Annotated in this window: 206 protein-coding genes and 3 riboswitches (2 of these 209 running past the window's edge); of the genes, 123 read left to right on the top strand and 83 right to left on the bottom strand. The window is 67.8% G+C overall.

The window, feature by feature from the left end; all coding sequences use genetic code 11:
- Together K343_RS24770 and ypfJ are read left to right on the top strand one after the other, a co-directional pair.
- A protein-coding gene (locus K343_RS24770; RefSeq protein ID WP_161628879.1) for a TetR/AcrR family transcriptional regulator crosses the window boundary here: on the top strand, positions 1-189 show its final stretch. The gene continues 471 nt to the left of window position 1, outside the view; the window shows 189 of its 660 coding nt (coding positions 472-660); its start codon lies beyond the left edge, outside the window; the stop codon is at positions 187-189.
- A gap of 72 nt (positions 190-261) precedes the next feature.
- Positions 262-1107: a KPN_02809 family neutral zinc metallopeptidase gene (gene ypfJ, locus K343_RS0110315; protein WP_028008009.1), complete on the top strand. Its 846-nt coding sequence runs from the start codon at positions 262-264 to the stop codon at positions 1105-1107.
- Positions 1108-1177: 70 nt separating this feature from the next.
- Here the strand turns inward: ypfJ and K343_RS0110310 are convergent, their stop codons facing one another.
- The 3 genes from K343_RS0110310 to K343_RS21655 form a co-directional block, all read right to left on the bottom strand.
- Positions 1178-1657 carry a glutathione peroxidase gene (locus tag K343_RS0110310; RefSeq protein ID WP_028008008.1) on the bottom strand — a complete coding sequence of 160 codons (480 nt, stop codon included), beginning with the start codon at positions 1655-1657 and terminating at the stop codon, positions 1178-1180.
- 70 nt (positions 1658-1727) lie between these two features.
- Entirely contained in the window at positions 1728-2039 is a 312-nt protein-coding gene (locus K343_RS0110305; RefSeq protein WP_028008007.1) for an H-NS histone family protein, read from the bottom strand.
- Between the two features lie 195 nt (positions 2040-2234).
- Positions 2235-3977 (bottom strand): acyl-CoA dehydrogenase family protein, encoded by a 1743-nt coding sequence (locus tag K343_RS21655; protein WP_043112470.1) that lies wholly within the window; start codon positions 3975-3977, stop codon positions 2235-2237.
- Positions 3978-4199: 222 nt separating this feature from the next.
- On the opposite strand from K343_RS21655, the gene K343_RS0110295 reads away from it, so the two are divergent.
- The 21 genes from K343_RS0110295 to K343_RS23975 all read left to right on the top strand — a co-directional run bounded on the left by K343_RS0110295 (position 4200) and on the right by K343_RS23975 (position 28712).
- The gene (locus K343_RS0110295; RefSeq protein WP_028008006.1) at positions 4200-5207 is read left to right on the top strand and encodes an NAD-dependent epimerase; all 1008 of its coding nucleotides are present in this window, start codon (positions 4200-4202) and stop codon (positions 5205-5207) included.
- A 53-nt stretch (positions 5208-5260) separates the two neighbouring features.
- Positions 5261-6595, top strand: coding sequence for a UDP-glucose dehydrogenase family protein (locus K343_RS0110290; RefSeq protein ID WP_028008005.1), 1335 nt, complete (start codon positions 5261-5263; stop codon positions 6593-6595).
- A 79-nt stretch (positions 6596-6674) separates the two neighbouring features.
- On the top strand, positions 6675-7007 hold the full coding sequence (gene yajC, locus K343_RS0110285) for a preprotein translocase subunit YajC (protein ID WP_028008004.1): 333 nt from the start codon (positions 6675-6677) through the stop codon (positions 7005-7007).
- A 65-nt stretch (positions 7008-7072) separates the two neighbouring features.
- The gene (secD, locus tag K343_RS0110280; RefSeq protein WP_028008003.1) at positions 7073-8926 is read left to right on the top strand and encodes a protein translocase subunit SecD; all 1854 of its coding nucleotides are present in this window, start codon (positions 7073-7075) and stop codon (positions 8924-8926) included.
- A gap of 124 nt (positions 8927-9050) precedes the next feature.
- Positions 9051-9980, top strand: coding sequence for a protein translocase subunit SecF (gene secF, locus K343_RS0110275; protein WP_028008002.1), 930 nt, complete (start codon positions 9051-9053; stop codon positions 9978-9980).
- A gap of 325 nt (positions 9981-10305) precedes the next feature.
- Positions 10306-11070, top strand: a complete 765-nt coding sequence (locus K343_RS24010) for a sugar transferase (protein WP_161628878.1) — start codon at positions 10306-10308, stop codon at positions 11068-11070.
- A gap of 114 nt (positions 11071-11184) precedes the next feature.
- Positions 11185-12360: a polysaccharide biosynthesis/export family protein gene (locus tag K343_RS24005; protein WP_084615818.1), complete on the top strand. Its 1176-nt coding sequence runs from the start codon at positions 11185-11187 to the stop codon at positions 12358-12360.
- Positions 12361-12425: 65 nt separating this feature from the next.
- Entirely contained in the window at positions 12426-13742 is a 1317-nt protein-coding gene (locus K343_RS24000) for a WcaI family glycosyltransferase (protein ID WP_084615817.1), read from the top strand.
- Positions 13743-13757: 15 nt separating this feature from the next.
- Positions 13758-16043 carry a polysaccharide biosynthesis tyrosine autokinase gene (locus K343_RS0110260; RefSeq protein WP_161628877.1) on the top strand — a complete coding sequence of 762 codons (2286 nt, stop codon included), beginning with the start codon at positions 13758-13760 and terminating at the stop codon, positions 16041-16043.
- A gap of 36 nt (positions 16044-16079) precedes the next feature.
- Positions 16080-17096, top strand: a complete 1017-nt coding sequence (locus K343_RS23995; RefSeq protein WP_084615816.1) for an FAD-binding oxidoreductase — start codon at positions 16080-16082, stop codon at positions 17094-17096.
- Between the two features lie 29 nt (positions 17097-17125).
- Positions 17126-17896 (top strand): glucose-1-phosphate cytidylyltransferase, encoded by a 771-nt coding sequence (gene rfbF, locus K343_RS0110245; protein WP_028008000.1) that lies wholly within the window; start codon positions 17126-17128, stop codon positions 17894-17896.
- Positions 17881-18960: a CDP-glucose 4,6-dehydratase gene (gene rfbG, locus K343_RS0110240; RefSeq protein ID WP_028007999.1), complete on the top strand. Its 1080-nt coding sequence runs from the start codon at positions 17881-17883 to the stop codon at positions 18958-18960. Before rfbF ends, rfbG begins: the two co-directional genes overlap by 16 nt.
- A gap of 128 nt (positions 18961-19088) precedes the next feature.
- A complete protein-coding gene (gene rfbH / locus K343_RS0110235; RefSeq protein ID WP_028007998.1) occupies positions 19089-20405 on the top strand; it encodes a lipopolysaccharide biosynthesis protein RfbH in 1317 nt (438 codons plus the stop codon).
- A gap of 2 nt (positions 20406-20407) precedes the next feature.
- Complete coding sequence (locus K343_RS0110230; protein ID WP_028007997.1) at positions 20408-21220, top strand: transketolase; 813 nt, start codon at positions 20408-20410, stop codon at positions 21218-21220.
- 5 nt (positions 21221-21225) lie between these two features.
- Positions 21226-22128, top strand: a complete 903-nt coding sequence (locus tag K343_RS0110225; protein WP_051278149.1) for a transketolase family protein — start codon at positions 21226-21228, stop codon at positions 22126-22128.
- Positions 22129-22161: 33 nt separating this feature from the next.
- A complete protein-coding gene (locus K343_RS0110220) occupies positions 22162-23160 on the top strand; it encodes an NAD-dependent epimerase/dehydratase family protein (RefSeq protein ID WP_028007995.1) in 999 nt (332 codons plus the stop codon).
- Entirely contained in the window at positions 23157-24488 is a 1332-nt protein-coding gene (locus tag K343_RS24445) for an oligosaccharide flippase family protein (protein WP_154662510.1), read from the top strand. The genes K343_RS0110220 and K343_RS24445 overlap by 4 nt, the downstream gene beginning before the upstream one ends.
- Positions 24469-25374 (top strand): glycosyltransferase family 2 protein, encoded by a 906-nt coding sequence (locus K343_RS23990; RefSeq protein WP_084615815.1) that lies wholly within the window; start codon positions 24469-24471, stop codon positions 25372-25374. Before K343_RS24445 ends, K343_RS23990 begins: the two co-directional genes overlap by 20 nt.
- 35 nt (positions 25375-25409) lie before the next feature.
- Positions 25410-26162 (top strand): glycosyltransferase family 25 protein, encoded by a 753-nt coding sequence (locus tag K343_RS23985; RefSeq protein WP_084615814.1) that lies wholly within the window; start codon positions 25410-25412, stop codon positions 26160-26162.
- The gene (locus K343_RS23980; RefSeq protein WP_084615813.1) at positions 26119-27396 is read left to right on the top strand and encodes an acyltransferase family protein; all 1278 of its coding nucleotides are present in this window, start codon (positions 26119-26121) and stop codon (positions 27394-27396) included. Before K343_RS23985 ends, K343_RS23980 begins: the two co-directional genes overlap by 44 nt.
- On the top strand, positions 27393-28712 hold the full coding sequence (locus K343_RS23975; protein WP_084615812.1) for an oligosaccharide repeat unit polymerase: 1320 nt from the start codon (positions 27393-27395) through the stop codon (positions 28710-28712). The genes K343_RS23980 and K343_RS23975 overlap by 4 nt, the downstream gene beginning before the upstream one ends.
- Positions 28713-28727: 15 nt before the next feature.
- On the opposite strand, the gene rfaD is transcribed toward K343_RS23975, so the two are convergent.
- Positions 28728-29687 carry an ADP-glyceromanno-heptose 6-epimerase gene (gene rfaD, locus K343_RS0110200; protein ID WP_028007994.1) on the bottom strand — a complete coding sequence of 320 codons (960 nt, stop codon included), beginning with the start codon at positions 29685-29687 and terminating at the stop codon, positions 28728-28730.
- A gap of 26 nt (positions 29688-29713) precedes the next feature.
- A complete protein-coding gene (gene hldE / locus K343_RS21650; protein WP_154662509.1) occupies positions 29714-31228 on the bottom strand; it encodes a bifunctional D-glycero-beta-D-manno-heptose-7-phosphate kinase/D-glycero-beta-D-manno-heptose 1-phosphate adenylyltransferase HldE in 1515 nt (504 codons plus the stop codon).
- A 417-nt stretch (positions 31229-31645) separates the two neighbouring features.
- Between hldE and K343_RS0110190 the strand changes: the two genes are divergently transcribed.
- The 8 genes from K343_RS0110190 (at position 31646) to fcl (ending at position 40739) form a co-directional block, all read left to right on the top strand.
- Positions 31646-32650, top strand: a complete 1005-nt coding sequence (locus tag K343_RS0110190; RefSeq protein WP_028007993.1) for a glycosyltransferase family 9 protein — start codon at positions 31646-31648, stop codon at positions 32648-32650.
- On the top strand, positions 32643-33812 hold the full coding sequence (locus K343_RS0110185; protein ID WP_051278147.1) for an AGE family epimerase/isomerase: 1170 nt from the start codon (positions 32643-32645) through the stop codon (positions 33810-33812). Before K343_RS0110190 ends, K343_RS0110185 begins: the two co-directional genes overlap by 8 nt.
- A gap of 14 nt (positions 33813-33826) precedes the next feature.
- Positions 33827-34948, top strand: a complete 1122-nt coding sequence (locus tag K343_RS0110180; RefSeq protein ID WP_028007991.1) for a glycosyltransferase — start codon at positions 33827-33829, stop codon at positions 34946-34948.
- 9 nt (positions 34949-34957) lie between these two features.
- On the top strand, positions 34958-36637 hold the full coding sequence (locus tag K343_RS0110175; RefSeq protein WP_043112466.1) for a GMC oxidoreductase: 1680 nt from the start codon (positions 34958-34960) through the stop codon (positions 36635-36637).
- Positions 36638-36660: 23 nt separating this feature from the next.
- Positions 36661-37596, top strand: coding sequence for an aldo/keto reductase (locus K343_RS23385; protein WP_154662508.1), 936 nt, complete (start codon positions 36661-36663; stop codon positions 37594-37596).
- A 57-nt stretch (positions 37597-37653) separates the two neighbouring features.
- Positions 37654-38487: a glycosyltransferase family 2 protein gene (locus K343_RS0110165; protein WP_028007989.1), complete on the top strand. Its 834-nt coding sequence runs from the start codon at positions 37654-37656 to the stop codon at positions 38485-38487.
- Positions 38488-38528: 41 nt separating this feature from the next.
- Entirely contained in the window at positions 38529-39647 is a 1119-nt protein-coding gene (gene gmd, locus K343_RS0110160) for a GDP-mannose 4,6-dehydratase (RefSeq protein ID WP_154662515.1), read from the top strand.
- 150 nt (positions 39648-39797) lie between these two features.
- Positions 39798-40739 carry a GDP-L-fucose synthase gene (gene fcl / locus K343_RS0110155; protein ID WP_028007987.1) on the top strand — a complete coding sequence of 314 codons (942 nt, stop codon included), beginning with the start codon at positions 39798-39800 and terminating at the stop codon, positions 40737-40739.
- Between the two features lie 10 nt (positions 40740-40749).
- On the opposite strand, the gene K343_RS0110150 is transcribed toward fcl, so the two are convergent.
- The 6 genes from K343_RS0110150 to K343_RS0110125 all read right to left on the bottom strand — a co-directional run bounded on the left by K343_RS0110150 (position 40750) and on the right by K343_RS0110125 (position 46974).
- The gene (locus tag K343_RS0110150; protein ID WP_043112463.1) at positions 40750-41229 is read right to left on the bottom strand and encodes a GDP-mannose mannosyl hydrolase; all 480 of its coding nucleotides are present in this window, start codon (positions 41227-41229) and stop codon (positions 40750-40752) included.
- Positions 41226-42650: a mannose-1-phosphate guanylyltransferase/mannose-6-phosphate isomerase gene (locus K343_RS0110145; RefSeq protein WP_043112520.1), complete on the bottom strand. Its 1425-nt coding sequence runs from the start codon at positions 42648-42650 to the stop codon at positions 41226-41228. The genes K343_RS0110150 and K343_RS0110145 overlap by 4 nt, the downstream gene beginning before the upstream one ends.
- Before the next feature lie 117 nt (positions 42651-42767).
- The gene (locus tag K343_RS0110140; RefSeq protein WP_028007984.1) at positions 42768-44135 is read right to left on the bottom strand and encodes a phosphohexomutase domain-containing protein; all 1368 of its coding nucleotides are present in this window, start codon (positions 44133-44135) and stop codon (positions 42768-42770) included.
- Positions 44136-44427: 292 nt separating this feature from the next.
- A complete protein-coding gene (locus K343_RS0110135; RefSeq protein WP_028007983.1) occupies positions 44428-45450 on the bottom strand; it encodes an inorganic phosphate transporter in 1023 nt (340 codons plus the stop codon).
- 19 nt (positions 45451-45469) lie between these two features.
- Positions 45470-46108, bottom strand: coding sequence for a DUF47 domain-containing protein (locus K343_RS0110130; protein WP_028007982.1), 639 nt, complete (start codon positions 46106-46108; stop codon positions 45470-45472).
- 98 nt (positions 46109-46206) lie between these two features.
- Entirely contained in the window at positions 46207-46974 is a 768-nt protein-coding gene (locus K343_RS0110125; protein WP_028007981.1) for an inositol monophosphatase family protein, read from the bottom strand.
- Between the two features lie 50 nt (positions 46975-47024).
- On the opposite strand from K343_RS0110125, the gene K343_RS0110120 reads away from it, so the two are divergent.
- The 17 genes from K343_RS0110120 (at position 47025) to K343_RS21640 (ending at position 64156) form a co-directional block, all read left to right on the top strand.
- Positions 47025-47858: an RNA methyltransferase gene (locus K343_RS0110120; RefSeq protein WP_028007980.1), complete on the top strand. Its 834-nt coding sequence runs from the start codon at positions 47025-47027 to the stop codon at positions 47856-47858.
- A gap of 35 nt (positions 47859-47893) precedes the next feature.
- Positions 47894-48691 carry a serine O-acetyltransferase gene (gene cysE, locus K343_RS0110115; protein ID WP_028007979.1) on the top strand — a complete coding sequence of 266 codons (798 nt, stop codon included), beginning with the start codon at positions 47894-47896 and terminating at the stop codon, positions 48689-48691.
- 7 nt (positions 48692-48698) lie between these two features.
- Positions 48699-49673 (top strand): UDP-glucose 4-epimerase GalE, encoded by a 975-nt coding sequence (gene galE / locus K343_RS0110110; RefSeq protein ID WP_161628876.1) that lies wholly within the window; start codon positions 48699-48701, stop codon positions 49671-49673.
- Between the two features lie 17 nt (positions 49674-49690).
- Positions 49691-50836, top strand: coding sequence for a cysteine desulfurase family protein (locus K343_RS0110105; RefSeq protein WP_028007977.1), 1146 nt, complete (start codon positions 49691-49693; stop codon positions 50834-50836).
- 14 nt (positions 50837-50850) lie between these two features.
- The gene (locus K343_RS0110100) at positions 50851-52011 is read left to right on the top strand and encodes an aminotransferase class V-fold PLP-dependent enzyme (RefSeq protein ID WP_028007976.1); all 1161 of its coding nucleotides are present in this window, start codon (positions 50851-50853) and stop codon (positions 52009-52011) included.
- Positions 52008-52400, top strand: a complete 393-nt coding sequence (locus K343_RS0110095) for an iron-sulfur cluster scaffold-like protein (protein ID WP_028007975.1) — start codon at positions 52008-52010, stop codon at positions 52398-52400. Before K343_RS0110100 ends, K343_RS0110095 begins: the two co-directional genes overlap by 4 nt.
- A complete protein-coding gene (locus tag K343_RS0110090) occupies positions 52397-52720 on the top strand; it encodes a HesB/IscA family protein (protein ID WP_028007974.1) in 324 nt (107 codons plus the stop codon). Before K343_RS0110095 ends, K343_RS0110090 begins: the two co-directional genes overlap by 4 nt.
- 139 nt (positions 52721-52859) lie before the next feature.
- Complete coding sequence (gene ndk / locus K343_RS0110085) at positions 52860-53291, top strand: nucleoside-diphosphate kinase (RefSeq protein ID WP_020648570.1); 432 nt, start codon at positions 52860-52862, stop codon at positions 53289-53291.
- A gap of 15 nt (positions 53292-53306) precedes the next feature.
- Entirely contained in the window at positions 53307-54431 is a 1125-nt protein-coding gene (gene rlmN / locus K343_RS0110080) for a dual-specificity RNA methyltransferase RlmN (protein WP_051278141.1), read from the top strand.
- A gap of 189 nt (positions 54432-54620) precedes the next feature.
- Entirely contained in the window at positions 54621-55361 is a 741-nt protein-coding gene (pilW, locus tag K343_RS0110075; protein ID WP_051278139.1) for a type IV pilus biogenesis/stability protein PilW, read from the top strand.
- Entirely contained in the window at positions 55358-56335 is a 978-nt protein-coding gene (locus tag K343_RS0110070; RefSeq protein ID WP_084615811.1) for a RodZ domain-containing protein, read from the top strand. The genes pilW and K343_RS0110070 overlap by 4 nt, the downstream gene beginning before the upstream one ends.
- Positions 56336-56360: 25 nt before the next feature.
- On the top strand, positions 56361-57497 hold the full coding sequence (ispG, locus tag K343_RS0110065) for a flavodoxin-dependent (E)-4-hydroxy-3-methylbut-2-enyl-diphosphate synthase (RefSeq protein WP_028007970.1): 1137 nt from the start codon (positions 56361-56363) through the stop codon (positions 57495-57497).
- Positions 57498-57501: 4 nt separating this feature from the next.
- Positions 57502-58797, top strand: coding sequence for a histidine--tRNA ligase (gene hisS / locus K343_RS0110060; RefSeq protein WP_028007969.1), 1296 nt, complete (start codon positions 57502-57504; stop codon positions 58795-58797).
- 6 nt (positions 58798-58803) lie between these two features.
- Positions 58804-59442, top strand: coding sequence for a YfgM family protein (locus K343_RS0110055; protein WP_028007968.1), 639 nt, complete (start codon positions 58804-58806; stop codon positions 59440-59442).
- Positions 59439-60596 (top strand): outer membrane protein assembly factor BamB, encoded by a 1158-nt coding sequence (gene bamB / locus K343_RS0110050; protein ID WP_051278137.1) that lies wholly within the window; start codon positions 59439-59441, stop codon positions 60594-60596. Before K343_RS0110055 ends, bamB begins: the two co-directional genes overlap by 4 nt.
- A gap of 85 nt (positions 60597-60681) precedes the next feature.
- Positions 60682-62082, top strand: coding sequence for a ribosome biogenesis GTPase Der (gene der, locus K343_RS0110045; RefSeq protein ID WP_028007966.1), 1401 nt, complete (start codon positions 60682-60684; stop codon positions 62080-62082).
- A 67-nt stretch (positions 62083-62149) separates the two neighbouring features.
- Positions 62150-64156 (top strand): DUF389 domain-containing protein, encoded by a 2007-nt coding sequence (locus tag K343_RS21640; protein ID WP_051278136.1) that lies wholly within the window; start codon positions 62150-62152, stop codon positions 64154-64156.
- A 50-nt stretch (positions 64157-64206) separates the two neighbouring features.
- Here K343_RS21640 and K343_RS21635 read toward each other — a convergent pair whose 3' ends face one another.
- The 6 genes from K343_RS21635 to K343_RS0110010 all read right to left on the bottom strand — a co-directional run bounded on the left by K343_RS21635 (position 64207) and on the right by K343_RS0110010 (position 69118).
- On the bottom strand, positions 64207-65448 hold the full coding sequence (locus K343_RS21635; protein ID WP_043112461.1) for an MFS transporter: 1242 nt from the start codon (positions 65446-65448) through the stop codon (positions 64207-64209).
- 22 nt (positions 65449-65470) lie between these two features.
- On the bottom strand, positions 65471-66145 hold the full coding sequence (locus K343_RS21630) for a DUF502 domain-containing protein (RefSeq protein ID WP_211226207.1): 675 nt from the start codon (positions 66143-66145) through the stop codon (positions 65471-65473).
- A complete protein-coding gene (locus K343_RS0110025; protein WP_043112459.1) occupies positions 66145-66774 on the bottom strand; it encodes a fumarylacetoacetate hydrolase family protein in 630 nt (209 codons plus the stop codon). Before K343_RS0110025 ends, K343_RS21630 begins: the two co-directional genes overlap by 1 nt.
- A gap of 67 nt (positions 66775-66841) precedes the next feature.
- Positions 66842-67216, bottom strand: a complete 375-nt coding sequence (locus tag K343_RS0110020; RefSeq protein WP_043112458.1) for a c-type cytochrome — start codon at positions 67214-67216, stop codon at positions 66842-66844.
- Entirely contained in the window at positions 67216-68550 is a 1335-nt protein-coding gene (locus tag K343_RS0110015) for a hypothetical protein (protein WP_028007963.1), read from the bottom strand. The genes K343_RS0110020 and K343_RS0110015 overlap by 1 nt, the downstream gene beginning before the upstream one ends.
- A gap of 22 nt (positions 68551-68572) precedes the next feature.
- Complete coding sequence (locus K343_RS0110010; RefSeq protein WP_084615810.1) at positions 68573-69118, bottom strand: cytochrome b; 546 nt, start codon at positions 69116-69118, stop codon at positions 68573-68575.
- Positions 69119-69191: 73 nt separating this feature from the next.
- Between K343_RS0110010 and K343_RS0110005 the strand changes: the two genes are divergently transcribed.
- Positions 69192-69854, top strand: a complete 663-nt coding sequence (locus K343_RS0110005; protein ID WP_028007961.1) for a response regulator — start codon at positions 69192-69194, stop codon at positions 69852-69854.
- A complete protein-coding gene (locus K343_RS0110000) occupies positions 69847-71223 on the top strand; it encodes a sensor histidine kinase (RefSeq protein WP_028007960.1) in 1377 nt (458 codons plus the stop codon). Before K343_RS0110005 ends, K343_RS0110000 begins: the two co-directional genes overlap by 8 nt.
- A 54-nt stretch (positions 71224-71277) precedes the next feature.
- Here K343_RS0110000 and K343_RS0109995 read toward each other — a convergent pair whose 3' ends face one another.
- The 10 genes from K343_RS0109995 to gshA form a co-directional block, all read right to left on the bottom strand.
- Complete coding sequence (locus K343_RS0109995) at positions 71278-72930, bottom strand: phosphoenolpyruvate carboxykinase (ATP) (protein WP_028007959.1); 1653 nt, start codon at positions 72928-72930, stop codon at positions 71278-71280.
- 221 nt (positions 72931-73151) lie between these two features.
- On the bottom strand, positions 73152-75170 hold the full coding sequence (locus tag K343_RS0109990) for a methyl-accepting chemotaxis protein (protein WP_028007958.1): 2019 nt from the start codon (positions 75168-75170) through the stop codon (positions 73152-73154).
- Between the two features lie 29 nt (positions 75171-75199).
- Positions 75200-75565, bottom strand: a complete 366-nt coding sequence (locus K343_RS0109985) for a response regulator (RefSeq protein WP_028007957.1) — start codon at positions 75563-75565, stop codon at positions 75200-75202.
- A gap of 72 nt (positions 75566-75637) precedes the next feature.
- Positions 75638-76975, bottom strand: a complete 1338-nt coding sequence (locus K343_RS0109980; RefSeq protein ID WP_154662505.1) for a dihydroorotase — start codon at positions 76973-76975, stop codon at positions 75638-75640.
- Entirely contained in the window at positions 76972-78003 is a 1032-nt protein-coding gene (locus tag K343_RS0109975; RefSeq protein WP_028007955.1) for an aspartate carbamoyltransferase catalytic subunit, read from the bottom strand. The genes K343_RS0109980 and K343_RS0109975 overlap by 4 nt, the downstream gene beginning before the upstream one ends.
- Positions 78004-78070: 67 nt before the next feature.
- Positions 78071-78484: a Holliday junction resolvase RuvX gene (gene ruvX, locus K343_RS0109970; RefSeq protein WP_020648548.1), complete on the bottom strand. Its 414-nt coding sequence runs from the start codon at positions 78482-78484 to the stop codon at positions 78071-78073.
- A gap of 196 nt (positions 78485-78680) precedes the next feature.
- A complete protein-coding gene (locus K343_RS0109965; RefSeq protein ID WP_028007954.1) occupies positions 78681-79241 on the bottom strand; it encodes a YqgE/AlgH family protein in 561 nt (186 codons plus the stop codon).
- Between the two features lie 114 nt (positions 79242-79355).
- Entirely contained in the window at positions 79356-80315 is a 960-nt protein-coding gene (gene gshB / locus K343_RS0109960) for a glutathione synthase (protein WP_043112457.1), read from the bottom strand.
- A gap of 53 nt (positions 80316-80368) precedes the next feature.
- The gene (locus tag K343_RS0109955; protein ID WP_154662504.1) at positions 80369-81136 is read right to left on the bottom strand and encodes a hypothetical protein; all 768 of its coding nucleotides are present in this window, start codon (positions 81134-81136) and stop codon (positions 80369-80371) included.
- Between the two features lie 78 nt (positions 81137-81214).
- Complete coding sequence (gene gshA / locus K343_RS0109950; RefSeq protein WP_028007951.1) at positions 81215-82549, bottom strand: glutamate--cysteine ligase; 1335 nt, start codon at positions 82547-82549, stop codon at positions 81215-81217.
- 164 nt (positions 82550-82713) lie between these two features.
- Here gshA and K343_RS0109945 point away from each other — a divergent pair, with 164 nt between their 5' ends.
- The 7 genes from K343_RS0109945 to K343_RS0109915 are packed head-to-tail and all read left to right on the top strand — an operon-like array spanning position 82714 to position 93282.
- On the top strand, positions 82714-83067 hold the full coding sequence (locus K343_RS0109945) for a response regulator (protein ID WP_028007950.1): 354 nt from the start codon (positions 82714-82716) through the stop codon (positions 83065-83067).
- 17 nt (positions 83068-83084) lie between these two features.
- Complete coding sequence (locus K343_RS0109940; RefSeq protein WP_051278132.1) at positions 83085-83633, top strand: chemotaxis protein CheW; 549 nt, start codon at positions 83085-83087, stop codon at positions 83631-83633.
- Positions 83630-89899, top strand: coding sequence for a hybrid sensor histidine kinase/response regulator (locus K343_RS21625; protein WP_043112456.1), 6270 nt, complete (start codon positions 83630-83632; stop codon positions 89897-89899). The genes K343_RS0109940 and K343_RS21625 overlap by 4 nt, the downstream gene beginning before the upstream one ends.
- Complete coding sequence (locus K343_RS0109930; RefSeq protein ID WP_028007948.1) at positions 89896-90390, top strand: chemotaxis protein CheW; 495 nt, start codon at positions 89896-89898, stop codon at positions 90388-90390. The genes K343_RS21625 and K343_RS0109930 overlap by 4 nt, the downstream gene beginning before the upstream one ends.
- Positions 90390-91313: a cation diffusion facilitator family transporter gene (locus K343_RS0109925; protein WP_028007947.1), complete on the top strand. Its 924-nt coding sequence runs from the start codon at positions 90390-90392 to the stop codon at positions 91311-91313. The genes K343_RS0109930 and K343_RS0109925 overlap by 1 nt, the downstream gene beginning before the upstream one ends.
- 53 nt (positions 91314-91366) lie before the next feature.
- Positions 91367-92278, top strand: coding sequence for a helix-turn-helix transcriptional regulator (locus tag K343_RS23380; RefSeq protein ID WP_028007946.1), 912 nt, complete (start codon positions 91367-91369; stop codon positions 92276-92278).
- Between the two features lie 32 nt (positions 92279-92310).
- Positions 92311-93282 (top strand): MBL fold metallo-hydrolase, encoded by a 972-nt coding sequence (locus K343_RS0109915; protein WP_043112454.1) that lies wholly within the window; start codon positions 92311-92313, stop codon positions 93280-93282.
- A gap of 4 nt (positions 93283-93286) precedes the next feature.
- Here the strand turns inward: K343_RS0109915 and K343_RS0109910 are convergent, their stop codons facing one another.
- On the bottom strand, positions 93287-94306 hold the full coding sequence (locus K343_RS0109910) for an AI-2E family transporter (protein ID WP_028007944.1): 1020 nt from the start codon (positions 94304-94306) through the stop codon (positions 93287-93289).
- Positions 94307-94385: 79 nt separating this feature from the next.
- Positions 94386-96224 (bottom strand): CocE/NonD family hydrolase, encoded by a 1839-nt coding sequence (locus K343_RS0109905; RefSeq protein ID WP_028007943.1) that lies wholly within the window; start codon positions 96222-96224, stop codon positions 94386-94388.
- Positions 96225-96299: 75 nt separating this feature from the next.
- On the opposite strand from K343_RS0109905, the gene K343_RS0109900 reads away from it, so the two are divergent.
- From K343_RS0109900 to K343_RS0109885, 4 genes are all read left to right on the top strand, one after another.
- A complete protein-coding gene (locus K343_RS0109900) occupies positions 96300-97397 on the top strand; it encodes an aminopeptidase (protein ID WP_028007942.1) in 1098 nt (365 codons plus the stop codon).
- Between the two features lie 137 nt (positions 97398-97534).
- On the top strand, positions 97535-97660 hold the full coding sequence (locus tag K343_RS25165; protein ID WP_281169390.1) for a hypothetical protein: 126 nt from the start codon (positions 97535-97537) through the stop codon (positions 97658-97660).
- 63 nt (positions 97661-97723) lie between these two features.
- Positions 97724-99100, top strand: coding sequence for a cysteine--tRNA ligase (gene cysS / locus K343_RS0109890; protein ID WP_154662503.1), 1377 nt, complete (start codon positions 97724-97726; stop codon positions 99098-99100).
- Positions 99101-99134: 34 nt separating this feature from the next.
- Positions 99135-99695, top strand: a complete 561-nt coding sequence (locus K343_RS0109885; protein WP_154662502.1) for a hypothetical protein — start codon at positions 99135-99137, stop codon at positions 99693-99695.
- Positions 99696-99705: 10 nt separating this feature from the next.
- On the opposite strand, the gene K343_RS0109880 is transcribed toward K343_RS0109885, so the two are convergent.
- From K343_RS0109880 to K343_RS0109835, 10 genes are all read right to left on the bottom strand, one after another.
- Positions 99706-100539 (bottom strand): MerR family transcriptional regulator, encoded by an 834-nt coding sequence (locus K343_RS0109880; protein ID WP_245585168.1) that lies wholly within the window; start codon positions 100537-100539, stop codon positions 99706-99708.
- A gap of 69 nt (positions 100540-100608) precedes the next feature.
- The gene (locus K343_RS21615) at positions 100609-101472 is read right to left on the bottom strand and encodes a metal-dependent hydrolase (RefSeq protein ID WP_043112452.1); all 864 of its coding nucleotides are present in this window, start codon (positions 101470-101472) and stop codon (positions 100609-100611) included.
- Positions 101473-101600: 128 nt separating this feature from the next.
- On the bottom strand, positions 101601-104300 hold the full coding sequence (locus K343_RS0109870) for a heavy metal translocating P-type ATPase (RefSeq protein WP_084615808.1): 2700 nt from the start codon (positions 104298-104300) through the stop codon (positions 101601-101603).
- Positions 104297-104731, bottom strand: a complete 435-nt coding sequence (locus K343_RS0109865; RefSeq protein ID WP_043112450.1) for a MerR family transcriptional regulator — start codon at positions 104729-104731, stop codon at positions 104297-104299. Before K343_RS0109865 ends, K343_RS0109870 begins: the two co-directional genes overlap by 4 nt.
- 93 nt (positions 104732-104824) lie before the next feature.
- A complete protein-coding gene (locus tag K343_RS23375; protein WP_051278130.1) occupies positions 104825-105211 on the bottom strand; it encodes a hypothetical protein in 387 nt (128 codons plus the stop codon).
- Positions 105212-105288: 77 nt separating this feature from the next.
- Positions 105289-106650 carry a multicopper oxidase family protein gene (locus tag K343_RS21610; RefSeq protein WP_084615825.1) on the bottom strand — a complete coding sequence of 454 codons (1362 nt, stop codon included), beginning with the start codon at positions 106648-106650 and terminating at the stop codon, positions 105289-105291.
- A gap of 7 nt (positions 106651-106657) precedes the next feature.
- Entirely contained in the window at positions 106658-108331 is a 1674-nt protein-coding gene (locus K343_RS0109850) for a TolC family protein (RefSeq protein ID WP_028007936.1), read from the bottom strand.
- 158 nt (positions 108332-108489) lie between these two features.
- Positions 108490-108930, bottom strand: coding sequence for a hypothetical protein (locus K343_RS0109845; RefSeq protein WP_028007935.1), 441 nt, complete (start codon positions 108928-108930; stop codon positions 108490-108492).
- Positions 108931-108996: 66 nt separating this feature from the next.
- Entirely contained in the window at positions 108997-109560 is a 564-nt protein-coding gene (locus tag K343_RS0109840; protein ID WP_028007934.1) for a DNA-3-methyladenine glycosylase I, read from the bottom strand.
- Positions 109561-109850: 290 nt separating this feature from the next.
- A complete protein-coding gene (locus K343_RS0109835; RefSeq protein ID WP_028007933.1) occupies positions 109851-111173 on the bottom strand; it encodes a dihydroorotase in 1323 nt (440 codons plus the stop codon).
- Positions 111174-111299: 126 nt separating this feature from the next.
- Here K343_RS0109835 and K343_RS21605 point away from each other — a divergent pair, with 126 nt between their 5' ends.
- From K343_RS21605 to K343_RS0109805, 6 genes are all read left to right on the top strand, one after another.
- The gene (locus K343_RS21605) at positions 111300-113540 is read left to right on the top strand and encodes a molybdopterin-dependent oxidoreductase (RefSeq protein ID WP_245585167.1); all 2241 of its coding nucleotides are present in this window, start codon (positions 111300-111302) and stop codon (positions 113538-113540) included.
- Complete coding sequence (locus tag K343_RS0109825; RefSeq protein ID WP_028007932.1) at positions 113537-114019, top strand: DUF2780 domain-containing protein; 483 nt, start codon at positions 113537-113539, stop codon at positions 114017-114019. The genes K343_RS21605 and K343_RS0109825 overlap by 4 nt, the downstream gene beginning before the upstream one ends.
- Complete coding sequence (locus tag K343_RS0109820; RefSeq protein WP_028007931.1) at positions 114012-114368, top strand: hypothetical protein; 357 nt, start codon at positions 114012-114014, stop codon at positions 114366-114368. Before K343_RS0109825 ends, K343_RS0109820 begins: the two co-directional genes overlap by 8 nt.
- A 132-nt stretch (positions 114369-114500) precedes the next feature.
- Positions 114501-114956, top strand: coding sequence for a DUF3574 domain-containing protein (locus K343_RS0109815; protein ID WP_028007930.1), 456 nt, complete (start codon positions 114501-114503; stop codon positions 114954-114956).
- Positions 114957-115073: 117 nt separating this feature from the next.
- Entirely contained in the window at positions 115074-115796 is a 723-nt protein-coding gene (gene aqpZ / locus K343_RS0109810) for an aquaporin Z (protein WP_028007929.1), read from the top strand.
- Between the two features lie 69 nt (positions 115797-115865).
- Positions 115866-117428: a SulP family inorganic anion transporter gene (locus K343_RS0109805; protein WP_028007928.1), complete on the top strand. Its 1563-nt coding sequence runs from the start codon at positions 115866-115868 to the stop codon at positions 117426-117428.
- Here the strand turns inward: K343_RS0109805 and K343_RS21600 are convergent.
- Together K343_RS21600 and K343_RS0109795 are read right to left on the bottom strand one after the other, a co-directional pair.
- Positions 117418-118356, bottom strand: a complete 939-nt coding sequence (locus K343_RS21600; RefSeq protein WP_051278128.1) for an AraC family transcriptional regulator — start codon at positions 118354-118356, stop codon at positions 117418-117420. The genes K343_RS0109805 and K343_RS21600 overlap by 11 nt on opposite strands.
- A gap of 91 nt (positions 118357-118447) precedes the next feature.
- Positions 118448-119185: a 16S rRNA (uracil(1498)-N(3))-methyltransferase gene (locus K343_RS0109795; RefSeq protein WP_028007927.1), complete on the bottom strand. Its 738-nt coding sequence runs from the start codon at positions 119183-119185 to the stop codon at positions 118448-118450.
- A gap of 150 nt (positions 119186-119335) precedes the next feature.
- On the opposite strand from K343_RS0109795, the gene K343_RS21595 reads away from it, so the two are divergent.
- The gene (locus K343_RS21595; protein ID WP_161628875.1) at positions 119336-120898 is read left to right on the top strand and encodes a S41 family peptidase; all 1563 of its coding nucleotides are present in this window, start codon (positions 119336-119338) and stop codon (positions 120896-120898) included.
- Between the two features lie 359 nt (positions 120899-121257).
- On the opposite strand, the gene K343_RS0109785 is transcribed toward K343_RS21595, so the two are convergent.
- Complete coding sequence (locus tag K343_RS0109785; RefSeq protein WP_051278127.1) at positions 121258-122196, bottom strand: AraC family transcriptional regulator; 939 nt, start codon at positions 122194-122196, stop codon at positions 121258-121260.
- Between the two features lie 183 nt (positions 122197-122379).
- Here K343_RS0109785 and K343_RS0109780 point away from each other — a divergent pair, with 183 nt between their 5' ends.
- Both K343_RS0109780 and K343_RS0109775 read left to right on the top strand, forming a co-directional pair.
- Positions 122380-123384 carry an aldo/keto reductase gene (locus K343_RS0109780; RefSeq protein ID WP_028007925.1) on the top strand — a complete coding sequence of 335 codons (1005 nt, stop codon included), beginning with the start codon at positions 122380-122382 and terminating at the stop codon, positions 123382-123384.
- Between the two features lie 85 nt (positions 123385-123469).
- Positions 123470-123558, top strand: a riboswitch (glycine riboswitch).
- 144 nt (positions 123559-123702) lie between these two features.
- Entirely contained in the window at positions 123703-125112 is a 1410-nt protein-coding gene (locus K343_RS0109775; protein ID WP_051278125.1) for an L-serine ammonia-lyase, read from the top strand.
- Between the two features lie 73 nt (positions 125113-125185).
- Here the strand turns inward: K343_RS0109775 and K343_RS0109770 are convergent, their stop codons facing one another.
- Together K343_RS0109770 and K343_RS0109765 are read right to left on the bottom strand one after the other, a co-directional pair.
- Complete coding sequence (locus K343_RS0109770) at positions 125186-126691, bottom strand: InlB B-repeat-containing protein (RefSeq protein ID WP_245585164.1); 1506 nt, start codon at positions 126689-126691, stop codon at positions 125186-125188.
- Positions 126692-126846: 155 nt separating this feature from the next.
- Complete coding sequence (locus K343_RS0109765; RefSeq protein ID WP_028007922.1) at positions 126847-128241, bottom strand: adenosylmethionine--8-amino-7-oxononanoate transaminase; 1395 nt, start codon at positions 128239-128241, stop codon at positions 126847-126849.
- Positions 128242-128383: 142 nt separating this feature from the next.
- Here K343_RS0109765 and K343_RS0109760 point away from each other — a divergent pair, with 142 nt between their 5' ends.
- Complete coding sequence (locus tag K343_RS0109760) at positions 128384-129202, top strand: intradiol ring-cleavage dioxygenase (RefSeq protein ID WP_028007921.1); 819 nt, start codon at positions 128384-128386, stop codon at positions 129200-129202.
- Positions 129203-129280: 78 nt separating this feature from the next.
- Here K343_RS0109760 and K343_RS0109755 read toward each other — a convergent pair whose 3' ends face one another.
- Entirely contained in the window at positions 129281-130210 is a 930-nt protein-coding gene (locus K343_RS0109755) for a restriction endonuclease (protein WP_028007920.1), read from the bottom strand.
- Positions 130211-130366: 156 nt separating this feature from the next.
- Positions 130367-131686: an amino-acid N-acetyltransferase gene (argA, locus tag K343_RS0109750; protein ID WP_028007919.1), complete on the bottom strand. Its 1320-nt coding sequence runs from the start codon at positions 131684-131686 to the stop codon at positions 130367-130369.
- A gap of 415 nt (positions 131687-132101) precedes the next feature.
- On the opposite strand from argA, the gene scpC reads away from it, so the two are divergent.
- A complete protein-coding gene (gene scpC, locus K343_RS0109745) occupies positions 132102-133616 on the top strand; it encodes a succinyl-CoA:acetate CoA-transferase ScpC (RefSeq protein ID WP_028007918.1) in 1515 nt (504 codons plus the stop codon).
- 186 nt (positions 133617-133802) lie between these two features.
- Here scpC and K343_RS21590 read toward each other — a convergent pair whose 3' ends face one another.
- The 5 genes from K343_RS21590 to ilvD all read right to left on the bottom strand — a co-directional run bounded on the left by K343_RS21590 (position 133803) and on the right by ilvD (position 140952).
- Positions 133803-135509 carry a putative bifunctional diguanylate cyclase/phosphodiesterase gene (locus K343_RS21590; RefSeq protein WP_043112449.1) on the bottom strand — a complete coding sequence of 569 codons (1707 nt, stop codon included), beginning with the start codon at positions 135507-135509 and terminating at the stop codon, positions 133803-133805.
- 126 nt (positions 135510-135635) lie between these two features.
- The gene (gene fghA, locus K343_RS0109735; RefSeq protein WP_043112506.1) at positions 135636-136472 is read right to left on the bottom strand and encodes an S-formylglutathione hydrolase; all 837 of its coding nucleotides are present in this window, start codon (positions 136470-136472) and stop codon (positions 135636-135638) included.
- 53 nt (positions 136473-136525) lie between these two features.
- Positions 136526-137635, bottom strand: a complete 1110-nt coding sequence (locus K343_RS0109730) for an S-(hydroxymethyl)glutathione dehydrogenase/class III alcohol dehydrogenase (RefSeq protein WP_028007916.1) — start codon at positions 137633-137635, stop codon at positions 136526-136528.
- A gap of 152 nt (positions 137636-137787) precedes the next feature.
- Positions 137788-138882 carry a sigma-54-dependent Fis family transcriptional regulator gene (locus K343_RS21585; protein ID WP_051278123.1) on the bottom strand — a complete coding sequence of 365 codons (1095 nt, stop codon included), beginning with the start codon at positions 138880-138882 and terminating at the stop codon, positions 137788-137790.
- A gap of 231 nt (positions 138883-139113) precedes the next feature.
- Positions 139114-140952, bottom strand: coding sequence for a dihydroxy-acid dehydratase (gene ilvD / locus K343_RS0109720; protein ID WP_026352843.1), 1839 nt, complete (start codon positions 140950-140952; stop codon positions 139114-139116).
- Between the two features lie 106 nt (positions 140953-141058).
- Here ilvD and K343_RS0109715 point away from each other — a divergent pair, with 106 nt between their 5' ends.
- Genes K343_RS0109715 through K343_RS0109695 form a run of 5 tightly spaced genes read left to right on the top strand, consistent with a single transcriptional unit; the run spans position 141059 to position 146303 of the window.
- On the top strand, positions 141059-141964 hold the full coding sequence (locus K343_RS0109715) for a LysR family transcriptional regulator (protein WP_028007915.1): 906 nt from the start codon (positions 141059-141061) through the stop codon (positions 141962-141964).
- Between the two features lie 38 nt (positions 141965-142002).
- Entirely contained in the window at positions 142003-142569 is a 567-nt protein-coding gene (locus tag K343_RS21580; RefSeq protein ID WP_161628874.1) for a UPF0149 family protein, read from the top strand.
- Between the two features lie 7 nt (positions 142570-142576).
- The gene (gene pepP, locus K343_RS0109705; RefSeq protein ID WP_028007914.1) at positions 142577-143908 is read left to right on the top strand and encodes a Xaa-Pro aminopeptidase; all 1332 of its coding nucleotides are present in this window, start codon (positions 142577-142579) and stop codon (positions 143906-143908) included.
- A complete protein-coding gene (gene ubiH / locus K343_RS0109700; RefSeq protein WP_051278119.1) occupies positions 143905-145134 on the top strand; it encodes a 2-octaprenyl-6-methoxyphenyl hydroxylase in 1230 nt (409 codons plus the stop codon). Before pepP ends, ubiH begins: the two co-directional genes overlap by 4 nt.
- Positions 145134-146303, top strand: coding sequence for a UbiH/UbiF/VisC/COQ6 family ubiquinone biosynthesis hydroxylase (locus K343_RS0109695; RefSeq protein WP_028007912.1), 1170 nt, complete (start codon positions 145134-145136; stop codon positions 146301-146303). The genes ubiH and K343_RS0109695 overlap by 1 nt, the downstream gene beginning before the upstream one ends.
- A 112-nt stretch (positions 146304-146415) precedes the next feature.
- Here the strand turns inward: K343_RS0109695 and K343_RS23370 are convergent, their stop codons facing one another.
- From K343_RS23370 to K343_RS0109680, 3 genes are read right to left on the bottom strand one after another with little or no spacing between them, the layout of a single operon-like run.
- A complete protein-coding gene (locus K343_RS23370) occupies positions 146416-147255 on the bottom strand; it encodes a FecR family protein (RefSeq protein ID WP_028007911.1) in 840 nt (279 codons plus the stop codon).
- A gap of 17 nt (positions 147256-147272) precedes the next feature.
- On the bottom strand, positions 147273-148958 hold the full coding sequence (locus K343_RS0109685; protein WP_028007910.1) for a two-partner secretion domain-containing protein: 1686 nt from the start codon (positions 148956-148958) through the stop codon (positions 147273-147275).
- 17 nt (positions 148959-148975) lie between these two features.
- A complete protein-coding gene (locus tag K343_RS0109680; protein ID WP_028007909.1) occupies positions 148976-150604 on the bottom strand; it encodes a ShlB/FhaC/HecB family hemolysin secretion/activation protein in 1629 nt (542 codons plus the stop codon).
- Between the two features lie 281 nt (positions 150605-150885).
- Positions 150886-150976: riboswitch (glycine riboswitch) on the top strand.
- A gap of 112 nt (positions 150977-151088) precedes the next feature.
- Positions 151089-151179: riboswitch (glycine riboswitch) on the top strand.
- A 133-nt stretch (positions 151180-151312) separates the two neighbouring features.
- Here K343_RS0109680 and gcvT point away from each other — a divergent pair.
- The 5 genes from gcvT to gcvPB all read left to right on the top strand — a co-directional run bounded on the left by gcvT (position 151313) and on the right by gcvPB (position 156266).
- Entirely contained in the window at positions 151313-152395 is a 1083-nt protein-coding gene (gene gcvT, locus K343_RS0109675) for a glycine cleavage system aminomethyltransferase GcvT (protein WP_028007908.1), read from the top strand.
- A gap of 80 nt (positions 152396-152475) precedes the next feature.
- Positions 152476-152865 carry a glycine cleavage system protein GcvH gene (gene gcvH, locus K343_RS0109670; RefSeq protein WP_028007907.1) on the top strand — a complete coding sequence of 130 codons (390 nt, stop codon included), beginning with the start codon at positions 152476-152478 and terminating at the stop codon, positions 152863-152865.
- 34 nt (positions 152866-152899) lie between these two features.
- Positions 152900-154258, top strand: a complete 1359-nt coding sequence (gene gcvPA, locus K343_RS0109665) for an aminomethyl-transferring glycine dehydrogenase subunit GcvPA (protein ID WP_028007906.1) — start codon at positions 152900-152902, stop codon at positions 154256-154258.
- A gap of 24 nt (positions 154259-154282) precedes the next feature.
- Positions 154283-154783: a thiol peroxidase gene (tpx, locus tag K343_RS0109660; RefSeq protein ID WP_028007905.1), complete on the top strand. Its 501-nt coding sequence runs from the start codon at positions 154283-154285 to the stop codon at positions 154781-154783.
- Positions 154784-154808: 25 nt separating this feature from the next.
- Complete coding sequence (gcvPB, locus tag K343_RS0109655; RefSeq protein WP_028007904.1) at positions 154809-156266, top strand: aminomethyl-transferring glycine dehydrogenase subunit GcvPB; 1458 nt, start codon at positions 154809-154811, stop codon at positions 156264-156266.
- Positions 156267-156377: 111 nt separating this feature from the next.
- Here gcvPB and K343_RS0109650 read toward each other — a convergent pair whose 3' ends face one another.
- A complete protein-coding gene (locus tag K343_RS0109650; RefSeq protein ID WP_028007903.1) occupies positions 156378-156584 on the bottom strand; it encodes a hypothetical protein in 207 nt (68 codons plus the stop codon).
- Positions 156585-156799: 215 nt separating this feature from the next.
- On the opposite strand from K343_RS0109650, the gene K343_RS0109645 reads away from it, so the two are divergent.
- The 9 genes from K343_RS0109645 to K343_RS0109605 all read left to right on the top strand — a co-directional run bounded on the left by K343_RS0109645 (position 156800) and on the right by K343_RS0109605 (position 164055).
- Positions 156800-157159, top strand: coding sequence for a diacylglycerol kinase (locus K343_RS0109645; protein WP_028007902.1), 360 nt, complete (start codon positions 156800-156802; stop codon positions 157157-157159).
- Between the two features lie 80 nt (positions 157160-157239).
- Entirely contained in the window at positions 157240-158187 is a 948-nt protein-coding gene (locus K343_RS0109640) for a carbohydrate kinase family protein (protein WP_028007901.1), read from the top strand.
- Positions 158187-159368 carry a class I SAM-dependent rRNA methyltransferase gene (locus tag K343_RS0109635; RefSeq protein WP_028007900.1) on the top strand — a complete coding sequence of 394 codons (1182 nt, stop codon included), beginning with the start codon at positions 158187-158189 and terminating at the stop codon, positions 159366-159368. The genes K343_RS0109640 and K343_RS0109635 overlap by 1 nt, the downstream gene beginning before the upstream one ends.
- A gap of 48 nt (positions 159369-159416) precedes the next feature.
- The gene (gene lgt / locus K343_RS0109630) at positions 159417-160247 is read left to right on the top strand and encodes a prolipoprotein diacylglyceryl transferase (RefSeq protein ID WP_028007899.1); all 831 of its coding nucleotides are present in this window, start codon (positions 159417-159419) and stop codon (positions 160245-160247) included.
- The gene (locus K343_RS0109625) at positions 160244-161038 is read left to right on the top strand and encodes a thymidylate synthase (protein WP_028007898.1); all 795 of its coding nucleotides are present in this window, start codon (positions 160244-160246) and stop codon (positions 161036-161038) included. Before lgt ends, K343_RS0109625 begins: the two co-directional genes overlap by 4 nt.
- Positions 161039-161094: 56 nt before the next feature.
- The gene (locus tag K343_RS0109620) at positions 161095-161595 is read left to right on the top strand and encodes a dihydrofolate reductase (protein ID WP_028007897.1); all 501 of its coding nucleotides are present in this window, start codon (positions 161095-161097) and stop codon (positions 161593-161595) included.
- Between the two features lie 224 nt (positions 161596-161819).
- The gene (locus tag K343_RS0109615; RefSeq protein ID WP_161628873.1) at positions 161820-163046 is read left to right on the top strand and encodes a POTRA domain-containing protein; all 1227 of its coding nucleotides are present in this window, start codon (positions 161820-161822) and stop codon (positions 163044-163046) included.
- 113 nt (positions 163047-163159) lie between these two features.
- Complete coding sequence (locus tag K343_RS0109610; RefSeq protein ID WP_028007895.1) at positions 163160-163426, top strand: acyl-CoA-binding protein; 267 nt, start codon at positions 163160-163162, stop codon at positions 163424-163426.
- A 206-nt stretch (positions 163427-163632) separates the two neighbouring features.
- Positions 163633-164055 carry a hypothetical protein gene (locus K343_RS0109605; RefSeq protein ID WP_028007894.1) on the top strand — a complete coding sequence of 141 codons (423 nt, stop codon included), beginning with the start codon at positions 163633-163635 and terminating at the stop codon, positions 164053-164055.
- On the opposite strand, the gene K343_RS0109600 is transcribed toward K343_RS0109605, so the two are convergent.
- The 4 genes from K343_RS0109600 to ettA all read right to left on the bottom strand — a co-directional run bounded on the left by K343_RS0109600 (position 163965) and on the right by ettA (position 170095).
- Positions 163965-166271, bottom strand: coding sequence for a TonB-dependent receptor (locus K343_RS0109600; RefSeq protein WP_084615804.1), 2307 nt, complete (start codon positions 166269-166271; stop codon positions 163965-163967). The two genes, K343_RS0109605 and K343_RS0109600, sit on opposite strands and share 91 nt — an antisense overlap.
- A gap of 203 nt (positions 166272-166474) precedes the next feature.
- Positions 166475-167434: a peptidylprolyl isomerase gene (locus K343_RS0109595; RefSeq protein ID WP_051278117.1), complete on the bottom strand. Its 960-nt coding sequence runs from the start codon at positions 167432-167434 to the stop codon at positions 166475-166477.
- A gap of 27 nt (positions 167435-167461) precedes the next feature.
- Complete coding sequence (locus tag K343_RS0109590) at positions 167462-168295, bottom strand: ATP-binding protein (RefSeq protein WP_436278815.1); 834 nt, start codon at positions 168293-168295, stop codon at positions 167462-167464.
- A 135-nt stretch (positions 168296-168430) separates the two neighbouring features.
- Positions 168431-170095, bottom strand: coding sequence for an energy-dependent translational throttle protein EttA (gene ettA / locus K343_RS0109585; RefSeq protein ID WP_028007890.1), 1665 nt, complete (start codon positions 170093-170095; stop codon positions 168431-168433).
- A gap of 89 nt (positions 170096-170184) precedes the next feature.
- Here ettA and K343_RS23365 point away from each other — a divergent pair, with 89 nt between their 5' ends.
- Positions 170185-170724: a DUF4124 domain-containing protein gene (locus K343_RS23365; RefSeq protein ID WP_161628872.1), complete on the top strand. Its 540-nt coding sequence runs from the start codon at positions 170185-170187 to the stop codon at positions 170722-170724.
- Between the two features lie 19 nt (positions 170725-170743).
- Positions 170744-171985 carry a threonine ammonia-lyase gene (locus K343_RS0109575; RefSeq protein WP_028007888.1) on the top strand — a complete coding sequence of 414 codons (1242 nt, stop codon included), beginning with the start codon at positions 170744-170746 and terminating at the stop codon, positions 171983-171985.
- 9 nt (positions 171986-171994) lie between these two features.
- Here K343_RS0109575 and K343_RS0109570 read toward each other — a convergent pair whose 3' ends face one another.
- Positions 171995-172942 (bottom strand): LysR family transcriptional regulator, encoded by a 948-nt coding sequence (locus tag K343_RS0109570; protein ID WP_028007887.1) that lies wholly within the window; start codon positions 172940-172942, stop codon positions 171995-171997.
- Positions 172943-173017: 75 nt separating this feature from the next.
- Here K343_RS0109570 and K343_RS0109565 point away from each other — a divergent pair, with 75 nt between their 5' ends.
- Both K343_RS0109565 and K343_RS0109560 read left to right on the top strand, forming a co-directional pair.
- The gene (locus K343_RS0109565) at positions 173018-173737 is read left to right on the top strand and encodes an SDR family oxidoreductase (protein ID WP_028007886.1); all 720 of its coding nucleotides are present in this window, start codon (positions 173018-173020) and stop codon (positions 173735-173737) included.
- 77 nt (positions 173738-173814) lie between these two features.
- Positions 173815-174306, top strand: coding sequence for a hypothetical protein (locus K343_RS0109560; RefSeq protein WP_028007885.1), 492 nt, complete (start codon positions 173815-173817; stop codon positions 174304-174306).
- On the opposite strand, the gene K343_RS0109555 is transcribed toward K343_RS0109560, so the two are convergent.
- A complete protein-coding gene (locus K343_RS0109555; RefSeq protein ID WP_051278115.1) occupies positions 174257-175411 on the bottom strand; it encodes an MFS transporter in 1155 nt (384 codons plus the stop codon). The two genes, K343_RS0109560 and K343_RS0109555, sit on opposite strands and share 50 nt — an antisense overlap.
- Positions 175412-175576: 165 nt before the next feature.
- Between K343_RS0109555 and K343_RS0109550 the strand changes: the two genes are divergently transcribed.
- Together K343_RS0109550 and K343_RS24855 are read left to right on the top strand one after the other, a co-directional pair.
- Positions 175577-176587 (top strand): 2-hydroxyacid dehydrogenase, encoded by a 1011-nt coding sequence (locus K343_RS0109550; RefSeq protein ID WP_028007883.1) that lies wholly within the window; start codon positions 175577-175579, stop codon positions 176585-176587.
- 65 nt (positions 176588-176652) lie between these two features.
- Complete coding sequence (locus K343_RS24855) at positions 176653-176799, top strand: hypothetical protein (RefSeq protein ID WP_154662499.1); 147 nt, start codon at positions 176653-176655, stop codon at positions 176797-176799.
- Here the strand turns inward: K343_RS24855 and K343_RS25290 are convergent.
- On the bottom strand, positions 176742-176885 hold the full coding sequence (locus K343_RS25290; RefSeq protein ID WP_084615802.1) for an acyl-CoA dehydrogenase family protein: 144 nt from the start codon (positions 176883-176885) through the stop codon (positions 176742-176744). The two genes, K343_RS24855 and K343_RS25290, sit on opposite strands and share 58 nt — an antisense overlap.
- Positions 176886-177048: 163 nt before the next feature.
- On the opposite strand from K343_RS25290, the gene K343_RS0109540 reads away from it, so the two are divergent.
- Positions 177049-177963: a sterol desaturase family protein gene (locus tag K343_RS0109540; RefSeq protein WP_028007882.1), complete on the top strand. Its 915-nt coding sequence runs from the start codon at positions 177049-177051 to the stop codon at positions 177961-177963.
- On the opposite strand, the gene K343_RS0109535 is transcribed toward K343_RS0109540, so the two are convergent.
- The 11 genes from K343_RS0109535 to K343_RS21560 all read right to left on the bottom strand — a co-directional run bounded on the left by K343_RS0109535 (position 177956) and on the right by K343_RS21560 (position 189360).
- Positions 177956-178630, bottom strand: a complete 675-nt coding sequence (locus K343_RS0109535) for a helix-turn-helix domain-containing protein (protein WP_028007881.1) — start codon at positions 178628-178630, stop codon at positions 177956-177958. The two genes, K343_RS0109540 and K343_RS0109535, sit on opposite strands and share 8 nt — an antisense overlap.
- Before the next feature lie 18 nt (positions 178631-178648).
- Complete coding sequence (locus K343_RS0109530; protein WP_028007880.1) at positions 178649-179800, bottom strand: acyl-CoA dehydrogenase family protein; 1152 nt, start codon at positions 179798-179800, stop codon at positions 178649-178651.
- A 131-nt stretch (positions 179801-179931) separates the two neighbouring features.
- Positions 179932-180747 (bottom strand): biofilm regulation diguanylate cyclase SiaD, encoded by an 816-nt coding sequence (gene siaD / locus K343_RS0109525; protein WP_028007879.1) that lies wholly within the window; start codon positions 180745-180747, stop codon positions 179932-179934.
- A complete protein-coding gene (gene siaC, locus K343_RS0109520) occupies positions 180744-181127 on the bottom strand; it encodes a biofilm regulation phosphoprotein SiaC (protein ID WP_028007878.1) in 384 nt (127 codons plus the stop codon). The genes siaD and siaC overlap by 4 nt, the downstream gene beginning before the upstream one ends.
- An 18-nt stretch (positions 181128-181145) precedes the next feature.
- Complete coding sequence (gene siaB / locus K343_RS0109515) at positions 181146-181685, bottom strand: biofilm regulation protein kinase SiaB (RefSeq protein WP_028007877.1); 540 nt, start codon at positions 181683-181685, stop codon at positions 181146-181148.
- A complete protein-coding gene (gene siaA / locus K343_RS21565; RefSeq protein ID WP_084615801.1) occupies positions 181675-183819 on the bottom strand; it encodes a biofilm regulation protein phosphatase SiaA in 2145 nt (714 codons plus the stop codon). Before siaA ends, siaB begins: the two co-directional genes overlap by 11 nt.
- 183 nt (positions 183820-184002) lie before the next feature.
- Positions 184003-185166 (bottom strand): acyl-CoA dehydrogenase family protein, encoded by a 1164-nt coding sequence (locus K343_RS0109505; protein WP_051278114.1) that lies wholly within the window; start codon positions 185164-185166, stop codon positions 184003-184005.
- Positions 185167-185216: 50 nt separating this feature from the next.
- Positions 185217-186854 carry a Na+/H+ antiporter gene (locus K343_RS0109500; protein ID WP_028007875.1) on the bottom strand — a complete coding sequence of 546 codons (1638 nt, stop codon included), beginning with the start codon at positions 186852-186854 and terminating at the stop codon, positions 185217-185219.
- A 92-nt stretch (positions 186855-186946) separates the two neighbouring features.
- Positions 186947-187837, bottom strand: coding sequence for a carbon-nitrogen hydrolase (locus K343_RS0109495; RefSeq protein ID WP_154662498.1), 891 nt, complete (start codon positions 187835-187837; stop codon positions 186947-186949).
- Positions 187838-187841: 4 nt separating this feature from the next.
- Positions 187842-188894 (bottom strand): agmatine deiminase family protein, encoded by a 1053-nt coding sequence (locus K343_RS0109490; protein ID WP_028007873.1) that lies wholly within the window; start codon positions 188892-188894, stop codon positions 187842-187844.
- A gap of 109 nt (positions 188895-189003) precedes the next feature.
- Positions 189004-189360 carry a hypothetical protein gene (locus tag K343_RS21560; RefSeq protein WP_051278113.1) on the bottom strand — a complete coding sequence of 119 codons (357 nt, stop codon included), beginning with the start codon at positions 189358-189360 and terminating at the stop codon, positions 189004-189006.
- Between the two features lie 117 nt (positions 189361-189477).
- Here K343_RS21560 and K343_RS0109480 point away from each other — a divergent pair, with 117 nt between their 5' ends.
- Positions 189478-190095, top strand: coding sequence for a hypothetical protein (locus K343_RS0109480; RefSeq protein ID WP_154662497.1), 618 nt, complete (start codon positions 189478-189480; stop codon positions 190093-190095).
- A gap of 25 nt (positions 190096-190120) precedes the next feature.
- On the opposite strand, the gene K343_RS21555 is transcribed toward K343_RS0109480, so the two are convergent.
- The 4 genes from K343_RS21555 to K343_RS0109460 all read right to left on the bottom strand — a co-directional run bounded on the left by K343_RS21555 (position 190121) and on the right by K343_RS0109460 (position 195075).
- A complete protein-coding gene (locus tag K343_RS21555; RefSeq protein ID WP_051278112.1) occupies positions 190121-191062 on the bottom strand; it encodes a thiamine pyrophosphate-dependent enzyme in 942 nt (313 codons plus the stop codon).
- A 353-nt stretch (positions 191063-191415) separates the two neighbouring features.
- Positions 191416-192108 (bottom strand): hypothetical protein, encoded by a 693-nt coding sequence (locus K343_RS21550; protein ID WP_051278111.1) that lies wholly within the window; start codon positions 192106-192108, stop codon positions 191416-191418.
- 59 nt (positions 192109-192167) lie between these two features.
- Positions 192168-193583, bottom strand: coding sequence for an alkaline phosphatase (locus K343_RS0109465; protein ID WP_028007871.1), 1416 nt, complete (start codon positions 193581-193583; stop codon positions 192168-192170).
- Between the two features lie 28 nt (positions 193584-193611).
- Entirely contained in the window at positions 193612-195075 is a 1464-nt protein-coding gene (locus tag K343_RS0109460; RefSeq protein ID WP_051278110.1) for an alkaline phosphatase, read from the bottom strand.
- A gap of 189 nt (positions 195076-195264) precedes the next feature.
- On the opposite strand from K343_RS0109460, the gene K343_RS0109455 reads away from it, so the two are divergent.
- The 3 genes from K343_RS0109455 to K343_RS21545 all read left to right on the top strand — a co-directional run bounded on the left by K343_RS0109455 (position 195265) and on the right by K343_RS21545 (position 199590).
- Positions 195265-196512, top strand: coding sequence for a lipoprotein-releasing ABC transporter permease subunit (locus K343_RS0109455; RefSeq protein WP_028007869.1), 1248 nt, complete (start codon positions 195265-195267; stop codon positions 196510-196512).
- 73 nt (positions 196513-196585) lie between these two features.
- The gene (gene lolD / locus K343_RS0109450; RefSeq protein WP_028007868.1) at positions 196586-197275 is read left to right on the top strand and encodes a lipoprotein-releasing ABC transporter ATP-binding protein LolD; all 690 of its coding nucleotides are present in this window, start codon (positions 196586-196588) and stop codon (positions 197273-197275) included.
- 29 nt (positions 197276-197304) lie between these two features.
- A complete protein-coding gene (locus K343_RS21545; protein WP_161628871.1) occupies positions 197305-199590 on the top strand; it encodes a DNA internalization-related competence protein ComEC/Rec2 in 2286 nt (761 codons plus the stop codon).
- Positions 199591-199716: 126 nt separating this feature from the next.
- On the opposite strand, the gene hisI is transcribed toward K343_RS21545, so the two are convergent.
- From hisI to K343_RS0109430, 3 genes are all read right to left on the bottom strand, one after another.
- On the bottom strand, positions 199717-200193 hold the full coding sequence (gene hisI, locus K343_RS0109440) for a phosphoribosyl-AMP cyclohydrolase (RefSeq protein ID WP_020648455.1): 477 nt from the start codon (positions 200191-200193) through the stop codon (positions 199717-199719).
- A gap of 112 nt (positions 200194-200305) precedes the next feature.
- Positions 200306-201022 carry a hypothetical protein gene (locus K343_RS0109435; RefSeq protein WP_028007867.1) on the bottom strand — a complete coding sequence of 239 codons (717 nt, stop codon included), beginning with the start codon at positions 201020-201022 and terminating at the stop codon, positions 200306-200308.
- A gap of 35 nt (positions 201023-201057) precedes the next feature.
- Entirely contained in the window at positions 201058-201918 is an 861-nt protein-coding gene (locus tag K343_RS0109430; protein WP_028007866.1) for a 6-carboxytetrahydropterin synthase, read from the bottom strand.
- A gap of 167 nt (positions 201919-202085) precedes the next feature.
- Here K343_RS0109430 and gltX point away from each other — a divergent pair, with 167 nt between their 5' ends.
- The 13 genes from gltX to K343_RS0109365 all read left to right on the top strand — a co-directional run bounded on the left by gltX (position 202086) and on the right by K343_RS0109365 (position 216333).
- Positions 202086-203504: a glutamate--tRNA ligase gene (gltX, locus tag K343_RS0109425; RefSeq protein ID WP_028007865.1), complete on the top strand. Its 1419-nt coding sequence runs from the start codon at positions 202086-202088 to the stop codon at positions 203502-203504.
- 21 nt (positions 203505-203525) lie between these two features.
- Positions 203526-205433 (top strand): threonine--tRNA ligase, encoded by a 1908-nt coding sequence (gene thrS, locus K343_RS0109420; RefSeq protein WP_028007864.1) that lies wholly within the window; start codon positions 203526-203528, stop codon positions 205431-205433.
- Positions 205434-205468: 35 nt separating this feature from the next.
- On the top strand, positions 205469-206332 hold the full coding sequence (locus tag K343_RS0109415; protein ID WP_028007863.1) for a M23 family metallopeptidase: 864 nt from the start codon (positions 205469-205471) through the stop codon (positions 206330-206332).
- A gap of 401 nt (positions 206333-206733) precedes the next feature.
- Entirely contained in the window at positions 206734-208983 is a 2250-nt protein-coding gene (locus K343_RS0109410; protein WP_028007862.1) for a TonB-dependent receptor, read from the top strand.
- Positions 208984-209046: 63 nt separating this feature from the next.
- Complete coding sequence (locus tag K343_RS0109405) at positions 209047-209727, top strand: Fe2+-dependent dioxygenase (protein ID WP_028007861.1); 681 nt, start codon at positions 209047-209049, stop codon at positions 209725-209727.
- Between the two features lie 2 nt (positions 209728-209729).
- Positions 209730-210428, top strand: coding sequence for an energy transducer TonB (locus tag K343_RS0109400; protein ID WP_051278108.1), 699 nt, complete (start codon positions 209730-209732; stop codon positions 210426-210428).
- 1 nt (position 210429) lies between these two features.
- A complete protein-coding gene (locus tag K343_RS0109395) occupies positions 210430-211167 on the top strand; it encodes a MotA/TolQ/ExbB proton channel family protein (protein WP_028007859.1) in 738 nt (245 codons plus the stop codon).
- Positions 211168-211170: 3 nt separating this feature from the next.
- Positions 211171-211602: an ExbD/TolR family protein gene (locus K343_RS0109390; protein WP_028007858.1), complete on the top strand. Its 432-nt coding sequence runs from the start codon at positions 211171-211173 to the stop codon at positions 211600-211602.
- 13 nt (positions 211603-211615) lie between these two features.
- Complete coding sequence (locus K343_RS0109385; RefSeq protein WP_084615799.1) at positions 211616-212248, top strand: PepSY-associated TM helix domain-containing protein; 633 nt, start codon at positions 211616-211618, stop codon at positions 212246-212248.
- An 11-nt stretch (positions 212249-212259) separates the two neighbouring features.
- A complete protein-coding gene (locus tag K343_RS0109380; RefSeq protein ID WP_043112445.1) occupies positions 212260-212772 on the top strand; it encodes a DUF2271 domain-containing protein in 513 nt (170 codons plus the stop codon).
- A gap of 50 nt (positions 212773-212822) precedes the next feature.
- Positions 212823-213701 carry a DUF4198 domain-containing protein gene (locus K343_RS0109375; protein ID WP_028007855.1) on the top strand — a complete coding sequence of 293 codons (879 nt, stop codon included), beginning with the start codon at positions 212823-212825 and terminating at the stop codon, positions 213699-213701.
- A gap of 8 nt (positions 213702-213709) precedes the next feature.
- The gene (locus tag K343_RS0109370) at positions 213710-214735 is read left to right on the top strand and encodes an FAD:protein FMN transferase (protein ID WP_028007854.1); all 1026 of its coding nucleotides are present in this window, start codon (positions 213710-213712) and stop codon (positions 214733-214735) included.
- Positions 214732-216333 carry a diflavin oxidoreductase gene (locus K343_RS0109365; protein ID WP_028007853.1) on the top strand — a complete coding sequence of 534 codons (1602 nt, stop codon included), beginning with the start codon at positions 214732-214734 and terminating at the stop codon, positions 216331-216333. Before K343_RS0109370 ends, K343_RS0109365 begins: the two co-directional genes overlap by 4 nt.
- Positions 216334-216542: 209 nt before the next feature.
- Here the strand turns inward: K343_RS0109365 and K343_RS0109360 are convergent, their stop codons facing one another.
- Positions 216543-216884 (bottom strand): histidine triad nucleotide-binding protein, encoded by a 342-nt coding sequence (locus tag K343_RS0109360; RefSeq protein ID WP_028007852.1) that lies wholly within the window; start codon positions 216882-216884, stop codon positions 216543-216545.
- 73 nt (positions 216885-216957) lie between these two features.
- Here K343_RS0109360 and msbA point away from each other — a divergent pair, with 73 nt between their 5' ends.
- From msbA to kdsB, 4 genes are read left to right on the top strand one after another with little or no spacing between them, the layout of a single operon-like run.
- Positions 216958-218724 carry a lipid A export permease/ATP-binding protein MsbA gene (gene msbA, locus K343_RS0109355; RefSeq protein WP_028007851.1) on the top strand — a complete coding sequence of 589 codons (1767 nt, stop codon included), beginning with the start codon at positions 216958-216960 and terminating at the stop codon, positions 218722-218724.
- A complete protein-coding gene (lpxK, locus tag K343_RS0109350; RefSeq protein WP_028007850.1) occupies positions 218721-219722 on the top strand; it encodes a tetraacyldisaccharide 4'-kinase in 1002 nt (333 codons plus the stop codon). The genes msbA and lpxK overlap by 4 nt, the downstream gene beginning before the upstream one ends.
- Positions 219715-219897 carry a Trm112 family protein gene (locus K343_RS0109345; protein ID WP_026352829.1) on the top strand — a complete coding sequence of 61 codons (183 nt, stop codon included), beginning with the start codon at positions 219715-219717 and terminating at the stop codon, positions 219895-219897. The genes lpxK and K343_RS0109345 overlap by 8 nt, the downstream gene beginning before the upstream one ends.
- Positions 219894-220679: a 3-deoxy-manno-octulosonate cytidylyltransferase gene (gene kdsB / locus K343_RS0109340; RefSeq protein WP_028007849.1), complete on the top strand. Its 786-nt coding sequence runs from the start codon at positions 219894-219896 to the stop codon at positions 220677-220679. Before K343_RS0109345 ends, kdsB begins: the two co-directional genes overlap by 4 nt.
- Positions 220680-220771: 92 nt before the next feature.
- On the opposite strand, the gene K343_RS0109335 is transcribed toward kdsB, so the two are convergent.
- On the bottom strand, positions 220772-223813 hold the full coding sequence (locus K343_RS0109335) for an Rne/Rng family ribonuclease (protein WP_028007848.1): 3042 nt from the start codon (positions 223811-223813) through the stop codon (positions 220772-220774).
- A gap of 299 nt (positions 223814-224112) precedes the next feature.
- Between K343_RS0109335 and K343_RS0109325 the strand changes: the two genes are divergently transcribed.
- Both K343_RS0109325 and K343_RS0109320 read left to right on the top strand, forming a co-directional pair.
- The gene (locus K343_RS0109325; RefSeq protein WP_028007847.1) at positions 224113-225033 is read left to right on the top strand and encodes an RluA family pseudouridine synthase; all 921 of its coding nucleotides are present in this window, start codon (positions 224113-224115) and stop codon (positions 225031-225033) included.
- A 15-nt stretch (positions 225034-225048) separates the two neighbouring features.
- On the top strand, positions 225049-225720 hold the full coding sequence (locus tag K343_RS0109320) for an HAD family hydrolase (protein WP_028007846.1): 672 nt from the start codon (positions 225049-225051) through the stop codon (positions 225718-225720).
- Here the strand turns inward: K343_RS0109320 and K343_RS0109315 are convergent.
- Positions 225717-226325, bottom strand: coding sequence for a Maf family protein (locus K343_RS0109315; RefSeq protein ID WP_051278107.1), 609 nt, complete (start codon positions 226323-226325; stop codon positions 225717-225719). The two genes, K343_RS0109320 and K343_RS0109315, sit on opposite strands and share 4 nt — an antisense overlap.
- Positions 226326-226392: 67 nt before the next feature.
- On the opposite strand from K343_RS0109315, the gene K343_RS0109310 reads away from it, so the two are divergent.
- Together K343_RS0109310 and rpmF are read left to right on the top strand one after the other, a co-directional pair.
- Positions 226393-226908 (top strand): YceD family protein, encoded by a 516-nt coding sequence (locus K343_RS0109310; protein ID WP_028007844.1) that lies wholly within the window; start codon positions 226393-226395, stop codon positions 226906-226908.
- 26 nt (positions 226909-226934) lie between these two features.
- On the top strand, positions 226935-227025 hold the start of the coding sequence (gene rpmF, locus K343_RS0109305) for a 50S ribosomal protein L32 (protein WP_020648428.1). Its footprint extends 110 nt past the window's final position; only the first 91 of its 201 coding nucleotides appear in the window; the start codon lies at positions 226935-226937; the stop codon falls past the right edge of the window.

Raw genomic sequence — 227025 nt, 5'->3', positions numbered from 1 at the left:
TTCAGCGAGCTGATCGCCGCGATGCAGGCGCAGGGCAGCGCCCGCGCCGGCGCGCCGCAGGCGCTCGGCGAAGCGCTGATCTGCGCGCTGCTCGGCATCACGCATGCGCTGCTGACGATTCCGGAGTATCCGTGGCAGTCGCGCGAGCGCTTGCTCGATGCCTGCCTGGGTATCGTCGATGCGCGCTGAGTCCGGATCCGGCGTTGCGCAGGTGCCCGCGCTCGGCGACGATCGTGGCCATCAGCAAGACCGGAGGCGGCGATGAAATGGCGTGATGCGCGGCGCAGCGACAATGTCGTCGGTGCAGGTGGCCGCGGCGGCCTGCGGCTCGGGATCGGCGGCATCGCCGTTGTCGTCGTGCTGGGTCTGCTGCTCGGCCGCAGCCCGCTCGAAATGCTCGGTCTCGTGACGCAGATCGAGCAGCAGGCGCCGGCCGGCGGCGGCGAGCAGGCGCTGCCGGACAACGAGACTACCGACTTCGTGCGAGCGATCCTCGGCGAGACCGAGGATGTCTGGAGTGCGATCTTCGAGAAGGCCGGCGGTCACTACGAGGCGCCGAAGCTGGTGCTGTTCGCCGGCAGCGTGCAGACGGCCTGCGGCGGCGCCAGCGCGGCGTCCGGTCCGTTCTATTGTCCGGGCGATCGGCGCGTCTATCTCGACACCAGTTTCTTCGATGACATGAAAGCGCGGCTCGGCGGCGGCGGCGATTTCGCGTACGCCTATGTGATTGCCCACGAGGTCGGCCATCACGTGCAGAACCTGACCGGCGTGTTTGCGCGCGCCGAGCGGGCTCGGCAGCAGGGTGCGGCGATGCAGGGCGCCGACGGTCTGTCGGTGCGACAGGAACTGCAGGCCGATTGCTACGCTGGGGTCTGGGCCAACCGCGCCCAGGCGCGGCACCAGTGGCTGGAAGCCGGCGACATCGAGGAAGCGCTGAATACCGCGTCGGCGATCGGCGACGACCGCCTGCAGCACGAAGCGCAGGGGACGATCGTGCCCGACGCGTTCACGCACGGGACCTCGGCGGAGCGCGTGCGCTGGTTCAAGACCGGCTTCGAGTCGGGCGAGGTCGCACGCTGCGATACGTTCTCGGCCGCGAGGCTTTAGCCAGAAGATTCATCGTCACGAAAAAAGCCGGCATCGCGCCGGCTTTTTCGTACCTGAACCGATCGGCGATTCAGAGCAACGCAGCGATATCGCCGTCGATCTTCTCCGGCGTGTCCATCGAGCCGTAGCGCTTCACGACCTTGCCGCTCTTGTCGACCAGGAACTTGGTGAAGTTCCATTTGATCGCCTCGGTGCCGAGCACGCCCGGCGCCGAACTCTTCAGGTGCTGGTACAGCGGATGGGCGTTGGCGCCGTTGACGTCGATCTTCGCGAACATCGGGAAGTCGACTTCATAGGTGAGCGAGCAGAAGTTCTTGATCTCGTTCTCGTCGCCGGGCTCCTGGTGGCCGAACTGGTCGCACGGGAAGCCGAGCACCGCGAAATCCTTGTCCTTGTACTTGCGCCACAGCGCTTCGAGCCCCTTGTACTGCGGGGTGAAACCGCACTTGCTCGCGACATTGACGATCAGCAGCACCTTGCCCTGATAGGCGTCGAGCTTTTGCGTCGCGCCGTCGATGGTCTTCGCTTCGAAATCGTAAACCGTCGTCATGATCGTCGCCCTCGGTATTTTGGCCTGGGTGATAAGGCGCCTTCATTCAGAAAGGCGCCTTATCAATACATTAAACCGCGAACTGGTCCCGCGATTTTCCGGCGGCCTCCGCCTCGGCCAGCCATTTCGGCGTGCGGCCGCGCCCCGTCCAGGACTCGCCCGTCGCCGGATTGCGATATTTTTCAGCAACTTTGCCGGTGCGACGCGCGCGCTTGGCGGGCTTGGTGTCCAGCTCGAGATCGGCGGCGCTGATTCCGTACTGGGCCATTTTGTCCTTGATCTCGGCAATGACCGTCGTGATTTCCTGGTGGCGCAGCTCTTCGGCCTGGCGGGTGAGCGATTCGATCTGCTTCAGGAGGTCGCTATAAGTGGGCGTCGACATTTTCGTATAGGGGTGGGTTGCGAATGGGCCATTATATTGGCGACGGTTGCTTTTTCCATATCCGCCAAAAGGGAAATCCTTTTATCGGATTTTATTCTTCATGGCCGGTGGTTAAAAGATAACCTGGCCTAGCGAGAAAATACCCAATAAAAAACCTCCCGGCTCCTGTCGGCGCCGGGAGGTTCTGGCGGACGCTTACAGGCTGGCGACGTCGAGCGCCATCGCCTCGGCCGCGCTCTCGCGCACATTGGCGAGCAGCGTCGGCACCTGCGACAGCAGGCGCGCGGCGAAGAACTGCGCGGTGACCCGCTTGGCGGCCGCGAAGGCGACGTCGCTGCCGGCCTCGGCGGCGCGCACCATGCGCAGCCAGTTCCAGCCGAGATAGGTCAGCGCGAACGCGCGCAGGAAGTCGACGCAGCCGAAGGCGGCATCGTCCGGCGTCAGCTTGTACGACTCCTGTACCCAGCGCGTCGTCGATTCCAGCTCGGCGACGGCCTTGGCGAGCGGCTGGGCGATGAAGTCCGGCGCCATCTCGAGGTCGGCGCGCACCGCCGCGAAGAAGCGCTTCGGCAGGCGGCCGCCGTGCAGCATCAGCTTGCGGCGTACCAGGTCCATCGCCTGGATGCCGTTGGTGCCTTCGTACAGGCAGAGGATCTTCGAGTCACGGACGATCTGCTCGATGCCGTGCTCGCGAATGAAACCGTGGCCGCCGTAGACCTGCACCGCCATCGACGCCAGCTCGACGGCCGAATCGGTGCAGAAAGCCTTGACCAGCGGCGTGTTCAGCTCGACCCAGTCCTGCGCTTCCTCGCGCGCGGCTGCGTCGGCAGCGTGGTGCGAGGCATCGACGTGCATCGCGGTTTCGTAGCAGAGCACGCGCGCGCCCTCGGTGATCGCCTTCATCTGCAGCAGCATGCGGCGCACGTCGGGGTGATGGGCGATGACGTCGCCGCCGTTGAAGGCCTTGCCCTGCTTGCGGTCGAGCGCGTAGCGGATCGCGTTCTGCGTCGCCAGCTCGCACTGGCCGAGGCCCTGGTAGCCGACCATGATGCGGGCCAGGTTCATCATCACGAACATGTTCTGGATGCCCGTGTTCGGCGCGCCGATCATCCAGCCTTTGGCGTTCTCGAACGACATCGTGCAGGTGCACGAGCCGTGGATGCCCATCTTGTGCTCGATCGACACGCACTTGACCGGGTTGCGCGCGCCGAGCGAGCCGTCGGCGTTGACGAGAAACTTCGGCACGACGAAGGTCGACAGGCCTTTAATGCCGGCCGGCGAATCGGGCAGGCGGGCGAGGACGAAGTGGACGATGTTGTCCACCATGCCGTGCTCGCCGGAGGTGATGAAGATCTTGCTGCCTTCGAGCAGGAACGAGCCGTCGGCCTGCGGATAGGCCTTGGTCTTGACGGCGGCGAGGTCCGAGCCGGCCTGCGGCTCGGTCATGCACATCGTGCCCGACCATTCGCCGGTCGCCAGCTTCGGCAGGTAGGTATTCTTCTGCTCGTCGGTGCCATTGGCGGCGATCGCTTCGAAGCAGCCCTGCGTCAGGCCCGGGTACAGGGCGAAGGCCACGTTCGCCGAGCACAGCAGCTCCTCGATGACCTTACCGAGCGTGTACGGCAGGCCGGCGCCACCGTATTCCTGCTTCTGCATGATGCCGATCCAGCCGGCCTCGGCGTAGGCCTTCCAGAATTCCGGGAAACCGTCCGGAATCTTCACGGTGTGGTCGCCGTTGTAGACGCAACCCTGCGCATCGGACTTCGGATTGAGCGGTGCGAGCTCGTTCTCGATCAGCTTGGCGGCTTCTTCGACGAGGCCGGTGAGGGTTTCCGGCGTGGCGTCCTCGTAGCCCGGCAGTTCGGCCAGACGGCTGACGCCGAGGACCTGATTCAGAACGAAGTTGATTTCCTTGAGGGGCGCCTTGTAGCTCGCCATGCGCGAATTCCTGCGGTTGCGTGGGATTTGGGGGCGCCAAGGCTAGCACAGGGGACGCGCGCTTAGGCCTACCCGAGCGGATGGTTGACGGTGGCGCAACGGTCATGCCGCGGCCTGCGGCCGCGTGCACCGGGCCGCCGGGAAGCGTCACGTTCGCGCCGGGGGCTTCGGGTAAACTTCCGGGCTTCCGCCGAACGCCAAGCCCGATCCGCCCGCCGTACCATGAAAGTCCTTCTGACCGGTGCCGCCGGCTTCGTCGGCATGTACTGCGCCAAGGCGCTGCTCGAGCGCGGCGACGAGGTTGTCGGCTTCGACAACGTCAACGACTATTACGACCCGGCGCTCAAGCAGGCGCGTCTGGCGCAGCTGCACGGGTTTCCCCGGTTCCGCTTCGTGCTGGCCGATCTGGCCGACAAGGCGGCGCTGCTCAAGGTCTTCGAGACCGAGCGGCCGGACATGGTCCTGCATCTGGCCGCCCAGGCCGGCGTGCGTTACTCGCTGAAAAACCCGCAGGCCTACGTCGACAGCAACCTGACCGGCTTCGTCAACCTGCTCGAGGCTTGTCGCGCGCATCCGGTACGGCATCTGCTGTTCGCCTCGTCGAGTTCGGTGTACGGCGCCAACACTAAGGTACCGTTCGCGGTCACCGACCACACGGATCATCCGGTCAGCCTGTACGCGGCGACCAAGAAGGCCAACGAAGCGCTGGCGCATTCGTACAGCCATCTGTTCGGCATTCCGGCCACGGGCCTGCGCTTTTTCACGGTCTACGGGCCGTGGGGGCGCCCGGACATGGCGTACTTCTCGTTCACGAAGGCGCTGTTCGAGGGGCGTCCGATCGAGGTGTTCAACCATGGCGACATGGAACGCGACTTCACCTACATCGACGATATCGTCACCGGCGTGGTGCGGCTGCTGGATCGGGTGCCGCAGGGCGATCCGGCATGGACCGGTGATCCGCCGATCGCCGGCCGCAGCCGCGCGCCATACCGCCTCTACAACATCGGCAATCACTCGCCGGTGCGCCTGATGCATTTCATCGAAGTGCTCGAACGGCTGACCGGCCGCGTTGCCGAGAAGCAGTTCAAGCCGATGGCGCCGGGCGACGTGTACCGTACTTATGCGGATGTGACTGATCTCAGTCACGACGTCGGCTTCGAGCCTTCGACCTCGATCGAAAAGGGCCTGGCCGAATTCGTGGCATGGTATCGGACGTATTACCGGGTTTGACCGCGCCGCGTCCCCAAGCACTCTTCCTCACCTCTTTCGGATCAAAAAAAGCAATGAATGTCACTGTTTTCGGGTCGGGATACGTTGGGCTTGTCACGGCGGCTTGCCTGGCGGACGTGGGTAACCACGTCGTCTGCGTGGACGTGGATCCGGAGAAGATCGCGACGCTGAAGGCGGGACATTGCCCGTTCTACGAGCCGGGCATCGACGCTCTGTTGGTCCGCAACGCCAAGGCCGGGCGCCTCGGTTTCACGACCGATGCGGCCGAGGGCGTTGCCCACGGCGAGATCATCTTCATTGCCGTCGGCACACCGCCGCAGGAAGACGGTTCGGCCGACCTGCAGTACGTACTGGCGGTGGCGCGGACCATCGGCGAGTACATGGATGGCTACCGCGTGGTCTGCACCAAGTCGACGGTGCCGGTCGGCACCTCCGCCAAGGTGCGCGAGGCGCTCAAGGCCAGGCTCGCCGAGCGCGGTGCGGAGCTGCCGTTCGACGTGGTCTCGAACCCGGAGTTCCTCAAAGAGGGCGCTGCGGTCGAGGACTTCATGCGACCGGACCGCATCATTGTCGGTACCGACAGCGCCCGCGCGCTGGAGCGCATGCGGGCGCTGTACGCGCCGTTCAACCGCAACCACGACCGCGTGATGGCGATGGACGTGCCTTCGGCCGAGCTGACCAAGTACGCGGCCAACGCGATGCTGGCGACGCGCATCAGCTTCATGAACGAGCTCGCCTTGCTGGCCGAGAAGGTCGGCGCCGATATCGAAAGCGTGCGTCGCGGCATCGGCTCCGATCCGCGCATCGGCTTCCACTTCCTCTACGCCGGTGCCGGCTATGGCGGCTCCTGCTTTCCCAAGGACGTCAAGGCGCTGATCCGCACCGGCCAGGAAGAGGGGCAGACGCTGCAGGTGCTCAAGGCCGTCGAGGCCGCCAACGATGCGCAGAAACATGTGCTGTTCGAACGCATCGAGCGCTACCTCGGCAGTGTTCAGGGCAAGACCATTGCCGTCTGGGGGCTGGCCTTCAAGCCGAACACCGACGACATGCGCGAGGCGCCGAGCCGGGTTCTGATCGAGGCGATCTGGGCGGCGGGCGGCAAGGTCCGCGCCTATGACCCGGTTGCCATGGAAAACACCCGCAAGATCTATGGCGAGCGCGCCGATTTTGCGCTGGTCCATTCGCCGGAGGAGGCCTGCGAGGGCGCCGACGTGCTGGCGATCGTCACCGAGTGGGCGATGTTCCGCAGCCCGGATTTCGGTGCGCTCAAGCGCCTGCTGCGCCAGCCGGCGATCTTCGACGGCCGCAATCTCTACGATCCGGCCGTGCCGGCGGCGGCCGGCTTCCACTACCAGTCCATCGGCCGGCGGACGATTGCTGCCGGCTGAGGCCTTTCCTTCCCGGCGATCCGCCGGCACATGCGGCATAATCCCGCGCTCTTTCGCAGCGCAACTGGAGTTTTTCGTGTTGGATTTCCTGATCAGCCCCGCATTCGCGCAGCAGGCCGGCGCCGCTTCCCCGCAGAGCCTGCTCGGCGCCTTCTGGCCGCTGCTGGTGATGATTCCGCTGTTCTACTTCCTGCTGATCCGCCCGCAGAGCAAGCGCAACAAGGAACTGCGTGACATGCTCGCGAAGATCGCCAAGGGTGACGAAGTGGTGACGACCGGCGGTCTGGCCGGTAAGGTCGTCGGCCTCGGCGAGACCTTCCTGACGATCGAGATCGCCGACAACGTGCAGGCCAAGATCCAGAAGTCCGCCGTGACCGGCGTCCTGCCGAAGGGCACGCTCAAGGCCCAGTAAGCGCCGCGGCGCTTCACGAAGGCTCCGCCCGGGATCTTCCGCGCAGGCTCGACAACCGAACGACGATGAAACCCTACTCGACCTGGAAATACGTGCTGCTGATCGCGGCGCTGCTGTTCGGCCTGATCTACGCGGCGCCGAATTTCTACGGTGACGATCCGTCCGTGCAGATCTCGCTGGAGAGCGGCGACGCGCTGCCCGCCGATTTCGGCGACCGGGTTGCGGCCGCGCTCCAGGATGCCGGGCTGGCGCCCAGCGCCAGCGGCGTGGAGAACGGGCAGTGGGTCGTGCGCTTCGACGCCGCCGACCGTCAGCTGAAGGCCGCCGACCTGCTCAAGGAAAAGCTCGGCCGTGACTATGTGGTCGCGCTGAACCTGGCGTCGAAGACGCCGGCCTGGCTGCGGGCGATCGGCGCCAGGCCGATGAATCTGGGCCTCGACCTGCGCGGCGGCGTGCACTTCCTGCTGGAGGTGGACATCGACGAGGTTCGCAAGAAGGCCGTCGAGCGCATCGTCACCGAAGTGCCGGCCTTGCTGCGCAAGGAAGACATCCGCTACACCGGCCGGCGGCAGACCGATAGTGCGGCGGTGCTGGAGTTTGCTGACAGCGAGCGACTCGAGGCGGCGCGCCGCGCGATCGCCAAGAACTTCGCCGAGTACCAGCTGACGACGGCGCCCGACGCGCCGCTGGCGCTGCAGATTTCGCTGTCCGACAAGGAAGCCAAGCGCATCGTCGATTTCGCGGTCCAGCAGAACCTGACGACGCTGCGCAATCGCGTCAACCAGCTCGGCGTCGCCGAGCCGTTGGTGCAACGGCAGGGGACCAACCGCATCGTCGTGCAGCTGCCGGGCGTGCAGGACACCACCCGCGTCAAGGATCTGCTTGGCGCGACGGCGACGCTGGAATACCGCGCGGTCGCCGACCAGGACGCCGCGACCGCCGCGGCGACCGGCGCGATTCCCGCCGGCACCGAGCTGTTCTACACGCGCGGCGACCACCGTCCGTACCTGCTCAAGCGCGAGGTCATCGCCGGCGGCGACAATCTGGTCGACGCGGCCTCGACCGTCGACGAGAACGGCGGGCCGGCGGTCAGCGTCACGCTCGACGCGACCGGCGCCAAGAACATGTTCTCGTTCACCGAGAAGAACGTCGGCAAGCCGATGGCCGTGTTGTTCAAGGAACGCGAGGTCATCACCAACTACAACGCCAAGGGTGAGCCGATCCGCGAACATCGCGAGGTCGAGGAGATCATCTCCGTCGCTAGCATCCGCGGTGTGTTCGGCAAGCGTTTCCAGACCACGGGCCTGTCGAGCAAGGAAGCGCATAACCTGGCGCTGCTGCTGAAGGCGGGTGCGCTGGCGGCGCCGGTCGACATCGTCGAGGAGCGCACCGTCGGTCCGAGCCTCGGTGCCGACAACATCCGCAAGGGCTTCACCGCCGCGGCGCTGGGCCTGACGCTGGTCGCGATCTTCATGGTGCTGTACTACCGCGTGTTCGGCCTGTTCGCGGTCGGCGCGCTGTTGCTCAATCTCGTCCTGCTGGTCGCCGTGCTGTCGCTGCTGCAGGCGACGCTGACGATGCCCGGCATCGCCGGCGTGGTCCTGCACATGGGCATTGCGGTGGACGCCAACGTGCTGATCTACGAGCGCATTCGAGAGGAGCTCCGCAACGGCGCGAAGCCGCACCATGCCATCGAGGCGGGCTACGAGCGAGCGTTCCTGACGATCGCGGACGCCAACGTCACCGTGCTCATCGGCACCGTCGTGCTGTTCGCGCTCGGCGCTGGCCCGGTCAAGGGCTTCGCGATCACGCTGGCGATCGGCATCCTGACCTCGCAGTTCACCGCGATCGTCGGTTCCCGCGCGCTCGCGCAGCTGTGCTTCGCCAAACGTCCTCTCAGGGACGTTCCGATCTGGTAAGCGAAATTCCCTGGCCGATGTCCCGGTGGACATCGGCCATCCCGCTCAGGGCGCATTGCAATGCGTGGGCGGTTCGATCAAGTGAGAAGGTCGCGCCAGGGTTGGCGACACTGAGGCCAAATTCATGAAATTCTTTGCCCGCGTTCCCAAAATCAACTTCATGGCCCAGCGCAAGGTGGGCCTGGTGGTGTCGTCGATCCTGACGGTCGCTGCCATCCTGCTGGTCGTCTTCCGTGGTCTGAACTTCGGCATCGACTTCACCGGCGGCGTGCTGGTGGAGGTCTCGTACCCGAAGAGCGTCGAACTCGACAAAGTCCGCCATGACCTGGCCGAAGCGGGGTACGAACGCGCCATCGTGCAGTACTTTGGTGCCTCGTCGGCGGTTCTGATCCGGCTGCCGCCCGCCAGCAGCGAGAACTCGTCGCAGGTGAGCACGCATGTGCTCGAGGCGCTGCACGCCAAGGACAACGACATCACCCTGCGTCGCATCGAGTTCGTCGGCCCGCAGATCGGCGAGGAGCTGTTCAGTGCGGGTGGCCTGGCGCTGCTGTTCGCGTTCATGGGCATCGCCGCTTACATCATGTTCCGCTTCGAGTGGAAGTTCTCGGTCGGCGCGATCGCGGCTCTGGTTCACGATGCGGTGATGGTGCTCGGCTTCCTGTCGATCTTCCAGGTCGAGTTCGATATCACGACGCTGGCAGCCATCCTGGCGCTGATCGGCTACTCCAATAACGAAACCATCGTCATCTTCGACCGCATTCGCGAGAATCTGATCTCCGAGCGCCGTAGCGGCATCCTCGATGTCGTCAATCTCTCGGTGAACCAGACGATCCTGCGCTCGGTCATCACGCACTTGACCACGCTGCTCGTGCTCACCGCCCTGCTGGTCCTGGGCGGCTCGACGGTTCACAGCTTCTCCGTCGCGCTGATCGTTGGCGTCATCGTCGCGACCTACTCTTCGATCTACGTCTCCACCAACCTCGCCGTCGCCCTCGGCGTCTCGCGCGAAGACCTGCTTCCCCCGAAGGACAAGGAAGTCGACGAGATGCCTTGAGCTTTCGTCGCGGGCTGCCTCGCGGAGCGCTCTTCGAGCTTCGTTCACGCTGCGTGCATCTAACGAGCGCTTTAATACGTAAGCGGCAGTATCGGGCGCGCACGAAAGTCCCCCAGTTCAGGGGCTTGTTCGGGTGAGCGAGGTATCACACTTTGTGCGAGATGCCTGTGGCATGCTTAATGCTGCTTTGCACCATGACGAATTGAGGGTAGAGTGAAAGCTCCGATTTGGTGCGAGTAACTTTTCGGGGGCTGGCCCGCGGGTCATGCCTATAGGGATAAATAGTTCGTTCCGGGTCCGACTCTGGGCCCTGGCGAGGGGTCTCATGGAAGGTGGTCCAGCGACCGGCCCGCTGCAAACGCGCGAGCTGGAGATTGACGGGCAGTTTCATTCTGAAGCGCCTAGTTTCCAGCGTCGTCGCGTACTTGTGGCCAAGGTGGAGGCGTTTCCCCGCCCTGCCAGCGACGAGCAAGTATTACAGGAACAGCGTCGCTTCTATCCGCGGTCAGGCAAGCGCCTGTTCGACGTAGCCTTTTCGACCTGTTTCCTTGTACTCATCGCGATTTGGTTATTCCCGTTGATCGGCATTGCCGTGCGACTCAATTCTCCTGGCCCGATTTTCTTCCGGCAGAAGCGCGTCGGTCTTAACGGCAAGATATTCACCTGTTTCAAGTTCCGGACCATGACGCACGATCCGGCGCGTGGATTTGTTCAGGCGCAGAAGCAGGATTCACGCATTACTCGGGTAGGCGCGTTTCTTCGGCGTACCAATCTCGACGAAGTTCCGCAATTCATCAACGTCTTGATTGGAGACATGTCGGTGATCGGACCTCGGCCGCACGTACCGGAACTTGATGCAGTTTTCAAGGACGTAGTGCCGGGATATGCTTTGCGTAATATGGTGAAGCCTGGCGTATCGGGGCTTGCACAGATTTCAGGTTGTCGGGGAGAGACGCGCAGCGCTCGTGAAATGACGCATCGCGTTCGCTTTGATCTTTTCTATTGTCGGAATGTTAGCCTGACAATGGATATGAAGCTCATTGGCTTGACCATCCTCAGTGCGCTCCGAGGTGATGAGAAAGCGTACTAGAGAAACTCCCCGGCGCTGCGAATTGAGTGTGGGTTGGGGATCTCTGCACAAAGCTGTTGGCCTCTGTTTCATGGCGTGTGCGGAGTTGTAGAAAATCTATCTTACGGAGATCCTATGCAGCTGCTCCTGAGGTGCGCGGCTTTCACTAGCGCTTGTCTGTTCGGATTATTGGTTTCTGGTTGCGCCGGAATGTCGGCGCCGTATGATTCGGGCTCGCTTGAGCGCAAGAAGGCGCCTGAAGTTCTGACCTTGACGCCCGAGTTGCTGCTAGACATGAAGGTTCAAGCGGGTGCAACGAGCCCGCAGCCGCCACCACCCACGGCTGATCGTTCAGCCTATCGCTATCGTATCCAGCCGAACGATATTCTGACGATTTCAGTCCCGTCGGTGGTCGTTTTTAACTCGCCGGGCGACTCGCGAATTGTCAACGGCAATGCAAATGATAATTTTACAGTATACGACGATGGCACCGTCTATTTGCCATTTGGCGGATATGTGCCTGTCGCGGGCGCCACTCCGGCCGAGGCTCAGTCGCGCGTCATTAGGGCATTGTCTACCTACCTGAAAACGGGGCAGGTTGTAGTGGCGGTGGCTGCATTTCGTAGCCAGCGCGTGATGGTGACAGGGCAGGTGCAGAAGCCGGGCTACCAAGCCATTACTGACGTGCCGCTGACGCTGATAGCAGCAATTTCTGCTTCGGGGGGGATCCTTCAACTGCGAGGCCAGCAGGATCCGCGCGCGATCACGACTTCAACACAAACCCAGACAACCGTCGCTGAGTACCCAGATTTGCGGCATGTGCTGCTGAAGCGTGGTAACACAGAATATGTCGTCGATGTGGAAAGAATGCTGAAGACCGGAGATGTACGGGAGGACTTCGTACTCCAAGACGGCGACGTCGTAATCGTTCCTCCTTTGAAGCATGACGTGCTCTTCGTGCTGGGCGAAGTTGTTCGCCCAGCATTGGTAGAAGTAACCAGCGGCGACGCAAATCTAGCTAAGGTCCTCGTTGCGGCTGGCGGTGTCAATCAACTGACAGCAAACGCTCGCCGCATCTATGTTATTCGTGGCGATTTCGAGGATCCAAAAATCTATCAGCTCGATTCCCGACATCCAGATGCGCTGCTGCTGGCGCAGAAATTTGAGTTGCAGGCGAATGACGTTGTCTATGTAGCGGAGGCGCCGATCGGTCGCTGGAACCGTGCGTTATCACAGATTCTGCCGACACTTCAAGGCCTGCTCAGCACAGCCGTGATTGTCAACACGGTTGATAATCTTGGGGGTAACTAATTAATGGTACCGTCGTCGGCATTAGCTCGGCGCTATAAGCCAGCGGGAAGCGGACACTCCGAAAGATGCGCATCTTGATTCATGCCGGGAATTTTTTTCCTGAGAAGACCGGGATCGGAAAATACACTGGTGAGATGGCCGCATGGTTTGCCGCGCGTGGGCACGAAGTGCAGGTAATCACTGGATTTCCGTACTACCCAGAATGGAAGCTTGCATCCGGCTATCGACAGGGCTATCGACGTGAAATTTGGCGCGATGTCAGCATTTTCCGCGTGCCTCACTACATCCCCAAAGATGGCCATGTTACGTCGTTGCGTCGTGTTCTCGTCGACTTCAGCATCTTTGCGGCGAGCGCCCTTCCATGGCTGGGAGTGCTTTTCGGCCGCAAGCGGCCGGACGTGATCATCGCAGTTTGTCCCCCGCTCTTTTCTGGCATTTGGCCTATGATCGTCAAAGGTCTGCGTCAGGTGCCTTGGATTTATCACATCCAAGACTTTCAGGTGGATGCTGCACTGGGACTGGGGATGCTCAACGGCGGGGTGCTTGGCAAACTGCTGCTGAGGATTGAGAAGGGCCTGCTTCGATCAGCTACGCGGGTCTCTTCAATTACGCCCGCCATGTGTCGTCGTGCCGTCTCCAAGGGGGCGGCTGAGTCTTGCGTCATTGAACTGGCCAACTGGAGTGATGTCCGTGGCATTAAACCCAGTCCACGCGACAGCGCGTTTCGTCGTGACTTGGGAATCGGACCCGAGCAGACACTCGTCATGTATGCCGGGGCAATGGGACGCAAGCAGGGGCTTTCGCTGGTGCTGGATGCGGCTGCGCAGCTGATTGAGGACAGCCGCTTCCAATTTGTCATGGTCGGTTCGGGTTCCGACGCCGACGAGCTGGGGCATCAGGCGCGACAACGCGGGCTAATGAATGTGCATTTCTTGCCGTTGCAGCCGTTAGATCGACTTAATGAAATGCTTGCTTCTGCTGATGTTCACTTGGTCATCCAGCGTGCCCACGCAGCGGATCTTGTGATGCCGTCGAAACTGACCAACATCCTCGCCGCGGGTAGGCCGGCTGTCGCTACGGCTGAGCCGGGAACTGCGTTGTTTGAGGCGGTTCATGATGCTCAAACGGGCTTGGTTATTCCTCCGGAAGATAGAGATTCATTGATAGCGGCTCTAAAAAAGCTAGCAGATGATCCTGTCTTGCATCAGAGCCTTGCGGCGAACGCTCGCCTGTATGCGGAAGCCCATTTGGACCAAGACGCAATACTTGGCCGTTTTGAGAGAGAGCTATTCCAGCTGAAACGGGGAGTCGCCGCAGCGATTCCTACAACGGCATCAGCCGTGGGATTGCAGGGAAACAACAAAGGCTCTGCTGGGCCATAACGACTGCTTTTTACCGTGAACGATCAGAATCAAGTCTCAGGCTCTTCCAGCCCGCAAGCATTGGCGCCTATGCGCCAGTTGGATGAAGAAGAAATTAACCTCCGTGAACTGCTCGATATAGTCTGGAGTGGCAAATGGGTTGTTGTTGGAATCACGCTGGCTATTACTTTTTTTAGTGTTATTTACGCGCTGACGGTTCAGCCGGTCTATCAGGCTGGCGGCCTTGTTCAGGTTGAAAAGGAAAAGGGAGCCTTGAGCTCATCGGTAGATCAGCTTTCCACATTGATTGGAGCTCCACCGACGGATGCGCCGGCCGAGATTGCGATAATCAAAAGCAATATGGTGCTGGGCTCGGTAATCGACAATCTTCAACTCTACATCAGTGTCGAGCCTAACTATTTTCCGGTGATTGGCAAGGCAATTGCGCGTCGTCGTGCAGATCTCCCAGTGCCCGCCCAAGCGCCGCTAGGTCTGAAGCGTTTTGCTTGGGGGGGCGAGCGTATACGTATTACGGCGCTCGAACTCCCCGAAAGCTGGTACGACCTTGGGTTTACTTTGATTGCCGGGGTGAATGGCGATTACGTTCTGCGTGACGCCGATGATGTACCTGTGCTGACCGGAAAAGTTGGGGCTCGTTCGGCGGTCAACACTCCCGACGGACCGGCAGCAATCTTTGTACAGGAGCTCACTGCACGACCTGGCACCCGCTTCACAGTTACGCGTGTCGCGCTGCAGACGCTGCTAGCCGATCTTAATAATCGTCTGACGGTAACTGAGCAGCCGCGAGACTCTGGCATGCTGAGCTTGAAGTTCGAGGATAATGATCGCCGTTTTTCTGCGCGCTTCATCAATGCCGTCGAAGACGCATATCTAAGTCAGAATGTCGAGCGACGCTCGGCGCAGGCAGCTCAGTCTCTGGAGTTTCTGAAGAAGCAGTTGCCGGATTTGCGCGACAAGGTTGATTCGGCGCAGGCCAAACTCAACACTTACAAGCTCAAGAAGGGCTCTGTAGACGTCCAACAGGAAACGCAGATCGTCCTGCAGCGATCTGTTGAGCTCGAGACGCAGCGGCTGGACTTGATGCAGAAGCGCGATGCAGCTTTGTTGAGATACACGCCGCAGCATCCTGTGGTGACGTCGTTTAATCAGCAAATTGTCGGTGTCGAGCGTGAGCAGGAGGCGCTGAAGAAGAAGGTCGAGACGCTGCCGGAGACTCAGCAGGAAGTTCTGAGTTTGATGCGCGATCTCGATGTAAATACGCAGCTCTACACCTCTTTGCTTAATTCTGCACAGGAATTGCAGGTAACAAAGGCCGGTACCGTGGGCAATGTGCGAATTGTCGACCGTGGCCTAATCCCACTACTGCCCGCCAAGCCCAAAAAAAGGCTCGTGGCAGCGCTCGGCATAATGGTTGGATTGTTCGTCGGGGTGATGACAGTCTTTGTGATGCGCGCTCTGCTGCGCGGAGTCGACCGGCCGGAGGATTTGGAGCGTGTGCTGGGTTTGCCGACGTACGCCTCCATTCCGTATTCGCCGGTGCAGCAGAAGCTGATGCGAAGAATGAGGCACGCAAGTGCAAGTGCAAGTGCGGACAGCAAAATTCTCGCCGCGTTAGATGGCACCGAGCTTGCGATTGAGGCGCTGCGTAGCCTGCGTACGTCGCTGCACTTCGCCATGCTCGAAGCGCCAAATAACATCATCATGCTTACTGGGCCGGTTGCCGGCCTCGGAAAGAGCTTTGTCTCGATCAACCTTGGCGCGGTGCTGGCATTGTCGGGCAAGCGCACTGTCGTGCTCGACGCTGATCTGCGACGCGGTCATTTGTATAAGTACATCAATACCGAGCAGAAGCCGGGCATTAGTGAGTACATCGCGGGCACGAGCGAAAAGGCGGCGATTATTCGACAAACCGCAGTCAAGAATCTCGATTTCATTCCCGGCGGTACTCGGCCACCGAATCCTGCCGAAATTCTTATGCATGACCGCTTTGCGGAATTGCTGCGCGACCTATCTGCTCGGTACGACTATGTCCTTGTTGATACGCCGCCAGTGCTGCCGGTAACAGACGCCGCCATCATTGGGCGCCTTGCCGGCACCACGATGTTGGTACTCAAGTCAGCCGAGCATCCGATGCGTGCCATTGAAGAGACGGCGCGGCGCTTGCGGCAGGCTGGAGTCAAGGTGCGCGGTGCTATCTTCAACCAGGTTGGCGCACGTGTCGGCAGCTATGGCTACGGCAGCTATGGCTACGCATATGGCTATTCCAGCTATGGCTATAAGGGGGGAGGCAAAAGCACCTAACTCGGAGTCGTCGTGCCGATTTGCGCAGCGCGGCAGATGGCAAAGAAAATGAGGCGCGAGTTTCCTATGCCCCATGTGGATTTTCAGATCGGCTCGGAACTGCGCCGCATCGAAGTGGATTCCAGCCGTAGCCTACTCGACGAGGCAGTGAGCGCTGGCCTGCCTGTTAATTACTCATGTCGTCGCGGAGACTGCGGACAATGCGTGGCTGCTTTAGCGGCTGGGGAGGTAAATGCCGTTAATCCCTCTCAGTCTTTGCATTCAGATCAGGGTATTTATCTATGTAATGCTGCTGCATGCTCGGACCTCGTCGTTTCGCTCCCGCATTTTCCTGAGCTTGCCAATGTTCGGCAGTTTCGTAGTCCAGCAAAGATTCATGCTCTGAGTTTTCTAAGTGATGATGTCGTTGAACTGACGCTGCGCATGCCGCCAGCTATGAATCCGAGATTCCTTCCCGGTCAGTTCGTGCGCCTCACTAACAAGGAACGCGTTACCCGGAGCTATTCGCTTGCCGCGGCTCCAGCCGAGGACAAGCTGCTGCGCGTACATGTCCGCCGCGTCAACCACGGCGCTTTCAGCGACTATCTATTCGGAACAGCGAAGCCAGGCGACCTGTTGCATCTGGACGGCCCGTATGGGCACTTCTTTTTGCGTGACAACGACCGAGCTTCCCGAACGATCTTTTTGGCGACTGGCACCGGAATCGCTCCGATTCTGGCGATTCTCGAAGCGCTGTCGCCAGAAAAACGAGCTGCATTGGGCGACATTGCTCTGTACTGGGGAAATCGCCATGAGCGGGATGAATACCTTCGCTCCAGAGTAAAAGTGCTGTCCTCGCGCATCGGGCTTCGATATCGGGCGGTGCATTCTCGCGAAGTGCTGGCTTCGCCGCGGCACGTGCAGGATCTTTTGACGCAGGACTATGACGATCTTTCCGATGGCTTGGTACTGGCCTGTGGAAATCCAGCGATGATCGAGCAGGCTCGTAAGGTTTGTTTGAATCTGACCCTGCCGGCTGATCGTTTTAGAAGCGACCCGTTCACGTCCTCGTAATTGGACGTAATGCTAACCCAGGGGAATTGATGAAAGCGGTAATCTTGGCTGGTGGGTTGGGCACTCGCTTGAGCGAGGAAACCAGCGTTCGCCCGAAACCGATGGTCGAGGTCGGCGGCAAGCCGATCCTATGGCACATCATGAAGATCTATTCGGCTTATGGCATACATGATTTCGTGATTTGTCTGGGCTACAAGGGCTATGTGGTGAAGGAGTATTTTGCAAACTACTACCTTCACATGTCCGATGTCACGTTCGACATGTCTCACAACCGCATGCACGTGCATAACAACAATGCAGAGCCGTGGCGTGTGACTTTGGTCGACACAGGCGATTCCACGATGACCGGCGGGCGACTGAAGCGCGTGCGTCAGTACGTGGCCGATGAACCGGCCTTTTGCCTCACGTACGGAGATGGCGTGGGAAACATCGATATTGGCAAGACGCTGGGCTTTCACAAAGCGCACGGCAAGCTGGCGACGATGACGGCCACGCAGCCGCCCGGTCGTTTTGGCGCTCTGGGCATGGAAGGCGATGCGGTCCATTCCTTCCAGGAGAAGCCAAGTGGCGACGGGGGCTGGATCAATGGTGGCTTCTTCGTGCTCTCGCCCAAAGTGATTGACCTTATTGAAGACGACAGCACGATCTGGGAGCGCAAGCCGCTGGAAGCCCTGGCCGCCCAAGGACAACTGCATGCTTACAAGCATGAGGGCTTTTGGCAGCCTATGGATACCTTGCGTGACAAGCAGCATTTGGAAGAACTCTGGCAGTCCGGAAAAGCGCCATGGAAGCTTTGGTAGACGCAGACTTCTGGCGCGGAAAGCGCGTTTTTGTAACGGGGCACACCGGTTTCAAAGGTAGCTGGCTGTCGCTTTGGCTGCACAAGCTCGGCGCTTCGGTAGTTGGCTATTCTTTGCCGCCGCCGACAAATCCGAGCCTGTTTGAAGCCGCAGGAGTAGAGCGGCTAGTAGACACGACGTTCGGTGACATCCGCGAGCGGGAAACCCTCGTAGCAGTCATGCGCAAAGCCGAGCCGGATATCGTCTTTCACATGGCGGCTCAGCCGTTGGTGCGCCTGTCCTATCAGGATCCGGTCGGTACCTATGCGACCAATGTGATGGGCACCGTGCACGTACTGGAAGCGCTCCGCGCAAGTCCGAGCGTGCGCGCGGCCGTTATCATCAGTAGCGACAAGTGCTACGAGAACAAGGAATGGGATTGGGGCTATCGCGAGAATGAGCCCATGGGCGGGTATGACCCTTACAGCAACAGTAAAGGTTGCACAGAGCTCGTGGTGTCTGCATATCGATCCTCTTTCTTCAATGCTGAAAAGTTCGACAAGCACCGTCTGGCGCTAGCCAGCGCCCGCGCCGGCAATGTCATTGGCGGCGGTGATTGGGCGGGTGATCGGTTGGTCCCCGACTTTATTCGGGCGATCGTGGCAGGAGAGGAACTCCGCATCCGTTCGCCGCATGCGATTCGTCCTTGGCAGCACGTGCTGGAGCCGCTCTCCGGCTATCTGGTTTTGGCTCAGAAACTCTTTGCGGATGGTTCACGCTACGCGCAGGGCTGGAACTTCGGCCCCAACGATCAAGACGCCAAGCCTGTGGAGTGGTTGGTGGAGCGATTGGTCCAGCTTTGGGGTGACGGCGCACGTTGGCGCCTCGATGACCAGGTGCATCCGCATGAGGCCAACTACCTCAAGCTGGATATCTCCAAGGTGCGAGGAAAGCTTGGCTGGGAGCCGCGCTGGAGCCTCAGTGATGCGCTAGCGAACGTGGTCGAGTGGTATCGCGCGCATGTAGCGGGAGCTGACATGCGGCAGATTTCCTTGCAGCAGATTTCGGCGTATGAGGCGCGCTGATTTTTTGCGTGACCTGGATGGATCGGCCTAGATCCCGCCGGGAATACGTCGCGTCATTACTTTTTTGTCCGCTGTTCATGCGGAGAAGGCCTTAGCAGGCCTATTGAGACTTAACAGGACTGAAGATCGTGGACCGTCAACAAGAACTCCGCTCGCAAATTGCAGTGCTGGTGGCTGAATATGCGGAGCTGGCGCATGCGCCAAAGCCGTTTGTGCCGGGGCAGACCGTGCTGCCGCCTTCCGGCAAAGTTATCGGCGCCAAGGAGTTACAGAACATGGTTGAGGCCAGCCTGGATGGCTGGCTGACTACGGGGCGCTTCAACGCGGCGTTTGAAGAACGACTAGCCAAGTTCATCGGCGTCAAGTATCTGATCACCGTCAACTCGGGTTCCTCGGCAAACCTCGTTGCTTTTTCCACGCTGACGTCGCCTAAGCTGGGTGACCGTGCGATCAAGCAAGGCGATGAAGTGATCGGTGTGGCTGCCGGTTTTCCAACCACGGTGAATCCGATCATCCAGTTCGGCGCCGTGCCGGTCTTCGTCGACGTGGATCTGCACACGCACAACATCGACGCCAGCCGGATCGAGGCGGCCATCACGCCTAAAACCAAGGCGATCATGCTGGCGCATACGCTGGGCAATCCTTTCAATCTGGAAGTGGTCACCGCGCTGTGCAAGAAGTACAACTTGTGGCTGGTAGAAGACTGCTGCGACGCACTGGGCGCTACGTACAACGGGCAGAACGTCGGTACCTTTGGCGATATCGGAACGGTGAGTTTTTACCCTGCACACCACATCACCATGGGCGAGGGCGGCGCCGTATTCACCAATAACGCGGACCTCAAGCTGATTGCGGAGTCGTTCCGGGATTGGGGGCGTGACTGCTACTGTGCGCCGGGCAAAGACAATACCTGCAACAAGCGCTTTTGCTGGAAGCTGGGGGATCTGCCGGAAGGCTACGATCACAAGTACACCTACTCGCATCTTGGCTATAACCTCAAGATCAGCGACATGCAGGCGGCCTGCGCGCTGGCGCAAATGAATCGGGTGGAGGACTTCATCCGCATCCGCCGGCGCAACTTCAGCTACCTGAAGGAACGGCTGAAGAGCTGCGAAGAGCAGCTGATGCTGCCGGAAGCCACTCCGAACTCCGATCCTTCCTGGTTCGGCTTCCCCATCACCGTGCGCCCGGAATCGGGCGTAAGCCGACTGGACCTGACGCAGTATCTCGACCAGAACAAAGTGGGCACACGCCTTCTGTTCGCGGGCAACCTGATCCGCCAGCCTTACATGAAAGGCCGCAACTACCGTGTGGTTGGTGATCTGACCAACACGGACATCACCATGAACCATACCTTCTGGGTCGGTGTTTTCCCTGCGCTGGATGAAGCGCGCCTGGATTACATTGCCACGCAGATCGAGCAGTTCCTCGGCATCGGGTTCTAGCGATGAGCAGTAAGCCGGACTTTGATCCCAAGACGCTGCGCCGCCATGTGTTGCACATGGCGCACAGTGGCAATTCCGTGCACATTGGCTGCGCTTTCTCGCTGATAGAGATTGTGTCGGTTCTCTACGGCAGCGTTATGCGCTATGACATCACCGGTCCGGAAATGCCGGACAGGGATTACTTGATTCTCTCCAAGGGCCACGGCGTGATGGCGGTTTATGCCGCCTACCGCGAACTCGGCTGGCTGGAGCAGGAAGATCTGGACCGCTACTTCTCCGACGGCTCCAAGTTGCATGGCCTCTGCGAGGCGAGCGTACCGGGCCTTGAAATTTGCTCAGGCACCTTGGGACATGGCCTGCCGATCGCCGTGGGGATTGCATACGGCCTGAAGCGTCAGGGCAGCGATCGCGTCGTGTACTGCATCGTGGGCGACGGCGAAATGAACGAGGGGCCGATGTGGGAGGCCATGCTCTTTGCCTCCCACCACCAGTTGGACAACCTCGTGGTGATTGTGGATGCCAACGGTTTGCAGGCCATGGGGACCACAGGCGAGATCATCAATCTGGAGCCCTTTGCGCAGAAGTTCGAGAGTTTTGGCTTCAGTGCTATCGATTGCAGCGGCCACGACATGGAGCTACTGCAAACGGCGCTGCGCCCCACGCCTGGAAAGCCGCACGCCGTCATTGCGCGCACCGTGAAGGGCTACGGCGTTTCATTCATGGAAAACAAGATTGAGTGGCACTACCTGCGACTTAATCCGCAGCTCATGGAAAGTGCCATGGCCGAGTTGGAAACCCCGGAGTCACGCTCATGAGAGGCATGCTTTCCGAGCTGATTGCGGGCAATGCGGAGCGTGACCCCAAGTTCCTGGCGCTCTCCGGCGATCATGGGTATGCGCTGTTTGATGCCATACGCCAGCGCAGGCCCGGTCAGTTCGTGAACGTGGGCATCATGGAGCAAGCGCTGGTTGGCATTGCTGCCGGTCTTGCCAAAACCGGGCACCGTCCGCTCGTTTACGGCTTAGCCGCGTTCGTTCCCTTGCGCGTGCTGGAGCAGATCAAGATGGACGTCTGCTTCACAAAGCTGCCGGTCATATTTGTGGGCGACGGTGCAGGGCTGGTGTATTCCACGCTCGGCTCCTCACACCAGTGCGGCGAAGACGTGGCAGCACTGCGCCCGTTACCGTATATCCGTATCTATGCCCCCTGCGACGATTACGAGCTGCAGGCGAGTTTCGAAGAAGCCATGGCCTACGCCGGCCCCGCTTACATCCGCGTAGGGAAAAGCGACAGGCCCGTGGTCAACCAGCGACCGTTGCCTGATACGCTGGCGCACTTCACGCATCAGCCTGAGAGCGTTGCCGATACCTGCCTGGTTTCCATGGGGTCGATGACCGCGGTAGGCCACGCTGCCGGCGTCGAACACGGCCTGCCGCATCTCTCCGTCTTTCGCCTCAAGCCGTTCGCAGAGAACGCGATAGGGCTACTTAGCTCATTCCAGCGGATCATCGTATTAGAGGAGCACAGCCGCTACGGCGGACTCGCCTCCAGCCTGACGGATGCTTTCATTGACGCGGGCGTGGCTGTACCACGTGTTCAGGTGCTTTCGCTGCAGGACCACTTTGCCGAACACTGCGGCTCTTACCAGTACGCGCTTTCGGAGCATCAACTCTCTGACGCAGATGTGCAGCAGCGCCTGCGTGGCCTGATGAACCTGAGCTAGCCGGCGTAACGACAATAAACCGGCAGACGCGCCATGGCTCGAAAGTTCTTCATCACCGGCGGCACCGGATTGATCGGCCGCGCCTTGGTGCGACTGCTGATCCAGCAGCGCGGGCCACTGAACATCGAGCGGCTCACACTGCTTACCCGCAGCCCGGAGCGACTGCAGAGCACTGCGCCGGATATAGCCAACGCGGAAGTCGTTGTACTGCTGCAAGGCGACATGACCAGCAGCCAGTGGCCGCGCGAAAGCTTTACCGATCTCATCCACGGCGCCACGGATGTCAACGACCTGCTGGTCACTAACCGGCTTGAATACGCCTGGAGCATTGCGGAAGGGACCAAGCGCACACTTGACTATGCTGCGCAAAGCGGCTGCGAACGATACCTGTACCTGAGTTCCGGCGCCGTTTACGGCCCCGGCCCTTATCCGGAAAGCGGCATTCCGGAGAACTGGAGCACGGCGCCTGCGTTGGACTCGCCAGCTACCGCTTACGGCCAGGCAAAACGATTCTCGGAGCATCTCTGCACGCTGCTCGCGGAGCGTAGCAGCATGGCGGTGCGGATTGCCCGCATCTTCTCTGTGATTGGCCCCGAAAGTCCGCTGGACGGTCAGTACGCGCTTGGCAACTTCATTCGCGAAGCTGTCTCGCCGCACGGCGATAGCATCCGCATCAAGGGCGACGGCACCGCCACACGCTCGTACCTTCACGTTGACGATCTGGCGCGTTGGCTGCTGGCGCTCAACGAGAAAGGCCCCCGATGCGCAACGTACAACCTGGGGGCGGCGCGTGAGGTCTCGATTCGTGAGCTGGCCGAGGCCATATCCAAGCTTAGCGAGCGTAAAAAGCCGGTGATCGTCGAAGGCAAGCTGGCGGACTATGGCGGGCGCGCTCGTTACTATCCGGACACCCGCGGTTTTCGCCATGCTATGAGTCTTGACGAATTGCACACTCTCGAAGGTGCCATCGGTACATTGCTCGCGAAAGCCAAGGAAGAAATCACGCCGAGCTCTTCGTCCGTCCGCCAATGAACCTGCGGGCGCGATTTCAATGGTTACTCAACCGACGCAAGCTAATCCTTGATGGCGCGGCTGCGTTTAATCTGCTGCAGACTGCGTGGCGGATTATGGCGGCGCCAATAACGCTGATACTTGTCACCCAATTCTTGGGAGCGGATGAGCAAGGTTATTACTACGTTTTTGCAAATGTTCTTGCGCTGCAAGTTCTGCTGGAGGCCGGCGTTGGATTTGTCTTCCTGCGAACGGTAAGCACTAATGCAAGACATATTAAAATCGTGTCCGGAAATATCATTATTGAAAAATCAGTGGAGGGAACCCTTGGGCCCTACATTGCGTTTGCTGGCCATTGGTTTCTCGGAATAGCAACGATTGTATCGCTAGTCACCATACCGGCCGGCTTACTAATATTCGAGACGCGCACGGCTTCGGACGTCTCCTGGCGTCTGCCATGGCTCCTGGTGGCGGTATGCAATTGCCTTCCGCTCGCCATACAACCATTTATTCTTCTAAGCGAGGCGGTAGTGAGCCGGTCTCGCACATATCGAGCGAGATTCATTTCCGCTTTGCTTGGAACATTAATAACGTGGGTGCTCTTGGCGTTTAATTTCGGACTCTACTCTCTAGCCGCATCCGCACTAGTAAGTTTTTTGGTGCTGATGATCTTGATCGTTATTCCACTGCGCAAGGTACATAGCCTGCTGTACGATCGGTCCCGCCTGAATTGGAGGGTGTTTAGAGAGTTTTGGTCAGACCAGTGGCGCATCAGCCTAACGTGGATTACTGGATTTCTATACTGGAATAGTGCGCCCATCATCGTATTCAAGCTGTTTGGGCCAGCGATTGCGGGGCACTATGGTGCTTCTCTATCGATGCTGAATTCATTGCAACAATTATCAAGCTCCGCCCTGAATTCCAGAACGGCAGTGCTGGCCTCGCGAATGGGGCACGGAGAGGTGAGGGAGGCAAGGCGAGAATTCTCAGTCGGTCTCGCATTTTCTCTTGTAATTTTCTCAGTTGCATTGATTGCATTGGCGGCATTTGTGGGAGGAAATTTCTTCCCTAGCCTAACGGACAGGTTATTGCCTTTGCCAATGATTCTGCTGCTTGGGGGGTTCTATTTTTTCAATATCCTGTTCGCTGCGCTCGCTTTGTTTGCCCGTCTACGATACAACGAGCCCTTTCTATACTTCAGCCTTGCCAGCAACCTCTTGCTCCCGGCAGGCGTATTTATATCTGCGGCAACAACACATATATTGGAAATTTCCATAATTTCTCAAGTATGCATTCAATTGATACTCCTTCCGTGGGCCGTAAAAATATATGCCTCAGCATCGCGATGATTCCGTGCCTAAGCGGAGCGACGAGCCTCTGCTCTCAATTTGCATTCCCACGTACAATCGGGCTGCAAAACTAAAGCGGCAGCTAATGGCTGTGCTAGAGCAAACACGGACACTTGACGACGTTGAAATACTTGTTTCAGACAATTGCTCTGGTGACGATACCGGGCGTGTTTGTGCGGAGTTCTCGGGACTGGGTTTCAGAATCAATAGAAATGAAACCAACATAGGCTCCGTGCGAAATATAAATAAATTGTTTGAACTTGCCCGCGGAGCTTATATCTGGTTCTTGGCAGACGACGACATTTTAGATCAAGGAACAGTGAAGCGAGTCCTTTCCCTCTTGGAGCAAAAGAGGCCGGCGCTGCTGTACCTTAATCATCGAGTAGTGGATGGCAAGACAGGCGCCACGAAGATCGAACATCTGCTTGATCCCCATGGAGCAAACTTCTACCCGAAGGGGCAACAAGGGGTTGATGAAGTCTCTAGGCAAAGGCTCAGTCAGTTCATGTTCATCAGCGCCTGCATCTACAGGCAGAGCGATCTCGCCAAGGCTATTGCGATGGGGCGGGAGTTGGCAGCTCCACTTCGGTATTCGCTGTACTGCGCTAGCAGACCAGGCGGCGTTGCAATCGTGCGAGAGGTTAGCTTGACAAACGTCTGGGGCGACATCAGTTGGGCCAATGAAAGCCGTAAGGTGCATGCCGAAATGGTGCCAAAAATAATTCTGCAAATGCCCTGCTTTGGTTATCGTACGAGTTTCATGCTGAGCATTTTGATTAGGTACATCGGGCGTGACTATAAGGATTTTATCCAATATTGGATTCCAGTTTCGCTTAGGGTGAAGCGGCTCATTGATCGGCTCGTTGGGCATCGGCCAGCAGCGTGATTAAGACTTAAATTACAGAAAGCGAGTTAGCGCCCATGCAGGCGAAAATTTATATCGTATCACTCAAAGATGCTTGCGAGCGACGTAGGCTGATATCGCAGCAGTTGGACCAGTTGCCGCTTGCATATGAGTTCGTCGACGCGGTCGACTTGCGCGGGGTCGGCAAGGATGCGATTGACTCAAGCCTGATCGCAAAGAATCTGCCACTTTCCGGGCCCGAGATCGGCTGTGCGCTTAGCCATCGTGCAATATATGAGCTAATGACTCGCGATAATGTCCCCGTGGCGATTGTGCTCGAAGACGACGTAACGCTATTGCCTGGGTTTGGCGATCTCTGCCGAAGCGCATTAGAGATTGATGCTACTTTCGGTGGCGTTGTAATTCTCGGCGGCCAAGAAGATGCACAAGGTGAATACCGTCAATTCTTTTGCAGGAGGCGAAAATTTAACCTGGGGCGGGTGCAAGTAAGAAAGGCGTTCATGTGTGACGATAGAATAAAGCGTACATGCTGTTACATGATAACGCTGGCGACCGCGCGGCGCCTGTTGCAAGCCACGACTCCGATTTCATGCGCTGCTGATGAATGGCAGACGCTCCGCAAGCTCAATGGTCATGGCGGGCTATGGATGACATTTCCTAAGGTGGCCGCTCATCCTCGGTTTCTGGAAGGACAAAGTACTATCGAGTCAACTCGCGGGAGAACCCAGTCGAAGCGCGTGAGTAGTTTAGTGGCTATTAGGCAGCATGCTGCCGATGCGTTCCGCATGTTGGGCGGTAGCCTCTGTTGAGGGAGGGGGGGAAGTGGGAGTTTCAGAGGGGCAAAAGATAGTAGTCGTCCAAGATCGTGCCTTTACTTTGGACTTGCTCAGGGCAGTCAGTGCTCAACTCGTGCTCTTGGGACATGTAAGGGCGCTTGTTCTGAAGCCTCAACTGGACGACGTGCCGAATTTATTTTGGCAATGGGTCCTCAGGTTTTCTTTTTTTAACCACCATGCAGTCGTTGTTTTTTTTGTTGTGAGCGGCTTTCTTGTGGGGGGGGCAGTTATTAGGTCAATTCAGGCTTCAAAGTTCAATTTCTCGGATTACGCCGCAAAGCGTGTAGCGCGTCTTTATTCGGTTCTTGTGCCTGGGTTGATATTGTCGGCTATAGTGGCCGCAGTCTCCTTTAATTTTGGAGACGGGGCGGCTGTTATAGAGAAAAATTCGCCTTGGTATCCAGCGTGGTGGTCGGCCTCGGAAAGCTCATCTCTCGGCGCGTTTGCTTGCAATATGGCATTTATGCAAACCTTGCATTGTCTGCAATTTGCCAATAATTTGTCTCTATGGAGTCTTAGCAACGAATTTATCTATTACGTTGCTTTTCCTTGTCTTTTGATTTTTATGCGAGCGAGTCATCGCATAAGCGCGAGGCTTTTTTCGGCCGGCATACTGCTGTTTATTATTGCGCAGATGTTTTTTTCGAGAATTCCAGATTCTGGATCCAGAAACTGGATCTATGTCATCGGATTCCTTGCGTGGGCTTGCGGCGCATATGCGGAAAAGTGGGGGCATTTTCTGTCGGCGCATTCTGTTAAGGCGATTGCTTCCGTGCTGCTGCTAATCGCGGCTGCCTTTATATATCGATCATCTGTCCAATTCCGCATAGAATTCAGCGTATCTATCATTGTGACTGTTATATTGATGAGCGTGAGTGGCATTGATGATATCGCTAAGGGGGGGGGTAGACAGGCAAGAAAAATCATTGCGATGGCCGCTGATTACAGTTTCTCTCTATATGTCATCCACGTTCCGCTGATTTTTCTCTGGCTTAGTCTTGATCCGGCTCGCCTTGCTGGGATTGGGCGAAGCTTTTCCGATGCGCTTACTTATTTCTCATTGATAGTCATCATAAATGCATCTGCATTCATATTCTATTTACTATTTGAGCGCCACCACAGACTAGTGTATAGGCTGATATCCAGCTTCATGAGCGCCAATGCAAGAAATCGTGCGAAGCCTAACTCTGAGGGAGGGCGATCGTGATAGAGATTCAGATGTATGTTGTGGGGCTGACCATTCTGTCTTTTTTGGTGGTTGTTTTTTCTTACAGGCACGGCAGCTATGCGTTCTGCCTTTTTATCGCGCTGGCGATGGTTTATGAGCTGTCCGGCCTCGCGATCCGCGCATGGACTGAATCATTGGTTTTTCTAATCCCTTCCATGCGCTTATATACTTATGGTAGCGGGATTACGGAAGTTACACTGCAATTGCATTTATTGCATGTGGCGATATTCTTATTATTGGCGACAGCGAGCTACTATGTCGCTGTCCCCATTTTTTCTGCGCGGATACGTCCGCCGACGAAATTCCGTTCTGTTCAGAGCTATTGGCCTCTTTTATCGCTGTTGCTGCTCTTTGGGGTGCTGTCTGTTTTGACGGGTGCGGGACTTGCGCGTCGAGCAGATTATGAGCTTGGGTCTGCTGGTTATGGCTCAACAGTTACCGGAATCCATAGCGTTATTTTTCATGGCCGTTCGCTACTTGTTGTAGCGGCGCCACTCTTGCTTTTGTCGTTTCGTCAAAAGCGGTGGTGGCTTTTCGGATGTATAAGCATATTGGCTCTTCCAATAGTCGAGCAGCTTTTTGTTGCTGGTCGGCGGCAGGCGTTCGTTCCGTTCGTTCTTTTTCTTATTTTGTATTTTTTATATACGCCAACCATAAAGAGGAAACTTTTATTCCTTGTGCCGTTAACAATGGCATTCATAGTCGCCACTGGAGCGATGTTTGCCGCTCGTGCCGACTACTACAAGGAAGCTTACGCCTTGGCGGGAGCAACTCAGTTTTATAGGCCAGTTTTTCAAGAGCTGATGGCCGTCTCCACCATTTCGTCCGCAACGATTGTTGAGCTTGAGAATAAAGCATTAACTCTGACATATGGTGGACATCTGGTCAGAGCTTTTTTGGATTCGGCCATCCCGTTTTTTAAGCTGGGGGACTACCTTCGCGCATCAATTGGCTTGTTTGCAAAGAGCGATTTGGAGCTCGATCAGATCGCGCCCTATGGGGCCTTGTCAATGCTTGCAGATTCGTTCCTTTCCTTCGGCCATCTGGGAAGCGTGATATTAGGAATTTCTGCGGGCTTGCTATTCGGGTGGGTGAACCCTCGATTGCAGCAGGCATATAGTAATTTGGCTGCCCTAAATTTTTATGATGTATGGCTTGCCTGCCTTGTCGCGACCATCTTGGTCAACTATAGAAGCGGAATTGGGGATGCTTTTGCCCTGGGAATTAAGTTTACTATTCTTTATTGGGTGCCTATAGCTGTTGCATCAATTTTTCGTTATAGAGCGAACAGGTGATTTGCTGGCTTTACATCATTCATGGCTAGAGCTAATTCCTTCTTCCAAGCTCGTAAACGGGCGGGCCCAGCCGTTATTGCGTAAGCCGGTTATATCTGCTTCGGTCAGGTGCTGGTAGCGACTATTGAGATCTGCGGGAAACGGAATGAATTCAATCTTGCCCTGACCGTGCACCGCCATCAGCGCTGCAGCTACATCCTTGAAGGTCCGCGCTTTTCCCGTTCCAGCGTTGACTACGGCCTTCTTGACGCCGCTGTTTCCGGTCAAACCAGCAAAGTAGAAGGCGATGTTGACCAGATCGCGTACGAACACGAAGTCGCGCCGCTGCTCACCGTCGCCGTAGCCACCAGAGCCCTGAAACATCTTGATCGTGCCGGTCTCTTTTAGTTGCTTGGTGAAGTGATACATCACCGAAGCCATGCGGCCCTTGTGGGTTTCATAGGGGCCATACACGTTGAAGTAGCGCAGACCCACAACGGTTGAATCGAACTGGTCGAAACGGGCGCGCACGTAGTTGTCGAATGCCAGCTTGGAGAAGCCATAGACGTTTAGCGGCCGCTCGTTCTCGGGCACTTCGGAGAACTGGCCGCTCAGGCCATAAACCGCTGCCGTAGAGGCATATACGAAAGGGATTTTGCGGTCGGTGGCGAAGTGCAGCAGCTCTTTGGAGTACGTGAAGTTGTTGTCCATCATGTACTCGCCGTTGTCTTCCAGCGTGTTGGAACAGGCGCCGTTGTGCAGGATGGCGCGGATGCGTTTGCCGGCAAATTTCCCCTGCGCCACGGAGGCCCGGAACTCGCGCTTGTCCATGTAATCCGTGAAACGCGCGCCGGCCAGATTGAGGAACTTGGGGTGAGCTGCATTCGCGCTGGAGTGCAGGTTGTCTACCACCAGGATTTCGGATTCGCCCAGCTTGTTGAGTTCGTGGACAGTGTTGGCGCCAACAAAGCCGGCACCGCCGGTGACGATGATCATGTGATGAACCTGTTTTTATGCTGCGTTTATGCGGATGGCGGATGCCTAGCGCCGGCATCGTCAGAGTTTGCGGGTGCTGGCGTAGACAGGCGGCGCACGATATTGCTGGTGCTGAAGCCCGGGACCAGGGGCACGAGTTTTATGCTGCCGCCCCAGGACTTCACCTCGTCAGCTCCAACGACGGTGGCCTCGGTGTAGTCGCCACCCTTCACCAGGACGTCGGGCTTGATGGCGCGGATGATGTTCATGGGGGTCGGCTCGTCGAACACCACCACGGCATCGGTTACCGATAACGCTGCCAGCAACCGAGCGCGCTCCTGCTGGCCGATGATGGGGCGGCTGGGCCCTTTGAGGTTGGAGACGGAAGCATCGCTGTTGATGCCGACAACCAGCCGTTTGCCATAGCTGCGGCATTGCTCTAGCAGCGTCACGTGGCCTACATGCACCAGGTCGAAGCAGCCGTTAGTGAAGACAATGGATTCCCCTGCCGCGCGCCACTGCGCGGCTCGCGCCTGAAGCTGCGGCAGGGAAAGGATCTTGGCGCGCAGTTGTTCCCCGGAGCTGGCAAGCAGTTCGGCCAGCAACTCATCGCGGGTGGCTGGCACGGTGCCCACCTTGCCGACCACGATGCCGGCGGTCAGGTTGGCCAGCGGGGCGGCAAGCTGTACGGGCACTCCGCTCGCGGCACAGAGCGCCAGGGTCGCGATCACCGTATCGCCGGCGCCGGAGACGTCGAACACCTGCCGTGCGACTGCCGGTGCATGGTGGCGTTCCTGCTGCGTGAGCACGGTAATGCCCTTCTCGCTCATAGTCACGGTCAGATAGTCCAGGCCGTGTTCTGTGACGAAGCGCTGGCCCTTTTCCAGCAGGCGCTCGTGGTTGGCTGGCGATTCGCCCGTTGCCACTGCAAGCTCGCCGAGATTGGGGCAGATCGTGGTGGCGCCGGCGTATTGGGAAAAGTCACGCACCTTGGGGTCCACCAATACCGGAATGCCGGCTGACCGAGCCGCGGTAATCACATGCCGGCATACCTCGGGAGTGAGCACACCCTTGGCATAGTCCGACAGAATCACGGCGGATACGCGCGGCAGCACGGCGTCAACCGAGCGCAGCAGTTCTCCATATGCGCCGGAGGGGCGGGCCGTGGTGCTCTCAAAGTCCAGACGCACGATCTGTTGCTGCCCGCCCAGCACCCGCAGCTTGCTGGTGGTCGGTGTGCCGGGTACGGCCGTGAGCTGTGGTTGCACGCCGGCATCGGACAGCATCTTTTCCAGCGTGGCGCGGTCCTGGTCTGCGCCGGTGAAACCAGCCAGCACGGCTTGGCCGCCCAGCGCGGCAACATTCATCGCCACATTGGCGGCGCCGCCGGGTTGCTCGCTGAAGCGAGCCGCCCGGACCACCGGTACGGGCGCCTCAGGTGAAATGCGGTCCACTTGACCGTAGGCGTACTTATCGAGCATCACATCGCCTACCACGAGGATGCGTGCCCCGTTCCAGCCGGCTTCGATGAGCGGCGTCAATGAGTCGATATTTCGGTTCAACGTTGCGGCCTGTTACTAGGTTCTACCGGGCATAGGCCCGTCTCGGAGCTATCTGTGGCCTGGTGATGTCTGCTTAGCCATGGACGCCGCCATTCGAAGGGCAGTAAGTGTGCCATATCGATGGCGGCACTTTGTGGCGGCGATGCCGCACGGCGGTCACATCTGTGATGCTGGTATCCCTTGCTGCTACCGGGCGATATCGCCCCGAGGTTACTATTCACGCTCGCCGCACCTTATCGGGTCAAGGACTTCGAGCCCACATGACGGTGGCAAGTCGGCGCGAATGCGCCGCATGGGCATGGATAGTGCTTGGCTGAATCAAGCAGTGCTTCTACAACAGAGTCGCTAGGGAATGGGGATGTCGGTGTTGACTAATAGGGGCGCTCATATTGGATATGGCGCAGCGGCCACTCACTCATGAAACCGCCTGTCGTGATCTATCGCCTAGGGAGCTTGGGCGATACCTTGGTTGCGCTCCCTTGCTTCCACAAGATTGCCGAAGCTTTTCCGCAGCAGCGCAAGCTTGTTTTGACCAACGTGCCGGTCTCGAGCAAGGCCGCGCCGCTGGCCGTTATCCTGCAGCCGGGTGGATTCATCGACGGCGTTATTGAGTACCCCCTGCAACTGCGATCCGTCCGCAGCCTATGGCATCTGCGTCGGCAGTTGCGTAACACCGGAGCCAGCACATTGATTTACCTGGCCGCGAATCGCGGCCGGTTGGCTGTGTGGCGCGACGTGCTGTTCTTCAAGCTCTGCGGTTTCAAGAAAATCATCGGCGCACCGCTGACGGCAGACCTGCTGGAGAACCGCAAAAACCCTGTCGACGGGACAGAGGAACCGGAGGCTGAGCGTCTGGCACGTACGCTCCATTCGCTTGGCGCTATTGAGCTGAATCGTGCGGACGCATGGGACCTTCGCCTTACGTCCCGAGAAGCGGAGGCTGCCGACCGGGCCATCGCTACGCTCGCAGGGCAGCCGTTCTTTGCCGTCAACATGGGGGGCAAGGTTGCGCCCAAGGATTGGGGCGAGGCCAACTGGCACGCATTGATCGATCAGTTGGCGGTCGAGTATCCGGAGTTGCATCTGGTCGTGGTGGGCGCTGCAGAGGATGCGCCGCGTGCCGATGCTTTGCTGAGTCGCTGGCCTGCGGGGCGCGTGAGCGTCTGCGGCACGCTCAGTCCGCGGGAATGTGCGGCGGTGCTGGCGCAAGCGCGTTTCTTCATTGGCCACGACAGTGGGCCGCTTCATCTGGCGGCCACTATGCAGACAGCGTGCGTAGGACTTTTCGGTAATTACAATCACCCTAAGAAGTGGCATCCATACGGCCAGAAGCACCGTATCCTGCACGACATGCGCGGCGTTCAGGCCATCACAGTGGAAGAGGTTGTATCAGCAGTGCGGCAGGTAGCGCCGCATGGCTGACGGTAGCTCTGTAGACCTGAGTGAGGTCGGCGCTTGGGCGCGCACGTGGTTATTCGACCATGCCTTGCCGCTGTGGTGGGAAGCAGGGGCCGACCATGTCGGCGGTGGTTTTTTCGAGAAGCTGGATCAACGTGGCAACCCCGTTGGCACGCCGACGCGTGTGCGTGTGCAGGCCCGCCAGCTTTACGTATTTGCCGAAGCTGGGCGGCTCGGTTGGCAGGGCCCTTGGCGGGCCGCCGTGGAGCATGCGCTGGCGTTCATGCTGGAGCGCTATTCGCGTCCCGACGGCCTGTTTAGAAGCACGCTCGATGCAGCCGACGAAAGGGTAGACCTGTACGATCAGGCTTTTGTGCTGTTTGCGTTGGCACACGCTTATGACGCATATGGGCAAGATGCGCAACTGCTCATGATCGCGCGCCGCCTGCTCGCGCGCCTGGATGAATGGCTTGCGCATCCACTTGCTGGCTATGAAGAAGCGAACCCGCGCCGGTTACCCTTGCGATCAAATCCGCAGATGCACCTGCTGGAATCCTTCTTTGCCTGGATGCAGGTTGGAGTAAATGAACCCTTCAGCGAACGGGCGCTCGCGCTCATCGAACTGGCGGAGTCGCGATTGATCGACCCTGCTACTGGAGCGATTGGCGAATACTTCGACGGTGACTGGAAATTCGCTCAAGGTGCCGAAGGGTTGATCCGGGAACCGGGGCATCAATTCGAGTGGGCCTATCTGCTTCAGCTGAGCAAGACTCTGCTCGGCCACGACGCGCGCAGCACGAGCGTTGCATTGGAGGCGTTTGGAAGCCGGTATGGGGTCGATTCGGTCCGAAAGCTTGCCATCTTCGCGGTCGACCATGCTGGTAAGGTGATCGACGGCAAGGCGCGCCTTTGGGCGCAAACGGAGCGTTTGCGGACCAGCGTGGCGTTGGCTGCAGTGACCGACGGAGCTGAACGCGAACGCCTGCAACAAGCGGTGATTGCGAGCATGGAAACCGTGCGCCGTTTCCTTGATACCCCCAAGCGTGGTCTCTGGTGGGAATGGATGGATGAGAACGATTCGTTCCGGCAGGAGCCTTCGCCGGCGAGTTCTCTGTACCACCTAGTGACTGGTCTGGCGTTGCTGATTCGGAATGACGGCGCGCTTCAAGGCGAGCAACCGCTTTAGGCCTTTGCCCAGCTATGTCCCGAATTCTTCGCTGCATCGATACTGTCGCGCCGCAATACGGTGGCCCCAGCTACAGCGTCATCAACAGTTCCCGCATCATGGCCAGACGCGGCCACAAGGTCACTATCGTCACCATGGACCGAACTGGCGACGTGCCCTTGGAGCCCGATGAGCCGTTTGAGTTGGTGTGCCTTGGTCCCGGCTTCAGCAACTACCGCATCAACCCTGCCTATTTGGTTTGGCTCTCACGCCATTTGCGCAGCTACGACTTTGCGACTGTGCAGGGGGTGTGGCGTTTCGCCAGCTATGGTTTCCATCTCGTAAACCGACTTGCGCGCGTGCCGTACATGGTCATGCCCCATGGCTCGCTTGATGTATGGGACAAAAACAGCCGCCGGCTGAGCTTCCTCGGCAAGAAGCTGTACTGGAATCTTCTGGAATCGTCACTCTATCGGCGAGCAGAGCAGTGCTACTTCACTGCTGAGCAGGAACAACGCTCTTCCGCCGAGGCGTTTTCGTTTGAAGGCGTGAAGCATTCGGTTATTGCGTATGGGTCCGTAGACCGGCGTGCGTTTCGCCTGGAGCCTCGCGAGGCGGATCGCATATCCATCGCATATCTTGGGCGTCTGCATCAGAAGAAGGGGATCGAGATTCTTCTGGCCGCATTCGCGGCGGTCTATCGCGAGGAGCCCCTTGCGCGCCTGCGCATCGCCGGTGGTGGCGAGGCCAGCTACGTTGCCAGCTTGCGCGCGCAAGTGAGCGAGCTCGGCATCGAACGGCATGTGGAGTGGGTTGGGCACGTCTCGGGCGAGAGCAAAGATGAACTGCTCATAAATGCGGGTTTGTTCGTGTTGCCTTCCTATCAGGAGAACTTCGGGCTGGCGGTGGCCGAAACTTTGTCCTACGGCACTCCGGTGGCAGTGTCCGCCAATGTCAATACCGCGCCGGCCATCGCTGCAGCCAGCGCGGGCTATGTTTGCGAAAACAGCGTGTCCGCCGTGACGGATGTTCTTCGAGTTTGGAAGAATGGCGGTTATCGTGACCCTCAGATTCGCATCCGGGCGCGCGCTTGCTTCGAACAATCCATGTCGCTTGAACGCTTCGTGGACGATCTGGTCGCTCGACATGCTCTTTAACTCGTCGCCATGCTGATCGAGCTAAGTGCATTGGGACCTCAGCAATCAGTGGACTGCGAGGTCTGCGTGGTAGGCGCGGGTCCTGCGGGCATCACCGTTGCGCTAGATCTTGCGCGTGCCGGGCGCGATGTGGTGTTGGTGGAGAGCGGAGGGCTGACTGTTGATCCGCGCGTTCAGTCACTGAGCGACGCTGGCGCACTGGAAGAGCATCGGCATGCGTCCATGGATATCGCCACTCGGCGGCATTGGGGTGGGGCGTCCACTATCTGGGGCGGGCGATGCGTGCCGCTTGATGAGGTGGATTTCGAGAGCAGGCCGGCTCGCGGCGGAGCAAGCTGGCCTCTGAGCTACGAAACACTTGCTGCCTACTATCCAAAGGCTTGCGAGTATGCCCTCTGCGGGCAGGCCTCGTTTAATGTGGCTGATGCCTTTGCGTCCGGGGCGCCGCCGATCGTGCCGGGATTTATGGACGAGGACGTTACCGCCTCCAGCCTTGAGCGTTGGTCCCTGCCAACCAACTTCGGCGCGGTGTACGAGCAGGAGGTCCGCTCGTCCGAGCGGCTACGGGTCTATCTGGGATTGACTTGTGTGGGTCTGGATCTGGCCGACGAGCCGCAGCGCGTGATCGCGATCCGTGCGCGCTCGCTGGATGGAGCCGAGTTGGTGGTTCGCGCGAGACGATTCATTATCGCGGCGGGTGGCCTTGAGTCCACGCGCCTGCTGATGAACTGCGATAGTGAGCGAGGGGGGCTTGGCAATCACAGCGGCAAGCTGGGCCGCTATTACATGGGGCACATCTCCGGGAAGATTGCGGAGGTGCGGTTTTCCACACCACCGCGTCAGACAATCTATGGCTTTGAGCGCGACAGCGAAGGTGTGTACTGTCGGCGCCGGTTTGTGGTGTCGCCGGAGATCCAACGCCAGAGCAATCTGCTGAACTGCGCGCTTTGGTTGGACAATCCGCCGCTGCCGGATGCGGCTCATCACAACGGCATTCTTTCGATGGCATATATGGCTTTGTCGATGCCGGTGCTGTCTCGTTATCTGGCGCCGGAGGCCATACGGCGTGCGGCGGTTGAGCACTCCGTACGCTCACCCTGGTGGCGACACATGGCCAATATTCTTGTGGATCTGCCGGCGACCGTGGCTTTCATTGTTCCCTTCATCTATCGTCGTTACTTCGCGTATCGGCGTGTGCCGGGCTTCTTTCTGCCGAGTCGGGGCAACCGTTACGCGCTGCACTATCATGGCGAGCAGGCGCCTGAAGAGAACAGCTATGTGTGCCTGAGCGATGCTCGCGATGAGCTGGGCATGCGGCGCCTCGATATTCGCTTTCGATACAGCCACGCCGATGCGGCCAGTGTGATCGAAACCCACCGACTTTTGGATGCGCAACTGCGTCGGCAAGGCATCGGTGAGTTACTGTACTCCGAGCATGATTTGCTGGCCTCTATAGACCGGCAAGCGAAGGATGGCTTTCATCAGATTGGTACGACCCGCATGTCGCGTCGTGCTGAGGATGGCGTCGTGGATGAAAACTGCAAGGTTCACGGCGTGGATAACCTTTACGTGCTCAGCAGTTCGGTCTTCCCCACATCAGGACAAGCGAACCCTACGCTGGCTGTCGTGGCATTGGCGGTACGTCTTTCCGAGCACTTGCGGGCTCGTTTGGGAACGGAGGTCCTGTGATCCCAAGGATTGAGTGGCCCGAGTTGGAGCTGAGCCTGTCCAAGCTTGCCTTTGGCTGCGCACCGGTCATGGGCCGCATCGGCAAGCGCCAGGCGCTCGACGCGATGGCCATGGCATTCGAGCGTGGCGTCACGCACTTCGATGTCGCCCGTGCTTATGGCTTCGGCGAGGCGGAGAGGGTGCTGGGTCGTTTCGTCGCCGACAAGCGCAGCCAAGTCACCATTGCGACTAAGTTCGGCATACAGCCCGCTCAACTGGGTCAGGCGGCGAGGCTGCTGAAGCCGGCCGTTCGCGTTGCCCGCCAGCTTGTGCCCGCACTGGCGGGGGCGGTAAAGAAGACATCAGGGGCCATGCTGACCAAGGGTTACTACAGCTTGGCGGATGCGCAGCGCAGTGTGGAGACGTCGCTGCGGGAACTGGGTGTGGACGTGATCGACATCCTGTTTGTCCATGAGTGCGCGGCTGCGGATGAGCTGAGCCCGGAGTTGCTGGATTTTTTTTGCAGGCTGAAACAGCAGGGCAAAATCAAAACTTGGGGGGTGGCGACGGCCGCGCGGGAAGTGGGCCCCGTGTCGCGTCAGTTGGGTGCTGTGCCTCCGGTGATGCAGTGCCCATTCGAAAGCCGGGCACTCGCAGCCGGCTTTGCCGGGCGCCGTATTCTGCATAGTCCAATTTCGATGATCGGGCGTTTACGCGATCCGAGTGGGCACCTACCTGCGTCAGTCATCGCTTGGGCGGATGGCGAAGGGCTCAGGGGGACAGCACTCGAGCAGCGTCTGCCGATTCTGGCGCTTCAGGCAGCGGCAGCAGCCGCGCCGGATGCAGTGATTCTCTGCTCCATGTTTCAGTCGAAAAATGTGATGAACAACACGGCAGCGTTTCAAGACATGGACGTGTCGCGAGCGCTTGGCTTCGGCCGTGCGTGTGAAATTGCGGGTATTACTGCACAGGGCGTATGAGATCAACGCGGTGACGGCGAGCGGCGCTGCGCTGCGCTGCATGAGCGGGAGAGCGGAATGTCGGTTTCAATTCTCGTTTTAACAAAGAACGAGCAACAGGACTTACCGGGATGCTTGGCGAGCGTGGGGTGGAGCGACGACATTCACGTCTATGACTCGCTCAGCACGGATCGCACCGTGGAAATAGCGCGTGAGCATGGCGCGCGCGTGACCCAGCGCGCTTTCGACAATTGGGCGGCGCATCAGAATTGGGGTTTGCAGAACATACAGTTCAAGCATTCGTGGGTGTTTTATATCGATGCAGATGAACGCATGACGCCGGAGCTCGCTGCGACGGTGCGCGCGCTGGCGGCAGCCCCAGGTGACAAGGTCGCGTTCCGCGTCCAGCGGCGTGACTTCTTCCTGGGGCGTTGGCTCAAGCACGTGCAGACTTCCCCTTTTTACATGCGCTTGTTCCGCCCGGAGCGTATCCGCTATGAGCGGCTGGTCAATCCTGTTTCGATCACGGACGGCCCAGTTGGTGAGGCAGGCGGCTATCTGGACCATTTTCCTTTTAGCAAAGGTATGGACCACTGGCTGGCCAGGCACAATGCATACAGCACGCTGGAAGCGAAGCAGATCGTGGAGAATCGCCTGAGGGGCGATCGCTTCAGCATATTGAAGGCGCTCACATCGAAGGACTTTCACGAGAAGCGCTACCACCAGAAGGAGCTCTTCTACCGGCTTCCGTTCCGGCCTGTGGTGAAGTTTTTGCTTCTTTACGTGGGCAAGCGCGGCTTTCTCGACGGCCGTGCTGGTCTAACCTATGCAGTGCTGCAATCCATTTATGAGTATTTCATCGTCCTGAAAACTCGTGAGCTGGAGGCGGCTGCCGAGCATCAGCTCGGCTAGTGCTGCTGCTTGAATCTACCTAGAAATTTTTGCCGAAAGGGATTGCTGTGAAGCGAGCATTGATCACTGGCGTCACCGGTCAGGATGGCGCGTATCTGTCAGAGTTGCTCCTGTCCAAAGGCTACGAGGTGCACGGCATCAAGCGTCGAGCCTCGTTGTTTAATACGGACCGTGTGGATCATCTTTATCAGGATCCGCATGAGCAAGGTCGACGCTTTGTCCTGCACTATGGCGATCTGACGGACTCAACCAATCTGATTCGGCTGGTTCAGGAGATTCAGCCAGACGAAGTGTACAACCTCGGCGCGCAGTCTCACGTAGCGGTTTCGTTTGAGAGCCCTGAGTACACGGCAGACACTGATGCGCTCGGCGCACTGCGCCTGCTGGAGGCAATCCGGATTACGGGGCTGGAAAAGAAGACGCGCTTCTACCAGGCCTCGACATCGGAGCTGTACGGTTTGGTACAGGAAATTCCGCAGAAGGAAACCACGCCGTTTTATCCGCGCTCGCCTTATGCAGTCGCCAAACTTTACGCTTACTGGATAACGATTAACTACCGCGAGTCGTATGGCATCTATGCCTGCAATGGCATTTTGTTTAACCATGAATCCCCACTTCGCGGTGAAACCTTCGTTACACGCAAGATCACGCGTGCCATTGCTCGAATCGCGCTGGGTTTGCAGGACTGCCTGTATCTCGGCAATCTCGATTCGCTGCGCGACTGGGGGCATGCAAAGGACTACGTGGAAATGCAATGGCTGATGCTGCAACAGGAGCAGCCGGAAGATTTCGTTATCGCGACGGGCGTGCAGTACTCTGTGCGCCAGTTCGTGGATGCTGCGGCCGCCGAGCTGGGCATTGCCATCGAGTGGAAGGGCAAGGGCGAGAACGAAGTAGGGTTCGTCTCGTCCGTTTCTGACAGCGAACTCAAAGTGAAGATAGGCCAGCGCATTGTGGCTGTGGATCCGCGCTACTTCCGCCCTGCAGAAGTGGAGACTTTGCTGGGTGATCCAACCAAGGCACGTGAAAGACTTGGCTGGGTGCCCAGGACCAGCTTTGCCGAACTGGTGAGCGAGATGGTTCGCGAAGACCTTGCTAGCGCCAAGCGCGACCACATGGTGAAGCAAGCGGGGTACAAGGCATTCGATTATCACGAGTGAAGCGGCTGAAGGCGGTGCCGACGCCGAAAGAAATGGCGTGAATATCTCGGTCGCACACGTCTTTGGATGTAGCAGGCTTGCGGAGTGCAGCGGCGTTTGCATCCAGCGGTCTGATATTGCGAGAGGCTGAGATTCTTGTCGGGGATGCAGATGCAGCGTGATGCAAAGATTTATGTGGCGGGCCACCGTGGGCTGGCCGGAGGTTCCGTTCTTCGGCGCCTCAGGCAGCTCGGGTACTCCAATTTGTTGACAAAGACCCATGCTGATCTGGATCTGGTTGACCAGAACAGCGTGGACGCGTTCTTTGCTGCGGAAAAGCCGGAATACGTTTTTTTAGCTGCGGCCAAGGTCGGTGGCATCCATGCCAACAATGCGTATCCGGCGGAATTTATTCGTGACAACCTGGCCATTCAGACCAACGTCATCCATTCGGCCTGGAAGCACGGCGCGAAGAAGCTGCTGTTCCTGGGCTCGTCATGCATATATCCCAAACACGCGCCGCAGCCCATGCCGGAAAGTTGTCTGTTGAGCGGCCCGCTGGAGCCGACCAACGAGTGGTACGCGATAGCAAAGATCGCCGGCATTAAGATGTGCCAAGCGTATCGCAGGCAGTATGGCTTCGACGCGATTTCCGCGATGCCGACTAATCTTTATGGGCCTGGCGATAACTTTCATCTGGAAAATTCACATGTAATGCCAGCGCTCATCCGTAAATTCCACGAGGCGAAAGCGCGTGGCGATCGCGAGGTGGTAATGTGGGGCACGGGCGCGCCGCGTCGTGAGTTTCTGCACGTGGATGATCTTGGTGATGCCCTCGTGTTCCTGATGGATAACTATTCTGGCGAGGATTTCGTGAATGTCGGAGTCGGTGACGACGTCACAATTCGCGAACTGGCGGAATTGATCCGCGAGGTGGTTGGCTTTGAGGGTGTCATTACTCAGGACTTGAGAAAACCCGACGGAACGCCGCGCAAACTGATGGATGTGAGCCGCCTGACAGCACTCGGCTGGAGCGCCAGGATTGGGCTAAGGGAAGGTGTGAAAGAGACCTATCGCTGGTTCATTGAGAACCAGGATGGATTTCGTCGTTGATCGGCAGTTTCTAGTGGCGAAAATAGGCCTTTGTATTCTCATGGACTAGCGGATGAGCCAATAATTCCGCTGGTTTGAGCCCTATCCATGCGCGGTGCTGCGTGTCGGCTGGCTGAAGGGGCAGTGTCGATACGTGCATGGCATACGACAGCACGATGTAGTGCGTCGTGATCCCAGCGACCTCTGCAAAATTGCTCGGGTACATGTGCTCGAAGACACCAACGAAATGCGCTTTCCCTCGTAGCAGCGGCAAGTCAAGCTCGGTTTTCGCGATCCTCTGAAATGCTTCGTCCAGGGATTCGTCCTTGCGAATCACGCCGCCGGGGACGAACCACGTGCCGCGCGCTGGTTCATTGTTGCGGTAACCGAGCAGAACACGATCTTCGGCGTCTTGAACGATGAGATCGATTGAGACGAGCGGCGTGTGCTCAACGATCTTCAACCACTCTGTGCGCGGGAGAAGGGGGCGCCCCGAAGTGTGCAGGCTCATCGGCCGTAAATGTCTTCGAACCGCACGATGTCATCTTCGCCCACGTAGCTTCCGGTCTGCACCTCGATAATTTCAAGAGGAATCTTTCCGGGGTTGTCGAGCCGATGCTTGTTGCCGAGCGGGATATAGGTGGACTGGTCCTCGCCGAGGAGGAACACCTTGTCATTGCATGTAACCTGCGCGGTGCCGGAGACCACGATCCAGTGCTCGGCGCGGTGATGATGCATTTGCAGGGAGAGCTTGGCGCCCGGGTTTACCATGATGCGCTTCACCTGAAAGCGGCCGGCAAGAGCGATGGTTTCATACCAGCCCCAAGGCCGATAGACGCGCGGATGGCTTTGTGCTTCATCACGGCCGGCTTCCTTGAGTCTCTGGACGATTTTCTTGACGTCCTGCGTACGGTCACGTGGCGCGATGAGGACGGCATCGGCTGTCTCGACGACCACGTGGTCTTTGACGCCAACGAGGCTGACCAGCCGCGAATGTGCGCTAACGAGGTTGTTCTGCGCGTCTTCCAATAGCACATCGCCGCGCGTGACGTTTCCGCAGCCGTCAGTCGGTGGAAGCGTGGCGAGATATTCCCAGCTTCCAACGTCGTCCCAGCCTGCGTCGAGCGGAACCAGGGCGGCGCGCGATGTCTTTTCCATCACCGCGTAGTCAATCGAGTCGCTCCGGCAATTGTGGAAGCTCTCCGCGTTCAGACGTACGAAGTCGAGGTCGTGCCGGCCTTGCGTGTAGGCAAGTGCAGCGTTTTCGGCAATTCCCGGCTCGAACTGCGCGAGTTCCTTCAGGAAGGTATCGGCGCGGAACAGAAACAGGCCACCATTCCACAAGTAGCAGTCTTCGGCGAGGAACCTCTGGGCAGTCTCAAGATCAGGTTTTTCGACGAACTGGGCGACCTGATGCGCGCCATCGCCCAGTGCATCCCCGCGCCGCAGATAGCCGTAGCCTGTCTCGGCACGTGTCGGCACGATCCCGAACGCGACGATGCGTCCCAGGGAGGCTGCGTTCGATGCGATGCCGACGCTCTTCGCGAAGGCATCGACATCGCGTACAGCGTGGTCGGCAGCCATCAGGAAGACTAGCGTGTCTTCGCCGTACTTTTCCTTGGCAAACTGCGCGGCGATAGCGGCGGCTGGAGCGGTGTTGCGGCCGACCGGTTCGAGGATGATCGTGGCGTCCTTGATGCCGATTTGCCGCAGTTGCTCAGCTGCGATGAAGCGGTGTTGGTCCCCGCAGATGACGAGCGGCGGTAGTGCGCCTGGGATGCGGGCGGCACGAAGGGCGGTGTTCTGCAAAAGCGACTTATCGTCGATCAGGTTCAGAAACTGCTTCGGATACTGCTCGCGTGATTGTGGCCACAGTCGTGTACCGGAACCACCGGCCAGCAGGACGGGCAGGATCCGGGCAGTAGTGTTCATTATGTTCATTTAACAAAGTGCCTCGAATTTTCTTCCGCTCGTGCTCGTGGTGCGAGCGTCTCAATCTGATGATTTACGTAGATGCGACGCTGTCCCTGGCTATGTCGCGCTGTTCTTTCATGCGTGCGCGGTTCCGCCGAGGGTCTCGATTGCAGTCAGCAGTTCTGCGGTCCGCTGCTCCATTAAGCCAACACTGTGCCGGGATTCGACATTGAGGCGCAGCACGGGCTCGGTATTGGAGCCGCGCAGGTTGAAGCGCCAATCCGGGTATTCGATGCTGAGGCCGTCAGTGGTATCGATCTCGCCGCCGGTTTCGTACTGGCTGCGGATGGCGGCGATCACGGCTTTGACATCCGGCACCACGCGGTTGATCTCGCCGCTGGCCGGGTACAGGCGCATGCGCTCGCCGACGAGCGCGGACAGTGGATTGCCGGTTGCGGTGATGAGCTTGGCGGTCAGGATCCACGGCAGCATGCCGCTGTCGCAATAGGCGAAATCGCGGAAGTAGTGATGCGCGCTCATCTCGCCGCCATAGACGGCGTCTTCGCGGCGCATGCGTTCCTTGATGAAGGCGTGGCCGGTCTTTGATTGCACGGCAACGCCGCCGGCCTTGCCGACGACGTCCATCGTGTTCCACGTCAGGCGCGGGTCATGGACGATCTTCTGGCCCGGATGCTCGCGCAGCAGTGCTTCGGCCAGCAGGCCGACGATGTAATAGCCTTCGATGAAGCCGCCGTTTTCGTCGAACAGGAAGCAGCGGTCGAAGTCGCCGTCCCAAGCCACCCCGAAGTCGGCGCCATGCCGCTGCACCGCCTCGGCGGTGGCGCCGCGGTTCTCCGGAAGCAGCGGATTGGGAATGCCGTTGGGGAAGCTGCCGTCCGGTTCGAAATGGATCTTGATCAGTTCGAACGGCAAGTGAGGTTCCAGGGCGTCGATGAGCGGGCCGGCCGCGCCGTTTCCGGGGTTGACGACGATCTTCAGCCGCTTTCTGTCCGGCGCGGGAGCGTAGTGGCGGAGGAAATGCACCAGGTTGTCGCGGAAGCTGGCGGGACGCATGGGTGCCGGGCCGGCCGGGGCCTTGGCGGTGGACGCTGCGGTCATATCGCGCAGGTCGTGCAGACCGGAATCTCCTGAGACCGGAATCGCGCCGCCAAGCACGAGCTTCATGCCGTTGTAGTCGATCGGGTTGTGGCTGGCAGTGACTTCGATGCCGCCGTCGATCCCCGGCTGTTGCGCGGCCCAGTAGATTTCCTCCGTGCCGCAAAGACCGAGGTCGAGGACCTCGGCCCCGCGCTCAGCCAGACCGTGTGCCAGTGCATTGAGCAGCGAAGCGCTGGAATGGCGAATATCGCGGCCGAGTGCCACGCGCCTGGGCTGGAAACGCTGCGCGAACGCGAGCCCGAGGCGGTAGGCGATATCTTCGTTCAATTCGTCCGGTACACGGCCACGGATGTCGTAGGCCTTGAAGCAGCTGAGGGAAGGCATTGGGGCTGCGAAGTTAAGTCTGCCGATAGGTTAGCCGATGCGGGCATCACACAGCGCTAAGCCGCTGGCGAGAATGTGAACGGTTCTGCGTTTGAAAGATAAACCGCGAACAGGGGATCGCCCTGCTGAGTCGCGGTGCCTGTCGTGCTTGAGACAGCATTTGTCAGGGTGCGTCCGCGGAACTGGCGCACATGCTGCGCAGCAGCTTAGGTAGCGTCGAGGGCAGATTGCCTGCTGCTTCTCCGCCCAGTCTCCAGGATCGCAGCGCGGCGGTTGGCGCGAAGCCAGATCCTCAAAGCACGAGCCGGCCGGCCCACCATGCCAGCGCGGCGATCAGCGCGCTCGCCGGAATCGTCAGCACCCAGGCCCAGACGATCGAGCCGGCCACGCCCCAGCGCACGGCGGAGACTTTCCGGGTGGCGCCGACGCCCATGATCGCGCCGGTGATGGTGTGCGTGGTGGAGACGGGGACGCCGAGTGCGGAGGCGAAGAACAGGGTCATGGCGCCGCCGGTTTCCGCGCAGAAGCCGCCGACCGGTTTCAGCTTGGTGATTTTCTGGCCCATGGTCTTGACGATGCGCCAGCCGCCGAACATGGTGCCGGCGCCGATCGTGACGTAGCAGGCCGCGACGATCCAGCCGGGCAGGTGATCGGCATGGGCATGCATCCAGTGCGGCAGCAGTTCCGGATGGGCAGCCGTGGTGGCGATCAGCAGCATCCAGATGATGCCGGCCGTCTTCTGCGCGTCGTTGCCGCCGTGGCCCAGGCTGTAGAGCGAGGCGGATAGCAGTTGCAGCCGGCGGAACACCGTGTCGACGCGTCGCGGCGAGACACGGAAGAAGATCCAGCTGACCGCCAGCATCAGCAGTGAGCCCAGCACGAAGCCGAGCAGCGGCGAGATGACGATGAAGGCGACGGTCTTGAGCAGGCCCGGCCAGATCAGTGCCGAGGTGCCGCCCTTGCAGAGTCCGGCGCCGACCAGCCCGCCGATCAGCGCATGCGAGGAGCTGGATGGCAGGCCGGAGTACCAGGTGATGAGATTCCAGGCGATGGCGCCGGCCAGCGCGCCGAAGATCACGTAGTAGTCGATCAATACCGGGTCGATCGTGCCCTTGCCGATCGTGGCGGCGACTTTCAGCGGGAACAGGAAGTAGGCGAGGAAGTTGAATCCGGCGGCGAAGAAGACGGCGATCTGCGGTTTGAGCACGCCGGTCGAGACCACGGTCGCGATCGAGTTGGCGGCGTCGTGAAAGCCGTTGATGAAGTCGAAGGCGAGCGCGAGCGCGATCAGGAAAACGATGACCGACAGGGTCATGTGATCCACGGCGGCGCCCTCAGGAGTTTTCGAGCACGATCGCTTCGAGGTGGTTGCCGACGTCGTCGCAATGGTCGGTGACCAGCTCCAGCATCTCGTAGAACTCCTTGAGCTTGATCAGCTGGCGCACGTCCGGCTCCTCGCGGAAGATCTTCGAGAGCGACTGCCGCAGCAGATCGTCGGCCTGGCCTTCGAGCGAGCCGATCTCGCGAATCGCGGCCATGATGCGCGGCGCGTTGTCCATGTCGGCGAGCAGGCCGACCGCTTGCGCCACCTTGTCCGTGCACGTGTGGATGATCTGGGCGAAGCGCACGGCCTCCGGCGTGGCCGTGCGCAGATCGTAGGTCTCGATCATCTGCGCGCAGCCCTGGATCACGTCGATCACATCGTCAAGCCGCGCGATCAGCTGGTGAATCTCGTCGCGGTCCAGTGGCGTGATGAAGGTTGAATGCAGCAGCGCGATGGTCTGGTGCGTGACCTTGTCGGCGCGGTCCTCGATGGCGTCGATTTCGGCAGCGAGCGTGCGTGCCGTATCCGGCTGCGCGTCGAGCGCCTGCAGCAGCTTCAGCAAGTGCTCGGCGCCTTGCACGACCAGCTGCGCGTGCTGATTGAAGAGCTCGAAAAACTTGCCCTCGCGAGGCATCAGGCGGCTGAGCATGGCGAATGACGGGTGGCGACTGAGATCGGAAGGGCTCGGGAGACGGATCCGGGCGCGCGCGGCGGCGCGGCCAGACGCAGCAGGGCCGTGCGCTGGCCTCAGCTCAGCAGGCGCGTCAGCTCGTCGCCGAGCTTCAGGGTGGTGGCGAGCACATGGCCGTCGGCGAGCACGTCGGCGCTACCGCCCAGCGGCCGCACGATGCCGCCGGCCTCCTGCACCATGACCACGCCGGCCGCGATGTCCCAAGGCTTGAGATTGAACTCCCAGAAGCCTTCGAGGCGGCCGGCGGCGACGTAGGCGAGGTCCAGCGCCGCCGAGCCGGCGCGGCGCAGGCCGGCGGTCTCGGCCGCCACGCTGCGCAGCTGCGGCAGATAACGGTCGAGGTATTCCTCGCGCAGCGGGATGCCGGTGCCGATCAGCGCCTGGCTGATGTCCTTGCAACCGCTGACGCGGATGCGGCGGTTGTTGAGCGTCGCGCCGCTGCCGCGGCTGGCGCAGTACAGGTCCTGGGTGCAGGGCGCGTAGATCACGCCGTGCTCGAGCTTGTCGCGGACCTTGACGCCGATCGACACCGCGAAATGCGGAATGCCATGCAGGAAGTTGGTGGTGCCGTCGAGCGGATCGATGATCCAGGTCACCTCGTTCTCGCCGCTTTCCCCGCTCTCCTCGGCCAGGATCGCGTGCTGCGGATAGGCCTTGCGGATGATCCGGATGATCTCCTGCTCGGCGCTGCGGTCGACCTGGGTGACGAAGTCGTTGCGGCTCTTGCGCTCGACCAGCAGCTGATCGCGGCGCTCGTAGCTGCGCATGATGAAATTGCCGGCCGAACGGGCGGCCGAAACGGCGATATTGACCAGCGGGTGCATGGCGGGCCGGGCTGAAAAGGAGCAGAGGGAGGCCGCGTAGAATATCACGCATGACTTCCGCATCCTCCGATTCGCCGCTCGACAACATCCGCATCGTCCTGGTCAATACCCAGCACCCGGGCAACATCGGCTCGACCGCGCGCGCCATGCTGACCATGGGCCTGCGCGATCTGGTCCTCGTCAATCCGTCGCGCTTTCCGCACCCGCAGGCGCGCATGACGGCGGCGCACGCCGAGGGCGTCGTCGAGGCGGCGCGGGTGGTCGGCAGCCTGCCGGAGGCGGTCGCCGACTGTGCCTGGGTCGTCGCCAGTTCAGCGCGGCCGCGGCACCTCGGCGACGAACCGATGCGGCCCTGGGACGCGGCGGCACGCGCGGTGGCGACGGCGGCGGGCGCGAAGGTGGCGATTGTCTTCGGCTGCGAGCGCACCGGCCTGACCAACGAGGAACTCGATTCCTGCCACGCGGTGACGATGATCTCGGCCAACCCCGGCTACAGCTCGCTGAATCTGTCCCAGGCGGTGCAGGTGCTGGCTTACGAACTGCGCCGCGCTGCGCTGAGCGAGATTCCGGCGGTCTCCGGCAAGCGCGGGCTCGACTGGTATGCGCCGCCGTCGACCGAGGAAATGGAGCTGTTCTACGGGCACTTCGAGCGTGTGCTGATGTCGACCGGCTTTCTCGATCCGGCCAATCCGCGCCTGCTGATGCGGCGCCTGCGCCAGCTCTTCAACCGCGCCTCGCCCGACCGCAACGAGCTCAACATCCTGCGCGGCATCCTGACGTCGATCGAAAAGCCGAAGCGGCGGCGGATGCCGATCCCCGGCGAGGCGGCGACGCTGCATGGCGACGACGACGAATCGAAACAGGACCGGATTGGTCTAGAATGATGCCCGGCGCAAGCCAGCCCTGATTTGCCACTGCCATGTTCGCTCGCATCCAAGAAGACATCGCCAGCGTTTTCGACCGCGATCCCGCCGCCCGCAACACCTGGGAGGTGCTGACCTGCTACCCCGGCCTGCACGCGATCTGGGCGCACCGGCTCAGCCACTGGCTGTGGACGCATGGCCTCCAGTGGCTGGCACGCGTCAACTCGAACCTCGCGCGCTGGTTCACCGGCATCGAGATTCATCCCGGCGCGCGCATCGGCCGGCGCTTCTTCATCGACCACGGCATGGGCGTGGTGATCGGCGAGACCGCGGAGATCGGCGACGACGTCACGATGTACCACGGCGTCACGCTCGGCGGCACCAGCTGGAACAAGGGCAAGCGGCATCCGACGCTGGCGAACCGTGTCGTCGTCGGCGCCGGCGCGAAGATCCTCGGCCCGTTCACCGTGGGCGAGGGCGCCCGCGTCGGATCGAATTCGGTCGTGGTCCGGGAAGTGCCGCCGGGCGCCACCGTCGTCGGCATCCCGGCGCGCGTCGTGCGCGAGGCGGCCGAGCCGTCGGCGGCGGTCGCGGCGATCGCCAAGAAGATGGGCTTCGATGCCTACGGGCTTTCGAAGGACATGCCGGATCCGGTGGCCAATGCGATGTCGACGATGTTCGATCACATCCAGCAGCTCGACGAGCAGCTCGTCAAGGTCTGCCGCTTGCTGCATGAGGTAGATTCGCGCATGCCGGAGCTGCAGCTGTCCAAGCTGGAGTTGCCTGATTTTTGCGTCGAGACTGCGCCGGCGCTGGACTCGCTCGCCGGCAACCGTCATCGCAATCAGGGGTAGGAGTTCAATGAATGTGCTCGTAGTGGGCGGCGCCGGCTACATCGGCTCGCACATGTGCAAGCGGCTGGCCGAAGCCGGCCACCACGTGGTCGTTCTCGACAATCTCTCGACCGGGCACCGCAGCGCGGTGCAATGGGGTGAGCTGGTCGAGGCTTCGCTTGGCGACGGGGAGGCGGTGGCGCAGACGCTACGCCAGCACCGGATCGAGGTCGTCATGCACTTTGCAGCCAGTTCGCTGGTCGGCGAGTCGATGACCCATCCCTACCGCTACTACGCTAACAACGTCGGTGCGACGCTGGCCTTGCTGCAGGCGATGCACGACAACGGCGTGTCGCAGTTCGTGTTCTCTTCGACGGCTGCTGTTTTCGGCGAGCCGGAGACCGAGCTGATCGATGAGCAGCACCCGTGCCGGCCGATCAATCCCTACGGCAACTCGAAGCTGGCTGTCGAACTGATGCTCGACGACGCCGCTCGCGCCTATGGCTTGCGGGCAACGGCGCTGCGCTATTTCAACGCCGCGGGCGCCTGCGATTCGCGGCTGATCGGCGAGAAGCACGAGCCGGAGACGCATCTGATCCCGAGGCTGTTGCGGCGTGCCGCCGGCGAGGCGCTCGACGTGAAAGTCTTCGGGACCGATTACGCGACGCGCGACGGCACCTGCGTGCGCGATTACGTTCACGTCTGCGATCTCGCCGATGCGCACCTGCTGGCGCTCGAATACAGCCGCGCGCAGCCGGGCTTTCATCGCTTCAACCTCGGTAACGGCGATGGCTACACGGTGCTCGAGGTGCTGCGCGCCGCCGAGGACGTGGTCGGTCGTTCGCTCGACGTTCCGCACGGCCCGCGCCGTGCCGGTGATCCGGCGATGCTCGTGGCCAGCAGCGACAAGGCACGCAAAGTGCTCGGCTGGCAGCCGAGCCGCGCCGATATCCGCCAGATCGTCGCCGATGCCTGGGCCTGGCACCAGCAGCCGGCCTACTGACCGGATGCGGTAAGCGCATGCCCGTCTACCTCGACCACAACGCAACCACGCGTCTCGATTCGCGCGTGCTCGAGGCGATGCTGCCGTACCTGGCGGGTCCCTACGGCAACGCGTCGTCGCTGCACCGCTACGGCCGCGCCGCGCGTGACGCGATCGAGCGCGCCCGCGAGCAGGTGGCCGCGCTGGTGAACTGCCAGCCGCGCGAGATCGTCTGGACCTCCGGCGGTACCGAGGCGAACAATCTGGCGCTCAAGGGCGTCGCCGAGGCCTTTCCCGGCGCGCGCCTGCTTTACGGCGCGACCGAGCATCCGGCGGTGCTGGAGACCGCCGAAGCGCTGCGCGCGCGCGGCTGGCCGGTCGGGGTGGTGGCGATGGGCGAGGATGGGCTGATCGACTGGCCGGACTTCGAACGGCAGCTCGCCGAAGCGCCGCTGCGGCTGGTGTCGCTGATGCGCGCCAACAATGAAACCGGCGTCCTGCAGGACATCCCGCGCGCGGCGGCGCTCGTGCATGCGGCCGGCGCCTGGCTGCACGTCGATGCGGTGCAGGCGGCGGGCAAGATTCCGGTCGATTTCGTCGCGCTGCAGGCGGATTTGATGAGCCTGTCGAGCCACAAGCTCTACGGCCCGAAGGGCATCGGCGCACTGGTGCTGCGGCCCGAAGTCGAGTTGTCGCCGCTGCATCACGGTGGCTGGCAGGAGCGCAGTCTGCGCGGCGGCACCGAGAACGTCGCCGCGATCGTCGGCTTCGGCGCTGCCGCGGAGCTGGCCGCGGCCGAGCTCGAAACGCGCACTGCCCATCTGCGCGGTCTGCGCGAGCGCCTCGAGTCGGGCCTGCATCGCCTGCCCGGCGTGCACCTCTTCGGCGAGGGCGTCGAGCGCTTGCCGAACACCGTGCAGTTCGCGCTCGCCGGCTACGAGGGCGAGGCGCTGCTGATGCAGCTCGACCGCCACGGTTTCGCGGTGTCGAGCGGCTCGGCCTGCGCGTCGGGCCGCGGCGAGCCGAGCCACGTGCTGCTCGGCATGGGCATCGAGCGTGAACTGGCCAAGGGCGCGGTCCGCGTCAGCCTCGGCAAGGACAACACGGCGGACGAAGTCGACCGCTTCCTGGCGGTGCTGAGCGGGTTTGCTTCGGCCGCGACGCCGCGAGTGAGCGTGCGGTGACAGAACACGATGCGATGATCTATCTCGACTATGCGGCGACGACCCCGCTCGATCCGCGTGTGCGCGACGCCATGCTGCCGTGGCTCGACGCCGACTCGCACTTCGGCAATCCCGCGTCCGACCACGCGCTCGGCCGCAAGGCGCGCGTCGCCGTCGAGCGCGCGCGCGCGCAAGTGGCGGCGCTGCTCGGTGCCGGTGCCGACGAAATCGTCTGGACCTCCGGTGCGACCGAATCGAACAACCTGGCGATCAAGGGCGCGCTGGAGTTCCGCGGCCTGAAGGGCGCGCACGTCGTCACCAGCCGCGTCGAACACAAGGCGGTGCTCGACACCTGCCGCTACCTGGAAACCCAGGGCGTGCGCGTCAGCTACCTGACGCCGCAGGCCGATGGCGTCGTCGCCGTCGAGCAGGTGCTGGCGGCCTTGCAGCCCGACACGGCGATGGTCTCGCTGATGTGGGTCAACAACGAAACCGGCGCGATCAATCCGGTCGAGGCGCTGGCGCCGCAGCTGCGCGAGCGCGGCATCCTGTTCCACGTCGACGCCGTGCAGGCGGCCGGCAAGCTGCCGATCGATCTGGCGCAGGTGCCGATCGACCTCCTGTCGCTGTCGGCGCACAAACTTTACGGCCCGAAGGGCATCGGCGCGCTGTTCGTGCGCAAGCGGCCGCGTGCGCGCCTGGCGCCGCAGATCCATGGCGGCGGCCACGAGCAAGGCATGCGCTCCGGCACGCTGGCGACGCACCAGATCGTCGGTCTCGGCGAGGCCTGCGTGCTGGCGGCGGCCGGCCTCGGCGACGAGGCGCGGCGCCTGCGCGGCCTGCGCGAGCGCCTGTGGCAGGCGCTGCAGGTGCTGCCGAAGATCTATCTGAACGGGCCGGTCGAGGCGCGCGCGCCGGGCATCCTCAACGTCAGTTTCGCCGGCGCCGAGGGCGAATCGCTGCGCGCCATGCTGCCGGAGCTGATGGTATCGAGCGGCTCGGCCTGCTCGTCGGCGACGCGCGAGCCTTCGTACGTATTGCGCGCGCTCGGCCGCGACGACGAACTCGCCGGTTCCTCGCTGCGCCTGTCGCTCGGCCGCTACAGCACCGAAGCGCAGATCGACCGCGCGGCCGCGCAGATCGTCGAGGCGGTGCGCTTCCTGCGCGAGCTGTCACCGCTGTGGAGCGAAGCATGAACCCGCAAGAGAATGTCTATGCCTATCGTGAGCCGATCTGGGCGCGCTTTCGCGCGCCGCGGCACGGCGGCCGTCTGCCGGCCGGCGGGCGCCTGCTCGAAGCGCAGGCCGGCAGTCCGGCGGCGCATTCGGTCCTGCGCTTGCAGCTCGGGCTGAACGGGGCGATCGTGGCGCAGGTGCGTTTCCAGGCCTACGGCTGTCCGACCGCGATCGCGGTCGGCGAGTGGCTCGCCGAACAGCTCGAAGGGCAGCCGCTGACGCATCTGGCGGCGATCGATGCCGCGGCGATCCGTGACGCCCTTGAAATCGCCGAGGACAAGGCCCATTGTGCCCTCATGGGTGAGGATGTCCTCCGCGCCCTGCAGCAGCAGATGAGCGAACAGGCATGAGCATCCAGTTGACCGAAAGCGCCGCCCGGCGCATCCAGCAGCAGATCGACAAGCGCGGCGGCGGGCTCGGCCTGCGCGTCGGCGTGCGCAAATCCGGCTGCTCCGGCTACGCCTACACGATGGACTACGCGGACGAGATCGGCGCCGACGACCTGGTGTTCGAGCAGCATGGCTCGAAGCTGGTCGTGAAACCCGATCACCTGCCGATGCTCGAAGGCATGACGCTGGATTTCCAGAAGCAGGGGCTGAACGAGTCGTTCAAGTTCCTCAATCCCAACGTCAAGGCGCAGTGCGGTTGCGGCGAGAGCTTCGCCGTCTGACGGCCAGCGCGGCGCAAGCCGCAGGATTCATTGCCGCGCCGCAGCAGCGGCGGCTATAATTCCTTGATTTCTCAGTAAACGTACTGGGCCATTCGCGGCCCTTTCGCTATTTCCCCTTCAGTTTTCAAGGAGTTTCACCGTGTCGGTTGAACGTACCCTCTCGATCCTCAAGCCGGATGCCGTGTCCAAGAACGTGATCGGCAAGATTTTCGAGCGCTTCGAGAACGCCGGCCTGAAGATCGTCGCCACGCGCATGGTGCACCTGACGCAGGCCGAGGCCGAAGGCTTCTACGCCGTGCACAAGGCGCGCCCGTTCTTCGGCGACCTGGTCAAGTTCATGATCAGCGGCCCGGTCGTGGTGTCGGTGCTCGAGGGCGAGGACGCGGTGGCCAAGCACCGCGACATCATGGGCGCCACCGACCCGAAGAAGGCCGCCCCCGGCACGATTCGCGCCGATTTCGCCGACTCGATCGACGAGAACGCCTGCCACGGCTCGGACAGCCTCGAGAATGCGCAGAACGAAATCGCCTATTTCTTCCGCGCCACCGAGATCTGCCCGCGCACCCGCTAAGGGCGCAACACGCCGATGTCCGCCAGCGCCGCCAGCCTCGCGACCGCCGCCGCCCCGATCAATCTGTTCGGGCTGGACCGGGAGCAGCTGCGCGCGCGCTTCGCGGAGATGGGCGAGAAGCCGTACCGCGCCGACCAGATCATGCAGTGGATCTATCGGCGCGGTAAGGATTCGTTCGACGAAATGAGCAACATCTCGAAGGAGCTGCGCGTCAAGCTTGCGCAGCACTTCGTGATCCGCACGCCGGAGCTCGTCACCGAGCAGGTCTCGGCGGACGGCACCCGCAAGTGGGTGCTGCGCCTCGACGGCGGCAATGCCATCGAGACGGTTTATATCCCCGAGGAGAACCGGGCCACGCTCTGCATCTCCTCGCAGGTCGGTTGCGCGATGGACTGTTCGTTCTGCTCGACCGCGCAGCAGGGCCTCAACCGCAACATGACGACGGCGGAGATCATCGCCCAGGTCTGGTTCGCCGCCCGTACGCTCGGCGGCGATTTCCAGAACGAGCGCGTGATCTCGAACATCGTCTTCATGGGCATGGGCGAACCGCTCGCCAATTACGGCGCGGTGCTGGCGGCGATCCGCATCCTGCTCGACGATTTCGGCTTCGGCCTGTCGAAGCGCCGCGTCACGGTGTCGACCTCGGGCCTGGTGCCGTTCATGGACCGCCTGCGCGAGGATGTCGATACCGCGCTCGCCGTCTCGCTGCACGCGCCGAACGATGCGCTGCGCAACGAGCTGGTGCCGATCAACCGCAAGTACCCGATCGCCGAGCTGCTCGCCGCCTGCCGCCGCTACACGGCCGGCAAGGACCGCAAGACGCACATCGTCTACGAATACGTGATGCTCGACGGCATCAACGACAAGCCGGAGCATGCGCGCGAGCTTGCCAAGCTGCTCGGCGGCCTGTCGGCGAAGGTCAACCTGATTCCGTTCAACCCGTTTCCGGGCGCGCCGTACCGGCGCAGCAAGCCGGAAGCGATCGCCGCGTTCGCCAAGATCCTGCGCGATCGCAAGGTCTTTGCGACGACGCGCAAGACGCGCGGTGACGACATCGACGCGGCCTGCGGACAGCTGGTCGGCAAGGTGCAGTCGAAGCAGAAGAACCGCCTGCGCGGCATTCCGGTGACGGTGCAATGAGCCGCAGGCCGCCAAGCCGCTCGCTGGTCGCATCCCCGCTGCGCGGGGCCCCTGCTCGGGCGCTCGCGTCTTCCTGCGGACAGCGGGTCGGCAAGGTGCAGTCGAAGCAGGAGAATTGCCTGCGTGGCATTGCGGCGGTGATGCAATGAGCCGCGCCACGGGTCCTGCCCGCGTGCGGGTTGCGACGCGATGAACAAGGCGCTGGCGCTCGCGCTGTCGGCTCTGCTGCTGGTCGCGGCCTGCGCGACGTCGGCTGAGCGGGCCGAGCGGCGCAATGCCGCGCAGCTCAACACCCAGCTCGGGGTCAATTACGCGCGCCAGGGCCAGTACGATCTGGCGCTGGAGAAGCTGCTCAAGGCTGTCGATCAGGACAGCGACTATGCGCCGGCGCATTCGGCGCTCGCGGTGATCTACCAGACCCGCGGCGATCGCGAGGCTGCCGAGCGCGAGTTTCGCGCGGCGCTGGCGCTCGACGGCAGCGATCCGACGGTGAAGAACAATTTCGGGGTCTTCCTCTGCGAACGCGGCAAGCCCGACGAGGCGCGCCGCTACTTCATGGACGTGGTCAGGGATCCGCACTTCTCGGCGCCCGAGCAGGCCTGGACCAATGCCGGCATCTGCGTCCGGAAGACCGACCCCGATCAGGCCGAGCGCGACTTCCGCGAGGCCCTGCGTCTGAAACCGGACGATCGCGACGCGCTGGCGCAGATGGCGATCCTCAGCTTCGCGCGCCAGGATTTTCTGCGCACGCGCGCCTTCCTGCAGCGCTACGATCTCAAGTCGCGCGCCACGCCCGAACTGCTCAGCATCGCCGCGCGCACCGAGATGGCGCTGGGCGATCGCGACGCTGCGCGCGATTACGCGCGCCGCATCGTCCAGGAATTCCCCGAATCCCAAGAAGCCGCCACGTTCGCCGATTGGCAGCCATGAATACAGAAACGACCGAACACACTTCCGCCGTAGCCGCCCCCGAACCTGCAGCGGCCAGCCTCGGCCAGAGCCCCGGCACGATGATCCGCGAGGCGCGTCAGGCGGTGCGCCTGTCGGTCGACGACCTCGCCGCGCACACCAAGCTGGCGCGCGCGACGGTCGAGGCGCTGGAGCGTGACGATTTCGGCGCGCTGCTCGAGCCGGTCTACGTGCGCGGCTACTACCGCAAGTGCGCGAAGGTGCTGAACCTCAACGAGCAGAAGCTGATTGACGCCTACGCGGCGCGCGTCACGCAGAAGGCGCCGCAGCCGCCGACCAAGCTGCGCCTGGCTTCCGGCACCGAGCTCGGTTCGAGCAGCCGGCTGCCGGTGGCGATGGGCACGCTGGCGGTGATCGTCGCGATCGTGGTCTGCGCATTCCTGTGGTGGGTACGCGGCGCGACCACGCCGGTGCCGACGGTCTTCCACATGCCGAGTTCGTCCGACAGCGCGCCGGCCGGGGCCCCGGTGCCGGTGCCGGCCGAGTCGGTGACGGCGCCGGTGGTGTCCGGGCCGGCAGGCGAGGGCGTGCCGGCATCCGCCGGCGATACCGTCGCGCCGTCGGCGCCGGCGGCCGAACCCGTCGCACCGGCGCCGGAAGCCACCGCGCCTGGCGCAGGCGCCGGTGCCGCGCCGGCAGCTCCGGCGCCGGCTGCCGCAAATCCGGCTGCCGCACCGGCGGCGGCCGCACCGCTGCTGCTGAGCTTCAGCGGCCAGTCGTGGATCCGCGTCAACGATGCCGACGGCCGCTCGCTGCTCAACGGCCTGGTCGCCGCCGGCGAACGGCGCCAGCTCAGCGGCAAGCCGCCGTACGAGCTGTTCATCGGTGCCGCGCCGGTGGTCAGCGTCGAATATCTCGGCAAGCCGGTCGACCTCAAGCCCTATACCCGCGACAACGCGACGGCGCGCGTCACGCTGCCGCTGCCGTCGCCCTGAATCGTTCGAGGTAGCCGCGATGGCGATGACGAGCCACCACCAGATCGCGCGCCGCGTATCGCGGCAGATCCGCGTCGGCCGCGTCGCGGTCGGCGGCGGTGCACCGGTGTCCGTGCAGACCATGACCAACACCGACACCGAGGACGTCGCCGCGACCGTCGCGCAGATCCGCGCGGCGGTGAAGGCCGGTGCCGATATCGTGCGCGTCTCGGTGCCGACGCTGGCCGCCGCCGAGGCCTTCGGCAAGATCAAGAAGGAAGTCGGCTACGTGCCGCTGGTTGCCGACATCCACTTCAATTACAAGTGCGGCCTCGCCGCCGCCGAGGCCGGCGCCGACTGCCTGCGCATCAATCCGGGCAACATCGGCTCCGACAAGAAGGTGTCGGAAGTCGTCGCCTGCGCCAAGCACCACGGCATCCCGATCCGTATCGGCGTCAACGCTGGCAGCCTCGAAGCCGAACTGCAGGAAAAGTACGGCGAGCCGAATGCCGACGCGCTGGTCGAGTCGGCGCTGCGCCACATCGAGATTTTGAAGCGCCACAACTTCGAGGACTTCAAGGTCTCGCTGAAGGCCAGCGAGATCTTCCTGACTGTATTCGCCTACCGCAAGCTGGCGACGCTGATCGACCAGCCGCTGCACCTCGGCATCACCGAAGCCGGCGGTCAGCGCGCCGGCGCGGTGAAGAGCGCGATCGGCCTGGGCATGCTGCTCGCTGACGGCATCGGCGACACCATCCGCGTCTCGCTCGCCGCCGATCCGGTCGAGGAAGTGAAGGTCGGCTGGGACATCCTGAAGTCGCTGCACCTTCGTTCCAGGGGCATCAATCTGGTGGCGTGCCCGTCCTGCTCGCGGCAGAACTTCGACGTCATCAAGGCCGTGCAGGAACTCGAAGCGCGCTTCGACGAGATCGACGAGCCGCTCGACGTCGCCGTGATCGGCTGCGTCGTCAACGGCCCCGGCGAGGCGCGCGAGGCGGCGATCGGCGTCGCCGGCGGCTACCCGAATTCCATCTACGTCGACGGCAGGATCCAGCACAAGGCGCACAACGCCGAGCTGGTCGACGTGCTCGAAAAGCTCGTGCGCGAGAAGATCGCCGCGCGCCAAGCCGAGAAGGCCGCCGCCGCCCGCGCGGAATCCGGCGCCGAGACGGCGCAACCCTAAGCACATGGCCAATCTTTTCCAGTCCGTTCGCGGATTCAATGACGTTTTGCCCGCGGATGCCGCGGCCTGGCAGCAGCTGCATCGCGTCGCCGCCGAGGTGTTCGCGAGCTACGGCTATGGCGAGATCCGCCTGCCGCTGCTCGAACACACCGCTCTGTTCAAGCGCTCGATCGGCGAAGTCACCGATATCGTCGAGAAGGAGATGTTCACCTTCGAGGACCGCGAGGGCGACAGCCTGACGCTGCGCCCCGAGGGCACCGCCTCCTGCGTGCGCGCCGGCCTCGAGCACGGCCTGCTGCACAACCAGCAGCAGCGCCTGTGGTACGCCGGCCCGATGTTCCGCCACGAGCGTCCGCAGGCCGGTCGCTACCGGCAGTTCCATCAGCTCGGCCTGGAGTGCTACGGCATCGCCACGGCCGACGCCGACGTCGAGGCGATCGCGGTCTCGTCGCGCCTGCTGCGCCAGCTCGGCCTGAGCGGCTTGACGCTGGAGCTGAATTCGCTCGGCAGCGCCGAGGTCCGTGCCCGCTATCGCGCTGCGCTGATCGAGTTCCTGCAGCGGCACGAGGACGCCCTCGATGCGGACTCGAAGCGCCGCCTGCACAGCAACCCGCTGCGGGTGCTCGATTCGAAGTCGCCGCAGACCCAGGAAATCCTGCGCGGCGCGCCGGCGATCGTCGATTGCTTCGACGACGCGGCGCGCGCGCATTTCGACGCGGTGCAGCTGGGGCTCGCCGACCTCGGCATCGCCTGCACGGTCAACAGCCGCCTCGTGCGCGGTCTCGACTACTACACGAGCACCGTGTTCGAATGGACCACGACCCAGCTCGGCGCGCAGGGCACGGTGCTCGCCGGCGGCCGCTACGACGGCCTCGTCGAGCAGCTCGGCGGCACGCCGACGCCGGCGGTCGGCTGGGCCTGCGGCGTCGAGCGGTTGCTGCTGCTGCAGAAGGCGCTGGGCGTGCCGACCGCGAGCGGCGATGCGCACGTCTACTTCTGCTGGCTCGGCGAGCCGGCGCAGCGCGCGGCCCGGCGCCTTGCCGAGCCGCTGCGCGATGCGCTGCCGGGCTTGCGCCTGGTGCTGCACGCCGGCGGCGGCAAGCTGGCGGCGCAGCTCAAGCGCGCCGACCGCAGCGGGGCGGCGCTGGCGCTGATCCTCGGCGAGTCCGAGGTCGAGGCGCAGACCGTTCAAGTAAAATCGCTGCGCGCCGGTGACGCCCCCGCGGCGCCCGAATTTGTGGCATGGCCGGAACTGGTGAGCCGTCTCGCCGGTCTTCTGAAGCAATCTGAACCGAGATAACCATCCGTGGCGACGCATTACGACGACGAAGCGCAGGCCGAACAGCTCAAGACCTGGTGGAAGGAGAACTGGAAGGCGCTCGCCGCCGGCCTGGTGATCGGCCTGGGCGCGATCTTCGGCTGGGAAGGCTGGCAGAAGCACCAGCAGCAGCGCGCCGCCGATGCCTCGCAGATGTACGAGGATCTCAAGCAGGCGCTGAGCGACGGCAAGTCCGACGCCGCCAAGACGCTCGCCGACAAGCTCGTCGCCGACTACGCCGGCACCCCGTACGCGGCCGGCGCGCAGCTGCGCATGGCGGCCGAGGCGGTCAGGACCGAAACGCTCGACGATGCGGCCGCGCGCCTGCTGTGGGTGCGCGAGCACGCCAAGGACGAGGGCCTGCGCCAGGTCGCGCAGCTGCGCGCCGCGCGCGTGCAGTGGCAGCAGGGCAAGCTCGACGAGGCGCTGAAGACGCTCGACGGCGAGTCCGGCGCGTTCGCGCCGCTGTTCGACGAACTGCGCGGCGACATCAAGCTCGCGCAGGGCGATCGTGGCGCGGCGCGCGGTGCTTATGAGAAGGCCTACGCGGCGACGCCGGAAGACCAGCCGAGCCGGCAGCTGCTGCAGCGCAAGCTCGACGATCTTGCCGACACGGTGCAGTCGTGACGGCGGCCCTGCGGCGCCGTCCGCTCGCCGTCGCGCTGCTGATCGGCGCGACCCTCGCGGCCGCGGCCTGTTCGAACAAGAACGTTCGCAAGCCGGCCGAGCTCAAGGACATCGACAAGCCGGAAGTCCAGCTCGGCAAGGCCTGGACGGCGTCCGCCGGTAACGGCGGCGGCAAGTTCTACAGCGAGCTGACGCTGGCACTGGAGCCGGACGCGCTGTTCGCGGCCGACGTCAAGGGCCGCATCTACGCCTTCGATCCGAAGACCGGCCACCACATCTGGCGCGCGCTCACGAAGAAGCGCGTGATCTCGGGGCCGACCGTCAACGGTGATGCCGTGCTGGCCGGCACGATGGATGGCGAGATCGTCGCCGTGAAGCGCGCCGACGGCGCCGCGCTGTGGTCGAGCCGCCTGTCGAGCGAGGCGCTGTCGCCGCCGGCCAGCGACGGCAGCCGCGTCTTCATGCGCACCGGCGACGGCAAGATCTACGGTCTCGACGCGCAGTCCGGTGCCGAGCATTGGGTCGTCGACCGCACGGTGCCGAACCTGACGCTGCGCGGCCTGTCGCCGCCGGCCGTGCTCGGCGGCCGTGTCTACGTCGGCCTCGACAACGGTCGCGTGCTGGCGCTGCGGACGTCCGACGGCCAGGTGCTGTGGGAGCAGGTCGTCACCGCGCCGACCGGCCGCAACGAGCTCGAACGCATCACCGATATCGACGCGCCGCTGCTGTCCGACGGCGGCGAACTGTATGCGGCGAGCTTCGGCGGCGAAGTCGCCTGCCTCGACGACGACACCGGCCAGATCCTGTGGCGGCGTTCGGTGAAGAGCTACAGCGGCATGGCGCGCACCGAGTCGGCAGTCGTCGTCACCGACGAGGCCGGCACCGTCTGGGGCCTCGATCCGGCGACCGGCGCGGCGCTGTGGAAGAACGAAGACCTCAAGTACCGCCAGCTGTCGGCGCCGGCCGTGTTCAAGGGCTGGGTCGTGGCCGGCGACTACAAGGGCTATCTGCACTGGTTCGATCCCAAGGACGGCCACCTCGTCGCGCGCATCCGCGCCGGCAGCGACCCGATCCGCGTCGCGCCGGTGGCCGGCGAGGACCTGCTGTACGTGCTCAACGCCGAGGGCGACATTACCGCCATCCGCATCCGCTGACGCGCCGCGACGCAAGGCGGGCAGTGCCATCCGGCGCTGCCCGCCTTTCTTGTTCGCAGCGCTTCACCGACAATCGACCCACGCCATGAACGACAAACTGCCCACGCTGGTGCTGGTCGGCCGACCCAACGTCGGCAAGTCCACGCTGTTCAACCGTCTGACCGGCACGCGCGACGCGCTCGTCGCCGACCTGCCGGGCCTGACGCGCGATCGCCAGTACGGCACCGGCGAGTTCGAGAACCGCGCCTTCGTCGTCGTCGACACCGGCGGCCTGATGCCGGAGTCGGCCGATCCGCTTGCCGCGCTCGCCGAGGACCAGGCGCGCCTGGCGCTCGAAGAGGCCGATCACGTGCTGTTCCTGGTCGACGTGCAGCAGGGCCGCACCGGCGCCGACGAATCGATCGCGCGCCATCTGCGCAAGCTCGGCAAGCCGCTGACGCTGGTCGTCAACAAGAGCGAAGGGCGGCCGCACGCGCAATCGGCGGGCGATTTCTACGCGCTCGGCTTCGGCGAGCCGATGACGATCTCGGCCGAGCACGGCCAGGGCGTCAATGTGCTGCTGCGGCACGTGCTGGAAAAACTGCCGGCGATCGCGCCGGAGCCGCCGCGCGACGACGGCACCGTGCGCGTGGCGGTCGTCGGCCGGCCGAACGTCGGCAAGTCGACGCTGGTCAACCGCCTGCTCGGCGAGGAGCGCATGCTCGCCGCCGACTTTCCCGGCACGACGCGCGACGCCATCGCCGTGCCGTTCGAATACGACGGCCATCCGTACACGCTGATCGACACCGCCGGCATCCGCCGCAAGGCGCGCGTCTGGGAGGCGGTCGAGAAGTTCTCGATCGTCAAAACGCTCGACGCAATCGAGCGCGCGCATGTCGTCATCGCCGTCGTCGACGCCCAGAATGACATCGGCGAGCAGGACGCCAAGCTGATGGGTCTGATCGCGCAGCGCGGCCGGGCGATGGTGCTGGCCGTCAACAAGTGGGACGGTCTGGCGCCCGGCGAGCGCGAGCAGGTGCGCTACCAGGTGTCGCTGAAGCTGCCGTTCCTCGACTACGCGCCGGTCCATTTCATCGCCGCCCGGCACGGCTCGGGCCTCGGCGAGCTGATGGAGGACGTGCAGGCCGCCTACGAGGCGACCACGCGCGAGTTTTCGACGCCGGAACTCAATCGCGTGCTCGAAGCCGCGGTCGAGGCGCACCAGCCGCCGGCGGTGCTCGGGCGCCGCATCAAGCTGCGCTACGCGCATCAGGGCGGCCGCAATCCGCCGAAGATCGTCATTCACGGCAACCAGACCGAGAAGCTGCCGGAGAGCTACAAGCGCTATCTCGCCAACCGCTTCCGCGAGGCCCTGAAGCTCAAGGGCGTGCCGCTGCTGCTCAGCTTCAAGACCGGCGACAATCCGTTCAAGGACAAAAAGAACCAGCTCACCGGCCGGCAGATCAAGAAAAAGCGCCGGCTGATGGCGCGGGTCAAGTCGCGCTAGCCACGCCGGGCTTGCCGGGGGGCGGCCCCGGTTCGCGCGCGACGCGCGCGCGCCGTAATCTCGGCGCATGGACGCCAAGCCCGCCGCAGCCGAAGCTGCCATTCCCGAAACCGCCGCTTCCGAAACCACCGTTCCCGAACCCGCTGTTCCCGGCGCTTCGGCGCCGGCCGCCGTGCTGCTCGTGCACGAGGGCGAGCCGTCGTCGGTGAGCGCTGCGCGCCGCTTCGCCGCCGAGCGCGGACTCGCGCTGCACGAAATCGAGGTACAGGCCCTGCTGCGGGAGCCGGCTGCCGCCGAAGGGCGCGCGCACTGGGTGCTGGCGGTGCCCGACGAGCGTCTCGCGGCGCTGTTCGAACTGGCCGTCGCGCAAAAAGCCAGCCTGGGCCTGCTCGCCGCCGCGACGTCGATGCTGCCGCGCCTGTTCGGTCTGCCGAAGGCCCCGGACGCGCAGCTGGCGCTGGCCTTCGACGGCGACGACGTGCCGGTCGATCTGACCCGCTGCAACGGCGAGCCGGTGCTCAGTGCGGTGACGATCGGCGACGTGCCTTTCCTCGACAATCGTGGCCGCGTCTTCGTGCGCGCGCAGCCGACGCTGTGGGCGCGGGCGCGGGCCGCGCTCGGCGTCTACTGGAAGGCGACGCAGCGCCTGTTCGCGATCCGGCCGACGCGCGTGCAACTGCGGATCGGCGACGAGGACCAGCCGCGCCGCACCGCGATCACCGGCATCGTCGTGTTCGAGAACGACGCCGAGCGCCTCAGCGGCCAGCTCGCCGGCGATCGGCTTTCCGCGCGCGACGGCCGCCTGTCGGCGCTGCTGCTGGCGCCGGCCTCGGTGGTCGCGTACCTCGCGGCCCTCGGCCGCGGCATGTTCGGCGGCGACAAGCTGCCGCGCGCATTCTCGTTCGTGAAGACGCGCAAGCTGCTGGTCGAGAGCGAGCCGGCGCTGGCCTACCGCGTCGACGGGCGCCGCCGCAGCGCGACGCAGATCCGCTTCGAGGTCGAGCCGGCGGCGCTGGCGATCAAGGCCGGACCGGCCTACGCCGAGGCCAACCCGGCCTGCACCGACGAACGCGACACGCTGCGTCTGCAGACGCTGCCTGAGAACGAGGCGCGACTGGCCTCGATCAGCTCGCGCCTGCCGCTGTTCACGCATGCGCTCGAGGACGACTTCAAGGACCTCTTTCGCCTGCTGCGCGACAGCGCGCGCGTGACGCCGGACTATCTGGCGCTGATGCTCGCGGCGACCTTGCTGGCCGGTTTCGGCCTGGTCCTGAACAGCCCGGCGGTCATCATCGGCGCGATGGTGCTGGCGCCGCTGATGTCGCCGATCATCTCGCTGGCGATGGGGATCCTGCGCCGCGACACGCGCCTGCTGCAGGCCTCGCTGCGCACGATCGCGATCGGGGTGGCGCTGGCCTTCGGCGCCGCCGCGTTGCTGGCGCTGCTGACGCCGCTGCGACGCGTCACGCCGGAGATCGAGGCGCGCCTGCATCCGACGCTGCTCGATCTCGGCGTCGCCGTCGTGTCGGGCTGGGCGGCGGCCTATGCCTATGCTCGCGAAGGCGTGATGAAGACCCTGCCCGGCGTGGCGATCGCGGTGGCGCTGGTGCCGCCGCTGGCGGTCGCCGGCATCGGTTTCGGCTGGGGCGAGGCCCGCATCGTCGGTGGCGCGCTGCTGCTGTTCCTCACCAACCTGGTCGGCATCGCCTCGACCGCGGCGCTCACTTTCCTGGTGCTCGGTTATGCGCCGATCCAGACCGCCGCACGCGGCCTGCGCATCCTCGCCGCCGCGCTGCTGGCGATGGCTTTGCCGCTGTACGTGTCGTTCCACCGCATCGTCGAGGTCTGGCAGCTGGAGCGACAGCTGCAGAGCGCCGCGCTCGAAGTCGGTTCGCGGCAGATCGCGCTCGGCGAAATCCAGGTGAGCCTCGACGGCGAGCGCGCGATCGTGCGCGCGACCGCGTCGGCACCCGACATGCTGAGCTCGGCCGAGATCGACGCGCTGAAGGCTGTGCTCGAACGCCGCCTCGGGCGTCCGGTACAGCTCGAACTGAGCCTGCGCGTCGTGCGTTAGGGCCTGCTGAAGGGACTCGGCCACAGCGACGCTATTAGCGTTGACAGGCCCTAGCCCGACGGCGGGCGCCGCGGCCAGACCGGTGCGAGCCGGGCCGGGCCGGCGCCGCGGTCGAGCGCGCGGACCAGGGCGATGCAGCCGGCGGCGGACAGCGCGACGCTGGCGCCGAACATCAGCGGATAGCCGCCGACTTCGGCGACGACGCCGGCGCTCATCGACGCGAGGCCCTGGGCGACGGCGACGGTGCAGGCGAGCAGGCTGTAGTCGGTGCCGGCGTGCTCGGGCTCGGCGGCGTCCATCATCAGCGTGAACAGGGCGACGGTGGCGATGCCGCCGAGCACATGCTCGGCGACGCAGGCGGCGACGGTCAGCGCGTAGCCGAAGCCGGCGCCGCCGACGGCCAGCGCGGCGAATGCGTACATCGCCAGGCTCAGCGTCTGCGCCAGGCCGCCGGCCAGCAGCGCGCGGCGCCGGCCCCAGCGGAACGCCAGCCAGCCGCCGAGCGCGGCGCCGGCCAAGGCGCTGAGCGAGGCCAGCGTGCCCTTGATCAGCGCGATCTGCGCCAGGCCGAAGCCGCTGTCCTTCATGAACGGACCGACCAGCGCGGCGCCCATCGAGTCGCCGAACTTGTAGAACGAGATCAGCGCCAGGAACGGCAGCACGCCGGGGCGGCGCAGGCGCGCCCACCAGCCGCCGGCGAGCGCCAGCGCCTGCGGCGCCGGCGAGGCCGCGGCGCGCCGCGGCTCGCGCAGGCGCAGCACCGGCAACGCGGTCAGCAGCAGCAGCGCCGCCATCGCCACGAACATCGGCCGCCAGCCGGCGACCGCATAGATCCACAGCAGCAGCCCGCCGCCGACGATCATGCCGAGCCGGTAGCCGCCGACCTGGATGCCGTTGCCGAGACCGCGCTCGCGCGGTCCGAGCAGGTTGACGGCGAGGCCGTCGGTGGCGATGTCCTGGGTCGCCGCGATCAGGTTGAAGAGCGCCAGCGCGGCGAACACCCAGCGCAGCGAGGTCGAAATCTCCAGCACGGCGAGCAGCGCCGCGCCGGCGGCGGCGGCGAGTTGCAGCGGCAGCAGCCACTGCCGGCGCGTGCCGTAGTGATCGACGTACGGCGCCCACAGGAATTTCAGCGCCCACGGCAGGAACAGCAGGCTGGTTGCGCCGATGCGGACCAGCGAATAGCCCATCTCGCGCATCAGCACCGGCAGCGCCTGCGTGAAGAAACCGTAGGGCAGGCCCTGCGCGACATACAGCGCCGCGAGCAGCCCCAGCCGGTAGGCGCGGCTCATGCGGTGCGGGGCGACGGCCGGTTCAGAGCGGCGGCGTGTTCGGCGGCGGCGGCGCCGCGCCGCGCAGGCCGTTGTCGGAGCGCGAGACGCCGGCGGTGATGACGAAGCGCATCGCGTCCTCGAGGCTCATGTCGAGCGGCGTGAGGTACTTGCGCGCAATGAACACGGTGTAGCCGCCGATCTGGTAGCTCATCGGCATGTAGACGGCCACGCAATCCTCTTCGGCGGCGATCTCGAAGCGGCTCAGATCTTCGAGCGTGACGAAGCCGACGAGGCGGATCGGCTGGCCCGGCCACTGCAGCATGACGACCTTGCCGAGCTTCTGGCCGCCTTTGTTCGAAACCAGATCGGTGAGATCGCGCACCGCGCCGTAGATGGTCTTGATCAGCGGAATGCGGTTCAGCTGCTGGTCGACCCAGACCAGCACCTGCTTGGAGACGATGCCCTGCATCGCCAGACCGACGAAGAAGATCAGGCCGATGGCGATCACCAGGCCCATGCCGCGCTGGTACAGGCCGCCCGGCAGCAGCACGCTGAGCACGCCGCCGAACACCGATTCGGCGGCGCCGATCAGCCACATCACGAGGCTGATCGTGACCAGGATCGGCAGGATCGCGAACAGGCCGGTCAGGAAGATCGAGACGGCCTTGCGCGCGGTCATGCGGGCCGCGCCGGAAATCAGCGGCGACGGATCCATCAGACGCATCTCCAGGCGAAGCGGCCGATGCCGCGGCTCTCGAGCACGATCTCGTCACCCGCTTCGAGCGGTCCGACGCCCTTGGGTGTGCCGGTGTAGATCAGGTCGCCCGGTTCGAGCGCCCAGGTCTGCGAGAGGATGTGAATCTGCTGCGCGACCGGGTAGAGCATTTCCGCGGTCTTGCCGTGCTGGCGCAGCTTACCGTTGACGTGGCAGGTGAATTCGAGCTTCTGCAGATCCTGGTTCAGGTACGGCTGCACGTCGCCGAGCGGCGCCGCGCCGTCGAAGGCCTTGGCCAGCTCCCAGGGCTTGCCCTTGTTCTTCAGCTCGGTCTGCAGATCACGCAGCGTCAGGTCGAGGCCGAGCGTGATGCCGGCGACGCAGTCGAGGGCTTCGGCGAGCGGGATGTCGCGGCCGCCGCCGGTCAGCTGCACGACCAGTTCGGCCTCGTGGTGGATCGCGCCGTGGCCCTTCGGCAGCGTGATCGGCGTACCTTCCTCGACCAGCGCCGAAACCGGCTTCATGAAGATCACGCACTCGCCATCCGGCGCGTGGCCGAGATGGGCGAGCTCGGTGATGTGCTCAGCGTAGTTTTTGCCGATGCAGAAGATGCGATTGACGGGATTCATGGCCCGCCAACGATACCGCAAGCGTCCCCGCCCGTGCGCTGGCGGGCGGGGACGATACGGTTTTTTTTCAGCGTTGTGTGGCGAGGAACTCGATCAGGTCGCGACGCTCGTCGGCCTTGTCCATGCCGTCGAACTTCATCTTGCCGCCGGGCACGAGCGTCTTCGGCGCGCGCAGGTAGGCGTCGAGCTGATCCGGCGTCCAGGCCAGCTTCGCGGCGCGCAGCGCGTCCGAGTAGTTGAAGTCCGGCACGCTGGCCGCGGTGCGGCCGACGACGCCGACCAGACCCGGGCCCTTCTTGTTCTTCAGCGGCTTGGCGAGGCTGTGGCAATCGGCGCAGTTCTCGTCGTAGAGATCGGCGCCGCGATTGACGTCGGCGCGGGCCGGGCCGCTGCCCGCCGCGGCGAGCAGGATCGCCGCGGCGAGGAAACCGGTGGTACGCATCAGAAGCTCATCCACAGGAAGGCCATCAGGGTGTTGTTGTCGGACGCGCTGCGGCCGGCACCGTCGTAATTGCTGCTCTTGCCGTCATAGCGGTTGTACAGCGTGTACTGCAGGCCGAGGCGCAGGTTGAGGTTCGGCGCCAGCCACGAGTTCTCCTTGCCGAGCGGCGTGTAGTCGAGCTGCAGGATCTCGCCGCGCGTGTTCGGGCGGCCGGCGGCGCTGTCGCCGTACAGCGTCGTGTCGCGGCTGCCGTCGGTGGCGAAGTAGCCGAGCGTCGCGCCGTAGGTCTGGTCGCGGTAGTACGAGGCGTTGAGGCTGTAGCTCGTCAGGTTCTGGCTCTTCTTGCCGGCGTCGCCGGTGTCGAGGCTGGCCGACAGCGTCTGCTTCTCGCGCACGGCGAGGCCGTTGACGGTGAAGATGTCGCGGCGCGTGCCGAGGAACTGGTACGAGCCGTCGATGCCGATGTCGTCGTAGCGGTCGTGCGCCGAGGTGCCGGGCTGCGAGATGTCGGAGCTCATGCCGACCAGGCCGACCGAGTAGTTCTGGCGATGCAGATCGCGCGTGTAGGCCAGGCGCAGGTATGGAGTCAGGCCGGCGGTGCGCACCAGATCGTCCTTGGGCACGCCGAGGCTGTCGAGCAGCGAGTGGCCGGGCGAGCGGTAGGCGCCGAGTTCGGCGTACCAGCGCTGGTCGAGCAGGGCGTAGGCATTGAGGCCGAGCACCTGCGTTTCGAGGCCGCCGGCGAGCAGCGGCGCGGCCGGCGCTTCCGGCGCGAGTTCGGAGCCGACGTACGGGAAGCCCCAGGCCGGCAGTGTGTTCCAGGGATCGGTAATGCCCGGATTGTTGTTCAGCGACACGCCGACGGTCAGATCCTTGCCGTAGGCGGTGAGGTCGCGCGCGTAGCGGATGTCGAGATTGTCCCAGGCCCACTTGCGGTCGATGCCCGAGTACGTGACCTGCGTGAAGCTGCCGAGGTGGTCGGCGAGGCGGCCGGCGAGGAACACCGAGGCTTCCTGCGCGGCGAAGTTGTCGTTGCTGTCGTAATGCCGGGCCGGCGCCTCGTCGAGGTTCTGCTGGGTGTGCGTGAAGGTGCCGACGAACATCGCCGACAGCGGCACAGTACGGGCGTCGCCGTCGCTGTAGCCGCCCAGCTTGAAGCGCTGGCCGTACGGCGTCAGCTGCGGACCGAAGGCGCCGACGTGACAGGCGCCGCAATCCTGGCCGGTCTGGCGGGCATAGGCAGGCAGGGCCTGGGCCTGGCCGGCGAGCAGCAGACCGAGGCCGGCGAGCAGGCCTCGGAGCAGCGTGGAAGCGCGAACAGCGGACAGCGACATGCGGACTCTCCTGTGGGGTCGTTCAGCGGATTCGCAGCGACGGCAGCATGCGACGCAGGGTGTCGTCGCCGCGGATGTAGTGGTGCCAGAGCGCGGCGGCGGCGTGGCCGGCGGCGAGCGCCAGCAGGCTCCAGGCGCTCCACTCGTGGATTTCGGTGATCTGCTCGGCGAGATCGCGGTTGCGCGCCAGCAGCGTCGGCAGCGGCAGGCCGAGCAGGTGCACGGCCTGGCCGCGCGCCTGCGAGGCGAGCAGGCCGAGCACCGGCAGCGTGGCGAGCAGCAGATAGAACGAGGCGTGCGAGCCGCGCACCAGCCAGCGGTGGACGCCGTCGGCATCGGTTGCGAACGCGTGCTCGCCGCGGCCGCGCCAGAACAGCCGGACCAGCGTCAGCCCGAACACCACGAGGCCGATCTGCCGATGCGCGTCGAGCAGCAGCGCGCGCAGATCGCGGCTGTCGATCCACTCGCGGCTCAGGGCGACGACCACGGCGGCGAGCACCAGCAGCAGGGTCAGCCAGTGGAGCCAGATCAGGGGGCGAGGATGTCGGGACGGCACGCGAGCGCTCACGAGGGAGAGTGCGGCAACCGTAGGGCGGCGATCTTAAGAACTGCTTAAGTCCGCCCGCGCCATAATGCCCGGCATGCGCGTCCTGCTCGTCGAAGACGATCCCTTGCTGGGCTCGTCGCTGCTCGCCGCTCTCCGTCAGGAGGGCTACGTCGTCGACTGGCATCGCGGGCTGGCCGCCGCCCGGCTCGCCGCCGATACCACGCAGTACGGCATCGTCCTGGTCGACCGCCAGCTGCCGGACGGCGAGGGCCTGGACCTGATTCCGCGCCTGCGCGAGCGCGATCCGCTGACCGGCATCGTCGTCATCACCGCGCGCGACACGGTGCGCGACCGCGTGCTCGGTCTCGACCGCGGCGCCGACGACTACCTGGTCAAGCCCTTCGATCTCGACGAGCTGCTGGCGCGCATGCGCGCCGCGGCGCGGCGCAGCTGCGAGCGCGGCGGTGCCGAGCTGCGGCACGGCGATCTGCGCATCGATCCGGTCGCGCGGCGCGTATGGCGCGGCGATGCCTCGATCGAGCTGCCGCCGCGCGCCTACACGCTGCTGGTCGAGCTGATCCGCTGCCGCGGCCGCGTGCTGACGCGGCGCCAGCTCGAGGACGCGCTGTATCCGGCCGGGGAGGAAGTCGAGAGCAACGCCGTCGAGGTCCACATCCACCACCTGCGGCGCCGGCTCGGCAGCGGCCTAGTACGCACGGTGCGCGGCCTCGGCTACACGATCGACGCCGATGCCTGAGGCGCTGCCGATCGGTTCCCGGCGGGCACCGCTGTCGATCCGCCGCCGGCTGCGGCGCGACATCCTGATCGTCATCGCCGTGCTCTGGGCGCTGTTCACCGCGCTGGGCCTGGGCGTCGTGATCCACGCCGGCCGCGCCGATCTCGACGAGGATCTGGCGCTGTGCGCGGCGCTGATCGACGAGCGGCGCGGCAGCGGGCCGCTGCGCCTGCCCGAGCGCCCGGACGAACTGATGTTCCAGATCTGGACGGCGGACGGCCGCCTGCTGGCGCGTTCGGCCGGACTGGCGCCGGAACCGCTGGCGGCCTTGCGCCAGGGCTACAGCAACCGCTTCGACGGCCACCGCGTGCTGCGCGTCTACGCCGCGGCCGCCGATGCCGACGGCAGTCGCGTGCTGGTCGCGGCGCCGGCCTGGAACCACCAGCAGGGCGCGCGCACGCTGGCGCTGTGGCTGCTGCTGCCGGCGGCCGTGGTGTTTCCGCTGCTGGCCGCCGGCATCAGCCTGGTCGTCGGCCGCGCGATGCGCGAGGTCGCCGGCGAGGCCGACCGCATCGCCCGGCGCGATCCCGACGATTTCGATCCGCTGGCGCCGGAGCGCCTGCCCGAGGAGGTACGGCCGCTGGCCGGCGCCTTCAACGTGCTGCTGCAGCGTCTGGCGACCGCGCTCGACGACGAGCGCCGCTTCAACGACAGCGCCGCGCACGAGCTGCGCACGCCGTTGTCGGCGATTCGCGTCGATGCCCAGGCGCTGCTGCGCCGCGAGACCCGCGCCGAGGTGGCGCTGGTGCTGCAGCGCATCGTCTCGGCCAGCGCCGCCTGCGCGCGCCTGGTCGAGGAACTGCTGATGATCGCGCGCCTCTCGGCCTGGCCGGCGGCGCTGCCGCCGAGCGCGCCGCTGTCGCTGTCGGCAGTCGTCGAACTGGTGCGGCGCGATCTGGCGCCGCAGATCGAAGCGCGGCCGATCGAGATCGCCTGCGAGGTTGCGCCCGAGGCCGTCGCCCGCTTTCCCGAGGCGGTGCACCTGATCCTGCGCAATCTGCTCGAAAACGTAATCCGCCATGCGCGCGGCGCGACGCGCGTGAAGATCGAGGCGCGCGAGCGCGACGGCTTCCTGCAGCTGCTGGTCGCCGACGACGGCTGCGGCATCCCGGAGGCGCAGCGCGTACGCGTGTTCGAGCGCTTCGTGCGGCTTGGCGAGGAAGGGTCCGGCACCGGCCTCGGGCTCTACATCGTGCGCCGTATCGCCGAGCGGCTCGGCGGCAGCGCCGTGGTCGGCGACTCGGAGGCGGGCGGCGCGACGCTGGTCGTCGTGCTGCCGGCGCGGCTGCCCCTTGCCGCGACGCCGGTCGAGACGGTCGAGCCGGCATGAAAAAAGGGCGGCGACCGTCGCCGGCCGCCGCCCCAGGGTGCTGCTGCGAAAAGGCTAGATGCGCTCTTCGATGCCGAACGCGGCGAAGCCCTTCTTCTTGAAGTTGTCGCGGAACATGTCGCGCAGCTTGATCGCGGTCGCGTCGTAGGCGTCCTGGTCGGCCCAGGTGTTGCGCGGGTTCAGGATCGTGCTGTCGACGCCCGGGCAGGACTTCGGCATCTTCAGCTTGAGGATCGGCTGCTCCTCGGTCTCGACGTTGTCGAGCTCGCCGTTGAGCGCGGCGTTGAGCAGCGCCCGCGTGACCTTCAGCGACATGCGCTTGCCGACGCCGTACGAACCGCCGCTCCAGCCGGTGTTGAGCAGGATGCAGCGCGCCTTGTGGTGTTCCATCTTGTCGGCGAGCAGCCTGGCGTAGACGTTCGGCTTGTGCGCCATGAACGGACCGCCGAAGCAGGCCGAGAACGTCGGCGTCGGCTCGGTGATGCCGACTTCGGTGCCGGCGACGCGCGCGGTGAAGCCCGACACGAAGTGGTACATGACGTCCTTCGAGTCGAGGATCGAGATCGGCGGCAGCACGCCGAAGGCGTCGGCGGTCAGCAGCACGATGGTCTGCGGATGCGGACCCTGGCCGTTCGGCATGACGTTCGGGTTCGCTTCGAGCGGGTACGAGAAGCGGGTGTTCTCGGCGATCGAATCGTCGAACAGGTCGAGCACGTCCGGATGGCACTCTTCCATGCGCTTGCCCGGCAGCGGCGGCACGTTCTCGATGATCGTGCCCGGCTTCGACAGCGCCTGGGCGATGACCGGCTCGGCGTCCTTGTCGAGGTTGATCAGCTTGGCGTAGCAGCCGTCCTCGAGGTTGCACAGGCCGTTGTCCGACCAGATCGTCTCGTCGTCGCCGATCAGGCGGCGCGAGGCGTCGGCCGACAGCGTGGTCTTGCCGGTACCGGACAGGCCGAACAGGATCGCGGCGTCGCCCTTGGCGCCGACGTTGGCCGAGCAATGCATCGACAGGCGGCCCTGCGTCGGCAGCAGGTAGTTGCCGACGGTGAAGATGGTCTTCTTGACGACGCCGCAGTAGTCGGCGCGGCCGGCGACGAGACAGATGCGGTTCTTGGTGTCGATGACCACCGCCGCTTCGGCGCGGCAGCCGTCACGCTCGGGCACGCACATGAAGCTCGGCACGTTGAGCATGGTCCAGCGGCGCGCCTCGACGTCCTTCACGCCCTTGAGGTTCTTCGGGAACATGTTGTGCGCGAACATCGCGTGCGTCGCGTACTCGCCGACGAAGCGGTACGGCACCGCGAAGTCCGGATCGGACCCCATGAACACGTCCTTGACGTACAGCGTCGACTTCTTCGCGTTCACATGCGCGACGACGCGCTGCAGCAGGCCCTCGTACTTCTGCGGGTCGTACGGATTGAGGTCGGCCTTGAACCAGATCTCGCCTTCGACTTCCGGCCACTGCACCGCGTAGGTGTCCTTGGTGCGGCGGCCCGTGCAGTCCGGATCGGTGTAGTAGACCAGCGGGCCGTTGACGCCCAGCACGGTCGAATAGGCCTTCTGCTCGTCGCTCGGGCCGTCGCGGCGGACGCGGCCGCGGTCGTTGGCGATCGCCTCGTGGAAAAGCTCGGCCTTCGACAATTCGTACTTGTACGTGACGTCCTTTAGCCCGAGAAGCTTTTCGAGATCGGCCTGAAAGCTCATGCAAAATCCTCAGATGACGGAAAAACCGCAAATACCGGTGCGATGACCGGCGCCGCGTCGCGGACGGCGCGGCAAAGGCGGCAAATGGTAGGGGACGCCCTATACCGGCGCAACCGCAGCACTGTGGCAGCGCTTTCTAGCAAAGTGACGCCTGTCGCGCAGTGGCCGCGAGAACAAAAAAACCCGGCGCGGCGGCCGGGTTCGGGGCGTGCATGCTGCGACTAAACGTAGCCTTGCTCGGGCAGCTTGAAGCCGGCGACCGATTCGCGCAGCTTTTCCGACATGTCGGTCAGCTCGCCGACCGCGCGCGCGGTCTGGCTGGCGGAGCCGGAGGTCTGTACGGCGATGTCGCGGATCACCTGCATGGTGCCGGCGATGCGCGTCGCCGATGCCGACTGGCTGCGCGCCGAATTGGCAATCTCGGTGATGAGCTTGGACAGGTCCTGCGAGGAGCTTTCGACCTTGGTCAGCGCCTGGCCGGCTTCCTCGGCGCTCTTGGCGCCGCCGACCACGTTCTGCGTCGAGCGCTCCATCGAGGTGATCGCTTCCTGGGTGTCGGCCTGAATGGTCTTGACCAGGGTTTCGATCTGGCGCGTGGCGCTGGCGGCGCGTTCGGCGAGCTTCTGGACTTCGTCGGCGACCACCGCAAAGCCGCGGCCGGCCTCGCCGGCCATCGCCGCCTGGATCGAGGCGTTGAGGGCGAGGGTGTTGGTCTGCTCGGCGATGTCGTTGATGAATTCGATGATGTTGCCGATTTCCTGCGAGGACTCGCCGAGGCGCTTGATGCGCTTGGAGGTGTCCTGGATCTGCTCGCGCAGCGCGCTCATGCCGAGGATCGTGCGGTTCACGGTACCGGCGCCGTCGTGGGCGATCTGCACCGACTGCTGCGCCTGCTGGGCGAGCTTCTCGGCCTGACCCGCCATCTGCTGCAGCGACTGCGAGGTCGCGGCGATGGTGTTGGTCACGGCGTTGATCTCGCGCGCCTGACGCTCGGAGGCCTCGCTCATCTTCAGCGCCGTCTCCTGCGTGCCGGTGGCGGCGGTGGCGACGTTCTCGGACGCCGAGGTGATCGTGCCGACCAGGTTACGCATGTTCTGGACGGTGTAGTTGATCGAGTCGGCGATCGCGCCGGTGAAGTCCTCGGTGACGGTGACGTCGACCGTCAGATCGCCGTCGGCGAGGTTGGTGATTTCGTCGAGCAGCGACAGGATCGCCTGCTGCTGCTTGCCGTCGCGTTCCTCGGCGCGCTGCAGGCGGCTGCGCGTGTTCAGCACGTTGAGCACGCCGAAGGCGATCAGCGCCAGGATCGCCAGCGCGCCGGAGACATAGACGACGACCGGCAGCACGACCTGGCGGGTGCGCGTGTCGATCAGGCGCTGTTCGAGTTCGGAGGCCGTCGAGATGACGTTGGCGGCCTTGGCCTTGAGCTCGGCGGCGGCGGCCTGCATCTGCGCCAGCGCCGGCGCCGATTCGCTGATCGCCGCCGCGGCCTGACGCAGCTTGCCGAGCTGATCCTGTGCGGTGCGCGCGGCGAAGCCGGCGCTGCCGTCGGCGACCAGCACTTCGTTGTCGGCATTGAAGGCCGTCAGCTCGGCGTTGAGGGCGTCGGCACTGACCTGCGCGTCGCGGCCGCGGTCGAGCACGCGCCGCGCCACCGTGGCGATGCGCTCCAGGCGTACGACCTGCTGCGCGGCGCGGGCGAGCGCGTCGGGATTGCCGCGCGCCAGGCGCTGCATGGCCTGCTCGTAGAGTTCGGAGAGACCCTTGGCGTTCGGGTCGCTCGGATGGATCGCCTCGACGATCGTCGCCGTCGCCGCCGCCGTCTTCTTGTACGGGGCTTCGGCCTGCAGGATCGTCTGCGTGGCCTGCTTCATCGCTTTCCAGGCGTTGGTCGTCGCCGCCAGCTCGCCGGCGACCGCGCCGGGCGCCGGCGCGATGCCGGCGTCGTCGTTGCCGCCGCTCAGCGATTGCATGGTGGCGTCGATGTCCTCGACGTGCGCCGCCAGCAGCAGGAAGTCGGGGCGGCCACCGCTGGCAGTTTCCTCGCCGACCTTGCTGATGTCGCCGATGTTGGTCGACAGCGAGTGCGCCAGCTCGACCCAGGTCTGTTCGCGATCCTTGGTGCGCTGCGACAGGAAGAAGCCGATCAGGGCGACCGTGATCAGGACGACGGCGCTGGCGAACAGCACCGTTTCACGGCGATTGCCGAGCGCAGGCCGCGATGCGGACGATTCCGCCATGAGTTCTCCCAGCTAGGGTGCCCGGCGCGTCAGGCGCCGAGGACGGTTTTGATCTTGGCGAGCAGGTCGCTTTCCTTGACCGGCTTGACCAGATATTCGCGCGCGCCCTGGCGTAGCGCCCAGACGCGGTCGGTTTCCTGGTTCTTGCTGCTGACGACGATGACCGGGATGTGCGCGGTGCCCGGATCCTTCGACAGCGTGCGCGTCGCCTGGAAGCCGTTCACGCCCGGCATGACGACGTCCATGATGACGACGTCGGGCTTCTCGCTCTTGACGCGCTCCAGCGCGTCCTGACCCGATGTCGCCTCGATGACCTGATGCCCGGCCTTCAGCAAGACGCTCTTGAGGTTCTGCACGTCCGTGGGTGAATCGTCCACGATCATGACTCGAGCCATATATTCTCCCTGCGCCCCCCGCGGGCGTCGATCTTCACTATATACCGCGTGCCGCGCCGGCGCGGAATGCCGCTATCCCGCGAACACCGTCCGACCCCGATAAACGGTACGAACGACCCGTCCGCGCAGCGCGCACCCATCGAACGGCGTGTTGCGTCCGGCGCTGAGCATGCGCTCGGTGTGCAGCGTCCATTCCGCGTCCGGATCGAGCAGCACGAGGTCGGCCGGCTGGCCGGCGTCGAGGCGGCCGGCGTCGAGTCCGGCGATGCGTGCCGGGCCCAGGCTCAGGCGCTCGGCCATCGCCAGCGGCGACAGCCGGCCTTCGTGCACCAGCGCCAGCGTCAGCGGCAGCAGCGTTTCGAGCGCCGAGATGCCAGGCTCGGTCAGCGGGAACGGATTGATCTTGGCGTCGGCTTCGTGCGGCTGGTGGTCGGAGCAGACCGCGCCGATCACGCCGCTGGCGACCGCCTCGCGCAGCGCCTCGCGGTCGGCCGCGCCGCGCAGCGGCGGCTGCACATGGCACAGCGCGTTGAAGCCGTCGATGTCGGCGTCGGTCAGGAACAGCTGGTGCGCGGCGACGTCGGCGCTGACCGGCAGGCCGCGCTGCTGCGCGAGCGCCACCAGCTCGGCGCCGCGTGCGGTCGACAAACGGCAGAAGTGCACGCGCGCGCCGGTGTCCTCGACCAGCGTGATCCAGAAGCGGATGCCGGATACCTCGGCGGCGGCCGGAATCGGCGGCAGGCCGAGGCGGGTGGCGATCGCGCCTTCGTGCGCGCAGCCGCCGGCGGCGAGCGCGGCGTTCTGCGCGAACACGTGCACGGTGACGCCGAGGCCGTGCGCGTATTCCAGGGCGCGGCGCGCGACCAGTGAATCGCGGATCGGCTGCAGCGCCTGACTGGCGCCGCTGGCGCCGGCGTTTTTCAGCGACGAGAGTTCGGCCAGCGCTTCGCCGCCGAGGCCCTTGGTCAGCGCGCCGAGCACGCGCACGTCGAGACCGCCGGCCTGCGCGGCGATGCGCTGCACGCGCAGCAGCATCGCCGGCGAGTCGATCACCGGCTGGCAGTCGGGCGGCAGCAGCACGGTGGTGATGCCGCTGGCCTGCGCGGCCGGCACTTCGCTGGCGAAGCTGGCCTTGTGTGTCTGCCCCGGCTCACGGAAACGCGCGCAGAGGTCGACCACGCCCGGCATCAGCCACAGGCCGTCGGCGTCGATCGTTTCGTCGTAGGTCTCGTCCGGCAGCGACGGTTCGCAGGCGACGATCAGGCCGTCGCGGATGCCGACCTGGCCGATGCCGTCGAAGCCGCTGCGGGGATCGAGCACGCGCGCGCCGCGGATCAGCAGCGAGCGCGGCGTCGGGCTGTCCGGCTTCACGGCGCGGGCCGGCGACCAGTCCGGAGACTGCGGTTTCATCGGCGGCTCCGCGGCGAACGCGCCTCGGCCGGGGCCGGTGCGCCAAGAATCATCGACATCACCGCCATGCGCACGGCGATGCCGTGGCTGACCTGGTTGAGGATCAGCGAGCGCGGACCGTAGGCGACGTCGCCCTCGATCTCGACGCCGCGGTTGATCGGACCCGGATGCATGACGATGGCCTCGGGTTTGAGTTTGGCGAGCCGCGCGCGGGTCAGGCCGAAGTCGCGGTGGAACTCGGCGAGCGACGGCAGGAAGGCGCCCATCATGCGTTCCTTCTGCAGGCGCAGCAGGATCACCACGTCGGCGCCGTCGAGGCCGCTTTCGAGCTCGTGAAAGACCTTGACGCCCATCGCCTCGATGCCGGCCGGCACCAGCGTCGGCGGCGCGACCACGCGGATTTCCTTGGTGCCGAGGATGCGCAGGCCGTGGATGTCGGAGCGCGCGACGCGCGAGTGCAGGACGTCGCCGACGATCGCCACCGTCAGCTTTTTGAAGCAGTCGTTCGACGGTCCGCCGACGCCACCGCCCTTGTAGCGGCGGATCGTGAACAGGTCGAGCAGGCCCTGCGTCGGGTGCGCGTGGCGGCCGTCGCCGGCGTTGAGGATCGCCACGCCCGGCGCGGCGTGCTCGGCGAAGAAGTGCGCGGCGCCCGAGGCTTCGTGGCGGACCACGAACATGTCGGCCTGCATCGCTTCGAGCGTCTTGAGCGTGTCGAACAGGGTTTCACCCTTCGACGTCGACGAGGCCGAGACCTGCAGGTTCAGCACGTCGGCCGACAGGCGCTTGGCGGCGAGCTCGAATGTGGTGCGCGTGCGCGTGCTCGGCTCGAAGAACAGGTTGACGATGGTGCGTCCGGACAGCGTGCCCTGCTTCTTGTCCTGGCCGCGCAGCACTTTGTCGTGCGCCTCGGCCTCGTCGAGGATGTCGATCAGCAGCTCGCGCGGCAGGCCATCGAGCGTCAGCAGATGGCACAGCCGCCCGCGCGCGTCGAGCTGGAGGCCGGGGTTCGGTTCGGTGGTCTTCATTCTGGGCGGCTATTGTCGCCCAGCGCGCGCGTGCTTTGAAAGCGCGGGACTTTCCGCAGCGGGCGCCTTATGCGTGCTCGGCGAGCCATTGTTCAAGGATCACGCGCGCCGCCTGGGCGTCGCGATCGCCCTTGCGCACGCGCCGCACCATGCGGCCGCTGGCGCGCGCCTCGCGCAGCGCGTCGTCGGCGGCGCGCGACGAGTAGCGCTCGTCGACCGGGTGCACCGGCAGGCCGTAGCGCTGCGCGAGCTGGGCGGCGAAGCGGCGCGCCGCAGCCGTGGCGCGCTGCTCGGCGCCGTCCTCGTTCAGCGGCAGGCCGACGATCAGCGCCGCCGGCCGCCACTCGCGGATCAGGCGCTCGATGCCGGCCCAGTCGCCGTCGGCGAGCGCCGGCAGCGGCCGCGCGCTGCCGGTCAGATCGTCGCCGAGCGCGACGCCGACGCGTTTCTCGCCGTGGTCGAAGCCGAGGTAGGTGGGCATGGCGGTGCGTACGCGGACGGGGATCGGGCCGGCAACCGTAGCAAACGCCGGCCGGCGGCGCAGCGCCCGTGCGGCGTTCGAGGACGGCGCGAACGGCCTGCGCACGGCCGTCGGCGGCGATGGCTGTCCGCCGTGCGCTGCCGCCTTGCGTCGCGCGGCCTCGGCGCGGGGCGCTGTGCCGTCCGGCGCCGCCGCCTCAGGCGTGGCCGGCGTCGCCGGCGAGCTGGGTGACGTCGACGCCGAGCAGGCGGGTCGCGGCCTGCCAGCGATCGCGCGCCGGCGTCCGGAATAGGATCTGCTCGTCGACCGGCGTGTTGAGCCAGGAGTTGTGCAGGATCTCGCTTTCGAGCTGGCCGGCGCCCCAGCCGGCGTAGCCGAGCACCACGAGGTAGTCGCGCGGGCCTTCGCCCTGGCCGATCGCGCGCAGGATGTCGCGCGAGGTGGTGATGTAAAGGTCCTGTCCGACTTCGAGGCTGGATTCCCAGCCGCCCGGCTGGCGGTGCACGACGAAGCCGCGCTCGGGCTGCACCGGGCCGCCCCAGAAGACGATCGCCTCGTCGCCGAGCGCGCCGTGCTCCAGGCCCATCTGCTCCATCATGTCGCCGAGCTTCAGGTCGGTCGGCCGGTTGATGACCAGGCCGATCGCGCCGCTGTCGTTGTGCTCGCAGAGCAGCGACACGGTTTGCACGAAGTTCTCATCCTCAAGGCTGGGCATCGCCACCAGGAACTGATGCTTCAGGAAGTCTTCGTCGCTCATGGCATTCGAGACTGCGAGGCTAGGGGTCCGGTCCAGTATCAGGACCGGGTCCGGCATCGGCAAGCGCCGGGCCGCCGAACGGTCGCGGCGCGGCGCTCCGCCGTGCGCGCGATGCTAGGCGAGGCGCCGTTCGATGGCGTCGATCAGCAGGCCGCCGATGTCGGTGCCGTAGGCGGCGTCGATTTCGCGCGCGCAGGTCGGGCTGGTGACGTTGATCTCGGTGAGATGCTCGCCGATCACGTCGAGGCCGACGAACAGCAGGCCGCGGCGCTGGAGTTCGGGGCCGACCGCTTCGGCGATCTGGCGGTCGCGGGCGCTCAGCGGCCGCGGTTCGCCGCGTCCGCCGGCGGCGAGATTGCCGCGCGTCTCGCCGGCCTGCGGTACGCGCGCCAGGCAGTACGGGACCGGCTCGCCGTCGACGACCAGCACGCGCTTGTCGCCGTCCTTGATCGCCGGCAGGTACTTCTGCGCGACGATGGTGCGCGTGCCGTGGCGCGTCAGCTCCTCGATCACGGCGCCGAGATTGCGGCCGGACGGGTCGACGTGAAAGATGCCCATGCCGCCCATGCCGTCGACCGGCTTGTAGATGACGTCGCGATGTTCGGCGTGGAACGCGCGCAGCGTCGCCTCGCTGCGCGAGAACAGCGTCGGCGGCGTCAGCTCCGGGAACCAGGCGGTGAACATCTTCTCGTTGCAGTCGCGCAGGCTCGCCGGCCGGTTGACGACCAGCGCGCCGGCGGCCTCCGCGCGTTCGAGGATGTACGTTGCGGTGATGTATTCGAGATCGAACGGCGGGTCCTTGCGCATCAGGATCGCGTCGAGATCGCCGAGCGCGACGGTGTCCGGCTCGCCGAGTTCGAACCAGTGCTTCTTGTCGTCGAACACGGTCAGCGGACGGGCGTGACCCCAGGCGTGCCCGTCGCGCAGCCAGAGATCGTTCATTTCCAGATAGCGCAGCGTCCAGCCGCGCTTCTGCGCCGCCAGCATCAGCGCCAGCGTGGTGTCCTTGTACGGTTTGATCGTCGCGATCGGGTCCATGACGACCCCGAGCGTCTTCGGTGCGGAGCTTTTCATGCCGCGCAGCGTAGCGGCATCGGCGGCGCCCGGGTAGGGCGCCGCCGCGCGCGCTACGGCAGCGCCGGTTCGCCGACCACCGCGAGCGTCAGGCTGTCCGGCGTCGCCGCGTCGAGGCGCAGCGTATAGCCGCCGAGCGCGACTTCCTTGCTGTGGATGTCGAACGAGAACTTCTGCGCCTCGCCCATCTTGCCGTGGACGGTGCGGCGCAGGCTGAAGTCCACGGCCGCCGCGTCGATGTGGTCGACGAGGATCGTGTCGCCGTCGGCGCCGGCCTCGACCGCAGCGGGCTCGGTGCTGAGCAGGTGCGCGGCGAGCTCCGGCTCGGCTTTGTAGCGGCCGGCGCGATACGTCAGGTATTCGTGCCAGTGCTCGTAGACCATCGGCTTCTCGCAGAGCGCGCCGTTGCCGTCGACGAACACGTAGTCGTCGTTGCCGTTCGAGACCTTGAGTGCGATCGCGTGCAGCTGCGTCGTCGTGCTGATCGCGAGCAGCGGGTAGTCGACGCCGCCCTTGAGCGTGTAGTCGGTCGAGAACGGCATGTGCGAACGGTAGGCGACGTCGGCATCGAAACGCGCGAGCTTGCCGACCATCGCCACCTTGCGGCTCAGCACGATGTCGCCGGCCTTGACGGTCAGCGCTTCGCCGAGGCGGTAGCTCGGCACGGCGAGCGGTTCCGCCAGCGGCAGGAACAGATCGTCGGGCTTGGTGACGTACATGCGCAGCGGCACCGTGTCGGCGAGCCGGCAATCGGCGGCGACGGCGGATGCGGTGAAGGTCGCGCAGGCACACGCGACCACGGCCATGATCCCTGGCTTCATCGAGGACTCCTTTCCTGGACCCCGATCGGCCAGCAATTCGGGTGCCAAGGCCGCCGGCGCGGCCCGGCACCCGGCGTTTCAGGCCGCCGCGGCGCTGCTTTCGGCGCGGATCGCGCTGACCGCGGCGATCTCGCGCGCCGCCGCCAGCGCCGCGAGGCGGGCGACGACGCCGTAGGCGTAGAAGCGGTTGGGGCGCTCGTCCGGACCGCAGCTGTGGTCCGGCGCGCAGCAGGGCTCGTCGAACGCCAGCGGTTCGAAGCGCATGCCCGGCGCGTTGAGGTTCTCCTGGTTGCCGCGCTGCGAGTTCAGGCGGTAGAAGCCGCCGACCACGAAGCGGTCGATCATGTAGACGACCGGCTCGGCGGTCGCCTCGTCGGCGCCCATCTTCTCGAAGGTGTAGACGCCTTCCTGGATGATCGCGCCGGTGACCTCGCGGCCTTCCTTGGCGCTGGCCATGTGGGTGCGCGCCTTGCGGTTCATGTTGCGCACGTCCTCGACGCTCTTGGCGGTCATCACGCCCATGCCGTAGGTGCCGGCGTCGGATTTGACGATGACGAAGGGCTCGTCGCGGATGTCGTATTCGGCGTACTTGGCGCGAATGTCCTCGAGCAGCAGGCCGACGTTCGCTTCCAGGCAGTCGATGCCTTCCTGCTTCATGAAGTTGATCTGCCCGCAGTTGCGGAACAGCGGATCGACCAGCCACGGATCGATATCGGCGACGGCCGCGAACTCGCGCGCGACTTCGCGGTAGAAGCCGAAGTGGTTCGACTTCTGGCGCAGGTGCCAGCCGAGGTCCGGCGGCGGCACCACGTCCTGGTCGATGCCCTGCAGGATCTCCGGCACGCCGGCCGACAGATCGTTGTTGAGCAGCACCGTGCACGGATAGAAATCACCGACGTGCACGCGGTCGTCCGTGCGCTGCAGCGGTTCGAGCAGCAGCTTGCGGCCGGAGATCTCCAGCGTCAGCTCCAGCGGCTCGCGCAGCTCCGGCAGCAGCGAGCCGATGCGCACGTGGAAACCGGCCTTCTTGATCAGACCGTACAGGGTCGCGACGTTTTCCAGATAGAACTTGTTGCGCGTGTGGTTCTCCGGCACCAGCAGCACGCCGGAGGCGTTCGGGCAGACGCGCTGCATCGCCGCCTGCAGGGCCTGCACGCATAGCGTCTCGAACGCCGGATTGAGATTGTTGAAGCCGCCGGGGAACAGGTTGGTGTCGACCGGCGCCAGCTTGAAGCCGGCGTTGCGCAGGTCGACCGAGCTGTAGAACGGCGGCGGGGTCTTCTGCCATTGCTGGCGGAACCAGGCTTCGATGTCGGCGGCGCGCGCCAGCAGCGTCGATTCGAGCTTGAGCAGCGGGCCGGTCTGCGCCGTCAGCAGGCGCGGCACCGGGTGCGGATTCGGGTCGGTGTTCATGGGAACGGATAGTAACGCAAGCGCGTTCGGCGGCCCGAACCCGACGCTCGCGGGGTCCGATAGGCAGCCTCGCAGGGACTATGCTAAAAACCGCCGCAACATCGCAGCGCAAGCGCTTGAGGGGGAAGGGAGTGTCCACAGAGGCAAATGCCACGGCCCGGGTCATGGTCATCGACGACAGTCAGACCATCCGCCGCACGGCCGAGACCCTGCTTGCGCGGGAGGGCTATCAGGTGGTCACGGCGCAGGACGGGTTCGAGGCACTGTCGAAGATCGCCGATCACCAGCCGGACATCATCTTCATCGACATCATGATGCCGCGCCTCGACGGCTACCAGGCCTGCGCGCTGATCAAGAACAATCCGCAGTTCCGCGGCACGCCGGTCATCATGCTCAGCTCCAAGGACGGCCTGTTCGACCGCGCCCGCGGCCGCATCGTCGGCTCCGACGAGTATCTGACCAAGCCGTTCACGCGCGACGAACTGCTGGGCGCGGTGCGCGCCCACGTGCGCCGCTGACGCGCCCGCCCTTCGCCATGAGCACCGACCTGCGGGCCTTGCGCGATGATCCCTTCGCCATCCTCGAAGAGCTCGAGGCGCGGCTGCAGGCGGCGCGCCTCGATGCCGGCGGCGGACAGGCGCAGAGCTGGACCGGTCTCGGCTTTCGCATCGGCTCGCGCTGGTTCGTGGCGCCGCGCGAGGACGTGCGCGAAGTGATCGCGCCGCCGCGCGCGACGCGCGTGCCGAATGCGCAGCCCTGGCTGTCCGGCCTCGCCAACGTGCGCGGCGAGCTGCTGGCGATCGTCGACCTGCCGCGCTTCTTCGGCCTGCCGGCCGGCGAGGCGCAGCGCGGCCAGCGCGTGCTGGTGCTCAACTCCAAGCGTCTGCCGGCCGGCCTGCTGGTCGACGAGATCGCCGGCTACCGGCAGTTCACCGCCGCCGAGCAGCGCAACGAGATGAAAGCCGACGCCGCACCGTTCACGCCGTACCTGCTCGGCGCGTTCGTCCGCGAAGGCCATCCGTGGTACGCGATGAGCCTGCACCGCCTCGCGCAGAGCGAAAGCTTCCGGGCGGCCGCCGCATGAACGCACGTCTCAAGCCCGCCGCGTTCAGCGGCCTGCACTGGGTGCGCGGCGAGCTCGACCAGAGCGTGGCGCGCGCCCGCTCGCTGATCGAGCAGCACGTCGAGAATCCGGACGATCCGCTGCCGCTGCAGCAGGCCTACGTCGAGCTGCACCAGGTGCGCGGCACGGCGGCGATGATCCGCTGCATCGGCGCCGCGCAGCTCGCCGGCGAGATGACCGCGGGTCTGCACGATCTGCTGCGCGGTGGCGTGCGCGATACCGAAGTGCTCTACAGCGCGCTGCTCGGCGGCACCGTGCAGCTCGCCGACTACCTGCAGGCGCTGTCCGAGGACATGGCCGACTGCGCGCTGGTGCTGCAGCCGGCGATCAACGAGCTGCGCCTGGCGCGCGGCCAGCCGGTGCTGACCGAGATCGAAGTCTTCACCGGCCAGCTGCAGGCGCTCGATCTTAGGCTGCCGCTGCCGGAAGGTGAGCGCGCGCCGGGCGCGCTGCAGCAGCAGGCGCAGCGCTACCTCGCGGCGTTCCAGGCGTCGCTGCTGGCCTGGATCCGCAATGCTCCGGACGCGCAGACCGCCGGCGCCCGCATCGGCAAGATCGCCGAGCAGCTGGCGCAGCACGCGGCCCGCATCGAGACCCATCAGCTGTGGCGCAGCGCCGCCGCAGCGATCGAGGCGCTGCTCGGCCGCAGCCTCGACAACTCGCTGGACCTGAAGCGGCTGTTCGGGCGCGTCGGCCAGCAGATGAAGCTGATCGCCGAGGCCGGCGAGGACGCCGCCGCGGCCGGCGCCTACGAGCTGTCGCTGCAACTGCTGTTCTTCATCGGCCGCTCGCGCGGCCGCGGCGCGCGCGTGCAGGCGTTGCGCCAGCATTTCCAGCTCCACGCCTATCTGCCGGATCCGGCCGAGCTCGACGTCCGCCGCCGCCGCATCCACGGCCCGAGCACCTCGCTGCTGGCCAAGGTCTCGGACGAGATCCGCGCCGACTTCACGCGCGTCAAGGATCACATCGACCTCGTGGTGCGCGCCGGTGGCGGCAGCGGCGACGGCTTCACCGGGACCCGGCAGAGCCTGCGCCGCATCGCCGACGTGCTCGGCGCGCTGGGCCTGCGCGTGCTGCAGCAGACGGTCGCCAATCAGGCGCAGTCGCTCGAAGCGCTCGGCGCCGAGGCCGGGCTGGCGCAGTGGCTGGCGCTCGCCGAATCGATCCTGCGCGTCGAGAACTCGCTCGAAGACGCGCTGTTCCGCCAGCTGCGTCCGGCCGAGGGCCGCGACGAGCTGACCCTCGACACGCCGACGCCGCGCGATTACGCCGAAGGCATGCAGGCGCTGTACCGCGAGTCGCTGGTCAATCTCGCGCGCGTCAAGCAGGCGGTCGACGGCTTCCTGAAGTCCGGCGCGACCAACGAGCTGCCGGACGCCGTGCTGCTGATCGACGAGGTCGGCGCCGGACTCGAGATCCTGCGCCGCACGCGCGTCGCCGAGGCGGTGCGCCGTCTGCGCCGCTTCGTCGCCAGTCCCGAGTTCGTGCGCCTGCGCGACGGCCAGGGCCTGCCCGAGCGTTTCGCCGACACGATCGCCGCGCTCGAGTACTACATCGAGGCCGAGCGCGACGATTCGCCGCTGACCGAGGTACTGCCGGCGCAGATCGAATCCTTCGTCGCCGCGATCGAGGCGGCCGTCGCGCGGCCGACCGTCGCGCCGGCCGACGAGGCGGCGCCGCCCGGCGCGGTGCCGGTCGAACCCGAAGCGGCGGCGCCGGAGGCGTTCGCCGGGGTGCCGCCGCCTGCCGCGGTGCCCGCGCCGACGCCGGACGGCTTCGACGACGAGATCCGCGAAGTCTTCCTCGAAGAAGCCGGCGAGGTGCTCGCCGCGCTGCGCGACAACCTGCCGCTGTGGATGCGCGACCCGCGCGACCGCGAGCGCCTGACCACGATCCGCCGCTGCTTCCACACGCTGAAGGGCAGCGGCCGCACGGTCGGCGCGCTCGCGCTCGGCGAGTTCGCGTGGGCGATCGAAAGCCTGCTGAACCGCTGCCTCGACGGCTCGGTGCCGACCTCGACCGGTGCGGTCAAGCTGATCGGCGACGCGGTCGCGTTGCTGCCGGCGCTGATCGAAGACTTCCGCGCCGGCCGCGATCCGGACGGCGCCGCCGAGGCGCTCGCGGCGCGCGCGCGCGAGTACGCCGAAGGCCGCGATCCGGACGCCGCCGGCGAACCGGACATGGCGGCGATCTTCCGCGAGGACGCGCTCGACAAGCTCGGCGAGGTGCGCGACTGGCTCGCGCAGTTCGATCACGCCCGCAGCCGCTATCCGGTCGACGAGCTCGCGGTGCGCGCGTTCCACACCTTGCGCGGCGCGGCGCGCGTGATCGACGCGCCGGCGATCAGCGAGCTGTCCGGTGCGCTCGAGCACTGGCTCGAACGCGTGATCGGCGACGGCCAGGCGCTCGACGACGCCGGCCTGAGCCTGCTCGAAGCGGCGACCGAGACGCTGCTCAAGTGGAGCGAACAGGTCGGCAGCAAGGCCGTGCAGCAGCAGGACGCACGGCTGTGGATCGAACAGGTCGAGTCGCTGCAGGGCAGCGTCGACCGCCTGCACGAGGACGACGAGGCGCGCCAGCTCGCCGAGATCTTCTCGGGCGAAGCTTTCGATCTCGTGCAGAAGGCCGAAGGCCTCATCGACGCCTGGGCGCAGGCGCCGGACGACCGCGCCGCGCGCCAGGAACTGAAAGTCGTTCTGCATACGCTGACCGGCGCCGCGCTGATGGCGCAATGCCCGGCGATCGGCAACGTCGCGCGCGCGCTGCAGAAGCGCATCGACGAGGCGCTGGCCGGCGATGTCCTGCCCTCGGCCGGCGCGTTCGCCGCGCTGCGCGATTTCTGCGAGGGCATCTACCAGCAGCTCGATGCCTATCGCGACGGCCGCCTGCACGGCGACGGCGCCGAGTTCGTCGCCCGCATCGAGGCGATGGCCTGGGACGCACCGGCGCCGGCCGCAGTGTCGGCTGCGGTGCCGGCCGCCGAGCCCGTCCCGGCGGCCGCCGCGGCCGCCGCCGCCGCCGCCGCGGCCGAGGCACCGGCCGCGTCGCTGGTGCCGGAGGTGGTCGAGTCGCTGCGCTACGCCGTCGTGCCGGAAACGCCCGCTGCGGCCGAAGCGGCGCCGGTCGGCGCCGCCACGGCCGAGGCCGCCGACGAGGTGGAGGCCGAGGCGATCGAGATCCCGCCGGTCGCCGAAGACGAGCCCGAGCCCGCGGCGCTGCTGCCGGCACCGGCGCCGGTGCCGCCGGCGCTGTACGCCGTCGCCGACCTCGGCCTCGATCCCGAACTGCTGCACATCTTCATCGCCGAGGCCGAAGAGCTGCTCGAAGGCTATGACGCCGCCGGTGCGGCGCTGGAACGCAATCCGCGCGATACCGATGCGCTCGACGAGCTGCGCCGCCTGCTGCATACGCTCAAGGGCAGCGCGCGCGTCGCCGGCGTCGCGGCGGTCGGCGAAGTCGCGCATCGGCTGGAGACGCTGGTCGATCGCGCCGGCGCCGATCTCGGCGCCGTCACCGCGCGCCTGCAGCTGGCCGGTGACGGCTTGCGCTACGCGGTCGACGATCTCAAGCGCGGCCGCCTGCCGGATCTGCAGCCGCTGCTCGTCGAGCTTGAGGACGTCACCACCGCTGCGGTGCCGGCAGTCGCGCCGTCGACTTCCGCCGCGTCCGCGCCCGCAGTGCCGCCGGCCGAGATCGCGGACGCCGAAGTGCCGGCAGCGGCAGCGCCGGCAGCGGCAGTGGCGGCCGGCGAGGGGCCGGCGCCCGAGGTGCCGACGCTGGCGCCGCCGCTGGCGCCGGCGGCGCCGATGCCGGCGCCGTTCCCGGCGACGCCGGCGAGTGTGTTCGCGCCGCCGGCCGACGAAGCGCCGCGCTACGACGAAACGGCGCCGCCGGCCGACGAAGCGCCGCGCTACGACGAGACGGCGCCGGCGGTCGACGCCGATCTGGTCGAGATCTTCGGCGGCGAGGCCGTCGAGCTGCTCGAACAGCTCGAGCGCGCCTACGCGCGCTGGCGCGTCGCGCCGGCGCAGAGCGGCCCGGCGCAGGACATGCAGCGCGCGCTGCACACGCTCAAGGGCGGCGCGCGCATGGCCGGCCTGTTCGCGATGGGCGACGCCGCGCACGAACTCGAGACGCGCCTGGTCGCGCTCGAGGCCTCGGGCTCGGTGCAGGCCGAGGCGCTGGCGCCGGTCGGCGAGGCGGTCGCCGCGCTGCGCCGGATGAGCGATCAGCTGGAGCGCCGCGACTTCCGCGGCCTGCTGCACGCCGACAAGGCAGCGGCGCCGGCACTGGTGTCCGCCGCCACGCCGAGCGGCCTCTGGGACCCGGAGCTGTTCTGGCGACCGGACGAGGGCAGCGAGCGCGAGATCGCGCTCAAGCGCGAGACCGCGCGCGTGCCGGTCGATGCGCTCGACCGCATGCTCAACGACGCCGGCGAGATCTCGATCTACCGCTCGCGCCTCGAAGAGCACAACAGCGGCATCCAGGCGCAGCTCGCGGAAATGGCGCAGACCATCGCGCGCGTCCGCGAGCAGCTGCGCCAGCTCGATGCCGAGACCGATGCGCAGATCACTGCGCGCGGCCTGACGCAGTCCGAGCATCCCGACCGCTACGCCGGCGAGTTCGATCCGCTCGAGATGGACCGCTACACGCGCATGCAGGAGCTGTCGCGCGCGCTGGCCGAATCGGCCGGCGACCTCGCCGCCGTGCACGGCTCGATGGACACCTATGCGACCGGCGCGGTGACGCTGCTGCAGCAGCAGGGCCGCGTCAACACCGAGGTCCAGCAGGGCCTGATGCGCACGCTGATGGTGCCGTTCTCGCGCCAGGCCGCGCGCCTGCAGCGCGTCGTCCAGCAGACCGCGCTGGAGAACGGCAAGCGCGCCGACATCGTCTTCTCCGGCGCCGACGCCGAACTCGACCGCAATGTGCTGGAGCGCATGACGGCGCCGCTCGAACACCTGCTGCGCAACGCCGTCGTGCACGGCATCGAGGCTCCGGATGTGCGCGCCGCGCGCGGCAAGGCGCCGGCCGGCCAGATCCAGATCAACCTCTGGCGCGAAGGCACGCAGCTCTACGTCGAAGTACGCGACGACGGCGCCGGACTCGACTACGGCGCGATCCGCGCCACCGCGATCAAGCGTGGCCTGATGCCGGCCGACGCGCAGGTTGCCGACGAGCAGGCGGCGCAGTTCATCTTCATGCCCGGCTTCTCGACGGCGCGTTCGTTGACCCAGGACGCCGGGCGCGGCGTCGGCATGGACGTGGTCGCCGCCGAGGTCAAGCAGCTCGGCGGCACGCTGGAGCTTTCTTCCGAGATCGGCCGCGGCGCGCGCTTCCTGGTGCGTCTGCCGCTGAATCTGGCGCTGTCGCAGGCGCTGCTGGTCGAGGTCGGCGGCGAAGCCTATGCGATCCCGCTGTCGAGCATCGAGGGCATCGTGCGCATCGCCCGCGACGAACTGCCGGCGTACTACGCCGACAACGGCCCGTTGTTCGCCTACGGCGGCGCCGACTACCGCGTGCGCCATCTCGGCGGCTTTCTCGGCAGCCCGCGCGAAGCGTCGGGCGCCGACGGCAAGACCTCGCACGCGATCCTCGTACGTCTGCCGGAAGGCATCGGCGCCGGCGATCGCCGCTACGCGGTGGTCGTCGATGCGCTGCTCGGCAACCGCGAGATCGTGTCCAAGGCGGTCGGCGCGCAGATCAGCAGCGTGCCCGGCGTCAGCGGCGCGACGATCCTCGCCGACGGCCGCGCGGTGCTGATCCTCGACGTCGCCGAACTCGCGCAGCATGCCGCGCGCCGGGCGCTGCGCATGGCCGCCGCCGGCCCGGCGCCGAGCGCCGAGGCGGTGACGACGCGCGGCCTGGTCATGGTCGTCGACGACTCGCTGACGATCCGCCGCGTCACCGAGCGCCTGCTGACGCGTCAGGGCTATGCGGTGGTCACCGCCAAGGACGGTCTCGACGCGATGGCGCAGCTGCAGAGCGAGACGCCGGCGGCGATCCTGCTCGACATCGAGATGCCGCGCGCCGACGGCTTCGAAGTCGCCGCCTACGTGCGCAACACGGCGCGCATCGAGACGACGCCGATCATCATGATCACCTCACGCTCCGGCGAGAAACACCGCGAGCGCGCCCGCGCGCTCGGCGTCAACCGCTACCTGATCAAGCCCTACCAGGAAGATCAGCTGCTGCACGAACTGCGCGGGGTCCTGAGCCAGGCATGACGGTCGATACCCCTACGCCGGCGACCCGCCAGCAGCTCTACGCGGTGCTGATCGCGCTGGCCGGCGACACGCTGCTGCTGCCGAACCTCGCGGTCGCCGAGGTCGTTGCCCGCGACGCCGTGCAGCCGGACCCGCGGCTGCCGCCATGGCTGCCGGGCCTGCTCGAATGGAACGGCCGGCGGTTGCCGGTGCTGCGCTTCGAACCGCTCAACCGCGGTGAAGCGGCGTCCGATCCGCGCCGCGAGCGCGTCGTCGTCCTGAACTCGAACGGCCGCCACCTGCCGTCCGGTCAGTTCGCGCTGATCACCCAGGCCTATCCGCATCTGGTCACGCTGAACCGCGCGGCGCTGCAGCCGCTGCCGCTGCGCGAGCGCGACCGCCCCGAACTGCTGCTGGCGCGCACCCGCGTCGCCAACCAGGAGGCGCTGATTCCCGATCTCGATATGCTCGAAGCGGAGATCGCGCGGGCGCTGACGACGGCGGGAGTGTGATGCTCGGCGGACTCGGCGCGCCGGCCCGCTACGCGCTGCTGTCGGTTGCCGCGGCGGGGCTGACGATGCTGCTCAAGTTCGTCGCCTGGCACTACAGCGGTTCGGTCGGCCTGCTGTCCGATGCGCTCGAATCGCTGGTCAATCTCGGCGCCGGGCTTGCCGCGTTCGCGTCGCTGCGCTGGGCGGCGATGCCGCCGGACGACGAGCACGCCTACGGGCACGGCAAGGCCGAGTACTTCTCGAGCGGCTTCGAGGGCGCGCTGATTTTCATCGCCGCGCTCGGCATCTGCTACGCGGCGCTGCCGCGCCTGCTGCATCCGCAGCCGCTGGAACAGCCGGGCATCGGCCTGGCGATCAGCGTGCTGGCCGCGGTCGTGAATCTGGTCGTTGCGCGCCTGCTGCTGCAGGTCGGCCGCCGGCACCGCTCGCCGGCGCTGATCGCCGACGGCCGCCACCTGATGAGCGACGTCTGGACTACCGCCGGCATCGTCGTCGCCGTGGCCCTGGTCGCGCTGACCGGCTGGCTGGTGCTCGACGCGCTGGTCGCGATCGCGGTGGCGGGCTACCTGCTGTGGACCGGCTATCACCTGCTCGGCGTCGCCGGCCGCGGCCTGATGGATCACGCCTGGCCGGCCGACGAGCGCGCCGCGCTCGACACGGTGCTGGAGGCTTATCGGAAGCAGGGCATCGACTTCCACGCGATCCGCACGCGCACCGCCGGCAGCCGCCGCTTCCTGACGCTGCACGTGCTGGTGCCCGGCGCCTGGAGCGTGCAGCGCGGCCACGACCTGGTCGAGGGCATCGAGCACGAGATCGCCGAGCGCCTCGGGCCGCTGTCGGTGCTGACCCATCTGGAACCGGTCGAGGACCCGGCCGCGCACGACGACGAGCAGCTCGAGCGGAGCGCGGAGCGGCGCGGATGAGGGCGGGCGGTCTAGAATCGGACCGGAACAGCCAGCGAGCAGAACCGCGACCCATGGATGGTCCCGCCCACCGCGATCTCGACCGCCTCATCGAAGCCGTCTACAGCGCGGCCTTCGAACGGGACTGGCAGCACTTCCAGGCCGAGGCCTTGCAGCGCTTCTGCGAATGGGCCGGCGCCGACGGCGGGGCCTGGACGATCCGTGCGCGCGACGGCGCCGACGGCGAGTTCGCGCGCTGGCCGGCCGGGCTGGCGCTGGACGCCGCGACGCTGGCCGGATTGCGCTTTCCGCAGGGCCAGCGCGAGCTGCAGCTCGGCGTCGATGCCGGCGGCCGGCCGCGGCAGGCGCTGGCGCTGAAGATCGGCCATCGCGGCTCGTCGCTGCACAGCGTGCTGGTGCTGCTGCCGGGACCCGAGACGCCGCCGCACGAATCGCTGCGCCGCGCCGCCGGCCACCTGGTGCAGGCCGCTTCGCTCGGCCTGCAGCAGTTCGTGCGCCGCGACGAGTGGCTGATGGCGATGGGCCGCAGCTCGCGCGGCTCGGCGGCGCTGATCGATGCCGGCGGCGCGATCTACGCGATCAGCGACCGCTTCCGTGAACTGGTCGCGCTCGAGTTCGGCGACCTGCATTTCACGGCGCTGCCGTTCGCGCTGCCGCCGGAGCGGCTCGACGAGCCGGGTCCGTTCCAGATCGGCAGCCTGCATTTCCGCGTCAAGCCGGAGGGCAGGCTGTTCCTGCTCAACGCGCGCCGGCCGCATCCGCTCGATGTGCTGTCGCCGCGCGAACAGGAGATCGCCCGCGCGCTGGCGCTCGGCAAGACCTTCAAGAGCGTCGCGCGCGAGTACGAGATCGCGATCAGCACGGTCGCCAACCACGCCTCGCGCATCTACCGCAAGCTCGGCATCTACCGCCGTGAGGAACTGGTCGAGCTGCTGCGCCGCGCCGCCGACAGCAAGGCCGCCTGAGCGGCGCCGTGCCGTCTGCTAGGCTTGCCGGCATGGACAGCCTGATCTCCCCCGCGCCCTGCGTCGCGCTCGACGCCGGCATTCTGTGCATCGACACCCAGCAGGTCCGCCCGCAGATGGCCTGCTGTTACCTGATCGAACGCGGCGACGATCTCGCCTTCGTCGAGGCCGGCACTTCACCCGGCGTGCCGGCGCTGCTGGCACTGCTCGAGGCGCGCGGGCTGGCCCGCGAGCGCGTGCACTACGTGATTCCGACCCACGTGCACCTCGATCACGCCGGCGGCGCCGGGCTGCTGATGCGGGCGCTGCCGAACGCGAAGCTGGTCGCGCATCCGCGCGGCGCGCGGCACCTGATCGACCCGGCCAAGCTGATCGCCGGCGCTTCGGCGGTCTACGGTGCGGATGCGGTACAGCGCATGTACGGCGAGATCGCGCCGGTGCCGGAAGCGCGCGTGATCGTCGCCGACGACGGCCTGCGCCTGCCGTTCGGCGACGGCGAGCTGGAGTTCGTCGACTCGCCGGGCCATGCGCGCCATCACTTCTGCGTCTGGGACGCCGCCAGCCGCGGCTTCTTCACCGGCGACAGCTTCGGGCTGTCGTATCGCGAGTTCGATACCGCGGCCGGGCCGTTCATCATGCCGACGACGACGCCGGTGCAGTTCGAACCCGAAGCCTGGCGGCAGACGCTCGCGCGCCTGCTGTCATACGCCCCGCAGTGGATGTACCTGACGCACTATGGCCGCGTCGGCGAGGTGCCGCGGCTGGCGCGCGAGCTCGGCGACGGCATCGCCCGCTACGAGCGGATCGCGACCGGACTGGCCGGCGTGCAGGACCGCCACGCGCAATTGCGGCGCGCGCTCACCGGCGATGCGATCGCCGCGCTGCGCGCGCACGGCTGCACGCTCGCCGACGACGCGATCGGCGCGATCCTCGACAGCGACCTCGAGCTCAACGCGCAGGGTCTCGGTGTCTGGCTCGACCAGCAGGCGACGCCGCGCGCCTGAGCGTTCAGACCAGCTGCCGGCTGCGCAGCTCTTCCTTGAAGTACGCGTAGAAGATCGGCGCGGCGATCAGGCCGGGAATGCCGAACGCCGCTTCCATCACCAGCATCGCCACCAGCAGCTCCCAGGCGCGCGCCTTGATGTTGGAGCCGATGATGCGCGCGTTGAGGAAGTATTCGAGCTTGTGGATGACGACGAGATAGGCCAGCGAAGCGGCGGCGACCGGCAGGCCCTGGCTGAGGCTGACGATGATGATCGCCGTGTTGGAGATCAGATTGCCGAGGATCGGCAGCAGGCCGGCGATGAAGGTGATCGCCAGCAGCGTCTTGGTCAGCGGCAGGTCGATGCCGAAGGCCGGCAGCGCGACGCCGAGGTAGAGCCAGGTGAAGAAGGTGTTGATCGCCGAGATCCAGAACTGCGCGAAGACCACGCGGCGGAACACGGCGGCGAGGCGTTCGGCGTGCTCGGCGATGCGCTCGCTCAGCGGCCGGCGTTCGCCGTGCTGCGCGGCCTTCTGCAGCGACAGCAGCGCGCCGATGATCATGCCCATCAGGATGTGCACCAGCGAGCGGCCGAGATCACGCCCGGCGAGCTGCAGCGAGCCGGCGTGCGAGCGCAGCCAGTCGACGAGCTTCTGGCGCAGCGTTTCGGCGTCCGCCGGCACGTAGGCGAGCAGGTCCGCCGGCAGGCGCGTGCGCGCGTCCTCGATGATCTGCGCCATCTTGCGCATCAGCAGCGGCAGGCTTTCGTCGCTGTTGCGCAGGAAGGCGACGATGCCGACGCCGGCCGACGCGAGCACGGCGATGACGATCGTCGCGATCAGCGTCACCGCCAGCAGCCGCGGGCCGTCGCGGCCGAGCGCGCGCAGCGCCAGGCGCGGCGTCAGGACGTCGACCAGTTCGAAGACCAGCAGGCCGGCGAGCAGCGAGGGCAGCAGATGCAGTTCGAGGATCAGGCCGAGCGCGACGGCGCTCAGGGCCCAGGCGACCAGATCGGCGCGGCTGACGGCAGGCGTGGGAGCGTTCATGGGCGGGGGCGGCACGGGGCCGCCATCATACGGCGGCGCGACGGCCGCCTCCACGCCGCCGCGCCGCCTGTCAGCGCCGTCAGACGCCGTCGTGCACGATCGTCGCCGGACCGAGCAGCGGCAGCTCGACGCTGCCGCTGAGTTTGAGCGCCGGCACCAGCAGGTCGCGCGACCAGGTGATCGGGAACTGCGCGTGGAAGGCGTAGATCAGCAGCGCGAGCTCGTCGCCTTCGCCGAGGCGTTCGGCGATGCCGTTCATTTCCAGCTCGTGACTGCCGAAGCCGCGTACCGGGGTGATCTGGTCGTCGATGATGTCCCAGCGTTCCTGACCGGGCGGACGGTGACCGATCGCCAGGAACAGGATCGGGTCGCAGCCGAGCTGCACCAGCGTCGTCGCGCAATTCTGCTGTTCGAGGCCGGACAGGCCTTCGAGATCGAGCTGCAGCAGCGGCACGCCGGCCAGCACCGCGCCGCCGGCCGGTACCGTGTACAGCGTCTGGTTGGCGAGCAGCACGCTGTCGCGCAGGCCGTTGCCGAGCAGCGAACCGGCGACGCCGAGCAGGCTGTTGAGCTGCGGCGTGCTGCCGTCGATCGCGAAGCGCGTCCCGCCGCGCGGCACCTCGCGCGTCTCGACCGCATCGCCTTCGGCCAGGCTCAGGCAGACGTTCCTGCCGGTGCTCAGCACCGCGTCGACCGAAGCGCGCTGCTGCAGCTTGTCCTCGAACCAGGCGAACTGCACGTCGTCGAGGTCCAGCGAGCCGCAACTGCGCGTGCCACCGGCGTCCTGGAAGCCGGGCAGCGTCAGCGCCGCGTAGAACGGATCGAGCGGATTCTCGAGTCCGGCGGTGCCGAGCGACAGCGGCAGGATGTGGCCGGTCTGGTGCGTCAGCAGGCGCACGTCGCCGCCGAGCGCCTTCAGGCATTCGTAGTTGTGCAGGCCGTCGTTGAAGTTGAACAGCGTGTCGCGAAAACCCTGCGTCAGCAGCACGTCGGCGGCCGGCGGCCGCTCGGGTGCGACTTCGAGCGGGTCGGGTGTCGCCAGGAGGAAGTTCTGCGCGCCGGCCGGCTGGCCTTCGCAGAAGTACGCGAGGCTGTGGTACTTCATGAAGTGAGTGCCGGCTTCGCTGAAGTGGTTGGTGACGCCGGCGGTGGCGAGGATCTCGACGATTGCGGCGTCCTCGCGCGTGCCGCCTTCGGCGACCTGCTGCAGCAGCGACTGCACGGTGCCGAGCGGATTCGCCGGGTCGAGGATCTGCGTCACCGAGGCTTCGCCGCCGGCGACCAGCGCCAGGCCCCAGCCGGACTTGACGACGTCGTTCGGGTCGAGCGAGTAGGTAAGGTCGTGCGGCGTGATGTCCGGCGCCAGCACGCGCAGGCGGTGTTCGGGATCGGCGGCGTACAGCAGCAGCTGGTACATGCCGCCGTACGAACTGCCGTAGGCGCCGACCCGCATCTTGCCGTTGTCGCGGCGGGCGAGGCCGGGCAGGTTCTCGGCCCAGTCGAGCACGGCGATCAGATCCTGGCCCTCGTAGTCCGGCGACATCACGCGCACCGTGCCGGTCGACTGGCCGAAGCCGCGCTGGTCGATCGAGATCACGTAATAGCCGGCGTCGATCAGGCGCCGGATGAAGCTGCCGTCCGGCGCCTCGGTCTCGCGCGAGCCGCCGTAGCCGTGGCCCTGCAGCACGAGCGGATAGCGCTTGCCCTTCTCCAGATGCGTCGGCTCGAAGACCTGCACGACGATGGTGTCGCCGGTCCTGGCGACCGGGATTTCCTGACGGTAGATCGTGCCGTCGCGGCTCTCGGTGACCGGTACGCGCGGCGCGCCGGCGCCGGTCGACGAACTGCTGCCGCAGGCGGCGAGCGCAGCGACGGTGACGAGCGCGAGCAGGACTCGCGCGCACGGATGGCGCTTCATGACGATTCTCCCCATGGCACTATCGTGTGCCTCTGATGTCCTTGTGCTGTCACGATAACGCAATACGGAACGTTGATGCGCCGCCTGCCGCTGGTAATCCTGACCCTGTGCGGCAGCCTGCTGCTCGGCGCCTGCAGCACGATCGGCTATTACGCGCAGGCCGTGTCCGGACAGATCGCGCTGCTGCGCGCCCGCCAGCCGATCGCCCGGCTGCTCGACGATCCCGACGTCGATCCGCGTCTCAAGGCGCGCCTGCAGACGGTGCGCGACGCGCGCAGCTGGGCGGTCGGTGCGCTCGGCCTGCCGGACAACGGCAGCTATCGCAGCTATGTCGCGCTGCACCGTCCGTACGTGGTCTGGAACGTGTTCGCGACGCGCGAGTTCTCGGTCGACGCGCTCGAGCACTGTTTTCCGATCGCCGGTTGCGTCGGCTACCAGGGCTTTTACGCCGAGGCCGATGCGCGCGCCGCGGCGGCGCGCCTGCGCGAGCGCGGCGACGACGTCTACGTCGGCGGCGTGCCGGCGTACTCGACGCTCGGCTGGTTCGATGATCCGCTGCTCAGTTCGATGCTGCGCTGGGACGACGCGACGCTGATCGCGACGCTGTTCCACGAGCTCGCGCACCAGAAGCTGTACGTCAAGCACGACACCCGCTTCAACGAGTCGTTCGCCGAATTCGTCGGCGAGCAGGGACTGCGCGAGTACCTGGCGCTGAACCCGCAGCTCGGCGGCGCCGAGCTGGCACCGCGCCGGCAGCGGCGCGAGCAGTTCACCGCGCTGGTGCTGGCGGCCCGCGAGCGGCTCGCGGCCTTGTATCGCGAGCCGCTCGACGCAGCGGTGATGCGTACGCGCAAGCAGGCGGTGTTCGACGAGCTGCGCGCGCAGTACCGCGCGCTGCGCGACGGCGCCTGGCAGGGCCATGGCGACTACGACGGTTTCTTCGAGACCGCGCCGCTCAACAATGCGCGGCTGCTGCCGTTCGGCCTCTACGATGCCGACCTGCCGGCGTTCGCCGCGCTGTTCGTCGAAAACGGCGGCGACTGGTCGCGTTTCTATGCCGCCGCGGAGCGCTTGTCGCGGCTCGATAAAGGTGCACGTCGCGCTGAACTGGCGCGTCTGGCGGCGAGCGCGGCGCCATCGTCGTCCGGCGAGGCCGCCCGCACCGCGCGCTGATCCCCAGAACTGGGGCTTACCCGCTCGATCGCGGTTCGCCTAAGGTGCCGCGAGGCGAAGCATGCGCGTCATCGAACTGCATGCTTCTTGCACGATGATGTGCTCTCTGCGAGCCGTCACATCAGAGGATTTCGCCGATGGGTTTGAAGTATTTCGATGCCGAGATCGGGCGCGAGCGTTTCAAGCGGCGCTATGTCTGGTGCTTCTGGGGATTCACCGCCGGCCTGTTCAGCGGCATGCTGCTGCTGTCGGTGCTGCGCTGACCGGCGCCTGACTTCCGCCGGCGCTGCGGGTATCCTGCGCGGGTTTTTCGCCAGCCCGTGCCCATGCAGCTCCACAACACGCTTTCCGGCCGCAAGGAAGAATTCGTCCCGCTCGATCCGAGCCGGATCACGATGTACGTCTGCGGGCCGACGGTCTACAGCTACGCGCATATCGGCAACGCGCGTCCGGTCGTGGTCTTCGACGTGCTGGCGCGGGTGCTGCGCCGCCGCTATCCGAAGGTCGTCTACGTCCGCAACATCACCGACATCGACGACAAGATCAACGCCGCCGCCAAGAAGGAAGGCGTCGACATCCGCGTCATCACCGACCGCTACGCGGCGATCTATCACGACGACATGGCCGCGCTCGGCGCGCTGCCGCCCGATTTCACGCCGCGCGTCACCGAGCACCTGCCGCAGATCATCGACATGATCTCGCGCCTGATCGCCAGCGGCCACGCCTACGTCGCCGACGGCCACGTGCTGTTCCATACGCTGAGCTTCCCGGCATACGGCGCGCTGTCGAAGCGCGACGAGCAGTCGCTGATGGCCGGCGCCCGCATCGAGGTCGCGCCGTACAAGAAGCACGCCGGCGACTTCGTGCTGTGGAAGCCGTCGGCGGCCGACCAGCCGGGCTGGGATTCGCCCTGGGGCCGCGGCCGGCCCGGCTGGCACATCGAGTGCTCGGCGATGGCCGAGGCGCTGCTCGGCGAGACCATCGACATTCACGGCGGCGGTCACGACCTGATCTTTCCGCATCACGAGAACGAGATCGCGCAGTCGACCTGCGCGCACGGCGGCAAGACCTTCGCGCGCTACTGGCTGCACAACGGTTTTCTCAACATCGACAGCCAGAAGATGTCGAAGTCGGTCGGCAACGTGCTGCTGGTGCACGAGCTGCTGAAGTCGATGCCGGGCGAGGTGATCCGCCTCGTGCTGCTGACCGCCCACTATCGCCAGCCGCTCGACTGGAACGACGAGGTCGTCGCCGAGGCGCGCAAGAAGCTCGACCGCCTGTACGGCGCGCTGCGCGAGCTGGAGGACGTCGAGGCGGCGCCGGGCGTGACCGCGCCGGAGGCCTTCGTCGCTGCGCTCGAAGACGACATCAACACGCCGATGGCGCTCGCCGAGCTGTTCGAGCTGGCGCGCGCCGCGAACAAGGCGGTCGATCCGGCCGAGAAGGCGCGCATCAAGGCGCAGATGCTCGACGCCGGCCTGCTGCTCGGCCTGCTGCAGCAGGCGCCGTCGGCCTGGTTCGCGCAGGCACCGGCCGCGGCCGGCGCGCCGTCGGCCGACGAGATCGAGGCGCTGCTCGCGCAGCGCACCGCGGCGCGCCAGAACAAGCAGTGGGCCGAGTCGGATCGCATCCGCGACGAGCTCAAGGCGCGCGGCGTGCTGGTCGAGGATTCCAAGGACGGCCAGCGCTGGCGCTATGCCTGAGCGCGGGCGCGCGGCGCCCGGCCCCGGCCGGCGCGTGGCGCGCGCCGTCTCGATCGGCGCCCATCCCTTCGTGCTGTTGCCGGCGACGGCGCTGCTGGCCGCCGCGCAGCGCGGCGCCGGGCGCGCCGAGATCGCCGCGCTGGTCGCGCTGTTCGCATGCCTGATCGTCGCGATCGGCGGCTATGCGGCGTGGCGCGTGCGCAGCGGCCGCTGGACGCACATCGACGCCAGCGCCAGCGCCGAGCGCCGCGAGCTGAACCGCCATGCCTTCATCGTGCTCGCGTTGGCCGCAGTCGTGGCCGGTCTGTGTCTGTCGCGGCGCGAATTCGTCGTGCCGCTCGCCGCCGGCGCGGCGCTGCTGCTGGTCTGCCAGCGCTTCGCGCAGCGCCTGACGATCTCGCATCACGTCGCCTTCGCCGTGCTCGCGGCCGGCTGGCTGTGGCCGCGGCCGCTCTCGCTCGTGCTGCTGCTGCTCGTGGTCATGGCGATTGCCTGGTCGCGTCTGCGCCTGGCCCGGCACACGCCGGCGGAACTCGCGGCCGGCGCCGCGCTGGGCGCTTCGGCCGCCGGCGCGGTCGCGTTCGCGCTGCGCTGAAGGCCGGCGCTCAGCCCGGCTTCGGGCCTTCGAGCGCCGGCGGGCGCATGTGTTCGAGGATTTGCGCGACGCGCTCGCCGAGGAACTTGTTCGCCGAGCGTTCGAGCGCGCGCGAGACTTCCGAGTCGACCGCCATGTTGGCGAGCGGGCGCAACCGCCAGATCAGGTCGGCGAGCCGCGGCACGTCCTCGGCCGGCGGCAGGCGGCCGTCGTAGCGGTCAAGCAGGCGCGCGATCATCTGCACCATTTCGTCGGCGACGCGTTCGACGTTGATGCGCAGGTGCTCGACCAGCAGCAGCATGTCGTCGAGCGGCATGCCGGCCTTGGTCAGCTCGGCGCCGGCGTAGAGGATCTTGGGGTTCGGCGCGCGGAAGCGGATGCCTTCGGGCTTGAGCAGGCCGAGCTTGAGCACGCGGCTCAGCGTCGCCGGCGCGAACGCGCTGATGCCGAACATCTTGAGCAGCTCCGGCATCGTGAACAGGCGCGGCGTCTCGGTCGACCACGGGCTGCCGATCGCCTGTTCGAGGCCGAGGAAATCGTGCAGGTGCTGGCCTTTCTCCAGGCCGTCGAACAGTTCCTGGATATTGGCCAGCGTGTAGCCGCGCGACAGCAGCTGATGGATCAGCATCAGGCGGCGCAGGTGTTCGCCGGTGTAGATGCCGACGCGGCCGCGGCGCTCCGGCGGGCTCAGCAGGCCGCGATCCTGGTAGGCGCGGACGTTGCGCACCGTGGTGCCGCCGGCGCGCGCCAGCTCGTCGATCGTGTACTCGTTGAGATTCGGTTCGCCGCCCGGCGCCTCGGCGGCCGGCGGCGCGGCGAGCGGCGGTTCAGGGGAAATAGCCATGGCGCGGATCATAAAGGACACTCCGCGCCAGGGTGGAAAGCCGCCGGCGCGCGCCGGCGCGCGCGCCATTCAGGCGGCGCGCGGCAGCGAGCCGGACTCCAGGTCGCGCAGCAGTGGTTCGATGCCGTCGAGATAGCGGCGGTTGTCGTGCTGCCACGGGTGGAAGCCCGGCTTGAAGTAGTCGAACCATTCGCCGGCGGCGCGGCGCAGCGGACCCGGCGTCAGGAACAGGAAGCGGAACGTGCGGCGCCAGCCGCCGCGTTCGGCGCGGGCCTTGGCGTCGGCGCGCGTCAGGCGCCACATGAAGATCGCCACCAGCGGCCAGAAGAGCGCGCTCGCCAGCAGCAGCGTCGAGCCGCGCAGCAGGTAGCTGCCGAGGCCGCGCGGCATCACCGCGCACCAGACGTCGTAGGCGACGGCCTTGTGCTCGGTCTCTTCGAGCGCGTGCCAGCGCCACAGGCGGCCGAAGTGCGGTTCGGCGTCGCCGACCACGCGGCGATCCTGCAGCAGGGCGTTGGCCATGATCGCGGTCAGGTGTTCCAGCGCGATGGTGATGCCGAGCTGCATCGGCTTCGGCAGCAGCTTGAGGCGCTCGGTCAGCTGGAACACGAAACGCTGCAGCGGCGCGCCCGGCAGGCCGGCGCTGTCGAGCATTTCGTTGCATTCGGTGTGCTCGCGGCCGTGCATCGCTTCCTGGCCGATGAACGCCGTCACCGCGCGCGACAGCTGCGGATCGGTGATGCGCTCGCGATAGTGGCGGACCGAGTGAATGAAGAAGCGTTCGCCGTCCGGGAAGAACAGCGACAGCGCGTTGAAAAACTGGCTGACGTGCGGCCCTTCGTCGTGCCAGTCGCCGATGCGCTCGGCCGGCAGCTTGAAGTGCAGGTCGCGGCGCGTCGGCATGACGGCGATGTCGTCGCTCGGGTTCGGCATGGGACTCCTCCATTACTGTTACATTAACGAATGTAACTATAGACAATGGAAGCTTCAAGCGGCCCGGGCGCCGCACCCCGCTGTCGGAACGGCCGCATCCGCGACGGGATGCGACCACCGAGGCAGGTTTACAGGCCGACGCGGCGCAGGCGCAGGGCGTTGCCGATCACCGACACCGAGGACAGGCTCATCGCCAGGCTGGCGATCATCGGCGACAGCAGCAGGCCGAAGAACGGGAACAGCACGCCGGCCGCGAGCGGCACGCCGAGCGCGTTGTAGCCGAACGCGAACACGAGGTTCTGGCGGATGTTGCGCATCGTCGCGCGCGACAGCGCCAGCGCCCGCACCAGGCCCATCAGATCGCCGTGCAGCAGCGTCACGCCGGCCGACTCCATCGCGATGTCGGTGCCGGTCGCCATCGCCACGCCGACGTCGGCGGCGGCCAGCGCCGGCGCGTCGTTGACGCCGTCGCCGACCATCGCCACGCGCCGGCCTTCGCGCTGCAGGCGCGCGATCGTCGCCGCCTTGTCGGCCGGCAGCACCTCGGCGATCACCTCGGCGATGCCGAGTTCGGCGGCGACGCGTTCGGCGGTGCGGCGGTTGTCGCCGCTCAGCATCACGACGCGCAGGCCGGCCGCCTTGAGCGCGGCGAGCGCGTCCGGCGTGGTCTTGCGCACGGCGTCGGCGATCGCCAGCACGCCGGCCGGCTGGCCGTCGACGGCGATCAGCACGGCGGTCTGCGCGCGTTCGCGAACCGCGTCGGCCGCGGCCTGCAGCGCCGCGACGGCGACGCCGCGCGCCTGCAGCAGCGCCGCGTTGCCGACCAGCAGCGCGCGGCCGTCGACCTGCGCCCAGACGCCGAGGCCCGGATCGGAGCCGAAGTCCTGCGCGGCCGGCAGCGTGATGCCGCACGCCTTGGCCGCCTCGACGACGGCGCGCGCCAGCGGGTGCTCGCTCGATGCCTCGGCGGCGGCGGCGAGTCTCAGCAGCGTGTCGCTGTCGAAGCCGGCGAGCGGCTGCAGTTCGCGCAGGCTCGGCCGGCCTTCGGTCAGCGTGCCGGTCTTGTCGACGACCACGGTGTCGATCTTCTGCAGCGCTTCGAGCGCCGCCGCGTCGCGGATCAGGATGCCCTGCTGCGCGCCGCGGCCGACGCCGACCATGATCGACATCGGCGTCGCCAGACCGAGCGCGCAGGGGCAGGCGATGATCAGCACCGAGACGGCGGCGACCAGCGCATGCGCGAGGGCCGGCGGCGGCCCGAACAGCAGCCAGAACGCGGCGGCGACGACGGCGATCGCGACGACCGTCGGCACGAACCAGGCCGAGACCCGGTCGGCGAGCCGCTGCACCGGCGCGCGTGAGCGCTGCGCCTGGGCGACCTGCTGCACGATCTGCGCGAGCAGGGTGTCGCGGCCGACGCAGCGCGCTTCGAGCAGCAGGCTGCCGCCGCCGTTGAGCGTGCCGCCGGCGACGCTGTCGCCGGCCTGTTTGCGCACCGGCAGCGGCTCGCCGGTCAGCATCGATTCGTCGACATGGCTGCTGCCCTCGACGACCTGCGCATCGACCGGGATCTTCTCGCCGGGCCGCACGCGCAGGCGCGCACCGGCCGTCACCGCTTCGAGCGGCACGTCGTGCTCGTGGCCGTCGGCGTCGAGCTGGTGCGCGGTCGGCGGGGTCAGTGCCAGCAGCGCGCGAATCGCGCCGGATGTCGCCGAGCGCGCGCGCAGCTCCAGCACCTGGCCGACCAGCACCAGCGTGACGATGACGGCCGAGGCTTCGAAGTACAGCGGCGGCATGCCGTGCGGCTGAGCGCTCGGCGGCAGCCAGTGCGGGAACAGCAGCGAGACGAGGCTGAACGCATACGCGGCGGCGACGCCGAGCGCGATCAGCGTGAACATGTTGAGGCTGCGATGCACGATCGAGGCCCAGCCGCGCTGCCAGAACGGCGCCGCCGCCCACAGCACCACCGGCGTCGCCAGCAGCGCCTGCAACCAGCCGCTCAGCGCCGGTGCGAGCCAGTGCTGCGGCGCGAGCGCGCCGGGCAGCAGCTCGCCCATCGTCAGCCACAGCAGCGGCACGCTCAGCGCCGCGCCGACGGCGAGGCGACGGCGCATGTCGCGCAGCTCGCCATCGTCGTCGGCCGCGAGGCTCGGCGTCTCCGGTTCCAGCGCCATGCCGCATTTCGGGCACGAGCCCGGATGATCCTGGCGCACTTCCGGATGCATCGGGCAGGTCCAGATCGTGCCCGGTGCGACCGATGCCGGTGCCGGCGCCGTCTTTGCCGCGTGGCCGTGGCGGCAACTGCCGGCGGGCGGTTCGGCGGGTGCCAGATAGCGCGCCGGATCGGCGATGAACTTTTCGCGGCAGCGCGCCGAGCAGAAGAAATACGCGTGGCCGTCGTGCGTGTGGCGATGCGCGGTCCGTGCCGGATCGACCGTCATGCCGCAGACCGGATCGCGAACCGCATCCGGCGCGGCGGCGCTCGCGGCCGGAGCCTGCCCGTGGCCGTGCGCGTGATCATGCGTGTGATCGTGCGGCCCGGCCGCGCCACGGTCGGCGCCATGCGCATGTGCGGCGACGACCGGCGTGGACGCCGCGTCTGGCGTCGCGGCGCTGCCGCAGCAGCTTCCCGTCGCCGGCGCGGCCTGCAGATAGCGCGCCGGATCGGCGGCGAACCGGTCGCGGCAGCCGGCGCTGCAGAAGTGGTAGGTGCGGCCCGCGTGTTCGTGATGATGCGGCGTGCGTGCGGGATCGACCGTCATGCCGCAGACCGGGTCGGTCGCCGTCTGCGGTGTCGCCGGCGCGGCGCTCTGGCAGCAGTGGCTCATGCGCGGGCCTCCGCTGTGTCGGACAGCGCGCGCAGGATCGGGCAGTGCTCGGCCGGACCGTGGCCGGGGCAGGCGGCGATCAGCTCACGCAGGCCGTCGCGGACCCGCTGCAGCTCGGCGAGCTTGTGCTCGACCAGATCGAGCTTGTGCCGTGCGGCTTCGCGAATCTCGGGGACGTCGCCGCGGCCGCTCAGTTCCAGCAGCTCGCCGATCTCGGTCAGCGTGAAGCCGAGCTCCTTGGCGCGGCGGATGAAACGCAGGCGCGCGACGCTGTCGGCCGGATAGGCGCGGTAGCCGGACGCGCGCCGCGGCGGCGCCGGCAGCAGGCCGGCGCGCTCGTAGTAGCGGACCGTGTCGATGCCGACGCCGGCCTGTTCGGCGAGCCGGCCGATGGTCAACGCCGGGCTTGAAGCGGTTTGCGGATGCTGCATGGCGGTGTTCCTGGATGAACTGCCGCCATCGTAAACCCTGGTGTCTGGTCCAGAGTCAAGAGTCCGGCGGCCCGCCCGCCGCCAGACCCGGCTTCAGGGGCGCGTGTCGGTCGCCGCCGGTGGCGTGCCCATGCGCTGCTCCATCATCTGCATGCGCTGGTCCATCATGTCCATCATCTGGCTCATCTGCGCGTCCATCAGCTCGACGTAGTTCTGCAGCAGCTTGACGCGCTCCTTGTCGGACTTGGCGGTCTTCAGCTCGCCGACGATCGCGTGCATCTGTTCCATGCGTTCGTGATTGGCCTTCATGCGCGCCAGACAGGCCGTGTCGTTCTGCATGCAGTTGCGCATCATCATGCGCGGTGCATTGCCGGACATCATGCCGCCACCGCCGCCGGGCATCTGCGCCTGGGCGCCGAAGGTGGCGACGGCGAGGCTGACGCCGGCGAGCAGTGCGGCGATGCGGTTCTGGTGATTCATGGTGATTCCTCCTCGCGCCGGATGGCGCTTCGAGCGGGCAGCGTCGCGCCGCGGCGCGAGCGCTGCCTTGATCCGCATCAAGCAGCGCCGTCCGGACGCCGCACCGGCGCACCGAAATCGGGATTGTCCGACACGCGCCGCGCCGTCTGCTCGCGGCGCGCGGCGTACCAGCCGGGGTCGCGGAAATCGCCGCGTGCCAGGCCGTCACGGACCTTGAGCACGGTGAACATGCCGCCCATCTCGACCGGTCCGTACGGACCGCTGCCGCTCATCATCGGCAGCGTGTTCTCGGGGCCGGGCATCATGCCCATCGCCACATGGCGGCCGTGCTCGGACATGCCGTTGCCGCCCATCGGCATGAAGCCCGGCAGCAGCTTGCGCACCTCGGTGGCGACGCCGCGCTGGTCGACGCCGATCGGGTTGGGCACGCCGTGGCCCATCGCGTTCATCGTGTGGTGCGACATATGGCAATGCAGTGCCCAGTCGCCCGGCGCGGCGACGAACTCGATGTCGCGCGTCTGGCCGACTCCGACGATCTCGGTCACTTCCGGCCGCCACAGTGCGCGCGGCCAGCGGCCGCCGTCGGAACCGGTGACGAGGTACTGGTGGCCGTGCAGGTGGATCGGGTGATTCCACATCGACAGATTGCCGAAGCGCAGGCGCACACGTTCGCCGCTGGCGGCAACCAGCGGCTCGGTCGCCGGAAACACCTTGCTGTTGAAGCTCCACAGATCGAATTCGGTCATCACCGACGGGTCCGGCCGCCAGGTGCCCGGATGCAGGGCCCAGTTGTGCAGCAGGATCGCGTAGTCGCGATCGATCGGCTCGGGCTCGCCGCCGCGCGGATGGATGATGAAGAAGCCCATCAGGCCGAGCGCCATCTGCGTCATTTCGTCGGCATGCGGGTGATACAGGTGCGTGCCGTGCTGGCGCAGCGTGAACTCGTAGACGTAGGTTTCGCCCGGGGCGATCGCCGCCTGGTTGAGGCCGCTGACGCCGTCCATGCCGCTCGGCAGCAGGATGCCGTGCCAGTGCACCGAGGTCGCTTCCGGCAGGCGGTTGGTGACGTAGATGCGCACGCGGTCGCCCTCGACCGCTTCGAGCGTCGGGCCCGGCGTGCCGCCATTGTAGCCCCAGCACCTGGCGCGGCTGCCCGGCGCGAATTCGTGCTCGACTTCCTCGGCGACGAGATGGAATTCCTTGGCGCCGTCGCGGACGCGGTGCGGCAGCGTCCAGCCGTTCGGGGTGCGCACCGGCGTGTAGGCGCCGGTGGGCTGCGCGGGGCGCGCCGTTGCTGTGGCCGGTGGCGCCTGCGGCGCGGCGCCGGCCGGCGCCATCGCGTGCGCGTCGTGGCCTTCGTGCTGCGCGGCGGCGCCGTGCGTGAAGCCGGCGCCGAGGCCGGCGGCGCCGAGCGCGCCGAGCAGGCGGCGCCGGCTGATGCCCTGGTCAGTCATGGTGGGCTCCGTGTTCGTCGGCCGCCGCGTTCGCGCAGTCGGCCATCATCGTGTCGTGCGGTCCGGCGCTCATCGCCGGCCGATCCATGTTCGGCATGTCGCAGCCACCGGCCGCCGTGCCGTCCGTCGCGCTGTCCGCCGCGGCGGCGGCGTGGCCGGCGTGCGCCGGCGCGTCCGCCGGCGCGTCCGCCGGCGCGGCGTGGGCGTCACCGTCGTGCGGCGTCGCGCGCGGGACGTCGGCGGATGCGGCGGGACCGTCGGCGGTGTCGCCGAGGCGCGGCCGCAGCGCGTCGAACTGCAACGCCGCGGGTGTCGGCGCGTCGTCCGGCAGGCGGCTGCCGACGGCGCGCGCCAGCTCGGCGCGTGCGACCCAGTAGTCGCGCAGCGCCTCGAGATAGCCGGCGTAGGCGTCGTAGCCCTGCTGCCGTGCGGCGAGCAGTTCGAACACGCCGACCAGCATGTAGTTGAACTCGCGCTGCATCTGCGTGACGACCGCTTCGCGCGCCGGGATCAGCTCGCGGCGGTAGCGCTCGGCACGCTGGCGGGCGCCGGCGACGCGCGCATAGGCGGCTTTCACCTCGTTGCCGGCGTCGAGCTCGCGGGCGGCGAGCCCGGCTTCGGCGATCTGCAGCTCGGCCTCGCCGCGCGCGACCCGGCCGCGGCCCCAGTCGAACAGCGGCAGCGCGAGCGACAGCGTCGGGCCGCCGTGCACGCTGCCGTCGTACTCGCGCTCGCGTTCGGCGCCGAGTTCAATCTCGCCGAGTGCGCGCGTGCGCCGCGTCAGGCCGTAGCGCGCGGCCACGGCGTCGGCGTGGCGGCGCGCGGCGGCCAGATCGAGCCGCGCGTCCTGCGCCCGCTGCAGCAGCGTATCGAGCGCCGGTTCCTGCGCCGGCGGCAGCGCCAGCGGCTCGGCGAGCGTCCAGTGCCCGTCGCCCGCCGGCAGGCCGAGCAGGCGGTTCAGGTCGCTGCGCGCCAGCGTCAGGTCCAGCGCGGCGGCGTCGGCATCGAGCGCGGCCTGCGTCGCCGCCGCTTCCTCGAGCGCCAGATCGCGCAGGCTGAGATTGCCGGCGGCGCGATAGCGGCGCGCCAGCTCGGCCGAGCTTTGCGCGGCGTGCTGCAGCGTCGCCTTGAGCTGCACGAGCTGCTCGGCGGCGGCGACGCGCCGGTACGCCGCTTCGACGCGCGCCGCCAGATCGAGCGTCGCGCTGCCGACGGCGAGCTTGACGCTGTCGAACTGCGCCGCGGCGATGCGGCTGCGCGAGCGCATCAGCAGCAGGTCGGTGAAGTTCAGCGCGAGACCCAGCGTGAGCTGCGCCTGCGGCTCGTCGCCGGGCGACAGCCAGGTCGCCGACAGCACCGGATTGGCGAGCCGGCCGGCTTCATAGACATCGGCGGCGGCGAGGCCGAGGTGCGCGGTTTCGGCGCGCAGCTCGGGGTTGTGCAGCAGCGCGATCTGGATCGCGCGGTCGGGCGTCAGCGGCTCGGCGAGCCAGGCCTGCAGCGGCTCGGGCGCGGCGGCGGCGGGTGTGGCGAGGCCGCGCGCCGCGAGCGCGGCGTCGACCTCGCCGCGGCCGCGATCGGCGGGCAGGCTGCTGCAGGCGGCGAGCGCCAGGCTCGCGGCCAGCGCCAGCGGCGCCGGCGGCGGAAAGAAACGGATAGCGAACACGAAAAGCTCCGGCAGGACGTGCGGATGCGGACGAACCGCGTGCGGGCGAACGATTAAGGAGCGGCGCGTGCCGCGCCGCCGTGCGGGCGGCGGCCGGGATCAGCCGGGCAGCGCGAAAAGTCGCGTGCCGCGACGCTCCGCGGGCGGGGCTGCGCCGCTCAGGCGGCGCGGGGTGGACGCAGCGGGGCGAACGGCTGCGCGCTGCGCGGCGCCGGCGCGAGATGTGCCCGCGGGCGCTCGGCGTGGCCGGGCAGGGTGGTGCCGGCGAAGCCGGCCGAGGCGACGGTGACGGCGCCGCCGGTACAGGCCTGGGCGCAGACGCAGGTCTTGGCGCAAGCGTGTGCGTGTGCGTGTGCGGCTGGCGCGCCGTGGGCGTGGGATGCCGCGTGGTGTTCGTGCCCGGCGGGCGCGGCGTGCGCCGCGACGGAGGCCGGCATCGCCATCTCCGCCGCCATGCCGTGATCGGCGTGCGCCGCCGCTGCCGGCGCGGCGGCGGCGGCGCGATGCGCCGGGCAAGTGCCTGCGCTCGCGCTCGCCACGCCGCTGAACGTCAGCAGCAGCGACAGCAGGGCGAACAGGGCGAGGCGCAGCGCAGGCATGCGCGCAGTATCAGCGTCGCCACGGGCCGCGACAAGCTGGAGTAGGGTCCAGGCTTGGCCGGCGCCTCACACGCCGCGCTGCGGGCAGCCGACCAGGTGGTCGTTGACGACGCCGATCGCCTGCAGGTAGGCATAGATGATCGTGCTGCCGACGAACTTGAAGCCGCGCTTGAGCAAATCCTTGCTGATGCGGTCGGACAGCTCGGTCCTGGCCGGCACGTCGCCGTGGCGGCGCACGGTGTTGACGAGCGGCGCGCCGCCGACGAAGCCCCAGAGATAGGCGTCGAAGCTGCCGAACTCGCGCTGCACGTCGAGAAAGGCGCGCGCATTGGTGCGCGCCGACCAGATCTTCAGGCGATTGCGGACGATGCCCGGCTCCTGCATCAGTTTTTCCAGTTTGTCGTCGGAAAAGCGCGCGACCTTGACCGGGTCGAAGTCGGCGAAGGCCTTGCGGTAGCCGTCGCGCTTCTCGAGGATCGTCCGCCACGACAGACCGGCCTGCGCGCCTTCGAGGATCAGGAACTCGAACAGCACGCGATCATCGTGCTGCGGCCGGCCCCATTCTTCGTCGTGGTAGCGGATGTATTCGGGGGTCGACAGCGACCAGGGACAGCGACCGGAATCGGGCATGGCAGCAGGGCATCGGGGCAAGGGGCGCCCATCGTCGCCCGGGCGGCGCGGCGATGCCAGGGTGGCGCCCGGGTCTACTGACAGATTCCGGACCGGCACCGGCGTGCGGTGTGCGCGCGCCGGCCGCCGTCAGGGAAGGTCTGAATCCGTCCCTGTTCCGTCATGGCGAGCCGCCGCGGGCGACGAAGCCATCCGGTAGCGCCCTGCGCAAGCGACGTATCCGGATCGCCGCGGCCGCCGCGCGGCCTCGCGACGACGGATTGATTCAGAGCTTCCTTAGCAGAGCTTCCTTAGCGGAACTCGATGCGTGCGCCGCGCGTCTGCGGCAGCACGGCGCCGTCGTGGTACGCGAGCTCGCCGTTGACCCAGGTGGCGCGGATCTTCGCCGGGAAGCTGCGGCCCTCGACCGGCGACCAGCCGCACTTGTAGAGCACGTCGGATTTGCGCACGGTGGTGGTGCCGTGCGGGTCGACGAGCACGAGGTCGGCCCAGTAGCCCTCGCGGACGTAGCCGCGGTCGACGATGCCGAAGCGGTCGGCGACGGCGTGGCTGGTCTTGCGCACCACGGTGCGCAGGTTGAGGTCGCCGCGCTTGACCAGCTCGATCAGCATCAGCAGCGAGTGCTGCACCAGCGGCAGGCCGGACGGCGCCTTGAAGTAGGACTGCGCTTTCTCCTCGGCGGTGTGCGGCGCGTGATCGGTGGCGATCACGTCGATGCGGTCTTCCATCACCGCATGCAGCAGCGCCTTGCGGTCCTCGACGGTCTTGATCGCCGGATTGCACTTGATGAGGTTGCCGAGCGTCGCGTAGTCGCGCTCGTCGAAGTACAGATGGTGGACGCAGGCTTCGACGGTGATCTTCTTGCCGGCCAGCGGGCCCGGCGTGAAGAAGGCCAGCTCGCGCGCCGTCGTCAGGTGCAGCACGTGCAGGTCGGCGTTGTACTTCTTGGCCAGGCTCGTCGCCAGCGCGGTCGACTGGTAGCAGGCCTCGGCCGAGCGGATGTGCGGGTGCTCGCGCGGCGGCACGTCCTCGCCGTATTGCTCGCGCGCCTTGGCTTCGTTGGCGAGGATGGTCGGCGTATCCTCGCAGTGCGTGACGACGATCAGCGGCGAACGCTGGAAGATGCCTTCGAGCGTCTTCGGGTCGTCGACCAGCATGTTGCCGGTCGAGGCGCCCATGAACACCTTCAGCGCGCAGGCCTCGTTCTTCTTCAGCGCGGCGATTTCTTCGAGGTTGTCGTTGGCGCCGCCGAAGTAGAACGCGTAGTTGGCGAACGAGCGCCCGGCCGCCATCGCGTACTTCTCGGCGAGCAGCTTGCGCGTGGTGATCGCCGGCTTGTTGTTCGGCATGTCGAAGTAGCTGGTCGTGCCGCCGGCGACCGCGGCGCGCGACTCAGTGTAAAGATCGCCCTTGTGCGTCAGGCCGGGTTCGCGGAAATGGACCTGGTCGTCGATGACGCCCGGCAGCAGCCACTGTCCTTCGGCGTCGAACACCACGGTGCCGGCCGGCGCGTCGATCTTCGCTGCGATCTTCTCGATGCGGCCGTTCCGGATCAGCAGATCGGCGGCGGTTTCGTGGCCTTCGTTGATGATGTGGGCGTTGGTGATGAGCATGACCGTTCCGGAGGCGGGTTTTGCGCAATGGTAGCGGGTCCGGGCCGGGCCGGCCGCGAGTGGCTATGATCGGCGGCAGACGAAAAGCCGGCCGCGCCGCGGCGCCGGCAGACGAGGAGAACGCGCATGGGCGAGCAGATCCACTACCGCGCCTGCAATCTTTGCGAGGCGATCTGCGGGCTGGAGATCCGCGTCCGCGACGGCCGCATCGTGTCGATCCGCGGCGATGCGCACGATCCGCTGTCGCGCGGCCACATCTGCCCGAAGGCGGTCGCGCTGCAGGATCTGCACGAGGACCCGGACCGCCTGCGCCGGCCGCAGAAGCGCATCGGCGAGCGCTGGGTCGAGCTTGGCTGGGACGAGGCGCTCGACGAGGTCGCCGAGCGGCTGGCGGCGATCCGCCGTGCGCACGGCGGCAACGCGATCGGCGTCTACATGGGCAATCCCAGCGTGCACAACTGGGGAATCATGACGCACAGCGGCGCCTTCCTCGGGCCGCTGAAGACGCGCAGCCGTTTTTCGGCGACCTCGGTCGACCAGCTGCCGCACCAGCTCGTCAGCTACTGGCTGTACGGGCATCAGCTGCTGCTGCCGGTGCCGGACATCGATCGCAGCCGCCACATCCTCATGCTCGGCGCCAATCCGATGGCCTCGAACGGCAGCCTGTGGACGGTGCCGGACTTCCGCAACCGCCTGCGCGAGATGCAGGCGCGCGGCGGCAAGCTGGTGCTGATCGATCCGCGCCGCACCGAGACCGCCGAGGTCGCCGACGAGCATCATTTCATCCGCCCCGGCGCCGACGCCGCGCTGCTGCTGGCGCTGCTGCAGGTGCTGTTCGCGGAAAACCTCGTCAGGCCCGGCCGGCTCGCGGATTTCAGCGACGGCCTCGACGAAGTCGGCCGGCTGGTCGCGCCGTTCACGCCGGAGCGCGCGAGCGCCGTCACCGGCATCGCCGCCGGCGAAATCCGCCGCCTGGCGCGCGAGCTGGCGGCGGCGGACGCGGCCGCCGTCTACGGCCGCATGGGCGTGTCGACGCAGGCGCACGGCACGCTCTGCCAGTGGGCGATCGCGATGCTCAATCTCGTCACCGGCAATCTCGATCGCGAGGGCGGCATGATGTTCCCGCAGCCGGCGATGGACCTGATCCAGGGGCCGGGCTCGAAACCCGGCCACTACGCGGCCTGGCGCTCGCGCGTGCGCGGCCTGCCGGAGTTCGGCGGCGAGCTGCCGGTCGCCGCGCTCGCCGAGGAAATCCTCGCGCCGGGCGAAGGCCAGATCCGCGCGCTGGTGACGATCGCCGGCAATCCGGTGCTGTCGACGCCGAACGGCCGCCAGCTCGAACGGGCGCTCGGCGCGCTCGACTTCATGGTCGCGGTCGACTGCTATCGCAACGAGACGACGCGCTTCGCCGACTTCATCCTGCCGCCGACCGGCGCGCTCGAACACGATCATTACGATCTGATCTTCCATCACTTCGCGACGCGCAACAGCGCGCGCTACAACGCGCCGCTGTTCGCGCCGCCCGAAGGCGCGCTGCACGACTGGCAGATCTTCGTCGCGCTCGGCCGCCGCCTGCGCGCGCGACTGCGCCCGGACGCCGGCCAGCCGCTGCTGCGGCGGCTGACGGCGCGGCTGAAAGACGAGCTGATGCTGCGCCTGTCGCCGCAGCGACTGCTCGACCAGGGGCTCAAGCGCGGACCGTACGGCCGGCGCGCGGCCGAACGCCTGTCGCTGCGCGCGCTGCGCGCAGCGCCGCACGGCCGCGATCTCGGTCCGCTGCGCGCGGCGCTGCCGCGGCGGCTGTGCACCGCCAACCGCCGCATTGCCGCGCTCAACGACGCGCTGCGCGAGGAACTGGCGCGCTACGACACCGTGCTCGCCGAACAGCAGGTGCGCGCGCCGCGCGCCGGCGAGCTGTGGCTGATCGGCCGTCGTCACGTGCGCAGCAACAACTCGTGGATGCACAACGCGCAGCGCCTCGTCAAAGGCAAGCCGCGCCATCAGCTGTTCATGCACCCGGACGATCTCGCCGCGCGCGGCCTGCACGACGGCCAGCGCGTGCGCGTCCGCTCGCGCGTCGGCGCGATCGACGTCGAGGTGCAGGCGAGCGACGCGATCATGCGCGGCGTGGTCTCGCTGCCGCACGGCTGGGGCCACGCGCGGCCCGGCGTGCAGCAGCGCATCGCCAGCCGTCATCCCGGCGCCAGCGCCAACGATCTCACCGACGAGCGCTGCCTCGACGCGCTGTCCGGCAACGCCGCGCTCAACGGCGTCGCCGTGCAGGTCGAGGCGGCGCCGGACGACACGAGCCGTCACGCCGCCGCCGTATCCTCGCAATCCTCATCCAGTCCGGAGTTCGTCGCATGAATGCCGTCATCACCCAGCTCGCCGGCCAGTTCGGCCTGTCACCGGCGCAGGCCGAAAGCGCCGCCGGCGCGATTCTCCATCTGGTGCAGACGCGCGCCGCCGGCGGCGACTTCGAGCGCCTGCTCGAGGCCGTGCCGCAGGTGCAAGAGTGGATTGGCCAGGCGGCGGCCGCGCCGGCCGGCGGCGGCCTGCTCGGCTCGCTCGGCAGTCTGGCCGGCAGCCTCGGCGGTTCCGGCGGCGAACTCGGCGGGCCGCTCGCCGCCGTGCAGCAGGCCGGTCTCAAGCCGGAACTGCTCGCGCAGTTCGTGCCGGCGCTGCTCCAGCAGCTGTCGCAGCACGTCGATCCGGCGCTGATCGCGCGCCTGCTCGAAGCGGTGCCGGCGCTGCGCGGCCTCGGTGCCGCTTCGACCACCGCTTCGAGCGGCGGCGAAGGCCTGGGCGCGGCGCTCGGCGGCCTGCTCGGCAAGCTGGGTGGCTAGCGGCGCGCGCGTCGCCGCGGCGCTCGCGCTGTTGCTCGCCGGCGCTGCGGCGGCCGGCACGCTCGGTCCGCTGGTGACCGAGCAGCCGCTCGCCTGGCACGGTGGTGTGATCCGCCCCGGCGATCTCGAAGCGCAGGTGCGCCGTGTCGCCGGCCGCTATCCGGACAACGAGCAGACGCTCTATCTCGGCGACCAGCATCCGATCGGCGTGCGCTGGTCTTTCGTCGGCGACGGCGACGACCGCCGCGTGCTCTATGTGGAGTTCATGCGTGGCCGCGTCACGCGTGCGTGGACCGAGCCGATCGATCAGTCGCTGCGCCTGGGGGCGCCGCCACCGGCGCCGCGCTGAGACCGTGCCGGCGCGCGGCATGACGATCGACGCAAAAGTTCTGAGAGCCGCCGCTGCCGGGCGGCCTGTCGATCGTGTATATACGCAGCCAGCGCGCACGCTGCGCCGCGTCCATGTCCTAGGGAGAATTCCATGATTCGCACCGGCCTCGTCCTGGCGGGCGCATTGCTGCTCGGCGGCTGTCTGTACGGGCCGGCGCCGGCGACGCTGCCGGCGTCCGCGACCTTGGCCGGCGACGCCGCGCATCCGGGCGCGACGCAGGGCTGGGTGCGCACCGAGCTGTACTTCGGCCTCGGCTACGCCGACCAGCCGCAGCACGGCGTCAGCGAAGCACAGTGGCGCGCCTTCCTCGACGCCGAGATCACGCCGCGCTTTCCCGCCGGCCTGAGCGTGCTCGACGTCTACGGCCAGTGGCTCGATAAAGGCGCCGCGCAGCCGGAGCGCCTGCGCTCGAAGCTGGTCGTGCTGCTGCACGAGGACACGCCGGCGGCGCGCGCCGCGATCGATGCGGTGCGCAGCGCCTGGAAGCAGAAGACCGGCGACCAGTCGGTGCTGCGCGTGACGCAGCCGGCCGACGTGTCGTTCTGACCTGTCGTTCTGGCGTGCTGTTCTGACCGGTCGTTCTGAGCGGGGCGCCGCAAGCAAGCGTTCGTGTGTCGCGGTACCACTCGATGTGGCCCTTAACCTGAAGAAGGAGTGCGTGCGATGAGCTTGACGAAGAAAGTGTCCGCGGAATTTCTCGGTACGTTCTGGCTGGTGCTCGGCGGCTGCGGCAGCGCCGTGCTGGCCGCGAAGTTCGGCGGCGAGGGCAATCCGCTCGGCATCGGCTTTCTCGGCGTCGCGCTGGCGTTCGGCCTGACGGTGCTGACCGGCGCCTATGCCTTCGGCCATGTGTCCGGCGCGCATTTCAATCCGGCGGTCAGCGTCGGTCTGTGGGCCGGCGGCCGTTTCCCGGCGGCCGAGCTGCTGCCGTACATCGTCGCCCAGGTGCTCGGCGGCATCGTCGCCGGCTTCGTGCTGCTGCAGATCGCGCAGGGCAGCCCGGGCTTCGCGATCGACGCGTCGGCGGCCGGTGCGTTCGCGAGCAACGGCTACGGCACGCTGTCGCCGGGCGGCTACTCGCTGACGGCGGCTTTGCTCACCGAGGTCGTGCTGACGGCGGTGTTCCTGATCGTCATCCTCGGCGCCACGCACGGCCGCGCGCCGGCCGGCTTCGCGCCGATCGCGATCGGTCTGACGCTGACGCTGATCCATCTGATCAGCATTCCGGTGACCAACACCTCGGTGAATCCGGCACGTTCGACCGGCGTCGCGCTGTTCGCCGGCGCCGGCGCGCTCGGCCAGCTGTGGCTGTTCTGGGTCGCGCCGCTCGCCGGCGGTCTGCTCGGCGGCTTCATCGCGCGCTGGCTGGGCAAGGACGAGGCCTGAGTCCGCGCTTCGCGCCGCGCCGGCCTGGCGCCGTCGCGGCGTTTTTCATTTTTGACCGCGGGTGGATGCATGCGTGCTTTCGTGCGGGGCGATCTCGACGGCTTCTTCGGCCTCGCGCTCGACAACCTGATCCTGCTGCTGGTGCTGTCCGGCCTGTGCCGTTACGTGCTCGGTTTCGACGACGCGCTGCTGGTCGGCCGCATCCTGCCGGGCGCGGCGGTGTCGCTGCTGGTCGGCAACCTCTACTACGCGCATCAGGCGCGCCAGCTCGCGCGCCAGACCGGCCGCGACGATGTCTGCGCGCTGCCGTACGGGCTCAACGCCGTCACCGTGTTCGCGTTCGTGTTCCTCGTCATGCTGCCGGCCAAGCTCGCCGCGCAGGCGGCCGGCGCCGCCGATCCGGCGCGCATCGCCTGGCAGGCGGGCCTGCTGGCGTGCTTCAGTTGCGGCCTGATCGAGCTGGCCGGCTCCTTCGTCGTCGAGCGCATCCGCCGCGCCACGCCGCGCGCCGCGCTGCTGGCGACGCTCGCCGGTCTGGCGCTCGCCTTCATCTCGCTGGGCTTCCTGTTCCGTACCTACGCGCATCCGGTCGTCGGCCTGACGACGCTGGCGGTGATCCTGCTCGGCTACTTCGGCCGCGTGCGCTTCCGCGGCGGCCTGCCGGTCGGTCTGGTCGCGGTCGCGCTCGGTACGGCGCTGGCGCGGGGCACGGGGCTCGCGCCGGCCGGCGCGGCGCCGGGCGCGCCGGCGCTGCATCTGCCGGTGCCGGTACTCGGCGACCTCGTCGCCTCGTTCCGCGCCGACTTCCTGCTCAGCTACTTCGCGATCATCCTGCCGATGGGCCTGTTCATCGTCGCCGGCTCGATGCAGAACCTCGAATCGGCCGAGGCCGCCGGCGACCGCTATCCGGCGCGGCCGTCGCTGGCCGTCAACGGCTTCGGCTCGATGGCCGCCGCGCTGTTCGGCTCCTGCTTTCCGACCACGCTCTACATCGGCCATCCGGGCTGGAAGGCGATGGGCGCGCGCGCTGCGTACTCGAGCCTGTCCGGCGTCTTCCTGGCGCTGCTGTGCTTCACCGGCACGCTGGCGCATGTCGCGTGGTTCGTGCCGATCGAGGCCGGCATGGCGATCCTGCTGTGGATCGGCGTGGTGATGTGCGCGCAGGCCTTCCAGGCGACGCCGGCGCATCACGCCCCGGCGGTGATCATCGGCATCCTGCCGGGCCTGGCGACCTGGGGTTCGCTGATGGCCAAGGCCGGCCTGCATGCGGCCGGGCTTGGCATCGCCGGCGGCGCCGCCTTCTCGGCGGATCTCGTGCCGAAGTTCCTGCAGAGCGACGTCCACATCGCCGGCGCCTTCGCGCTGGAGCAGGGCGTGGTGTTCACGGCGATGATCCTGTCGGCGATGACGGTGGCGATTATCGAGCGCCGCTTCACCGGTGCCGCGGTCTGGTGCGCGATCGCCGCGCTGCTGTCGGCGACCGGCCTGATGCACGGCTATCAGTACGCGTTCGGCGATACCGTGCTGGCGCTGCGGCCGGCCTGGCCGTACGCGCTCGGCTACGGCCTGATGGCGCTGCTGTTCGTCTCGGCGCGCTGGCTGACCACGCCGGACGACAGCGTCACGCACTAGGCCCCGGCGGGCGCGCGGCGCTTTCGTCGGCGCCGTCGCGCGCGACCGGCACGTAGACATCGCTGCGCAGCGCCTCGACCGCGACCTGTTCCGGGTCGTCCAGATAGTGATGGAACAGCGGCGCGTCGCGCAGCGCATAGCCGCTGTCGGGCAGCCAGTCGCGCAGCAGCGCCTCGACCTCGGCGTCGAGGCCGTCGTAGTCGCCGACGTGGCGCACGCGCGCGTAGGTGCCGCCGCCCAGCTCCAGCACCGACAGTCCGGCCGGCAGCGACGCCGGCAGTGCCCGCGAGAACGCCAGCGCGCAGTCGAAGGCGTAGTCGGCCGGCGCGACGTCGCGCGCGTCCTGCGCCGGGCGGCCATAGATGCCGAGCAGGGCATCGAGCAGGCCGAGTTCGCCGGCGCTCTCGAACAGCGCGGTGTAGACGCGGTCGAGGTCGCGTGCGTCGCCGACGTTGTGGCGCGCCAGCAGGCGCAGCGGCGCGACCGAGACGACCTCGACGCGCAGCGCCGGCCGCGGCGTCGCCGCCGGCGTCGCGCCGAGGCTGACGATCGCCGCGTCGAGCGCGGCGGCGTCGGCGCGCAGCTCGCTCGGTGTGCGGCCGAGCTGCTGCCGGAACGCGCGCGCGAAGGCCTGCGGCGTGTCGTAGCCGGCGGCGAGCGCGACGTCGGTGACGCGCACGCGTGCGTCGCGCAGCGCCTGCAGCGCCGCCAGCATGCGCAGCCGCGCGACGGTCGCGCCGAGGGCTTCGCCGCACAGCGCGCGATACAGGCGATGAAAGTGAAACGGCGAGAAGTGCGCGGCGCGCGCCAGTTCGGCGAGCGGCGGCGGTTCGCGACCGGCGGCGATCGCCTGCTCGATCAGCGCCAGCGGGCGCTGCAGGCGTTCGAGATAGCGGGCGCGGGCGGCGGAATTCGCGGCGGCGTTCATGGCGGCGTCCTTCGGCGGGTGACGGGTGGCCAGTATCGCGACGCCGCCGCGCGGCGACGGTTCCGATCTTGCTCGCCGCGCCGCCGCGCGCTCAGCGCCAGTCGCCCCACATCGCCTGCAGCGCGGCGAGCGCGGCGACGCCGGCGGTTTCGGTGCGCAGCACGCGCGGGCCCATGCGCATGCCGGTGAAGCCGGCTTCGCGGGCGCGGTCGAGTTCGTGCTCGGTGAGGCCGCCTTCGGGGCCGACCAGCAGCGTCACCGGCCCGGTCGGCGGCGGCAGCTCGCGCAGGCCGTGATGGCCGAGCGGGTCCAGCGTCAGGCGCGTGCCGTGTGCTGATTCGTCGTCGAGCCAGGTCGGCAGTGCGATCGGCGTGTCGACGGCCGGCACGCGCGTGCGGCCGGACTGCTCGCAGGCGGCGATCACCACGCCGCGCCAGTGTTCGAGCTTCTTGTCCCAGCGGTCCGAATCGAGACGCACGACGCTGCGCGACGAGATCAGCGGCACGATGCGCGTGATGCCGAGCTCGACCGCCTTCTGCAGCGTGTAGTCCATGCGCTCGCCCTTCGATACGCATTGCGCGAGCGTCAGGTCGAGCGGCGACTCGCGGTCGACGTCATGGAACGACACCAGATAAGCGCTCGCCTCGCGCTTGCCGACTTCGACGATTTCCGCGAGGTACTCGCCGCCGCGGCCGTCGAAGGCGATGAAGCGCTCGCCGGGACGCAGCCGCAGCACCTGCACGAGGTGGCGGTACGCGGCGTCGGGCAGGCGCAGGTGGGCGCCGGCGGCGAGGGATTCGTTGTCGAGGTAAATGCGAGGGTCGGCCATGCGCGCAAGGATACGACGGCGCCGGGCGATCCCGCATCGGCGGTGATGACTTTCGCGCGCGGCGACGCCGGCTTGCGCGCGTCCGGCGCGGCGCAGGAGACTGTCGGCGTTCATCGCCGCGGCATCGTGCCGCCGGCATCGGGGGATCGGATGCACAGGGAATTCGAATTTCGGCGGACCCGCTGCTGGCGGCCGCTGGCCGTCGTCGTCGCGGCGCTTTCGGTCGCGGCCTGCGGCGGTGGCGGCGGTGGCGGCGGTGGCGACGATGCGGGCGACAGCGGGCTGACGCTGTGGCAGCAGCGCACCGCGCAATCCGACAAGCTCGCCGCGGTCTGCGCGGCGCCGCGCAGCGGCAACGATCCGTACAGCGGCGAGGCCTATCCGGACCGGCAGGGCGCGATCGGCGACGAGCAGCGCTGGCTGAAGACCTACATGAACGAGGTCTATCTCTGGTATCGCGAAATCCCTGGCGTCAATGCCGCGCCGTACACGGCGGCGAACTACGGCAGCGTGCCGGCCGCGCTCGGCGCGTACTTCGACGCGCTGCTGACGCCGGCGAAGACCGCCTCCGGCAAATACAAGGATCAGTTCAGCTTCACCTATCCGACCGCGCTCTGGCAGGCCCTGTCGCAGAGCGGTGTCAGCATCGGCTACGGCGCGCAGTTCGCGGTGCTGAAGTCGGCGCCGCCGCGCGACGTGCGCGTCGCCTACAGCGATCCGGGCACGCCGGCGGCGGCGGCGAACGTCGCGCGCGGCGCCGTGATCCTGGCGATCGACGGCGTCGGCATCGACGACAACACGCAGGCCGGCATCGACGTGCTGAACGCCGGCCTCGGCCCGGACAGCGCCGGCGAGACGCATGTCTTCACGCTGCGCGATCTCGGTGCCGCCAGCGCGCGCGACGTCAGCCTGACGGCGGCGGCGGTGACTTCGACGCCGGTGCAGAACGTCGAGACGCTCGACACGCCGACCGGCCGCGTCGGCTATCTGCAGTTCAACGATCACATCGCCACCGCCGAAGGCCAGCTGCGCACCGCGCTCACGCAGCTGCAGGCGGCGAATATCAGCGATCTCGTGCTCGACATCCGCTACAACGGCGGCGGCTATCTCGACATCGCCAGCGAGCTCGCCTACATGATCGCCGGTGGCGCGCGCACGCAGGGCAAGACCTTCGAGCGCCTGCGCTTCAACGACAAGAATCCGCTGGCGCAGTCGCCGGACGTGGCGACGCCGTTCCATGCCGCCACCCTGGGCTTCGATCCGTCGGTCGCCGAGGGCACGGCGCTGCCGCAGCTCGGGCTGTCGCGCGTCTACGTGCTGACCGGGCCTGGCACCTGCTCGGCGAGCGAGGCCGTCATCAACGGCCTGCGCGGCGTCGACGTCGAGGTCGTGCAGATCGGCGACACCAGCTGCGGCAAGCCCTACGGCTTCTTCGCCCAGGACAACTGCGGGCTGTCGTATTTCGCGATCGAGTTCTCCGGCGTCAACGCCAGGGGTGCGGGCGACTATGCCGACGGCTTCACGCCGACCTGCGCGGTCGATGACGACTTCGGGCACGCGCTCGGCGACAGCGGCGAGGCCCTGTTCGCGGCGGCGCTGGCCTATCGCGACGGCGGCGGCTGTCCGGCCGGCATCAAGCGCGCCGGAGGCGAGCCGCTGCGGCTGCTGCGCTCGCCGCTGCGCGAGAACGGCTATCGGCGGCGCCCGGGCTAGAGCCGGTCAACGCCAATGGCGTTGTTATGGTGCCGTCTGGCGCACCGACAGGCCGGGCGCGGACCGCACGTGCTTGGGTGATTCCCGAGAAGCGGTCCGCAACGTCGCATGGCGGCTCGCCCGGCGGCATCCCGAAGGGACCGCCCCCTTCATTGATGTTTGCCGCATCGCGGGCCGTTCGCTTCGCGAACGACCTCGTCGCTCACGTACCGCCCAGTACATCGCGTTCCTCGTTCCTTGCGCTGCGGCAAAACGGGCGCGGCCACAACGATGCTTGGCGCGAACAGGCCCGGTCGCGCGGCTGGTGACGGCGCGCGTCAGGCCCGCCAGCGGGCTGCAGCGTCGTCCTCGGCGCTCGATCAGGCCGCCAGCGCGTTGCCGCGCAGGCGGTCGATTTCCTGTTTCGGCGGCGCGCCGAACAGGCGCTTGTACTCGCGGCTGAACTGCGAAGCGCTTTCGTAGCCGACGCGGTGTGCGGCGGCGTTGGCCTCCAGGCCCAGCGACAGCATCAGCCGGCGTGCCTCGTGCAGGCGCAGATGCTTCTGGTACTGCAGCGGCGACATCGCCGTCACCGCCTTGAAATGATGGTGCAGCGCCGAGGCGCTCATGCAGGCGGCATCGGCCAGTTCATCGACGCGCAGTGTTTCCTGAAAGCGCGTGCGCAGCACGCGGATCGCGCGGTGGATGCGGTCGGCGCGGCTGTCGGCGGTCGCCAGCTCGCGCAGGCGGTGGCCGAGTTCGCCGACCAGCACGCGGTAGTAGATTTCGCGGATCGCCAGCGGTGCGAGCACCGGCGCGTCCTGCGGCGTGTCGAGCAGGCGCATCAGGCGCAGCACGGTATCGAGCAGCGGCGCCGTCGTGCGCGCCGAGTACAGGCCGCGGTCGATGCCGGCGCCGGCTGCCGCGCGCGGATCGGTTTCCAGCATCAGCGCGCCGATGTCGCGCGGATCGACCGACAGGCGCAGGCACAGGTAGGGCTTGTCCGGCGAGGCCTCGATGATCTGGCCGACGACCGGCAGCGTGACCGAGACGACGAGGTAGTGCAGCGGATCGTAGACGAAGCGCTCGCCGTCGAGCAGCGCATGCTTGCGGCCCTGCGCGACGACGCAGATCGCCGGGTCGTAGATCGATGGCGTGCATTGCGTCGTCGAGCTGGCGCGCAGCAGTTGCAGCGGCGCGATCGCCGTGTCGTGCATGCCGTCCGATAGCGTTAATCGGGCAATCCGGTCGGCGAGCTCGGTCCGCGCGGCGGCGAGCGGATCGGCTTCGTCGGCGTCGGCAAAGACCGTGGTCATCATGGCTTTCCGGGAGGACGAAAGGTTCACGGCGACTATACGCCCGCGTGCGCGAGCGGCAGAGCCGCTTGGAGAATCGGGCAAGCATCGGACAGCAATCCGCTAATGCCGGCTCCGGGCCTGGGCCTATGCTGGTCCGGTCACGCGGCGAAGCCGCATCCTTTCCGATCCTCACAGGAATTTTCCATGACGATGACCCTCCCGCAGCGCCGCCTCGGTGGCAACGGTCCATATGTGTCGGCGATCGGCCTCGGCTGCATGGGCATGTCCGATTTCTACGGCCAGCGCGACGAGGCCGAGTCCCTGGCGACGATCGCGCACGCACTGGACCGCGGCCTGAACTTTCTCGATACCGCCGACATGTACGGCCCCTACACCAACGAGGAACTGGTCGGCCGTGCGATCAAGGGCCGGCGTCACCAAGCCTTTATCGCCACCAAGTTCGGCATCGTGCGCGATCCGAACAACCCGGCGGCGCGTGGTTTCAACGGCCGGCCGGAGTATGTGCGCGCGTCCGTCGAGGGCAGCCTGAAACGGCTCGGCGTCGACCACATCGACCTCTACTACCAGCATCGCGTCGACCGCTCGGTGCCGATCGAGGAAACGGTCGGCGCGATGGCCGACCTCGTGCGTGCCGGCAAGGTCCGCTGGCTGGGCCTTTCCGAAGCTTCGGCGGCGACGCTGGAACGCGCGCACAAGGTCCATCCGATCGCCGCGCTGCAGAGCGAGTACTCGCTGTGGACGCGCGACGTCGACGAATCTGGCGCACTGGCGATGTGCCGCAAGCTCGGCGTGACGCTGGTGGCCTACAGCCCGCTCGGGCGCGGCTTCCTGGCCGGCGCGTTCAAATCGCCGGCGGATTTCGACGCCGACGACTACCGCCGTCACAGCCCGCGCTTCCAGGGCGAGAATTTCGCGCGCAACCTCGCGCTGGTCGCCAAGGTCGAGGCGATGGCCACCTCGCGTGGCTGTACGCCGGCGCAGCTGGCGCTGGCCTGGGTGCTCGCGCAGGGCGAGGACATCGTGCCGATCCCGGGCACCAAGCGCCGCAAGTATCTCGACGAGAACATCGGTGCGTTGACGGTGAAGCTCGGCGCCGATGAACTCGCCGCGCTCGATGCGGTGTTTCCGGCCGGCGCCGTCGCCGGGCTGCGCTATCCCGAAGCGATGATGAGCGGCGTCAACGGCTGAGCGTTACCGGCGCGCGGCCGGCCGCGGCCTTCCGCGCTCGCGCCGCGTGCCCCGTTGACGGCGCGCGCGGCGCTTTTCATGATGGCGCCGTCGTCGCGGGAGAGACCGGCATGCGCCGGCGCCGAAGGAGCAACCGCCCCGGAATCTCTCAGGCAAAAGGACCGCACGACGTTGTGACTTCTGGAAAGCGATGCCGCGCGCATCCGCCGACGGGATAACGATCTCAGGCAGCAGCGACAGAAGGGGCGCAGTTTCGGTTCGTGATCGGATACCGGAGGCGCCTTCATGCAGCTTCACGATGCCGCTGTTCCACTGGCCATGCCCGCCGCCGCGCCGGGTGCGCGGCCCGACCCGCGCCTGACGCCGGTCAGCGTCCGCGAGCTGTTCACGATCGGCATCGGTCCGTCCAGCTCGCACACGGTCGGGCCGATGCGCGCCGCGTTCCGCTACGCCGGTCTGCCGGCGCTGCGCGCACGGGCGCCGCGCACCCTGGTCTGCGAGCTGTTCGGCTCGCTGGCGCTGACCGGCAAGGGCCACGCGACCGACGTTGCCGTGCTGCTCGGCCTCAGCGGCTGGGAGCCGGAGCGCGTCGATCCGGACGCGGTGCCGGGTCTCGTCGAGGCGATTCGCGCGCGCGGCGAACTGCCGCTGCGCGGCGGGCAGACGATTGCGTTTCGAGAAGCCGAGCACCTGCTGCTGCACCGCGGCGAGTTCCTGCCGGGTCATCCGAACGCGCTGCGCTTCACCGCGCAGTTCGACGATGCGCCGCCGCTCGTGCATCACTACTACTCGGTCGGCGGCGGGGCGATCGTCGGCGACGATGCGGGCACCGCGGATGCGGCGGCCGATGCAGACCGGCCGCGGCTGCCGTATCCGTTCTCGTCCGGCGCCGAACTGCTGGCGATCGGCCGCGACAGCGGTCTGCCGGTCGCCGCGCTCATGCGCGCCAACGAGCGTGCCTGGCGCCCCGACGTCGATACCGACGCCTTTCTCGACGCCGTGCGCGCGGCGATGTTCGCGTGCATCGAACGCGGCTGCCGCGTCGACGGCGTGCTGCCCGGCGGCCTGCGCGTGCGCCGCCGCGCGCGGGCCCTGCACGACGATCTGGTGTCGCGCGGCCGGCGCTCCGATCCCTCGCACATCTTCGAGTGGGTGAGTCTTTACGCGCTCGCCGTCAACGAGGAGAACGCGGCCGGCGGCCGCGTCGTCACGGCGCCGACCAACGGTGCGTCCGGCGTGCTGCCGGCGGTGCTGAAGTACTACGAGACCTTCACCGAGGCGCCGACGCTGCCCGGCAGCCGCGACTTCCTGCTGACGGCGGCGGCGATCGGCCTGCTCTACAAGAAGCGCGCCTCGCTGTCGGCCGCCGAGATGGGCTGTCAGGGCGAGGTCGGTGTCGCCTGCTCGATGGCGGCGGCCGGACTGGTCGCGGCGCTCGGCGGCAGCAACGCGCAGATCGAGAACGCCGCCGAGATCGGCATGGAGCACAACCTCGGCCTGACCTGCGATCCGGTCGGCGGCCTCGTGCAGATCCCGTGCATCGAGCGCAACACCATGGGCGCGGTCAAGGCGATCAACGCCGCGTATCTCGCGCTGCGCAGCGACGGCCGCCATGTGGTCTCGCTCGACAGCGTGATCGAGACCATGCGCCAGACCGGCGAGGACATGCGCCCGAAGTACAAGGAGACCAGCCTCGGCGGCCTGGCGGTGAACGTCGTCGAATGCTGAGGCGCTTGCGCTGCGGCGCGGCCGTGCGCCGCGGCGCAAGCCGTGGTGATGACGACGACAGCGCCGCGCGCCGCTACGGCCGCGCGCGGATCCAGATCGGGCTGGTATAGGCGAGCGATTCGCCCGAGGCGTTGTCGACGCGCACGAAGAACCAGTGCTCGCCCTCGGCCGCGACCGGCAGCGCGTACTCCAGCGTGTCGCCGCTGATGGTCGCGAGCGGGCTGCCCGGGCCGTCGGCGAGCGGCGCCTGCGGATCGGCGCGGTCGTAGAGGCGCAGGATGCCGCTGAACGGCGCGCCGGAGGCGAGCGTGACATGCACGCGCAGCGGCACCGTCTTGCCGGCGCTGCAGCTCAGGCGCGAGCCCATCGCGTGGCCCTCGGCGTCGAGCGTGATGCGCAGGTCTTCGTTCGGCTGGTTGCTGACCAGCGCGTACATGCGGCGCGCCTGCATCGCCTTCTTGAAGGCGGCGTCGTCGAGCGATTCGGCGAGCACCACGGTCTTCGGATGCTGCGGCTGTGCCCAGGTGGTGTCGTGCATGTCCTCGGCGCCGACCGCGCCGACGTGCCAGCCGCGGTCCAGCGCCCGCATGTAGTCGTCGGCGTAGCGGTCGTGGCGATGGTCGTTCGCGAGTTCGATGCCGACCATCTGCGCGTCGACGCTGTCGATGTAGGCGAAGTCGTTCCAGTTGCAGCCGGCGTCGCTGTCGCTGAGGCATTTGTCGCCGGGGTGGTTGAAGATCGCCAGGCTGTCGGCGCCGCCGCCGAGCGCGGTCACGCCCGGCGTCGCGTCCGGGCCCGGCGCGCGCGCCAGCCAGCTCCAGAAGGTGTCCATCGTCAGCAGGTAGCCGCCGTCGAACTTGGCGTTCGAGAAGTTGCGGCCGAACAGCACGTTGATGTGGCCGAAGCGGTCCGAGGTCCACTCGAAACCACGAATCGGCAGGAAGCGGTCGCTGCGGTCGGCGTCGATCTGCTGCTGCGTCATCTCCCACTTGCGGAAGTCGCCGGCCTGCGGGACCAGACAGGTCAGCAGGCCTTGCAGCGAGCTGAAGCAGTCCGAACCGACGGAGATATAGAGCAGACCGTTGAGCGTGTCGGAATGATCGGTGACGGCGGCGAACGACAGCTGCTGGTCGTACGCGGCCTGGAACACGTCGTGCGGCTTGGAGCGGATGTCACCGTCCGAGTACGCGGTGTGGGCGTGGATCAGGCCGCGGTAGTGCTGCAGCGGCGCGGTCGGCGCGTCCGGGTCCTCGTCGCAGGCCTTGACCACCGGCGCGGCCGAGAAGCGCGCGCTGACGCGGGCGTCGGCGTCGAGCCGCAGCGTGCAGCTCGTGCCGCTGCAGGCGCCCGTGAAGCCGTCGAACTGCTGGCCGGCGGCCGGTGTCGCCGTCAGCACCACCGTGCTGCCGGCGGGCAGATTCGCCTCGCACTGCGAGCCGCAGTCGATGCCGCCCGGCGCCGAGACCACGCGGCCGGCGCCGCTGACGCTGACCGCGAGCCGATAGCGCGTGCCGCCGCTGCCGCCTTCGCTGCTGCCGTCGCTGCCGCCACCACCGCAGGCCGCGAACGCGAGTGCCATCGCCGTCGCCACGCCCGCCCGCCAGGCCCGCATCCGCATCGCCGTCTTCCCCCGAAGAAAACGCCGACGATGCGGCAGCGAAGTGAAACGGCGATGACAGAACGCCGCGGCGGGCGCGCGCCGGTCATGGCCGACGCGGCGGCGTCAGGCCGATGTCAGTCGCGCACCGCGCGGCGGATGCCCTCGGTCGCGACCTGCACGAGCCGTTCGATCTCCTTGGGCGTGATGACGTACGGCGGCATGAAGTAGATGACGTTGCCGAGCGGGCGCAGCAGCACGCCCTGTTCGAGCGCGTAGTTGTAGACGCGCAGGCCGCGGCGCTCGGCGGCCGGGAACGGTTCCTTGGTGCGAATGTTCTTCGCCAGCTCGATCGCCAGCACCATGCCCTGCTGGCGCACCTCGGCGACGTGCGGCAGCTGGCGCAGCTCGGCGGTCTGCGCCCACATCAGCTGCGCAACGGCGCGGTTGGTCGCCAGCGCGCGCGTTTCCTCGAACAGGTCCAGCGTCGCCAGCGCGGCGCGGCAGGCGAGCGGATTGCCGGTGTACGAATGCGAATGCAAAAAGGCCTTGCCCTCGCGGTACTCGGCCCAGAACGCCTCGTAGATCGACTCGCGCGTCAGCGTCACCGCCAGCGGCAGGGTGCCGCCGGTGATGCCTTTCGACAGGCACATGAAGTCCGGCGTGATGCCCGGCTGCGCGTCCTCGTCGTGGCGCGGCGGCGGCGCCCAGTCGCAGGCCCACATGCGGCCGGTGCGGCCGAAGCCGACGGCGATCTCGTCGGCGATCAGGTGCACGCCGTGGCGGTCGCAGGCCTCGCGCAGCAGCGTCAGATACAGCGGGTGGTACATGCGCATGCCGCCGGCGCACTGGATCAGCGGCTCGACGATCACCGCGCAGACTTCGTCGGCGTGGCGCTCCAGCGCCTGCTCCATGTGCCAGAACTGGCGGCGCGTGTAGTCCTCCCAGCTTTCGCCGGCGCCGCGCGGGTAGCAGTCGGGCGAGGGCACGTGGATCGGCTGCAGCAAGAGCGGCGCATAGGTGTCGCGGTACATGCTCGGGCCGCCGACCGCGAGCGCGCCAAGCGTCTCGCCGTGGTAGCTGTTGTCGAGCGCGATGAAGCGGGTTTTCTTGGTCTGGCCGACGTTGCGCCAGTAGTGAAAGCTCATCTTCAGCGCGACCTCGACCGCCGCCGAGCCGTTGTCGGCGAAGAAGCAGCGGTTCAGGCCCGGCGGCGCCAGCCGCACGAGGCGCTCCGCGAGTTCGACGGCCGGCGCGTGCGTGAAGCCGGCGAAGATGACGTGGTCGAGCGTGTCGAGCTGGTCCTTGAGCGCCGCGACGATCGTCGGATGGCGGTGGCCGAAGATGTTCGTCCACCACGAGCTGACCGCGTCCAGATAGCGCTTGCCCTCGAAGTCTTCGAGCCAGACCCCCTCGGCGCGCGCAACGGGAATCAGCGGAATCTCCGGCGAAGCGCCGGCGTGGTCGCGCATCTGCGTGCACGGATGCCAGACATGCGCGAGCGAGCGTTGCTTCCAGTCTTCGTTGGTCATGGGGCAGGGTACGGTGGCCGCGGTGTCACGGTCCGGCAACGCCGGTTGCGGCTTGTAGAAAGTGATTCGCAATTGTAACGGCGGCGCCATCCCGCCGGTTCCCCGGCCTAAGCTGAGCTTCGGTTCCCATGCCCTGCGCAACATGCCCCTCGCCAAGATTCCGTTCACCGAAGCCAGCCTCGACCGCCGCGCCGCGCTCGGTGTCATCGGCGGCGGATTCGGCGCGCTGGTCCTCGCCGCCTGCAGCGGGGGCGGCAGCGACAGCGCCGACGGCAGCACCTCGGGCAGTACCGCTTCCGGCAGCAGCTCCGGCTCCGGCAGCGGCTCGGCGTCCGGCGGCAGCTGCGTCGAGATTCCCGAAGAAACCAACGGCCCGTATCCGGCCGACGGTTCGCAGAGCGGCGTGACCGACGTCCTGCGCAACAGCGCCGCGGTCCGCGGCGACATCACCACCGACTTCGACGGCAGCGACACGCAAGCCGGCGTGCCGCTGACGCTGACGATCACCGTCGAGGACGTCGGCAACAATTGCGCCTTGCTCGAAGGTGCGGCCGTCTACGTCTGGCACTGCAACGCCAGCGGCGAATACTCGGTCTACGGCAGCAACAGCGCGCACACCTACCTGCGCGGCGTGCAGGTCACCGACGGCAACGGCCAGGTCACGTTCAAGACGATCTACCCCGGCCGCTACTCGGGTCGCGCGACGCACATCCACGTGGAGGTCTACGCCGACGACAGTTTCAACACCCTGCTGAAGACCTCGCAGTTCGCATTCGACGAGGACATCAATGAACTGGTCTACGCGAGCAGCGCGTACAGCAAGAGCGAATCGACGCGCGCGACCAGCAACGACGCCGACGGCATCTTCGCGGACGGCTACGACGACGAGATGCTGAGCTTCTCGGGCAACGTCAGCTCCGGCTACACGGCGACGATCACGATGGGCGTGATCGCCAGCTGAGCCGGCTTGCGGGGCAAGGGAACAAGGATTGGGGAGCGGCCGGCCTTTTCCGTTCGGCGGGGCGGTGCGCGGGTGCGCTCAGCTGTCCTCGTCGAAATAGTCGCTGTCGAGCTTCGGCACTTTGATGATGCGCGACGAGACGCCGACCTCGTGCTCGATCATGAGATGCACGAGCCTGTCTCCGTCGACGAGGACGATACCTTCGACAGACTTCGCGAAGTCCTGCGCCTGCGGCGTGAAGCTGGATGTCGTGATGAACACGCCGCGCTTGGCCTTCTGGCCGGCCAGCGCGCCGTAGAAAGCCTGCAGGTCCGGACGGCCGACCGCGCTTTCTTTCCAGCGCTTGGCCTGTACGTAAACCTTTTCCAGGCCGAGCTTGTCGAGCGAGATCACGCCGTCGATGCCGCCGTCGCCGCTACCGCCGACGCGCTGCAGGTCGTTGCGGCTTGCGCCATAGCCGAGCGCGTGCAGGACGTCGAGCACGATGTTCTCGAAGTGCAATGGAGAGACGCGCTTGAGGTTTTCGAGCAGATCGGCAGCGGCGCTGTCGCGCAGTTCCTGCAATGCTTGTTCGAGGCGTTCTTCGGGGCTGACCGGCGCTCCGGGAGGGATCGACGGCGGGACGATGATTTGCGTAGCCGGTTCGCTCTGTGGGTCGCTGTTGCCGAGTCTCAGCGCCAGATTGGCGGTCGCCAGCCGTTCGATTTCGGAAGCTGCAAGCGGGGCTGGATGGTCGGCGGCGTAGCGGATGCCCTCGGGTGTGATCTTCCAGTAGCCATACCGCGGCGAACTCGAAAGGCCGGAGCGTTTCAGTCGGTCGTGCGCCCAGCCGGAGCGGTTCTTGTACGTAGCCTGACCACTGCCAATCTGTTCCTGCCGCTGTTCAGCGCTCAGACCTAGTGCTTTGGCCGCCGCCTCGTGCGCGACGTGCGCCGGGACGCCATCCGGATGCGCGGCGAGATGGCGCAGGATCGGCTCGATGAACTGGTCGAAAGTCGGTACGGGCACGGCGCTCCCCAAGCTTGGTCCACAAAGGCTAACGCGCAGGCTGCCTCTTGTGCAGTTGTCCCCCGCACCGCGGGGGGGCGTGCTCCTCGGCTCGCCACGTGAGGCGGTTAGCGACCGGATTCGGCTTGTCGCCGCTAGTCCCGGTTGTGCGGCGACTTACTGAAGATCTTTCACCACCACCAGCGAATTGCGCTGGTAGTTGTAGAGGCGCTGCTTCTGTACCGGCAGTTCGTCGATCGGGGCTTTGTGGAAGCCGTGTTCGATGAACCAGTGCGGGGTGTGCGTGGTGAGGCTGAACAGTTTCTTCAGGCCCATCGCGCGGGCTTCGTTCTCGACGCGCTTGAGCAGCGCGCTGGCGCGGCCGGCACGGCGATACTCCGGGTGCACGGCGACGCAGGCCAGCTCGCCCATCGCGTTCTGCGGGAACGGGAACAGCGCGCAGCAGGCGATGACCAGACCGTCGCGGACGATGACGTTGAAGTGCTGAATGTCGAGTTCCAGCTGCTCGCGCGAGCGCGGCACGAGGATGCCCTGCTGTTCGAGCGGCTGGATCAGCGCCATCACGCCGCCGACGTCCTCGATGGTGGCGTCGCGCGTGGCTTCGTAGTCGGCGTCCGAATACAGCATCAGGCCGACGCCGTCGCGCGTGTACAGCTCGCGCAGCAGCGCGCCGTCGTCGTGGCCGACGAGGTGGATGCGTTTGACGCCGCCCTTGGTGGCGGCGAGCGCGGCCTGCAGGTAGCCGTGGTCGACCGGCGTCAGCGTGCCGGAGTCGAGCAGCTGCTCGCCCTCGGCCCAGGACAGCTGGCCGACGTCGCCGGTGCCTTCGGCAAGACCCCACTGGTCGGGATTGGTCGGCGTGACGAAGACCAGCTTGTCGGCGCCCATCGCCACGGCGACGGCGGTCGCCAGGTCCTCGGCGCGCAGGTTGAACGATTCGCCGGTCGGTGAGTAGCCGATCGGCGACAGCAGCGCGACGCGATCCTGCGCGAGCACCTGGGCGATCGTCTCGGTATCGACGCGGCGGACTTCGCCGGTGAACTGGTGGTCGATGCCGCTGCGCACGCCGACCGGGCGCGCCGTGATCCAGTTGCCGCCGGCGACGCGCAGGCGTGCGCCGCCCATCGGCGTCGACGCCAGCGAGGTCGACAGGCGCGCCTCGATGTCCATGCGCACGCTGCCGGCGGCGGCCTTGGCGCATTCGAGCGCGGCGCGGTCGGTGACGCGGACGTTGTCGACGAAGCGCGGTTCGATGCCCTGGGCCTTGAGCCGGGCGTCGATCTGCGGGCGGATTCCGTGCACGAGGATCAGCTTGACGCCGAGGCTGTGCAGCAGGGCGATGTCGTAGATCAGCGAGTCGAAGTCCGGTCGCTCGGCCGCTTCGCCGCCGAAGGCGATGACGAACACGCGGCCGTTGTGCGCATGCACATACGGCGCGCAACCGCGCAGCACGGAAACGAAGTCGGACGGGTTCATGCGCGAATTATAGGGCGCCGGGCCGCGCCGGCCCGAACGGCCGTCCGTGGGTCAGGCGGTGCCGGCCGGCTGCGCCCGGGGCGGGACCGCTCGATCCGCGGCGGCCTTGCGTTGGCGGCCGCACCGATGGCGTGCTTTTCACGGGACGTGGCGCGCGCCGGATTGACGCCGGTCAAGGCCGGGGCGGGTGGCGAGCCTAAGATGAAGTCGTTGGCGCGAACCCCGAGTGGTGTCGGGACCCCGCAAAGCGCCAGCCGGGGCCGCCGGCGGAACTCCCCGACCGCCGGCGGCCTGCCGTCTGGCGGGAAATCCCAGCGAATGTCGCCGAGACGACAAACTGCCGGGGCAGCGGCCGGTACCATCGCGGCCGCGCGAGACGCGCCTCACGATAAATGTTCAGCCCCGAGGAAAGGCCATGTATTCCGATCGCATCCGTCGCCCCAGCCTTGCCAGCCGCATCATGAGCGCCGATCAGGCGGCCGCGCTGATCGAGGACGGCATGACCGTCGGCATGAGCGGCTTCACCCGCGCCGGCGACTGCAAGGCGGTGCCGCTGGCGCTCGCCGAGCGCGCCGCGAACGCGCCGCTGAAGATCACGCTGATGACCGGCGCCTCGCTCGGCAACGACATCGACAAGGTGCTGTCGGAGGCCGGCGTCATCGGCCGCCGCATGCCGTTCCAGGCCGACCCGACGCTGCGCCGCAAGATCAACGCCGGCGAAGTGATGTTCATCGACCAGCACCTGTCGGAGACGGTCGAGCAGCTGCGCGGCCGCCAGCTGGCGCCGGTCGACATCGCCGTGATCGAGGCGACGGCGATCACCGAGCACGGCGGCATCGTGCCGACCACGTCGGTCGGCAATTCCGCGAGCTTCGCGATCCTCGCCGACAAGATCATCGTCGAGATCAACCTGACGATGCCGGCGGCGCTCGAAGGCCTGCACGACATTTTCATCCCGACGTACCGGCCGCATCGCCTGCCGATCCCGCTGATCACGCCGGAGCAGCGCATCGGCGTGCCGTACATCCCGGTCGATCCGGAAAAGATCGTCGCGATCGTCATCACCAACAAGGCCGACAGCCCGTCCAACGTGCTGCCGCCGGACGCCGAGACGCGCGCGATCGCCGGCCATCTCGACGAGTTCCTGCGCAACGAGGTTCGTGTCGGACGCCTGCCGCTGACGCTGCAGCCGCTGCAGGCCGGCATCGGCACGATCGCCAACGCCGTGCTTCACGGCCTGATCGACTCGCAGTTCCACAGCCTGAAGATGTATTCGGAAGTGCTGCAGGACAGCTCGATCGAGCTGATCGACGCCGGCAAGCTGGCGTTCGCCTCGGCCTCGTCGATCACGCTGTCGCAGCCGCTCTACGAGCGCGTGCTCGACGACATCAATCACTACAAGCGCTATCTGGTGCTGCGTCCGCAGGAGATCAGCAACCATCCCGAGGTCATCCGCCGCCTCGGTCTGATCACGATCAACACCGCGCTCGAGTGCGACATCTACGGCAACGTCAATTCGACGCACGTCGGCGGCACGCACATGATGAACGGCATCGGCGGCTCCGGCGATTTCGCGCGCAACGCGCACCTGTCGGTGTTCGTCACCAAGTCGATCGCCAAGGACGGGGACATTTCCAGCGTCGTGCCGTTCGTCGCGCACGTCGATCACACCGAGCACGACGTCGACATCATCGTCACCGAGCAGGGCCTCGCCGATCTGCGCGGCCTGGCGCCGCGCGAGCGCGCCCGCACGATCATCGAGAACTGCGTGCACCCGCTCTATCGCGACGCGCTGCGCGACTACTTCCGCGCCGCCTGCCAGCGCGGCGGCAACACGCCGCACATCCTCGAGGAGGCGATCGCCTGGCACACGCGCTATCGCGACACCGGCACGATGCGTCTGCTGCCGCGCGAGAGCGCCGTCGCCTGACGGTGCGTGGCCCCGGCGGCGACGCCGGGGCGCTTTTCCTCAGAGAAGGTCTGAACACCTCCGTCATCGCGAGGCCGCGCAGCGGCCGTGGCGATCCGGAGGCGCCGCCGGCTGCGCGCGCCGCCGGATGGCGGCGTCGCCTGCGGCTCCTCGCCGTGACGGCGTATGAGCTTTTTCGGAGCTTGCTTAGCGGCTTTCCGACGGCGCCGCGGGCGGCAGCCAGGGCAGCGCGTCCGGCAGTTTCGCCTGCGCCTGCGGCGCGCCCAGGTAAAAGCCCTGCAGCTCGTTGCAGCCCATCTGGCGCAGTGCGATGAACTGCGCCTTGTCCTCGATGCCTTCGGCGGTGACCGGCACGTTGAGCGTCTGCGCGAGGCTCAGTACCGCGCGCACGATCGCGACCGCGCGGGCGTCCGATTCGATGTGCGAAATGAAGCGCTGGTCGATCTTGATGCGGTCGAACTGGAAGCTGTGCAGCGTCGCCAGCGACGACCAGCCGGCGCCGAAGTCGTCGAGCGCGAGGCTGACGCCGAGCGCCTTGAGCTGCGCGAACATGTCCATCACGCGCTCGGAGTGGTCGAGCAGCGCCGACTCGGTTATTTCGAGTTCCAGTCGCGATGCCGGCAGTCCGGTGCTCGACAACGCGTCGCGCACATGCGCCAGCAGCTCGCCGTTCTCGAGCTGGACCGGCGAAACATTGATGGCGACCTGCAGGGGCCACGGCCATTTCTGCGCCGCCGCGCAGGCCTCGTGCAGGATCCAGGCGCCGAGCTCGTGGATGAGGCCGCAGGACTCGGCGATCGGAATGAATTCGTCGGGCTGGATCGTGCCGCGCGTCGGATGCTGCCAGCGCGCCAGCGCCTCGAAGCCGCGGGTCTTGCCGTCGGCGGCGGCGGCGAGCGGCTGGAAGGCCAGGCTCAGCTGCCCGTTCTTCAGGGCGGCGCGCAACTCGGACTCGATGTTCCAGCCCGGCGCGCCGTGCGGCTCGGCGGCATTCTCGGCTCGCCGGTAGCCGCGCCGTCCGCTGCGCTTGACGGCGTACAGGGCGTCGTCGGCGTTCTTCATCAGCGCCTCGGGCGTGGCGCCATCTTCCGGGAAGATGGCGATGCCGATCGAGGTGGTGACGCTGATCGACAGCGAGCCGATGGAGATCGGCCGCGCGATCGCGGCGAGGATGCGCCGCGCGAGGCTGTAGGCGCCGGCCGGCTGGTGGAGGCCGCCCTGCACGATGCAGAACTCGTCGCCGCCGAGGCGGGCGACGGTATCGGTCGGGCGGACGAGCCCGACCAGACGCTTGGCGACGATGCTCAGCAGCTGGTCGCCGACCGGGTGGCCGTAGTGGTCGTTGACGTTCTTGAAGCGGTCGATATCGAGCATCAGCAGCGCCGCCTGGAGACCCGAATTGGCCGCCGCGGCGATCGTGGCGTGCAGTCTTTCGTTGAGCTGCGTGCGGTTGGCGAGCCCGGTCAGCGTGTCGTGCTCGGCCAGATAGAGCGTGCGCGCCTCCGATTCGCGGATGCGCGTGATGTCCGAGATCACGCCGATGATGAACGGCTGCTCGCCGTCGGCTGTCGGCAGGCGGATCAGCCGCTTGCGCGTCAGCATCACGCGCAGCGAGCCGCTGCCGTCGGTCAGGACTTCCTCGTTCTCATGCGGCTGGCCGGTCTCGAAGACGAGGTCGTCGACCTTCCAGAACACATCGCGCTGCTCGCCGGGCAGGGACTGGTCGCCCTGCGCGATCACCTGGTCGCGGTCTTGCCCCATCAGCGCGCACATGGCGTCGTTGACGACGACGAGACGGTGCAGGCGGTCCTTCAGGAAGACCGGATTCGGAATGGCGTTGAGTATGGCCTGCAGCGTTTCCACCGATGCCGTGATAGGCGATTTCGACAGCATTGGCGCTTCCCCTTCCATGGTTGGCCCGCTCATGTCCTGCGATGAGGATATTAGCGGGCATGGTGGGGGCGAGCACGACGCCGCTCGGCAACGCCAGGCGATCCGTCGGTCCGGAAATCCGGCGATTCAGCGGTTCAGGGCGGCGGCATGGTGGCGCAGGTGGTCGGCGACGAAAGTCTGGATGAACCAGTAGCTGTGGTCGTAGCCGGCATGGCGGCGCAGCCTCAGCGACTGGCCCGAGATTCGCGCCGCTGTTTCCAGCGCCTGCGGCTGCAGTTCGCGGTCGAGGAAGGCATCGGCTTCGCCCTGGTCGACGAGGATCGGCGACGGATGCGCGCGCGCCGCCATCAGCTCGCTGGCGTCCCAGTCGCTCCAGCGCGTGCGGTCCTCGCCGAGATAGTTCGTGAAGGCCTTCTCGCCCCAGGGCACGCGGCAGGGGTTGCTGATCGGCGCGAAGGCCGAGACCGAATGCCAGCGTGCCGGATGGCGCAGTGCCGTCACCAGCGCGCCGTGGCCGCCCATCGAGTGGCCGAAGATGCCGCGGCGCTCGCTCGCGATCGGGAAGTGCGCTTCGATCAGTGCCGGCAGTTCCAGATTGACGTACGAGCCCATGCGGTAGTGCGCGGACCACGGCGCCTGCGTGGCATCGAGATAGAAGCCGGCGCCGACGCCGAAGTCCCAGTGCGCGCGGTCGCCCGGCAGCTCGATGCCGCGCGGGCTGGTGTCGCAGGTGACCAGCGCCAGGCCCAGCTCGGCGGCGAGGCGCTGCGCGCCGGCCTTGATCATGAAGGTCTCGTCGCTGCAGGTCAGGCCGGCGAGGTAGTACAGCGCCGGGACCTTGCCGCTGCCGGCCTGCGGCGGCAGATAGACCGAGACCTGCATGGTCGTGCCGGTCTGTCCGGAGGCGTGCGTGTAGCGGCCCTGCACGCCGTCGAAGCAGCGCTGTTCGGAGATCGTTTCCATGTCCGGTTTCATGCGGTGATCATCGGTTCCCGGCGTCGCCGGCGTGGCCGTCATCAGTAGACGACGACGCTGCGGATCGACTCGCCGCGCGTCATCAGATCGAAGCCCTCGTTGATGCGTTCGAGCGGCAGCACGTGCGTGATCATCGGATCGATCGCGATCTTCTTCTCCATGTACCAGTCGACGATCTTCGGCACGTCGGTGCGGCCGCGCGCGCCGCCGAAGGCCGAGCCCTGCCAGCGGCGGCCGGTGACGAGCTGGAACGGCCGCGTCGAGATCTCCTGGCCGGCCGCGGCGACGCCGATGACGGTGCTGACGCCCCAGCCGCGGTGGCAGCATTCGAGCGCCTGGCGCATCAGCGTGGTGTTGCCGACGCATTCGAAGCTGTAGTCGGCGCCGCCGCCGGTCAGCTCGACGAGATGCGCGACCAGATCGCCCTCGATCGTTTTCGGGTTGACGAAGTGCGTCATGCCGAACGCGCGCGCCATGCTTTCGCGCGCCGGATTGACGTCGACGCCGATGATCTTGTCGGCGCCGACCATCTTCGCGCCCTGGATGACGTTGAGGCCGATGCCGCCGAGGCCGAAGACGACGACGTTGGCGCCGGCCTCGACCTTGGCGGTGAACAGCACCGCGCCGAGGCCGGTCGTCACGCCGCAGCCGATGTAGCAGACCTTGTCGAACGGCGCGTCCTCGCGGATCTTGGCCAGCGCGATCTCCGGCATCACCGTGTAGTTGGCGAACGTCGAGCAGCCCATGTAGTGGTGGATCGGCTTGCCCTGGAAGCTGAAGCGCGAGGTGCCGTCCGGCATCAGGCCCTGGCCCTGCGTGGCGCGGATCGCCGTGCACAGATTGGTCTTGCGCGAGGTGCAGCTCTTGCACTCGCGGCATTCCGGCGTGTAGAGCGGAATGACGTGATCGCCCTTCTTGAGGTGCTTCACGCCCGGCCCGACATCGACGACGACGCCGGCGCCTTCGTGGCCGAGGATGCTCGGGAACAAACCCTCCGGGTCGGCGCCGGACAGCGTGTACTTGTCGGTATGGCAGATGCCGGTGGCTTTCAGCTCGACGAGCACTTCGCCGGCCTTGGGGCCGTCGAGCTGCACGGTTTCGATGACGAGGGGCTGGCCGGCTGCGAAGGCGACGGCGGCGCGGACGTCCATGGGGAACTCCTGGCGGGCGTGGGCGGGAGGGGGAGGCCGGACGGGCCGGACCGCGCGCGCGATCCGGCCTCGCGAGGCGCGGAAAGCGGCATCGTGCCGGCGCGCGCCGGGTGGCGCAAACCTGTGCCAGATGTGGCACAGGCGCGGCGGACTCAGTCGCTGCGGTAGCGCTGCAGCGCGTGGCGTTCGAGCTTGCGGTACAGCGTGCGGCGGCTGATCGCCAGACGGTCGGCGGCGAGGCTGACGTTCCAGCCGCAGCGTTCGAGCATGTCGCGCAGCGTTTCGCGCTCGGCGTCGGCCAGCGGCCGGCCGGCCGCGGACGCGGCCGACGGCGGCGCCTGCACGATGCCGTAACAGAGCAGCCCGGCGCCGGGCCGCGGCAGCGGTTGCGCGTGCGTCGGCGTGCGCGACAGCGCCAGCAGACGTTCGAGCCGGCAGCCGAACAGGGTTTCGACCGGCGCGCCGCAGACCTCGGCGTGCTGCGTGCGCCCGAGCCAGTCGAGCGCGCTGCGGTTGGCGGCGAGCACGATGCCGTCGGCGTCGAACGCGAGCAGGCCTTCGCCGGCGGTCGAGACGAACTCGCGGCGCGGATGGAAGCGCAGCAGATGGTCGTGGCGGTGGTGGTCGAGCAGCGCGCGGTGTTCGATGTTCTGCACCGCCAGGCGCACCAGCGCCTGCGTCGGCCCGGCCGACAGCGGCAGGCGTCCGGACATGTTGAGCGTGCCGGCCAGACGGCCGCGGCCGTCGGCGATCGGCGCCGCGCAGCAGGTCAGGCCGGCGTTCTGCGAGAGGAAGTGCGCCGGCCCTTCGATCAGCACCGGCGCGCCGATCGCCAGGCAGGTGCCCATGCCGTTGGTGCCCTGTTCGGCCTCGCTCCAGACCGCGCCTTCGCGAAAGCCGGCGGCGTAGGCCATCTCGGCGAACGAGGGATCGCCGCAGTAGCTGAGGATCACGCCGTCGCGGTCGGTCAGCATCACGCCGACCGGCGCGTTGAACAGTTGGCAGAGGCTGCGCATCTCGATCTGGGCGATCGGATAGATCGCGCCGGCACGCTCGCGGCGCTGGCGCAGCTCGGCGCCGCGCACGATCGCCGGGCGCCGCGGCCGGCCCGGTTGCAGCGCGTAGTCGGCGAGGCAGCGCTGCCAGGACGCGCGGATCTGCGCGTCGTAGCGCGCCGCCGCGCGGCCGCCGCTGACGACGTCCGCGACCAGGCGGGCGTGCTGCAGGGAATGGGAGCCTGGCTTCATGGCGGCGACGGTGTTACGGAAAGTGCGCCGGATGATAAGCGCTGGCGCGCGCGGCGGCCGGCAGCGGCAGGCAGGTGCGCCGTCGGGCGTTGCGGCAAGGGCGCGGCCCGCGGCTTCACGGTGCGCGAGGTGCCGGGACGGGAGAAGCCCCGGCCACGGCACCCTGTGGAGGGCCGCGGCCGGGGTCGTCGGGGTTGCCGGGCGACCGTTCTCGGCGCCTGTCAGCAGGCGCTAGTCGAGCAGGCTCAGGTCCCGGACCGCGCCGCGGTCGGCGCTGGTCGCGAGCTTGGCGTAGGCCTTCAGTGCGGTGCTGACGCGGCGCTGGCGCGGCGCCGCCGGCTTCCAGCCGAGGGCGTCCTGCGCGGCGCGGCGCTTGCTCAGTTCCTCGTCGCTGACGGCGATGCGGATCGTGCGCTTCGGGATGTCGATCTCGATGCGGTCGCCGCTCTCGATCAGGCCGATGTTGCCGCCCTCGGCCGCTTCCGGTGAGACATGGCCGATCGACAGACCCGCGGTGCCGCCGGAGAAGCGGCCGTCGGTGATCAGCGCGCACTGCTTGCCGAGCCCCTTCGATTTCAGGTAGCTGGTCGGGTACAGCATTTCCTGCATGCCCGGGCCGCCGCGCGGACCTTCGTAGCGGATGACGACGACGTCGCCGGCCTTGACCTGGCCGCCGAGGATGGCGTCAACCGCCGCGTCCTGGCTCTCGAAGACGACCGCCGGGCCGCCGAACGTGAGGATGCTGGCGTCGACGCCGGCGGTCTTGACGATGCAGCCGCGCTCGGCGAGGTTGCCGTACAGCACCGCGAGGCCGCCGTCCTGGCTGTAGGCGTGGGCCTTGTCGCGGATGCAGCCCTTCTCGCGGTCGAGGTCGAGCGCGTCGTAGCGGCAGCTCTGCGAGAACGCCTGCGTGGTGCGGATGCCGGCCGGACCGGCGCGGAAGAATTCGTGGACGGCGCTGTCCTGCGTGCGCGCGATGTCCCAGTTGTCGAGCGCCTCGGCCAGCGAGCGGCTGTGCACGGTCGGCACCGAGGTGTCGAGCAGACCGGCGCGGTCGAGCTCGCCGAGGATCGCCATCACGCCGCCGGCGCGATGCACGTCCTCGAGATGGTGGTGGCTCGACGGCGCGACCTTGCACAGGTTCGGCACCTGGCGCGACAGGCGGTCGATGTCCTGCATCGCGAAGCCGACTTCGCCTTCCTGCGCGGCCGCCAGCAGATGCAGCACGGTGTTGGTCGAGCCGCCCATCGCGATGTCCAGCGACATCGCGTTCTCGAACGCCGCCTTGCTCGCGATGTTGCGCGGCAGCACGCGCTCGTCGTTGTCGACGTAGTAGCGGCGCGCCAGTTCGACGACCAGGCGGCCGGCGCGGCGGAACAGCTGTTCGCGGTCGGCGTGGGTGGCGACCAGCGAACCGTTGCCGGGCAGCGACAGGCCCAGCGCCTCGGTCAGGCAGTTCATCGAATTGGCGGTGAACATGCCCGAGCACGAGCCGCAGGTCGGGCACGCGGAACGCTCGATCTGCTGCACGTCGGCGTCCGACACCTTGTCGTCGGCGGCGGCGACCATCGCGTCGATCAGGTCGAGCGGGATGACCTTGTCGGCGAGCTTGGTCTTGCCGGCCTCCATCGGGCCGCCGGAGACGAACACGACCGGAATGTTGAGGCGCATCGCCGCCATCAGCATGCCGGGCGTGATCTTGTCGCAGTTGGAGATGCAGACCAGCGCGTCGGCGGTGTGCGCGTTGACCATGTACTCGACGCTGTCGGCGATGATGTCGCGCGACGGCAGCGAATAGAGCATGCCGTCGTGGCCCATGGCGATGCCGTCGTCGACGGCGATCGTGTTGAACTCCTTGCCGATGCCGCCGGCCTTCTCGATCTCCTCGATCACCAGCTGGCCGAGTTCCTTGAGGTGCACGTGGCCGGGCACGAACTGCGTGAACGAATTGGCGACGGCGATGATCGGCTTGCCGAAGTCGCCGTCCTTCATGCCGGTGGCGCGCCACAGCGCGCGGGCGCCGGCCATGTTGCGGCCGTGGGTGCTGGTACGGGAACGGTAGTGCGGCATGACGTGACGTCCTGGCGGGCAAGGCTGGGAAAGAGCGCTATTGTGCTGCGCTTCGTGTATATCGGCTAATACAATATCGAGAAGGCCGATATAGGGGTTGCGAATAGTGGACCTGCGCCAGCTGCGGTATTTCACGGCGATCGTCGAGGAGGGCAGCCTGTCGCGCGCGGCGGCGCGCCTGCACGTCTCGCAGCCGCCGCTGTCGACCCAGCTCAAGGCGCTCGAGGACGAGATCGGCGTCCGGCTGCTCGAGCGCAGCAACCGCGGCGTCACGCCGACCGCCGCCGGCGTGGTGTTCTACGAGGAAGTGCGCGCCGCGCTGCTGCGTCTCGAGCAGGCCCGCCAGCGCGCGCGGCAGGTCCACGAAGGCGATGTCGGCGTGCTGGCGGTCGGCTTCGTGTCGATCGCCGACTACGGCATCCTGCCGCCGGCGCTGAAGCGTTTCCGCAGCCGCTATCCGCGGGTCGAGGTGCAGCTGCACGAGCTGACGACCGACGCGCAGATCCGCGAGCTGCGCGCCGGGCGGCTCGATCTGGCGATCGGCCTCGCGCCGGTCGACGAGCCGGATCTGCGCTTCGAGCGCGTGCTGCGCGAGGCGCTGGTGCTGGCGGCGCCGGCCGATCATCCGGCGGTGCAGGGCGAGGGCGCGGTCGACCTGCGTGTGCTCGCCAGGGACAGCTTCATCGTGCCGCCGCGCGACATCGGGCCGGGGCTTTACGACCTCATCATCAGCCGCTGCCGCGCCGCCGGCTTCGTGCCGCGCATCACGCAGAGCGCGCGGCAGATGCAGACCATCATCGGTCTGGTGTCGAGCGGCATGGGCGTCGCGCTGGTGCCGGCCTCGGTCCAGCAGCTGCAGCGCGCCGGCGTGCAGTACCGGCCGCTGCGCGGCCGGCCGGCGCAGATCGAACTGGGCATCCTGCGGCCGCGCGGCAGCAGCGGCCCGCTGGCGGACAACTTCGCCGCAACCCTGCACCGCGTCGCCGCCGGCGACGCTGCGGCCGACACCTGAAGCACGGCCGCGCGGGCGCGGCGCCTATAATGCGCGCCATGTCCGATTCCTCTGCCTACGAACGCCTGTCCGCTACGCTCGCGCGCATCGGGCACGGCGAAGACGCTTCCGAATACCACGGCGCGCTGTGCGGTGCGCTGTGCGTCACCAAGCCCGACGAGATCGACCTGCTGCGCCTGATCGAGCACGACGAGCAGGCGGCTCCGAACGATGCCGAAACGCGCCGCGCGCTGGTCGAGCTGCGCCGCGAAACGGTCGAAGCGCTGCAGGACAGCGAGATGGCGTTCGACCTGCTGCTGCCCGACGACGAGGTCGCGCTGGTGCCGCGCGTGCGCGCGCTGGTCAGCTGGTGCGAAGGCTTCCTGTACGGCTTCGCCAGCCGTCCGGGCCTCGATCTCGAGCGGCTCACCGAGGATGCGCGCGAAATCGTGCGCGACCTCACCGAGTTCACGCAGGCCGCCGTCGGCGAGGAAGACGACCCCGACATCGAGGAAACCGCCTACGCCGAGCTCGTCGAGTACGTGCGCGTCGGCGCGCAGCTGCTGTACATGGAGCTGCACCCGCGGCCGACGCTCGATCCCGCACAGTCGCAGCACCTGCACTGAACCCGCCATGAAACCGAACGCCGCAGCCCTGAAGGAATACGCCCGCCGCCGTGCCGCGCTGATGAAGCGCATCGGTCGCGACGGCGTCGCCATCATCCCCTCGGCGCGCGAGGTGATCCGCGCCCGCGACACGCATTACCGCTTCCGCCAGGACAGCGACTTCATGTACCTGAGCGGCTTTCCCGAACCGGACGCCGTGCTGGTGCTGGTGCCGGGCCGCAGGATCGACGGCCACAAGGCCGAGTACGTGCTGTTCGTGCGCTCGCGCGATCCGGACCGCGAGATCTGGGACGGCCGCCGCGCCGGGCCCGAGGGCGCGGTGCGCGACTACGAGGTCGACGAAGCGTTCACCATCGAGGAATTCGAGGAGCAGCTGCCGCAGCTGCTCGGCGGCCGTTCGCGCGTGCACTACACGATGGGCGAGCACGCCGAATGGGACCCGAAGATCGCCGCCTGCGTGCGCGAGATCCGTGAGGTGTCGCGCCGCGGCGCGATGGCGCCGACCGATTTCGTCGCGCTCGAAACCAGCCTGCACGAGATGCGCCTGCACAAGTCGGCGAGCGAACTGAAGACCCTGGCCGAGGCCTGCCGCATCAGCGCCGAGGCGCACGTCCTGGCGATGCGCGCGGCGCGGCCGGGCCTGCGCGAATGGCAGGTCGGCGCCGAGATCGAGGCGCACTTCCTGCGCCACGGCATGCAGCCGGGCTACGGCTCGATCGTCGGCGGCGGCGCCAACGCCTGCATCCTGCATTACGTCGAGAACGACGACGTGCTGCGCGACGGCGAGCTGCTGCTGATCGACGCCGGCGGCGAACTCGACGGCTACACCGCCGACATCACGCGCAGCTTTCCGGTCGGCGGCCGCTTCAGCCAGGCGCAGCGGGAGGTCTACGAGATCGTGCTGGCCGCCAACGAGGCGGCGATCAAGACGCTGAAAGTCGGCGAGTCGGTCGGCAAGCCGCACGAGGTGGCGACGCGCATCCTCACCGAAGGCCTGGTCGATCTCGGTCTGCTCAAGGGCAGCGTCAAGGACCTCATCAAGGCCGGCCGGCAGCGCCGCTTCTACATGCACGGCACCGGCCACTGGCTCGGCATGGACGTGCACGACGTCGGTCGCTACCGGATCGACGGCGAGTACCGCCGCTTCGAGGCCGGCATGGTGATGACGGTCGAACCCGGGCTCTACATCGCCCCCGGCAGCGAGGGCGTCGACGAGCGCTACTGGGGCATCGGCATCCGCATCGAGGACGATGTGGTGGTGACCGACGACGGTCCGCGCGTGCTGACCGGCGGCGTGCCGAAAGCCGTCGCTGAAATCGAAAAGCTGATGGCGGCGTGAGCGCGGTGACGGACGAAGCGGCGACGCTGCCGGCATTCGATGTCGCGATCGTCGGCGGCGGTCTGGTCGGCGCCAGCCTCGCCGTCGGCCTCGCGCCGGGCGGGCGCCGCGTCGCGCTGATCGAGGCGGCGCCGCCGCCGGCGACGGCGCAGAGCTGGGACGAGCGCTGCATCGCGCTCAATCACGCCAGCCAGCAGATCTTCGCCGCGCTCGGCGTCTGGGACGCGCTGGCGCCCGAGGCGGCGCCGATCACCTCGACGCACATCTCCGAGCAGGGCCGTTTCGGCGTCGCCCGCTTCAGCGCCGCCGAGGCCGGCCTCGACGCGCTCGGCTACAACGTGCCGCTGCGTGCGATCGGCCAGGCGCTGTGGCAGCGCCTGCTGCAGGCGCTCGGCACGACGGCGCTCTACTGTCCGGCGCAGCTGCAGGCCCTGCAGCGCGATGACGAGGGTGCGACGCTGCAGCTCGCCGACGGTGAGCGCCTGCGCGCGCGGCTGGTCATCGCCGCCGACGGCGCCGGCTCGCGCGTGCGCGAGCTGCTCGGCATCGGCAGCGCGCGCCGCGACTACGAGCAGTCGGCGATCGTCACCGCCGTGCGCACGACGCGGCCGCACGGCGGCTGCGCCTACGAGCGCTTCACGCCGGAAGGGCCGATCGCGCTGCTGCCGAAGACGCGTGACGCGCACACCTGCTCGCTGGTCTGGACCACGCCGGCGGCGGCGGTCGCCGCGCGGCTCGCCGCCGGCGACGCCGAATTCATCACCGCCGCCGAAGCCTGCTTCGGCGAACGCCTCGGCCGCTTCGTCGAACTCGGCCGCCGCCAGGCGCATCCGCTGGCGCGCGTGCTCAGCGACGCGCTGCGGGCATCGCGGGTGCTGTTCGTCGGCAACGCCGCGCAGTCGCTGCATCCGGTCGCGGCGCAGGGTTTCAATCTCGGCCTGCGCGATGTCGCCACCGTGATCGAAGTGCTCGACGCGGCCGGCGCCGATCCGGGCGTGGCCGCCGTGCTCGACGATTACGCCGCGCGCCGTGCGCGCGATCGCGAGCGTGTCGCCGGCTTCACCGACCATCTGGTGCGCCTGTTCTCGAACCGCGTGCCGGGCCTGCGCGGCCTGCGCCATCTCGGCCTGCTCGCGCTCGATCTGGCGCCGCCGCTGAAGCAGGCGGTGATGTGGCAGAACCTCGGCTTCGGCGGCGACACGCCGCGCCTGGCGCGGGGCGGCTGATGAGCGCGATCGCGCAGTGCGACGTCGCCGTCGTCGGCGGCGGCCTGGTCGGCGCCGCGGCCGCGCTCGGTTTCGCGCAGCAGGGCCTGACCGTGCAGCTGCTCGAGCGCGGCGGTCCGACGCCGCGCGTGCTCGATGCCGGCGACGACTACGACCTGCGCGTCTACGCGCTGGCGCCGTCCTGCGTGGCCCTGCTCGAACGTCTCGGCGTGTGGCCGGAGGTGCAAGCCGTGCGCAGCTCGCCGTACCAGCGCATGCAGGTCTGGGAGAGCGAAGCGGAACGCGCCCTGCGTTTCGACGCCGGCGACGCCCGCGTGCCGGCGCTGGGCCATATCGTCGAGAGCGGTCTGCTCGCCGACGTGCTGTGGCGGCATCTGCCGGCGGGCGTCGCGCGCGCCGGCGTGCAGGTCGCGGCGGTGGCGAGCGATGACGCCGGCGCCGAACTGCGGCTCGACGATGGCGGCACCCTGCGCACGCGCCTGCTGGTCATCGCCGAAGGGCGCGAATCGCGTCTGCGCGCGGCGCTCGGCATCGAGGCGCTCAGCGCGCAGTACGAGCAGACCGCGGTGGTCTGCCATGTGCGTACCGAGCGGCCGCACCGGCAGACCGCCTGGCAGCGTTTCCTGCCGACCGGACCGCTGGCGCTGCTGCCGCTCGCCGACGGGCGCTCGTCGATCGTCTGGTCGTCGACCGCGGCCGAGGCGCTGCTCGCGCTCGACGACGAGTCGTTCTGCCGCGCCCTCGGCGAGGCCAGCCAGCACGTGCTCGGCGCCATCACCGGCTGCACGCGGCGCGTGCAGTTCCCGCTGGCGCTGCAGCACGCCGAACGTTACGTCGCCGGGTGCGCGGTGCTGGTCGGCGACGCCGCGCACGTCGTCCATCCGCTCGCCGGGCAGGGCGTCAATCTCGGCTTCGGCGACGTCGCCGTGCTGCTCGACACGATCGCCGCGGCGCGCGCCGAGAGTCGCGACTGGGCGGCGCCGCGCGTGCTGAAGCGCTACGAGCGCGCGCGTCGCGCCGACGTGCTCGACATGCTGGCGGTGACCGACGGGCTGTATCGCGCGTTCCGCGTGCCGGGCGCCGGCCGCCTGCGCGACGCCGGTCTGGCCGCCGTCAACGCCGTCGCGCCGCTGCGGCGCGAACTGGTGCGCCGCGCGATCGGCGCCTGAGGCGCCGCCGGCTGTGGCCGGACGCCGGTCGCGAAGGCAGTTCCCGAGACGAAAAAGGCCGCGACCCTCGTGCGTCCACGACGGTCGCGGCCGGTTCGTGCCGTCGACGGGCTTACGGGCACATCGTCTGCGGATTCGGGAACGGCGTGACGCGCAGGAAGCGCGGTTCTTCCGGCAGGCGGATCTGACGGCCGTCGTTCAGCGTCAGCAGGTACTGGCCGCTGCCGAGGATTTCGGTATGCCCGGCGGCGTTGGTGACGGCGATGCTGCCGGCGAGCACGCCGTTCAGCGTCGCGCCGAGCGCCATGCCCTGTTCGAGATGCAGCAGTTCGAGGCTCTGCACGATGATCGGATCGCTGGCACAGGCGAGATCGCAGAGATAGGCGTAGTAGTCGGTGCCGCGGATGCCGATCGTGGCGACCGGCGTCGTCACCCGGTATTCCTCCGGATCGGCCTTGCCGATCAGGCCCGACACCGTGCGCAAGCCGCCCTTGAGCAGGCGCAGGAACGCGCGCTGCAGGCCGCCGCTCGGCGGCGGTGCGGTCGTCGCCGGGGTCGCCGGCTGCGCGGCCGCCGGCGCCGGCGTCGCGGCGGCGGGCGGGGTGTCCGGCTTCGTCGCGGCGTCCGGCGCCGGGCCGGCATAGGCGTAGGCCTCGATCGCCAAGCGCGAGTTCGGCCGCAGCAGCACGAATGCGCCGTCGCTGAAACGCACGTTGATGTAGCTGTTGGGGCCGGCGTTGAGGACGTCGCCGGCATAGACCTTGTCGCCCTTGGCGAGGTCGCGGACGCGTCCGCTGTCGGGGCTGAGCGCGGTGCCGTGGCCGGTCAGCAGGACGATTTCGCCGGCGGCCGGCGCGGTGTTCTCGGCGGGCGGCGACGACGGTGCGGCGGCGATCGCGGGCACGAGCCAGGCGAGCGCGCAGGCGGCGAGCAGGGCAGGGAAGTAGCGCATGGCGGTTCTCGTCGGGCTCACTGGCATTGCGTCGCCATCGGCGCTTCGCTGACCAGCGCCGGTTCGCTGCCCGGCGGCAGCGCCGGCTGCAGATCGTGCACGGTCACGGTCTGGGCGAGTCCGGTGGTGACGGTGGCGATGGTCGCGGCGGTCGCCTCGTCCTCGGGCGTCGGTTCGCCCGGCGTGCCGGGATCGGGACCGGGGCCGGCGGTGCCGGCGAGCACGGCGACCACGCCGCTGGTGCTCAGCTGCCCGGCGCCGTTGACCTTGCCGTTGGTCATGAACAGATAGTTCGCCGCATCGCCGCTGGCGGTCAGCGTCTGGGCCTGCAGGCCGCTGATGTTGATGTCGCCGGAGTAGCCGCCGCCGCCGTAGGCGAGCGTCACCGACGAAGCCGAGATCGGCAGATTGAGGCTCTGCACCAGATCGATGTTGCTGGTATCGCCGGTCGGGCGGTAGTTGTAGAAGAAGCTGCCTTCGGTCGCGATGTTCTGCGCGCTGACCGAGGTGGCGCGCACGTACAGATAGCCGCCGCCGAGGTAGACGTCGCCGAGGGCGACGCTGCCGCCGGCCTCGAAGCCGGCATTCGGGCCGTAGCTGCGCGGCATCAGGTTCGGCAGATCCGGATGGGCGGCGGCGAAGCTTTCGATCTGCGCGAGCAGATCGGCGTCGTAGCCGATGGCGATGCCGTTGCCGATGCTGAGGTAGGAATTGCTGCCTTCGGTGCCGTCCGAGGCCAGCGCGATCGAGTCCCCGGCGGTGACGCTGAGCGCGTCGGCGTAGAGCTGCAGCGACGCGCCGGCGGTCTTGGCGACGTCGTGGCTGCTGCCGACGTAGACGTAGCCGCCATCGATCGTGCCGCTGATCTCGACGTCGCCGCCGGCGCCGTACAGCACGATCGCGCCGTCCTCGCCGGACTCCATGCGCGTCGCCGAGATCGTGCCGCTGTTGTTGACGACGGTCTTGATCAGCGAGCGCGCGACGACCGCCGTCATGTAGACGGTGCCGCCGTCGGCGCGCAGCTCGCCGCTGTTGCTGACGCCGGCGTTCTGCGAGCGCGCGGCGAGCAGCGCGTCGTTGTCGGCGACTTCGTAATTGATGAGGCCCTGTTCGTCGAACGACAGCGTCATCGAGGCGCCGGCGTGCAGCGCGACGCGGCCGTAGTTGGCCTGGATCAGGCCGCCGTTGTGGACCTGATCGGCGAGCAGCACGACGTTGCCGCCGTCGGCGACGATGCTGCCGTTGTTGACGATGCTGCCGGGCGTGCCGCTGCCCTGCTGGAACTTGTAGCTGCCGGCGTTGAAGTCGGCGTCGCTGATGTCGAGCGTGGTCGCGATCAGCGAGCCGACGTTGATCTGCGCACCCTGCCCGAAGACGATGCCGTTCGGATTGACGAGGAACACGCGGCCGTTCGAGCTGATGCTGCCGGCGATATTCGAGGCCGCGGTGCCGGTGACGCGATTGAGGATCGCCGCCGAGGCGCTCGGCAGATCGAAGCGCACCGATTCGTCGGCGCCGACCGAAAAGTCCTGCCAGTTGACGATGGCGCTGTTCGAGGTCTGCGTGACGACCATCCGGCCGGTCTGGCCGCCGATCGTGGCGGTGCCGGACACGACTTGTCCGCCGCTCGGATTGGCGGCGGCCAGCGCCGGCGCCAGCAGGGCGACGGCAGCGGCGAAGTGATTCTTAGCGAAATGCGTCATGACGAAACTCCGGAAGCTCAGAACGCGACCGACAGCGACGCGAGCACGCGGCTGCTGTCGAGCTGGTCGCTGACCGTGCGGTTGTCGAGCGGGAAGGCCCAGTCGGCGCGGATCGTGACGCGATCCCAGGCGAGGTCGGCGCCGACGCCGGTAGCGCTCAGTGATTCCTTGGCGTCGATGCCGGCCGGCGCGTCGATCAGATACGTGCTGCCGGCCTCGATGAATACGCGCGGCACCCACAGCAGGCCGGCCCAGCCGATCGGGCGGCGCAGCGTCAGCGAGCCGAAGTAGCCGCGATCGCCGCGGATCTCGCCGGCCGGATAGCCGCGCACGCTGCTCGGTCCGCCGAGCGAGTAAGCCTCGGTGTCGACCAGCGGGTCCGGCGAGTAGACGCCGTTGACGCGCGCCAGCAGCTGCGTCTGCCAGAGCAGCGGTTGCAGGTGCTGCACGTCGAGCTCCCAGCGCAGCAGTTCCTTGCCGTGCGTGACGCGGCTGCCGTTGGCGAGCAGATCGTCGCGGTCCTGGCGCTCGAAGTTGGTGTGGATCGTCGTGTTGAGCTGGGTGACCGCGAGGTTGCGGTAGCTGTGCGTCAGCTGCGCGCCGAACTCGACGAGGTTGATCGCCGTGCTGTTGAAGGTCGCGCCGGTGAAATCGGCGTTGGCGAGCGTGCGTGACACGCCGCCGCTGAGCGTGAGCTGGGTCGCGCCGCCGCGCAGCAGCGGATGCTCGACGAGCAGGCGGCCGGCGCGGTTGCGGCCGTCGATCGGCGCATCGACGACGTCGAACGCCGCTTCGCCGTACGAGACCTTGAGGCGGGTGCCACCGAAGTTCAGCGGCAGGCCGTACTCCAGGTAACCATAGGTCAGCAGGCTATCCTCGGAGCGCATCGCGATCAGCGTCAGCTGGTCTTCGGCGCCGAACGGGTTGTTGAACTGGCCGAGCGCCGAGACCCGGAAGCGGCCGACGTCCTTGCGGCCGAAATTGTCGGCGTTGATCGAGCCCTCGATTGGCTTTTCCTCGACGCGCACGACGAGGTCCGTGGTGCCGTATTGCGCGCCGGGCCGCAGCACCGCGCGCGCCTGCAGGCCGGGCAGCGTGTTGAGCAGGCGCAGGCTGTCCTCGACGTCGTCACCGCGGTAGAGGCTGCCCGGCGGCGTCGCCTCGAAATAGCGGCGGATCTGCTCGTCGCTATAGAGCGTGTTGTGGTCGGCGTCGATGTGCGCGATGCGGCCTTCGCTGACCTGCAGTTGCACGGTGCCGGTGCTGATCTTCTGCGGCGGCAGCGTCACCGACGCCAGCGTGTAGCCGTGCGCCACGTAGTAGTCGGTGACGCGGTCGGCGGCTTCGTACAGCTCCAGCAGCGTCAGCGGGCGCTGCGTGTATGCGGCGATCACGCCCTGCAGTTCCGCCGCCGGGAACACGGTATTGCCGCTGAACTCGAAGCGGCTGACGGTGACAGTCGGCCCACCGGGCGCGACCGTGCGCGCGCTGCTCGCCGGGGCCTCGATCTGCGGCGCCGGCGGCGCGGCCTTCAGCGGCTCGGGCCGCTTCAATGTGTCGCCAACCTGACCGGGCGTGACCTGTGCCAGTGCCGGCCCAAGCGCGCCGCCGAGCGCGAGCGCCAGGCCCGCGGCTTTCGGATCCATCCGCAAAAGCATGCTTCCCCCGAATTATTGTTTGACGCGCAGCCGGCCGTTCGAGCAAAAAACGACTATAGCCCACGCCTGCTGGCACCAAGCTGCATTTGTCCTGACAGCTGCAGGCCTGGCGTGTGCCAGTTCACGTGAGCGGCCTCGGACGCCCCCGCGCCCGTGTCCGACTCGCCAGCGGCCGGCCGGCTCGCTTATCATGCGCGCACTCCGCGCCCCCGGAGACCACCTGTACTGGTGGCGTCGGCCGGGAGCGTGGCAGCAACGAACAAGTCGCAAACAGCACCGCGCGAGAGACCACCGGCAACGGTGGCGCCGAAGGCGCAAATCCGCCCGGAATCGCTCAGGGTTCTCGGCCGCGCTTGCGAAGCGCAGCTTCGCGCGGACGGGAACGCCCGGCCAGGGACGGCCGGGCAGGGGTCGGATCGGGAGATGCGGTGTCGCCACGGATGGCCGTGGCCGAGTTTGTTTTAAAGTAGCAAGCAGCATCGCGCGAGAGACCACCGGCAACGGTGGCGCCGAAGGCGCAAATCCGCCCGGAATCGCTCAGGCAAACGGAGCGCGGTGCTGCAGTAACACTCTGGAGAGCGCCCGCCGCAAGGCAGGCCACCGACGAGGCAGAAGCGGTACATCCGCTTTCGAACTTTCAGGTACACCGGACAGAGGGGCGGTTTTCGCAACGACATTTCATGACGCGGGAACCGTATGCTCAAGCAGACAGCGCTGCACGCTGAACACGTCCGCCTCGGCGCCAAGCTGGTCGATTTCGCCGGCTGGGACATGCCGATCCAGTACCAGTCCCAGCTCGACGAGCATCACGCGGTGCGCCAGGCCGCCGGCATGTTCGACGTCGCCCACATGGCCGCCGTCGATCTGCACGGCGCGCGCACGCGCGAGTTCCTGCGCCACCTGCTGGCCAACGACGTCGCCAAGCTGACGCAGCCGGGCAAGGCGCTGTATTCCTGCATGCTGCGCGAGGACGGCGGCGTCCTCGACGATCTCATCTGCTACTTCCTCGACGAGAGCTGGTTCCGTCTGGTCGTCAACGCCGGCACCACCGACAAGGATCTGGCGTGGATCCGCCAGCAGGCGCGGGCGTTCGGCGTCGAGGTCCGTCATCGCGACGATCTCGGCATCCTCGCCGTGCAGGGGCCGCAGGCCCGCGGTCAGGTCGTGCCGCGGCTGCCGCAGGCGCTGCGCGTGCCGGCCGAAGCGCTCGTCAACTTTCAGGCGGCGCATGACGGCGAATGGTTCATTGCCCGTACCGGCTATACCGGCGAGGACGGCTTCGAGCTGATCCTGCCGCACGCCGATCTGGTCGCGCTCTGGCAGGGTCTGCTGGCCGACGGCGTCAAGCCCTGCGGACTCGGCGCGCGCGACACGCTGCGCCTTGAGGCCGGCATGAACCTCTACGGCCAGGACATGGATGAAGCGACGCAGCCGCTCGAGTCCGGCCTCGGCTGGACGATCGCGTGGGAGCCGAAGGACCGAGACTTCATCGGTCGCACCGCGATCGAGCCGCTGCGCGGCGCCAGCCCGAAGAAGTTTGTCGGCCTGGTGCTGGAGGGCCGCGGCATCGTGCGCGCGCACATGAAGCTGCGCTTCGCCAACGGCGCCGGCGGCGAGACCACCAGCGGCGGCTTCGCGCCGACGATGAAGCAGTCGATCGCGCTGGCGCGCATCGACGCCGGCGCCGAGGGCGCCTGCGAGGTCGAGATCCGCGGCCAGTGGGTCGCGGCGCGCCTCGTCAAGCCGCCGTTCGTGCGCCACGGCAAGGTGCTGGTCTAGGCCCGCGCTGGCGCCGAGGTCCAGCCCGCGCCGAAACGCGGCCCGACTTTTTCCGGATCAGATTTTCAGGAGAACCTTCGATGAGCAACATTCCCGCCGATCTCAAGTACGTCAAGTCGCATGAGTGGGTCCGCGTCGAGGCGGACGGCACCGTCACCGTCGGCATCACCGATTTCGCGCAGGGTTCGCTCGGCGACCTCGTGTTCGTCGAGGTGCCGGCCGTCGGCCGCACGCTGGCCAAGGAAGAGTCGTGCGCGGTCGTCGAGTCGGTGAAGGCCGCCAGCGACGTCTACGCGCCGATCGCCGGTGAAGTCGTCGCCGCCAACGACAAGCTCGGCGGCAGCCCGGAAATCCTCAACAGCGATCCGTACCAGGAAGGCTGGCTGTGGAAGATGAAGCCGGCGAACGCCGCCGATCTCGGCAGCCTGCTCGACGCCGCCGCCTACGCGGATTTCCTCAAGACGCTCTGATTCGCGCGTCCCGCTTTCCTACTGCCGCACTGCCATGCCGTTCATTCCGCATACCGAAACCGATGTGAAGGAGATGCTCGCCGCGATCCAGGCGCCGAGCATCGATGCGCTGTTCGATGAGATCCCGCCCGCACTGCGCTGCGGCGCGCTGACCGGCATCCCGGAAGGCCTGAGCGAAATGGCGGTGACCCAGCTGATGATGGCGCGCGCGCAGCAGGACGCGTTCGCGCTCAACTTCATCGGCGCCGGTGCCTACGAGCACCACATTCCGGCGGCGGTGTGGGAGATCACCACGCGCGGCGAGTTCTACTCGGCGTACACGCCGTACCAGGCCGAGGCGAGCCAGGGCACGCTGCAGCTGCTGTACGAATACCAGACGATGATCTGCGGGCTGACCGGCATGGAGGTGTCGAACGCCTCGATGTACGACGGCGGCTCGGCGCTTGGCGAAGCGCTGCTGATGGCGATGCGCGCGAACAAGCAGAACCCGTCCGGCACGATGCTGGTGCCGCGCGCGGTGAATCCGCTGTATCGCGACGTCGTCGCCAGCACGACCGGCGCGCAGGGCGTGCACCAAGTGTTCGTCGACTATGACGCGCGCAGCGGCCAGACCGCGCTGGCGGCGCTGCAGGCGCACGCCGGCGAGAAGCCGACCGCGGTGGTGATCCAGCAGCCGAACTTCTTCGGCGTGCTCGAGGACGTCGACGCGATCACCGACTGGGCGCACGCGCAGGGCGCGCTGGTCGTCGCCGTCGTCAACCCGACCGCGCTGGCGGTGCTCAAAGCGCCCGGCAACTGGGGCACGAAGGGCGCCGACATCGTCTGCGGCGAAGGCCAGCCGCTCGGCGCGCCGCTGGCGTCCGGCGGTCCGTACTTCGGCTTCCTGACCACCAAGATGGCGTACGTGCGCGAAATGCCGGGTCGCATCGTCGGCCGCACCGTCGATCTCGACGGCAAGCCGGGCTACACGCTGACCCTGCAGGCGCGCGAGCAGCACATCCGCCGCGCCAAGGCCAAGTCCAACATCTGCACCAACCAGGGCCTGCTGGTCACCGCGGCGACGATCTACATGTCGCTGCTCGGTCCGCGCGGCCTGGCCGAGGTCGCCTCGGCCTCGCTCGCCAACACGCGCGAACTGGTCGCGCAGCTGAGCGGCATCGCCGGCGTCGAGCCGGTGTTCGCCGGCGCGCATTTCCACGAGTCTGCGATCCGCCTGCCCGGGCCGGTCAAGCCGGTGCTCGCGGCGCTCGCGCAGCAGGGCATTTTCGGCGGCTACGATCTCTCGGACCGCTATCCGGAACTCGGCCATGCGCTGCTGGTCTGCGCGACCGAAACCAAGACCGCGGAGCAGCTCGCGCAATATCGCGACGCGCTGGCCCGCGTACTCGCCTGAACAGGTCCTCAGAAGGAGCGTGACATGGCTACGGTGACGATGCGCGGCAACCCGGTCCACACCAACGGCGAACTGCCGGCGGTCGGCAGCACGGCGCCCGGCTTCAAGCTGGTCGGCGCCGATCTCAAGGACGTGACGCCGGCGAGCTTTGCCGGCAAGCGCAAGATCCTCAACATCTTCCCGTCGATCGATACGCCGACCTGCGCGATGTCGGTGCGCCAGTTCAACCAGCGCGCCGCCGGCCTCTCCGACACCGTCGTGCTGTGCGTCTCGGCCGACCTGCCGTTCGCGCAGAAGCGTTTCTGCGGCGCCGAGGGCATCGCCAACGTGGTGACGCTGTCGATGATGCGCGACCGTCACTTCGCCAAGGACTACGGCGTGCTGCTCGAAGACGGCCCGCTTGCCGGCCTGACGGCGCGCGCCGTCGTCGTGCTCGACGCCGACGATCGCGTGCTGCATGCCGAACTGGTTGCCGAGATCGCCAACGAACCGAACTACGAGGCCGCGCTCAAGGCGCTGGCCTGAACCGCCTGCTTTCCTGCGTCAAGACATGACTGAGAAACTGATTTTCGAAGTGTCGCGCCCCGGCCGCACGGCCACCGCGCAGAACCCGAACCGCGGCGTCGATCTGAGCGCCATCCCGGAGGCGCTGCGCCGCCAGGACCCGCCGAACCTGCCCGAGGTTTCGGAGATGCAGGCGGTCCGCCACTTCACGCGGCTGTCGCAGAAGAACTTCTCGATCGACACGCACTTCTACCCGCTGGGTTCGTGCACGATGAAGTACAACCCGCGCGCCAGCAACAAGCTGGCGATGCTGCCGCAGTTCCTGGCGCGCCATCCGCTGGCGCCGGAATCGCACAGCCAGGGTTTCCTCGCCTGCATGCACGATCTGCAGGAAATCCTGAAGGAAGTGACCGGCATGGCCGGCGTCTCGCTGACGCCGATGGCCGGCGCACAGGGCGAGTTCGCCGGCGTGGCGATGATCAAGGCCTATCACAAGGCGCGCGGCGACCTCGCGCGCACCGAGATCCTCGTGCCGGACGCCGCGCACGGCACCAACCCGGCGACTGCGGCGATGCTCGGCTGCACGGTGCGCGAGATCCCGACCAACGACGACGGCGACGTCGACGTCGAGGCGCTGAAGGCCGCGGTCGGTCCGCAGACGGCCGGCATCATGCTGACCAATCCGTCGACCTTCGGCGTGTTCGAGCGCCGCATCAAGGAGATCGCCGAGATCGTCCACGAGGCCGGCGGCCTGCTGTACTACGACGGCGCCAATCTCAACGCGATCCTCGGCAAGGTGCGGCCGGGTGACATGGGCTTCGACGTCATTCACATGAACCTGCACAAGACCTTCTCGACGCCGCACGGCGGCGGCGGGCCGGGTGCCGGCGCGGTCGGCGTCTCCGAGCGTCTCAAGCCGTTCATGCCGACGCCGCTGGTCGGCAAGGACGGCGAGACCTACCGCTGGCTGACCGAGCAGGATCTGCCGCAGACGATCGGACGCCTGTCGGCGTGGATGGGCAACGCCGGCGTGCTGATGCGCGCCTATATCTATGCCCGCATGCTCGGTCGCGACGGCATGCAGCGCGTCGCCGAGTTCGCGACGCTCAATGCCAATTACCTGGCGGCACGTCTGAAGGAGAAGGGCTTCGATCTGGCGTTCCCGGCGCGCCGCGCCTCGCACGAGTTCATCGTCACGCTGAAGAAGCAGAAGCAGGAAATCGAGATGACGGCGACCGACGTCGCCAAGCGCCTGCTCGATTACGGCTTTCACGCGCCGACGGTTTACTTCCCGCTGCTGGTGCCGGAATGCCTGCTGATCGAGCCGACCGAGACCGAGGACAAGGAAACGCTCGATACCTTCGTCGACGCGCTGGTCGCGATCTGGGAGGAGGGCAAGCAGGACATCGCCAAGCTCAAGGGGGCGCCGTACACGATGCCGGTGCGTCGGCTCGACGATGTGCGCGCTGCGCGCCAGCTCGACCTGCGCTACGTGCCGGCCTGAGCGCCGGTCTTCGGGTACGAAAAAAGCCCGCCGAAAGGCGGGCTTTTTTGATAAAGCGCTGCGGCCAATCGCGGCGGCGCGGTCGCTCCGGCGATGCCGGCGGCGTTTGCCTCAGGCGGCCTTCGGCAGGGCGCGTTCGACGCGAGCGGCCGGCATCGAGGCCACGCTGCAGTCCGCGGCTTTCGGCTGCGGCGGCAGAACCGACTGCGCGACGCCGCTGCGCTCGGCGAACCAGTCGCGCACCGCGAACACGACCAGCGCGGCGGTGAGCAGGCCGGTCGCCCAGAGGATGAAGCTGACGAAGGGCAGGATTTCCATGGCAAGCACTCCTTAAATTCAAGGCGGTCCGCTTCGGGGGAATCAACGGACTGCGCTGAGCCTATTTATAGGCACTTTGTTGCAATGCAACAATTGATATTTTCTGATCGGGTTCGTTAAAAAAACTAAACTATCGTGCGCCGGCGCCGCTCGCCGGTTTCGGCGACAATTCGCAAGTTTCGACAACTACTTACGACCGCGTACGGCGCGATTTCATGGCAGACGGCATCAAGGGCTGGGCGCGGCTGATCCGCGCCACCAAGGTTTCCTACTGGGGGCTCGGCTGGGCGCTGCGCGCCGAGGAGGCATTCCGCATCGAAGCGGCGCTGTGCGTGCTGCTGGCGCCGGCCGCGCTATGGCTCGGCCACAGCGGTGTCGAGCGTGCGGTGCTGCTGCTGAGCCTGTTCCTCGTGCTGATCACCGAGCTGCTGAACACGGCGGTGGAGGTCGTGGTCGACCGTATCGGTCCCGAGTGGAACGAGCTGTCGGGCCGGGCCAAGGATCTCGGCTCGGCGGCGGTGCATCTGTCGCTGCTGCAGGTTCCGGTCGTCTGGGCCTGCGTGCTGCTCGGTTGAGATTTTCTGCTCGGATTTCTGCGGCGCTGCGCCGCTTTCGCTGACCCATGGGCGCGCCCGCCGCGCCGCGAGGAGTTTCGATGTCTGCTTTGATCTGTGGTTCGGTGGCCTACGACACCATCATGGTCTATTCCGGCCAGTTCAAGAACGCGATCCTGCCGGACAAGGTCCACATCCTGAACGTGTCGTTCCTGGTGCCGCAGCTGCGCCGCGACTACGGCGGCACGGCCGGCAACATCGCCTACAACCTGCGCCTGCTCGGCGGCGAGCCGCTGCCGATGGGCACCGTCGGCCATGATTTCGGCGCCTACGAGAAGTGGCTCGACGAGAACGAGATCGACCGTACCTATCTCAAGGTCGTGCCCGATACCTATACGGCACAGGCCTACATCACGACCGATCTCGACGACAATCAGATCACGGCCTTCCATCCGGGGGCGATGGCGCAGGCCCACACGCTGCAGGTGACGGCGGCCGAGATCGCGCGCAAGGGTGTGAAGATCGGCTCGATCTCGGCCGAGTCGCGCGAGGCGATGCTGCTGCACGCGCAACAGTTCGTCGATGCCGGCGTGCCGTTCATCTTCGATCCGGGCCAGGGCATTCCGCTGTTCGACGGCGAAGAGTTCCGCGCCTTCATCGACAAGGCCAGCTACGTCGCCGTCAACGACTACGAAGCCGAGATCCTGATGCACCGTACCGGCTGGACGCTGGCGCAGATCGCCCAGCGGGTCGAAGCGCTGATCGTCACGCGCGGCGGCCAGGGCTCGCACATCTACACCGGCGGCCGCACGATCGAGATTCCGACCGCGCAGGCCGGCTCGCTGACCGATCCGACCGGCTGCGGCGATGCCTATCGCGGCGGCCTGCTGTACGGCCTGCTGCAGGGCTACGACTGGGAAACGACCGGCCGCATCGCCTCGCTGATGGGCGCGTACTGCATCGAGCGCCCGGGCACCCAGAACCACCGCTTCACGCCCGACGCGTTCCGCGCCCGCTACAAGAAGGCGTTCCGCGCCGACCTGGTCTGATGAGCGTGCTCACACTGAAGCTGAAGCCGCGCGAGGAACGACGCCTGCGCGCCGGCCACCTCTGGGTGTATTCGAACGAGATCGACGCCGGCGCCGATTTCCGCAACATCGAGCCCGGCGCGCTGTGCCGCGTGCTCGACAGCCGCGACAAGCCCCTCGGTCTCGGCTACGTCAATCCGCGCACGCTGCTGGCGGTACGCCTGCTCAGCGGCAACGTCGACGTCACGATCGACCGCGAATGGTTCGCGCGCCGCGTCGCCGGCGCGCTGGCGCTGCGCGAGCGCATCTACGGCGAGCCGTACTACCGCCTGATCTACGGCGAGGCCGACGGCCTGCCGGGCCTGGTCGTCGACCGCTACGGCGACGTCCTCGTCGTGCAGATCACGACCGCCGGCATGGAGCGGCTCAAGGCGCCGCTCATCGAGGCGCTGCAGGAAGTGCTGCAGCCGCGCGGCATCCTGCTGCGCAACGAGAACGCGGCGCGCGAACTCGAAGGCCTGGCGCAGGACAATGAGATCATCGGTGAGGTGCCCGATCCGATCGAGATCCGCGAGGAAGGGCTGCGCTACACGCTGTCGCTCGCCGGCGGCCAGAAGACCGGATTCTTCTTCGATCAGCGCGACAACCGCTCGCGCCTGGCCCGCTACGTGCGCGGCCGCAGCGTGCTCGACGTGTTCAGCTACGTCGGCGCCTGGGCGCTGCGCGCGCTGCACGACGGCGCCGCGAGCGCGACCTGCCTCGATTCCTCGTCGACGGCGCTCGACGCCGCGCAGGCCAGCGCTGCGCTGAACGGCCTGACGATCGAGACGATCCGCGACGACGCGCTCGCCGGCATGAAGGCACTGCGCGCGGCCGGCCGTCACTTCGACGTGGTGATCGTCGATCCGCCGGCACTGATCAAGCGGCGCAAGGACTTCGAAGCCGGCATCGAGCACTACGCGGCGCTCAACCGCGCGGCGCTGCAGCTGCTCGCTGCCGACGGCATTCTCGTCTCGTGCTCATGCTCGCATCATCTCGGCGCCGACGATCTGCAGCGCATCCTGCTGCGCGAGGCGCGCCACAGCGGCCGGCGCCTGCGGCTGCTCGAACAGGGCGCGCAGGGGCCCGACCATCCGGTGCATCCGGCGATCCCGGAGACGCGCTATCTGAAGGGCTTCTTCTGCTCGGCGACGGCCGAGTAGCGCGCCGCTTTCGCCAATCCGTCGCATCGCTCCCATTACAATCGCCGCATGCTGACCCATCCGAACATCGATCCCGTCGCCGTCAAGCTCGGCCCGCTCGCCATCCACTGGTACGGGCTGATGTACCTGCTCGGCTTCTGGGGCGCCTGGCTGCTGGCGCTGCGCCGCGCGCGCCTGCCGCACGTGGCCTGGCCGCGCGAGCGCATTTCCGACCTGCTGTTCTACGTCGTGCTGGGCGTGATCCTCGGCGGACGCATCGGCTACATCCTGTTCTATTCGTACGACGCCAACGGGCACTGGCTGCCGGCGTCCGACCCGCTGATGATCCTGCGCGTCTGGCAGGGCGGCATGTCGTTCCACGGCGGCCTGATCGGCGTGCTGGTGGCGATGGGCGTGTTCGCGCGCGTGCAGAAGCTGCCGTACTTCGAAGTCGCCGATTTCGCCGCGGTGCTGACGCCGATCGGCCTGTTCACCGGCCGCATCGGCAACTTCATCAATGGCGAGCTGTGGGGCAAGCCGACCGATCTGCCGTGGGGCATGGTGTTCCCGCACACGGCGCCGGATTTGCTGCCGCGCCATCCGAGCATGCTTTACGAGGCCGGTCTCGAAGGCCTGGTGATGTTCGCGATCCTCTGGTGGGTCGGCAAGCGGCCGACGCCGCGCGGCGTCATCAGCGCGCTATTCCTGCTGCTTTACGGCTCGTTCCGCTTTCTCGTCGAGTTCGTGCGCGTGCCCGACGCGCAGCTCGGCTATCTGCATTTCGGCTGGCTGACGCGCGGCCAGGAGCTGTGTCTGCCGATGCTGGCCGCCGGCCTCGTCATCCTGGTCTGGGCGCTGCGCCGTGGCGCGGCGCCGAAGGCCGCCGGGAGCCGCGCATGAAGCCCTATCACGATCTGCTGCGCCGCGTGCTCGACGAGGGCGTCGAGCAGCAGGACCGCACCGGCGTCGGCACGCTGGCGACGTTCGGCGGGCAAATGCGCTTCGATCTCGCCGACGGCTTTCCGGTGGTGACGACCAAGAAGCTGCATCTGCGCTCGATCATCGTCGAACTGCTCTGGTTCTTGCGCGGCGACACCAACGTGCGCTGGCTGCAGGAGCGCAAGGTATCGATCTGGGACGAGTGGGCCGACGAGCACGGCGACCTCGGTCCGGTCTACGGCAAGCAATGGCGCGACTGGGTGACGGCCGACGGCCGTCACATCGACCAGATCAAGCAGCTGATCGAGCTGATCAAGAAGGATCCGGCTTCGCGGCGCCAGCTGGTCAGCGCGTGGAACCCGGGCGATCTGCCGAAGATGGCGCTGGCGCCGTGCCATTGCCTGTTCCAGACCTCGGTGTTGAACGGTCGTCTGAACCTGCAGCTCTACCAGCGCTCCTGCGACATGTTCCTCGGCGTGCCGTTCAACATCGCCAGCTACGCGCTGTTGCTGATGATGCTGGCGCAGCAGTGTGATCTCGAACCCGGCGTGTTCGTCTGGACCGGCGGCGACGTGCACATCTACAAGAACCATCTCGAGCAGGTGCAGCTGCAGCTGACGCGCGAGCCGTATCCGCTGCCGAAGATGATCCTCAAGCGCCGCCCGCCGTCGATCGACGCCTACGAGCTCGAGGACTTCGAACTGGTCGGTTACCAGGCGTACCCGCACATCAAGGGCGAAGTCGCGATCTGACGATGGTTTGGGCAACGGCCGCCGCCCGCAGCGGTGCGCGCCGGGGGGAGCGAAGCATGCGCAGCGTGAGTCTGGTCGTGGCGATGGACGAGAACCGGCTGATCGGTCGCGACAACGGCCTGCCGTGGCGGCTGCCGGACGATATGAAGCATTTCAAGCGCCTCACGCTCGGCAAGACCGTGCTGATGGGACGCAAGACCTGGGATTCGCTCGGCAAGCCATTGATCGATCGCGCCAACTGGATCGTGTCGCGCGACCCGGCGTTCCGGCCGCAGGGCGAGGGCGTGCGCGCATTCAGCTCGCTCGACGCCGCGCTCGCGGCGCACGAGGACGGCGAGCTGATGGTGATCGGCGGCGCTGAGCTGTACCGGCAGACGCTGCCGCTGGCGCGGCGGATCTATCTGACCGAGGTGCAGGCCCGCGTCGACGGCGGCGACGCCTGGTTCCCGGCTTTCGAGCGCGCCGATTTCCGCGAGGTCGAGGCCGTCTGGCATCCCGCCGACGAGCGACACGTGTATCCGTTCCGCTTCGTCACGCTGGAGCGGGTCGGCGGCTGAGGACCGGCGGTGCGGTCCGGCGGATGCGCGGTGCGCCTGCCAACGTTACGTTGACATGGCCTTGCTAGATTGTCGGTATCGGGGCCCGGCGGCGCGGCGATCCGCCGTTTCGCGGAGCGGGCACCGGAAGGTGGACGATGCGGCCAGGACCACGATGCGGACGATGGATGCGATACGCGGCGCGTTGCGCTGCCATCGTCGGCGCCGCCTTGCTGCAGCCGGCGGTGGCCGCTGATGCCGACGCCGAATCGGAGCCGGCGCCGGTTGTCCGCGAAATCGTTTTCGAAGGCAATGACACCACGCGGGCGGAGACGATGCGCCGCGAGATCAGCGTCCGCGTCGGCGAGCCGACGAGTCCGCGACAGCTCGAAGCGAGCCGCCAGGCGATCCAGGACCTCGGCCTTTTCAAGCAGGTCAGCGTGCGCACCGAGCCGCTCGACGACGGAATCCGCGTCGTGTTCCGCGTCGTCGAGCGCTACTACCTGCTGCCCTTGCCGCGCGTCGATGCCAAGAGCGACGGCCGCTATGCCTACGGCGCGCAGCTGCGCTGGGACAACGTCTGGGGGCTCAACCACGATCTGCGCGTGATCTGGCTCGAGGAGGACCAGAAGCAGCAGAACGTCGGCCGCGAATCGCAGTATTCGGCCTCGTACTCGATTCCGTTCATCGACGGCTCGCCGTACGGTCTGTCGGTCTATGGCGGCTACAGCACGCGGCCGGTCGACAACGACGACGGCAGCACCTACACGGAAACCTTTCACGACCTCGGCTTCACGGTCTCGCGGCGGCTCGGCGGCAGCGGTGCGCGGAGCCAGGGCTGGCGTCTGACGCTGGGCCTCGATTACAGCGTCCAGGACACCAGCGGCGACGCCGCGCCGCCGCCGTACGGCACGGCCTGGTCGCCGGACATCGCGATCCGCTATCGCGACTGGCACTACCGGATCTACAGCGACATCGGCGATCTGTTCAAGCTGAGCTACAGCTTCGCCAACGAGAATCTCGGTTCCGACTATCACTACGGCCGCATCGACAGCAGTTACGCGCACTTCATGCCGATCGGCAGCACCGACCACCAGACCCTGCATTTCATCGCCAGCGGCGGCTGGTACTTCGGCGGTCCGCGCGAGGTCCATCCGTTCGGCCTCGGCGGTTCCGATGCGTTGCGCGGCTACGAGGTCAATTTCCGCGAGGGCGACGCGTTCTGGCTGCTGCAGCTGGAGTTCGCGCGCCCGCTGTACACGCCGTGGCCGTGGCTGCGCGGCGTGGTGATCCTCGAATCGGGCAACGTCAGCCGCCAGGCCGAGCAGTTCTGGTTCGACAGCGCCCACACCAGCCTCGGCGTCGGCCTGCGCGTGCGCTTCAAGAACTTCGTCAACTTCGAGCTGGAGGCCGGTTACGCGATCCCGCTCAGCGGCGGCGGCGGCGGCCGCGTGTTCGCCAGCCGCGTGTAAGCAGCCCCGGCGCGACTGGCCGCAATGGCGAGCGGCGACTGTCGGCGCCGCGAACGGGCGCCGGCAGGCGCTTTGCTATGCTCGCGGCCCACACAACGACAGCGGGGACCGACATGGCCGATCTGAAGGCGGATTTCACCAAGGCGCAGGCGGAGGTCAAGACGCTGACCAAGCGTCCGGGCAATGACGACATGCTGTTCCTCTACGCCCATTACAAGCAGGCCGCCGAGGGCGATGTCAGCGGTTCGCGCCCGGGCATGCTCGACATGGTCGGCCGCGCCAAGTACGACGCCTGGGCCAAGCTCAAGGGCACCAAGGCCGACGAGGCGATGAAGAAGTACATCGACAAGGTCGCGGCGCTGCTGAAGACGCACAAGTAACGTATCCGTCGCCGGCGAAGAAGGCCCCCGCGAGGGGGCCTTCTTCGTGGCCGTCCGGTCGCGTGGCGGCGGCCGGCGCCGCGGTTCAGGGCCGGTATGGAAAGCATCGGTTACTACCGACGGGGTCGGTGCCCGCTCCATCGCCGCGCGGCGCGTGCGAGGGTGGATCGCCGGCAGACGGACCACAGCGAACGGAGGGATTTCGCATGATCAGAAACAGCATCAAGGCGGCCGTCGGGCTCCTGGCGATCACGGCTGCCTGGGCCGCGCCCGCGCAGGCCGCGAAAGCGAATCCGGCGGATCTGGCGCAGGCGGACAAGTTTCTCGCCGATCTGCCGCCGTCGTGCGCGGCCAGCAGCAAGGAAGTCGGCGCCGACGGCGCGGTCACCATTCGCATCCAGTGCAGTGGCAACGGCAAGAAGCTGAACGGACTGGTGGCGATCAAGGACGGCGTGGTGACGCGCGTCGAGTCGGTGGCGTCCCCAGGCTTGCCGCGCTCCGTCGCCTCTGCCTGCCGAGGCGGTGCCGCCGTCGCACGCTACCAGCGGGCCTCGACGCCGACGCCGAGCACGCGCGGGTCGCCGAGGATCGCGAAGCCTTCGTCGCGGGTCCAGCGGTACTGGATGTAGCTGCGGTCGAGCAGGTTGCTGGCGTAGGCATACGCGCCCCAGTGCGTCGCGTCGTAACCGAGCCGGGCGTTGACCAGCGTGCGTGACGACAGGCGACGGGCGTCGCTGCCGGTGTCGTTGTAGACCGCGCCGCGGTAGTTGGCGTTGAGGTTGGCGCGCCAGCCTTCGGCGAAGCGCCAGTTCGCGCCGACGGCGGCGGTCCAGTGCGGCGCATAGGCGAATTCGGCGCCGGAGTAGTCGTCGACCGAGACCGAGTCGCTGCTGACCTTGAATTCGTCGTACTTCGTCCGCGAATAGCTGGCCGAGGCATACCAGTCGAAGGCGCGGTCGACGCGGTGCGCGGCCTCGATTTCGACGCCGTACAGGTGCGCCTTGCCGGCGTTGACCGTGTTGTAGTCGTAGCTGTTGAGGCCGAAGTAGGCGGTCGCCTGCTTGTCCGTCCAGTCCACGTAGTAGACGTTGGCGTTGACCATGAGGCGCCGGTCGAACCACTGCGAGCGCAGCGAGCCTTCGTAGTTCCAGGTGTATTCCGGATCGTAGGGGAACACCTGGCTGCGCGCGGTGTTGAAGCTGGAGCCGCCGGAACGATAGCCGCGCTGCGCGACCAGGGCGGCCGACAGCTCGGGGTTCCATTCATAGCGCAGGCCCAGCTTCGGCAGGAAGGCGTTGAAGCTGCGCGTGCTGCGCGGCGTCGAGCCGGCGGCCATGCTGACCATGCCGGCGACCCCCTGGTTGATCTGGTCGATGGCCGGGGCATAGGCGCCGAAATCGTCGGGATCGGGATACGTGCCGGCGAACACGGCGGTGGTGTCGTTCGCCGTCGTGTAGCGGGCGCGGTCGTAGCGGAAGCCGGCGAGGACGAACAGCCGCTGCGTCAGCCGGTAGTGGCCGTCCGCGAAGATCGCAGCGTCCTCGGCGCGCGTCGGATTGAGGCTGCTGTAGTCGACCGGAATGACCGGCAGCGCGGTCGCGTACAGCGCCGCCAGGGACTCCGCCTGATCGGCCGGCAGGCCGCCGCCCTGCAGCAGCGACGAGATCGTCTGCGTCGGGGTCGTCACGTTGGTGCGGCTCGCCGTGTCGTTCCGCGTTTCGCGGCGCGAGCCGTAGAGGCCGACGAGGCCGGACAGGCGTTCGCCGCCGTAGCTCGCGCGCAGTTCCTGCGACCAGGTCTCGAAGTGCAGATCGCCCAGGCCGTAGCTCTCGCTGTCCGGCGACTGGTCGCCGTCGTAGTGGCGCAGCGAGTGGATCTGGTTCCAGGCGCTCACCGAGGCGAGCTTCCAGCGCGCGTCGAGCGCATCGTCGAGCGTGAGGCTGGCGATCCGGCCGCGCGTGGCGGTGTCGTTCGGCGCGTCGGCGGTGCTGACGCGGTGGCCGTCGTAGTCCGGGGTGTCGGTGCGGCTGTAGGTGTACAGGTAGGGACCGTCGTAGTCGCTCCACAGGTAGTTCAGCCGCGCCGTCAGGCCCGGCCGTGCGCGCGGCTGCCAGCGCAGCTTGCCGCGCGCGATCGTCGAGTCGATCGCGTCCTCGGGCCGCTGGCGGGTGACGTTGTCGACGAAGCCGTCGAAGTCGCGCCGCTCGACCGCGACGCGGAACGCCAGTTCGTCGTCGACGATCGGGCCGCCGCCGGCGAAGGCGAAGCGACGGTCGTCGGGGTCCGCATATTGCGCGCGGGCACGCGCGTCCCAGTCCATCGTCGCGTCCTGGCTGCGCAGCACGATGGCGCCGGCCAGCGCGTTCTCGCCCTGGATCGTCGACTGCGGGCCGCGCAGCACTTCGACCTGCGCCAGATCCCACATCGCGGTCGGGCCGGAGCCGGTGATCTCCGAGGGCAGGGCCGAGCCGTCGAGGTAGATCGTCGCCAGCGGCGAGCCGCCGGCGCCGTCGACGTTGCGGATGCCGCGGATCGTGTAGCCGGCGCTACCGTAGGTCTGACTCACGTTGGCGGTGCGGTTCAGGACGTCGGCCAGCTCCTGCAGGTTTTCCTGTTCGATGCGCGCCGCGGTGACGACGGCGACGCTGGTCGTCGTGTGCTGCAGCGTGCGGCCGCTCTTCTCGCCGGTGACGATGATGGTTTCGACCGGCGTTTCGCCGTCGCCGTTTCCGGTGACGGGCGGCGGTGCGGTGGCGTTTTGGTCGGCGCGCGCGGACGCGGCGGCGAGCGCGAGCAGGCACAGCGAGGAACGGACGAGGACAGGCGTGAGGCGCCGATGCGGCATGCGATGGACTCCGGCTGGAAAAACGGCGGAGGCATGGCAGCGGCTGTGCCCGATGGCGGCCGTCGCGAGGACGGCCGGGCGCGCACTGTAGCGTATCGATGCGCCGATTTGAATGCGGCCCGCTCAGGTTCGCGGGCCGCTGGCGAAAGCGACGCTGCGGCTTGCCTGCGGCGGCGGTCTGCAGTGCTCGCCGGCGGCGGTTTTCAGCGCGTTGCCGTGACGGCGGCGCGGACCGGCAAGGGCACGTTGCAGACGTCGATGCGGCCGGCCGGACGCCGGTACCAGTCGTCGCGGCGCTGACGGCGCGATTCGACGAGCGCGGCGAACGTGGCGGTGTCGGTGCGCAGCAGTTCGAGCGCCGGACGCTCGGCGGCCGGCAGGTCGGCGACCAGGCGCACGCGCGTCAGCGCCGGGCGCGGCTCGGCGTCGGTGTAGAAGCCGAGCGGGCCGCTGCCGCGCGGCAGCGCCGACAGGTGCTCCATGCCCTGCACGACGCGGCCGACGAGCGCGATGTTGCGGTCGAGCTGGCGCGGCGCCTGGCCGATGACGACGTAAAGCTCGCTGCCCGGGCCGGACTGCGGATCGTCGGCGCGCGCGGCGCCGACCATGCCGTAGCAGTGCGTCAGCCAGGCCTCGTCCGCGGCGCGGTCGCGCGCGGCCGGAAAGCCGTCGACGAAACCGGTTTCGGGCGCGTAGGTGTCGGCATCCGGCAGCACGTTGAAGGCGAGCCCGGCGGCGGCGCGCGTGAACTCGGGCGCCAGCCGCGCCGCGGCCTTGCCGAGCGGCCGCGCCCGTTCGTCGTCCGCGCCGAGCGGATCGCCCCACTGCGTCACGTAGCCGTCCTGCACGCGCAGGATCGCCAGGCCGTCGAAGTAGCGCGCCCGCACCAGGGTCTTGAGGTTGGCGACATGCGCCGGCGCGAAAGCCGGCGCCAGCTCGATGACGACGCGTCCGGCCGGCAGTTCGAGCAGCAGCGCGTGGTCGGCGTCGAGCGGGCGCCAGTCGGACGGCTGCGTGGCGTCGAGCACCTGCTGCAGCGTGCGCGACGGCGCGCTCGCGGTGTCGGGCGGCGGCGCGGCGGCGCCGGCGAGGCCGACGGCGAGCGCCGCGCCCGGGCCGATGACGGTGCGGAGGAGCGTGCGGGTGAGCCGGGGCAGGCGCATCGGGCGGACCTTCGGCAGGGGAAACGTTCAGCCGGCGTGGCGGCCGGCCCAGTCGCGCGCGAACTGGCGCGCGACGCGGCCGGAGCGCGAAGCGCGGTTCAGCGCCCAGCGCAGCGCCAGTTTCTCGGTTTCCTCGTCCCAGGCGGCATGGCCGAGCTTGGCGAGGTGCAGGCGCACGACGTCGAGATACTGCTCCTGCGTGAACGGCGGAAAGCTCAGCCACAGGCCGAAGCGCTCGGACAGCGAAATCTTCTCCTCGGTCGACTCGCCCGGGTGCAGCTCATCGTCGACCCAGTGGTACTCCTCGTTGTCGCGCTTCATCTCCGGCATCAGGTGGCGACGGTTGGAAGTCGCGTAGATCAGCACGTTCTCCGGCGGCTCCTCGATGCCGCCGTCGAGCGCCGTCTTCAGCGCGGTCAGCGCCGGATCGTTGGTGGCGACCGAGAAATCGTCGACGTACAGCAGGAAGCGCTCCTCGCGCCCGCGCAACGGCGCGACCACGTCCGGCAGGTCGATGAGGTCATGCACGGCCAGCTCGACGAGGCGCAGGCCCTGCGGCGCGAACTGGTTGAGGATGGCTTTGACGATCGACGACTTGCCGGTGCCGCGCGAGCCGGTCAGCAGCACGTGATTGGCCGGCTTGCGTTCGACGAACTGATGCGTGTTCTGCACCAGCGCCGCCTTCTGCCGCTCGATGCCGAGCAGCTCGTCGAGCGACACGCGGTGGACGAATTCGATCGGCTGCAGACGCTGCTGGTGCCAGCGATAGGCCAGGTGTTGGTTCATGCGCGGTAATCGGTTCCGGTCGAAGAGGAAAGGCTCGCGCGCCGGCGGGGCTTGCGACCGGCGGCCGGCGCACATCCTAAGCGTTGCCGCCGCGCGCGTCCTCCGCGAAGGCGGCAGGCAGCTTCGCGGATCGGACACGGCCGCGGCTGCACGCACAGAAAAGGCGGCGGACCTTGCGGTGCCGCCGCCTCCGCGCTGCGACGAAGCGCCTCAGGCCAGTTTCTTGTGGCGGGCGGCGCGGTTGACGCCCGGCTCGGAGCCGGTGCGGCGGCGGAAGTCGTCCTCGTACTCGCGATAGTTGCCTTCGTGCCAGATCACTTCGCCGGAATCCTCGAAGGCGAGGATGTGCGTGGCGACGCGGTCGAGGAACCAGCGGTCATGCGAGATGACCATGACGTTGCCCGGAAAATCGAGCACCGCTTCTTCGAGCGCACGCAGGGTTTCGACGTCGAGGTCGTTGGTCGGTTCGTCGAGCAGCAGCACGTTGCCGCCCTGCAGCAGCATCTTGGCCAGATGCACGCGGTTGCGTTCGCCGCCCGACAGCTCCTTGAGGCGCTTCTGCTGTGCTTCGCCCTTGAAGTTGAAGCGGCCGATGTAGGCGCGCGACGGCATCTCGAAGTTGCCGACGCGGATCAGGTCGTTGCCGCCGGCGATTTCCTGGAACACGGTGTTGTCGCCGTTGAGCGCGTCACGGCTCTGGTCGACGTAGGCGAACTTCACGGTTTCGCCGACCGTGATCTCGCCCTCGTAATCCTTGTCCTGGCCGGTCAGCATCCTGAACAGCGTGGTCTTGCCCATGCCGTTGGCGCCGATGATGCCGACGATCGCGCCGCGCGGCACCGAAAAACTGACGCCCTGATACAGGGTGCGGTCGCCGAATTTCTTGCTGAGGTTGTTGACCTCGATGACCTTGTCGCCGAGCCGCGGGCCGGGCGGGATGTACAGCTCCTTGGTCTCGCTGCGCTTCTGGTATTCCTGCGAGGCCAGCTCCTCGAACGCCTTGATGCGCGCCTTGCTCTTGGCCTGGCGGCCCTTGGGGTTCTTGCGCACCCACTCGAGCTCTTCCTTCATCGCCTTGGTGTGGGCGTCTTCCTGCTTCTGCTCGGTTTCGAGGCGCTTTTCCTTCTGTTCCAGCCAGGAGGAGTAGTTGCCCTGCCACGGAATGCCGTGGCCGCGGTCGAGTTCGAGGATCCAGCCGGCGACGTTGTCGAGGAAGTAGCGGTCGTGGGTGACGGCGATGATGGTGCCCGGGAAGTCCTTGAGGAACTTCTCCAGCCAGGCGACCGATTCGGCATCGAGGTGGTTGGTCGGCTCGTCGAGCAGGATCATGTCCGGCTTGCTCAGCAGCAGCCGGCACAGCGCCACGCGACGGCGCTCGCCGCCGGACAGCTTGGTGACGTCGGCGTCCCACGGCGGCAGGTTCAGCGCCTCGGCGGCCTTGTCGAGGATGACGTCGATGTTCTCGGCGTCGGCGGCGGCGATCTTGGCTTCGAGGTCGGCCTGCTTGGCGGCGAGCTTGTCGAAGTCGGCGCCTTCCTCGGCGTAGGCGGCGTAGACGGCGTCGAGGTCCTCCTTGAGCTTCAGCACCTCGCCGAGTGCTTCCTCGACGTTGCCGCGCACGGTCTTGTTCGGGTCGAGCTTGGGCTCCTGCGGCAGGTAGCCGACCTTCAGGCCCGGCATCGGCCGCGCCTCGCCGACGTAGTCCTTGTCGACGCCGGCCATGATGCGCAGCAGCGTCGACTTGCCGGCGCCGTTGTAGCCGAGCACGCCGATCTTGGCGCCCGGGAAGAACGACAGCGAGATATCGCGCAGGATTTCTTTCTTCGGCGGCACGATCTTGCCGACGCGATTCATCGTGTAGACGTACTGGGACATAAGGCGCGGATATCTCGGAGAAGGAGTGCGAAAAAGGGTGGGAATTGTAGCGGATCGATATGGGGGCAGGCCCTCAGGCGGACAAGACCATGCAAGACCATAATCGCGAAATGAAAGCCGGGGCCGGCATCGGGCGGATGCTGCTGGCGGTGCTCGCCGCCGCCGCGCTGCAGCCGGCGCAGGCCGAGGTGTACCGCTGTGTCGTCGGCGGCGTCACGCAGTTCAGCGACCGGCCGTGCCAGGCCGGCGACGCGCCGCTGCCGGTGCCGCCGGCCAACGTCGTGCCGGCCGACCGCGCCGCGGCGCCGCTCGCCGAACAGCACGACCGCCGCGTGCAGGCCTCGCGCAAGGCACGCGCCGAGGAAGACGCCGCCTGGCGCCAGGACTACGAGGCGCGTACGGCCGAAGCCGAGCGCCTGCGCGCCGCCCGTGGCCGTGGCGAGGTCGTGCGCGGCATGAGCGCCAATGACGTGCGGCGCCTGCTCGGCACGCCGGCGAAGATCGACAGCGATCGCGATGCCAAGGGCCTGCGCGAGCGCTGGAGCTATGCCGATACCGGCGCCGGCCGGGTGACCGTGACGCTGCGCGACGGCGTCGTCAGCGACGTGCGCCGCAGCCGCAAGAAATGACGAGGAAACACGCAAGAAAATGAACGCTTCGCAGTCCCCCGTGAGCTTTGACGATGTGCGCCGCGCCGCGCAGGTGATCGCCGGCCAGATCGTGCGTACGCCGTGCACGCGCTCGCGCGTGCTGTCGAAGATCACCGGCGCCGAGGTCTGGATCAAGTTCGAGAACTTCCAGTTCACCGCCTCGTTCAAGGAACGCGGTGCGCTCAACAAGCTGGCCAGCCTCAGCGAAGCCGAGCGCGCCGCCGGGGTCGCTGCGATGTCGGCCGGCAACCACGCGCAGGGCGTCGCCTATCACGCCACGCGGCTCGGCATCAAAAGCGTCATCGTCATGCCGGGCAACACGCCGTTCACCAAGGTTCGCAACACGCGCGAACTCGGCGGCGAGGTGATCCTGCACGGCGAGACCCTGGCCGATGCGCAGGCTTTCCTCGAGACCGAGCTGATCGGCAAGCGCGGCATGACGCTGGTCCATCCGTACGACGATCCGTACGTGATTGCCGGTCAGGGTACGGTCGCGCTGGAAATGCTCGAACAGGCGCCGGAACTGGACACGCTGATCGTGCCGGTCGGCGGCGGCGGCCTGATCTCCGGCATGGCGATCGCCGCGCACGGCGTCGATCCGGCGATCCGCATCGTCGGCGTCGAGTCGGCGGCCTATCCTTCCGCGTATGCGGCGCTGCAAGGCGACCTGTCGCTGGTCAAGGGCGGCCAGACGATCGCCGAGGGCATCGCCGTCAAGAACATCGGCCACCTGACGCTGGCGATCATCCGCGAGCACGTCGCCGAGCTGATGCGCGTCGACGAGCAGGCGATCGAGCGCGCGATCGGCCTGCTCGCCTCGATCGAGAAGGTCATCGCCGAAGGTGCCGGCGCCGTCGGCCTGGCGGCGCTGCTGACCGATCCGGCGCGCTTCGCCGGCCGCCATGTCGGCCTCGTCGTCTCCGGCGGCAACGTCGACACGCGCCTGCTCGCGTCGGTGCTGCTGCGCCAGCTCGTCAACGAGTCGCGGCTGATCTCGCTGTCGATCGTCATCGAGGACCGGCCGGGCTTTCTCGCCCGCGTCGCCGGCCGCATCGGCGAGTCGGGCGGCAACATCATCCAGGTCCACCACGAGCGCCTGCACCGCGGCCATGCCAAGGACGCCACGCTTGAGGTCATGGTCGAGGCTCAGGACGAGGCGCACGCGCGACAGATCTTCGACGATCTCGCCGGCGCCGGCTTCTCGGTGCGCAAGGGCGCCGGCGGCATGGAGTTCGAGTAGACCCCGGCGTCAGCGCCCGCCCTTGCGCGTCGCATCGTCGGCGACGCAGGTCTTCAGCGTCGCGATCAGCCAGTTCAGCGCCGGATCGTGCGCGCCGGCCTGCTTGCCGAGCACGGCGATCTCGTATTCCGGCAGATCCAGCGGCACCGGGCTCTGTGCCAGACCGAGTGCCGCGCACCAGCGCCGCGCGATGAAATCCGGCACCGTCGCGAGATAAGGCGCGTCGCGGACCACGAACGGCGTGGTCGCGAAATGCGGACTCGACAGCACGACCGTGCGCTGCCTGCCGACGCGCGCCAGCGCCTCGTCGAGATGGCCGCTCAGGCTGGCGCTGAACGACGTCAGCACATGGCGGTGGCGGATGAACTCGGCGAGGCTCAGCCGGGCGCCGCGCGGCCGGATATGCCGGGCGTCGTAGATCGTCACGAAGCGCCAGCGGAACAGCGTTTCATGATGCAGGCGCGGACCGGCGCTGCGGTGTGCGCCGATCGCCAGCTCGATCTCGCCGGCGTCCAGCATGGCCGCGGCGCGCGGCGTGTCGGCGGCGCGCGTGATGATGCGGACGCCGGGCGCCTCGCGCGCGAGGCGCTGCATCAGCATCGGCAACAGCGTGATTTCCAGCGAATCACTGAGCCCGAGCCGGAACACGTGACGGGCCTGCGCCGGCTCGAAGCTCGGTTTCTGCATCAGCCCGCTGTGCAGCGCGGCCAGCAGCGGTTCGATCAGCGCGGCGAGTTCCAGCGCCCGCGGCGTCGGCTCGACGCCGTGCGGCGTACGCACGAACAGCTCGTCGCCGAGCGCGGCGCGCAGACGCTTGAGCGCGCCGCTGACCGCCGGCTGGCCGAGGAACAGGCGCTGCGCCGCGCGCGTCACATTGCGTTCGAGCAGCACTGCGCGGAAGACCAGTAGCAGGTTCAGGTCGATCTTCCTGAAATCACGTTCGATGATGTTGTTCATACGGTCAAACGATTGGCCTGATGGCAGCCTAGCACCGAGCATGGCCGGCAACGCTTCCCCGACCGGAGACCGAAGATGGACATCAGGGGCAGGAAGATCGTGGTGATCGGCGGTTCGTCCGGCGTGGGGCTGGCGGCGGTCGGGCAGTTCGCGCGCGACGGCGCCGAGGTGATGGCCGTCGCGCGCAACCGCGAGCGGCTCGCATCGGCCGTGGCGCCGCTGGCCGGCGCGGTGCGGATTCGTGCGCTCGACGGCGGCGACCGCAAGGCGCTCGACGCGCTGTTCGCCGAGATCGGGCCGGTCGATGACGTCGTGCTGTCGCTGAGCGGCGGCGAGGGCGCCGGCGAGTTCCGCACGCTCGATCTGGCGGCGCTGCGCCGCGGCTTCGAAGCGAAGTTCTGGGCGCAGGTCGAGGCGGCGCAGGCCAGCGTGCCGGCGCTGCGCGCCGGCGGCAGCCTGACGTTCATTACGTCGATCTCGGCGCGTATGGCGAATCCCGGCACCGCCGGACTGGCCGCCATCAATGGCGCGATCGAAGCGATGATCGGCGCGCTGGCGCGCGAACTGGCGCCGCTGCGCGTCAACGCGGTGTCGCCGGGCGTGATCGAGACCGCGTGGTGGGATCGCGTGCCGGCGGCATGGCGCGATCAGGTGTTCGCCGAGCAGCGGCGCGCCTCGCCGGTCGGCCGTCTCGGCCAGCCGCAGGACGTCGCGCACGCGATCCGCTTCCTGATCGAAAATCCGATGATGACCGGCGCGATCCTCGAATGCGACGGCGGCATGCGCCTGCTGTGAGTGCAACGGCCGCGCGGCCGGATGGCGCCGTCGGCGGGTGTCGCCGACAATGCGCCTCCGCGGCCGGAAGTCCTGTCATGAGCAAGCGTCAGTTGAACCTGTTCGAATCCGCCGTCAGCCGCGCCCGCGTCATCCGCCAGGGCGATATCGTGCAGGTCGTCATCGACGGCGGCGGCGCGTTCGTGACCTTCACGCAGGAATTCCATCAGGCGCAGAAATGGGCTGCGGCGAAACCGGCGACCGGCAACATGGTCACCGACCGCGGCCGCCTGTTCGAGCAGATCGGCACGCTGGTGTCGCGGCCGGGCAGCATGGTCAGCACGCGCGGCCACGGCAAGTACGTCGAAGCGCTGGTGCGGGCGATGAACCAGGCCGGCTACGAGATCTCGGAGTGGATGCTGCCGCCGGAGCTGAAGAAGATCGCGACCGCGCACTTGCAGCCGTCGGCGACGCGGCGCGCGGCGGACGACGCGGCCCCGGCGGCCGGGCCGGACGAAGACAACGACGGGGAGGCGGACGCTAGCGTGCCGCCGCCGCGTGACGACGAAAGCCGCGGCGGCCGAGCATGACCGACAGCAGGCCCGCGGCGGCGATCAGTGCGACCACGCCGGGCCAGCCGGCCGCGCTCCACAGCGGCGCCGGCAGCACGCCGCCGACGCTGCCGCCGAGGTAATAGCTCGTCACGTACAGGCCGACCGCGGCGCCGCGCGCGGCCGGCATCGCCTCGCCGACGAAGGTCGTCGCCGCCGTCTGTGCGAAGAACAGCCCGGCCGAGAACAGGATCAGCCCGACGATCACCGCCGCCAGCGACGGCAGCAGCGTCACGCACAGGCCGGCGATCGCCGTCGCCCAGGCCCAGGCCAGCACGGTGGCGTGGCCGTAGCGGTTCAGCAGGCGGCCGGACCACGGCGTCGTCAGCATGCCGACCAGGTAGACCGTGAAGATCGCCGACAGGCCGCCGGGACCGAGCCCGAACGGCGGCTCGGCAAGGCGCAGCGAGACGTAGGTGAAGCCGGCGACCAGCGCGAACAGCAGCGCGAAGCCGGCGGCGTAGACGCTGCGCAGCGCCGGCGTCGCGAGCAGATCGGCGAGCCGCGGCCGCGCCTCCCGGCCGGCGCGCGGCCGCGCGCGCTCGGGCGTGAGCCAGGCGTAGATCAGCGCGGCCAGTGCCAGCTGCAGCACGGCCAGCGCGACGAAGCCCCAGCGCCAGCCGGCGAATTCGGCGACCAGTCCCGACAGCAGCCGCCCGGAGAAGCCGCCGCCGATCGTGCCGGCGACGTACAGCGCGGTGATCGGCCGCGCTTCCAGCGGCGGCCACTCGTCGGCGGTGTAGGCGACCGTCACCGCGAAGATGCCGGGCAGCGCCAGGCCTTCGAGCAGGCGCGCGGCGACCAGCAGCGCCGGCGTCGGCGCCAGCGCCGACAGCAGGCTCGGGATCACCGCGAGGAAGGCGGCGAGCACGATCACGCGGCGGCGGCCGAGACGGTCGGCGAGCTGGCCCATGAACGGCGCGGCGAGGGCGACGCCGGCGGTGCCGGCCGAGACGATGGCGCCGGCCATCGCCGCGTTCTGGCCGACGAAGTGACGCAGCAGCGGCAGCAGCGACTGCGGCGCATACAGGGGCACGAACGCGGCGGCGCCGCAGAGGCAGACGGCGACGCGACGGCGGTCCATCCGGACAGGCTCCAGGCAAAGGCGGCGCGCACCGTACGCCGAGGCCGGGCGCCTGTCCAATCGGCGAAGCCTTGACCGTTGGCGAGGCGCACGGCAGGGTGGTCCGGCGACGCGGTCGCGCCGCGCGGCGCCGACTCCCGCACCCGCACGAAAGGTGAACGAGGCATGCGTATCCTGTTCTTCAGCGCCCGCGAATACGACCGCCGGGCCTTCGAGGCCGCCAATGCCGGCCGCCACGAACTGCGTTTCGTCGAGGCGCGGCTGGCGCCGGAGACCTGGGCGCTGGCCGACGGCTTCACGGCGTTGTGCACCTTCGTCAACGATGCGCTCGACGCGCCGGCGCTGCGCGAGCTGGCGCGCCGCGGCGTGCGGCTGATCGCGCTGCGCTGCGCCGGCTTCAATCAGATCGATCTGCGCGCCGCCGAGGATTGCGGGCTGACCGTCGTGCGCGTGCCCGAATATTCGCCGCATGCGGTCGCCGAGCACGCCGTCGGCCTGATCCTGACGCTGAACCGCAAGTTCCACCGCGCCTACAACCGCGTGCGCGAGAACAACTTCCTGCTCGACGGTCTCGAAGGCTTCGACATGTACGGCAAGACGGTCGGCGTGGTCGGCACCGGCCGCATCGGCCGCGTCTTCGCGCACATCCTGCGCGGCTTCGGCTGCCGCATCCTCGCCAGCGATCCGTATCCGGCGCCGGCGCTGCTCGACGAGGGCGTGCACTACGTCGAGCTGGCCGAACTGCTGCGCGAGTCCGACATCGTCTCGCTGCATTGCCCGCTGACGCCGGATTCGCATCATCTGATCGACGAGGCCGCGCTGGCGCGCATGAAGCGCGGCGCGATGCTGATCAACACCAGCCGTGGCGGCCTGCTCGACACCGAGGCGGTGATTCGCGCGCTGAAGAGCGGCCAGCTCGGCGCGCTGGGCCTCGACGTCTACGAGCAGGAAGGCGATCTGTTCTTCGAGGATCTCTCGTCGACGGTCGTCGCCGACGACGTGTTCCAGCGTCTGCTGACGTTTCCGAACGTCGTCATCACCGGCCACCAGGCGTTCTTCACGCGCGAAGCGCTCGCCGCGATCGCGGCGACCACGCTCGCCAACGTCGACGACGTCGAGCAGGGCCGGGTCTGCGCGAACCGCCTGACGCCGGCGCTGCTGCGGCCGGCGCACTGAGCGGTACCCGCCGCCGCCGGGCGGATCGGCGTCACTGGCGTACCTGACGAGCCGACGGAGGGCACGTGGACCTGAGCCGCCGCAGCGATGCCGACATTCTCGCCGTCGCCGATCCGATCATGGACAACCTGATGCAGGCCTCGACCGCGATCGACTACGAGCGGCACGTCCGCTCGCGCGGCACGATGCCGGCTTTCTCCCATTTCTCGTAGTGCGGTTCCATTTCGTCGGCGAGGAAGCGGCGGATCGTGTCGCGCCAGTTGGCGAGTTCGGCGGCGAGCGGTTCGGCGGCAGTCATGACGGGCGAGTGGAGACGGGAAAGGTGCGGCCCGCATGGTCGGCCGCGCCGCGGCTGGACGCATCACCGGATCGCAGTGGGTCGCCCGCCGCATGCGCCGTTTCTTCAAGCGGCGGCGGCGCTTGCAGGCGACGCTGTGCATCCCGTGATGCGGATATCGACCATGAAAACGTTGCTGCAATACGTTTATGCGCCACTGCTGTTCTGCGCCAGCCTCGGCGTCGCTGCGTATGCCATCGGCGTGCGCGGCCTGGCGCCGGTCTGGCTGCTGCCGCTGTTCGGCGCGGTTCTGGCGTGCTCGTTTCTCGCCGAGGCGTGCGCGCCTTACGAGCCGCGCTGGAACCGCGATCACGGCGATCGCGGTCGCGATCTGCTGCATGCCCTGGTCAACGAGCTGTCGAACGGTCTGGCACTGGCGGCGATCCCGCTGGTCGCCGCGTCGTTGCCGGGGCAGGGCCTGGCCGTCGGTCGGGTGCTTTGGCAGGCGCCGTTCGCGGTGCAGCTGCTGGCGGCCATTGTCGTCGCCGATCTGGGCATCACGCTCGCGCACTGGCTCAGCCACCGCGTGCCGTGGCTGTGGCGCCTGCATGCGGTGCATCACAGCGTGCGCCGCCTGTACGGGTTCAACGGCCTGATGAAGCATCCTCTGCACCAGGCCGTCGAGGCGCTCGCAGGCATCGCGCCGCTCCTGCTGATCGGCATGCCGGCGGACGTGGCGGCGGTGCTGGCTTTTGCGATCGCTGTGCAGCTGTTGCTTCAGCACAGCAACGTCGACATGCGCATCGGCGCCTTGCGACACCTTGTCGCCTGGGCACCGGTGCATCGCTATCACCATATTCGCTACGGCAAGGCCGGCGATGTGAATTTCGGCCTGTTCTTCACGGCCTGGGATCATCTGCTGGGCACGGCATTCGACGCTCGCGGCCATCGGCTGTCCAGCGAGGATCTCGGCATCGGCAGCCGCCCGGACTATCCCGACGGCTATTGGGCGCAGCTCGTCGAGCCGTTCCGATCGCGCCGCGAGCAGCCGTCGCCGCCTCCGCCGCCGGGACTGTGCCGCAGCCGGTCGATCAGCTGACGAACTCGACGTGCAGGCCGGCCAGCGTGCGGTCTGCGCGGACCCCGAACAGTTCGCGCATGACGCGCGAGAAATGCGCCGAATCGGCGAAGCCGGCATCGTGTGCGGCGACGGTCAGCGCTCGCCCCGTCAGCGCCAGCTGCAGCGCCAGCCGCAGGCGGCGCCAGCGCACGAGGCGACGCACCGACAGGCCGACTTGCGCGGAAAACAGCCGTTCGAGCTGGCTCAGCGACAGCCGCACGCGACCTGCCAGAGCGCCGGCATCGACCTTGCCGCTGAGCATGGCGTCGATCTCGGCCAGCGCGTCGTCGATGCGCGCGTCGACGGGCGCGCGGCGCGGCAAGGCCTGCAGGGTGCCGAGCAGGGCGGCGCTGTCCGGTGGCGGGGCGATGGCGTCGAGCGTCGCGGCGTCCAGACGCAGCGGCTCGGCATAGATGACGTGCAGCGCCGCGGGTGCCGAGACGATGGCGTGCGCCTGCTGCGATCTGATCAGCAGGCGCGTACCCGCAAGACGCCGACCGTCGATCGCGATCTCGATCGGTGCGTCGTCCGACAGCAGCAGCTGATGCGCATAGTGCGCATGCGCCGCCGTCGTGCCGGCCCGGCCATGCAGCAGCGCGAAGTCGCGCGCCAGATGCAGCGTGCCGGACCAGGTTTCGCTCGTCACGGCACGCTGCGCACGATCTCAGCGGCCGACCAGCGCGCGCGCGATGACTTCCTTCATGATCTCGTTGGTGCCGCCGTAGATGCGCTGGATGCGCGCGTCGGTCCAGTAGCGCGAGATCGGGTATTCGGTCATGTAGCCGTAGCCGCCGAACAGCTGCAGACAGGCGTCGACGACGCGGCCTTCCATTTCGCTGGTCGCGAGCTTGATCATCGCCGCGGTCGGTACGTCGAGCCGGCCTTCCGCGTAGAGCCGGCGGCACTTCTCGTAGTAGGCGCGGTGCACTTCGACGTCGGTCTTGATCTTCGCCAGCTCGAAGCGCGTGTTCTGGAAGCTCGACACCGGCTGGCCGAAGGCCTTGCGCTCGCGCACGTATGCGATCGTGCGTTCCAGCGCGCCCTCGGCGTGGGCGACGGCGGCGACGGCGAGCATCAGGCGCTCGCGCGGCAGCTCGTCGATCAGATGGCCGAAGCCGTTGCCGACGCGGCCGAGCACGGCGTCAGGGCCGAGCGGCACGTCGTCGAAGAACAGCTCCGAGGTGTCGGCTGCGTGCATGCCGATCTTGTCGAGGTTGCGGCCGCGGCGGAAACCCGGCAGATCGGTATCGACGAGGAACAGCGTGGTGCCCTTGGCGCCGGCCTTCGGGTCGGTTTTGGCGGCGACGATGACGACGCCGGCGTGCTGGCCGTTGGTGATGAAGGTCTTCGAGCCGTTGAGCAGCCAGCCGTCGCCGTGCGGCGTCGCCGAGGTCTTGATCGCCTGCAGGTCGGAGCCGGCGCCCGGCTCGGTCATCGCCAGCGCGCCGAAGCATTCGCCGCTGACCATGCGCGGCAGGTACTGGCGCTTCTGCGCCTCGCTGCCGAGGTGCAGGATGTACGGCGCGACGATGTCGGAGTGCATCATCATGTTCGAGCACAGCGACATGTAGCCGAGCCGCGCCGCTTCCTCGTGGATCGCGAACGCGAACTCCAGCGGCGCGCCGCTGCCGCCGTACTCGTCCGGCGTGTCGACGCAGAGCAGGCCGGCGGCGCCGAGCTTGTGGTACAGCGCCTTCGGCACGATGCCGTCCTTCTCCCATTGCTCGTAGTGCGGCTCGACCTCGTCGGCGAGGAAGCGGCGGACGGTGTCGCGCCAGTCGGAGAGTTCGGCGGCAAGCGGTTCGGCGGCGGTCATGGCAGGCGGGCGGATGGCAGGGAGAAAAGGGAGAAAAGGGAGAAAAGGGAAAAAGTGGCGTGCGCCGCCGATGTTCGCGCAGGACGGGCGGCGCGGCATCCCCGGATCGCAGTAGCCGGGCCGGCCGGCGCCTACGCCGACTGCGCGGCGGGCGGCGAGGACAGCGCGAGGCGGTCGGCGGCGAGCGTGCGGTTGCGGCCGCCGTGCTTGGCCTCGTAGAGCGCGAAGTCGGCGCGCTTGATCAGATCGGTGCTGTCGCGGCCGGCGCGGTGCGTGGCGACGCCGATGCTGACGGTCAGCCGCATCGTGCGGCCTTGTACCTCGAACGGCGTGCGCTCGATCGCCAGGCGGATGCGCTCGGCGATCTCGACCGCGGCGTCGATGCCGACCCCCGGCCACAGCAGCAGGAACTCCTCGCCGCCCCAGCGTGCGCAGATGTCGTCGGTGCGCAGCTGGCTGCGCAGCATGGCGGCGATGCGCACCAGCACCTGGTCGCCGGCGTCGTGGCCGTGGGCGTCGTTGATCTGCTTGAAATGGTCGACGTCGAGGAGCGCCAGCGAGAAGCCGGAGTCGCGCCGGTGTTCGGCGGCCTGCAGTTCCTCGAGCATCAGACGCCGGTTCGGCAGGCCGGTGAGGGCATCGTGCGTCGCCGAGTTGCGCAGATCGCGCGCCAGCTCCCGCTGCATTTCCTGGTAGCGGTCGGAAATGCGCGCGATCTTCGCCAGGCGCCGTTGCTGTTGCTCGTTGCGGGCGCTGAGCAGGCGGTTCTCCTGCATCACCGCGGTCTGGTAGCGGTCGGAGATCCAGGTCAGCCGTGCGACCTGCTCGCGCTGCTCGCGGTAGGCCTGGTGCAGGCGCTCCAGCGCGTCGCGCAGCGGATGCCCGCCGTGGCGCGCGTCGGCGAGCAGCGCGCGGACTTCTTCGTCGAGTCGGTCTGCGTCCTTCATCCGGCTGTCGGTTCGGCGATGATCTCGAACGCGAAGCTGCAGTCTTCCTTGAACTCCTCGGCGAGTTCGGCGACGCGCAGGTTCTGCTGATCGTAGTACCAGTGGACCGAGACCCGGCGGCCGGCACGGTGCGCGGCTTCGAGCAGGTCGAAGAGATCCATCATCGCCTTGACGCTGCTGGTGTTCAGGTACAGCAGGTACAGGTCCACGGCCAGCGCCCCGGTTTCGGCGAGGCGCCGCTCGGCCCATTCGATGATCGGTGCGAAGAAGGCGAAGGAGTTTTCCGGATAGGAATCGCCGCGCATCGTCAGGCGGCCGGCGCCGGCGTCGGCGCTGATCGCGGGCGTCGACTGCGTGGCGGCAATCTCGATGTTCGTCATGGTCTGGATTCCTCGCCCTCAGATCACGACGCGCAGGCTGAAGAACTGCCGTGAGTCGCCGGGAATGTCGCGCAGCGAGCAGGACAGCGGCGCGCTGGCCTTGCGCGCGATGTCGATCAGGCCGAGGCCGGCGCCGCCGCCCGGCGTCGGCTCGCGACGCAGTTGCTCCTTGTAGGCCGTTTTCAGCTGGGTCTTGTCCATGACTTTGAGTTGCTCGATTCGTGCCACCAGCGGTCCGGCGTCGGCGGCCTCGATGTTGTTGCCGGCGAGGATCTCGTAGCGGTGCTCGTCGTTGCGGCCGATGACCACGGTCGCCGACGCGGCGGCGTCGTCGTAGCCGCGGCTGCGGGCATAGCTGCGGATATTCTGGGTGATCTCGATGTAGCAGGCGAAGACGTCGGCCAGCGCCGAGCTCGTCGCGGCGTCGCTGGCCAGGTAGGTGCGCAGCGCGTTGCCGATCTCCTCGATCAGGCCCTGCGAGAACGGGCCGTTGAAGCAGAGCAGGATGCGCTTTTCGTCGTAGCTCTGCCGCATCAGTCGGAGATCGTCATGATTCATGGGCGTCGTCTCGTGAGGCTGAAGGAGGGAAGGGGGCGTCCGGCGCGGCGAAGCCGAGCACGGTGATGTCGTCGCGCTGCGGCCGTCCGCCCTGCCAGGCTTCGAGTGCGGCGACCAGCGCCGCGCGCTGCGCGGCCAGCGGCTGTCCGGCCTCGGCGAGCAGAGCGTCGCGGAACGCATCGCTGCCGAAGCTGTAGCCGCGCGGGCCGCCGGCCTGATCGAGGAGTCCGTCGCTGCACAGATAGAAGTAATGATACGGCGCCAGCGCGCATTCATGGTTCGAGAAAGCGACCCGATGGCGGTCGCCGACCGCCCGGCGGTCGCCGCGCAGCTCGTCGACGCTGCGGCCGTCGCTGCGGTAGAGCGAGGTTTTGGCGCCGGCGAAGCGCAGGCGGCGGCCGCGCAGGTCGACGTAGGCGAGGCCGGCGTCCATGCGCGTGGCGATGCGGGCGTCGCCGGCGGCGGCGAGCATCGCGCGGACGCGCTCGTCGAGGCGCTGCAGCAGCGCCGCCGGATCGCGCAGGCCGAGTTCGTCCACGGCGATGCCGAGCGCGGTGTGGGCGATCATCGTCATCAGCGCGCCCGGCACGCCGTGGCCGGCGCAGTCGATGATGCCGATCAGGAAGCCGTCGGCGTCGGCCTGGAACACGTAGAAATCGCCGCCGACCACGTCGCGCGGCCGCCACAGCACGAAATGCCGCTCGCCGAGCCGTTCGCCGAGCGCGCGACCGGGCAGGATCGCGTCCTGGATCAGGCGCGCGTACTGCAGACTGTCGTCGAGCTTGCGCGAGGCGATCGCCATCTGCTCGTTGAGTTCGCTCAGCTCGCGGGTGCGCGCGGCGACGCGCGCCTCGAGCATCGTGGTGTGTTCGCGGATGCGGGCCGCCATCGACGCGAAGGCCGTGGTCAGCTCGCCGATCTCGTCGTGGCCGTGCTCGGGCAGTTCGAGCGCGTAGTCGCCGCGGCCCAGGCGCCGCGCCGAGGCGGTCAGCTGCAGCAGCGGGCGCAGCACGATGCGATGCACGGCGACGATGATCGCCAGCATCAGCAGCGCGAGCAGCAGCAGACCGGCGAGCGCCAGCGGCAGCCACTGCCGTGTCGTCACGACGCGCGCCGCCGCCGGGTCGACCGCGGTGGTGACCAGCCAGTGCAGGTCCGGCGCGTACGCCAGCGAGACCAGCTGGCGACGGCCATCGAGCCTGACTTCGACCGACTGGATCGCGTCCGGCGCGGCGACGGCGGCGGCGATCGCCGCGTGCAGCGTCGCGCGGTCGGCGTCGCTGTCGAGCAGCGTATCGATCGAGCGGTGCAGCATGCGGGTGCCCGTGCCGCTGCCGTCGGCGATCAGGCGGCGGTCGGGATGCGCCTGGATGCTGCCGTCCGTCGCCAGCAGCATCGGCGTCACGCCGGCGGCCGCGCCCTCAGTCAGGTGACGGATGAAAGTCGTCAGATCGAGGCCGGTGCCGGCGGCGCCGAGCACGCGCGTGCCGTCGCGGATCACCAGGTTGATCCAGACCTTGAACAGGCCGAGGCCCGGATTGAAGTCGACGTTCAGGTCGGCATCGCGGGGGGCGGCGATCAGCGTGAAGTACCAGCCGTATTCGCTGCGCGCGGCATCGAGCACGTAGCGCGGCTGATCGCTGAAGGCGGTGCGGCCGTCGTTGAACCAGTAACGGTGCGAGCGTTCCGAGGCGATGAAGTAGGAATGATCGGCGAAGGCGCGCCGGTAACGCTCGGCCTCGGCGAAGAACATGGCGCGCTTGTGCGGATCGTCCTCGTCGCGCAGCCAGGCGCGGGTGATCTCCGAGTCGGCGAAACGCTGCGCCAGCGCCAGTTCCTGCGCGACCGGCGCGACGATGCGCAACTTGTTGTATTCGGTGGTGCTGCGCGACAGCGCCAGACCCTGGCTGCGCTCCATCGCCTGCAATGCCGCCAGTCCGGCGGCGAGCGCGAGCGCAAGGACCACCAGCACGCACAGCGCCAGCGCCAGCGCCGAGCGGCCGCGCAGGCCCAGGCGCCGTCGCGGGCGGGGGCCGTCGGCCGGCGGCGACGGCGGCCCGGCGTCGGTCGGACGGCGGGCGGTCTCGTCGGGCGGCACACGTGCGGGGGGCTGGCCGTAGTCGCTGGCGATCATGCGCTGATCCTGGGGGGAGCGAGCCGTCGACTGTATCGGCGACCGGCAAGTGCAGACACTAGATAATCCATCCCGTCGTGCGGCCGGGCGTGCGCCGCGCCCGGTGCCGGTTCCCGGATGGTTCCGGCGCTGCCGCCGCCGATGCGCGCGGCAGGAGGGCCGCGCGCATCGGCGGGACGGACTTCAGCGGCCGACGAGCGAGCGGGCGATGACCTCTTTCATGATTTCGCTGGTGCCGCCGTAGATGCGCTGGATGCGCGCGTCGACGAAGTAGCGCGAGATCGGGTATTCGGTCATGTAGCCGTAGCCGCCGAACAGCTGCAGGCAGGCGTCGGTGACGCGGCCTTCCATCTCGGTGGTCGCCAGCTTGATCATCGCCGCGGTCGGCACGTCCATCTTGCCTTCGGCGTACAGCGCCGTGCACTTCTCCATGTAGGCGCGGTGCACTTCGATATCGGTCTTGATCTTGGCCAGTTCGAAGCGCGTGTTCTGGAACGCGGCGATCGGCTGGCCGAAGGCCTTGCGCGTGATCACGTACTCGATGGTCTTCTCGAGCGCGCCCTGGGCGTGGGCCACGGCCGAGACGGCGAGCACCAGGCGTTCGCGCGGCAGCTCGTCGATCAGGTGGCCGAAGCCGCCGCCGAGGCGGCCGAGCACGTCGTCCTTGGACACGCGCAGGTTGTCGAAGAACAGTTCCGAGGTATCGGCCGAGTGCAGGCCGATCTTGTCGAGGTTGCGGCCGCGCTTGAAGCCGGGCAGCGAGGTGTCGACGGTGAACAGTGTGGTGCCCTTGGCGCCAGCCTTCGGGTCGGTCTTGGTCGCCAGCACGACGACGCCGGCGTGCTGGCCGTTGGTGATGAAGGTCTTCGAGCCGTTGATGACGTAGTCGTCGCCGTCGGGCAGGGCGCTGGTCTTCATGCCCTGCAGATCGGAGCCGGCGCCCGGCTCGGTCATGCCGACCGCGCCGATGCACTCGCCGCTCGCCATCTTCGGCAGATACTTCTGCTTCTGCGCCTCGCTGCCGAGGTGCAGGATGTACGGGGCGACGATGTCGGAGTGCACCGTCAGGTTCGAGGCCAGCGCCAGGAAGCCCATGCGCGCCGCTTCCTCGACGACCACGCAGGAGAATTCGAACGGCGCGCCGATGCCGCCGTATTCCTCGGGCTGGTCGACGCAGAGCAGGCCGGCTTCGCCCATCTGCAGATAGAGTTCCTTCGGGAAGATGCCGGCCTTCTCCCACTGCTCGTAGTGCGGCTCGACGTGGTCGGCGAAGAAGCGCTTCACCGTGTCGCGGAACAGTTCCAGCTCGTTGCTCAAGGTCAATCTCCGGAAAATGGGTGCGCGCATGATACGGGAGCGCGCCGGCGGCAGACGGCCGCGCCGTGCCGACGCCGCGGCTAGCGGTAGCGCGCCTCGATCAGGTCGATCTCGCGCACGAGCTTGCGCGACACCTCGTCGGAGATGCGGCCATGGCGGGCCAGCGCGAAAATCGCCTCGCGTTCGGCGGCGAGGCCGGCCAGGCGTAGCTCGCGTTCGGCGTCGTCGGCGCGGCGCAGCTGGCCGGCGGCGACGCCGACCGGCGCCGTCTGCTCGGCCAGACGGCGCTGATAGAGCGCGATGACGCGGGCCGCGGCGCTGGTGTAGAGCTCGACGTCGCTCGGCGTGCGCGAGTGCGCGCTCTGCGCCTGGCGGATGGCGGCGACCGCGGCGCGCGCCGCGCTGCGCCGGGCGTGGTCTTCCTCGCGATGCGTTTCCGGCTCGGCCGGCAGTTCGAGGCCGGTCAGCAGGCGCGGCAGACCGACGCTGGCCAGCAGCAGCGATACCAGGATCACCGAGGTGGCGAGGAAGATCGCCAGGTCGCGGGCCGGGAACGCGCTGCCGTCGGGCAGCGCCAGCGGCAGCGTCAGCACGCCGGCCAGCGTCACGGCCCCGCGCACGCCGGCCAGCGAGGTCGCGACGATCAGCCGCCAGTGCGGGCGCCGCTCGGCGCGCGGCCGGTGCCGCGTCTTGAACAGGCTGACGCGCAGCGAGCCCCAGACCCACAGCAGGCGCAGCGCGAACAGGCCGAAGGTGATGGCCAGCACATAGACGGCCAGCCACCACGGATTGACGTGGCCGCTCTGTTCGACCGAGGTCACGGCGTCGCGCAGGATGCGCGGCAGCTGCTCGCCGAGCAGCACGAACATGATGCCGTTGAGCGCGAACTGCACGGTGTCCCATACCGCCGTGCGCTGCACGCGCGTGGTCGCCAGCGCGGTGCCGCTGAGCTCGACGTAGCTCATCGTGATGCCGGCGGCGACCGCGGCGAGGATGCCGGACGCGCCGATGTGCTCGGAGATCAGATAGGCGCCGAACGGGATCAGCAGGCTGAGCAGGATCGACGCGCCGCTTTCCTCGCCGAAATGCCGCGACAGCCATTGCTGCGCGCGCGTCGCCCCCAGGGTGAAGCCGAGGCCGACGGCGATGCCGCCCGCCGCCAGCCACAGGAAGGTCAGCGAGGCCGAGGCCAGCGAGAAGCCGCCGGTCATCGCCGCGGCGACGGCGAAACGGAAACAGACCAGGCCGGACGCGTCGTTGAGCAGCGACTCGCCTTCGAGGATGTGCATCAGCCGTTTCGGGATCGGCACGCGTGCGGCGATCGACGAGACCGCGATCGGGTCGGTCGGCGAAAGGATCGCGGCGAGCGCGAAGGCGACCGGCAGCGGGATCGCCGGGATCAGCCAGTGGATCATGAAGCCGGCGCCGACCACGGTGAACAGCACCAGACCGAGCGCCAGTTCGAGCACGACCGGCAGGTCGCGAAACAGCCCGTCCTTGGGAATGTGCCAGCCGTCGAGGAACAGCAGCGGTGGCAGGAACAGCAGGAAGAAGATGTCCGGATCGAGACCGACGCCGCGGTTGAAGCTGCCGGCGATGATCGCGCCGAGGCCGATCTGCACCAGCGGCAGCGGCAGCGAGAACGGCAGCACGCGGACTACGTACCCGCTCGCCAGCACGGCGAGCAGCATGAACAGGGCGACTTCTATCGAGCCCATATGCCGGTCGTGGGCCGCTCGCGCTCAGCGCCCGCCGGGCGCGGCGCGGCAGGCGTCGGGATGCGAGGAGGCCGGCATCGTCACGCGGAGTTTCAGCGGCGGAAGCGCAGGCTCAGGTCGCCGTAGGCGTCGATGCGGCGGTCGCGCAGGAACGGCCACCAGCGGCGCACGTTCTCGCTGCGCTGCAGATCGACGTCGGCGAGCAGCACATCGGCTTTTTCGCCGGCCTTGGCGATGAACTCGCCCTGCGGTCCGGCGATGAAGCTGTGCCCCCAGAACTGCGCGCCCGGCCATTGGCCGGTCGGATCGGGCTCGAAGCCGACGCGGTTGGCGACCAGCACCGGCAGGCCGTTGGCGACGGCGTGCGCGCGCTGGATCGTCACCCAGGCGTCGCGCTGGCGCGCCTTCTCGTCGTCGTCGTCCTGCGGGTTCCAGCCGATCGCGGTCGGGTACAGCAGCAGGTCGGCGCCGGCCAGTGCCATCAGGCGCGCGCCTTCCGGATACCACTGGTCCCAGCAGACCAGCACGCCGAGACGGCCGACACTGGTGTCGATCGGTGTGAAGCCGAGGTCGCCGGGCGTGAAGTAGAACTTCTCGTAGTAGCCCGGATCGTCGGGGATGTGCATCTTGCGGTAGATGCCGGCGAGGCTGCCGTCGGTTTCGAGCACCACCGCGGTGTTGTGGTAGAGGCCCGGCGCACGGCGCTCGAACAGCGAGCCGACGATGACGACGCCCAGCTCCTTGGCGAGCGCGCCGAGCCAGGCGCTCGACGGGCCGGGAATCGGCTCGGCGAGGTCGAACAGCTCGGTCGATTCGTGCTGGCAGAAGTACAGCGAGGTGTGCAGCTCCTGCAGCAGCACCAGCCGGGCGCCGCCGGCCGCCGCCGCGCGGATGCCTTCCTCCGACATCTTCAGGTTGATGTCGCGCTCCGGCGTGCACGGCTGCTGGACGATGCCGACGCGCAGGTTCTTGTTCTGGCTCATCGCTTCACTCGCTGGCGGGGACGCTGGGAATCTGCATGGTGACGCAATGCAGGCTGCCGTACTGCTGGATCAGGGCGCGGCAGTCGATGCCGATCACCTTGCGTCCCGGGAAGCAGGGGCGCAGGCGTTCGAGGGCGACGGCGTCGTTCGGATCGCCGTAGGTGGGCACCAGCACCGCGCCGTTCAGGATCAGGAAGTTCGGATAGCCGGCCGGCAGGCGCCGGCCGTCCTCGTCGAAGACCGGCAGCGGCAAGGGCAGCGGCACCAGCTTGTAGGGCGCGCCGTCGCGCGTGCGCAGCGCCCGCAGCTCCGCCTCCATCGCCTTGAGGTCTTCGTAGTGCGCGTCCTGCTCGTCGTCGCAGGCCTGGTAGGCGATCGTGCGCGCGTCGCAGAAGCGCGCGACGGTGTCGATGTGGCCGTCGGTGTCGTCGCCGATCAGGTCGCCGTGCTTGAGCCACAGCACGCGCTCGACGCCGAACCACTGCTGCAGCCGCGCCTCGATCTGCGCGCGGTCGAACTGCGGGTTGCGGGTCCTGGCCAGCAGGCAGCGCTCGGTGGTCAGCAGCGTGCCTTCGCCGTCCGATTCGATGCCGCCGCCTTCGAGGACGAAGTCGAGCGATTCGACCGGCGCCTGCCAGACCTGCTGCGCCGCGAGCTCGCGCGTGACGCGATCGTCGAGCGTGGCGTCGAATTTGCCGCCCCAGCCGTTGAAGACGAAGTCGAGATGCACCGGCCGGCCGTTGCGGAACACCGTGATCGGGCCGTGGTCGCGCGCCCAGACGTCGTTGGCCGGCACCGCATACAGATGCAGGCGCTCGGCTTTGGCGCCGCCTTCGACCAGCCGCTGGCGCAGCGCCTCCAGATCGGGGCCGGCGGCGATGATCAGATCCTCGAAGTAGGTGATCGCCACGGCGATCGACAGGAAGGTGTCCTCGACGGCTTCGAAGTGGCGCGCGAAGTCGCCCTCGGGGCGCGGCCAGGTCAGCTGCACGGCGCGTTGCGGGGCCCATTCGGCGGGCAGGACGGAAGCGGTGACGATCGGGGACGGGGCGGTCATCGGCGCGGAACGGTCGTGGCGAGGGGAGGGTAGCGCGCAAAACGATCCGGGGCGCTTGCGCGCCCCGGATCATGCGAAACCGATTTTACCGTGCGACGACGTCCGCTCGCTATTGCGCCGGCTTCAGTTCGTCGACATGCGACAGCGGCGGCGGGTCGCCCTTGGTGACCACGTCGATCACCGTCGAGCGCTCGAAGAACACCGAGTAGCCGTCGTAGTCCCAGCGCGTGATCGGCGGATGCTTCGCGCTGCCGCCGCCGGCCGGCGCGTGGCGGGTGTGCGGTTCGCCGAACTCGCGCAGGACGCTGGCCTGCGTCTGGCCGCGCTGCGGCAGCACGATCGGTCGGCTCTGCGGCGCCGCTTCGGCCGGCGGCAGGTCCAGCTGTTCGGCACTGGCGAGCGGTCCGGCCAAACCGGCCGCCAGGCTCGCGGCGAGTGCGAGCGCCCCACAAAAAGTCTTGCGCATAAAAAGACTTGGCCCCCAAAGCTTGAGCGGACTATAGCATCGGCCGGCGTCGTTTTCGAAACCCCCGGGGACGGTCTTGCATCGGACCGCGAGCGCGCCTGATTGCATTGAGACGGCGTGCGCGAGCGGCGGCGGTGGCCGGCTGCCGCAGCGCACGCGGTCTGGCTGCGAGGCCGACCGTTCACCAAGAAATATTCGATCGGAACAGGGGGGCGTCGCGATGGATCGCCAGACCGGGCGGGGCGGGGGTGGTGCGGGATCGTCATGCTCGGCATCGCGCCGGCGGCCTACGCGCAGCCGGGCGCCGACGCCTGGGCGTCGCTCGGCGCCGGCTACTACGACGGGCAGGATTACGGCGCGCCGGCGGGTCAGCCGAAGACGCAGGCGCAGAAGACCGGTGGCTGGGAAGTCTATGCGGCGCTGACGGCCGGCTCGCGCGTCGCTGCGCGGCTGCGTGCGAACGGGCTGACCGATGACACGAACAACACTGCCGAGGAAGTGGCGGGCGAAGTCGGCATGGCGCTCGGTTCGACGCGGGCCTACGCCTTCGCCGGCCTCAGCCGGCTGACCGATGTCGCCAATGATCGTCAGCGGCCGATCGTCGGCGTGCCGCTGGAATTGCTGCTCTATCCGGCGCGCGGGCTCGAACTGGGTCTGCACGGCAATCTGAACGCGCGGAGCGATTTCATCGGCGTGACGATCGGCGGCGTGTTCGGCAAGGATCGCGCGCGCTGACGGCGTCGCGCCGGCCCGTGCGCGGTCAGACCGTGCCGGCGGCGTCCGTCTGCGCGATGAAGGCGCGCGCCGCGGCTTCGACCTTCTCGCCGGCGTCGATCAGCAGCGCTTCTTCCTGCTCGATCGACCACAGGTTCTGACTCTCGATGTAACGCTTCAGGCGCCGGATCGGGCAGCGCTCCCAGGCGGCGCGCAGCTCGTCGGCCGAGCGCCGGCGCGCGGCGTCGTCGCCGTGTCCGTCGCGCAGGCGCGGGCTCAGGGCCTCGATCAGCGTCGGGCCGCCGCCGCGGCGCGCGCGCTCGACGGCGCGGACGAAGGTGAAATGCGTGGCGACGATATCGTTGCCGTCGACCAGCTCGGCATGCACGCCGGCGGCGAGCGCGCGATGCGCGAGCGTGGCGCTCGCCGCCGGCACCGGCCATTGCGGGCTGGCGATCACGAGCACGATCGGCAGATTGGCCTGCGTCGCCGCGGTCGCGGCGGCGATGAAGGGCTCGTCGACGATCGCATCGTCGCAGGACAGCAGCACGACGCGGGTGCTGCGTTCGTCGCGAGCGGCGCGCGCCGCGGCGACCGCCTGCGGCAGCGCTTCGCCGTCGTCGTCGGCGCCGGCCCAGCGGCGCAGCAGCGCGGGCATTGCCATGCCGCGGATCAGCAGCGCCGCGCATTCGCGGTGCGCCGGCACGAGCACGTCGTCGGCGCGCAGCGCATGGCCGATGGCGGTGCCGATCGCCTCGCGGCCGAGCCCGCTCCGATAGTGGCGCAGTAGCCCGGCGCGCTGCAGGGCGACGGCCTTCTTGTCGAAGCTGCGCGCCTCGACCATCGCCCGGTAGAACGCGCGCAAGGTGTCGGGCTGGCGCGCGAAGTCCGGCAGCGGGGCCCGCACCTGTCCTTCCGCATCGAGAAACTGCGTGAGGAAGACCTGGAAGCGGGCGACGCGCGTCGCCGCAGGATCGGAATGGATCACGCGCGGTCCTGAATCGTTGTCGTTGTCCGCACGTCGTCTCCCTGAATCACCCGGGCCCGCGCGGGGCCCGGGTGACGTGCGCTGTCGGCGACCGATTCTCCGCTGCGTGCCGGGGGGCAGCCATTCGGGAATTCACCCAAGGCTGCGGGACATCCCCCGGTGCGTCGCGAGCGAGTTTCCGAGCGTGCCTCGCGTGTGGCGGCTCGCGGCCGGTCGGCGTGTCAGGTTCCATCGACGCACGCCACCGGCGCGAGCGCGGTAGCGCGCTCGCTCAGCTTTGCCGGCAAGAGCGCCGGCCAAGAGGTCCGCGCGCACGCGACCGCATTGCGCGGTCGCGTGCCGGAGGTGCGACTTCAGTCGAGCAGGTCCGAGTAATCGCGCAGCCGGTAGGCGGCCAGCGTGACCCAGGGCGCCTGTTTCGGCAGGTCGATGCGCGTGGCCTTGATCGTGCGCGCGGAGAGACCGTCCTCGTCCCACGAGCTGATCTCGCGCGCGTACTGGCCGGCGATGTCCCAGACCACGCGCAGATGGCGCTGGCCGCTTTGCGCTTCATACGTCTGCAGGCCGTCCGCTTCCGGACCGGCCTTCTGCAGCTTCTGAAGATCGGCGGGGTCGAGCAGGTGATAGGCCTCGGCCCAGCTGCCGCCGAAGCCGACATTGCCGTAATTGGCCGGGCCGACTTCGATCAGGCGTTGTTCGTGATGGTCGACGAGACGCACGTAAAGGCTGTGATCGGTGTTCTGCCGGATCCACAGCGGTGCGCCGACGACATCGTCGTGCGTGTGTCCGAGCGCGCTATGGGCTTGCGCCTCGTGACGCTTCTTGATCGCGTCCGGGATCTCTCGCTCGATCCAGAGCAGATCGCCGTCGCGATAGACGCGCTCCGCGTACGACAGCTGGTGGCGCGAGCCGTCGCTGCCGATCGTCCAGCCCAGGTATTCGACGTGCAGGTTCGAGGCGGACGCCGCGGCCGTGGCCGGCTTCAACCAGGGAAGTACCAGGGCCAGCAGGAGCGCCGGGCCCAACAGGAAAAGAATCTTGCGCATGTGCTACTCACGAAAAGAGGGGCGGGTGCGTGCGCACCCGCCCCTTGTCATGGCCAGGATCAGAGACCAAGCGCGGTCTTGAGCTTGCCGAACACGTCGATGTTGTTGATCGTGCCCTTCAGGCTCTGGCTGCCGGCGCCGTCGGCGAACAGCATCACGTCGCCGCTGCCGTGCGTTTCGGAACCGGGCGAGCCGAGCTTGACGCCGACTTCCTGCAGGTAGTCGTCGGCCTGGGTGTCGATCATGCTCGGGTCGTCGCGGCTGGCCAGGCGCGGGCCGCCGCCGTTGCCGAATACCAGCGTCGTGTACGCCTTGCCGTCGTTGGCGGAAGCCGGAGCGTCATCGCCCGGCGCGTAGCCGTGGACCACGCCGAGGATCGGATTGCCGATCTTCGGGTAGCCGTTGAAGGCCATCACGTGATCGTGGTCGGCGGTGACCACGATCAGCGTGTCTTCCAGGTCGACCAGTTCCAGCGCCTTCTTGATGGCCGAGTCGAACGCGAGCGTATCTTCGAGCGCGCGCTTGGCGTTGGTGCCGTGCAGCGCGTGGTCGATACGGCCGCCTTCGACCAGCAGGAAGTAGCCCTTGTCGTTGCGCGACAGGACCCGGATCGCGGCTTCCGTCATCTGCGCCAGGCTCGGCTCGTTGAGCGAGTTCTTGACGCGGTCGAGCTCGTAGCTCATGTCGCTGTTGGTGAACAGGCCCAGCAACTTGCTCGTCGTCGAGGTGTTGATCGCCGACAGCGCCGTGGCGTTGGCGACGTACGTGTAGCCGGCGTTCTGCATTTCGGTGAGGAGATTGCGGCTGTCGTTGCGGCTGCCGCCCGAGGTGGACGGCACGAAGTGGCGGCGGCCGCCGCCGAGAACGACGTCGAGGCCGTCATCGCCAAGCTTCGCGTTGTAGCCCTCGCCGCCCGGAACCATCTGCTTCGCGATCGTGTTCTCGGCGTTGCGGTTGCAGACGTGGGCGTAAGTGGTGGCCGGCGTCGCGTGGGTGATGCGCGTGGTGCTGACGACGCCGGTGCCGTAGCCCTGTGCCTTCATGATCTCGAGCAGCGTGTCGACCGCGGTGCCGTTGCCGGTCTCCGGGCAGGTGCTGTCGCCGCCGCTCTGGTACGGCGTGCCGTCCGGCGCGTTCGGGTTGGTGTCGGCCGACATCGAGATCACTTCGTTCTTCGACTTCGAACCGGTGATGTAGCCCGACATGCCCGGTGCGCTGTCGGTCGTCTGCGCGTCCTGGGAGTAGGTGCGAACGCGCGCGGTGTGGCGAAGCTGTTCCATCGCGAGCTTGTTGGCCTCCGGGACAGCCAGGCCGGCCTTCTCGCCGCCGTAGATACGGGCAGCGGTCACCGTGACCGGGCCCATGCCGTCGCCGAGGAAGAAGATGACGTTCTTGGCATCCGCGGCGCTGGCTTGAGCGGCGAAGATCAAGGCTGCACCGGCGAGGATGCCGGCGACAATGGTCGTGTGTTTCATTGCGGAATCCTAATTATTCGTAGGAGCTTCAGAGGCCGAGCGCGGTCTTGATCTTGCCGAACACTTCGACGTTGTCGATCACGCCGTGGAAGTTGTCGGCGCCCAGACCGGTCGCGCCGAGGAACACGTCGGCGCCGCCGTGCGTTTCCGAGCCGAGCGGAATCGTCGATTCCTGGATGTAGCCGTCGGCACCGGTTGTCGTTTCGTCCAGCGTGGCGCGAACTTCGGCTCGGTTCGGGCCGTCGCCGAAACCGATGTTGGTGTACGGATTGCCGTTGACGTCCTTGCGCGGCTGGCCCTGCGACGGACCGTTGGCGTACTCCTTGACCAGACCCAGGATGCCCGCGTTTTCGGCCGTGGTCGGACCGGTGCGCTGCGCATAGCCGTTCAGGACGAGCGTGTGATCGTGGTCGGCGGTGACGACGATCAGCGTGTTGGCCAGGCCCGGATCGATCGTCTCCATCTTCGCGATGGCGGCGCCGATGGCGTCATCGAACGCGATGCCGTCGACCAGCGCGCGCTTGGCGTTGGCGGCGTGCAGCGCGTGGTCGATACGGCCACCTTCGACCATCAGGAAGAAGCCCTTGTCCTTGGTGGCGAGCAGGTCGATGGCCTTCTCGGTCATTTCCTTCAGGCTCGGTTCGTTCGCCGGGTTGCGGTCGAGCTCGTAGCTCATGTCGCTGCTGGTGAACAGGCCGATCACCTTCGAGGTGGCGGTGGTGACCGCGCCGAACTCGGCACTGTTCGAGACGTAGGTGTAACCCTTGGCCTTCATCTCGTCGATCAGGTTGCGGTCGTCGCTGCGCGAGCTGCCGGCGCCCTTGGGCAGGAAGTGGCGACGACCGCCGCCGAACACGACATCGATGCCTTCGCCGAGCTTGGCGTTGTAGCCGGTGCCGCCCGGCACCATCTGCGCCGCGATCGTGTTCTCGCCGTTGCGGTTGCAGACGTGGGCGTAGGTGGTGGCCGGCGTGGCGTGGGTGATGCGCGTCGTGCTGACGACGCCGGTGCCGTAGCCCTGCGCCTTCATGATTTCCAGCAGCGTGTCGACCGGCGTGCCGTTGCCTTCCGGGCAGGTGCTGTCGGCGCCGCTGATGTACTGGCTGCCGTTCTCGGCGTAGGCGTTGGTGCCGGCGCTCATCGAGATGACTTCATTCTTCATCTTGACGCCGGTCATGTACGCCGCCATCGACGGCGCGCTGTCGGTGACCTGGGCGTCTTCGGAATAGGTGCGGACGAAGGCGCTTTCCGGCAGCTTGTCCACCGTCAGCTGGCCTTCTTCGCCGACCTTGTAGATGCGCATCGCCGTCATCGTGGTGATGCCCATGCCGTCGCCGAGGAAGAAGAGCACGTGCTTCTTCGGCGCTTCCGCCGGCGGCGGGGTTGAGTTCTTATTGTCGTCGTTGCAGGCGGCGAGCGATAAGGTTCCGGCGATGGCGCACGCGGTAACGATGCCGGCGCCGAGGCGGCGGCGCAGTGACGGTTTCTGCATGGTGACTCCCTGGGTCGCTAATTGGGGTGTGCGGCTAGCGGCGGCCCTGGAGGGTGCGCCGATAAGACGCGCGAACCCTAGCCGAGCATGGTTGCGATGCCGTGACCGCTATGTGACAGTCGATCGTCAGCGCTTCCGGCGGCGGGCGAGTGGCGCGCGCTGGCGGCCATGTGCTCCAATTCACCGCTTATGCGTAATCCATACGAATTGTTCGCCGGTCTGCGCTACACGCGGGCGAAGCGGCGCAATCACTTCATCTCGTTCATCTCGCTGGCGTCGATGCTGGGCATCGCGATCGGTGTCACGGCGCTGATCACGGTGCTGTCGGTGATGAACGGCTTCGAGCGCGAGCTGCGCACGCGCATTCTCGGCATGGCCTCGCACGCGACGATCGCGGCCTACCGCGGCGGGCTCGAGGACTGGCAGAGCGTCGCCAAGCTGGCGGCGCAGAACAAGGACATCGCCGCCGTCGCGCCGTACGTCGAAGGCGAAGGCATGGTCAAGGTCGGTTCCGACCTGTCCGGCACGATGCTGCGCGGCGTGATTCCGGCCGAGGAGAACCGGGTCTCCGAAATCGGCCAGCACATCAAGGCCGGCACCTTCGAGTCGCTGACGCCGGGCTCCTACAACATCGTGCTCGGTTCGGAACTCGCCGAGTCGCTCGGCGCGACGATCGGCGACAAGGTCGACCTGATGATCCCGCAGGCTTCGGTGACGCCGGCCGGCGTGCTGCCGCGCTTCCGGCGATTCACCGTCAGCGGCATCTTCCGCGTCGGCATGTATGAGTTCGACCGCGGCCTGGTGCTGATCAATCTGCAGGACGCGCAGGCCCTGCTGCGCATGGGCGAGACGGTGACCGGCGTGCGCCTGAAGCTGTACGATCTGTTCGCGGCGCCCCGCGTCGCGCGCGATCTTGCCAACCAGCTGCCGGGCATCTATTACATCTCCGACTGGACGCGCAGCCACGCCAATTTCTTCCGCGCCGTGGCGACCGAGAAGATGGTGATGTTCATCATCCTGTCGCTGATCGTCGGCGTCGCCGCCTTCAACATTGTCTCGACCCTGGTGATGGTGGTGCAGGACAAGCAGGCCGACATCGCGATCCTGCGCACGCTCGGTGCGACGCCGCGCTCGATCATGGCGATCTTCATGGTCCAGGGTTCGATCATCGGTTTCGTCGGCACCGCATTCGGCGTGGCCGGCGGCGTGCTGCTGGCGCTGAACGTGGAAACGCTGGTGCCGCTGCTCGAACGGCTGACCCATCACCAGTTCCTGGCTCCGGACGTCTACTACATCAGCGATCTGCCGTCGGAACTGAAGCTATCCGACGTCATCCGCATCGGCTCGCTGTCGCTCGCGCTCGGCCTGCTGTCGACGCTCTATCCGGCCTGGCGCGCGTCGCGCGTGCAGCCGGCGGAGGCTCTGCGCTATGAATAGCGCGACGAACAGCTTGGAGGAGCTCCATGCAGAGCACGAGGGTCATAGCGTCGTGAGTGGTGACGCGAACACCATGAATCCGACCATTATCCAGGCGAAGGCGCTCGGCAAGACCTTCGACGACGGCCGCCTGCATCTCGACGTGCTCCAGGGCATCGACCTGACGATCGGCCGCGGCGAACGCGTCGCGATCGTTGGCGCCAGTGGCAGCGGCAAGTCGACGCTGCTGCACTGCCTCGGCGGTCTCGATGCGCCGTCGTCGGGCGAGGTCTGGGTCGCCGGCGAGAACATGTCGGCGCTGTCGGACACCGCGCGCGGCCGCCTGCGCAATCGTGCGCTCGGTTTCGTCTACCAGTTCCATCATCTGCTGCCGGAATTCACGGCGCTCGAGAACGTGGCAATGCCGCTGCTGATCCGGCGCATGCCGGATCGCGAGGCCTTCAAGCGCGCGGCCGAGCTGCTCGAACGCGTCGGCCTCGGCGAGCGCCAGCAGCACAAGCCGGGCGAGCTGTCCGGCGGCGAGCGCCAGCGCGCGGCCGTCGCGCGGGCGCTGGTGACGCGGCCGGCCTGCGTGCTCGCCGACGAGCCGACCGGCAATCTCGACACCAAGACCGCCGAACGCGTCTTCGAGCTGATGCTGGAGCTCAACCGTGAACTCGGCACCAGCCTGGTCGTCGTCACCCACGATCTGCACCTGGCCAGCCGCATGGATCGCATATGGACGCTCGACAGCGGGCGCCTGGTCCAGACCTCCGTGCCGTAGCGATCGCCTTCACGGCGGGCGTGCTGCTGGTGCACGCCCTGTCGTCCCTGCCGTCCCCGTGGTGGTTCGCGGCGCTGCTGCCGCCGGCGCTGTGGCCGTGGCGCGGCCGTGCGCTGCTGCTGGCGCTGCTGCTCGGCACGCTGCTGACGGACTGGCACGCGCAGCGCCGGCTCGATGCGCGCTGGCCCGAGTCGGCCTACAACGAGGAGCGCTGGCTGCGCGGCACGATCGCCTCGCTGCCGGAACGCGCCGACGAGCCGGCCGGAGAGGACGGCGCCCCGCGCCGCACCTGGCGCTTCGCTTTCGTGCCGGAGCCGGACGAGGACCTGCCGTCGCGCATCCGCGTGTCGTGGTACCGCACCGACGCGGTGCCGGCCGGCGGCCAGTGCTGGCGCCTGAAACTGCGCCTGCGCGCGCCGCACGGTTCGCTGAATCCCGGCGGCTTCGACTACGAGGCCTGGCTGTTCCGTCAGCACCTCGGCGCGACCGCGACCGTGCGCGAGGCCGAGCCTTGCGCGGCGACCGGCGCATGGCCGGTGCTGCGCCTGCGCCAGGCGTGGAGCGATCGCGTCGACGCCATACTCGGCGCGCGCCCGGGCGCCGCGCTGCTCAAGGCGCTGACGATCGGCGCCACTGCCGAGCTGGGCGACGCCGACTGGGACGCCTTCCGGCTGACCGGTACCACGCACCTGATCGCGATCTCCGGCTTCAATCTGGCGCTGGTGTCGGGCTTCGCGTACTTCGTGCTGCGCTGGGCCTGGGCACTGTCGGCGTGGCTGTGCCTGCGCGTGCCGGCGCAGCGCGCCGCGCTGTTCGGCTCGGCCGGCGTCGCCGCCGTCTACGCGCTGCTCGCCGGCTTCGAGCCGCCGGTCGCCCGCGCGCTGTTCATGCTGCTGGTGTTGGTCGCCGCGGCGGCGCTGTATCGCTTCACGCAGCCGAGCCGGGGGCTGGCGCTGGCCTGGCTGGCGATCGTTGCCGCCGATCCTTGCGCCGTCCTGGCGCCGGGCCTGTGGCTGTCGTTCGCCGCCGTCGGCGCGATCTTCTATCTGGTCGTCGGCCGCTGGCGGCCGGAGCCGGCCTGGCGCGCGGCGGTGCGCGTACAGCTGTTCCTGAGCTTCGTGCTGGCGCCGCTGACGCTGTTCTATTTTCACGGCCTGGCCTGGGCGGCGCCATTCATCAACCTGCTCGCCGTGCCGCTGTTCGCGCTGCTGACGCCGGCCTTGCTGCTGGTCGCGCTGGCCGGCTCGCTGTCGCCGGCGCTGGCCGGCGCATGGCTGCCGCCGACGGCGACGCTGCTCGAATGGGTGCTCGCGGCGCTGCAGGCGCTCGCCGCGCACTGGCCGATGGCCTGGCTGCCATCGGCGCCGCCGCTGGCGGCGCTGGCGCTGGCGCTGCTCGGCAGCCTGCTACTGTTCGCGCCGGCCGGATTGCCGCTGCGGCCGCTCGGCGCCCTGTGCCTGCTGCCGCTGCTGTGGCCGCCGCAGCAGGCGGTGCGCGGCGGCCTGGAGCTGCAGGTGCTCGACGTCGGGCAGGGGCTTTCGGTGCTGGTGCGCACTGCGCGCCACAGCCTGCTGTTCGATGCTGGGCCCGCCTACGAAGACGGCTTCGACGCCGGCGCCTCGGTGGTCGCGCCGTACGTACTGACGCGCGGGCTGCGCGGCGTCGACCTGTTGGTGCTGTCGCACGGCGACCGCGATCACGCCGGCGGCGTGCCGGCGCTGCGGCGCCTGCTGCGGCCGATGCGCGAGATCGGCACCGAACGCGGCGAACCTTGCCGCGATGGCGAGCGCTGGGAGTGGGACGGCGTGCGCTTCGCGCTGCTGCATCCGCCGGCTGCGGCCGACGCGGACGACGCGCGAGCCGACAATGACCGTTCCTGCGTGCTGAAGATCGACGGGCCGTTCTCGCTGCTGCTGCCGGGCGACATCGAGCGGCGCGCCGAGGTGCGGCTGCTCGACGCCCATCCGGCGGCGCTGCGCGCCGACGTACTGCTGGCGCCGCACCACGGCAGCCGCAGCTCCTCGAGTCCGGCCTTCGTTGCCGCCGTCGGTGCGCGCGAGGTGATCTTCGCCAGCGGCTGGCACAACCGCTTCGGCCATCCGCGAGCGGAGGTCGTGCGCCGCTACCTCGACTGCGGCGCGCGCCTGTCGATGAGCGGCGAGGCAGGCGCGATCACGATCTTCGGCGAAGCCGGCGCGCTGCGCGTCGAGCGCTGGCGCGAGCGTGCGGCGCATTACTGGAACGCGCCGGCGGCGGCGCAGCCCTATTGGCGAACGGCCGGCGAGGCGCTGCCGGCGCAGCCCTGCGGCGGCTGAAGCGGGCGCGCAAAAGACGCACCGAAGGACGGGGCGTGTACCAGGGGGACGCTCCGCAGTACGGGCGCGCAACGCAAAAGACCCCTGCCGGGGCAGGGGTCTTGTCGCGCGGCGCGCGGCGCCGGCCTACAGCTGCGTCGGGTTCGGCGCGTCGCCGTAGACGGCCTTCGGATCGAAGGCTTTTTCGGATTCCTGATAGTGCAGCTCGCGCACTTCGGGGCCCTCGCCGGTCGGTACGGAGCGGTAGAAGCAGGAGCGGTAGCCGACGTGGCAGCTGGCCTCGCCGACGACTTCGACCTTCAGCCAGACGGCGTCCTGGTCGTCGTCGATGCGCAGGTCGACGACTTTCTGGATCAGGCCCGAGGTCGCGCCCTTGTGCCAGATGGTCTTGCGCGAGCGCGAGTAGTAGTGCGCCTCGCCGGTCAGGATCGTCTGCTTCAGCGCTTCGGCGTTCATGTAGCCGAGCATCAGCACTTCGCCGCTGGCGGCGGCCGTCGTCACGCAGGGCAGCAGGCCGTGCTCGTCGAACTTGGGCGCGAGCTCCTTGCCCTCTTCGACCTGTTCGACGGTGACGCGCGGAAAGAAGTGAATGTCGGTACCCATGATGCTCGGCAAATCGTGGCGGAATCCGGGCGGCCCGGCGGCGGGCCGCCCGTGAGGGCGGCCTTTATATCACAACCGGCCGGGTTCGCCGGTTCGGGCGGCGCGCCGGCGTTTACTGCACGGTGGCGCGGCGGTTGCGGACCGGTTCCGGCGCCTGCATGCGCACCGGGCGTTCGTTGCGCGGAGCCGTCGCGGCGTTCGGCGTCGGGCGCGAGAACGGCGTGCGGCCTTCGATGCGCGGCGTGTCGCGCACCGGGCGCGAACCGAAACCGCCGTTGTCCGGCCGCACCGGCGCCTGCTGCGGCGGACGCGACGGTTTGCCGGCGCCAGCCTGCTGCGGGCTGCCGGCGCCATTCCGGTCGCGGGTCCAGACGTTCTGCCACGGTGCGCGGGCGCCACCGCGGTCCGGGATGTTCGACGGCGGCGGCTGGCCGTGGCCGCCGCCGTGACCGTGATCGTCGCCGCCGTGATGGTGGTCGTTGTCATGATCGTGATCGTGACCGCGCGGCGGATCGCGGTAGACCGGATAGTAGTGGTCGCGCGTGTAGACGTAGGTTGCGCTCGACCCGCCGTAGTAGGACGGCGGGTAGTAGGACGGGCCGTAGTAGGACGGACCGTAATAGGCGCCGCCGTAGTACGCATTGCCGTAGCCGTACGGATCGTCGTCGACATAGGCTGGCGGCGGCGCGGTGCCGACGCTGCCGGCGACGTAGCCATACGACACGCCAGGCCGCGCCGGCGCGTCGACGACGCAGCCGCCGAGGGCCAGGGAACCGGCGGCGGCGAGCGCCAGCGCGGCGATGCGGAGTGCGGACGGACGTTTGCTCATGGCCGCTACTGTAGCGCGGCGGTCTGAATCCGGACTTAATCCCGCGGCCCGGGATGACCGTCGGTCCGCGCGATCGCGCCTTTCATCACGCCTTCGTAGGCGCGCACCGCGATCGCGCGGCCGGGCCGCGACGGCGCCAGACGCCCGGCAAGGTGTGCGGCGATCTGCTCGACGGTACTGTCGGTATCGAGCAGGTCGCAGCGGGACTCCGGCAGCGCCAGTTCGTAACGGCCCTCGCGCGCGGTGTAGGCGAAGCGGATGCGGCCGGCGTCGCGGGCGACGATGTCCTCGCGCGTGCCGAGATAGATATCGCGCCAGCGCTCGGCGACGTCGCGCTCCAGTGCCGCATCGCGCGCGCCGTCGACGCGCACCTCGATGCGCGAGCGGTGGCCGTGGGCGATGCGCTGGCACAGGCCCTCGTGCTTCTTGAGGCCATGCACATAGTGGTAGTACGCCCCGTCGATGCGCTCGCTGCGCAGGTGCAGCCCGAGCCGGGCGACGTTGGCCGGCAGATGCGCGGCGAGCATCGGCCGCAGGTGGGCGGCGACGGTGTCGGGCGTGATCGCCGCGGCGTCGACCAGGCTGACGGCGGTGGCCGGCGAGCTGTGCTCATAGACGCCGGGCGCCGCTTCGAAGCTCAGGTTCAGGCGCTCGCCGTCCGGGGCCAGCTGCAGGCCCGGCGCGCGGTGCGGCACCAGCAGGCTGTGGTCGACGCTGGCGTCGATCGCGCGCTTGAGCCGCTTCTTGACCTCGCCGAAGTCGAGCACCATCGACTGGCCGTCGAGCGCGCCGTCGAGTTCGACGTCGACGATCCAGCTTTCGCCGACCAGGCCGCGCACCGCGTCCAGGTAGGCGCAGTCGATGACGGTCAGCTGTTCGACGAAGAGGCAGGACATGGCGGGAAGCCGGCGGCGGATCAGTGTACGGCGGCGGCAGGGTACACATCGCCGGCGCCCCGTCAATCGCGCCGGCTCGCGCCGCGCCGGCCGCGGCGCGGGACGCGGGCGGGCGCGTGGTTTAAAATCTCGGGCTTTCCGTGGCTTATCCACCGGCTTCTCCCGACATGACCGTCGTTACCCGTTTCGCCCCCAGCCCGACCGGCTATCTGCACATCGGCGGCGCGCGCACCGCGCTGTTCTCGTACCTGTACGCCAAGCGCCACGGCGGCAAGTTTCTGCTGCGCATCGAGGACACCGATCGCGAGCGTTCGACCCAGGAGGCGGTCGACGCGATCTTCGAGGGCATGGCCTGGCTGAACCTGAAGTCGGACTTTGCCGAGATCTACCAGACCCAGCGCTTCGACCGCTACAAGGAAGTGATCGGGCAGATGCTCGCCGCCGGCAGCGCGTACTACTGCTACTGCAGCAAGGAAGAACTCGACGCGATGCGCGCCGAGCAGATGGCGCGCAAGGAAAAGCCGCGTTACGACGGCCGCTGGCGCCCGGAGCCGGGCAAGACGCTGCCGCCGATTCCGGACGGCGTGCAGCCGGTCGTGCGCTTCAAGAATCCGCTCGAAGGGCAGGTCGTGCTGAACGATCTGATCAAGGGTGAGATCGCGTTCGACAACGCCGAGCTCGACGACCTGATCATCGCCCGCGGCGACGGCACGCCGACCTACAACTTCTGCGTCGTCGTCGACGACTGGGACATGGGTATCACGCACGTGATCCGCGGCGATGACCACGTCAACAACACGCCGCGCCAGATCAACATCCTCAAGGCGCTCGGCGCGACGCCGCCGGCCTACGCGCACGTGTCGATGATCCTCGGCGCCGACGGCGCCAAGCTGTCGAAGCGCCATGGCGCCTTGTCGGTGACGGAATACCGCGCGATGGGTTTCATGCCGGAAGCGTTGCTGAACTACCTCGTGCGCCTCGGCTGGAGCCATGGCGACCAGGAGCTGTTCACGCGCGAGGAGATGATCGAGAAGTTCGACTTCGATCATGTCTCGGCGAGCCCGGCGCGCTTCGACATGGAGAAGGCCTGGTGGGTCAACCACCAGTACCTGAAGATCGCCGATCCGGCCATCGTCGCGCCGGAGTTCGACTGGCATCTGCGCCGCCTCGGCGTCGATCCGGCGAACGGTCCGGATCTGAAGCGGGTGATCGAGCAGCAGCGCGAGCGTTGCCGGTCGCTGGTCGAGATGGCCGAGAAGTCGAAATTCTTCTACGCCGAGCTCGATGGCTACAACGAAAAGGACGCCGCCAAACATCTGAACGCCGACGGTGCCGCCGTGCTCGAAGCGCTCGCCGCGCTGCTCGAGGCGCTGCCGGACTGGACGGCCGAGGCGTTGCATGTCGCGGTCAACGGCTTCGCCGAAGGCCGCGGCCTGGGGCTGGGCAAGGTCGCGCAGCCGCTGCGCGTCGCCTGCTGCGGCATGGCGGTTTCGCCGCCGATCGACCAGACGCTGTTCCTGCTCGGACGGGAGCGAACGCTCGCGCGGCTGAAGGCCGCGGTCAGCTACGTTCGCAGCAAATCCTGATTCCGAATACCGAAGAACACCATGTCCATTCAGATCACTTTTCCGGACGGCAACGTCAAGTCGTTCGACGCGCCCGTCACCGGCCTCGCCATTGCGCAAGGCATCTCGCCGGGTCTCGCCAAGAAGGCCGCAGTCATCGCCGTCAACGGCGAGCTGTGGGACCTGACGCGGCCGATCGACCGCGACGCGAAAATCGCCATCGTCACCCGCGACAAGCCGGAAGCGCTCGAAGTCATCCGCCACGATGCCGCGCACGTGCTCGCGCAGGCGGTGCAGGAGCTGTTCCCCGGCACGCAGATCACCTTCGGTCCGGCGACCGAGGTCGGCTTCTACTACGACTTCGCGCGCGAAGTGCCGTTCACCGACGCCGATCTCGAAACGATCGAGGCGAAGATGCGCGAGATCGTCAAGCGCGATCTGCCGATCACCCGTGAGGTGTGGCCGCGCGAGCAGGTCATTGCCTACTTCGACGAGCACGGCGAGGCCTTCAAGTCCGAGTGGGTCAAGGAAGGCATCGCGGCGGACGAGGAAATCACTATCTACAGGCAGGGCCCGGACTGGCTCGACATGTGCCTCGGTCCGCATCTGCCGTCGACCGGCAAGCTCGGCAGCGCGTTCAAGCTGACGCGCGTCGGCGGCGTCTACTGGCGCGGCGACGCCAGCAACGCGCAGCTGCAGCGCATCTACGGCGTGGCGTTCGCGACCGACGACGAGCTGAAGGCGTATCTGAAGCAGGTCGAGGAAGCCGAGAAGCGCGATCACCGCAAGCTCGCCCGGCAGCTCGATCTCTTCCACCAGCAGGAAGAGGCGCCGGGCATGGTGTTCTGGCACCCGAAGGGCTGGGCGATCTGGCAGGCGGTCGAGCAGTACGTGCGCGGCGTCTACAAGAAGAGCGGCTACCGGGAAGTGCGCGGCCCGCAGATCATGGACGTGAGCCTGTGGAAGCGTTCCGGGCACTGGGACAACTACCACGAGAACATGTTCTTCACCGAGTCCGAGAAGCGGACCTACGCGGTGAAGCCGATGAACTGCCCGGGCCACGTGCAGATCTTCAACGCCGGCCTGCATTCGTACCGCGACCTGCCGATCCGCTACGCCGAGTTCGGCGGCTGCCACCGCAACGAGCCGAGCGGCGCGCTGCACGGCATCATGCGCGTGCGCGCGTTCACGCAGGACGACGGCCACATCTTCTGCACGCCCGAACAGGTCGAAGGCGAAGTCACCGCCTTCCACCAGCAGGCGATGGCGGTCTATGCCGACTTCGGCTTCGACAAGATCGACGTCAAGCTCGCGCTGCGCCCGGACAAGCGTCTCGGTACCGACGAGGCCTGGGATCGCGCCGAGAACGCGCTGCGCGCGGCGCTGCGCGCGGCCGGCGTTGAATGGACCGAGCTGCCGGGCGAGGGCGCGTTCTACGGTCCGAAGATCGAATACCACCTCAAGGACTCGATCGGCCGTGCCTGGCAGGTCGGCACCATGCAGTTCGATCCGATGATGCCGGAGCGTCTCGACGCTTCGTATGTCGACGAGAACTCGCAGCGCCAGCGGCCGATCATGCTGCACCGCGCGATCGTCGGTTCGATGGAGCGCTTCATCGGTATCCTGCTCGAGCACCATGCCGGCAGCCTGCCGTTCTGGCTGTCGCCGGTGCAGGTCGTGGTCGCGCCGATCGTCTCCGACGTCGACGGCTATGCGCGCGAAGTCGGCGAGCTGCTCAAGGACGCCGGCCTGCGTGCCGAGACCGATCTGCGCAACGAGAAGATCAACTACAAGATCCGCGAGCACGCGCTGCAGAAGATTCCGGTCATCGTCGTCGTCGGTCGCAAGGAAGCCGAGGAGCGCAAGCTGACGCTGCGCTTCCGCGGCGAAGAGCATCAGGAAACCCTGAGCCTCGACGAAGCCGTGCAACGCCTGCGCGCGCTGCGCTGAACGAATCCGCCCGCCGTCTTCACGGAGTGCCTCCGATGCGTCGCTACCGTAGCCTGCTGGCCGTCCTGGTCCTGATTCTCGGCCTGCCGGCCCGCGCCGGCGCGCCGGCGACGGCGCCCGGCGTCGAACTGCGCGGCGAGTGGGAGCAGGGCGCGGTGCTGTTCGGGCACGCGCCGGCGGGCACGAAGCTGTGGTTCAACGGCCGTGCGCTGAAGCAGACGCCGGGCGGCGATTTCGTGTTCGGCCTCGACCGCGACGCGCCGGCCGAGGCCGAGCTGAAAGTGCAGCTCGCCGGCGCAGCGGCGCGCACCTATCGCTATCCGGTCGCCCGGCGCGAATACGCGATCCAGCGCATCGACGGTCTGCCGCCGAAGATGGTGACGCCGCCGCCGGAGGTGCTGGCCCGCATCAAGGACGACCAGCGCCAGGTCGCGGCCGCGCGCCAGCGCGACAACGGCGGCCTCGGCTTCCTGCAGACCTTCGAATGGCCGTGCACCGGCCGCATCTCCGGCGTGTTCGGCAGCCAGCGCATCCTCAACGGCGAGCCGAAGCAGCCGCACTATGGCGTCGACGTCGCGGTGCCGACCGGCACCGAGGTGCGGGCGCCGGCGGACGGCACCGTGGTGCTGGCGAATCCGGACATGTATTTCACCGGCGGCACGCTGATCGTCGATCACGGCTACGGACTGCAGTCCGCGTTCCTGCACCTGTCGAAGCTGCTGGTGCAGGAAGGGCAGCGTGTCCGGCAGGGCGAGGTGATCGCGCTGTCGGGCATGACCGGCCGCGCCACCGGGCCGCATCTGGACTGGCGCATGAACTGGTACGACGCGCGCATCGATGCGCAGAAGCTCGCGCCGGCGATGCCGGTCTCGGCCCCGGTGCCGCAGCCGGCGCCGTAGCCGCTTGCCATGACCGGCCGGGCCGAAGCCCGGTTGCGTCCCCCGTCGCTTGTGCCAGTCTCGCTGGCCGCTGGCCGCTGGCCGCTGGCCGCTGGCCGCTGGCCGCTGGCCGCTGGCCGCTGGCCGCTGGCCGCCGCCCGTTGCCTGCTGTTCGTTGCTCGCTGCCCGTCGCCCAGCGATCGGCGGCCGACGTTTCGCGCCCGTTCTCCTGTTGCCTGACGCGAAATTCTTTCTGCAAAAAGATTCAACAGGACTTCTGTTGAAAATGATTCTCAGATAGAATCGCATTGTCTCCAGTAGTTGTCCGTCCAGACCCACGCGCACGCCAGGTGGACGCGTGCGGAGACGACACGCGGCGCAAGCCGCTTTGCTCGAGACCAGTTTCAGGGAGAACAGACGCAATGAAGTTCCGCTTGAGTCCCATCGCCGCCGCCGTGTTCGCGGCCCATGCCTGGCCCGCCGCCGCCCAGACGGCGAGCGCGCCGGCCGCGGAGCCGCCGGCCGAAAAGGCGACGCAGCTGCGCGAGGTGAAAGTCCAGGCCGAAGCGCCTGCCGAATACAAGACCGACGAGGCCTCGTCGCCGAAGTTCACGGCGCCGCTGCGCGACACGCCGAAGTCGGTGACGGTGATTCCTTCCCAGCTGTTGCAGGACAACGCCGCGACCTCGCTGCAGGACGCGCTGCGCACGGTGCCCGGCATCACCTTCCTCGCCGGCGAGGGTGGCCAGGCGATTTCCGACCGTCCGGTGATCCGCGGCCTGAATTCGTCGGCCGACATGTACGTCGACGGCGTGCGCGACATCGGCACGCAGACGCGCGACGTGTTCGCGCTCGATTCGGTCGAGGTCATCAAGGGCGCCGATTCGGCTTATGGCGGCCGCGCTTCGGGTGGCGGCAGCGTCAATCTCGTCACCAAGCAGGCCCGTGCCGAGGACTTCGCCAACGCCACGCTGATGCTCGGCACTTCGAGCACGATCCGCGGCACCGTCGACAAGAACTGGAAGCTCGGCGATTCGACCGCGCTGCGCCTCAACGTCATGGGCAACAGCGGCAAGGTGCCGGGCCGCGACGACGCCGTCGATTACGACAAGTGGGGCGTCGCCGGCGCGCTGGCCTTCGGCCTTGGTACGCCGACGCGCGTGCTGCTCGACTACTACCACCTCACCGATGACGGCATGCCGGACTACAGCATTCCGTACGATCCGGCGACCGGTCAGCCGGTGACCGAAACCAAGGGTGTCGACAGCGAGAATTTCTACGGTCTCGCCGACCGCGACTTCCGCAATAGCGACGCCGACATCGGCACCGTCAAGGTCGAGCGCGATCTCGACGGCGGCATGACGCTGCGCAACACCACGCGCCTCGGCCGCTCGCTGAACGATTACGTCGTCACCAATCCGGATGACAGCCGTAACAACGTGCCGAACGGCCTCGTCTATCGCGCGACCAAGAATCGCTGGGCGCAGACCGATACGCTGGCCAATACCACCGACCTGAGCGGTAAGTTCGAGACGGCCTTCATCGAGCATCGTTTCAACGTCGGCGCCGAGTTCAGCCGTGAAAAGCGCGAGCAGGACGGCTACACCGTCGTGCGCGCCGACGGCACCAAGGTTGCGGCGACGACCTGCACGGATGCTTACGAAACCGCATTCGAGTGCACGGATCTTTATCACCCGAATCCGGATGACGCCTGGGGCGGCAAGGTGATGCGCAATCACACGCCGACCCAGTATGAAACGACGAGCATCGGCGTCTACGCCTTCGATACGCTGGCGTTGTCCGAGCAGTGGCAGCTCAATCTGGGCCTGCGCTGGGACAGCTACGACACGCAGGCCAAGCGCAGCGCCGGCACGACCGACTACGGCGATACGATGACGGCGATCTCGGCCTCGCAGGAAGACGACTTCATCAACTACCAGGCCGGCGTCGTCTACAAGCCGGTCGAGTCCGGCAGCGTCTACGTTTCGTACGCGACGGCGACCACGCCGGCACCGCTCGGCTCGGCCGACGAGGATGCGGTTTCGTCGACCAACCTCGATTGGGATCCGGAACGTTCGGCGACGGTCGAAATCGGCACCAAGTGGGAGTTCTTCGACGACCGCCTGCTGCTGACGCTGGCGCTGTTCGATACCGAGCGCAAGGATGCTTACCTGCTCGTCGATGCGGGCGTGTACGAGAAGGTCGGCAAGACGCGCGTGCGCGGCGCCGAGCTCAGCTTCACCGGTAACATCACCGACGCCTGGCAGGTGTTCGGCGGCTATTCCTACCTCGACAGCGAGCTGGTGAAGGGTGCCTACAACAGCCTCGGCGTCGGCAAGGAATTGCCGAACACGCCGGAGAACAGCTTCAGCCTGTTCACGACCTACGAACTGCTGCCGAAGCTCAAAATCGGCGGCGGCGCGTACTACGTCGACAAGGTCTACGGCTCCTGGGGAACGACGACCACCTCGACGCCGGCCAAGGTTCGCTTCGTCCCGGACTACTGGCGCTTCGACGCAAACGCTTCGTATCAGATCAACCCCGGCGTCTCCGTGCAGCTCAACGTGCAGAACCTCACCGATGAGGTCTACTACACGAAAGCCTACGCGAACCACTACGCGGCGCTGGGCCCGGGCCGGCAGTACCTGTTGTCCGTCAACATGAGCTTCTGAGGCTTGTCGCTGGCAAGATCCCGCCCGGCGCGCCGGGCGGGATCCGCCACAAAAGAAAATTCCATGCTGCTGCGCATTCCCGATGTCCTGACGCCTGAACAAGTGGCGCGCTGCCGCCAGTTGCTCGACACGGCCGAGTGGGTCGATGGCAATGTCACGTCCGGCCATCAGTCGGCGCGCGCCAAGGTCAATCAGCAGATTCCCGAGGAGCATCCGGCCGCCCGCGAGATGGGCGCGATGATCCTGCAGGCGCTGTCGCGCGACCCGCGCTTCATCGCCGGGGCCCTGCCGCAGCACGTGTATCCGCCGCTGTTCAACCGCTACGGCGTCGGCCAGACTTTCGGCCTGCACGTCGACAACGCCGTGCGCCAGCATCGCAACAGCGGACTGCGCGTGCGGACCGATCTTTCCGCGACGCTGTTTCTCGCTGCGCCGGACGAGTACGACGGCGGCGAGCTCATCGTCGAGGACACCTACGGCGCGCACAGCGTCAAGCTGCCGGCCGGGCACCTGGTGCTGTATCCGTCGAGCAGCCTGCACCGCGTCACCGCGGTGACGCGCGGCGCGCGTCTCGCATCGTTCTTCTGGATCCAGAGCATGGTGCGCGACGACGGCGAGCGCACCTTGCTGTTCGAGCTTGATCAGGCGATCCAGCGCCTTGCCGGCGAGGCGCCGGATCATCCTTCGGTACTGCAGCTGACCGGCGTCTACCACAATCTGCTGCGGCGCTGGGCCGAGGTCTGAGCATGGCCGCGACCGCGACTGCGACCCTGCCGCCGCTCTCCTGGCGCCCTCGTCGGCGCTGGCAGCCGCGCCGGCTGGCGGTTCTGGCGCTGATCGCGGTCCTGCACGGCGCCGCCGTCGCCGCGCTGTTCGCCGTGCGCGACGCGCCGGTGCCGCCGCCGCCGTCGCCGCAGGCGCTGATGGTGAGCTTCATCCAGGAGACGCCGCCGCCGGCGGCGCCGACTCCGCCGCCGCCCAAGCCGGTGCCGCCCAAGCCGCAGCCGAAGATGGTCGCGACGCCCAAGCCGACGCCGTCGCCGTTGCAGGCGCCGCCGCTCGACGAGGCGCCGGCCGACGCCGAGCCGCTCGACGAAGCGCCGCCGTCGCCGCCCGCACCACCGGCCGCCGCCGCGCAAGCGGCACCCGAAGTGGTGCCGCCGGATTTCGTCGCGGCTTATCTGAACAATCCGGGGCCGAGTTATCCGTCGACGTCGATCCGCCTGCGCGAGCAGGGCACCGTGCTGCTGCTCGTGCTGGTGAATGCCGACGGCCGTGCCGACAAGGTTACGGTCGACAAGAGCAGCGGCTACGCGCGGCTCGACGAAGCCGCGGCCGACGTCGTGCGCAGGCGCTGGCGTTTCGTGCCGGCCAAGCAGGCCGGCCGGCCGGTGTCGGCCTGGGTCAAGGTTCCCGTCACATTCGAACTCAGCAAGAAGCACTGATATGGACGCAACGCAGGGTCTCGGCTTCGGCCACTTCCTCGGTCAGGCCGACATCGTCGCCAAGACCATTCTCGTCATCATGCTGCTCGCGTCGATCACGAGCTGGTACCTGATCATCACCAAGGCGATCGCCAACGCGCGCACGCGGCGGCGCAGCGAGCGCTTCCTCGATTTCTTCTGGAACGCGCCTTCGCTCGACAAGGTCGCGGTGCATCTCGAACACGAGCATCCGGACGAGCCGTTCTCGCATCTGGCCTATCACGGCATCGCTGCGAGCCGTCATCACGAACGGCACGGTGTCAACCGGCTCAACGAGGCCGGCAGCTCCAGCGACTTCGTCACGCGCACGCTGCGCAAGACCATCGACGAGGAGACTGCGAAGATGGAATCCGGCCTGACGATCCTGGCGTCGGTCGGTTCGACGGCGCCGTTCCTGGGCCTGTTCGGCACGGTCTGGGGCATCTACCACGCGCTGATGGCGATCGGCCTGTCCGGCGCCGGCACGCTCGACAAAGTCGCCGGCCCGGTCGGCGAAGCGCTGATCATGACCGCGATCGGTCTGGCCGTCGCGATCCCGGCGGTGCTCGGCTACAACTTCATCGTGCGCGCCAACCGCGTGACGCTGGCGCAGCTCGACGCCTTCGCGCACGACCTGTTCACCTTCCTCGCCACCGGCGCCAAGATCGAGCCGCAGGCCGCGGGGCACATCACGCCGCTGAAGAGCGCCGCGAGGACGTAAGCGATGGCGTTCGGAAGCTTCAGCGGCAACCGTAGTGCCGCGCCGATGGCGGAGATCAACGTGATTCCGCTGGTCGACATCATGCTGGTGCTGCTCGTCATCTTCATCATCACCGCGCCGCTGCTGACGAACGCGGTGAAGATCGATCTGCCGAAGGCGTCGAGCGAGCAGAACGTCACCAAGGCCGAAGTGGTCCAGCTGGCGATCGACGCCGACGGCAAGCTGTTCTGGAACGGCGAGGCGATCGATCGTACCGCGATGCTGCAGCGCTTCCATGACGCGGCCGCCAAGTCGCCGACGCCGGAGCTGCATCTGCACGCCGATCGCAACACGCGCTACGAAGTGATCGCTGACGTGATGAGCGAGGCCGGCAAGGCGGGCCTGAGCAAGATCGGTTTCGTCACCGACCCGTCGGCCGCGCCGGCGGCGCCTTGAGCCGGCAGCGCCCGTGACCGCCGCCGAACCCGCCCTGGCCGCCGTGCAGCGCCGTGCCTGGTGGCTGAAGACGCTGCACCAGTGGCACTGGTGCAGCTCGGCGATCTGTCTGGTCGCGATGCTGCTGTTCGCGGTCACCGGCATCACGCTGAACCACGCCGCGCAGATCAAGACGAAACCGATCGTGACGCAACGTGACGGTCAGCTGCCGCATGATCTGCGCGCCGGACTCGCCGCCGCCGCGCATGACGGCCGGGCACCGTTGCCCGAGGCGCTGCGCGACTGGCTGGCGCGCGAGCTGGGCGTTCACGCCGAAGAAGGTGAATGGTCGCCCGACGAGCTGTATCTCTCGCTGCCGCGGCCGGGTGGAGACGCCTGGCTGACGATCACGCTGCCGGACGGCGCGTGGCAGTACGAGCGCACCGACCGCGGCTGGATCGCCTGGCTCAACGACCTGCACAAGGGGCGCAACACCGGCGCGATGTGGACCTGGTTCATCGACCTGTTCGCGGTCGCCTGCGTGCTGTTCTGCGTCACCGGGCTGTGCCTGCTGCAATTGCATGCCGGCCGCCGCCCGGCGACTTGGCCGATGGTCGGGCTCGGCGTGCTGATCCCGCTGCTGTTCATTCTCCTGTTCCTGCATTGAAGGTCTTGCGCATGCGCACTTCGCTGTCCGTCCTGCTCTGCGGCGCCGTCTCGGCGCCGGCCGCTGCCGCCGAACTCGATGTCACGCTGCAGATTCCGCAGCTCGACGTCGCCGAGTATCACCGTCCCTACGTCGCCGTCTGGATCGAGGGCGCCGACCAGCGCGTCGCCGCCAACCTTGCGGTCTGGTACGACCTGAAGAAGAAGGACGGCGAGGGCACCAAGTGGCTCAAGGATCTGCGCCAGTGGTGGCGGCGCAGCGGCCGCGAGTTGCAGATGCCGGTCGACGGCGTCAGCGGCGCGACGCGCGTGGTCGGCGAGCACACGCTGCACTTCAGCGCCGGCAAGGCGCCGCTGCCGGAACTGGCGCCGGGCCAGTATCAGCTGATGGTCGAGGCGGCGCGCGAAGTCGGCGGCCGCGAGCTGCTGAAGATCCCGTTCCAGTGGCCGATCGCCAAGGCCGAGCAGCTCAGCGCGCAGGGCTCGGCCGAGCTCGGCCGCGTCACGCTCGCGCTCAAGCCCTGAAACCCCGAAGACCCCACGTCACGCCCAACCGTCGAACCGGAGCCGTACGCATGAAATCTCTCCTCAAGCCGTTGAGCCTGCTGCTCGCCCTCGGCCTGCCGCTGTCGGCGCAGGCACACAAGTCCTGGTTCCTGCCGTCGTCGACGGTGCTTTCGGAGGTTGGCCATTACGTGACGGTCGACGCCGCCGTGTCGAACGACCTGTTCTACTTCGACCACAATCCGGTGCGCCTCGACAGCCTGGCGATCATCGCCCCCGACGGCAGCCGCCTGACGCCGGAGAACGTCGCCACCGGCCACTATCGCAGCACCTTCGACGTGCCGCTGCCGCAGGTCGGCACCTACAAGATCGTCAACGCCAGCAGCGGCATGTTCGCGAGCTGGAAGGACGACAGCGGGCAGACCAAGCGCTGGCGCGGCAGCGCCGAAGCGTTCAAGAAGGAAGTGCCGGCCAAGGCCAGGGATCTGCAGGTGACGCTCGCCGACAACCGGCTCGAAACCTTCGTGACGGTCGGCAAGCCGAGCAGCGAGGTGCTGGCGCCGACCGGCAGCGGTCTCGAACTCGTGCCGGTCACGCATCCGAACGATCTGGTCGCCGGCGAGACCGCGAGCTTCAAGCTGCTGCTCGACGGCCAGCCGGCCGCCGGTCTCAAGGTCAGCGTGGTGCCCGGCGGCACGCGCTATCGCGATCAGCAGGACGAGATCACGGCGACGACCGGCGCCGACGGCGCGTTCGCGATCACCTGGCCGCAGGCCGGCATGTACTGGCTCAACGCCGCGATCGGCGGCGGCCGCATGGGTGGTCCGGGCGGCGAAGCGGGCGAGGATGCGCCGCCGGCCGCCAAGGCGCCGAAGGCGAAAAAGAACGACGGCGAGGCGCCGGTCCCGCGCCGCGCTTCGTACACGGCGACGCTCGAGGTGCTGCCGTAAGCGCAACGTTGCCGGACCTGCCGCCGGTCACCGCGCGGCAGGTCTTCATCCCGCTCGATCTGGCCTCGCTGCCGGCACCGGCCGGCCTCGGCGCCGCGGTGCGCCGTGTCGACGGACAAACGATGGGCACGCGCTGGAGCGTCGCCTACGTCGCACCGTCGCCGCGCCACGACGATGCCGTGCGTGCGCTCGCGCAGCGCGAGCTGGATCGCGTCGATGCGCAGATGAGCACCTGGAAGGCCGGTTCCGATCTGTGCCGTTTCAATGCCGCCGGCGGCGGCTGGCAGCGTCTGCCCGACGACTTCTTCACCGTGCTGCAGGCGGGCCTCGCGCTCGCTGCCGCCACTGGCGGCGCCTACGATCCGGCCTGCGGCGCGCTGGTCGATCTGTGGGGCTTTGGCCCGGCGCCGCGTCGCGATACGCCGCCGGATGCGGGCGAGATTGCTCGCGCGCGCGCCGCCGGCGGCTGGGTGCGCGTGCGCCTCGACGCAGCGACGCGCGGCGCCTGGCAGGACGGCGGCGTGCGCCTCGATCTGTCGTCGATCGCCAAGGGCCACGGCGTCGATCTGGTCAGCGCCGCGCTGCAGGCGGACGGCTTCGTGCATCATCTCGTCGAAGTCGGCGGCGAGTTGCGCGGGCAGGGCTGCAAGCCGGACGGCACGCCGTGGTGGGTCGAGTTCGAGCGCCCGCCGCAGGCCGGCGCGCTGCCGGTCGCGCTGATCGCACTGCACGGGCTCGCGGTGGCGACGTCCGGCGATTACCGCCGCGCTTTCGCGCACGCGGGACGGCATTACTGCCACACGATCGATCCGCGCAGCGGCTGGCCGGTTGCGCACGGGCTCGCCGCCGTCAGCGTCGTGCATCCGTGTTGTCTGCAGGCCGACGCGCTGGCGACGGCGCTGATGGTGCTCGGGCCGCAGGCCGGACTCGCGTTCGCAGCGCAGCACGGCATCGCCGCCGCCTTCGTCGAGCGCACGGCCGCGGACGGCGCGCATGAACGCCTCAGTCCGGCGCTGGCGGCGCTGCTCGAATGAACGGCGAAGCCCGCAGCACGCACGCGCCGCGCGTCGCCGGCGCGCTGATCGGCGTCGCCGCGCTGGCGCTGGCCGCGGTTTCGTTCACCTGGCAGACCAGCGCGCAGCTCTGGGCCTGGCCGGCACCGGCGCGGCTCGCGCTGGCGGCGCTGGCGCTGTGCGTCCATGCGGCCTGGACCGCGCACGCGCTGCGCCCGCGCCGTCGGGCGCCGGCGTCGCCGACGGACGACGATGCGATCCTCGTCGTCCACGCCAGCCAGACCGGCCTGGCCGAGCGCCTCGCGCAGCAGACGGCCGCCGCGCTGCGCACGGCCGGACGCAGCGCGCGCCTGCTGCCGCTCGGCCAGCTGGAGCCGGCGGCGCTGGCCGGCGGCCGGGCGCTGTTCGTCGTCAGCACTACCGGCGATGGCGATGCGCCGGACAGCGCCTACGCTTTCGTGCAACGGGCCATCGGTTCGGGCGCGTTGCTCGGCGGCTTGCGCTACGGCGTGCTCGCCCTCGGCGATCGCGGCTACGCGAACTTCTGCGCGTTCGGCCATGCGCTCGACCACTGGCTGCGCCGCGCCGGCGCGCAGGCGATGTTCGACCTCGTCGAGGTCGACGACGGCGATTCCGGCGCGCTGCGGCACTGGCAGCAGCAACTGGGGCCGCTCACCGGGCATGCCGAACTCGACGACTGGCAGCCGCCGCAATACGCGCGCTGGCGACTCGTCGAACGCGAACGGCTCAACCCGGACAGCGTCGGTGGCGCGGTATTCCGCCTGGCGCTGCAGGCGATCGACGGCGAGGCGCTGTGGCAGGCCGGCGACATCGCCGAGATCGGGCCGCGCAACGCGCCGGCGGCGGTGCTGCAGCTGCTCGGCGCGCTCGGCTGCAGCGGCGATCCGCCGTCGCTGGCGGCGCGCCTCGCTGACCGGCGCCTGCCGCAGACGCCGGATGAAATCGGCGCGCTGTGCGGACTCGACGTCGACACGCTCGCCGCGCGGCTGCCGCCATTGCCGCATCGCGAATACTCGATCGCCTCGCTGCCGCAGGACGGCAAGCTCGAACTGCTGGTGCGGCAGATGCGCGATGCCCGCGGACGGCTGGGCCACGGCTCGGGCTGGCTGACCGAGTTCGCGCTGCTCGGCGGCGAGATCGCGCTGCGCATCCGCGCCAATCCGGGCTTCCGGCTCGCGGTCTCGGCGCGGCCCCTGATCCTGATCGGCAACGGCACCGGCATCGCCGGGCTGCGCGCGCATCTGAAGGCGCGCCTGGCCGCCGGCCAGCACCGGAACTGGCTGCTGTTCGGCGAGCGGCAGCGGGCACGCGATTTCTTCTTCGGCGCAGAGATCGAGGGTTGGCTGCAGGCGGGCCGGCTGGCGCATCTCGATCTCGCGTTCTCGCGCGATCAGGACGCCCGCATCTACGTGCAGCAGCGCCTGCGCGAGCAGCAACCGCGGCTGCGCGCATGGCTCGCCGACGGCGCCGAGGTGCTGGTTTGCGGCAGTCTCGACGGCATGGCGCCGGCAGTCGACACGGTGCTGCGCGATACGCTGGGCGACGACGCCTACGACGCCTTCGTCGAGAGCGGGCGATGCCGGCGCGACGTGTACTGACTCAGCCCTGGCGGCCAGTCGAACGGGCGGCCGGCCCGCCGCGATCGCGCAGGCGATCGCCTCAAGCGATGCCCGCCGGGCACATTCCGGCGGGCGGGTGACGCACTCAGCCCGGCGGCCACTTGAACGGGCGGCGCTCCAGCCGTGATCGCGTCGGCGATCGCATCAGGCCGTGCGCGCCGCGCACATTCCGGCGGGCAGGGACGGACTCAGCCCGGAGGCCACTTGAACGGGCGGCCGGCGAGAATATGGACATGCAGATGAAACACCGACTGCCCGACCGCCGCGCCGTTGTTGATGGCGAGGCGGAAGGCATCCGGATAGCCCTGCGCGGCGGCGATCTTCGGCGCCGTCAGCAACAGGTGGCCGAGCAGGGCCTGATCGGACGACTCGGCGTTGCTGAGCATGGTGATGGCCTTGCGCGGCACCAGCTGGATGTGTACCGGCGCCTGCGGATGGATGTCCTTGAACGCGACGCAGAGCTCGTCCTCGTAGACGATCTCGGCAGGAATCTCGCGGTCGCAGATCTTCTCGAACAGCGTCTTGCTCATGGGGCTGCGTCCGGCATGTGGGTGCGGTGAGGGCCGACTTGATAGCATATCGCCGCCCATAAAAGCGACCGAAATGGCAAAAGACTCCCTCGACAAGAACGCCTGGCCCATCTACCGCCGGCTGCTCGGCTATTCGCTGCCGCACTGGCGCGTCATGGCGCTCGCAGCGCTCGCCACGGCGGCGCTCGCCGGCGTCGACACCGCCTTCGCCGCGTTGATAAAACCCTTGCTCGACCGCGCGTTCGTCGAACAGAACCAGGACTATATCCGCCTGATCCCGTTTTACATCATCGGGCTCTTCCTGCTGCGCGGCCTGTCCTCGTTCGCGTCGATCTACGGCATGGCCTGGGTTTCTCGCCGCGTCGTCAAGGACATGCGCGAGCGCGTGTTCAACAAGCTGCTGCAGCTGCCGTCGCGCTTCTACGACCGCGTCAACTCGGCGCAGCTGGTGTCGCGCCTGACGTACTTCGTCGACCAGATCGCCGAAGCGACGACGACGGTGCTGACGAGTACCCTGAAGGACACCCTGACGGTGACCTTCTACATCGCCTACATGGTCTACCTGAACTGGCGCCTGACGCTGTTCGCGTTCGTCGTGCTGCCGTTCATCGCGCTGATCATCAATTACGTGACCAAGCGCTTCCGCCGCATCAGCGTGCGTATCCAGGACAGCATCACCAACGTCACCGAGGCGGTCGACGAGGCGGTGCTCGGCCAGCGCATTGTCAAGATCCACAACGCGCAGGAGTTCGAGCGCGCGTACTTCGCCAAGGTCAACGAGAACAACCGCTGGCTGAGCATGAAGGTGGTGGCGACGCGTGCCGGCAGCTCGGCGCTGATCCAGTTCATCGCCGCCTGGGCGGTCGCGGCGATCGTCTACTTCGCGACTCAGCCGCAAATGCTCGCGCAGATGACGCCGGGTACGTTCGCCGCGTTCATGCTGGCGATGTTGTCGTTGACCCAGCCGCTGAAGAGCATGGGCGGTGTCAACGAGAAGCTGCAGCGCGGCATTGCCGCCGGCTCGGAGCTGTTCAAGCTGCTCGATGAGCCGGCCGAGCCGACCGAGGGTACGCGGCCGCTGGCGCGCGCCGCCGGCGCGATCGAGTTCCGCGATGTGCACTTCCGCTACGACGCGCAGCAGCAGGAAGCGCTGCGCGGCATCAGCCTGCGCATCGAGCCGGGGCAGACGGTGGCGTTCGTCGGCAAGTCGGGCAGCGGCAAGTCGACGCTGCTCGCGCTGCTGCCGCGTTTCTACGACTGCGACAGCGGCGAGGTCCTGCTCGACGGGCGCGATCTGCGCGAATACCGCCTGCACGATCTGCGTGAGCAGATCTCGATCGTCGACCAGCAGGTGCGCCTGTTCAACACCAGCGTCGCCGAGAACATCGCCTATGGACTGCGCACGATGCCGGACGAGGCGACGATCGCCGAAGCGGCGCGCCTGGCCCACGCCTGGGAGTTCATCGAGAAGCTGCCGCAGGGCCTGCAGACGCCGATCGGCCAGAACGGCGCCAAGCTTTCGGGCGGCCAGCGCCAGCGCCTGGCGATCGCCCGTGCGCTGCTGAAGAACGCGCCGCTGCTGATCCTCGACGAGGCGACCTCGGCGCTCGATACCGAGTCCGAACGCATGATCCAGGCGGCGCTCGACAAGCTCGTCGAGGGGCGCACGACGCTGGTGATCGCGCACCGCCTGTCGACGATTCAGCGCGCCGACCTGATCGCCGTGATGCAGGACGGCCGTATCGTCGAGACCGGCACGCACGAGGCGCTGCTCGCGGCCGACGGCTATTACGCCGCGCTGTACCGCATGCAGTTCGACGAAGGGGAAAGCGGGGCTTGAAGGCCTGGCTCGAACGCCGCTGGTACGCGCCGCTGCCGCCACCGCTGCCGCTGCGTCCGCTCGCCGCGCTGTACGGTGCGCTCGCCGCGGCGCGCGCGCGGCGCCTGCGCGCTGCCGCGGTGCGCGTCGCGGTGCCGGTGATCGTGGTCGGCAATATCAGCGTCGGCGGCACCGGCAAGACGCCGTTCACGATCTGGCTGGTCGAGCGCCTGCGCGAATGGGGCTGGCGGCCCGGCGTCGTCAGCCGCGGCTACGGCGGTCATGCGCCGCACTATCCGCAGCGCGTGGCGCCGGATGGCGATCCGCGCCTCAGCGGCGACGAGCCGCTGCTGATCGCGCAGCGCTGCGGCTGCCCGGTCGTCGTCGATCCGGACCGCGTGGCGGCGGCGCGCGCGCTGCTCGCCGACGGCACGGTCGACATCATCGTCAGCGACGACGGCCTGCAGCACTACCGTCTCGGCCGTGATCTCGAAATCTGCCTCGTCGATGGCCGCCGCGGCCTCGGCAACGGCGCACTGCTGCCGGCCGGCCCGCTTCGCGAGCCGGCGGCGCGGCTCGCCGGCATCGATCTGCTCGTCGTCAACGGCGACGGCTGGCAGGCCGCCGGCGCACTGCGCATGCAACTGCGCGCCGGCGCGCTGCGGCGTCTCGTCGACGGAGAACGGCGGGCGCTCGCTGATTTTCGCGGCGCGGCCGTACATGCCGTGGCCGGCATCGGCGATCCATCGCGTTTCTTCGCGAGCCTGGTCGCGGCCGGGCTGCGCCTGCGCGAGCACCCGTTCGCCGATCATCACGCTTTCACGGCGACCGACCTCGCGTTCGGCGACGACCGGCCGGTCATCATGACCGAGAAGGACGCGGTGAAGTGTCGTGCCTTCGCCGATGCGCGCCTGTGGGCGGCGCCGGTCGATGCGCAGCTCGACGAGGTGGCCACGGCACGTGTGCGACAATGCATCGAACGTCTGCGCGCGGCGCAGGCCCGGAGGAATGATGGATAAGCGATTGCTGGAGATTCTGGTCTGCCCGGTCACCAAGGCGCCGCTCGAATGGCATCCCGACGTGCAGGAGCTGTGGTGCCGCGCGTCGCGGCTGGCGTACCCGGTCCGCGACGATGTGCCGGTGATGCTCGAAGACGAAGCACGCACGCTCAGCGACGAGGAACTGCGGGCATGAGCGCTGACGTCCGTAGCCCCGGCTTCAAGGTCGTCATCCCGGCGCGCCTCGGTTCGACGCGCCTGCCGCGCAAGGTGCTGCGCGAGATCGCCGGCAAGCCGATCGTGCAGTACGTCTGGGAGGCCGCCCGCAAGGCCGGTGCCGACGAGGTGGTCGTCGCCACCGACTCCGATGAGGTCTTCAAGGCCTGTACGGCGTTCGGCGCCGACGTGCGGATGACCGCGCCGACCCACAATTCCGGGACCGACCGGGCCAACGAGATCGCGCGCCAGGCCGGCTGGGATGCCTCGACGATCGTCGTCAATCTGCAGGGCGACGAACCGCTGATGCCGCCGGCGCTGGTGCGTCAGGCCGCCGATCTGCTGGCCGACGATCCGCAGGCGCACATCGCGTCGCTGTGCCACCCGCTGCACGCGCTGGAGGAGTGGCTCAATCCGAACGTGGTGAAGCTGGTCATGGATCGCCGCGGTTACGCGCTGTATTTCTCGCGCGCGCCGATTCCGTGGCGGCGCGAAGGTTCGACGCGCGAGGCGCCGCGCCTGCCGAACGGACTCGCCTTTCGCCATATCGGCCTGTACGCCTATCGCGTCGCAGCGCTCGTCGAGTTCAGCGGCCTGTCGCCGGCGCCGCTCGAGGATTGCGAGGCGCTCGAGCAGCTGCGCGCGCTGACGCATGGCCTGCGCATCCGCATGGGCATCACCGACGCGCCGCCGCCGCGCGGCGTCGATACCGAGGACGATCTGCGCGCGGTCGAGCGCCTGCTGTCGGCGGCGGCCGGTTGAATTCGCCGCGCGGGCGGGCGGCTGGAGCGCCCGCGGCGCTGCGTGCATGAAAAAGGCGACCCTCGGGTCGCCTTTTTCGTTGCCACGCGGGCTCAGCCCGGTTTCCGCTCTTCCGGCTTGTCCTGGTCGGCGTCGGGCGCAGCACCCTGCGTCGTTCGCGTCGCGCTTTCGAACAGCTTGAAGTAATCGGCAGCCGGCGCTGTCGCGCGGAACTGCGGCGCGCCGCCGCCGGCCGCCGACTCCGGCGTCGCCGCCAGCGGCGCCTCGGCGGGCTCGTCCGCGACGACGGTCGACGGGTTGCTGTCGACCACCGCCGCCTCGCTGACGACCGGGGCCTCGGCGACTTCCGGCGCCCGCTCCTCGGCCGCCGGCACGACGGCCTGCGGCTCGCTGCTCGCGACGGCAACCGGTGCCTGAGGCGCTTCGGGCTCGACCGGTTCCGGCGTGGCTTCTTGCTCCGCCGGCGCTTCGCTCGCGGCGCTGACGACGAACGCTTCGACCGGCGCCGGCTCCGCGGCTGCTTCTTGCACGTCGGGGGACGGCTCGGCGACGACGATCGGCGCCGCCATCGGGCTCTCGTCGCGCGTCACTTCGCGCAGCAGCGGCAGCTGCGTCTCGACCCGCTCGGTCCGCGCTGGCGCAACGGATTCGGCCGGCGCCGGCACGCTTGCTTCGGCTTCGGCTTCGGCTTCGGCTTCGGCTTCGGCTGGTGCGGCTTCGGTCGACGGGATTTCGGCAGGCGGCGTCTGGGCGAGTTCGACGCCAGCCGGCGTGCTCGCGGCGGCCACGGCACCGGCGGTGTCGGTTTCCGCGGCGTGCGACCCCATCTCTTCGTCGGCGAGCGCTTCGGCGTCGTTCAGCATCGCGCCGACGGCTTCGCCCGTCGCGCCGGCCGCCGCTGCGCGAGCGGCGTCGCGCTCGCGGCGATCACGACCGCCGCGGCGGCGGCGGCGGCCGCCACCGGCGCTGCGCTCTTCACCCGTGCGCGGCGCTGCATTCGGGGTCGCACCGGCCTCGGCGGCGATCTCGGCCGGGGCGATGGCCGTTTCCAGCTCGGCCGGTGCCGGCGCGGCTTCGGCGCGGGCGGCCGGGACCGGGTTCAGATTCGGGCGCGGCGCTTGCGGCGCCGGGTTCGCAGCCTGACCGGCGCGCTGCGGCTGGGCCTGCTGCGGCTGCGGCTGGCGCGGGGGCTGCGGCTGGCGCTGCGGCTGCTGCTGTTGCGGATTGCGCTGCGGCTGCTGCTGGCCGCGCTGCGGCTGGCCGTCGCGCGGCTGGCCGCGGCCGTCACTACGACCGCGATCGCGGCGCTGCGCGTCGCGCGGGCCGCCGCGGCGCTCGTCACGACGCTCGTCACGACGGCCACCTTCGCGGCGCGGCGGCGGCACCGGCGCCGCGATCGGCTTGACCGCGCGCGGGCCGAAGCCGAGCAGACGCATCAGGCGCGTCCAGAAACCATCGCCGGAGGCGGCAACGACCGGCTGCATGACGACCGGTGCCGGCTGCTGCACGACCACCGGCGTCGGTGCCGGCGTCGACGGCAGGATCTGCTTGACGGCGGGCTCGGGCAGGGTCTTCTGCACGGTCGCAGCCTTGCCGAGATCGTCCTGCGCCTTGGCGTCGAAATCCTGCACGAGCTGATAGCTCGTGCTGTCGTTGTCGTCCTGCTGCAGGTGGTCGGCGCGCACGCGACGGATCTCGTAGTTCGGCGTGTGCAGCGTCGGATTCGGCACCAGCGTAATGTAGGTGCGGTAGCGCGCCTCGATCTCGCGCACGGCGAGGCGCTTCTCGTTGAGCAGGAAGGTGCCGACGTCGACCGGCACCTGCGCGATGACGCGGCCGGTACGGTCCTTCATCGCTTCCTCTTCGATCAGGCGCAGGATCGACAGCGCCAGCGATTCGACGCTGCGGATGTGGCCGCGGCCCGAGCAGCGCGGGCAGGGGATCTGCGTGTGCTCGCCGAGGCTCGGACGCAGGCGCTGGCGCGACAGCTCGAGCAGGCCGAAGCGCGAGATCTTGCCGAGCTGGATGCGCGCGCGATCCATCTCGACGGCCTGCTCCAGGCGCTTCTCGACTTCGCGCTGGTTCTTCGTCGAATTCATGTCGATGAAGTCGATGACGATCAGGCCGCCGAGGTCGCGCAGGCGCAGCTGTCGGGCGATTTCGTCGGCGGCTTCGAGGTTGGTGTTGAACGCCGTGTCCTCGATGCTGCCGCCGCCGGTCGCTTTCGCCGAGTTGATGTCGATCGCGGTCAGCGCTTCCGACGGATCGATGACAATCGAGCCGCCCGACGGCAGGCGCACGGTGCGCTCGTGCGCCGATTCGATCTGCGATTCGATCTGGAAGCGCGAGAACAGCGGGATTTCATCCTTGTAGAGCTTGAGCCGCGGCAGGTTCTGCGGCATCACATGCTCCATGTGCGTCCGCGCCTGCTCGAAGATCTCGGTGTTGTCGATCACGACTTCGCCGATGTCGGCGCGCAGATAGTCGCGCAGCGCACGCAGGATGATGTTGTTTTCCTGATAGATCAGGAACGCGCCCTGGCGCTCGGCCGCGGCCTTCTCGATCGCGGACCAGATCTCGGCGAGGTAGTTGGCGTCCCACTGCAGCTCGTCGACCGTGCGGCCGACGCCGTTGCTGCGGATGATGACGCCCATGCCGTCCGGAATCTGCAGCTTTTCGAGCGCTTCCTTGGCTTCCTCGCGCTCGTCGCCCTCGGCCCGGCGCGACACGCCGCCGGCCTTCGGGTTGTTCGGCATCAGCACCAGATAGCGGCCGGCCAGCGAGACGAAGGTCGTCAGCGCCGCGCCCTTGTTGCCGCGTTCCTCTTTCTCGACCTGGACGATGATTTCCTGGCCTTCCTGCAGCTGCTCACGCAGATTGCCGCCGGACTTGCCTTCCTTGAAGTAGGACTTGGCGATTTCCTTGACCGGCAGGAAGCCGTGGCGTTCGGCGCCGTAATCGATGAAGCAGGCTTCGAGCGAGGGTTCGACGCGGGTGATGCGGCCTTTGTAGACGTTGCCCTTCTTCTGTTCGCGGGCGGCGGTTTCAATGTCGAGGTCTTGCAGCTTCTGGCCGTCGACGATCGCCACGCGCAGCTCCTCGCGCTGCGTGGCATTGATCAAGATGCGCTTCATGTGAAATGTCCTGTAGGGCGCAGCGGCCGGCGTCGGTGGACTCGTCCCGGATTCCGCGGTTTCCGCGAATCGTCATGGAGTCTCCCCGGCGCGGTGCACGCGCGTTCTGATTTAAACCTGTAGCCACCTGCAGCGGATGCGGCGCGGCGACTGGAATTCGGAGCGGATGTCGGGCTGATACAATAGCAACGAGCCCTGCATCTCATTTTTCTTCCGTAACCGTCGATTCGGGAACGGAATTTCGACCTGAATCGACGGACATTCCTATTTTGACACAAGATCGTCCACAAGTCAGATATGTGTCGGCCGGTGCCCGAGACGAGGGGCAGCGGATCGACAATTTCCTTTTGAAACAATTGCCTGGCGTTCCGAAGTCGCACGTCTACCAGCTCCTGCGTTCGGGTCAGGTGCGGGTCAACGGTGGACGCGTCAAGGCAGAAAGAAAACTGTCGTCCGGCGACGAGGTGCGCATTCCGCCGGTTCGCGCCGCCGACAAGGCACAGGTGGCACGGCCGCCGGACGCGGTCCTCAACCGTCTGCGCGCAGCGATCGTGCACGAGGACGAGCATTACCTGGCGATCTCCAAGCCGGCAGGGCTGGCCGCGCATGCCGGCAGCGGCGTGCCGTACGGCGTCATCGAAGCCGTGCGGGCCTGGAACAAATACGATTTCATCGAGCTCGCGCATCGCCTCGACCGCGATACCAGCGGCGTGCTGCTGCTGGCCAAGTCGCGGCCGGCGCTGCTGCGCGCGCAGCGCGCGCTCAAGCACGGCGAGGCGGAGAAGCGCTATTTTGCGCTGCTGATCGGCAAGTGGCGCGGCGAGGACCGCGACGTCGACGCCGCGCTGGTCAAGAGCCGCCTGCAGTCCGGCGAGCGCCGCGTGAAGATCGACGAGGACGACGGCAAGCCGTCGAAATCCCGCTTCTCGCCGAAGAGCCGCTATCGCGACGCGACGCTCTGCGAAGTGCAGATCTTCTCCGGCCGCACGCACCAGATCCGCGTGCACGCGCTGGCGCTCGGTCACCCGGTCGCCGGCGACACCAAGTACGGCGAGCGCGAGGACAACAAGCCGCTGCGCGAGCTCGGCCTCAAGCGCATGTTCCTGCATTCGCATTTCCTGAAGCTGGCGCCGGAGGGTGACTTCCCGAAGCTGATCCTCAACGCGGCCTTTCCGGACGAGCTGCGCGACGTGCTCGACCGCCTGCCGCGCGCGCGCTGAGCGGGGCGGGGCGCGATGGACCGCATCCGGCTCGTCATTTTCGACTGGGACGGCACGCTTGCCGACTCCGCCGCGCAGATCGTCGGCGCGATGCAGCGGGCGATCGCGGCGCTCGATCTGCCGCCGCGCCCGGACGAATCGATCCGCGAGCTGATCGGGCTCAGCCTCGTCGACGCGCTGCGGCGGCTGTACCCGGACGCGGACGTCGGCTACCTGCGTCAGCTGCTCGACCGCTACCGCGCGCACTGGCTGGCTGATGGCAGCGGTGAAGCGCCGCTGTTCGCGCAAGGGCTCGAAGCCTTGCGCACCCTGCACGGCGAGGGCCTGCGCCTGGCGATCGCGACCGGCAAGAGCCGGCGCGGCCTCGACCGATCGCTGGCGCACCACGTCGACGTTCGCGAGCTGATCGTCAATTCGCGCACGGCCGACGAGACGGCGTCGAAGCCCGATCCGCTGATGCTGCGGGAGCTGCTCGCCGACGAAGGGTTGCAGCCGGAGCAGGCGCTGATGGTCGGCGACACCGAGTATGACGTGGCGATGGCGGGTGCGATCGGCATGCCGGCGATCGGCGTGACCTGCGGCGTGCACGCCCCGCAGCGCCTGCTCGGCGCCGGCGCGCATGCGCTGCTCGAACGCGTGGCCGATTTGCCGGTCTGGCTCGCGCAGGCGCGCGCCGCTAGCCGCTAGGGCAACGGCGTTCCGGCTTCGGCCAGCAGACGGCGCACGGCGATCAGCGGCAGGCCGACCAGGGCGGTCGGATCGCGGCTCTCGATCGCGTCGAACAGCGTGATGCCGTAAGACTCGCACTTGAAGCTGCCGGCGCAATCGAGCGCCGGTTCGGTCTCGATGTAGCGCTCGATCTCGTCGGCGCGCAGCGCGCGAAAGCGCACGAGCGTCAGATCCAGCGCCTCTAGCATGCGCTCGCCGTCGGTGAGCGCGACCGCCGTCAGGAAGCGCACCGCGCGGCCACTGCAGCGCGACAGCTGCACGCGGGCGCGTTCGAGGCTGCCGGGCTTGCCGAGGATCGCGTCGTCGAGGCTTGCGACCTGATCCGAGCCGAGGATCCACTGGCCCGGGTGGCTGCTGGCGAGCGCTGCAGCCTTGGCGCGCGCCAGCCGTTGCACCAGCGCTTCGGCCGCTTCGCCGGGCGCCGGTGTTTCGTCGACCGCGGAGGCCTTTGCCACGAACGGCAGGCGAAGGCGCGCCAGCAGTTCCGCCCGGTAGCGCGAGCCGGATGCGAGGACGAGCGGCCGGTCGGCGCTGATGCGGGCCGGAGAAGCGATATTAAGCATTGGAATTCTTTGACTTTTGAAGGGGGCGTGACTATGATTCGCGCCCTTTTTCGGGGCCGGAGCGAGCATGCCGATTCCGCAGAGCGTCCGGGCATCGACCGCCGTCGCGCAGAGCCAAGCGTACCGCGGCGAATTGCCGGTGCGCAGCTTCGAGCGTCTGCGTCCCTTGCTGGCCGACGACGCTGGCGAGGTGCAGGTCGGCCTGCAGGCGTCGAAGTCGCAGGGCCAAGCGCGGCTGCGCGGCACGCTGGATGGAGCGCTGACGCTGCGCTGCCAGCGCTGCGAAAAGCCGTACGCCTGGCCGATGCACGTCGAGGTCGACCTGCGTCTGGTCGATACCGAAGAGGAAGAGCAGTCCGTCTTGCACGAGGCGGATCCGTATCTGGTGCAGGACGACAGCCTGCCGCTGCGCGAGATCGTCGAAGACGAACTCCTGCTGGCACTGCCGATGCTGCCGCGTTGTGAATCGTGCGAAAATGCGATCCAAGCCTCGCCGGCCGCACCTGCGGACGAAAGCGGGGAGGTCCGCCGGGAACAGAACCCATTCGCGGCGCTGAAAGAGCGTTTAGGTAAACAGCAGTAGGGCATCCGCCCGACGGAGTTAGAGACATGGCAGTTCAGGATTCCAAGAAGTCCCGTGCGAAACGCGGCCACCGCCACGCGCACTGGAAGAACAAGGTGCAGGCTCCGGCCCTGTCGA

It is taken from the genome of Solimonas flava DSM 18980 (assembly GCF_000426685.1).
Lineage (GTDB): Bacteria > Pseudomonadota > Gammaproteobacteria > Nevskiales > Nevskiaceae > Solimonas > Solimonas flava.
This window is presented reverse-complemented; position numbering and strand designations above follow the sequence as displayed.

Excerpts from the sequence above, each read along its gene's own strand:
- K343_RS0110105 (WP_028007977.1), top strand. The coding sequence starts at position 49,691 with ATGCCCGTCTACCTCGACCACAACGCAACCACGCGTCTCGATTCGCGC.
- K343_RS24005 (WP_084615818.1), top strand. The coding sequence starts at position 11,185 with ATGCAGCTGCTCCTGAGGTGCGCGGCTTTCACTAGCGCTTGTCTGTTC.
- K343_RS0110145 (WP_043112520.1), bottom strand. The coding sequence starts at position 42,650 with ATGAACACTACTGCCCGGATCCTGCCCGTCCTGCTGGCCGGTGGTTCC.
- argA (WP_028007919.1), bottom strand. The coding sequence starts at position 131,686 with ATGAACCCGTCCGACTTCGTTTCCGTGCTGCGCGGTTGCGCGCCGTAT.
- K343_RS0109945 (WP_028007950.1), top strand. The coding sequence starts at position 82,714 with ATGGTCATCGACGACAGTCAGACCATCCGCCGCACGGCCGAGACCCTG.
- K343_RS0109560 (WP_028007885.1), top strand. The coding sequence starts at position 173,815 with ATGAGCAAGCGTCAGTTGAACCTGTTCGAATCCGCCGTCAGCCGCGCC.
- K343_RS0109955 (WP_154662504.1), bottom strand. The coding sequence starts at position 81,136 with ATGAAGCCAGGGATCATGGCCGTGGTCGCGTGTGCCTGCGCGACCTTC.
- K343_RS21625 (WP_043112456.1), top strand. The coding sequence starts at position 83,630 with ATGAACGCACGTCTCAAGCCCGCCGCGTTCAGCGGCCTGCACTGGGTG.
- K343_RS0109495 (WP_154662498.1), bottom strand. The coding sequence starts at position 187,837 with ATGAGCCAGAACAAGAACCTGCGCGTCGGCATCGTCCAGCAGCCGTGC.
- K343_RS0109430 (WP_028007866.1), bottom strand. The coding sequence starts at position 201,918 with ATGTCCTGCCTCTTCGTCGAACAGCTGACCGTCATCGACTGCGCCTAC.
- K343_RS21550 (WP_051278111.1), bottom strand. The coding sequence starts at position 192,108 with ATGCGCAAGATTCTTTTCCTGTTGGGCCCGGCGCTCCTGCTGGCCCTG.
- cysE (WP_028007979.1), top strand. The coding sequence starts at position 47,894 with ATGTTCGCTCGCATCCAAGAAGACATCGCCAGCGTTTTCGACCGCGAT.
- gshB (WP_043112457.1), bottom strand. The coding sequence starts at position 80,315 with ATGAAAAGCTCCGCACCGAAGACGCTCGGGGTCGTCATGGACCCGATC.
- K343_RS0109345 (WP_026352829.1), top strand. The coding sequence starts at position 219,715 with ATGGATAAGCGATTGCTGGAGATTCTGGTCTGCCCGGTCACCAAGGCG.
- K343_RS21560 (WP_051278113.1), bottom strand. The coding sequence starts at position 189,360 with ATGCGCAAGACTTTTTGTGGGGCGCTCGCACTCGCCGCGAGCCTGGCG.
- K343_RS23370 (WP_028007911.1), bottom strand. The coding sequence starts at position 147,255 with ATGCGCTACTTCCCTGCCCTGCTCGCCGCCTGCGCGCTCGCCTGGCTC.
- K343_RS0109985 (WP_028007957.1), bottom strand. The coding sequence starts at position 75,565 with ATGGCTCGAGTCATGATCGTGGACGATTCACCCACGGACGTGCAGAAC.
- K343_RS0109770 (WP_245585164.1), bottom strand. The coding sequence starts at position 126,691 with ATGGCACTCGCGTTCGCGGCCTGCGGTGGTGGCGGCAGCGACGGCAGC.
- K343_RS0109905 (WP_028007943.1), bottom strand. The coding sequence starts at position 96,224 with ATGAAGCGCCATCCGTGCGCGCGAGTCCTGCTCGCGCTCGTCACCGTC.
- siaB (WP_028007877.1), bottom strand. The coding sequence starts at position 181,685 with ATGAATCATGACGATCTCCGACTGATGCGGCAGAGCTACGACGAAAAG.
- K343_RS0110015 (WP_028007963.1), bottom strand. The coding sequence starts at position 68,550 with ATGTCGCTGTCCGCTGTTCGCGCTTCCACGCTGCTCCGAGGCCTGCTC.
- K343_RS0109815 (WP_028007930.1), top strand. The coding sequence starts at position 114,501 with ATGATTCGCACCGGCCTCGTCCTGGCGGGCGCATTGCTGCTCGGCGGC.
- K343_RS0109835 (WP_028007933.1), bottom strand. The coding sequence starts at position 111,173 with ATGCTCATCACCAACGCCCACATCATCAACGAAGGCCACGAAACCGCC.
- K343_RS0110305 (WP_028008007.1), bottom strand. The coding sequence starts at position 2,039 with ATGTCGACGCCCACTTATAGCGACCTCCTGAAGCAGATCGAATCGCTC.
- K343_RS21640 (WP_051278136.1), top strand. The coding sequence starts at position 62,150 with ATGGACGCCAAGCCCGCCGCAGCCGAAGCTGCCATTCCCGAAACCGCC.
- K343_RS0109415 (WP_028007863.1), top strand. The coding sequence starts at position 205,469 with ATGCGTCGCTACCGTAGCCTGCTGGCCGTCCTGGTCCTGATTCTCGGC.
- K343_RS0109930 (WP_028007948.1), top strand. The coding sequence starts at position 89,896 with ATGACGGTCGATACCCCTACGCCGGCGACCCGCCAGCAGCTCTACGCG.
- ilvD (WP_026352843.1), bottom strand. The coding sequence starts at position 140,952 with ATGCCGCACTACCGTTCCCGTACCAGCACCCACGGCCGCAACATGGCC.
- gshA (WP_028007951.1), bottom strand. The coding sequence starts at position 82,549 with ATGAACACCGACCCGAATCCGCACCCGGTGCCGCGCCTGCTGACGGCG.
- K343_RS0109595 (WP_051278117.1), bottom strand. The coding sequence starts at position 167,434 with ATGCGCCTGCCCCGGCTCACCCGCACGCTCCTCCGCACCGTCATCGGC.
- K343_RS21635 (WP_043112461.1), bottom strand. The coding sequence starts at position 65,448 with ATGAGCCGCGCCTACCGGCTGGGGCTGCTCGCGGCGCTGTATGTCGCG.
- K343_RS0109320 (WP_028007846.1), top strand. The coding sequence starts at position 225,049 with ATGGACCGCATCCGGCTCGTCATTTTCGACTGGGACGGCACGCTTGCC.
- fghA (WP_043112506.1), bottom strand. The coding sequence starts at position 136,472 with ATGGAAACGATCTCCGAACAGCGCTGCTTCGACGGCGTGCAGGGCCGC.
- K343_RS0109775 (WP_051278125.1), top strand. The coding sequence starts at position 123,703 with ATGCCCGCCGCCGCGCCGGGTGCGCGGCCCGACCCGCGCCTGACGCCG.
- K343_RS0110000 (WP_028007960.1), top strand. The coding sequence starts at position 69,847 with ATGCCTGAGGCGCTGCCGATCGGTTCCCGGCGGGCACCGCTGTCGATC.
- hisS (WP_028007969.1), top strand. The coding sequence starts at position 57,502 with ATGGCCAATCTTTTCCAGTCCGTTCGCGGATTCAATGACGTTTTGCCC.
- K343_RS0110025 (WP_043112459.1), bottom strand. The coding sequence starts at position 66,774 with ATGAATCCCGTCAATCGCATCTTCTGCATCGGCAAAAACTACGCTGAG.
- K343_RS0109845 (WP_028007935.1), bottom strand. The coding sequence starts at position 108,930 with ATGCCTGCGCTGCGCCTCGCCCTGTTCGCCCTGCTGTCGCTGCTGCTG.
- scpC (WP_028007918.1), top strand. The coding sequence starts at position 132,102 with ATGTATTCCGATCGCATCCGTCGCCCCAGCCTTGCCAGCCGCATCATG.
- K343_RS0109570 (WP_028007887.1), bottom strand. The coding sequence starts at position 172,942 with ATGAACAACATCATCGAACGTGATTTCAGGAAGATCGACCTGAACCTG.
- K343_RS0110165 (WP_028007989.1), top strand. The coding sequence starts at position 37,654 with ATGTCGGTTTCAATTCTCGTTTTAACAAAGAACGAGCAACAGGACTTA.
- lgt (WP_028007899.1), top strand. The coding sequence starts at position 159,417 with ATGCTGACCCATCCGAACATCGATCCCGTCGCCGTCAAGCTCGGCCCG.
- siaD (WP_028007879.1), bottom strand. The coding sequence starts at position 180,747 with ATGAAGGACGCAGACCGACTCGACGAAGAAGTCCGCGCGCTGCTCGCC.
- K343_RS0109590 (WP_436278815.1), bottom strand. The coding sequence starts at position 168,295 with ATGTGCGCCGGCCGCCGGTCGCAAGCCCCGCCGGCGCGCGAGCCTTTC.
- pepP (WP_028007914.1), top strand. The coding sequence starts at position 142,577 with ATGAAACCGAACGCCGCAGCCCTGAAGGAATACGCCCGCCGCCGTGCC.
- der (WP_028007966.1), top strand. The coding sequence starts at position 60,682 with ATGAACGACAAACTGCCCACGCTGGTGCTGGTCGGCCGACCCAACGTC.
- K343_RS0109785 (WP_051278127.1), bottom strand. The coding sequence starts at position 122,196 with ATGATGACCACGGTCTTTGCCGACGCCGACGAAGCCGATCCGCTCGCC.
- msbA (WP_028007851.1), top strand. The coding sequence starts at position 216,958 with ATGGCAAAAGACTCCCTCGACAAGAACGCCTGGCCCATCTACCGCCGG.
- K343_RS0110150 (WP_043112463.1), bottom strand. The coding sequence starts at position 41,229 with ATGAGCCTGCACACTTCGGGGCGCCCCCTTCTCCCGCGCACAGAGTGG.
- K343_RS0109645 (WP_028007902.1), top strand. The coding sequence starts at position 156,800 with ATGGCAGACGGCATCAAGGGCTGGGCGCGGCTGATCCGCGCCACCAAG.
- K343_RS0110225 (WP_051278149.1), top strand. The coding sequence starts at position 21,226 with ATGCTTTCCGAGCTGATTGCGGGCAATGCGGAGCGTGACCCCAAGTTC.
- ypfJ (WP_028008009.1), top strand. The coding sequence starts at position 262 with ATGAAATGGCGTGATGCGCGGCGCAGCGACAATGTCGTCGGTGCAGGT.
- K343_RS23365 (WP_161628872.1), top strand. The coding sequence starts at position 170,185 with ATGCAAGACCATAATCGCGAAATGAAAGCCGGGGCCGGCATCGGGCGG.
- kdsB (WP_028007849.1), top strand. The coding sequence starts at position 219,894 with ATGAGCGCTGACGTCCGTAGCCCCGGCTTCAAGGTCGTCATCCCGGCG.
- rfaD (WP_028007994.1), bottom strand. The coding sequence starts at position 29,687 with ATGATCATCGTCACCGGCGGTGCCGGCTTTGTTGGCGCCAACACTGTC.
- K343_RS24445 (WP_154662510.1), top strand. The coding sequence starts at position 23,157 with ATGAACCTGCGGGCGCGATTTCAATGGTTACTCAACCGACGCAAGCTA.
- K343_RS0109965 (WP_028007954.1), bottom strand. The coding sequence starts at position 79,241 with ATGAGCGACGAAGACTTCCTGAAGCATCAGTTCCTGGTGGCGATGCCC.
- K343_RS0109760 (WP_028007921.1), top strand. The coding sequence starts at position 128,384 with ATGCCCCTCGCCAAGATTCCGTTCACCGAAGCCAGCCTCGACCGCCGC.
- K343_RS0110295 (WP_028008006.1), top strand. The coding sequence starts at position 4,200 with ATGAAAGTCCTTCTGACCGGTGCCGCCGGCTTCGTCGGCATGTACTGC.
- K343_RS0109990 (WP_028007958.1), bottom strand. The coding sequence starts at position 75,170 with ATGGCGGAATCGTCCGCATCGCGGCCTGCGCTCGGCAATCGCCGTGAA.
- gltX (WP_028007865.1), top strand. The coding sequence starts at position 202,086 with ATGACCGTCGTTACCCGTTTCGCCCCCAGCCCGACCGGCTATCTGCAC.
- K343_RS21655 (WP_043112470.1), bottom strand. The coding sequence starts at position 3,977 with ATGGCGAGCTACAAGGCGCCCCTCAAGGAAATCAACTTCGTTCTGAAT.
- K343_RS0109635 (WP_028007900.1), top strand. The coding sequence starts at position 158,187 with ATGAGCGTGCTCACACTGAAGCTGAAGCCGCGCGAGGAACGACGCCTG.
- K343_RS0109465 (WP_028007871.1), bottom strand. The coding sequence starts at position 193,583 with ATGAAACACACGACCATTGTCGCCGGCATCCTCGCCGGTGCAGCCTTG.
- K343_RS0110100 (WP_028007976.1), top strand. The coding sequence starts at position 50,851 with ATGATCTATCTCGACTATGCGGCGACGACCCCGCTCGATCCGCGTGTG.
- K343_RS0110185 (WP_051278147.1), top strand. The coding sequence starts at position 32,643 with ATGGCTGACGGTAGCTCTGTAGACCTGAGTGAGGTCGGCGCTTGGGCG.
- K343_RS0109500 (WP_028007875.1), bottom strand. The coding sequence starts at position 186,854 with ATGGGCTCGATAGAAGTCGCCCTGTTCATGCTGCTCGCCGTGCTGGCG.
- K343_RS23995 (WP_084615816.1), top strand. The coding sequence starts at position 16,080 with ATGGCAAAGAAAATGAGGCGCGAGTTTCCTATGCCCCATGTGGATTTT.
- K343_RS0110070 (WP_084615811.1), top strand. The coding sequence starts at position 55,358 with ATGAATACAGAAACGACCGAACACACTTCCGCCGTAGCCGCCCCCGAA.
- K343_RS0109840 (WP_028007934.1), bottom strand. The coding sequence starts at position 109,560 with ATGCCCGATTCCGGTCGCTGTCCCTGGTCGCTGTCGACCCCCGAATAC.
- K343_RS0109695 (WP_028007912.1), top strand. The coding sequence starts at position 145,134 with ATGAGCGCGATCGCGCAGTGCGACGTCGCCGTCGTCGGCGGCGGCCTG.
- K343_RS0109550 (WP_028007883.1), top strand. The coding sequence starts at position 175,577 with ATGCGTATCCTGTTCTTCAGCGCCCGCGAATACGACCGCCGGGCCTTC.
- K343_RS0109995 (WP_028007959.1), bottom strand. The coding sequence starts at position 72,930 with ATGAGCTTTCAGGCCGATCTCGAAAAGCTTCTCGGGCTAAAGGACGTC.
- K343_RS0109310 (WP_028007844.1), top strand. The coding sequence starts at position 226,393 with ATGCCGATTCCGCAGAGCGTCCGGGCATCGACCGCCGTCGCGCAGAGC.
- K343_RS0109375 (WP_028007855.1), top strand. The coding sequence starts at position 212,823 with ATGAAATCTCTCCTCAAGCCGTTGAGCCTGCTGCTCGCCCTCGGCCTG.
- K343_RS0110290 (WP_028008005.1), top strand. The coding sequence starts at position 5,261 with ATGAATGTCACTGTTTTCGGGTCGGGATACGTTGGGCTTGTCACGGCG.
- K343_RS21585 (WP_051278123.1), bottom strand. The coding sequence starts at position 138,882 with ATGAAGCCAGGCTCCCATTCCCTGCAGCACGCCCGCCTGGTCGCGGAC.
- tpx (WP_028007905.1), top strand. The coding sequence starts at position 154,283 with ATGGCTACGGTGACGATGCGCGGCAACCCGGTCCACACCAACGGCGAA.
- K343_RS0110180 (WP_028007991.1), top strand. The coding sequence starts at position 33,827 with ATGTCCCGAATTCTTCGCTGCATCGATACTGTCGCGCCGCAATACGGT.
- K343_RS0109565 (WP_028007886.1), top strand. The coding sequence starts at position 173,018 with ATGGACATCAGGGGCAGGAAGATCGTGGTGATCGGCGGTTCGTCCGGC.
- K343_RS23980 (WP_084615813.1), top strand. The coding sequence starts at position 26,119 with ATGCTGCCGATGCGTTCCGCATGTTGGGCGGTAGCCTCTGTTGAGGGA.
- K343_RS0110230 (WP_028007997.1), top strand. The coding sequence starts at position 20,408 with ATGAGCAGTAAGCCGGACTTTGATCCCAAGACGCTGCGCCGCCATGTG.
- K343_RS0109795 (WP_028007927.1), bottom strand. The coding sequence starts at position 119,185 with ATGGCCGACCCTCGCATTTACCTCGACAACGAATCCCTCGCCGCCGGC.
- K343_RS0109610 (WP_028007895.1), top strand. The coding sequence starts at position 163,160 with ATGGCCGATCTGAAGGCGGATTTCACCAAGGCGCAGGCGGAGGTCAAG.
- K343_RS0110140 (WP_028007984.1), bottom strand. The coding sequence starts at position 44,135 with ATGCCTTCCCTCAGCTGCTTCAAGGCCTACGACATCCGTGGCCGTGTA.
- K343_RS0109680 (WP_028007909.1), bottom strand. The coding sequence starts at position 150,604 with ATGGATCCGAAAGCCGCGGGCCTGGCGCTCGCGCTCGGCGGCGCGCTT.
- K343_RS21600 (WP_051278128.1), bottom strand. The coding sequence starts at position 118,356 with ATGAACGCCGCCGCGAATTCCGCCGCCCGCGCCCGCTATCTCGAACGC.
- K343_RS0109650 (WP_028007903.1), bottom strand. The coding sequence starts at position 156,584 with ATGGAAATCCTGCCCTTCGTCAGCTTCATCCTCTGGGCGACCGGCCTG.
- K343_RS0109505 (WP_051278114.1), bottom strand. The coding sequence starts at position 185,166 with ATGCGCGCACCCATTTTCCGGAGATTGACCTTGAGCAACGAGCTGGAA.
- K343_RS0109765 (WP_028007922.1), bottom strand. The coding sequence starts at position 128,241 with ATGACCAACGAAGACTGGAAGCAACGCTCGCTCGCGCATGTCTGGCAT.
- K343_RS0109915 (WP_043112454.1), top strand. The coding sequence starts at position 92,311 with ATGGACAGCCTGATCTCCCCCGCGCCCTGCGTCGCGCTCGACGCCGGC.
- K343_RS21630 (WP_211226207.1), bottom strand. The coding sequence starts at position 66,145 with ATGGATCCGTCGCCGCTGATTTCCGGCGCGGCCCGCATGACCGCGCGC.
- K343_RS0109780 (WP_028007925.1), top strand. The coding sequence starts at position 122,380 with ATGACGATGACCCTCCCGCAGCGCCGCCTCGGTGGCAACGGTCCATAT.
- K343_RS0109685 (WP_028007910.1), bottom strand. The coding sequence starts at position 148,958 with ATGACGCATTTCGCTAAGAATCACTTCGCCGCTGCCGTCGCCCTGCTG.
- gcvPB (WP_028007904.1), top strand. The coding sequence starts at position 154,809 with ATGACTGAGAAACTGATTTTCGAAGTGTCGCGCCCCGGCCGCACGGCC.
- K343_RS0110310 (WP_028008008.1), bottom strand. The coding sequence starts at position 1,657 with ATGACGACGGTTTACGATTTCGAAGCGAAGACCATCGACGGCGCGACG.
- rfbG (WP_028007999.1), top strand. The coding sequence starts at position 17,881 with ATGGAAGCTTTGGTAGACGCAGACTTCTGGCGCGGAAAGCGCGTTTTT.
- K343_RS0109975 (WP_028007955.1), bottom strand. The coding sequence starts at position 78,003 with ATGAAGACCACCGAACCGAACCCCGGCCTCCAGCTCGACGCGCGCGGG.
- fcl (WP_028007987.1), top strand. The coding sequence starts at position 39,798 with ATGCAGCGTGATGCAAAGATTTATGTGGCGGGCCACCGTGGGCTGGCC.
- K343_RS0109405 (WP_028007861.1), top strand. The coding sequence starts at position 209,047 with ATGCTGCTGCGCATTCCCGATGTCCTGACGCCTGAACAAGTGGCGCGC.
- K343_RS0109880 (WP_245585168.1), bottom strand. The coding sequence starts at position 100,539 with ATGGCTATTTCCCCTGAACCGCCGCTCGCCGCGCCGCCGGCCGCCGAG.
- K343_RS0109400 (WP_051278108.1), top strand. The coding sequence starts at position 209,730 with ATGGCCGCGACCGCGACTGCGACCCTGCCGCCGCTCTCCTGGCGCCCT.
- aqpZ (WP_028007929.1), top strand. The coding sequence starts at position 115,074 with ATGAGCTTGACGAAGAAAGTGTCCGCGGAATTTCTCGGTACGTTCTGG.
- ettA (WP_028007890.1), bottom strand. The coding sequence starts at position 170,095 with ATGTCCCAGTACGTCTACACGATGAATCGCGTCGGCAAGATCGTGCCG.
- K343_RS0109825 (WP_028007932.1), top strand. The coding sequence starts at position 113,537 with ATGAATGCCGTCATCACCCAGCTCGCCGGCCAGTTCGGCCTGTCACCG.
- K343_RS0109625 (WP_028007898.1), top strand. The coding sequence starts at position 160,244 with ATGAAGCCCTATCACGATCTGCTGCGCCGCGTGCTCGACGAGGGCGTC.
- K343_RS0109335 (WP_028007848.1), bottom strand. The coding sequence starts at position 223,813 with ATGAAGCGCATCTTGATCAATGCCACGCAGCGCGAGGAGCTGCGCGTG.
- hisI (WP_020648455.1), bottom strand. The coding sequence starts at position 200,193 with ATGGGTACCGACATTCACTTCTTTCCGCGCGTCACCGTCGAACAGGTC.
- K343_RS0110175 (WP_043112466.1), top strand. The coding sequence starts at position 34,958 with ATGCTGATCGAGCTAAGTGCATTGGGACCTCAGCAATCAGTGGACTGC.
- K343_RS0109490 (WP_028007873.1), bottom strand. The coding sequence starts at position 188,894 with ATGACCGCCCCGTCCCCGATCGTCACCGCTTCCGTCCTGCCCGCCGAA.
- K343_RS0110220 (WP_028007995.1), top strand. The coding sequence starts at position 22,162 with ATGGCTCGAAAGTTCTTCATCACCGGCGGCACCGGATTGATCGGCCGC.
- rlmN (WP_051278141.1), top strand. The coding sequence starts at position 53,307 with ATGTCCGCCAGCGCCGCCAGCCTCGCGACCGCCGCCGCCCCGATCAAT.
- K343_RS21580 (WP_161628874.1), top strand. The coding sequence starts at position 142,003 with ATGTCCGATTCCTCTGCCTACGAACGCCTGTCCGCTACGCTCGCGCGC.
- K343_RS0109575 (WP_028007888.1), top strand. The coding sequence starts at position 170,744 with ATGAACGCTTCGCAGTCCCCCGTGAGCTTTGACGATGTGCGCCGCGCC.
- K343_RS0109410 (WP_028007862.1), top strand. The coding sequence starts at position 206,734 with ATGAAGTTCCGCTTGAGTCCCATCGCCGCCGCCGTGTTCGCGGCCCAT.
- K343_RS0109315 (WP_051278107.1), bottom strand. The coding sequence starts at position 226,325 with ATGCTTAATATCGCTTCTCCGGCCCGCATCAGCGCCGACCGGCCGCTC.
- K343_RS0109805 (WP_028007928.1), top strand. The coding sequence starts at position 115,866 with ATGCGTGCTTTCGTGCGGGGCGATCTCGACGGCTTCTTCGGCCTCGCG.
- K343_RS24000 (WP_084615817.1), top strand. The coding sequence starts at position 12,426 with ATGCGCATCTTGATTCATGCCGGGAATTTTTTTCCTGAGAAGACCGGG.
- K343_RS0109980 (WP_154662505.1), bottom strand. The coding sequence starts at position 76,975 with ATGAAACCGCAGTCTCCGGACTGGTCGCCGGCCCGCGCCGTGAAGCCG.
- K343_RS0109380 (WP_043112445.1), top strand. The coding sequence starts at position 212,260 with ATGCGCACTTCGCTGTCCGTCCTGCTCTGCGGCGCCGTCTCGGCGCCG.
- K343_RS0109910 (WP_028007944.1), bottom strand. The coding sequence starts at position 94,306 with ATGAACGCTCCCACGCCTGCCGTCAGCCGCGCCGATCTGGTCGCCTGG.
- K343_RS0109390 (WP_028007858.1), top strand. The coding sequence starts at position 211,171 with ATGGCGTTCGGAAGCTTCAGCGGCAACCGTAGTGCCGCGCCGATGGCG.
- K343_RS0110135 (WP_028007983.1), bottom strand. The coding sequence starts at position 45,450 with ATGACCCTGTCGGTCATCGTTTTCCTGATCGCGCTCGCGCTCGCCTTC.
- cysS (WP_154662503.1), top strand. The coding sequence starts at position 97,724 with ATGCAGCTCCACAACACGCTTTCCGGCCGCAAGGAAGAATTCGTCCCG.
- K343_RS0109900 (WP_028007942.1), top strand. The coding sequence starts at position 96,300 with ATGCGCCGCCTGCCGCTGGTAATCCTGACCCTGTGCGGCAGCCTGCTG.
- K343_RS21590 (WP_043112449.1), bottom strand. The coding sequence starts at position 135,509 with ATGCTGTCGAAATCGCCTATCACGGCATCGGTGGAAACGCTGCAGGCC.
- K343_RS23380 (WP_028007946.1), top strand. The coding sequence starts at position 91,367 with ATGGATGGTCCCGCCCACCGCGATCTCGACCGCCTCATCGAAGCCGTC.
- K343_RS0110120 (WP_028007980.1), top strand. The coding sequence starts at position 47,025 with ATGACTTCCGCATCCTCCGATTCGCCGCTCGACAACATCCGCATCGTC.
- K343_RS0109940 (WP_051278132.1), top strand. The coding sequence starts at position 83,085 with ATGAGCACCGACCTGCGGGCCTTGCGCGATGATCCCTTCGCCATCCTC.
- K343_RS0109360 (WP_028007852.1), bottom strand. The coding sequence starts at position 216,884 with ATGAGCAAGACGCTGTTCGAGAAGATCTGCGACCGCGAGATTCCTGCC.
- K343_RS0110020 (WP_043112458.1), bottom strand. The coding sequence starts at position 67,216 with ATGCGTACCACCGGTTTCCTCGCCGCGGCGATCCTGCTCGCCGCGGCG.
- K343_RS0109730 (WP_028007916.1), bottom strand. The coding sequence starts at position 137,635 with ATGGACGTCCGCGCCGCCGTCGCCTTCGCAGCCGGCCAGCCCCTCGTC.
- K343_RS0109455 (WP_028007869.1), top strand. The coding sequence starts at position 195,265 with ATGCGTAATCCATACGAATTGTTCGCCGGTCTGCGCTACACGCGGGCG.
- gcvT (WP_028007908.1), top strand. The coding sequence starts at position 151,313 with ATGCTCAAGCAGACAGCGCTGCACGCTGAACACGTCCGCCTCGGCGCC.
- K343_RS23375 (WP_051278130.1), bottom strand. The coding sequence starts at position 105,211 with ATGAATCACCAGAACCGCATCGCCGCACTGCTCGCCGGCGTCAGCCTC.
- K343_RS0109540 (WP_028007882.1), top strand. The coding sequence starts at position 177,049 with ATGAAAACGTTGCTGCAATACGTTTATGCGCCACTGCTGTTCTGCGCC.
- K343_RS24010 (WP_161628878.1), top strand. The coding sequence starts at position 10,306 with ATGGAAGGTGGTCCAGCGACCGGCCCGCTGCAAACGCGCGAGCTGGAG.
- K343_RS0110125 (WP_028007981.1), bottom strand. The coding sequence starts at position 46,974 with ATGCACCCGCTGGTCAATATCGCCGTTTCGGCCGCCCGTTCGGCCGGC.
- K343_RS23990 (WP_084615815.1), top strand. The coding sequence starts at position 24,469 with ATGCCTCAGCATCGCGATGATTCCGTGCCTAAGCGGAGCGACGAGCCT.
- secD (WP_028008003.1), top strand. The coding sequence starts at position 7,073 with ATGAAACCCTACTCGACCTGGAAATACGTGCTGCTGATCGCGGCGCTG.
- rfbF (WP_028008000.1), top strand. The coding sequence starts at position 17,126 with ATGAAAGCGGTAATCTTGGCTGGTGGGTTGGGCACTCGCTTGAGCGAG.
- K343_RS0109395 (WP_028007859.1), top strand. The coding sequence starts at position 210,430 with ATGGACGCAACGCAGGGTCTCGGCTTCGGCCACTTCCTCGGTCAGGCC.
- pilW (WP_051278139.1), top strand. The coding sequence starts at position 54,621 with ATGAACAAGGCGCTGGCGCTCGCGCTGTCGGCTCTGCTGCTGGTCGCG.
- ispG (WP_028007970.1), top strand. The coding sequence starts at position 56,361 with ATGACGAGCCACCACCAGATCGCGCGCCGCGTATCGCGGCAGATCCGC.
- K343_RS0109620 (WP_028007897.1), top strand. The coding sequence starts at position 161,095 with ATGCGCAGCGTGAGTCTGGTCGTGGCGATGGACGAGAACCGGCTGATC.
- K343_RS0109530 (WP_028007880.1), bottom strand. The coding sequence starts at position 179,800 with ATGACCGCCGCCGAACCGCTTGCCGCCGAACTCTCCGACTGGCGCGAC.
- K343_RS0110005 (WP_028007961.1), top strand. The coding sequence starts at position 69,192 with ATGCGCGTCCTGCTCGTCGAAGACGATCCCTTGCTGGGCTCGTCGCTG.
- K343_RS23985 (WP_084615814.1), top strand. The coding sequence starts at position 25,410 with ATGCAGGCGAAAATTTATATCGTATCACTCAAAGATGCTTGCGAGCGA.
- K343_RS0109640 (WP_028007901.1), top strand. The coding sequence starts at position 157,240 with ATGTCTGCTTTGATCTGTGGTTCGGTGGCCTACGACACCATCATGGTC.
- K343_RS0109865 (WP_043112450.1), bottom strand. The coding sequence starts at position 104,731 with ATGCAGCATCCGCAAACCGCTTCAAGCCCGGCGTTGACCATCGGCCGG.
- K343_RS0110130 (WP_028007982.1), bottom strand. The coding sequence starts at position 46,108 with ATGCTCAGCCGCCTGATGCCTCGCGAGGGCAAGTTTTTCGAGCTCTTC.
- K343_RS21605 (WP_245585167.1), top strand. The coding sequence starts at position 111,300 with ATGGGCGAGCAGATCCACTACCGCGCCTGCAATCTTTGCGAGGCGATC.
- K343_RS21595 (WP_161628875.1), top strand. The coding sequence starts at position 119,336 with ATGCACAGGGAATTCGAATTTCGGCGGACCCGCTGCTGGCGGCCGCTG.
- K343_RS0109925 (WP_028007947.1), top strand. The coding sequence starts at position 90,390 with ATGCTCGGCGGACTCGGCGCGCCGGCCCGCTACGCGCTGCTGTCGGTT.
- K343_RS21615 (WP_043112452.1), bottom strand. The coding sequence starts at position 101,472 with ATGCCGAACCCGAGCGACGACATCGCCGTCATGCCGACGCGCCGCGAC.
- K343_RS0109555 (WP_051278115.1), bottom strand. The coding sequence starts at position 175,411 with ATGGACCGCCGTCGCGTCGCCGTCTGCCTCTGCGGCGCCGCCGCGTTC.
- secF (WP_028008002.1), top strand. The coding sequence starts at position 9,051 with ATGAAATTCTTTGCCCGCGTTCCCAAAATCAACTTCATGGCCCAGCGC.
- K343_RS0109460 (WP_051278110.1), bottom strand. The coding sequence starts at position 195,075 with ATGCAGAAACCGTCACTGCGCCGCCGCCTCGGCGCCGGCATCGTTACC.
- K343_RS25165 (WP_281169390.1), top strand. The coding sequence starts at position 97,535 with ATGGGTTTGAAGTATTTCGATGCCGAGATCGGGCGCGAGCGTTTCAAG.
- siaA (WP_084615801.1), bottom strand. The coding sequence starts at position 183,819 with ATGATCGCCAGCGACTACGGCCAGCCCCCCGCACGTGTGCCGCCCGAC.
- K343_RS0110190 (WP_028007993.1), top strand. The coding sequence starts at position 31,646 with ATGAAACCGCCTGTCGTGATCTATCGCCTAGGGAGCTTGGGCGATACC.
- thrS (WP_028007864.1), top strand. The coding sequence starts at position 203,526 with ATGTCCATTCAGATCACTTTTCCGGACGGCAACGTCAAGTCGTTCGAC.
- siaC (WP_028007878.1), bottom strand. The coding sequence starts at position 181,127 with ATGACGAACATCGAGATTGCCGCCACGCAGTCGACGCCCGCGATCAGC.
- gcvH (WP_028007907.1), top strand. The coding sequence starts at position 152,476 with ATGAGCAACATTCCCGCCGATCTCAAGTACGTCAAGTCGCATGAGTGG.
- K343_RS0110095 (WP_028007975.1), top strand. The coding sequence starts at position 52,008 with ATGAACCCGCAAGAGAATGTCTATGCCTATCGTGAGCCGATCTGGGCG.
- K343_RS0109870 (WP_084615808.1), bottom strand. The coding sequence starts at position 104,300 with ATGAGCCACTGCTGCCAGAGCGCCGCGCCGGCGACACCGCAGACGGCG.
- lolD (WP_028007868.1), top strand. The coding sequence starts at position 196,586 with ATGAATCCGACCATTATCCAGGCGAAGGCGCTCGGCAAGACCTTCGAC.
- gcvPA (WP_028007906.1), top strand. The coding sequence starts at position 152,900 with ATGCCGTTCATTCCGCATACCGAAACCGATGTGAAGGAGATGCTCGCC.
- K343_RS0110090 (WP_028007974.1), top strand. The coding sequence starts at position 52,397 with ATGAGCATCCAGTTGACCGAAAGCGCCGCCCGGCGCATCCAGCAGCAG.
- K343_RS0109600 (WP_084615804.1), bottom strand. The coding sequence starts at position 166,271 with ATGCCGCATCGGCGCCTCACGCCTGTCCTCGTCCGTTCCTCGCTGTGC.
- K343_RS0109365 (WP_028007853.1), top strand. The coding sequence starts at position 214,732 with ATGAACGGCGAAGCCCGCAGCACGCACGCGCCGCGCGTCGCCGGCGCG.
- K343_RS0109605 (WP_028007894.1), top strand. The coding sequence starts at position 163,633 with ATGATCAGAAACAGCATCAAGGCGGCCGTCGGGCTCCTGGCGATCACG.
- ruvX (WP_020648548.1), bottom strand. The coding sequence starts at position 78,484 with ATGCCCACCTACCTCGGCTTCGACCACGGCGAGAAACGCGTCGGCGTC.
- galE (WP_161628876.1), top strand. The coding sequence starts at position 48,699 with ATGAATGTGCTCGTAGTGGGCGGCGCCGGCTACATCGGCTCGCACATG.
- K343_RS0109435 (WP_028007867.1), bottom strand. The coding sequence starts at position 201,022 with ATGAGCAAACGTCCGTCCGCACTCCGCATCGCCGCGCTGGCGCTCGCC.
- K343_RS25290 (WP_084615802.1), bottom strand. The coding sequence starts at position 176,885 with ATGACTGCCGCCGAACCGCTCGCCGCCGAACTCGCCAACTGGCGCGAC.